At 65.6% G+C, this 219559-nt stretch carries 219 protein-coding genes and 1 riboswitch (2 of these 220 only partly in view); of the genes, 115 read left to right on the forward strand and 104 right to left on the reverse strand.

Annotated elements, in window-relative coordinates; all coding sequences use genetic code 11:
- On the forward strand, positions 1-1669 hold the 3' portion of the coding sequence (locus tag AC3WOB_RS00575) for an iron-containing redox enzyme family protein (RefSeq protein WP_492273869.1). 257 nt of this gene lie to the left of the window's left edge; the window shows 1669 of its 1926 coding nt (coding positions 258-1926); the start codon falls outside the window, past its left edge; the stop codon is at positions 1667-1669.
- Positions 1666-2562, forward strand: a complete 897-nt coding sequence (locus AC3WOB_RS00580) for a DUF6999 family protein (protein WP_492273870.1) — start codon at positions 1666-1668, stop codon at positions 2560-2562. The genes AC3WOB_RS00575 and AC3WOB_RS00580 overlap by 4 nt, the downstream gene beginning before the upstream one ends.
- A 4-nt stretch (positions 2563-2566) precedes the next feature.
- Here the strand turns inward: AC3WOB_RS00580 and AC3WOB_RS00585 are convergent, their stop codons facing one another.
- Positions 2567-3439 (reverse strand): MurR/RpiR family transcriptional regulator, encoded by an 873-nt coding sequence (locus AC3WOB_RS00585; RefSeq protein ID WP_492273871.1) that lies wholly within the window; start codon positions 3437-3439, stop codon positions 2567-2569.
- A gap of 26 nt (positions 3440-3465) precedes the next feature.
- The gene (locus tag AC3WOB_RS00590; protein WP_492273872.1) at positions 3466-4797 is read right to left on the reverse strand and encodes an aspartate aminotransferase family protein; all 1332 of its coding nucleotides are present in this window, start codon (positions 4795-4797) and stop codon (positions 3466-3468) included.
- 129 nt (positions 4798-4926) lie between these two features.
- Between AC3WOB_RS00590 and AC3WOB_RS00595 the strand changes: the two genes are divergently transcribed.
- From AC3WOB_RS00595 to rffA, 15 genes are all read left to right on the forward strand, one after another.
- Positions 4927-5907 carry a Bug family tripartite tricarboxylate transporter substrate binding protein gene (locus tag AC3WOB_RS00595; protein ID WP_492273873.1) on the forward strand — a complete coding sequence of 327 codons (981 nt, stop codon included), beginning with the start codon at positions 4927-4929 and terminating at the stop codon, positions 5905-5907.
- 24 nt (positions 5908-5931) lie between these two features.
- Positions 5932-7428 carry a M81 family metallopeptidase gene (locus AC3WOB_RS00600; RefSeq protein ID WP_492273874.1) on the forward strand — a complete coding sequence of 499 codons (1497 nt, stop codon included), beginning with the start codon at positions 5932-5934 and terminating at the stop codon, positions 7426-7428.
- 149 nt (positions 7429-7577) lie between these two features.
- Positions 7578-8861, forward strand: coding sequence for a putative Na+/H+ antiporter (locus AC3WOB_RS00605; RefSeq protein ID WP_013396900.1), 1284 nt, complete (start codon positions 7578-7580; stop codon positions 8859-8861).
- Between the two features lie 228 nt (positions 8862-9089).
- On the forward strand, positions 9090-9392 hold the full coding sequence (locus tag AC3WOB_RS00610) for an FmdB family zinc ribbon protein (RefSeq protein WP_492273875.1): 303 nt from the start codon (positions 9090-9092) through the stop codon (positions 9390-9392).
- Between the two features lie 16 nt (positions 9393-9408).
- Positions 9409-10074, forward strand: a complete 666-nt coding sequence (locus tag AC3WOB_RS00615) for a DUF502 domain-containing protein (protein ID WP_013396898.1) — start codon at positions 9409-9411, stop codon at positions 10072-10074.
- A gap of 41 nt (positions 10075-10115) precedes the next feature.
- Complete coding sequence (gene aspS, locus AC3WOB_RS00620; RefSeq protein WP_013396897.1) at positions 10116-11903, forward strand: aspartate--tRNA ligase; 1788 nt, start codon at positions 10116-10118, stop codon at positions 11901-11903.
- A 292-nt stretch (positions 11904-12195) separates the two neighbouring features.
- Positions 12196-13062: an endonuclease/exonuclease/phosphatase family protein gene (locus AC3WOB_RS00625; RefSeq protein ID WP_013396896.1), complete on the forward strand. Its 867-nt coding sequence runs from the start codon at positions 12196-12198 to the stop codon at positions 13060-13062.
- Positions 13059-14270 carry a cardiolipin synthase ClsB gene (gene clsB / locus AC3WOB_RS00630; protein ID WP_013396895.1) on the forward strand — a complete coding sequence of 404 codons (1212 nt, stop codon included), beginning with the start codon at positions 13059-13061 and terminating at the stop codon, positions 14268-14270. The genes AC3WOB_RS00625 and clsB overlap by 4 nt, the downstream gene beginning before the upstream one ends.
- A 36-nt stretch (positions 14271-14306) precedes the next feature.
- Entirely contained in the window at positions 14307-15056 is a 750-nt protein-coding gene (locus AC3WOB_RS00635) for a WbqC family protein (RefSeq protein WP_492273876.1), read from the forward strand.
- Positions 15053-15982, forward strand: coding sequence for a glycosyltransferase family 2 protein (locus tag AC3WOB_RS00640; protein ID WP_492273877.1), 930 nt, complete (start codon positions 15053-15055; stop codon positions 15980-15982). Before AC3WOB_RS00635 ends, AC3WOB_RS00640 begins: the two co-directional genes overlap by 4 nt.
- Positions 15979-16680 (forward strand): phosphoribosylglycinamide formyltransferase, encoded by a 702-nt coding sequence (purN, locus tag AC3WOB_RS00645; protein WP_492273878.1) that lies wholly within the window; start codon positions 15979-15981, stop codon positions 16678-16680. The genes AC3WOB_RS00640 and purN overlap by 4 nt, the downstream gene beginning before the upstream one ends.
- Positions 16674-17099, forward strand: coding sequence for a GtrA family protein (locus tag AC3WOB_RS00650; protein ID WP_492273879.1), 426 nt, complete (start codon positions 16674-16676; stop codon positions 17097-17099). Before purN ends, AC3WOB_RS00650 begins: the two co-directional genes overlap by 7 nt.
- The gene (locus AC3WOB_RS00655; protein ID WP_492273880.1) at positions 17096-17974 is read left to right on the forward strand and encodes a class I SAM-dependent methyltransferase; all 879 of its coding nucleotides are present in this window, start codon (positions 17096-17098) and stop codon (positions 17972-17974) included. The genes AC3WOB_RS00650 and AC3WOB_RS00655 overlap by 4 nt, the downstream gene beginning before the upstream one ends.
- The gene (rfbA, locus tag AC3WOB_RS00660) at positions 17971-18855 is read left to right on the forward strand and encodes a glucose-1-phosphate thymidylyltransferase RfbA (RefSeq protein WP_492273881.1); all 885 of its coding nucleotides are present in this window, start codon (positions 17971-17973) and stop codon (positions 18853-18855) included. Before AC3WOB_RS00655 ends, rfbA begins: the two co-directional genes overlap by 4 nt.
- Complete coding sequence (gene rffA, locus AC3WOB_RS00665; RefSeq protein WP_492273882.1) at positions 18852-20000, forward strand: dTDP-4-amino-4,6-dideoxygalactose transaminase; 1149 nt, start codon at positions 18852-18854, stop codon at positions 19998-20000. Before rfbA ends, rffA begins: the two co-directional genes overlap by 4 nt.
- Here the strand turns inward: rffA and AC3WOB_RS00670 are convergent.
- The 3 genes from AC3WOB_RS00670 to AC3WOB_RS00680 form a co-directional block, all read right to left on the reverse strand.
- A complete protein-coding gene (locus AC3WOB_RS00670; RefSeq protein ID WP_492273883.1) occupies positions 19997-20875 on the reverse strand; it encodes a DMT family transporter in 879 nt (292 codons plus the stop codon). The two genes, rffA and AC3WOB_RS00670, sit on opposite strands and share 4 nt — an antisense overlap.
- A gap of 19 nt (positions 20876-20894) precedes the next feature.
- A complete protein-coding gene (locus AC3WOB_RS00675; RefSeq protein WP_492274599.1) occupies positions 20895-22247 on the reverse strand; it encodes an MFS transporter in 1353 nt (450 codons plus the stop codon).
- A 96-nt stretch (positions 22248-22343) separates the two neighbouring features.
- Complete coding sequence (locus AC3WOB_RS00680) at positions 22344-22913, reverse strand: SRPBCC family protein (protein ID WP_492273884.1); 570 nt, start codon at positions 22911-22913, stop codon at positions 22344-22346.
- Positions 22914-23083: 170 nt separating this feature from the next.
- Between AC3WOB_RS00680 and rfbB the strand changes: the two genes are divergently transcribed.
- Both rfbB and AC3WOB_RS00690 read left to right on the forward strand, forming a co-directional pair.
- Positions 23084-24148: a dTDP-glucose 4,6-dehydratase gene (gene rfbB / locus AC3WOB_RS00685; protein ID WP_492273885.1), complete on the forward strand. Its 1065-nt coding sequence runs from the start codon at positions 23084-23086 to the stop codon at positions 24146-24148.
- Positions 24138-26009 carry a hypothetical protein gene (locus AC3WOB_RS00690; protein ID WP_492273886.1) on the forward strand — a complete coding sequence of 624 codons (1872 nt, stop codon included), beginning with the start codon at positions 24138-24140 and terminating at the stop codon, positions 26007-26009. The genes rfbB and AC3WOB_RS00690 overlap by 11 nt, the downstream gene beginning before the upstream one ends.
- A 69-nt stretch (positions 26010-26078) precedes the next feature.
- On the opposite strand, the gene AC3WOB_RS00695 is transcribed toward AC3WOB_RS00690, so the two are convergent.
- Positions 26079-27083, reverse strand: coding sequence for an LPS O-antigen chain length determinant protein WzzB (locus tag AC3WOB_RS00695; protein WP_492273887.1), 1005 nt, complete (start codon positions 27081-27083; stop codon positions 26079-26081).
- Positions 27084-27763: 680 nt separating this feature from the next.
- Here AC3WOB_RS00695 and AC3WOB_RS00700 point away from each other — a divergent pair.
- The 19 genes from AC3WOB_RS00700 to AC3WOB_RS00790 all read left to right on the forward strand — a co-directional run bounded on the left by AC3WOB_RS00700 (position 27764) and on the right by AC3WOB_RS00790 (position 48553).
- Positions 27764-28708, forward strand: coding sequence for a Gfo/Idh/MocA family oxidoreductase (locus tag AC3WOB_RS00700; protein ID WP_492273888.1), 945 nt, complete (start codon positions 27764-27766; stop codon positions 28706-28708).
- Positions 28705-29295, forward strand: coding sequence for a UDP-2-acetamido-3-amino-2,3-dideoxy-D-glucuronate N-acetyltransferase (wbpD, locus tag AC3WOB_RS00705; RefSeq protein ID WP_492273889.1), 591 nt, complete (start codon positions 28705-28707; stop codon positions 29293-29295). Before AC3WOB_RS00700 ends, wbpD begins: the two co-directional genes overlap by 4 nt.
- Complete coding sequence (locus AC3WOB_RS00710; RefSeq protein ID WP_492273890.1) at positions 29292-30404, forward strand: DegT/DnrJ/EryC1/StrS family aminotransferase; 1113 nt, start codon at positions 29292-29294, stop codon at positions 30402-30404. The genes wbpD and AC3WOB_RS00710 overlap by 4 nt, the downstream gene beginning before the upstream one ends.
- 83 nt (positions 30405-30487) lie before the next feature.
- Positions 30488-31768: an oligosaccharide flippase family protein gene (locus AC3WOB_RS00715; protein WP_492273891.1), complete on the forward strand. Its 1281-nt coding sequence runs from the start codon at positions 30488-30490 to the stop codon at positions 31766-31768.
- A gap of 10 nt (positions 31769-31778) precedes the next feature.
- Positions 31779-33107 (forward strand): hypothetical protein, encoded by a 1329-nt coding sequence (locus AC3WOB_RS00720; RefSeq protein WP_492273892.1) that lies wholly within the window; start codon positions 31779-31781, stop codon positions 33105-33107.
- A 377-nt stretch (positions 33108-33484) separates the two neighbouring features.
- Entirely contained in the window at positions 33485-34414 is a 930-nt protein-coding gene (locus AC3WOB_RS00725; protein ID WP_492273893.1) for a glycosyltransferase family 2 protein, read from the forward strand.
- A gap of 35 nt (positions 34415-34449) precedes the next feature.
- Complete coding sequence (locus tag AC3WOB_RS00730; protein WP_042795992.1) at positions 34450-35589, forward strand: N-acetyl sugar amidotransferase; 1140 nt, start codon at positions 34450-34452, stop codon at positions 35587-35589.
- Positions 35586-36200, forward strand: coding sequence for an imidazole glycerol phosphate synthase subunit HisH (gene hisH / locus AC3WOB_RS00735; protein ID WP_492273894.1), 615 nt, complete (start codon positions 35586-35588; stop codon positions 36198-36200). Before AC3WOB_RS00730 ends, hisH begins: the two co-directional genes overlap by 4 nt.
- 1 nt (position 36201) lies before the next feature.
- Positions 36202-36984: an AglZ/HisF2 family acetamidino modification protein gene (locus tag AC3WOB_RS00740; RefSeq protein ID WP_104653942.1), complete on the forward strand. Its 783-nt coding sequence runs from the start codon at positions 36202-36204 to the stop codon at positions 36982-36984.
- Between the two features lie 39 nt (positions 36985-37023).
- Complete coding sequence (locus AC3WOB_RS00745) at positions 37024-38061, forward strand: polysaccharide biosynthesis protein (RefSeq protein ID WP_492273895.1); 1038 nt, start codon at positions 37024-37026, stop codon at positions 38059-38061.
- A gap of 3 nt (positions 38062-38064) precedes the next feature.
- On the forward strand, positions 38065-39171 hold the full coding sequence (gene wbjC, locus AC3WOB_RS00750; RefSeq protein WP_492273896.1) for a UDP-2-acetamido-2,6-beta-L-arabino-hexul-4-ose reductase: 1107 nt from the start codon (positions 38065-38067) through the stop codon (positions 39169-39171).
- Position 39172: 1 nt separating this feature from the next.
- Positions 39173-40306 (forward strand): non-hydrolyzing UDP-N-acetylglucosamine 2-epimerase, encoded by a 1134-nt coding sequence (wecB, locus tag AC3WOB_RS00755; protein ID WP_492273897.1) that lies wholly within the window; start codon positions 39173-39175, stop codon positions 40304-40306.
- The gene (locus AC3WOB_RS00760) at positions 40303-41538 is read left to right on the forward strand and encodes a glycosyltransferase family 4 protein (RefSeq protein ID WP_492273898.1); all 1236 of its coding nucleotides are present in this window, start codon (positions 40303-40305) and stop codon (positions 41536-41538) included. The genes wecB and AC3WOB_RS00760 overlap by 4 nt, the downstream gene beginning before the upstream one ends.
- Complete coding sequence (locus AC3WOB_RS00765; protein ID WP_492273899.1) at positions 41538-42422, forward strand: NAD-dependent epimerase/dehydratase family protein; 885 nt, start codon at positions 41538-41540, stop codon at positions 42420-42422. Before AC3WOB_RS00760 ends, AC3WOB_RS00765 begins: the two co-directional genes overlap by 1 nt.
- 55 nt (positions 42423-42477) lie before the next feature.
- The gene (locus tag AC3WOB_RS00770; RefSeq protein WP_492273900.1) at positions 42478-43512 is read left to right on the forward strand and encodes an MraY family glycosyltransferase; all 1035 of its coding nucleotides are present in this window, start codon (positions 42478-42480) and stop codon (positions 43510-43512) included.
- 79 nt (positions 43513-43591) lie between these two features.
- A complete protein-coding gene (locus AC3WOB_RS00775; protein WP_492273901.1) occupies positions 43592-44176 on the forward strand; it encodes an acetyltransferase in 585 nt (194 codons plus the stop codon).
- Between the two features lie 19 nt (positions 44177-44195).
- A complete protein-coding gene (locus AC3WOB_RS00780; protein WP_492273902.1) occupies positions 44196-46031 on the forward strand; it encodes a polysaccharide biosynthesis protein in 1836 nt (611 codons plus the stop codon).
- A 184-nt stretch (positions 46032-46215) separates the two neighbouring features.
- Positions 46216-47256, forward strand: a complete 1041-nt coding sequence (waaC, locus tag AC3WOB_RS00785; RefSeq protein ID WP_492273903.1) for a lipopolysaccharide heptosyltransferase I — start codon at positions 46216-46218, stop codon at positions 47254-47256.
- Position 47257: 1 nt separating this feature from the next.
- Positions 47258-48553: a 3-deoxy-D-manno-octulosonic acid transferase gene (locus AC3WOB_RS00790; RefSeq protein ID WP_492273904.1), complete on the forward strand. Its 1296-nt coding sequence runs from the start codon at positions 47258-47260 to the stop codon at positions 48551-48553.
- A 36-nt stretch (positions 48554-48589) separates the two neighbouring features.
- Here the strand turns inward: AC3WOB_RS00790 and AC3WOB_RS00795 are convergent, their stop codons facing one another.
- The 3 genes from AC3WOB_RS00795 to AC3WOB_RS00805 are packed head-to-tail and all read right to left on the reverse strand — an operon-like array spanning position 48590 to position 50433.
- On the reverse strand, positions 48590-48766 hold the full coding sequence (locus AC3WOB_RS00795) for a hypothetical protein (protein ID WP_013396859.1): 177 nt from the start codon (positions 48764-48766) through the stop codon (positions 48590-48592).
- Between the two features lie 15 nt (positions 48767-48781).
- Positions 48782-49588: a type III pantothenate kinase gene (locus AC3WOB_RS00800; RefSeq protein WP_013396858.1), complete on the reverse strand. Its 807-nt coding sequence runs from the start codon at positions 49586-49588 to the stop codon at positions 48782-48784.
- The gene (locus AC3WOB_RS00805) at positions 49585-50433 is read right to left on the reverse strand and encodes a biotin--[acetyl-CoA-carboxylase] ligase (protein ID WP_492273905.1); all 849 of its coding nucleotides are present in this window, start codon (positions 50431-50433) and stop codon (positions 49585-49587) included. The genes AC3WOB_RS00800 and AC3WOB_RS00805 overlap by 4 nt, the downstream gene beginning before the upstream one ends.
- A gap of 96 nt (positions 50434-50529) precedes the next feature.
- On the opposite strand from AC3WOB_RS00805, the gene AC3WOB_RS00810 reads away from it, so the two are divergent.
- Genes AC3WOB_RS00810 through AC3WOB_RS00830 form a run of 5 tightly spaced genes read left to right on the forward strand, consistent with a single transcriptional unit; the run spans position 50530 to position 54728 of the window.
- Positions 50530-51660 (forward strand): MlaE family ABC transporter permease, encoded by a 1131-nt coding sequence (locus tag AC3WOB_RS00810; RefSeq protein WP_492273906.1) that lies wholly within the window; start codon positions 50530-50532, stop codon positions 51658-51660.
- Positions 51660-52499, forward strand: a complete 840-nt coding sequence (locus AC3WOB_RS00815) for an ABC transporter ATP-binding protein (protein ID WP_424238224.1) — start codon at positions 51660-51662, stop codon at positions 52497-52499. The genes AC3WOB_RS00810 and AC3WOB_RS00815 overlap by 1 nt, the downstream gene beginning before the upstream one ends.
- On the forward strand, positions 52486-53442 hold the full coding sequence (locus AC3WOB_RS00820; protein ID WP_013396854.1) for an MlaD family protein: 957 nt from the start codon (positions 52486-52488) through the stop codon (positions 53440-53442). The genes AC3WOB_RS00815 and AC3WOB_RS00820 overlap by 14 nt, the downstream gene beginning before the upstream one ends.
- Positions 53442-54041 (forward strand): ABC-type transport auxiliary lipoprotein family protein, encoded by a 600-nt coding sequence (locus tag AC3WOB_RS00825; RefSeq protein WP_492274600.1) that lies wholly within the window; start codon positions 53442-53444, stop codon positions 54039-54041. The genes AC3WOB_RS00820 and AC3WOB_RS00825 overlap by 1 nt, the downstream gene beginning before the upstream one ends.
- 33 nt (positions 54042-54074) lie before the next feature.
- Positions 54075-54728: an alpha/beta hydrolase gene (locus tag AC3WOB_RS00830; protein WP_492273907.1), complete on the forward strand. Its 654-nt coding sequence runs from the start codon at positions 54075-54077 to the stop codon at positions 54726-54728.
- Positions 54729-54760: 32 nt separating this feature from the next.
- Here AC3WOB_RS00830 and AC3WOB_RS00835 read toward each other — a convergent pair whose 3' ends face one another.
- Complete coding sequence (locus AC3WOB_RS00835; RefSeq protein WP_013396851.1) at positions 54761-55402, reverse strand: HD domain-containing protein; 642 nt, start codon at positions 55400-55402, stop codon at positions 54761-54763.
- A 137-nt stretch (positions 55403-55539) separates the two neighbouring features.
- On the opposite strand from AC3WOB_RS00835, the gene AC3WOB_RS00840 reads away from it, so the two are divergent.
- The 6 genes from AC3WOB_RS00840 to AC3WOB_RS00865 all read left to right on the forward strand — a co-directional run bounded on the left by AC3WOB_RS00840 (position 55540) and on the right by AC3WOB_RS00865 (position 60736).
- A complete protein-coding gene (locus AC3WOB_RS00840) occupies positions 55540-56505 on the forward strand; it encodes a GlxA family transcriptional regulator (protein WP_492273908.1) in 966 nt (321 codons plus the stop codon).
- Between the two features lie 155 nt (positions 56506-56660).
- Positions 56661-57926: a D-alanyl-D-alanine carboxypeptidase family protein gene (locus AC3WOB_RS00845; RefSeq protein WP_454696918.1), complete on the forward strand. Its 1266-nt coding sequence runs from the start codon at positions 56661-56663 to the stop codon at positions 57924-57926.
- Between the two features lie 126 nt (positions 57927-58052).
- Positions 58053-58919: a D-amino acid aminotransferase gene (locus tag AC3WOB_RS00850; RefSeq protein WP_207472681.1), complete on the forward strand. Its 867-nt coding sequence runs from the start codon at positions 58053-58055 to the stop codon at positions 58917-58919.
- A gap of 159 nt (positions 58920-59078) precedes the next feature.
- Positions 59079-59354 carry a YbeD family protein gene (locus AC3WOB_RS00855; RefSeq protein ID WP_013396847.1) on the forward strand — a complete coding sequence of 92 codons (276 nt, stop codon included), beginning with the start codon at positions 59079-59081 and terminating at the stop codon, positions 59352-59354.
- An 18-nt stretch (positions 59355-59372) separates the two neighbouring features.
- On the forward strand, positions 59373-60011 hold the full coding sequence (gene lipB, locus AC3WOB_RS00860; RefSeq protein ID WP_013396846.1) for a lipoyl(octanoyl) transferase LipB: 639 nt from the start codon (positions 59373-59375) through the stop codon (positions 60009-60011).
- Positions 60008-60736, forward strand: coding sequence for a tetratricopeptide repeat protein (locus AC3WOB_RS00865; protein WP_492273909.1), 729 nt, complete (start codon positions 60008-60010; stop codon positions 60734-60736). The genes lipB and AC3WOB_RS00865 overlap by 4 nt, the downstream gene beginning before the upstream one ends.
- 53 nt (positions 60737-60789) lie before the next feature.
- Here AC3WOB_RS00865 and AC3WOB_RS00870 read toward each other — a convergent pair whose 3' ends face one another.
- Positions 60790-61602, reverse strand: a complete 813-nt coding sequence (locus AC3WOB_RS00870) for a substrate-binding domain-containing protein (protein WP_492273910.1) — start codon at positions 61600-61602, stop codon at positions 60790-60792.
- Positions 61603-61770: 168 nt separating this feature from the next.
- Between AC3WOB_RS00870 and lipA the strand changes: the two genes are divergently transcribed.
- Positions 61771-62775: a lipoyl synthase gene (gene lipA / locus AC3WOB_RS00875; protein ID WP_013396843.1), complete on the forward strand. Its 1005-nt coding sequence runs from the start codon at positions 61771-61773 to the stop codon at positions 62773-62775.
- Between the two features lies 1 nt (position 62776).
- On the opposite strand, the gene rfbC is transcribed toward lipA, so the two are convergent.
- From rfbC to AC3WOB_RS00890, 3 genes are all read right to left on the reverse strand, one after another.
- Positions 62777-63319, reverse strand: coding sequence for a dTDP-4-dehydrorhamnose 3,5-epimerase (gene rfbC / locus AC3WOB_RS00880; protein ID WP_492273911.1), 543 nt, complete (start codon positions 63317-63319; stop codon positions 62777-62779).
- Positions 63319-64218 carry a dTDP-4-dehydrorhamnose reductase gene (rfbD, locus tag AC3WOB_RS00885; protein WP_013396841.1) on the reverse strand — a complete coding sequence of 300 codons (900 nt, stop codon included), beginning with the start codon at positions 64216-64218 and terminating at the stop codon, positions 63319-63321. Before rfbD ends, rfbC begins: the two co-directional genes overlap by 1 nt.
- A 66-nt stretch (positions 64219-64284) precedes the next feature.
- Positions 64285-64839, reverse strand: a complete 555-nt coding sequence (locus tag AC3WOB_RS00890) for a cob(I)yrinic acid a,c-diamide adenosyltransferase (RefSeq protein WP_492273912.1) — start codon at positions 64837-64839, stop codon at positions 64285-64287.
- 201 nt (positions 64840-65040) lie between these two features.
- Here AC3WOB_RS00890 and AC3WOB_RS00895 point away from each other — a divergent pair, with 201 nt between their 5' ends.
- Complete coding sequence (locus tag AC3WOB_RS00895) at positions 65041-65346, forward strand: copper-binding protein (protein ID WP_041656766.1); 306 nt, start codon at positions 65041-65043, stop codon at positions 65344-65346.
- 154 nt (positions 65347-65500) lie between these two features.
- On the opposite strand, the gene hslU is transcribed toward AC3WOB_RS00895, so the two are convergent.
- From hslU to AC3WOB_RS00920, 5 genes are all read right to left on the reverse strand, one after another.
- A complete protein-coding gene (hslU, locus tag AC3WOB_RS00900; RefSeq protein WP_013396838.1) occupies positions 65501-66835 on the reverse strand; it encodes an ATP-dependent protease ATPase subunit HslU in 1335 nt (444 codons plus the stop codon).
- A gap of 73 nt (positions 66836-66908) precedes the next feature.
- Entirely contained in the window at positions 66909-67448 is a 540-nt protein-coding gene (hslV, locus tag AC3WOB_RS00905; RefSeq protein WP_013396837.1) for an ATP-dependent protease subunit HslV, read from the reverse strand.
- Between the two features lie 149 nt (positions 67449-67597).
- Positions 67598-68062 carry an RNA polymerase-binding protein DksA gene (dksA, locus tag AC3WOB_RS00910; RefSeq protein ID WP_006389752.1) on the reverse strand — a complete coding sequence of 155 codons (465 nt, stop codon included), beginning with the start codon at positions 68060-68062 and terminating at the stop codon, positions 67598-67600.
- Between the two features lie 126 nt (positions 68063-68188).
- The gene (locus AC3WOB_RS00915) at positions 68189-69307 is read right to left on the reverse strand and encodes a CobW family GTP-binding protein (RefSeq protein WP_492273913.1); all 1119 of its coding nucleotides are present in this window, start codon (positions 69305-69307) and stop codon (positions 68189-68191) included.
- 388 nt (positions 69308-69695) lie between these two features.
- On the reverse strand, positions 69696-70202 hold the full coding sequence (locus AC3WOB_RS00920; RefSeq protein WP_013396835.1) for a Fur family transcriptional regulator: 507 nt from the start codon (positions 70200-70202) through the stop codon (positions 69696-69698).
- Positions 70203-70366: 164 nt separating this feature from the next.
- Between AC3WOB_RS00920 and AC3WOB_RS00925 the strand changes: the two genes are divergently transcribed.
- From AC3WOB_RS00925 to AC3WOB_RS00950, 6 genes are read left to right on the forward strand one after another with little or no spacing between them, the layout of a single operon-like run.
- Positions 70367-70537 carry a hypothetical protein gene (locus AC3WOB_RS00925; RefSeq protein ID WP_492273914.1) on the forward strand — a complete coding sequence of 57 codons (171 nt, stop codon included), beginning with the start codon at positions 70367-70369 and terminating at the stop codon, positions 70535-70537.
- Positions 70534-71253: a metal ABC transporter ATP-binding protein gene (locus tag AC3WOB_RS00930; RefSeq protein ID WP_041654531.1), complete on the forward strand. Its 720-nt coding sequence runs from the start codon at positions 70534-70536 to the stop codon at positions 71251-71253. The genes AC3WOB_RS00925 and AC3WOB_RS00930 overlap by 4 nt, the downstream gene beginning before the upstream one ends.
- Entirely contained in the window at positions 71250-72116 is an 867-nt protein-coding gene (locus AC3WOB_RS00935; protein WP_013396833.1) for a metal ABC transporter permease, read from the forward strand. The genes AC3WOB_RS00930 and AC3WOB_RS00935 overlap by 4 nt, the downstream gene beginning before the upstream one ends.
- A 22-nt stretch (positions 72117-72138) precedes the next feature.
- A complete protein-coding gene (locus AC3WOB_RS00940) occupies positions 72139-73110 on the forward strand; it encodes a metal ABC transporter substrate-binding protein (protein ID WP_492273915.1) in 972 nt (323 codons plus the stop codon).
- Positions 73071-73754: a DUF1007 family protein gene (locus AC3WOB_RS00945; protein WP_492273916.1), complete on the forward strand. Its 684-nt coding sequence runs from the start codon at positions 73071-73073 to the stop codon at positions 73752-73754. The genes AC3WOB_RS00940 and AC3WOB_RS00945 overlap by 40 nt, the downstream gene beginning before the upstream one ends.
- The gene (locus AC3WOB_RS00950; RefSeq protein ID WP_013396830.1) at positions 73745-74818 is read left to right on the forward strand and encodes a nickel/cobalt transporter; all 1074 of its coding nucleotides are present in this window, start codon (positions 73745-73747) and stop codon (positions 74816-74818) included. Before AC3WOB_RS00945 ends, AC3WOB_RS00950 begins: the two co-directional genes overlap by 10 nt.
- 57 nt (positions 74819-74875) lie before the next feature.
- Here AC3WOB_RS00950 and xerC read toward each other — a convergent pair whose 3' ends face one another.
- The 5 genes from xerC to AC3WOB_RS00975 are packed head-to-tail and all read right to left on the reverse strand — an operon-like array spanning position 74876 to position 79308.
- Positions 74876-75871 carry a tyrosine recombinase XerC gene (xerC, locus tag AC3WOB_RS00955; protein WP_492273917.1) on the reverse strand — a complete coding sequence of 332 codons (996 nt, stop codon included), beginning with the start codon at positions 75869-75871 and terminating at the stop codon, positions 74876-74878.
- Positions 75872-75891: 20 nt separating this feature from the next.
- The gene (locus AC3WOB_RS00960; protein WP_492273918.1) at positions 75892-76569 is read right to left on the reverse strand and encodes a DUF484 family protein; all 678 of its coding nucleotides are present in this window, start codon (positions 76567-76569) and stop codon (positions 75892-75894) included.
- Positions 76570-76572: 3 nt separating this feature from the next.
- The gene (gene dapF / locus AC3WOB_RS00965) at positions 76573-77484 is read right to left on the reverse strand and encodes a diaminopimelate epimerase (protein WP_492273919.1); all 912 of its coding nucleotides are present in this window, start codon (positions 77482-77484) and stop codon (positions 76573-76575) included.
- Between the two features lie 30 nt (positions 77485-77514).
- Positions 77515-78405 carry a lysophospholipid acyltransferase family protein gene (locus tag AC3WOB_RS00970; RefSeq protein ID WP_492273920.1) on the reverse strand — a complete coding sequence of 297 codons (891 nt, stop codon included), beginning with the start codon at positions 78403-78405 and terminating at the stop codon, positions 77515-77517.
- A gap of 36 nt (positions 78406-78441) precedes the next feature.
- Entirely contained in the window at positions 78442-79308 is an 867-nt protein-coding gene (locus tag AC3WOB_RS00975) for a lysophospholipid acyltransferase family protein (protein ID WP_492273921.1), read from the reverse strand.
- A gap of 277 nt (positions 79309-79585) precedes the next feature.
- Here AC3WOB_RS00975 and metK point away from each other — a divergent pair, with 277 nt between their 5' ends.
- Complete coding sequence (gene metK / locus AC3WOB_RS00980) at positions 79586-80749, forward strand: methionine adenosyltransferase (RefSeq protein WP_013396824.1); 1164 nt, start codon at positions 79586-79588, stop codon at positions 80747-80749.
- A 61-nt stretch (positions 80750-80810) separates the two neighbouring features.
- Here the strand turns inward: metK and AC3WOB_RS00985 are convergent, their stop codons facing one another.
- Both AC3WOB_RS00985 and AC3WOB_RS00990 read right to left on the reverse strand, forming a co-directional pair.
- Positions 80811-82238, reverse strand: coding sequence for an amidase (locus tag AC3WOB_RS00985; protein ID WP_492273922.1), 1428 nt, complete (start codon positions 82236-82238; stop codon positions 80811-80813).
- 81 nt (positions 82239-82319) lie between these two features.
- Positions 82320-83636, reverse strand: a complete 1317-nt coding sequence (locus AC3WOB_RS00990) for an MFS transporter (protein ID WP_013396822.1) — start codon at positions 83634-83636, stop codon at positions 82320-82322.
- A gap of 81 nt (positions 83637-83717) precedes the next feature.
- Between AC3WOB_RS00990 and AC3WOB_RS00995 the strand changes: the two genes are divergently transcribed.
- Positions 83718-84722 carry an Lrp/AsnC family transcriptional regulator gene (locus AC3WOB_RS00995; protein WP_492273923.1) on the forward strand — a complete coding sequence of 335 codons (1005 nt, stop codon included), beginning with the start codon at positions 83718-83720 and terminating at the stop codon, positions 84720-84722.
- Between the two features lie 49 nt (positions 84723-84771).
- Here the strand turns inward: AC3WOB_RS00995 and AC3WOB_RS01000 are convergent, their stop codons facing one another.
- On the reverse strand, positions 84772-85695 hold the full coding sequence (locus AC3WOB_RS01000; protein ID WP_492273924.1) for a LysR family transcriptional regulator: 924 nt from the start codon (positions 85693-85695) through the stop codon (positions 84772-84774).
- Between the two features lie 126 nt (positions 85696-85821).
- Between AC3WOB_RS01000 and AC3WOB_RS01005 the strand changes: the two genes are divergently transcribed.
- The 9 genes from AC3WOB_RS01005 (at position 85822) to metF (ending at position 94318) form a co-directional block, all read left to right on the forward strand.
- A complete protein-coding gene (locus AC3WOB_RS01005) occupies positions 85822-86799 on the forward strand; it encodes a tripartite tricarboxylate transporter substrate binding protein (RefSeq protein ID WP_492273925.1) in 978 nt (325 codons plus the stop codon).
- Positions 86800-86835: 36 nt separating this feature from the next.
- Positions 86836-88257 (forward strand): 3-isopropylmalate dehydratase large subunit, encoded by a 1422-nt coding sequence (gene leuC / locus AC3WOB_RS01010; protein WP_492273926.1) that lies wholly within the window; start codon positions 86836-86838, stop codon positions 88255-88257.
- A complete protein-coding gene (gene leuD, locus AC3WOB_RS01015) occupies positions 88254-88901 on the forward strand; it encodes a 3-isopropylmalate dehydratase small subunit (RefSeq protein WP_492273927.1) in 648 nt (215 codons plus the stop codon). Before leuC ends, leuD begins: the two co-directional genes overlap by 4 nt.
- Positions 88898-89785 carry an alpha/beta fold hydrolase gene (locus AC3WOB_RS01020; RefSeq protein WP_492273928.1) on the forward strand — a complete coding sequence of 296 codons (888 nt, stop codon included), beginning with the start codon at positions 88898-88900 and terminating at the stop codon, positions 89783-89785. Before leuD ends, AC3WOB_RS01020 begins: the two co-directional genes overlap by 4 nt.
- Before the next feature lie 118 nt (positions 89786-89903).
- Positions 89904-90140, forward strand: coding sequence for a DUF1289 domain-containing protein (locus AC3WOB_RS01025; RefSeq protein WP_013396815.1), 237 nt, complete (start codon positions 89904-89906; stop codon positions 90138-90140).
- Positions 90141-90218: 78 nt separating this feature from the next.
- Positions 90219-91325: a glycosyltransferase family 4 protein gene (locus AC3WOB_RS01030; protein ID WP_013396814.1), complete on the forward strand. Its 1107-nt coding sequence runs from the start codon at positions 90219-90221 to the stop codon at positions 91323-91325.
- 35 nt (positions 91326-91360) lie between these two features.
- Positions 91361-91495: riboswitch (S-adenosyl-L-homocysteine riboswitch) on the forward strand.
- Positions 91496-91595: 100 nt separating this feature from the next.
- Positions 91596-93014, forward strand: a complete 1419-nt coding sequence (gene ahcY / locus AC3WOB_RS01035; protein WP_013396813.1) for an adenosylhomocysteinase — start codon at positions 91596-91598, stop codon at positions 93012-93014.
- Positions 93015-93134: 120 nt separating this feature from the next.
- Positions 93135-93470 (forward strand): phage holin family protein, encoded by a 336-nt coding sequence (locus AC3WOB_RS01040; RefSeq protein WP_006389784.1) that lies wholly within the window; start codon positions 93135-93137, stop codon positions 93468-93470.
- Positions 93470-94318, forward strand: a complete 849-nt coding sequence (gene metF / locus AC3WOB_RS01045) for a methylenetetrahydrofolate reductase [NAD(P)H] (protein ID WP_492273929.1) — start codon at positions 93470-93472, stop codon at positions 94316-94318. Before AC3WOB_RS01040 ends, metF begins: the two co-directional genes overlap by 1 nt.
- A gap of 79 nt (positions 94319-94397) precedes the next feature.
- On the opposite strand, the gene AC3WOB_RS01050 is transcribed toward metF, so the two are convergent.
- From AC3WOB_RS01050 to AC3WOB_RS01100, 11 genes are all read right to left on the reverse strand, one after another.
- Positions 94398-95372 carry a Bug family tripartite tricarboxylate transporter substrate binding protein gene (locus AC3WOB_RS01050; protein WP_013396811.1) on the reverse strand — a complete coding sequence of 325 codons (975 nt, stop codon included), beginning with the start codon at positions 95370-95372 and terminating at the stop codon, positions 94398-94400.
- Positions 95373-95401: 29 nt separating this feature from the next.
- The gene (locus AC3WOB_RS01055; RefSeq protein WP_013396810.1) at positions 95402-96559 is read right to left on the reverse strand and encodes a CaiB/BaiF CoA transferase family protein; all 1158 of its coding nucleotides are present in this window, start codon (positions 96557-96559) and stop codon (positions 95402-95404) included.
- A 2-nt stretch (positions 96560-96561) separates the two neighbouring features.
- Complete coding sequence (locus tag AC3WOB_RS01060; RefSeq protein ID WP_492273930.1) at positions 96562-97419, reverse strand: HpcH/HpaI aldolase/citrate lyase family protein; 858 nt, start codon at positions 97417-97419, stop codon at positions 96562-96564.
- Positions 97420-97442: 23 nt separating this feature from the next.
- Positions 97443-97895 (reverse strand): MaoC family dehydratase, encoded by a 453-nt coding sequence (locus AC3WOB_RS01065; protein ID WP_492273931.1) that lies wholly within the window; start codon positions 97893-97895, stop codon positions 97443-97445.
- Between the two features lie 294 nt (positions 97896-98189).
- Positions 98190-98957, reverse strand: coding sequence for an IclR family transcriptional regulator (locus tag AC3WOB_RS01070; RefSeq protein ID WP_492273932.1), 768 nt, complete (start codon positions 98955-98957; stop codon positions 98190-98192).
- Between the two features lie 57 nt (positions 98958-99014).
- The gene (locus AC3WOB_RS01075) at positions 99015-100013 is read right to left on the reverse strand and encodes a tripartite tricarboxylate transporter substrate-binding protein (protein ID WP_013396806.1); all 999 of its coding nucleotides are present in this window, start codon (positions 100011-100013) and stop codon (positions 99015-99017) included.
- Between the two features lie 222 nt (positions 100014-100235).
- Positions 100236-101099 carry a proteasome-type protease gene (locus AC3WOB_RS01080; RefSeq protein WP_492273933.1) on the reverse strand — a complete coding sequence of 288 codons (864 nt, stop codon included), beginning with the start codon at positions 101097-101099 and terminating at the stop codon, positions 100236-100238.
- 55 nt (positions 101100-101154) lie between these two features.
- Positions 101155-101958, reverse strand: coding sequence for a transglutaminase family protein (locus tag AC3WOB_RS01085; RefSeq protein ID WP_492273934.1), 804 nt, complete (start codon positions 101956-101958; stop codon positions 101155-101157).
- Positions 101959-101968: 10 nt separating this feature from the next.
- Positions 101969-102940, reverse strand: coding sequence for an alpha-E domain-containing protein (locus AC3WOB_RS01090; RefSeq protein ID WP_013396803.1), 972 nt, complete (start codon positions 102938-102940; stop codon positions 101969-101971).
- A gap of 2 nt (positions 102941-102942) precedes the next feature.
- Positions 102943-104376 (reverse strand): circularly permuted type 2 ATP-grasp protein, encoded by a 1434-nt coding sequence (locus AC3WOB_RS01095; protein WP_492273935.1) that lies wholly within the window; start codon positions 104374-104376, stop codon positions 102943-102945.
- 424 nt (positions 104377-104800) lie between these two features.
- A complete protein-coding gene (locus tag AC3WOB_RS01100; RefSeq protein ID WP_492273936.1) occupies positions 104801-105475 on the reverse strand; it encodes a 5-formyltetrahydrofolate cyclo-ligase in 675 nt (224 codons plus the stop codon).
- Between the two features lie 117 nt (positions 105476-105592).
- On the opposite strand from AC3WOB_RS01100, the gene AC3WOB_RS01105 reads away from it, so the two are divergent.
- Together AC3WOB_RS01105 and AC3WOB_RS01110 are read left to right on the forward strand one after the other, a co-directional pair.
- Positions 105593-107737, forward strand: a complete 2145-nt coding sequence (locus AC3WOB_RS01105; RefSeq protein ID WP_013396800.1) for a lytic transglycosylase domain-containing protein — start codon at positions 105593-105595, stop codon at positions 107735-107737.
- On the forward strand, positions 107734-108834 hold the full coding sequence (locus AC3WOB_RS01110; RefSeq protein ID WP_013396799.1) for a tRNA nucleotidyltransferase/poly(A) polymerase-related protein: 1101 nt from the start codon (positions 107734-107736) through the stop codon (positions 108832-108834). The genes AC3WOB_RS01105 and AC3WOB_RS01110 overlap by 4 nt, the downstream gene beginning before the upstream one ends.
- Positions 108835-108872: 38 nt before the next feature.
- On the opposite strand, the gene AC3WOB_RS01115 is transcribed toward AC3WOB_RS01110, so the two are convergent.
- The 3 genes from AC3WOB_RS01115 to AC3WOB_RS01125 all read right to left on the reverse strand — a co-directional run bounded on the left by AC3WOB_RS01115 (position 108873) and on the right by AC3WOB_RS01125 (position 112959).
- Entirely contained in the window at positions 108873-110060 is a 1188-nt protein-coding gene (locus tag AC3WOB_RS01115; RefSeq protein ID WP_013396798.1) for a class I SAM-dependent methyltransferase, read from the reverse strand.
- Positions 110061-110149: 89 nt separating this feature from the next.
- Positions 110150-111922: a DEAD/DEAH box helicase gene (locus AC3WOB_RS01120; protein WP_013396797.1), complete on the reverse strand. Its 1773-nt coding sequence runs from the start codon at positions 111920-111922 to the stop codon at positions 110150-110152.
- A gap of 275 nt (positions 111923-112197) precedes the next feature.
- Positions 112198-112959: a uracil-DNA glycosylase gene (locus AC3WOB_RS01125; protein WP_013396796.1), complete on the reverse strand. Its 762-nt coding sequence runs from the start codon at positions 112957-112959 to the stop codon at positions 112198-112200.
- Between the two features lie 115 nt (positions 112960-113074).
- On the opposite strand from AC3WOB_RS01125, the gene AC3WOB_RS01130 reads away from it, so the two are divergent.
- The 3 genes from AC3WOB_RS01130 (at position 113075) to AC3WOB_RS01140 (ending at position 117253) form a co-directional block, all read left to right on the forward strand.
- Positions 113075-113581, forward strand: coding sequence for an RNA polymerase sigma factor (locus AC3WOB_RS01130; RefSeq protein ID WP_013396795.1), 507 nt, complete (start codon positions 113075-113077; stop codon positions 113579-113581).
- A gap of 11 nt (positions 113582-113592) precedes the next feature.
- Positions 113593-114588, forward strand: coding sequence for a FecR family protein (locus tag AC3WOB_RS01135; RefSeq protein WP_013396794.1), 996 nt, complete (start codon positions 113593-113595; stop codon positions 114586-114588).
- A 196-nt stretch (positions 114589-114784) separates the two neighbouring features.
- The gene (locus AC3WOB_RS01140; RefSeq protein WP_013396793.1) at positions 114785-117253 is read left to right on the forward strand and encodes a TonB-dependent siderophore receptor; all 2469 of its coding nucleotides are present in this window, start codon (positions 114785-114787) and stop codon (positions 117251-117253) included.
- A 51-nt stretch (positions 117254-117304) separates the two neighbouring features.
- Here the strand turns inward: AC3WOB_RS01140 and tenA are convergent, their stop codons facing one another.
- The 4 genes from tenA to nhaA all read right to left on the reverse strand — a co-directional run bounded on the left by tenA (position 117305) and on the right by nhaA (position 120662).
- On the reverse strand, positions 117305-117967 hold the full coding sequence (gene tenA / locus AC3WOB_RS01145) for a thiaminase II (protein WP_013396792.1): 663 nt from the start codon (positions 117965-117967) through the stop codon (positions 117305-117307).
- A 100-nt stretch (positions 117968-118067) separates the two neighbouring features.
- Positions 118068-118853: a 3-hydroxybutyrate dehydrogenase gene (locus AC3WOB_RS01150; RefSeq protein WP_013396791.1), complete on the reverse strand. Its 786-nt coding sequence runs from the start codon at positions 118851-118853 to the stop codon at positions 118068-118070.
- 127 nt (positions 118854-118980) lie between these two features.
- On the reverse strand, positions 118981-119373 hold the full coding sequence (locus AC3WOB_RS01155) for a DUF488 domain-containing protein (protein ID WP_013396790.1): 393 nt from the start codon (positions 119371-119373) through the stop codon (positions 118981-118983).
- A 68-nt stretch (positions 119374-119441) separates the two neighbouring features.
- On the reverse strand, positions 119442-120662 hold the full coding sequence (nhaA, locus tag AC3WOB_RS01160) for a Na+/H+ antiporter NhaA (protein WP_041654507.1): 1221 nt from the start codon (positions 120660-120662) through the stop codon (positions 119442-119444).
- A gap of 228 nt (positions 120663-120890) precedes the next feature.
- Between nhaA and AC3WOB_RS01165 the strand changes: the two genes are divergently transcribed.
- Both AC3WOB_RS01165 and AC3WOB_RS01170 read left to right on the forward strand, forming a co-directional pair.
- The gene (locus AC3WOB_RS01165; RefSeq protein WP_013396788.1) at positions 120891-121268 is read left to right on the forward strand and encodes a hypothetical protein; all 378 of its coding nucleotides are present in this window, start codon (positions 120891-120893) and stop codon (positions 121266-121268) included.
- A gap of 2 nt (positions 121269-121270) precedes the next feature.
- Positions 121271-122428, forward strand: coding sequence for a glycosyltransferase (locus AC3WOB_RS01170; protein WP_013396787.1), 1158 nt, complete (start codon positions 121271-121273; stop codon positions 122426-122428).
- 13 nt (positions 122429-122441) lie between these two features.
- On the opposite strand, the gene AC3WOB_RS01175 is transcribed toward AC3WOB_RS01170, so the two are convergent.
- The 4 genes from AC3WOB_RS01175 to AC3WOB_RS01190 all read right to left on the reverse strand — a co-directional run bounded on the left by AC3WOB_RS01175 (position 122442) and on the right by AC3WOB_RS01190 (position 125800).
- The gene (locus tag AC3WOB_RS01175; RefSeq protein WP_492273937.1) at positions 122442-122906 is read right to left on the reverse strand and encodes an HIT family protein; all 465 of its coding nucleotides are present in this window, start codon (positions 122904-122906) and stop codon (positions 122442-122444) included.
- Positions 122903-123352 carry a GNAT family N-acetyltransferase gene (locus AC3WOB_RS01180; protein WP_492273938.1) on the reverse strand — a complete coding sequence of 150 codons (450 nt, stop codon included), beginning with the start codon at positions 123350-123352 and terminating at the stop codon, positions 122903-122905. The genes AC3WOB_RS01175 and AC3WOB_RS01180 overlap by 4 nt, the downstream gene beginning before the upstream one ends.
- Positions 123353-123375: 23 nt before the next feature.
- On the reverse strand, positions 123376-124842 hold the full coding sequence (pap, locus tag AC3WOB_RS01185; protein ID WP_013396784.1) for a polyphosphate:AMP phosphotransferase: 1467 nt from the start codon (positions 124840-124842) through the stop codon (positions 123376-123378).
- 94 nt (positions 124843-124936) lie between these two features.
- Entirely contained in the window at positions 124937-125800 is an 864-nt protein-coding gene (locus AC3WOB_RS01190) for an MBL fold metallo-hydrolase (protein ID WP_492273939.1), read from the reverse strand.
- 123 nt (positions 125801-125923) lie between these two features.
- On the opposite strand from AC3WOB_RS01190, the gene AC3WOB_RS01195 reads away from it, so the two are divergent.
- The 5 genes from AC3WOB_RS01195 to AC3WOB_RS01215 are packed head-to-tail and all read left to right on the forward strand — an operon-like array spanning position 125924 to position 129201.
- On the forward strand, positions 125924-126259 hold the full coding sequence (locus tag AC3WOB_RS01195) for an ArsR/SmtB family transcription factor (protein WP_013396782.1): 336 nt from the start codon (positions 125924-125926) through the stop codon (positions 126257-126259).
- Positions 126256-126687, forward strand: coding sequence for a YeeE/YedE family protein (locus tag AC3WOB_RS01200; RefSeq protein ID WP_492273940.1), 432 nt, complete (start codon positions 126256-126258; stop codon positions 126685-126687). The genes AC3WOB_RS01195 and AC3WOB_RS01200 overlap by 4 nt, the downstream gene beginning before the upstream one ends.
- Before the next feature lies 1 nt (position 126688).
- Positions 126689-127108, forward strand: coding sequence for a DUF6691 family protein (locus AC3WOB_RS01205; RefSeq protein ID WP_492273941.1), 420 nt, complete (start codon positions 126689-126691; stop codon positions 127106-127108).
- An 18-nt stretch (positions 127109-127126) separates the two neighbouring features.
- A complete protein-coding gene (locus AC3WOB_RS01210; protein WP_492273942.1) occupies positions 127127-128362 on the forward strand; it encodes an NAD(P)/FAD-dependent oxidoreductase in 1236 nt (411 codons plus the stop codon).
- A gap of 8 nt (positions 128363-128370) precedes the next feature.
- Positions 128371-129201, forward strand: a complete 831-nt coding sequence (locus tag AC3WOB_RS01215) for a sulfite exporter TauE/SafE family protein (protein WP_492273943.1) — start codon at positions 128371-128373, stop codon at positions 129199-129201.
- A gap of 18 nt (positions 129202-129219) precedes the next feature.
- On the opposite strand, the gene AC3WOB_RS01220 is transcribed toward AC3WOB_RS01215, so the two are convergent.
- From AC3WOB_RS01220 to AC3WOB_RS01250, 7 genes are all read right to left on the reverse strand, one after another.
- Positions 129220-130488, reverse strand: a complete 1269-nt coding sequence (locus AC3WOB_RS01220; RefSeq protein ID WP_207469785.1) for a phenylacetate--CoA ligase family protein — start codon at positions 130486-130488, stop codon at positions 129220-129222.
- Between the two features lie 28 nt (positions 130489-130516).
- Entirely contained in the window at positions 130517-131359 is an 843-nt protein-coding gene (locus tag AC3WOB_RS01225; RefSeq protein ID WP_207469786.1) for an ABC transporter ATP-binding protein, read from the reverse strand.
- Between the two features lie 60 nt (positions 131360-131419).
- A complete protein-coding gene (locus AC3WOB_RS01230) occupies positions 131420-132760 on the reverse strand; it encodes an ABC transporter substrate-binding protein (protein WP_492273944.1) in 1341 nt (446 codons plus the stop codon).
- A gap of 126 nt (positions 132761-132886) precedes the next feature.
- Positions 132887-133951 carry a branched-chain amino acid ABC transporter permease gene (locus AC3WOB_RS01235; protein WP_013396774.1) on the reverse strand — a complete coding sequence of 355 codons (1065 nt, stop codon included), beginning with the start codon at positions 133949-133951 and terminating at the stop codon, positions 132887-132889.
- Positions 133952-133977: 26 nt separating this feature from the next.
- A complete protein-coding gene (locus AC3WOB_RS01240; RefSeq protein WP_013396773.1) occupies positions 133978-134907 on the reverse strand; it encodes a branched-chain amino acid ABC transporter permease in 930 nt (309 codons plus the stop codon).
- Between the two features lie 11 nt (positions 134908-134918).
- The gene (locus AC3WOB_RS01245; protein ID WP_013396772.1) at positions 134919-135716 is read right to left on the reverse strand and encodes an ABC transporter ATP-binding protein; all 798 of its coding nucleotides are present in this window, start codon (positions 135714-135716) and stop codon (positions 134919-134921) included.
- A gap of 5 nt (positions 135717-135721) precedes the next feature.
- A complete protein-coding gene (locus tag AC3WOB_RS01250; RefSeq protein ID WP_492273945.1) occupies positions 135722-137698 on the reverse strand; it encodes an AMP-dependent synthetase/ligase in 1977 nt (658 codons plus the stop codon).
- A 169-nt stretch (positions 137699-137867) separates the two neighbouring features.
- Here AC3WOB_RS01250 and AC3WOB_RS01255 point away from each other — a divergent pair, with 169 nt between their 5' ends.
- The 3 genes from AC3WOB_RS01255 to AC3WOB_RS01265 all read left to right on the forward strand — a co-directional run bounded on the left by AC3WOB_RS01255 (position 137868) and on the right by AC3WOB_RS01265 (position 139664).
- The gene (locus tag AC3WOB_RS01255) at positions 137868-138572 is read left to right on the forward strand and encodes a Crp/Fnr family transcriptional regulator (protein ID WP_492273946.1); all 705 of its coding nucleotides are present in this window, start codon (positions 137868-137870) and stop codon (positions 138570-138572) included.
- 61 nt (positions 138573-138633) lie between these two features.
- On the forward strand, positions 138634-139095 hold the full coding sequence (locus AC3WOB_RS01260; protein ID WP_013396769.1) for a MarR family winged helix-turn-helix transcriptional regulator: 462 nt from the start codon (positions 138634-138636) through the stop codon (positions 139093-139095).
- A gap of 143 nt (positions 139096-139238) precedes the next feature.
- Complete coding sequence (locus tag AC3WOB_RS01265) at positions 139239-139664, forward strand: organic hydroperoxide resistance protein (protein WP_013396768.1); 426 nt, start codon at positions 139239-139241, stop codon at positions 139662-139664.
- 882 nt (positions 139665-140546) lie between these two features.
- Here the strand turns inward: AC3WOB_RS01265 and AC3WOB_RS01270 are convergent.
- The 7 genes from AC3WOB_RS01270 to AC3WOB_RS01300 form a co-directional block, all read right to left on the reverse strand.
- Positions 140547-141269, reverse strand: a complete 723-nt coding sequence (locus tag AC3WOB_RS01270) for an ABC transporter ATP-binding protein (RefSeq protein ID WP_013396767.1) — start codon at positions 141267-141269, stop codon at positions 140547-140549.
- Between the two features lie 18 nt (positions 141270-141287).
- Complete coding sequence (locus tag AC3WOB_RS01275; protein ID WP_492273947.1) at positions 141288-143210, reverse strand: branched-chain amino acid ABC transporter ATP-binding protein/permease; 1923 nt, start codon at positions 143208-143210, stop codon at positions 141288-141290.
- A 3-nt stretch (positions 143211-143213) separates the two neighbouring features.
- A complete protein-coding gene (locus AC3WOB_RS01280; protein ID WP_013396765.1) occupies positions 143214-144086 on the reverse strand; it encodes a branched-chain amino acid ABC transporter permease in 873 nt (290 codons plus the stop codon).
- Positions 144087-144228: 142 nt separating this feature from the next.
- A complete protein-coding gene (locus AC3WOB_RS01285; protein ID WP_424240310.1) occupies positions 144229-145392 on the reverse strand; it encodes an ABC transporter substrate-binding protein in 1164 nt (387 codons plus the stop codon).
- Between the two features lie 330 nt (positions 145393-145722).
- Positions 145723-146664 carry a LysR substrate-binding domain-containing protein gene (locus AC3WOB_RS01290; RefSeq protein ID WP_013396763.1) on the reverse strand — a complete coding sequence of 314 codons (942 nt, stop codon included), beginning with the start codon at positions 146662-146664 and terminating at the stop codon, positions 145723-145725.
- 52 nt (positions 146665-146716) lie between these two features.
- Positions 146717-147028 carry an antibiotic biosynthesis monooxygenase family protein gene (locus tag AC3WOB_RS01295; RefSeq protein ID WP_492273948.1) on the reverse strand — a complete coding sequence of 104 codons (312 nt, stop codon included), beginning with the start codon at positions 147026-147028 and terminating at the stop codon, positions 146717-146719.
- Positions 147029-147137: 109 nt separating this feature from the next.
- A complete protein-coding gene (locus AC3WOB_RS01300; protein ID WP_013396761.1) occupies positions 147138-147770 on the reverse strand; it encodes a LysE/ArgO family amino acid transporter in 633 nt (210 codons plus the stop codon).
- A gap of 147 nt (positions 147771-147917) precedes the next feature.
- Between AC3WOB_RS01300 and AC3WOB_RS01305 the strand changes: the two genes are divergently transcribed.
- Positions 147918-148817, forward strand: coding sequence for a LysR family transcriptional regulator ArgP (locus AC3WOB_RS01305; protein ID WP_013396760.1), 900 nt, complete (start codon positions 147918-147920; stop codon positions 148815-148817).
- A 19-nt stretch (positions 148818-148836) separates the two neighbouring features.
- On the forward strand, positions 148837-149352 hold the full coding sequence (locus tag AC3WOB_RS01310) for a copper chaperone PCu(A)C (protein ID WP_492273949.1): 516 nt from the start codon (positions 148837-148839) through the stop codon (positions 149350-149352).
- A gap of 186 nt (positions 149353-149538) precedes the next feature.
- On the opposite strand, the gene gdhA is transcribed toward AC3WOB_RS01310, so the two are convergent.
- Both gdhA and AC3WOB_RS01320 read right to left on the reverse strand, forming a co-directional pair.
- Positions 149539-150885, reverse strand: coding sequence for an NADP-specific glutamate dehydrogenase (gdhA, locus tag AC3WOB_RS01315; protein ID WP_013396758.1), 1347 nt, complete (start codon positions 150883-150885; stop codon positions 149539-149541).
- A 428-nt stretch (positions 150886-151313) separates the two neighbouring features.
- Complete coding sequence (locus tag AC3WOB_RS01320; protein ID WP_492273950.1) at positions 151314-151925, reverse strand: LysE family translocator; 612 nt, start codon at positions 151923-151925, stop codon at positions 151314-151316.
- Between the two features lie 105 nt (positions 151926-152030).
- Between AC3WOB_RS01320 and AC3WOB_RS01325 the strand changes: the two genes are divergently transcribed.
- Positions 152031-152954, forward strand: a complete 924-nt coding sequence (locus AC3WOB_RS01325) for a LysR substrate-binding domain-containing protein (RefSeq protein WP_492273951.1) — start codon at positions 152031-152033, stop codon at positions 152952-152954.
- Here AC3WOB_RS01325 and AC3WOB_RS01330 read toward each other — a convergent pair.
- Positions 152936-153724, reverse strand: a complete 789-nt coding sequence (locus tag AC3WOB_RS01330) for an exodeoxyribonuclease III (RefSeq protein WP_013396755.1) — start codon at positions 153722-153724, stop codon at positions 152936-152938. The two genes, AC3WOB_RS01325 and AC3WOB_RS01330, sit on opposite strands and share 19 nt — an antisense overlap.
- A 132-nt stretch (positions 153725-153856) precedes the next feature.
- Between AC3WOB_RS01330 and pyrE the strand changes: the two genes are divergently transcribed.
- Positions 153857-154540, forward strand: coding sequence for an orotate phosphoribosyltransferase (gene pyrE / locus AC3WOB_RS01335; RefSeq protein WP_013396754.1), 684 nt, complete (start codon positions 153857-153859; stop codon positions 154538-154540).
- A gap of 49 nt (positions 154541-154589) precedes the next feature.
- On the opposite strand, the gene AC3WOB_RS01340 is transcribed toward pyrE, so the two are convergent.
- The 5 genes from AC3WOB_RS01340 to gatC form a co-directional block, all read right to left on the reverse strand.
- A complete protein-coding gene (locus AC3WOB_RS01340; protein ID WP_492273952.1) occupies positions 154590-155057 on the reverse strand; it encodes a type II toxin-antitoxin system VapC family toxin in 468 nt (155 codons plus the stop codon).
- Positions 155054-155299, reverse strand: a complete 246-nt coding sequence (locus AC3WOB_RS01345) for a hypothetical protein (protein ID WP_013396752.1) — start codon at positions 155297-155299, stop codon at positions 155054-155056. The genes AC3WOB_RS01340 and AC3WOB_RS01345 overlap by 4 nt, the downstream gene beginning before the upstream one ends.
- A gap of 129 nt (positions 155300-155428) precedes the next feature.
- Positions 155429-156886 (reverse strand): Asp-tRNA(Asn)/Glu-tRNA(Gln) amidotransferase subunit GatB, encoded by a 1458-nt coding sequence (gene gatB, locus AC3WOB_RS01350; RefSeq protein ID WP_013396751.1) that lies wholly within the window; start codon positions 156884-156886, stop codon positions 155429-155431.
- A 4-nt stretch (positions 156887-156890) separates the two neighbouring features.
- Positions 156891-158426 carry an Asp-tRNA(Asn)/Glu-tRNA(Gln) amidotransferase subunit GatA gene (gene gatA, locus AC3WOB_RS01355; RefSeq protein WP_492273953.1) on the reverse strand — a complete coding sequence of 512 codons (1536 nt, stop codon included), beginning with the start codon at positions 158424-158426 and terminating at the stop codon, positions 156891-156893.
- Between the two features lie 3 nt (positions 158427-158429).
- Entirely contained in the window at positions 158430-158738 is a 309-nt protein-coding gene (gene gatC, locus AC3WOB_RS01360) for an Asp-tRNA(Asn)/Glu-tRNA(Gln) amidotransferase subunit GatC (RefSeq protein ID WP_013396749.1), read from the reverse strand.
- Positions 158739-158965: 227 nt separating this feature from the next.
- On the opposite strand from gatC, the gene AC3WOB_RS01365 reads away from it, so the two are divergent.
- The 5 genes from AC3WOB_RS01365 (at position 158966) to rodA (ending at position 164608) form a co-directional block, all read left to right on the forward strand.
- A complete protein-coding gene (locus tag AC3WOB_RS01365; protein WP_006216320.1) occupies positions 158966-160009 on the forward strand; it encodes a rod shape-determining protein in 1044 nt (347 codons plus the stop codon).
- Between the two features lie 84 nt (positions 160010-160093).
- Positions 160094-160978, forward strand: coding sequence for a rod shape-determining protein MreC (mreC, locus tag AC3WOB_RS01370; protein WP_013396748.1), 885 nt, complete (start codon positions 160094-160096; stop codon positions 160976-160978).
- Positions 160965-161531, forward strand: coding sequence for a rod shape-determining protein MreD (gene mreD, locus AC3WOB_RS01375; protein ID WP_013396747.1), 567 nt, complete (start codon positions 160965-160967; stop codon positions 161529-161531). Before mreC ends, mreD begins: the two co-directional genes overlap by 14 nt.
- A 15-nt stretch (positions 161532-161546) precedes the next feature.
- Positions 161547-163472 (forward strand): penicillin-binding protein 2, encoded by a 1926-nt coding sequence (gene mrdA / locus AC3WOB_RS01380; RefSeq protein ID WP_013396746.1) that lies wholly within the window; start codon positions 161547-161549, stop codon positions 163470-163472.
- Positions 163472-164608 carry a rod shape-determining protein RodA gene (gene rodA / locus AC3WOB_RS01385; RefSeq protein ID WP_492273954.1) on the forward strand — a complete coding sequence of 379 codons (1137 nt, stop codon included), beginning with the start codon at positions 163472-163474 and terminating at the stop codon, positions 164606-164608. The genes mrdA and rodA overlap by 1 nt, the downstream gene beginning before the upstream one ends.
- A gap of 763 nt (positions 164609-165371) precedes the next feature.
- Here rodA and AC3WOB_RS01390 read toward each other — a convergent pair.
- The 5 genes from AC3WOB_RS01390 to argB form a co-directional block, all read right to left on the reverse strand.
- The gene (locus AC3WOB_RS01390) at positions 165372-166424 is read right to left on the reverse strand and encodes an Ldh family oxidoreductase (RefSeq protein ID WP_492273955.1); all 1053 of its coding nucleotides are present in this window, start codon (positions 166422-166424) and stop codon (positions 165372-165374) included.
- A gap of 12 nt (positions 166425-166436) precedes the next feature.
- Entirely contained in the window at positions 166437-167930 is a 1494-nt protein-coding gene (locus tag AC3WOB_RS01395; RefSeq protein WP_013396743.1) for a DASS family sodium-coupled anion symporter, read from the reverse strand.
- A 314-nt stretch (positions 167931-168244) separates the two neighbouring features.
- Positions 168245-168820, reverse strand: coding sequence for a nucleoid occlusion factor SlmA (gene slmA / locus AC3WOB_RS01400; protein ID WP_013396742.1), 576 nt, complete (start codon positions 168818-168820; stop codon positions 168245-168247).
- Between the two features lie 56 nt (positions 168821-168876).
- Entirely contained in the window at positions 168877-169623 is a 747-nt protein-coding gene (locus AC3WOB_RS01405) for a pyrimidine 5'-nucleotidase (protein ID WP_492273956.1), read from the reverse strand.
- The gene (argB, locus tag AC3WOB_RS01410; protein ID WP_013396740.1) at positions 169623-170525 is read right to left on the reverse strand and encodes an acetylglutamate kinase; all 903 of its coding nucleotides are present in this window, start codon (positions 170523-170525) and stop codon (positions 169623-169625) included. The genes AC3WOB_RS01405 and argB overlap by 1 nt, the downstream gene beginning before the upstream one ends.
- A gap of 266 nt (positions 170526-170791) precedes the next feature.
- Between argB and AC3WOB_RS01415 the strand changes: the two genes are divergently transcribed.
- The gene (locus AC3WOB_RS01415; RefSeq protein WP_013396739.1) at positions 170792-171580 is read left to right on the forward strand and encodes a MetQ/NlpA family ABC transporter substrate-binding protein; all 789 of its coding nucleotides are present in this window, start codon (positions 170792-170794) and stop codon (positions 171578-171580) included.
- Between the two features lie 143 nt (positions 171581-171723).
- Here AC3WOB_RS01415 and AC3WOB_RS01420 read toward each other — a convergent pair whose 3' ends face one another.
- The 4 genes from AC3WOB_RS01420 to AC3WOB_RS01435 all read right to left on the reverse strand — a co-directional run bounded on the left by AC3WOB_RS01420 (position 171724) and on the right by AC3WOB_RS01435 (position 174112).
- The gene (locus AC3WOB_RS01420) at positions 171724-172218 is read right to left on the reverse strand and encodes a peroxiredoxin family protein (RefSeq protein WP_013396738.1); all 495 of its coding nucleotides are present in this window, start codon (positions 172216-172218) and stop codon (positions 171724-171726) included.
- The gene (locus AC3WOB_RS01425; protein WP_013396737.1) at positions 172215-172955 is read right to left on the reverse strand and encodes a BON domain-containing protein; all 741 of its coding nucleotides are present in this window, start codon (positions 172953-172955) and stop codon (positions 172215-172217) included. Before AC3WOB_RS01425 ends, AC3WOB_RS01420 begins: the two co-directional genes overlap by 4 nt.
- Positions 172952-173545 carry a phosphoheptose isomerase gene (locus AC3WOB_RS01430; RefSeq protein WP_013396736.1) on the reverse strand — a complete coding sequence of 198 codons (594 nt, stop codon included), beginning with the start codon at positions 173543-173545 and terminating at the stop codon, positions 172952-172954. Before AC3WOB_RS01430 ends, AC3WOB_RS01425 begins: the two co-directional genes overlap by 4 nt.
- A gap of 84 nt (positions 173546-173629) precedes the next feature.
- The gene (locus tag AC3WOB_RS01435) at positions 173630-174112 is read right to left on the reverse strand and encodes a YraN family protein (protein ID WP_492273957.1); all 483 of its coding nucleotides are present in this window, start codon (positions 174110-174112) and stop codon (positions 173630-173632) included.
- A gap of 67 nt (positions 174113-174179) precedes the next feature.
- Here AC3WOB_RS01435 and rsmI point away from each other — a divergent pair, with 67 nt between their 5' ends.
- Together rsmI and AC3WOB_RS01445 are read left to right on the forward strand one after the other, a co-directional pair.
- On the forward strand, positions 174180-175115 hold the full coding sequence (rsmI, locus tag AC3WOB_RS01440; protein ID WP_492273958.1) for a 16S rRNA (cytidine(1402)-2'-O)-methyltransferase: 936 nt from the start codon (positions 174180-174182) through the stop codon (positions 175113-175115).
- Positions 175116-175118: 3 nt separating this feature from the next.
- Positions 175119-175703: a methylated-DNA--[protein]-cysteine S-methyltransferase gene (locus AC3WOB_RS01445; RefSeq protein WP_013396733.1), complete on the forward strand. Its 585-nt coding sequence runs from the start codon at positions 175119-175121 to the stop codon at positions 175701-175703.
- A gap of 67 nt (positions 175704-175770) precedes the next feature.
- On the opposite strand, the gene AC3WOB_RS01450 is transcribed toward AC3WOB_RS01445, so the two are convergent.
- Positions 175771-176733 (reverse strand): septal ring lytic transglycosylase RlpA family protein, encoded by a 963-nt coding sequence (locus AC3WOB_RS01450; RefSeq protein WP_492273959.1) that lies wholly within the window; start codon positions 176731-176733, stop codon positions 175771-175773.
- On the reverse strand, positions 176730-177602 hold the full coding sequence (rapZ, locus tag AC3WOB_RS01455) for an RNase adapter RapZ (protein WP_041656741.1): 873 nt from the start codon (positions 177600-177602) through the stop codon (positions 176730-176732). Before rapZ ends, AC3WOB_RS01450 begins: the two co-directional genes overlap by 4 nt.
- Positions 177603-177786: 184 nt before the next feature.
- On the opposite strand from rapZ, the gene AC3WOB_RS01460 reads away from it, so the two are divergent.
- Both AC3WOB_RS01460 and AC3WOB_RS01465 read left to right on the forward strand, forming a co-directional pair.
- Positions 177787-178539, forward strand: a complete 753-nt coding sequence (locus AC3WOB_RS01460) for a c-type cytochrome (protein WP_492273960.1) — start codon at positions 177787-177789, stop codon at positions 178537-178539.
- Between the two features lie 12 nt (positions 178540-178551).
- Complete coding sequence (locus AC3WOB_RS01465; protein ID WP_492273961.1) at positions 178552-179835, forward strand: c-type cytochrome; 1284 nt, start codon at positions 178552-178554, stop codon at positions 179833-179835.
- Positions 179836-179867: 32 nt separating this feature from the next.
- Here AC3WOB_RS01465 and AC3WOB_RS01470 read toward each other — a convergent pair whose 3' ends face one another.
- The 9 genes from AC3WOB_RS01470 to AC3WOB_RS01510 all read right to left on the reverse strand — a co-directional run bounded on the left by AC3WOB_RS01470 (position 179868) and on the right by AC3WOB_RS01510 (position 187351).
- Complete coding sequence (locus tag AC3WOB_RS01470; protein WP_492273962.1) at positions 179868-181301, reverse strand: aminotransferase-like domain-containing protein; 1434 nt, start codon at positions 181299-181301, stop codon at positions 179868-179870.
- A gap of 22 nt (positions 181302-181323) precedes the next feature.
- Positions 181324-182250 (reverse strand): HPr(Ser) kinase/phosphatase, encoded by a 927-nt coding sequence (hprK, locus tag AC3WOB_RS01475; RefSeq protein ID WP_013396727.1) that lies wholly within the window; start codon positions 182248-182250, stop codon positions 181324-181326.
- Positions 182251-182271: 21 nt separating this feature from the next.
- Positions 182272-182727, reverse strand: coding sequence for a PTS sugar transporter subunit IIA (locus tag AC3WOB_RS01480; protein WP_006389881.1), 456 nt, complete (start codon positions 182725-182727; stop codon positions 182272-182274).
- A 348-nt stretch (positions 182728-183075) separates the two neighbouring features.
- Positions 183076-183414: a ribosome hibernation-promoting factor, HPF/YfiA family gene (hpf, locus tag AC3WOB_RS01485; RefSeq protein ID WP_013396726.1), complete on the reverse strand. Its 339-nt coding sequence runs from the start codon at positions 183412-183414 to the stop codon at positions 183076-183078.
- A 222-nt stretch (positions 183415-183636) separates the two neighbouring features.
- Positions 183637-184431 (reverse strand): LPS export ABC transporter ATP-binding protein, encoded by a 795-nt coding sequence (gene lptB, locus AC3WOB_RS01490; RefSeq protein WP_013396725.1) that lies wholly within the window; start codon positions 184429-184431, stop codon positions 183637-183639.
- A gap of 32 nt (positions 184432-184463) precedes the next feature.
- Positions 184464-185090 carry a lipopolysaccharide transport periplasmic protein LptA gene (lptA, locus tag AC3WOB_RS01495; protein ID WP_013396724.1) on the reverse strand — a complete coding sequence of 209 codons (627 nt, stop codon included), beginning with the start codon at positions 185088-185090 and terminating at the stop codon, positions 184464-184466.
- Positions 185087-185719, reverse strand: a complete 633-nt coding sequence (gene lptC, locus AC3WOB_RS01500; protein ID WP_013396723.1) for an LPS export ABC transporter periplasmic protein LptC — start codon at positions 185717-185719, stop codon at positions 185087-185089. The genes lptA and lptC overlap by 4 nt, the downstream gene beginning before the upstream one ends.
- A 37-nt stretch (positions 185720-185756) precedes the next feature.
- Positions 185757-186365: a KdsC family phosphatase gene (locus AC3WOB_RS01505; RefSeq protein WP_013396722.1), complete on the reverse strand. Its 609-nt coding sequence runs from the start codon at positions 186363-186365 to the stop codon at positions 185757-185759.
- Entirely contained in the window at positions 186362-187351 is a 990-nt protein-coding gene (locus tag AC3WOB_RS01510) for a KpsF/GutQ family sugar-phosphate isomerase (protein ID WP_013396721.1), read from the reverse strand. The genes AC3WOB_RS01505 and AC3WOB_RS01510 overlap by 4 nt, the downstream gene beginning before the upstream one ends.
- 103 nt (positions 187352-187454) lie before the next feature.
- Here AC3WOB_RS01510 and purT point away from each other — a divergent pair, with 103 nt between their 5' ends.
- The 8 genes from purT to AC3WOB_RS01550 all read left to right on the forward strand — a co-directional run bounded on the left by purT (position 187455) and on the right by AC3WOB_RS01550 (position 196570).
- A complete protein-coding gene (gene purT / locus AC3WOB_RS01515; protein ID WP_492273963.1) occupies positions 187455-188672 on the forward strand; it encodes a formate-dependent phosphoribosylglycinamide formyltransferase in 1218 nt (405 codons plus the stop codon).
- 247 nt (positions 188673-188919) lie between these two features.
- Entirely contained in the window at positions 188920-189465 is a 546-nt protein-coding gene (locus tag AC3WOB_RS01520; RefSeq protein ID WP_013396719.1) for a GbsR/MarR family transcriptional regulator, read from the forward strand.
- A 127-nt stretch (positions 189466-189592) separates the two neighbouring features.
- Positions 189593-191167: a cytochrome ubiquinol oxidase subunit I gene (locus tag AC3WOB_RS01525; protein WP_013396718.1), complete on the forward strand. Its 1575-nt coding sequence runs from the start codon at positions 189593-189595 to the stop codon at positions 191165-191167.
- Between the two features lie 13 nt (positions 191168-191180).
- Positions 191181-192335: a cytochrome d ubiquinol oxidase subunit II gene (gene cydB / locus AC3WOB_RS01530; protein ID WP_013396717.1), complete on the forward strand. Its 1155-nt coding sequence runs from the start codon at positions 191181-191183 to the stop codon at positions 192333-192335.
- 16 nt (positions 192336-192351) lie between these two features.
- Entirely contained in the window at positions 192352-192477 is a 126-nt protein-coding gene (cydX, locus tag AC3WOB_RS01535; RefSeq protein ID WP_013396716.1) for a cytochrome bd-I oxidase subunit CydX, read from the forward strand.
- 77 nt (positions 192478-192554) lie between these two features.
- The gene (gene cydD / locus AC3WOB_RS01540; RefSeq protein WP_492273964.1) at positions 192555-194261 is read left to right on the forward strand and encodes a thiol reductant ABC exporter subunit CydD; all 1707 of its coding nucleotides are present in this window, start codon (positions 192555-192557) and stop codon (positions 194259-194261) included.
- Positions 194258-195961, forward strand: a complete 1704-nt coding sequence (gene cydC, locus AC3WOB_RS01545) for a thiol reductant ABC exporter subunit CydC (protein ID WP_492273965.1) — start codon at positions 194258-194260, stop codon at positions 195959-195961. Before cydD ends, cydC begins: the two co-directional genes overlap by 4 nt.
- Before the next feature lie 54 nt (positions 195962-196015).
- Positions 196016-196570, forward strand: coding sequence for an adenine phosphoribosyltransferase (locus AC3WOB_RS01550; RefSeq protein WP_088143241.1), 555 nt, complete (start codon positions 196016-196018; stop codon positions 196568-196570).
- Between the two features lie 3 nt (positions 196571-196573).
- Here AC3WOB_RS01550 and AC3WOB_RS01555 read toward each other — a convergent pair whose 3' ends face one another.
- A complete protein-coding gene (locus AC3WOB_RS01555) occupies positions 196574-197464 on the reverse strand; it encodes a LysR family transcriptional regulator (RefSeq protein ID WP_013396712.1) in 891 nt (296 codons plus the stop codon).
- A 383-nt stretch (positions 197465-197847) separates the two neighbouring features.
- On the opposite strand from AC3WOB_RS01555, the gene AC3WOB_RS01560 reads away from it, so the two are divergent.
- Together AC3WOB_RS01560 and AC3WOB_RS01565 are read left to right on the forward strand one after the other, a co-directional pair.
- On the forward strand, positions 197848-198231 hold the full coding sequence (locus tag AC3WOB_RS01560) for a DUF4148 domain-containing protein (RefSeq protein WP_013396711.1): 384 nt from the start codon (positions 197848-197850) through the stop codon (positions 198229-198231).
- Between the two features lie 443 nt (positions 198232-198674).
- Complete coding sequence (locus AC3WOB_RS01565; protein ID WP_492273966.1) at positions 198675-199787, forward strand: porin; 1113 nt, start codon at positions 198675-198677, stop codon at positions 199785-199787.
- A gap of 174 nt (positions 199788-199961) precedes the next feature.
- On the opposite strand, the gene ilvA is transcribed toward AC3WOB_RS01565, so the two are convergent.
- A complete protein-coding gene (gene ilvA / locus AC3WOB_RS01570; RefSeq protein ID WP_013396709.1) occupies positions 199962-201470 on the reverse strand; it encodes a threonine ammonia-lyase, biosynthetic in 1509 nt (502 codons plus the stop codon).
- Positions 201471-201545: 75 nt separating this feature from the next.
- Here ilvA and AC3WOB_RS01575 point away from each other — a divergent pair, with 75 nt between their 5' ends.
- Positions 201546-202082, forward strand: coding sequence for a YqaA family protein (locus AC3WOB_RS01575; protein ID WP_013396708.1), 537 nt, complete (start codon positions 201546-201548; stop codon positions 202080-202082).
- 132 nt (positions 202083-202214) lie between these two features.
- Positions 202215-206174, forward strand: coding sequence for a DUF3683 domain-containing protein (locus tag AC3WOB_RS01580; RefSeq protein ID WP_492273967.1), 3960 nt, complete (start codon positions 202215-202217; stop codon positions 206172-206174).
- Between the two features lie 78 nt (positions 206175-206252).
- On the opposite strand, the gene AC3WOB_RS01585 is transcribed toward AC3WOB_RS01580, so the two are convergent.
- Positions 206253-207221, reverse strand: a complete 969-nt coding sequence (locus tag AC3WOB_RS01585; protein WP_013396706.1) for a Bug family tripartite tricarboxylate transporter substrate binding protein — start codon at positions 207219-207221, stop codon at positions 206253-206255.
- A 128-nt stretch (positions 207222-207349) separates the two neighbouring features.
- Positions 207350-208069 carry a YggS family pyridoxal phosphate-dependent enzyme gene (locus AC3WOB_RS01590; protein WP_013396705.1) on the reverse strand — a complete coding sequence of 240 codons (720 nt, stop codon included), beginning with the start codon at positions 208067-208069 and terminating at the stop codon, positions 207350-207352.
- A 199-nt stretch (positions 208070-208268) separates the two neighbouring features.
- Here AC3WOB_RS01590 and AC3WOB_RS01595 point away from each other — a divergent pair, with 199 nt between their 5' ends.
- Together AC3WOB_RS01595 and AC3WOB_RS01600 are read left to right on the forward strand one after the other, a co-directional pair.
- Positions 208269-209510, forward strand: coding sequence for an aminotransferase-like domain-containing protein (locus tag AC3WOB_RS01595; RefSeq protein WP_013396704.1), 1242 nt, complete (start codon positions 208269-208271; stop codon positions 209508-209510).
- A 192-nt stretch (positions 209511-209702) separates the two neighbouring features.
- Positions 209703-210719, forward strand: a complete 1017-nt coding sequence (locus AC3WOB_RS01600) for an amino acid ABC transporter substrate-binding protein (RefSeq protein ID WP_492273968.1) — start codon at positions 209703-209705, stop codon at positions 210717-210719.
- 57 nt (positions 210720-210776) lie between these two features.
- Here the strand turns inward: AC3WOB_RS01600 and AC3WOB_RS01605 are convergent, their stop codons facing one another.
- From AC3WOB_RS01605 to dprA, 3 genes are all read right to left on the reverse strand, one after another.
- Positions 210777-211250, reverse strand: a complete 474-nt coding sequence (locus AC3WOB_RS01605; protein ID WP_041656737.1) for a membrane protein — start codon at positions 211248-211250, stop codon at positions 210777-210779.
- 8 nt (positions 211251-211258) lie between these two features.
- Entirely contained in the window at positions 211259-212167 is a 909-nt protein-coding gene (locus tag AC3WOB_RS01610) for a hydroxymethylglutaryl-CoA lyase (RefSeq protein ID WP_492273969.1), read from the reverse strand.
- A gap of 129 nt (positions 212168-212296) precedes the next feature.
- Positions 212297-213409, reverse strand: a complete 1113-nt coding sequence (dprA, locus tag AC3WOB_RS01615) for a DNA-processing protein DprA (protein WP_492273970.1) — start codon at positions 213407-213409, stop codon at positions 212297-212299.
- A 217-nt stretch (positions 213410-213626) separates the two neighbouring features.
- Here dprA and def point away from each other — a divergent pair, with 217 nt between their 5' ends.
- Both def and fmt read left to right on the forward strand, forming a co-directional pair.
- Positions 213627-214139 (forward strand): peptide deformylase, encoded by a 513-nt coding sequence (gene def / locus AC3WOB_RS01620; protein ID WP_013396699.1) that lies wholly within the window; start codon positions 213627-213629, stop codon positions 214137-214139.
- 164 nt (positions 214140-214303) lie between these two features.
- On the forward strand, positions 214304-215245 hold the full coding sequence (gene fmt / locus AC3WOB_RS01625) for a methionyl-tRNA formyltransferase (protein WP_492273971.1): 942 nt from the start codon (positions 214304-214306) through the stop codon (positions 215243-215245).
- Between the two features lie 34 nt (positions 215246-215279).
- Here fmt and AC3WOB_RS01630 read toward each other — a convergent pair whose 3' ends face one another.
- The 4 genes from AC3WOB_RS01630 to AC3WOB_RS01645 are packed head-to-tail and all read right to left on the reverse strand — an operon-like array spanning position 215280 to position 217792.
- The gene (locus AC3WOB_RS01630) at positions 215280-215906 is read right to left on the reverse strand and encodes a pyridoxamine 5'-phosphate oxidase family protein (RefSeq protein ID WP_492273972.1); all 627 of its coding nucleotides are present in this window, start codon (positions 215904-215906) and stop codon (positions 215280-215282) included.
- A 17-nt stretch (positions 215907-215923) separates the two neighbouring features.
- On the reverse strand, positions 215924-216550 hold the full coding sequence (locus tag AC3WOB_RS01635; protein WP_013396696.1) for an HAD hydrolase-like protein: 627 nt from the start codon (positions 216548-216550) through the stop codon (positions 215924-215926).
- 50 nt (positions 216551-216600) lie between these two features.
- Positions 216601-217167 (reverse strand): hypothetical protein, encoded by a 567-nt coding sequence (locus AC3WOB_RS01640; protein ID WP_492273973.1) that lies wholly within the window; start codon positions 217165-217167, stop codon positions 216601-216603.
- 37 nt (positions 217168-217204) lie between these two features.
- The gene (locus AC3WOB_RS01645; protein WP_013396694.1) at positions 217205-217792 is read right to left on the reverse strand and encodes an LOG family protein; all 588 of its coding nucleotides are present in this window, start codon (positions 217790-217792) and stop codon (positions 217205-217207) included.
- Between the two features lie 221 nt (positions 217793-218013).
- Between AC3WOB_RS01645 and AC3WOB_RS01650 the strand changes: the two genes are divergently transcribed.
- On the forward strand, positions 218014-218574 hold the full coding sequence (locus AC3WOB_RS01650) for a ferritin-like domain-containing protein (protein WP_013396693.1): 561 nt from the start codon (positions 218014-218016) through the stop codon (positions 218572-218574).
- Here AC3WOB_RS01650 and AC3WOB_RS01655 read toward each other — a convergent pair.
- Positions 218571-218972, reverse strand: coding sequence for a winged helix-turn-helix transcriptional regulator (locus AC3WOB_RS01655; RefSeq protein ID WP_492273974.1), 402 nt, complete (start codon positions 218970-218972; stop codon positions 218571-218573). The two genes, AC3WOB_RS01650 and AC3WOB_RS01655, sit on opposite strands and share 4 nt — an antisense overlap.
- Before the next feature lie 81 nt (positions 218973-219053).
- Between AC3WOB_RS01655 and AC3WOB_RS01660 the strand changes: the two genes are divergently transcribed.
- Complete coding sequence (locus AC3WOB_RS01660; protein WP_013396691.1) at positions 219054-219371, forward strand: DMT family transporter; 318 nt, start codon at positions 219054-219056, stop codon at positions 219369-219371.
- A 37-nt stretch (positions 219372-219408) separates the two neighbouring features.
- Here the strand turns inward: AC3WOB_RS01660 and rimO are convergent, their stop codons facing one another.
- Positions 219409-219559, reverse strand: partial view of a 30S ribosomal protein S12 methylthiotransferase RimO gene (gene rimO, locus AC3WOB_RS01665; protein ID WP_492274601.1) — the 3' end only. It continues 1187 nt past the right edge of the window; the window shows 151 of its 1338 coding nt (coding positions 1188-1338); its start codon lies beyond the right edge, outside the window; the stop codon is at positions 219409-219411.

Consider the following 219559-nt stretch of genomic DNA (forward strand, 5'->3'; position numbering starts at 1 on the left):
CCTGTCCGCCGTGTCGCTGCTGGCCAGCGGCTCGTCGGGCGGGGACGCGTTGATGCCGGGTTTCTCCAACATGATCCAGGGCGAGCTGGCCGCGCATCCGATGGAAACCCTGTCGGTGCACGGCATTTGCGCGGCGGGCGTGTCGGCGATCCAGACGGCCGCGCAGGGCGTGGAGCTGGGCGGACACGCCAGCGCCCTGGCGGTGGCCAGCGAGCTGCCGTCGCGGCTGTTCAAGCGCTCGCGCTTCGCGGCGCGCGGCTACGACGCCGACTTCGACGCGCATTTCCTGCGCTGGATGCTGTCGGACGGCGCGGGGGCGGTGTTGTTGGGCAACAGCGGACGGCCCTTGCCGGGCGCCTCGCAAGGCGTGCGCCTGCGTCTGAAGTGGGTGCATCAGCGTTCGTTCTCGGGCGACTATCCGGTGTGCATGCAGCTGGGCCTGTCGGCCGACCGGGCCAAGGGTCATCTGGACTATCCGTCGTGGAACGAGGCCGAGGCCGATGGCGCGCTGTCCTTGCGTCAGGACATCCGCCTGCTGCCGCATCTGTTCGACATCGGCATCCATGAATACGCCAAGCTGGTGCGCGACGGCTGGGTGGATCCGGACCAGGTGGACCACTTCCTGTGCCATTACTCGTCGGAGAAGTTCATCCCCGTGGTGGAAGACCTGATGGAGAAGGCCGGCCTGGTGATCCCGCGTGAACGCTGGTTCAGCAACCTGGCGTGGCGCGGCAATACCGGCGCGGCGTCCATCCTGATCATGCTGGCCGAGTTCCTGGAAACGCGCGAAGTGAAGCCAGGCGAGCAGATCTTCTGCTACATCCCGGAATCGGGCCGTTTCATGGCCGCGTACATGCTGCTGGAAGCCGAGGCCGTGCACGCGCCGCAGATCGCCGTGGGCGCGCCCGCAGCGACTGCCGCGCGCGAGGACGCGAACAGCGACGACGCCGCCGCGATCGCGCCGCCGCACGATCCGGACATGGCGCCGCAAGGCCTGGGCCAGCTGCTGACCGAACTGGCCGCGATCTGGCACGACTACCGTTCGCGCGTGTGGCGCACGCCGGTGGTGCGGCGCCTGCGCAATCGCCAGTTCCAGACGGCCGACTATCTGAACTGGATGGAGAACTGGATTCCGCAGGTGCGCGAAGGCAGCAAGTGGATGCGCGAAGGCGCGGCCTCGCTGTCGGAGCAGTACGCGCCGCTGGCCGCATTGATCGATACGCACGCCGGCGAAGAACAGAACGATTTCCAGATCCTGTTCCAGGACTACCGCAACGCGGGCGGTCCGGTGGACAGCATCGACGCCCTGCGCCGCAATCCCGGCGGCGAGGCGCTCAACGCCTATCTGCACGGCCTGGCCGCCACGCGCGATCCCATCGGTTTGCTGGGCGCCATCTACATCATCGAGGGCACCGGGCAGCGCATCGTGCCGGCGCTGCTGCCGCTGCTCAAGGCCAGCCTGACGCTGCCGCCCGACGCCTTCCGCTTCCTGGAGTACCACGGCCACAACGACGAGCACCATCTGGCGCGCTGGCTGTCGGCGGTGGAACTGGCGCTGGACTGCGACGAGGACGGCCGCGCCGAACAGCGCATCGTCGACACGGCGCGCCGCACGGCCGCGCTGTACCTGATGCAGTTCCACCACGTGATGGAAGGCGACGCGTCATGAGCAAAGAGCCCGAGTTCCTGGCCAAGCCGCACGATCCCGCCGACCCCAGCCCCTGGCTGGCGCTCTACCTGGACCGCAGCACGCCTCTGCCGGACAAGGTCAAGAAGGCCTGGCTGACGGATTCCAGCTGCGCTTCGCGCCAGTACCTGCTGCCCTTTCTGCGGCCGCTGGCGCGCGCCTTCATCATCCTGATCCAGGTCATCAAGACCTTCCTGCCGCGCCGCTGGTCGCATTCCAAGCTGCTGCACCGCATCCTGGCCTGGGGCCTGAAGCGCTTCGTGTCGCCCGAGGCCAACTGGCTGATCCTGCGCCATTTCCATCTGGGCGCGCAGATCCTGTCGTTCATCGCGGCCAACTCGCCGGTGCGCGTCACCACGACGCCGCTCGAGCCGCGCGATATCGACGATCTAAAGGACGAACTCTTCGTCAAGCACGACCTGAACCTGTTCAATTTCGTCATTCGTTTGAATCAGGCGTTGCGCGACGCAGGCGTGGAGATGCATGCGCCGGAACGGGTCGATTTCTCGATGATCCGCGATCCGGACCTGCTGCTCGAAGACATGCCGCGGGGCAAGCTGAACTTCCTGGACCTGCAAAGCGCGATCGAACTCTTCACGCCGTTGTATCAGCTGATGCTGACCGACAACGACTTCTGGCGCGCGGCCAATTCGTTGCAGCTGGACGAGACCATCGGCATCTACGCGGCCAAGCTGCTGGGCGCGCCGCAGCACCTGATCCTGGTCAACAACAACCATCCGCTGGTGCCGATGTCGACCCTGCGCGCAGGCTACCGGCTGGTGCTGCACGGGCTGTCCACCGAGATGCTGCACAGCCTGCTGATGGAAATGAAAGAGGCGCAGCAAGGCGGCGAGCCGCCCGCGCCGATCGCCTGAGGTCTCAGCGTTTTTCCGCGTACACGCCAAAGCGCTGCAGCTGCGCTTCGCTGTTGGAGATTTCGCGCAGGCTTTCCTCGCCGCTGTGCGCGACCAGCAGGGCGGCCAGCGTCTGCGCGATGGACAGCGCAGGCACCACCGAGGGAAACAGCGAGGGCGTGTCGTTGGCCACCAGCAATAGCGCCTTTGCGCCCGGGGCAATCGGCGACACCGCGCTGTCGGTGACCGCCACCACGCCGGCGCCGCGTTCATGCGCGAATTCCACGGCCGTGACTGCCGCCTGCGCATAAGGTGCCTGGCTGAAGGCGATCAGCGCGTCGTCCGGCCCGATGCGGCGCAGTTCATCGGCCAAGGTGCCGCCTACGCCGCTGAGCAAGGTGACCTTGTCCAGGAACATGCCGCAGGCATAGCTGAAGTGATAGGCCGCCGGATACAGGCTGCGCAGGCCGATGACGTAGATGCGGCGCGCGCCCGCCAGCAGGCCGTGCGCGGCCTTCAGCGCGGGCAGGGCGGCGGGACCGAGGCTGCTGCCCAGGTTGCGCACTTCGGCATCGAGGATGTCGGCGACCAGTCCCGCGTCGGCGTCGTGCTGAGGGCGCTTGCGCAGGGCGGTGGCGCGGCCGGAAAAGCTCGACCCGCCCGCGGCCAGCCAGTCGCGGTACGGCTGGCGGAACGCCTCGTAGGTATCGAATCCCAGTTGCCGAGCCAGGCGCAGCATGACGCCGGCCTGCACACCGGCATGGCCGGCCGCGGCGCGCATCGATTCCAGGGCGATGTCCTTGGGGTGATCGATCGCATAGCGGGCCGCCTGCCGCAGCTTGGGCGGCAGGGCGGAAAACTGGGCTTCGATCAGTTTGTCGATGGCGGCTTTATCCATCTGCGCTCCGGGTAAGGTGCCGCGTATTATGGCGTATCGTCCGCCAACGCCAGATCGATGGCGCGGGCCAGCGCATCGGCCGCGAACGCCAGCTCATCAGCCGTGCTGAGGTAGGGCGGCGCCAGCAGCACGTGGTCGCCGAGCTTGCCGTCCACCGTGCCGCCGCCCGGATAGCACAGCAGGCCCAGGTCGCGCGCCTGGGCCTTGATGCGTGCATGCAGCCGGCGCTGCGGCGCGAACGCGCGCAGGCTGCCGGGGTCCTCGGCCAGCTCCACGCTCCAGAACATGCCGCGGCCGCGGATGTCGGCCACGTGTGGATGCTTTTCCAGGCGCGCCGCCAACATGGCGCCGAACTGCGCGCCCATGTCCGCCACGCGTTCCACCAGCTTGTCGCGCAGCACGATGCGCTGCACCGCGAGCGCCGCGGCGCAGGCCACCGGGTGGCCGACATACGTGTAGCCATGCTGGAACGCGCCCGAGCCCGCGTTGATGGCCCCGATGACGCGGTCATGCGCCAGCACGGCGCCGATCGGCAGATAGCCCCCGCCCAAGCCCTTGGCCAGCGTCAGCAGGTCCGGCACCACGCCTTCCTGTTCGAAGGCGTGATAGCTGCCGGTGCGGCCCAGTCCGCACATGACCTCGTCCAGGATCAAGAGCACGCCGTGGCGGTCGCACACCTGGCGGATCTTGCGGAAGTAGCCGGGTACGGGCGCGACGGTGCCGGCGGTGGCGCCGACCACGGTTTCGGCGATGAAGGCGGACACGGTGTCCGGGCCTAGGCGCAGGATCTCGGCGTCCAGTTCCCCGGCCAGGCGGTCGCTGTACTGCTCGTCCGTTTCGCCGGCCTCGCGGTAATGCAGGGCAAAGCAGGGCGAGACGTGGTGGCTTTCGATCAGCACGGGCTGGTACAGGGCGCGCCGGCCCGCGTTGCCGCCCACCGACAAGGCTGCCAGCGTGTTGCCGTGATAGCTCTGGCGCCGCGCGATGTAGCGGTAGCGTCCCGGCTCGCCGCGTTCAACATGGTATTGGCGCGCCATCTTCAAGGCGGTCTCTACCGCTTCCGAACCGCCCGAAACGAAATAGGCGTTGCCCAGGCCGGCCGGGCTGTTGGCCGCCAGCAACTCGGCCAGTTCTTCAGCCGCCGGCGTGGTGAAGAAGCTGGTGTGCGCGTACTCCAGCGCGTCCAGCTGCGCGACGGCGGCAGCGCGCACTTCGGGGTGCGCATGTCCCAGGCACGAGACCGCCGCGCCGCCCGAGGCGTCGAAGTAGCGCCGGCCCTCCTGGTCGATGATGAAGCAGCCTTCGCCTTTGACGGCGACGGGCAGGGGGCTGGCATTGCGATGAATGATGCGGCTCATGATGGGGGGCGGCGACTCGTGGTCTGGTTTGTCAAATAAAACACATGGTATATTTATTGTAAAAATAAACCAAACGGTTTTATTGCCGCATTGGCCGTTGCATCGTCATCATTCGCTCAAGGGGGCGTCATGAAGTTTTCCCATCTGTTGCGTGGCTGGACTCTAGGGATTGCGGCGGCTGCCGCGTTGGGCGCGGCCGGGCAGGCCGGCGCCGCCTGGCCGGAACAGCCGGTGCGGCTGGTGGTGCCGTTCGCCGCCGGCGGCACGACCGACCTGCTGGGCCGCCTGATGGCCGAGGGTCTGGGCGCCGAACTCGGCCAATCCGTGGTGGTGGTCAACAAGGCCGGCGCGGGCGGCAGCCTGGGCGCGTCCGAGGTGGCGCACGCGCAGCCGGACGGCTACACCCTGCTGCTGGGCACGCCCGGCACGCAGATCATCAATGCCTACGTCTACAAGAAGATCGGCTACGACCCGGTCAAGGACTTCGCGCCGGTCGCCTATGTGGCGCAGGTGCCCAACGTGGTGCTGACGCATCCCGGGTCCGGCCTGAAGAACATGGACGACCTGCTGCGCACCGCGCGCGCGGAGCCCGGGCGGCTGAACTGGGGCTCGCCGGGCGTGGGCAGTTCGGGCCATCTGGCGCTGGAGATGATCAAGCGCATGGGCAAGGTGGACATCCGCCACGTGCCGTACAAGGGCGCCAGCCAGGCCAACAATGACCTGCTGGGCGGGCAGATCGATCTGTCTGCCGACAACCTGCCCACCGCCTTGCCCTTGATCAAGGCGGGCAAGCTGGTGGCTCTGGGCGTGACTTCGGCCCAGCCGGTGCCCACCGCGCCGGGCGTGGCAGCCATCGCGCAGTCCGTGCCGGGCTTCGAACTGACCTCCTGGTTCGTGGTGATGGCGCCCGCCGGCACGCCGCAAGCGGTCATCGACAAGCTCAACGCCGCCGCCCAGCGCGTGCTGGATGCGCCCGCCACGCGTGAACGGCTGGCAACCTTGGCCGCGCAGCCCATCGGCGGCACGCCGCAAGCCTTGGCGCAGCATCTGCAGACGGAACGCGAGAAGTACCGCGTCCTGATCGAAGGCACCGACATCCGTCCGGAATAAGCGGGGAAACGCATGGGCAAGGGCATGAAGAAAAGGCTGGCGGTGGCGCGCTTCTGGTACGAAGGCAACGCCTTCTGCCCGGTGCCCTGCACCATGGCGGATTTCGAACGGCGCGAGTGGCGCAAGGGCGGCGACGCCCTGGCCGCCGCCGCTGGCACGGCCACCGAACTGGGTGAAGTGGCCGAGTTCGCCCGCGCGCATCCGGATTGGGAGGTCGTGGCCCTGCGCTGCGCATCCGCCCTGCCTGGCGGGTCGATAGCAGACGCCGTGCACCGCGCCTTTACCGAAGAGGTACTGGCCGAGCTGGCCGCGGATGAGGCTGGCTGGGACGCCGTCTACCTGTCGTTGCACGGCGCCGCCATCACCGACCTGCGCCAGACGCCCGACCTGGACTTCGTGCGCGCCGTGCGGGCCCTGTTGCCCGGCGTTCCCCTGGGCGCGAGCTTCGACCTGCACGCCAACCTGGCCCCTGAACTGGGCAGCCTGCTGGATTGCGCCAGCGGCTACAAGACTTATCCCCACATCGACATGCGCGAGGCGGCGGGGCGGGTGCTCGACATGTTGCTGCGCGCGCAGGCCGGCACGCTGTCGCCGCGGGTGCTGGTGACCAAGCCGGATTTGCTGTTGTCCAGCTTCAACATGCGCACCGATGCCGGTCCGATGCGCGAGCTGCAGGATCTTGCCGCAGCGCAGGTACGAGAAGGCGTGGCCGAAGTCTCGGTGTTCGGCGGCTTTCCGTACGCGGATACCGTCGATACCGGCGCATCGGTGCTGGTGGTGGCCGACACGGTCCGCGATGCCGCGGGCGCGCAGGCGCAGGCCGCGGCCGAGACCATGATGGCCGCCATGCGGCGGTTGGCGCCTGCGTTTGCGGTCACCTTGCCGACGCCGCAAGAGGGCCTGGCGCAAGCCGTGGAGGCGGCGCGCGCCGGCGGCCTGGTGGCCGTCACCGATCCGGGCGACAACCCGCTGTCGGGAGGCGTCTGCGACACACCGGAACTGTTCCGCGCCTTGCTGGATGCGCAGATCGATCTGTCTTGCGTGTTCGCCAGCTTCGCGGATCCGGATGCGGTTAGGCGCGCGTACGAAGCGGGTCTGGGCGGCGATTGCGAACTGGACCTGGGCGGCCGCGTAAGCCGCGATTTCGGTCCGCCAGTGCGCGCGGCATTCCGGGTCGAACGCTACACCGACGGCGAATTCAGCAACACCGGGCCGATGGAAACGGGCGTTCGCACGCGTTGCGGTCGCACCGCGCTGCTGTCGCTGCGCGACCGGCCCAACGTGCAGGTCATCATTACCGAACTGGTGGCGCCGGCTAACGATCCGGGCTTCTTCACCCTGCATGGCATCGACCTCAATCAGGTGCGGCTGCTGTGCGTGAAGGCCAAGAACCACTTCCGCGCGGCCTTCCTGCCGCTGTGCGCCGCGATCATCGACGTCGACGCGCCCGGACCCGCGGCGCTGGACCTGCGGCTGCTGCCGTTCCGGCATGCGCGCCAGGGCGCAGCCAACGACGCGTAAGACTGGCGGAAATAGCGGGGCGGATCCGCGCGCCTTGGTGTTGACCCTGCGTTACACGGCAAGGGCCTTGCGCTATATTGCGACCCTTGCCCCGCAGGCCCGCCGGGCGGCGTCCGCGCTGTCGTATCCCTCTTCCGGAAGTCGTTTACATGCCCCAGACACTTGAAGTCATCGCCACTCTCCTGTTCGCCGTGGCGGTTCTTCATACCTTCTCGGTTCCCTTCTTCGCGCGGCTCGCGCATCGTGGCGGACCGCATGCGGGCATCTGGCATCTGTTCTCCGAAGTCGAGGCCGTGTTCGGCGTCTGGGCCTTCGTGCTGATCGTGGCGATGGCGGCGCTGTCGGGTCCGTCGCATGCCATCGAGTACATGGACACGCGCAACTTCACCGAGCCGCTGTTTGTCTTTGTGATCATGGTGGTGGCGGCCAGCCGGCCGATCCTTGAACTGGTGGGGACGCTGGTGCGGCTGGTGGCGCGGGTGCTGCCGCTGCCGCGCGAACTCGCCACCTTCTTCGTCGTGATGTCGTTGGTACCGCTGGGCGGCTCCTTCATCACCGAACCGGCCGCCATGACGCTGGCTGCCATCCTGTTGCGCGACGCTTACTTCCGCAGCAGCGGGCGCGCGGGCTTCAAGTACCTGACTCTTGGCGTGCTGTTCGTCAACGTCTCCATCGGCGGCGTGCTGACCTCCTATGCCGCGCCGCCCGTGCTGATGGTGGCCTCCACCTTCGGCTGGGACTCGGCCTTCATGGCCCAGCACTTCGGCTGGCGCGCCGCGATCGCGGTCTGCCTGAACGCGGCCCTCCTGACCTTCATCTGCCGCAAGGCGCTGCTGGAGCGCTCGGTGGGCACGGGCGGCGGCGTGGACGCGCCGGAAGGCGGCGATGCGCGCGGACCGGTGCCGCTGCTGGTCATGCTGGTGCATCTGGTCTTCCTGGTCGCCGTGGTGCTCAGCGCGCACCATCCGGCCATCTTCCTGGGCTTGTTGATGATGTTCATCGGCTTTGCCGAAGCCTATAAGCGCTACCAGAGCCGCCTGATGATCAAGGAAGGTCTGATGGTGGGGTTCTTCCTGGCCGGCCTGGTGGTGCTGGGCGGCCTGCAGAAATGGTGGCTGCAGGACCTGCTGGGCGGGCTCGAGCCCTTCGTGCTGTTCTGGGGCGCCACCGCGCTCACCGCCATTACCGACAACGCCGCGCTGACCTACCTGGGTTCGCTGGTCGAAGGCACCAACGAGGCCTGGCGCTACATGCTGGTGGCCGGTGCGGTCACGGGCGGGGGCCTGACGGTGATCGCCAACGCGCCCAACCCGGCCGGCTTCGCCATCCTGAAGAACCACTTCCCGGACGGCAGCATTTCGTCGGGGCGGCTGTTCCTGTCGGCCCTGGCGCCGACCCTGGTGGCGGCCGTCATGTTCCTGCTTCCCGTATAGGGCGACGGGGCCGGAAAACCGGCTGGCGGCGTCCTTGAGGCGCCGCCCCAGGTGGGCTGCCGGGGGCGGACACCGGCCGTTCACGAAAAACCGCTAAAATTCAAGACTTTCCCGTATTTTTTCCGGCCTTGCCCGCCCGCCGCTTCCGTTCGGATTCAATCCGGCCCCGGACATCGCGTCCGGCGACAGCGGCTTTTGATACGCCGGGCCCGCGCCTGGGAGTCCTAGATGCCCATTTACGCTTACAAGTGCAGCGCCTGCGGCCATGCCAAAGACGTCTTGCAGAAGATCTCCGATGCGCCGCTTTCGGTTTGCCCCGAATGCGGCCAAAGCACGTTCTCCAAGCAGGTGACCGCGGCTGGATTCCAGCTCAAGGGCTCCGGCTGGTATGTCACGGACTTCCGCGGCAACGGCAACGGCGCCAGCCAGGGTGCGGCTGCGGCCAGCACGCCGGCGGCGCCCGCTGAAAGCGCCGCGCCCGCAGCTCCGGCCGCCCCGGCGACGCCTGCTGCCGGTAGCGCCGCCTCCTAGAGCACACGCGATGCGTATGCGCGTCATCAAGAAGTACTTCATCACCGGCCTGCTGATCTGGGTTCCCCTGGTCATCACGGTGTGGGTGCTGGGCTTGCTGGTTGCGACCCTTGAAGGGTTCGTGCCCGGCTTCCTGTCGTCCGAATCGCTGTTCGGCATCGACATTCCCGGCTTCCGCTTCGTTCTGGTGATCGTGGTGGTGCTTCTGACGGGCGTGTTCGCCGCCAACCTGATCGGCCGCACCATGGTGGATCAGTGGGAAAATATGCTGGGCCGCATACCCCTGGTGCGCTCGATCTACAACTCGGTCAAGCAGGTCAGCGATACCGTGCTTGCGCCCAACGGCCAGGCGTTCCGCCGCGCGGTGCTGGTGCAGTATCCGCGCGCGGGCAGCTGGACCATTGCTTTCGTTACCGGCACGCCTAGCGGCGAAGTGGCCGACCGGTTGCCCGGCGACCACATCAGCGTGTACGTGCCGACCACGCCGAATCCCACGTCCGGCTTTTTCCTGATGGTCCCGCGCGCCGACGCGATCGATCTTCAGATGAGCGTGGACGCGGCATTGAAGTACATCGTTTCCATGGGCGTAGTCGCCCCGGTTCAGGCGGCGACGCCTGCGGACCGGCCGGCCGCTCCCGTCCCGGCTCCTGGCGTGCAGGACACGCCTCGCGCCGATTCGTAACCCTTACGCTATAACCAAGCACATAAACGGAGTCATCCCGCATGCGTACCTGCTACACCGGCCAGGTTTGCCGTGACCATCTCGGCCAGACCGTCACCCTGTACGGCTGGGTGAACCGCCGCCGCGACCACGGCGGGGTCATCTTCATCGACCTGCGCGACCGCGCGGGCCTGGCGCAGATCGTGTTCGATCCGGACAACGCCGCCTTCGCCACCGCGGAGCGCCTGCGCAACGAATTCTGCGTCCGCGTCACCGGCCTGGTGCGCGAGCGTCCGGCGGGCACCGCCAACGCCGAACTGGCTTCGGGTGAAATCGAAGTGCTCTGCAAGGAAGTCGAGATCCTGAACGCGTCGGTCACGCCGCCGTTCCAGCTGGATGACGACAACCTCTCGGAAACGACGCGCCTCACGCATCGCGTGCTGGACCTGCGCCGTCCGCAGATGCAGCGCAATCTGATGCTGCGCTATCGCGTGTCGATCGAAACGCGCAAGTTCCTGGACCAGCTGGGTTTCATCGACATCGAAACCCCGATGCTGGCCAAGAGCACGCCCGAAGGCGCGCGCGACTACCTGGTGCCCTCGCGTGTGAACGCTGGCCATTTCTTCGCGTTGCCGCAATCGCCGCAGCTGTTCAAGCAGATGCTGATGGTGTCGGGCTTTGACCGCTACTACCAGATCACCAAGTGCTTCCGCGACGAAGACCTGCGCGCCGATCGCCAGCCTGAATTCACCCAGATCGACTGCGAAACCTCGTTCCTGAACGAGTTCGAGATCCGTGAAATCTTCGAGAACCTGATCCGCCACGTGTTCAAGGTGGTGCAGGGCGTCGACCTGGCTTCGCCGTTCCCGATCATGCCGTGGACCGAAGCCATGCGTCGCTACGGTTCGGACAAGCCGGACCTGCGCGTGAAGCTCGAATTCACTGACATGACCGACGTCATGCGCGATGTGGACTTCAAGGTGTTCGCCGCCGCCGCCACGGCGCCCGGCAGCCGCGTGGTCGCCTTGCGCGTGCCCGGCGGCGCCGAAATGTCGCGCAGCGAGATCGACGGCTACACCCAGTTCGTCGGCATCTATGGCGCCAAGGGCCTGGCCTACATCAAGGTCAACGAAGTGGCCAAGGGCCGTGAAGGCCTGCAATCGCCCATCGTCAAGAACCTGCATGACGCTGCCCTGGCCGAACTGGTCAAGCGCACCGGCGCGCAAGATGGCGACATCATTTTCTTCGGCGCGGATCGCGAGAAGGTCGTCAACGACGCCATCGGCGCGCTGCGCGTGAAGATCGGTCACAGCGAATTCGGCAAAAAGACCGGTTTGTTCGAAGCCGGTTGGCAGCCGCTGTGGGTGGTCGACTTCCCGATGTTCGAGTACGACGAGGAAGACGGCCGCTACACCGCCGCCCACCACCCCTTCACCAGCCCGAAGGATGGCCACGAAGACTTCCTGGAAACCGATCCCAGCAAGGCGTTCGCCAAGGCTTACGACATGGTGCTGAACGGTTGGGAAATCGGCGGCGGCTCGGTCCGTATCCACCGCGAGGAAGTGCAGAGCAAGGTGTTCCGCGCGCTCAAGATCGGCGCCGAGGAAGCCCGCGAGAAGTTCGGCTACCTGCTGGACGCGCTGCAGTACGGCGCGCCTCCGCATGGTGGCATCGCCTTCGGCCTGGACCGCATCGTCACGATGATGACCGGCGCCGAATCGATCCGCGACGTGATCGCCTTCCCGAAGACCCAGCGTGCCCAGGATCTGCTGACCCAGGCGCCTTCGGAAGTCGACGAGAAGCAGCTGCGCGAACTGCACATCCGCTTGCGCAACGTAGAGCCGAAGTGACCCCCCCCGAAGCGCCGTAGGCGCTTCCCCCCCCAGGGGGGCGCCGCTACGGACCGGCGGAGCCCGGATCCGTGCGGCCCGGCTTGGGGGGCGTTGTTTGCTTGCGGCGTGGGGTGCTCGACTGGGCGCTGGGACCTGTTGCTGCTTGAGGGCGGGGTGTGCGCCGCGGCGGTGGGAACGGTCTTCTGAATTGGAGTAATCTGGCAAACGCCGCCTGATTTTGGCGGTGCTGGCCGGGCTTCTTTTTTTGCGGTGGCCGGCGGTTCCCCAGTTTTGAAAGGCGCCATTTTCCATGTCGCTCATCCGCGTCGTCAGCTACAACATACACAAGGGCCGCTCGGCATTGGGCCGGCGCGACTCCCTGAACGAATTGCGTCTGGGCCTTTATGGCCTGCGTCCGGATCTGGTCTTCCTGCAGGAAGTCCAGGGCCGCAACGAGCAGAAATCGCTGCTCGATGCCCAGCACGAATCCCTTGCCGCCGCCTTGCGGCTGGATGTGGCTTATGGCCGCAATGCCATCCGCCACGAGACGGACCATGGCAACGCGCTGTTGTCGCGCTTTCCCATTCTTGACCACGAAAATCTGGATATTTCCGACCACCGGCTGGAGCAGCGCGGGTTGTTGCACGCGCGCATCGAGCTGGGCGGGCGTGCCGTGCATTGCTTCGTCGTACACCTGGGCCTGTTCGCCGGCAGCCGCAGCCGCCAGATCCTGGCCTTGACCGAGCGCATCCGGCGCATGGTGCCGGATGGCGAGCCCATCCTGATCGCGGGCGATTTCAATGATTGGGGCGATCGCCTGGCGCCGCTGTTCGTGCAGCAGCTGGGCCTGTACGAAGTGTTCTCGCATGCGCCACGCAGCCATGGCGGCGAATTGCCGCGCCTGCGCGATTCGGTCAAGCGCCTGAGCAATGCCCTGCGCGGGCTGCCCAATGGCGGCGTCTCCGTCATGGAGCGCACCAACCAGCTCGGCATGGGCGACAGTTCGCGCCTGCTGCTGCCGCCGCCGCGCACCTTCCCCGCGGTATTCCCGTGGTTCCGCCTGGACCGCATCTACCAGCGCGGCTTCGCCGTGCGCAGCGCCCGCGTGCTGCGCGGCCGCGAATGGGCCAGGCTTTCTGATCATTCCCCCTTGCTGGCCGAGCTGGAACTGCCGTGAGGGCAGAGCAGTCCAAGCTGGACTGGACGCAGGGCAACGACATTCGGTTGCTCCAGAACGGCGCCGACTTCTTTCCCGCGCTGTGCGCGGCCATCGACGCCGCCCAGGTCAGCGTGCACCTGGAAACCTACATCTTCACGCCGGACCGCACCGGCTCGCAGGTGCTGGACTGCCTGGAGGCCGCCGTGCGGCGCGGGGTCAAAGTGCGGGTGGTGCTGGACGGCTTCGGCAGCGCCGAGTTCGTCGATCCCTTGCGCACGCGCCTGACCAACGCTGGTGCGCAGTGCCGCATTTTCCGCCCCGAGCCGCGCTGGTTCGCGCGCTACATTCCATCGCGCAGCCGCCTGCGGCGCTTGCACCGCAAGGTTACGGTGGTGGATGGACGCATCGCCTTCATCGGCGGCATCAACATCATCGACGACTACGATGACCAGGACCCGACGGACGGCATCACGGGGCCGCGCTTCGATTTCGCGGTGCAGGTGCAGGGACCGCTGGTCACCGAAGCCTCCTATGCCCAGGAACTGCTGTGGGTACGGCTGAACTGGGCGCGCCTGCGGCGCCATCCGCGCGACTGGAACCGCATGCGCCTGCTGAAGCCGCGCCACGCTTCCGTTGCGCCCTGTGGCGACCTGCGCGCGGCGCTGGTGCTGCGCGACAACCTGCGCTTCCGCCAGACCTTCGAACGCGCCTACCTGTACGGCATCGCGCATGCGCGCCGCGACATCCTCATTGCCAACGCCTATTTCTTCCCCGGCCGCCAGTTCCGCCGCGCGCTCGCCAAGGCCGCCGCGCGTGGCGTGCGCGTGCGCCTGCTGCTGCAGGGCAAGATCGAATACCGCATGCAGTACCACGCCACGCGCTCGCTGTACGACCAGCTATTGCGCGACGGCATCGAGATCTACGAATACATGCCGAGCTACCTGCACGCCAAGGTGGCAGTCATCGACAACGTGGCGACGGTGGGGTCGTCCAACCTGGACCCCTTCAGCCTGCTGCTGGCGCGCGAAGCCAATGTGGTGGTGGACGACCAGCCCTTCTCCTGGGACCTGCAGGAACGGCTGGAGGCGGCCATCCGGGAGGGCGGGCGCTTCATTCGGCCGATCGAATACCAGCGCCGCGGATGGTTGCGGCGTTGGGTCGACGCGGTTTCCTATACGCTGCTGCGCATCGGGGTGGCGTTGACGGGGACCTCGGACAAATACTGAGCGAGGGCCGCTGGAGTAGAATTCGCCTCAAATTGCATGAGTCTGGAACAGCTACGTCCGCGGTTGATTTCCGGCGATGGTAATAGGGGAAAAGCGGTCGTGAAAACAGTGGCAATCCTGCAGTCGAACTATGTGCCGTGGAAGGGGTATTTTGACCTGATCGCCGCGGTGGACGAATTCGTCATTTATGATGAAGTCCAGTTCACCAAGAACGACTGGCGCAACAGAAACCAGATCAAGACCCCCCAAGGCGTACAGTGGCTCTCCATTCCCGTCGGCGCGGATATCCAGAGGCGCATTTGCGAAGTGGAATTGCCCGTAGGCGCGTGGGCTGAGAAGCACTGGAAAACTCTCGCTGCGAACTACGGACGCGCCCCTTTTTTTGACGATGTTGCGGGTTGGTTGAAACCCTTGTATCTGGAAAGGCGTTATCAGCGGCTGTCTGAATTGAACGTCGTGTTTATCAAGGCCGTATGCGGGTATTTGGGAATCGGTACGAAGATCAGCAACTCATCGGATTTCGAGCATGCCCCTGGCAAGACCGGAAGACTGGTCGGCCTTTGCCGACAGGCTGGTGCAGGACGCTATATATCAGGTCCGGCCGCCAAGGCCTATCTTGATGAAAGCGAGTTTTCAGCGGCCGGCATCAGCGTTGAATGGTTCGATTACGCGGGGTATCCGGAATATCCCCAGCTATGGGGGAAATTCGAACACGCGGTTTCCATATTGGATCTGTTGTTCAACTGCGGCGCGACCTCCTCCCAGTACATGAGATACGTGAAATGAAGCTCTCCGTTGTCGCCACTCTGTATCGGTCTGCGCCCTATATCGACGAGTTCTGCCGCCGAGTCCGGCAAGCGGCGAGACAGCACGCTGGCGATGACTACGAGATCATTCTGGTCAACGATGGATCGCCCGATGAAAGCCTGGATATCGCCAGGCAGATCGCCTCCCTGGATTCCAGGGTCGTCGTGGTGGACCTGTCGCGCAATTTCGGCCATCACAAGGCCATGATGACCGGCCTGGCGCATGCAGGCGGGGACGAGGTGTTCCTGATCGATACCGATCTCGAAGAGGCCCCCGAATGGCTGGCTGAGTTTTCTGCCCTGCGTGCAGAAAGCGACAGCGACGTGGTGTACGGGGTACAGCGACAGCGCAAGGGCGCATGGTTCGAGCGGGTCACGGGCCGGCTGTTCTGGTTTTCGCTGAAGAAGCTGACTGGCATGCCCTTGCCAGGCAACGTCACCACCGCACGCCTGATGTCACGGCGCTACGTGCAGGCCTTGTTACAGCATCAGGAGCGCGAAGTCTTCATCGCGGGGCTTTGGTTCATCACGGGTTTCAGGCAGTCGGCTTGCGAGGTCGAAAAGTTGAGCAATTCGACGTCGACCTATACGCTGCGCAAGAAAATGTCCTTGCTCGTGAATTCGGTCACTGCGTTCAGCAATGCGCCCTTGATCAGTATTTTCTACCTGGGGCTGCTGATATCGCTGGTGGCCGGCTGCTATATCGTCTTCCTGGTCCTGCGGTGGTGGCTGCAGGACACCTCCATGGCGGGCTGGACATCGGTCATGGCTTCTATCTGGCTGCTGGGCGGGCTTCTGATGTCGTCGCTTGGCGTTCTCGGCATATACGTAGCCAAGATCTACACGGAAGCGAAGGGGCGCCCGTACACGATAGTCCGCGATGTCTATCGGAACGGCGCGCCATGAAGAGCGTCGTATTTCTATGCTCGGGCGGCGGCGGCAATCTCAGGTTCGTGCAGGCGGCCATGCAGCGCGGGTGGCTTCCGGACGCACGGCTTGTGGGCGTATTGACCGACCGGGAATGCGGCGCTAGCGTGTTTGCCCGCAGCAAGGGTGTGCCCACGCGCTGCATGGATTTTTCGCGGTCGGGTCAGGCGGACGTGCAGCTTGAACTGCGACGCCTCGCCGCCGATGCCGTGGTGACGAACGTCCACAAGATCTTGACGCCGGAATTTGTGGCGGAGTACGAGAATGCGCTGCTCAATCTGCACTATTCCCTGTTGCCGGCGTTTGGCGGGGTAATCGGCGTCGAGCCCGTCAAGCGCGCGCTGGAGTACGGGGCCACGTTACTGGGCGTGACCGCGCATCGCGTCTCGGCCGAAGTCGATGCGGGTCGGCCGCTGGTGCAGGCGGCGATTCCGGTGGAGCCCGGCGATGGTGTCGATCTCGTTATGGACGTGGTGTTCCGCGCCGGTTGCCTGGCATTGCTGGAGGCCTTGAGAGGCCAACTAAGTATTGTGGGCCGGGCCCGCGCGCGCGTGCTGCGGCTATGTGGCAGGGACATCATGTTCAATCCATTCGGAACCGTCGGTATCGAATGGGAGGACGAGGCGTTTTGGCAGGAAGTGAAGGCGCAACCCGCATCGGAATCATCCTCGTGCTGAACCCGGACCGGCGCTCCGGACAGTCCGGCTACCGCTTTCAACTGTTGCGCTATGCCTTGGTCGGCCTGGTGAGCAATGCCCTGGGATATGCGGTCTATCTGCTGGTCACGCACCTGGGCGTTGCGCCCAAGATAACGGTTACGCTGCTCTATGCCGTCACGGCGGCATTGGCATTTTTCGGGAATCGGCGCCTGACCTTCCAAAGCCGCGGCCGCATGCTCGGGTCGGCATTGCGGTATGCGCTTGCCCACGGCGTGGGGTACTTGATCAATATTGGCCTGTTGGCGCTGTTCGCCGATCGCCTCGGCATACCCCATCAATGGGTTCAGCTGGCCGCGGTCTTCATCGTCGCCGGATTCATGTTCTGCGCGCTTCGCTGGTTTGTGTTCGCCGATACGGCGAAAGGGTCGATGAGATGAAGCAATGTCTGGCGTGCGGCGCCGTATTTCCCCGGGAGCGGCCTGGGTGTCCGTCGTGCCATGCGAAACCCGTTCTTGTCGATGGCTTCGAAGCCTACGCGCCGGAGCTTGCTCGCGAGGGCGGGGGCTTCAAGGAAAGCCATTTTTCCGAACTGGCGAGCCTCGAGGAGGGGCACTTCTGGTTCGAGGCGCGAAACGAACTGATAGCCTGGGCCGTTGAAAAATACTGCGCCGATCGCGAGAGTTTCCTCGAAATCGGATGCGGCACGGGATTCGTGCTGTCCGGCATGGCCAAGCGGTTTTCATTCGCCAGGCTGCTGGGCAGCGAGATCTTCTCCCAGGGCCTGCATTTCGCGGCGCAGCGTGTGCCACAGGCCAGCTTCATCCAGATGGACGCCCGCAAGATTCCGTTTTCCGAGGAGTTCGGCGTCATCGGTGCGTTCGATGTGTTGGAACATATCCAGGAAGACGAGGCCGTGCTACGGCAGGTTCATCAAGCGCTCAAACCTGAGGGCCTGCTCCTGATGACGGTGCCTCAGCATGATTGGCTATGGAGTCCCAGCGACGATTACGCTTGCCATGTCCGCCGCTATTCGGCCCGGGATTGCCATGCCAAGCTGCGTGCGGCAGGATTCCATATCGTGCGCAGCACTTCCTTTGTATCGCTATTGCTGCCTTTGATGATGGCGTCGCGCCTGAAGAAGCGCAAGCAGGGCGGTGAATTCGATGTAACCGATGAGTTCAAGCTTTCGCCCAAGTTGAACTCCATCTTATACCGCGTGATGAAGGGAGAGGCCTCGCTGATCAAGGCGGGCGTCGATTTTGCGGCGGGAGGATCCCGCTTTGTGATTGCTCAACGGATTGAAAAGCAATGAAGGCAATTATTCTTGCCGGCGGCACCGGCTCCAGGCTGTATCCGCTGACCCAGGTAACCAGCAAGCAATTGCAGGCGGTCTTCGACAAGCCGATGATCTACTACCCCCTGACCGTTCTGATCGCAGCGGGGGTGCGCGAGTTCTGCCTCATCTCCACGCCACATGATTTGCCCAAGTTCGAGAATCTCCTGGGAGATGGCCGCCACTGGGGAATCAGCATCGAATACCGGGAGCAGGCCAAGCCGGAAGGCATTGCGCAGGCCTTTCTTATCGCCGAGGATTTCATCGCCGGCGAAGATGTTGTGCTGATGCTGGGGGACAACATCTTTTCGGGCGGTGGCGATTTTCCGCGGGCGATGGCGGAATTTCGTGACGGAGCGGCGATTTTCGCCTATCACGTGAGGGATCCTGAACGCTATGGCGTGGTCGAATTCGACGCCAAGGGCAACGCGCTCTCGCTTGAAGAGAAGCCGGCAAAGCCCCGCAGCAGCTACGCAGTGCCTGGCGTGTATATCTATGACAAGGATGTCGTGGACATCGCGCGAGGCCTGAAGCCATCGACTCGCGGCGAACTCGAGATCACCGACGTCAACATCGAATACCTGCGCCGGGGCAAGCTCAAGGTGAACAGGCTCAGCCGCGGTTTCGCGTGGCTGGATGCCGGCACCAGTTCCGCTCTGCAGGAAGCGTCCGCCTACATCGAGGCCGTCGAACGCCGCCAGGGCGTCAAGATCGGCTGTCCGGAAGAGGCTGCGCTCGTGCGCGGCTTTCTGAGCCTGGACGCATTCGAAAAGTTGGTTGGCGAATTGCCCAATTGCCAGTATCGGGACTATCTCCGCAGCGTTGCGGACGAAACCAAACGGTTTGGAGGCGCACAATGAGCGCGCAGCGGCTCGATTTCAACAAGCCCTATCTGACGGGCAAGGAAACGCAATACATTGCGCAGGCGCTGGCCAACCAGAAGCTAGCGGGGGATGGCGCGTTCACCAAGTTGTGCCACGACTGGTTTGAGCAGCAAGTAGGATGCGTGCGCGGATTGCTGACGCATTCCTGCACCGCCAGCCTGGAAATGTCGGCCATGCTCTGCGACGTGGGACCTGGCGACGAGGTGATCATGCCCTCATACACCTTTGCGTCCACCGCGAACGCATTTGCCTTGCGCGGCGCGGTGCCAGTGTTCGTCGACGTGCGCAAGGACACGATGAATCTCGATGAAACGCTGCTGGAACAGGCCATCACCCCGCGAACGAAGGTGATCGTGCCGGTTCACTACGCAGGCGTCGCCTGCGAGATGGACACGATCTTGGCTATCGCGCGGCAGCATGGGATCCGAGTGGTCGAAGATGCGGCGCAGGGCATCATGGCGAACTACAAAGGCCGCCCGCTGGGTAGCCTTGGCGATCTGGGTTCCTTCAGCTTCCACGAAACCAAGAACGTGATCTCAGGTGAAGGGGGGGCGCTGCTGGTTAATCACCCCGAATTGGCAATGCGGGCCGAGATCATTCGTGAAAAAGGGACGGACAGAAGCCGCTTTTTCCGCGGCGAGGTGGATAAGTACACCTGGCAGGAAGTGGGGTCGTCCTATCTGCCGAGCGAGATGATTGCGGCGTTTCTCTGGGCTCAGCTGGAATCGGCGCGCGACATCACTGTACAGCGCTTGGCCATCTGGGATCGCTATCACGACGCTCTGGCGCCGCTGGAAGCCCGGGAATTGCTGCGGCGGCCCATCGTGCCCGACGGTTGCGAGCATAACGCGCACATGTATTACGTCTTGTTGCCGGCATCGGTCGAGCGCCGGCAGGTGATCGAGGAGTTCCGGTCACGCCAGATCTACCCTGTATCGCATTACGTGCCATTGCACTCCGCTCCGGCAGGCCTGCGCTATGGGCGTGTGGCAGGGAACATGGCAGTCACCGACCAGTATTCCGAGCGGCTGCTGCGCTTGCCGTTCTGGGTGGGCCTGAACGCCGCGCAGCAGGACATGGTGGCCGAGGTGCTTGAGGCCGCTTTGCGCAAGCAGGCTTAGCCGGCAGGGCGGCGAAATCGCAGCAACCCCAGCGCCAGTGCGGTGCCGACCAGGATGACGGCAGCGCCCGCAGCGATGGACGGGGTGACGCTTTCGTCCAGGAACCACGAGCCCCACAGCACGCCGAAGATGGGCACCAGGAAAGTGACGCTCACGGCGCCGGTGGGGCCGACATTGGCGATCAGGCGGAAGAAGATGATGTACGCGGCGCCTGTGCATACCACCGCGAGCAGAATGGTGGCGATCCAGGCCTGCATGGACGCCGGTGCTTCGGGCCAGTGCGTGACCGCCAGGGGCAGCAGCACCAGCGTCGCGCCTATCATGCTGCCGGTGGCGTTGGCCAGGGCATCCACGCCGGTCAGGAAGCGCTTGGTCCAATTGGCCGCGATGCCGTAGAACACCGGCGCCGACACGGCCGCCAGCACCGCCGGCCCGGTGCCGCCATCGTTGAAGTTCAGCTTGTCCCACACCAGCACCACGATGCCGACCACGCCTATCATCAGCCCCAGGGAACGCATCCAGGGCAGCTTGTCCTTGAGCCACAGCCAGCCGATGACCGCGCCCCACACCGGCGTCACCGCGTTGGCCACCGACAGGAAGCCGGCGCCCAGCGATTGCGCGGCGTAGGCGAACAACAGGAACGGCACGGCCGCGTTCAGCACGCCTACCATCAGCAAGGCCTTCCAGTGTCGCGCGATGACGGGCAGCTTGCCGCGCCACAGGGCGGCAGGCAGCAAGACCAGCGCGGCCAGGCCCACGCGGAGTTCGATCAGCGCAATCGGCCCGAATTCCGGAACCGCCAGGCGCATGAAAAGAAAGGAGCCGCCCCAGACGGCAGCCAGGAGCAGCAGATCCAGCAAGTTGCGTTGACGCATGTTCAGTCCCGCGTGGGGCTCATTTGCGGTTCGTGGCCAGGTTCTTCATCTTGACCCGGCAGGCCAGCAAGGCACAGGTCAGCGACAGGACGATACACAGCACCAAGCCTGCGCGCACTCCGTTTAGTACCGTGCTGTGCGAAATGATGATGCCAACCAAGGCCGTCCCCAGCGCGCTACCGATGGCGCGCGTGGTTTGGACCAGCGCCGACGCCACGCCCACGTCGCGCCGCTCGCTCAGCATCTGCATGAACAAGGTCAGGTTCGGCAGCAGAAAGCCCAGCGCACAGCCGTTGACGAAGAAGGCGGCCAGGATCCACCAGGCCGAGGTGCCCGGCGAGATCAGCAGCACCATCAGCGAACCCGCCGCCAGCAGGCAGCCGCCGAACACCATCAGGCGCTGCGGTTCGCTTTGCTTGGGAAACAGGCGGCCATTGATGATGCTGCCTACCGAAATCGCGGCGACCAGCGGCGTGAGCAGCAGCCCGGCTTCGCTGGGGGTGTAATTCAGCACCTGCTGCAGCAGCAGCGGGCTGTAGAAGATCTGCACGAACATGACCGCGCCCACCATCATCGCCGCCAGATTCAGCAGCCGCGATTCCGCGCCGCCCAGCACGCGCAGCGGAAAGATGGGCGAACTCACGCGCCGTTCCGTGGGAATCAGGATGGCGATGGCCGCCACGCCCGCCACGGCCAGGGCCAATCCCAGCATGGGGCGAGCATGGTCGCCGCTGGCAAACGCCAGTTCCAGAGCGGCTAGCGGCGCGCCCACCGCCAGGACCAGCAGAATGGCGCCCAGCCAGTCGATCTTGCGGCTGCCGTCATGGATGGGGCGTATGCGGGGGAAATAGCGAGCCAGCAGGAAAAATGCGCCCGCGGCCGCGATCGGCGCGATGAAGAAGGCCGCCCGCCAGCCCAGCGCCTGCGTCGCCGCCCCGCCCAGCACCGGGCCGATGCCGCTGGCCATGGCGAACGCCGCGGATACCAGCGCCATCCAGCGTACCCGTTGCTTGGCGTCGGGAAAGAGGTCTGCGGGCGCGGCAAACGCAGTGGCGATCATCATCCCGCCGCCTATGCCCTGCAGCGACCGGAAGATGATCAGCTGGGTCATGGTCTGCGACAGGCCACAGGCGATGGAGCCCAGCGCCACGATCAGCACCGACAGCAGCATCAGGGGCTTGCGGCCGAACATGTCGCCCAGTCGTCCGAAAATCAGGATGGACGCGGCGGTGGCCAGCAGGTAGCCCGTTCCAACCCAGGCATACAGCGCCATGCCATTGAGCGCCTCGGCCACGCGCGGCAGCGTGGTGCTGATGATGGTGGAATCCAGCGCGGCCAGGACCACCGTTGCCGAAACCCCCGCCATGCCCATCAACAGGTCGCGTCGGGTATGGGCGGGGGCGGATGGGGACTGTGATTCGGATGGCGGCGTCATGCCGCACAGAATATCACCAGCGCCTCAGGGATTTCACTTATAGAAGGCGTGATAACCCCAGAAAACCGCGATGACCAGCACCACCATGATCCAGGACCAGCGCGAATTGGACAGCCCGCGCGGCTCCGGTTCGGGGGGCGGGGGCGGCGGCGCGAGGCGGGGCTGGGCTGCCATGTAGTCGATGAAGCTGGCGAAGAACTTCTGGATGATCTTGTCGCCCGCCTTCAGCAGCATTCCCTCGCCGTATTCCGCCAGCTTGCCGCCGGTCATGCAGGCGACGGTATAGGCGACACGCGTGCCTTGGTCCTTGGCGCTGAGGTTGATCTGGGCCGTCCCGATGGCCAGGCAGGCGGCGCGGCCCTTGCCTTCGAAGACCAGCGTGCAGCTATTATGCGGGTCGACGTCGGACATCAGGATTTCGCCGTCGTAATCGGTGTCGATACCGGCTACCTTGGCGTGCAGCTTGACGGCGTATTCGGTCGGACTGAGGCGCGAGACCTCCACGCAGCCAGGTATACATCGCTGCAACACTGCGGGATCGGTCAGCGCATCCCAAGTCTGGTGCTGGGTCGAAGGAATCCACTGGGCATCTGCAATGCGCATGGCTGTCTCCTTGCTTGGTACAGTCCCGTGTTCATTGTGGACCCAATCCGCGCAAAACGCCAATATCGGCCTGTCGGGGCCTGAATCTCCGTCGAACAGACCAAGATGCGCGGAGTAAACTCAGCGCCTGTCCACCGTCCCAACCGGCGCTCTTCTTGCGTGTATTGCCTATGACTATCCTCGTTACCGGAGGTGCTGGCTTCATCGGAGCCAATTTCGTGCTCGATTGGCTGGCCCAGAGCGACGAACCAGTAATCAACCTGGATAAGCTTACCTATGCGGGCAATCCGCGGAGTCTCCTGGCACTGGAGGGAGATAAGCGACATAAGCTGGTCGTTGGCGACATATGTGATGCCTTGCTGGTCGGGGATCTGCTGAAGCGCCATCGGCCGCGAGCGATCATCAACCTGGCGGCGGAGTCACACGTGGATCGCTCCATACACGGGCCGGAAGCGTTCATTCAGACCAATATCGTCGGCACGTTTCGATTGCTGGAGTCGGTAAGGGTCTACTGGAACGAAATGGATTCTGCGGTGCGTGCCAGTTTCCGCTTCCTGCATGTGTCGACGGACGAGGTCTACGGCTCGTTGCCGACGGATGGCGGTGCGTTTACCGAAACGCATCGGTATGAACCCAATAGCCCATATTCGGCGAGCAAGGCGGCAAGCGACCATCTTGTGCGCGCGTATCACCACACATATGGTTTGCCGCTGGTGACCACCAACTGCTCCAACAACTATGGCCCGCTTCAATTTCCGGAGAAGCTGATTCCTCTGGTGATCGCCAACGCATTGGCCGGCAAGCCGCTGCCTGTTTATGGCGACGGTCAGCAAGTGCGCGATTGGCTGTATGTGAAGGACCATTGCAGCGGCTTGCGTCGGGTGCTCGAGGCGGGGCGCGTGGGGGAAACCTACAACATCGGAGGGTGGAACGAGCGTCCGAACCTGGATGTCGTCACGCAGGTGTGCGCGCTGCTGGACAATTTGCGGCCGCGGGCGGATGGCGTTCCTTACAAGCAGCAGATCGCCTTTGTGCAGGATCGGCCCGGCCATGACCGCCGCTACGCCATTGATGCGTCGAAGATCAGGCAGGAACTGGACTGGCGGCCCGTGGAGACATTTGAGACTGGGCTGCGCAAGACAGTGCAATGGTATCTAGACCATGGACAATGGGTGCAGGACATCATCGATGGGGCCCATCACCGCGGCTGGATCGACAAGCACTATGCGTCCTAGCGAAGGCCAGCAAGGCGGAGATATCGCCGCCGGCCGCGACGCAAGCGCATCAATGGCTCCGGTGGTGCGTATTGCCCATATCGCGCAACTGGCTGCAGGCGCCGCGGCGGCGGCATTGTTGGGGTGGGTCCTATGGGCTTGCGGCCGGGGCTTCGATTTCACGGACGAAGGCCTCTACCTGATCTGGCTGCACAATCCGCATGCATACGCCGCGTCCGTCACGCAGTTCGGCTTTGTGTATCGTCCCTTGGACTGGCTCCTGGGTGGAGACATCGCCCTGCTCAGGCGAGCCAATGTGCTGCTGACTTTCGGCTTGGCATGGACCGCCGCGTACCAGCTTCTGTCGCGGATGGTGGACGAACCGGCGGCTAAAGGTACGCGGCTTGCCATCAGCCTAGCTTTCGCTGGCTCCAGCTTGGCATTTTTCCAGCTATGGATGCCGTCTCCCGGCTACAACAGCCTGGCGTTCCAGGCGCTTCTTGTTACCTTGATCGGACTGCTGTTGGCCGCTGGCGCACGTACGCGCGCCAGCGACGCGGGGTGGTTTCTGATCGTTGCGGGCGGTTGGCTGGCTTTCATGGCGAAGCCCACCACCGCGCTCGCCTTGGCCGCGATTAGCGCCATCTATCTGGTGTTGGCACGTAAACTGAGTGTGCGCGGGGTGCTCATCAGCCTGGCCGGGGGCGCCGTATTGCTGGTCATGAGCGCCTGGCTGATTGATGGATCGATTCAAGGCTTCGTCCAGAGGATTCAATCCGGTCTGGCGTTGGCGCAGGCATTGGGCGCAGGCCATGAAATGGACAAGATGCTGCGTCTGGAGCCCCTCATCCTGCCGGAACCCCTGACTGAGTCCATATTGAAAGCGGGCGCCGCTGCCGCGGTCGTCGCGCTGCTCATGGGATCAACGGGCTGGTTGCTTCAGGCAGCAGGGGGGCTGGCGCTGTTGGCAGCTTTGGCCTGCGCGATCGGGCTGGCGGTGGGCTGGGTTCCTGCGCGCGAGTTCGGCATGTTCCAGGGCATGCTGGCGCTGGCGGCGCCCTTCGCCGGTGTAGGCGTGTTTGCCGCGCGTGGATTGGTGGGCAGGTGGCGCATCTTTCGACTGAAAAAATGGGCGATGGTCGCAGTCTGCACCGCGTTGCCGTTTGCCTATGCGTTTGGAAGCAACAACAACTATTGGCTCGTGGGCGCGGCCGCCGGATATTTCTGGTTGTTGGCGGGAGCCGGGTTGTGGGGGGTGGTCAAGCCGAGGGCGGGGGCCTGGGTCAGCCTGTTGCCGATGGCGGCGATTGCGTTGGTCGTGGCAGCCCTGCTGCTGCAGCTTGCCATGAACAATCCTTATCGGCAGCTCGAGGCACTGCGGGCCAATACGCATCCAACCGTGCTGGGGCCGGGCAGCGGATCTTCCCTGCTTTTGTCCGAAGCCGACAGCCAGTACATAGAACAATTCAAGCAGGCGAGCGCTCGGGCGGGGTTTGTTGCCGGCACGCCGATGATAGACCTGACCGGCCGTGCCCCCGGCGTGCTGTACGCTGGGGGGGCGTTCAATGTGGGGCAACCGTGGTTGATCGGCGGATATCCGGGAAGCCTCGGCTTTGTGTCGCTGGCGTTGGATTCCGTCGCGTGCGAAACACTGGCTTCATCCTGGTTGCTGATCGAGCCGGAGTCGCCGCGCGCCATTCCTCAGGCAGTTCTGGCCCGCTATGGGGCCAACGCGCAGGCCGACTATGTTCCGGTTGGTGAGGTCGTCAGGCAGGCGGACGCGGCGCACGCCGATGAGGCCCGGCGCCAGCAGTTGTTCAAGCCTTTACGCGACACGGCGGCGGCGACGCAAGCCTGCGTCGCCGCGAAGGCCGCACGCTAGCTTGCCCACGGCGGACCCGCTGGAGGTCCGCCGCCCGGGGGGGGAGGGCGGCCCGCTACGTTGAGGACTTCACTCGGGCTGGCGCTGTTTGGGCGCCGGCACCAGCAAGGCGGCAATTAGGCCGACCATCAAGCCCAGTATGAGGCCTAGCGTTATCAGCATTGCCTTCTGCGGCTTGATGGGAATGTCGGGGGTTTCGGCATGCTGATCGACCACCATGACGTTGAAGGATTTCGGCGCCAGGGTCTGGGTCTTGAACATATATTCGATATGCCGCAGTTGCGACAGGCCCGGAATATAGGCGTCGTCGTCCTTGCGGCTTTCCACATCCGCCAGCTCGGACTTCAGCGCGCGCGCTCCCCGCAGATAAAGGGGTTCATCGGTATAGTCCTTGTCGCGCAGGACGAGCGTGACATGTGGTTCCTGCAGATTGATCGATTCAGCAATCTTCAACGCGTCCTTTAAACGCTGAATCAACGCGTGGCGGCTTTCCAGGGCGCCTTCCCGGAGGGCGGCGATCCGCGTCGTGGTGTTTTGCTTATACGCTTCGAGCGCCACATTCAGGTTCTGCAGCAATTCCGCCTGAGCTTCCTTGGAGGCTCTGTCGATATATTCCGTTGCCCACTTTGTGATCAGTTCCGGATCTTCGCCCGTAATCGTGACGTGCGCGCGCCCGATCCCGACTTCCCGGGAATATTTGTTCCAGAGGCGGGTGCGTCCGATCTCGTCGAGCAGCGCGCGATTCGCAGGCACGTAAACCTTTTCAAAAAAATCCAGGCGCTGAGAATAAGAGGATAGCTTTCTCAGAAAAATTTGATAAGCGTCATCGGGGCGCAAGGACGGAATGGCTGCGCTATTGAGCGTTTGATACGCGAAATTGTAGGGAGCCAGATCGCCGGCGCTTGGCGGGAGAACTTCAGCGGTGGTTTTATACGTGGGTGGAGTCATAACCGCGTAAACGGCGAAAACAGCCGTGAACGCTACGGTAATGATCGCTATAAGCCATCGGGCGCTCCATATTTTTTCGAGAAGCATGCCAAAATCGAAATCATCGTTGGCGGAGCGGGTGTGCATATTATCCAAAGAGGAAGACTCCAGCAGGTAGGCGGTAGGCGGCAGCGCGACCTTCGGTGAGTGGGACTGCCGTGCCGGGCGCGAATGTTCACATGATCCTACAGAATTGGCAACGGCGAGCAAGTTTTTGCGCAGCGGGCGTGACCGCGGGTAACGGGAATTGCTCTCGTTTGAGGGGGTGCTCCAGGGTGTCTATGGGACGTTCCGTGACGGGAACGAAGAAGACCCTCGGCTTGTGCTGGCGCGGTGGCTCCTACATATAGTATATTTCCACGCGCAAGCGCGCCTGCTGGCGCCTGGCTGCAGCTATTCGACAGCTTTGCTTATATTTTATTTTTTTGCATTCTTTTTCGCTCTATTTCTCTCATTTCGGAGGAAAAGGCGTAAAAATGCGGGGACAGGTTAATTAGGTGGTCATGAAGAATTTATGCCCTGGGTGGCCGGACTTCTTGCTTTTCATCCGCGTGAAAGGCTTGGTCCACGTGTAGAGTCATGCTGGCGAGCCAGAGTGCACGGCCGCCGAGCCGCTGCCGATCAAGCGCCGCAACTTCGGGGTTTCAGAATTTTTCGCCTTATAAGCATGCCGCTGGTTCGTTCTGTCAGATCCCACGAAAAATAATACCGCATTCATTCATCGTAACCCACCGTCCGTCAATCTCATCGCTGGCCATTCCATATCTATGAAGAACTTTGCCCTTATCGGTGCCGCCGGTTACATCGCGCCCCGCCACATGATTGCCATCAAGGAGACAGGGAACGATTTGATCGCGGCGTTGGATCCCAATGATTCGGTAGGTATTATTGACAGCCATTTTCCGAATGCCGAGTTTTTTACGGAATATGAGCGTTTCGATCGTCATGTGGATAAACTGCGCAGGGCCGGCGGAGATAAGCGCGTAGATTATGTTTCGATCTGCTCGCCGAATTATTTGCACGATTCGCACATGCGTTTCGCTTTGCGCTCGAATGCTGATGCTATTTGCGAAAAGCCGCTGGTACTGAACCCGTGGAATATCGACGGCCTGCAGGAAGTCGAACGCGACACGGGCCGGAAGGTAAACACCATTTTGCAGCTGCGCGTGCATCCCGCCATCGTGGCGCTGCGCGAGAAAGTGCAAAAGGCCAAGAGCAAAACCAAGCACGAGGTCGATCTGACCTATATCACCTCGCGCGGCCATTGGTACCTGCAATCGTGGAAGGGCGATCTGAAAAAGTCCGGCGGCATTGCCACCAATATTGGCGTGCACTTCTTCGACATGCTGCATTTCATTTTCGGTGAATTGCAAGGCAACGTGGTCCACTTGGCGGATGACACCAAGGCGGCGGGCTATCTGGAATATGAGCATGCCCGGGTGCGCTGGTTCCTTTCCGTGGATTTTGAGGACGTGCCGCAAGCGCAGCGGGAAGCTGGCCAGCGCACTTTCCGTTCCATTACGGTTGATGGCGAAGAGATCGAGTTTTCGGGCGGCTTTACGGACCTGCATACGCGCAGCTACCAGGAAATTCTGGCTGGCCGGGGTTTTGGCCTGGAGGAGAACCGCGTGGCGATCAGCACCGTGGCGACCATCCGGCATGCTGCCATTGCTCCCCTGGGCGGCGATTACCACCCGTTCCTGAAGAAATGAGCCACTACCAGCATCCAAGCGCGATCGTCGACGACGGCGCACAAATCGGCGAAGGGTCGCGGGTCTGGCATTTCGTGCACGTTTGCGGGGGCGCCCGCATCGGTCAGCATGTGTCGCTCGGCCAGAACGTGTTCGTGGGCAACAAGGTCGTCATCGGGGACGATTGCAAGGTGCAGAACAACGTTTCCGTCTACGACAACGTCACCCTGGAAGAAGGGGTGTTCTGCGGCCCCAGCATGGTTTTCACCAACGTGTACAACCCGCGGTCCCTGATTGAACGCAAGGACCAGTACCGGGACACCCTGGTCAAGCGCGGGGCGACGCTAGGCGCGAACAGCACGGTGGTGTGCGGCGTGACGATAGGCGAGTTCGCCTTCGTGGGCGCGGGAGCCGTGATCAACAAGGACGTCCCCGCTTACGCGCTGATGGTGGGCGTGCCTGCGCGCCAGATTGGTTGGATGAGTGAGTTTGGCGAGCAATTGCCGCTGCCGCTCACTGGCGAGGGCCTGGTGGCGGAATGTCCGCATACGAAGGCTCTCTATGTCCTGAGCGGCAATACCCTTACCAAAACGGAAAAGCAGCAATGATCGATTTCGTCGACCTTAAGACGCAGCAGGCCCGTATCAAGCAGAAGATCGACGCTGGTATTGCTGGTGTACTCGCGCACGGTCAGTACATACTCGGACCGGAAGTAGCGGAGCTCGAGGAGAAGCTGGCGGCCTATGCCGGCGCGCAGTTCTGCATCACTTGCGCCAATGGCACCGACGCATTGCAGATTGTCCAGATGGCGCTGGGCATCGGCCCGGGCGATGAAGTGATCACGCCTGGATTCAATTACATCGCCACGGCGGAAACGGTTGCCCTGTTGGGCGCCAAACCGGTATACGTGGACGTCGATCCCCGCAGCTACAACCTGGACCCAGCCTTGCTGGAGGCCGCGATCACGCCGCGCACCAAGGCCATCATTCCGGTTTCGCTGTATGGCCAGTGCGCGGACTTCGACAAGATCAATGCCATTGCGCAGCGCCACGGCATTCCCGTCATCGAGGACGCGGCGCAGAGCTACGGCGCGACTTACAAGGGGCGTAAATCGTGCAATCTGAGCACGATTTCGTGTACCAGTTTCTTCCCCAGCAAGCCCCTGGGCTGCTATGGGGATGGCGGAGCCATCTTCACGAACGACCCCGAGCTTGCCAAGACCATGCGCCAGATTGCGCGTCACGGTCAGGACAGGCGCTATCACCACGTGCGGGTCGGGGTGAACAGCCGGCTCGATACGCTGCAGGCCGCGATCCTGCTGCCCAAGCTCGAGTTGCTGGAAGAGGAAACTGCGCTGCGTAATCAGGTCGCCGGCTATTATGCGAAGTCATTGGCCGACGCAGGCATCGACACGGCGCCTGTCGTGGAAGAAGGCAATGTGAGCGTGTGGGCGCAGTACACCGTGCGGGTGCCCAACCGGGCTCAGGTGCAGCAATACCTGAAGGACCAAGGCATTCCGACTGCGGTGCACTATCCGATTCCCTTGAACAAGCAGCCCGCGGTGTTTGATGCAGAAGCCCAGCTACCTGTCGGCGATCGCCTGGCGGAGCAGGTCATGAGCCTGCCCATGCATCCTTATCTCCAGTCTGATGTGGTGCAGACGATCGTTGGCTCGCTAGCTCGTGGCATTGAGCTCGCATTGGAGCCGCGCGCCTAGACCAGATGGGCACTGCCGCTCGCAAGAAGTTTTTTCTATCCGTTGGCGTTTTGGCCGGAGGTACGGGGTTATCGCAAGCAATCATGCTCGCGATGTCCCCGGTTCTTACGCGCATCTATACGCCGACGGATTTTTCCATGCTGGCTGCGTACACCGCGTTGACCAGCATCCTGTCGGTCGCGGCCTGTCTTAGGTTCGATATCGCCATACCGTTGCCGGAAAAGGATGACGAAGCGGCGAATTTGCTGAGTTTGTCCCTGCTGTTTGCGTTCATCGTGGCGATGGCGACGATGCTGATCGTCGCCGTGTCGCCGAAGGGCATCGCAGCGATATTGCGCAATCCCGGCATGGAATCCTTGTTGTGGCTGGTACCGTTGGGCGTGTTCGCCAATGCAGCCTACAGCGCGATGCAATTGTGGGCGACACGCAAGAAGCAGTTTTCCAGCATAGCCAGAATCAAGCTGGTCCAAGCGCTGGGCGCCAGTGGCACTCAGATCGGTGGAGGCGTCCTGGCTGCTTCACCCGTGTGGCTGTTGCTGGGCGCGGTAGTGAACTACGGGTTGGGCGCAATCCTGCTGGTCAAGGGCCTGGTCGCCGGTGGCCGCGCGATGCGGCGGGCGATCTCGTTTACTGCAATGGCGGCAGCGTTCCGTGCTTACTCCGCATTTCCCAAGTTCTCCGCGCTCGAGGCGATAGCCAATAGCAGCTCCATTCTTCTGCCGGTGCTGATGATTTCGGCGTTGGCCGCAGCTCCCGAGGCGGGCTTCCTGCTGCTGGCCATGCAGGCCATGCAGGCGCCCATGGGCTTGATCGGAACGTCCATCAGCCAGGTGTATTTCTCTGGAGCCGCAGAAGAGTGGAAGAAGGGTACGCTTGGTGAATCCACGGCTGCCATGTTGGGGTTGCTGACCCGGTTTGGCGTCGGGCCGATCATCTTCGTATGTCTGCTGGCGCCGGAAATATTTTCGCTGGTTTTCGGGCAAGGCTGGCACCGATCCGGCGAGCTGGTGATGTGGATGGGGCCCTGGCTGGTGCTGCAATTCTTGGCGTCACCGGTTTCGATGGCGCTGCACGTGACTGGCAACCAGAAGGCCGCGCTCGTGCTCCAGGTCGGCGGGCTGATCTTGCGCGTAGGCGCGGTCTGGGCCGCTTATCGCATCGCGCCCGCGTGGATTGCGGAAGCCTACGCGCTGTCCGGGGCCGTATTTTATTTCTTTTACCTTGCCGTCATCGTCAAGGTCACCCGTATCGGGGCCGCGCAGATTATCGTGGAATTGCGCCGCAGCGCCTTGTTGTTGACCCTGTTTGTGGGTCTAGCGATTTTGGTCAGGGCAGTTTTTGTTTTCGCGGGATGGCCGAATTGAAAGTGAATCTATGAAGAGAGCTATCGGTCTGGCGATTTTTTCGCTCCCCATCCTAATATTGATATTCATAGTCCTGCAGGCGAGCATCGCCTCCGCGTTCTTTGAGGACCGGTTGGCGCTGGAAGTGTTGTGCATCGGCCTGCTCAGCATGGGAAGCTACTTCTGTGCCGCGCTGGCCGCTACGCGTGTCGGAGGGACGCGCGAATTGTGGCTAAAGGGTGGCCGTGGCGCGCTCTTCTATGGGCTGTGGCTGCTGTATTTCATTTCGTATGCGGGTCTTTCTCTGAATCTGGGCTCCGTGCCGATCCTGGAGGTATTGCTCAAAGGCGGCGATGCCTCCGCTCTGCGCGCCGAATTCTATAAGGCTCAAGGTTTTCCTTGGGTGATTTTTGTCTATTCCAGCTCAATTCTCATCAAGGGATTTCTCCCGTTCGCCATCGTCGCGTTATTCATGGTGCGTAGCAAGGCTGCAGCCTATGGCATGCTCGCGGTGGTTTCGATTACTTTGATATCCGGATTTGAGAAGGCCGCGCTCGCGTGGGCCTACGTACCGCTGGTAGTGTTCTTTTTCACAGCCCGCCGCTACCGCGATGTGCTCATCGTGATGGCAATGTTTGTTTGTTTCTTTTCGATCGTGTCGGCGGTATCGCTGCACAGCGATTTGAAGATTGCCGAGAAACCGCCTGCGACTTTCGCCAGCCGTTGGGACGATCAGGCATTGCGTTCGTTTGCTGAATTGCCCGCCAAGCTATACGACGCCTCTGTCGGTAAAGCGGCGCCGGCCATGGTTTACGCTGGCGACGCGCCTGCCAAGGCGACGCCCGTGGCGCTCTACGACGAAGAAAACTATCAGTTGATGCTTTATGACCCAGCGGCGCCCACTACCCTGGGCTATCTGGTCAACCGGCTGGCCTGGATACCCTTCATAACGACCTACGATACCATTCTCTATTGGGAGAAAAACGAGGATAGATTCCTGCAATTTGCGACCAATCGGCATCTTGCAGCATTATTCGGCCTGGATTTTGCGGACCTGGAGCGGCGCGTTTTCATGTTCCAATTCAAGTCGGGCGAGGATACTACCGGCAACTCGAATGCATTCTACGGTGCCGAAGCCTACGTGGCGTTCGGTTATCCGGGCGTCGCGCTGTTTTCGATAATCATCGGGCTTATGTTTGGGCTCATGGCGCGAACAAGGTGTGCGGCTTTCGTCTGTTCCATTCCGATGATTGCGCTGGGATTGGTAAGCGTTTCCCTGATTTCGACGCTATTCAGCGGTGGGTTGCTGCTGTTTTTTCTTCTGGCCTTTCTTTTGACGAAACCGAGCCGCGCCGTATAGCCTGCGCCGCCGGTCCGTTGCTAGGGTGCAACGAACCGAGATGTTTGGTACCGGGATGTGGGGGCCGCTATGCCGGCAAGACGCGCGCAACCGCAGGCGGCAGAAAGGAGACGGAAGGGGGGGCTCGATTAGTTGGTGCAGAAAGACACGTTCTTTCACGGTCCGCAATATCTGAAGTCCTGTCCCAAAGCGGCTTGCCATGGTCAAATGAGCGCTGTTGCGCTGCGCCAAGGAGGAGTGCTGGGTTTTTGCGGCCCCCTCCGTCGGCAGATGGTGCGCTCTATCAGCTATCAGAACATGGTAGCCCAAAAAGAAATCCGTGACGCGGACTCTCCCGGTGTCCTCGCCGGGAGAATGATCAACTATGCGATTTAAGTATGGAAAACAGTCAAATTACTGATGCCGCGGGTGATGTTTCGAATCCCGCCGTCAGCGTGGTGATTGCAGTAAAGAATGAAGAAAAGCACGTCGCCGAGGCTGTCGGCAGCGTACTGGCCCAGCAGGGCGTGAATTTTGAATGCATCGTCGTGAACGATGGATCCACCGACAGGACTGGTGAGATTCTCGCCGAGTTGGCGGCGCGGCATCCCGCGTTGACGGTGGTGGCTAATCTCAAGAAGGGCAAATGCTCGGCATTCAATTATGGCGTGGAGTTGGCTCGCGGCAAGTATGTGTGTATTTTTGCCGGAGATGACATCATGGCGCAGGGCAGTCTGGCCGCGCGCTACCAGGCAGTGGAATCGGCGCAGCCGAATCCCTACATGGTTGGTCTGTGCAAATTGAAAACCATGTCCGAAAATCCGAAATTCGACGGCCATGTGGTGCCAAAAGGCAAGGACCGCGGCGGATTCACGGGGGTTTCCTATTTGATGACGCGTCCGGTCATTGGGAAAATATTCCCTGTGCCGGAAACATTGCCCAACGAGGATACCTGGATGGAGTTGGCTGTGGTCAATTTCCCCGGCTGGTCTCTGGTACATTCCGGCGTCATTGGCTGCCTGTGGCGGGTGCACGACGGCAATAGCATCAATATGCAGATGCCGTTTGCGGAGTACAACAAGAAATATACCCAACGCATGACGGCGATTTCGCTTTTTTACGAACGACACAAGGCCGACCTGTTGCCTGACGTTCAGGAAGTTCTCAGGCATCGGATCCGCTGCGAAGTCGCGCGCGCGTCGGGCAGCGTCTGGGGCGTGCTGATGAACGGCGCGCCTCTGGTCGAGCGGTTGCGGGCATTGGCTTCCACGAACGCCTTTTTCTACAATCTGCGTCGCAAGCTGTTCGGACTGTTGTCCGGATTCTGAAGCAAGCCATCCGCCATCCGTACCATTAGAAGATCATGAGCAATAGCTACCGCATCTGCACGCGCACCATCATGGATACAAGCGATCCAACCATTAGATTCGATGAGCGCGGAGAATCCGATTACTGCGCGAACTTCGATACGCAGATCAAGCCGAACTGGCACACCGATGAGCGGGGCGAGGCCGAACTCATGCGTGTGGCGGAGAAGATCAAGGCGCAAGGCAAAGGCAAGGAGTTCGACTGCATCATCGGGCTGAGCGGAGGCCTAGACAGTTCGTACACTGCGTACATCGCCAAGGAAAAGATGGGACTGCGTCCCTTGCTGTTCCATGTCGACGCGGGGTGGGACACCGACCAGGCCGTGGGCAACATCGAGAAGCTGGTCGACGGTCTGGGCCTCGAGCTCTACACGGAAGTCATCAACTGGGAAGAAATGCGCGATCTGCAGGTGGCTTTCCTCAAGTCGCAGATCCCGGACCAGGATCTCCCGCAGGACGTGGCGTTCTTCTCGGGGCTCTATCAGTTCGCCCGCAAGTACAAGCTCAAGTACGTGCTGACGGGCGGCAATTTTTCGACCGAGTGCTGCCGCGAGCCCGAAGAGTGGGGCGGCTATCCTGGCATCGACAAGCGGCTGATCGAAGGGATACACAAGAAATTCGGGAAGCGTCCGCTGAAGACGTTCCCGATTGTCGACATTCTTGTCTACAAGCTGTACTACCGCTACGTGCTGGGCATGCAGGTCTTCAAGCCCCTCAATCTGGTGCCTTATATCAAGGCCGACGCCGAGCGGGAGCTGGAGTCGCGCTTTGGCTGGAAGCCGTTCCAGCACAAGCACCATGAGTCACGCTTCACGCGCTTCTATGAAGACTACTGGATGCCGCGCAAGTTCGGCTATGAGAAGCGCCGCGCGCACTTTTCGAGCCTGATCTTGACCGGCCAGATGACCCGCGACGAAGCGTTGGACCGAATTTCAAGGCCGGAGCTGGATGAGCATTTCTCGCGCCAGGAATTCCGCTATGTGGCGCACAAGCTGGATTTGACCGAAGATGAACTCCAGGAGATCTTCGAGGGTCCGAACCGCACGTATCACGATTACCCCAACAAGAAGTTCTTGATCGGCCTGGGCGCGAACGTGATGCAGAAGCTGGGGCTGGAAAAGAGGCTGTTCCGATGATTAGCATTATTGATTATGGTCTAGGCAACGTCCTGGCGTTTGCCAACATGTACCGGCGGATGGCGATCCCGGTCGCGATCGCGCGCTCCGAGGCAGAGGTGGCGCAGGCAAGCAAGCTGATCTTGCCAGGCGTGGGCGCCTTTGATTACGCGATGGAGTCCTTCAGGGACTCGGGCATGTACGAGGCCGCCACGCGGCGGGTCGTCGAAGACCGCGTGCCGGTGCTCGGCATTTGCGTGGGCATGCAGATGATGGCCTCGCGCAGCGAAGAGGGAACTGCGGCCGGCTTGGGCTGGGTGAAAGGCGTCGTACGCAAGTTTGACACCACCCAGTTCGCTCAGCGCACCCATCTGCCGCACATGGGTTGGAACGATGTGCATCCGACGAAGTCTTCGCATCTGTTCGAAGGCCTCGAAAAGGAGGCGCGCTTTTACTTTCTGCACTCCTATTACTTCGAATGCGAGAACGCGGGCGACACGCTCGCCACCGCGGAATACGGCTCGGAATTTGCTTGCGCGGTGAATCACGAGAACGTTTACGGCGTCCAGTTTCACCCCGAGAAGAGCCACGAATTCGGCGCTCGTCTCCTTCGGAATTTTGCGGAAATCTAACGTGCTGCGACCCAGAATCATTCCTTGCTTGCTGGTCCGCGATAAGGGCCTGGTCAAGACCGTCAAGTTTTCGTCCGACAAGTATGTGGGCGATCCCATGAACGCCGTCCGCATTTTCAACGAAAAGGAAGTCGACGAGCTGGTGGTGGTGGACATTGATGCCACCGTCAAGAACGAAGGGCCGGATCTCAAGATGATAGAGCGGCTTGCCGCGGAGTGCCGGATGCCGTTCTGTTATGGCGGAGGCGTCAAGACGGTCGAACAGGCGCGCACGATCATCGGACTTGGGGTCGAGAAGGTTGCGATCAGTTCGGCCCTGGTCGAGGATCCCACGCTGGCGTCGCGCATTGCTGAGAAGATCGGCCGGCAAAGCGTGGTCGGGGTGATGGACGTGAAGAAAAAGCGCTTCAGTTCGCGCTACGAGATCTGGACCCATAACGCCGGCAAGAATACGCATTTGAATCCGCTGGAGTTCGCGCAGGTGCTCGAACAGCATGGCGTTGGCGAGATCATCGTCAATTCGATAGATCACGATGGCGTCATGAAAGGGTATGACCTAGACCTGGTGCAGCAGATTCGGGAACGCACGACGGTACCGCTTTCGGTGCTGGGCGGGGCCGGCTCCCTGGCGGACATCCGCGCCTTGATCTCCAAGTTCGGCATCATCGGTGCGGGTGCCGGTAGTCTGTTCGTCTTCAAGGGTGCCTACAAGGCCGTGTTGATCAACTACCCGACTCCCCAGGACCGAGAAGTCCTGCTGCGTGAGGCGAACAAGGCTGCCTGAGCAGGCAGCCCCGCCACGGAACTTTATAGATACCAGACCATGTTGAAACCAGACGCAAAATTACTGATCACCGGTGGCACGGGTTCTTTCGGGAACGCCGTGCTGAAACGCTTCCTGCAGACGGACATCGGTGAGATCCGAATATTCAGCCGCGATGAAAAGAAGCAGGACGACATGCGCAAGCGTTACGCGCATCCCAAGCTGAAGTTCTACATAGGTGATGTGCGCAACAGCCAGAGTCTGCTGAACGCGACCCGGGGCGTTGACTATATCTTCCACGCTGCGGCGCTCAAGCAGGTGCCGTCCTGCGAGTTTCACCCCATGGAGGCGGTCTACACCAACATCCTGGGAACGGAGAACGTGCTGGAGGCAGCGATCCAGAACAGGGTCAAGAAGGTGGTGTGCCTGAGTACGGACAAGGCTGTGTATCCGATCAATGCCATGGGCATTTCCAAGGCGATGATGGAGAAGGTCATGGTCGCCAAGTCTCGGGATCTCGATCCGGCACAGACCGTCATCTGCGGGACCCGTTACGGCAACGTCATGGCCTCGCGCGGCTCGGTGATTCCGCTGTTCATTGAGCAGATGCGCGCTGGTCTGCCGATGACCGTCACCGACCCGGACATGACTCGCTTCATGATGACGCTGGCTGACGCGGTGGATCTGGTGCTCTACGCGTTTGAACATGGCAACAACGGTGATCTGTTCGTGCAGAAGGCGCCGGCGGCGACCGTGCATACGCTGGCGTTGACGCTGGCACGCATGCTCGGCCGGCCCGAGCACGCCATCGACGTGATCGGTACGCGCCACGGCGAAAAGTTGTACGAGGTCCTGCTCAGCCGCGAGGAGATGGCCAGCGCGGAGGACATGGGCGATTACTACCGCATTCCGCCGGATCTTCGCGATTTGAACTATGCCAAGTTCGTCGAACAGGGCGAGGAGAAGATTTCACGCAGCGAGGATTACAACTCGCACAATACCCAGCGCCTCGATACGCAGGGGATGGAAGCACTGCTGTTGAAGCTGGATTTCATGCGCGCGATTCAGCGTGGCGAACTCGCGACGCCGGAGGAATGAGGCATGAAGGTCCTTATCACCGGCAGCAATGGCTTTGTTGCGCAGAATCTGGCGGCGACGCTCGCGGAACGGCAGGACGTGGAAATCTTGCGTTTCACGCGCGCTGACACTGCGGAAACCCTGGACGAACTGACGGCGCAGGCGGATTTCATTTTCCACCTGGCTGGCGTAAACAGGCCCAAGGATCCGGCCGAGTTCCGCAGTGGCAACGCGGGGTTGACGCAACAGTTGTGCGATAGCGTGCGGCGCAGCGGCCGGCGCACGCCTGTGATCTATACCTCATCGTCCCAGGCCGCCCAGGACAATGCCTATGGCAGCAGCAAGCGCGAGGCGGAAGACGCCCTGCTCGAACTGCAGCAGGGCCATGGCAATCCCGTGCACATATTCCGCTTGCCGAATGTTTTCGGGAAATGGGCACGTCCGAATTACAACTCCGCGGTCGCGACGTTTTGCCACAATACGACGCACGGCCTGCCCATACAAATCAACGATCCCGCAGCGGAGATCACGCTGGTGTATGTGGACGATGTGGTGGCCGCGTTCATTGCCATCATGCAGGCCGCTCCGGACGATAAGCCTACGTCCGAGGTCCAGCCCCAGCATCGGATTACGGTGGGCGAACTCGCCCGGCAGATCGAGGCGTTCCGTGATAGTCGCGACACCCTCGTCACTGAACGGGTCGGCACGGGATTCGGCAGGGCGCTGTATGCGACCTACGTGAGCTATCTGCCGCCGGAGAAGTTTTCTTACGGGGTTCCCAAGTATGGCGATCCGCGCGGCGTGTTCGTCGAAATGCTCAAGACCCCGGATAGCGGGCAGTTTTCGTTTTTCACTGCGCATCCCGGTGTGACTCGCGGCGGCCATTACCATCACACCAAGACCGAAAAGTTCCTGGTCATCAAGGGCCGCGCGCGGTTCCGTTTCCGCCATATCCTGACCGGCCAGTTCCACGAATGCGATACCAGCGGCGACACTCCCGAGATCGTGGAGACGGTGCCCGGCTGGACGCACGACATCACCAACATCGGTGACGAAGAGATGGTGGTCATGCTATGGGCCAATGAAATCTTCGACCGCGCCCGTCCCGATACCTACGCTCGTCCCCTCTGATATGAAAAAGCTCAAAGTCGCCACTATTGTCGGCACGCGGCCGGAGATCATCCGGCTCTCGCGCGTCATGGCCAGCCTGGATCTCCATTGCGATCATGTGCTCGTGCACACCGGGCAGAACTACGATTACGAACTCAACGAAATCTTCTTCCAGGACCTGGGCATCCGCAAACCGGATTACTTCCTGAATGCGGCAGGCGCCACGGGGGCAGAGACGATCGGCAAGGTCATTATTGCGACCGATGCCGCGCTGGCCGAAATCCAGCCGGACGCAATGCTGGTCCTGGGGGATACGAACAGCTGCATGGCGGTGCTGCCGGCCAAGCGCCGCAAGATCCCCACCTTCCACATGGAAGCGGGTAACCGGTGCTTCGACCAGCGCGTGCCCGAGGAAATCAATCGGCGCATCGTCGACCATACGGCGGACATCAACCTGACCTACAGCGATATCGCTCGTGAATACCTGTTGCGCGAAGGCTTGCCGCCTGATCGCGTAATCAAGACCGGCAGCCCGATGTTCGAGGTGCTCTCGCACTATCGCGACGGAATCGATGGCTCCACGGTGCTTGATCGCCTCGGCCTGGTCGAGCAACAGTTTTTCGTCGTCAGCGCGCATCGCGAAGAGAACATCGATTCCGACCAGAATTTCGGCAAATTGGTGACGCTCCTGAATACCGTGGCCGAAACCTATGGCTTGCCGGTGATCGTGTCTACGCATCCGCGTACCCAGAAGCGGGTGGATGCGCTCGGTGTGAAGTTTCATGAGAAAGTCCGGTTGCTCAAGCCGCTGGGGTTCAAGGACTACAACAAGCTCCAGGTCTGCGCCAAGGCGGTGTTGTCCGACAGCGGCACGATCACCGAGGAATCGTCGGTCCTGAATTTCCCTGCGCTCAACATACGCGAGGCGCATGAGAGGCCCGAGGGCATGGAAGAAGCCGCCGTCATGATGGTGGGCCTCGAAACCGAGCGCGCACTGCAATGCCTGAAGTTGTTGGAGCGGCAGCGCCGCGGTGACGAGCGGGATTTCCGCATGGTCGCGGACTACAGCATGCCGAACGTGTCGGAAAAGGTGGTGCGCCTCATTCATAGCTATACGGACTACGTGAACCGTGTTGTGTGGAAAAAGGCGAATTGAAGATCGCATTAGTAAGCCAGTATTTCTGGCCCGAGTCTTTTTCCATCAACGATCTGGTCGAGGCATTGGTAGCCCAGGGCCACATCGTCGAAGTCTTTACCGGTAAGCCGAATTATCCGGAGGGAAAGATTTTTCCCGGCTATCAGGCCGAGGGCGCCATGGAGGAAACGTTTGCGGGAGCCGTTCCGGTGCACCGCGCGCCGCTGCGCGCGCGCGGCGCGGGTGGCGGCAAGAATCTTGCCCGGAACTATGTTTCTTTCGTCTGGAACGGGCTGCGTCATTTTCCGCGGCAGGCGAAGGGCAAGTCCTTCGACATCGTCCTGGTTTTTTCGCTGTCGCCCATTACGGCGGCAATCCCGGCGATTTACCTGAAATGGCGCATGGGTAAGCCGATGACGATGTGGGTGCTGGATTTGTGGCCGGAAAGCCTGAGCGCGACCGGATTCATCCGCAACCGGGCAGTGTTGGCGGGTGTCGGAGCGTTGGTGCGCGGCATCTACGCATGCGCCGATCAGATATTGGTTCAGTCGCGCGCTTTTGTGGGGGCGGTGTCGCGTTACGCGAACCCTTCGAAGATTGCTTACTACCCCAATTGCTCCCGGGACATGCCCTTGGCCTTGCCGCAGGAAACCACGGTGCCGGCGACCCTGCTGAGTACGTTGGAGTCCGAATTCTGCGTGGTGTTCGCGGGCAACCTGGGCACCGCCCAAGCCGTGGAAACGCTGCTGGAGGCGGCGGAACGGCTGAAGCATTTGCCGCGTTTCAAGATGGTGCTGGTGGGCAGCGGCAGCATGTCGGAATGGCTGGGACAAGAGCAAGCGCTCCGACGATTGGACAACGTCGTGTTGGCTGGGCGGTATCCCTCCGAGGAGATGCCGCAATTCCTGACACGCGCCCAGGGGCTGATTGTTTCCTTGAAGCGTAGCGAAATCTACGCGCAGACCGTGCCTGCCAAAGTCCAGTCGTACTTGAGCGCGGGCAAGCCTATTCTTGCGTCGATCGACGGAGAGGGCGCGCGCGTGGTACAGGAGGCGGGAGCCGGATTGGTCAGCCCGGCGGAGGATGCCCAGGGCCTGGCGGCGAACATCGAGCAGCTGTATGCCATGGATGCCGAAGAGCGGGCCCGTCTGGGCGCGGCAGGCCGCCAATATTTTCTTGAGCACTTTGAGCTGAAGGCGCAAGCGGCGCGCTTGGTCGAGCTCTTACAGCAGCAGATCGAACGGAGCAGGTGATGAAAGAGCGCGTTTGCGTAGGCGTCCTGGGTGCGACGTCGCCAGCTGGCCGTCAGGTCCTCGCGATGTTGGCAAAGGCCGGACACCAGGTGATCGCATTTTCGCGGCATGAGCAGCACTCCTCGGAAGATCCGGCGATACGCTGGGTTTCTCTGAATGGCTTGGATGCGCGCGCGCTTGCGGCCGAGGTCGGGCCGGTTACGGCCTGGATCGCGCTTTGTCATATCTGGAACGTTCCGGAGCATTTCGCGCTCATGCGCGAGTTGGGCGCAAACCGGGTGGTCTGCCTCTCTTCGACCAGCCGATTCACCAAGACGGCGTCCTCGAATTCCTACGAGAGTGCCTTGGTGGAGCGCCTGGCCAAGGGGGAGCGTGAAATCGCCGAGTGGGCGGAGGCCTCGAGCGTCGGGTGGACGGTGTTGCGGCCTACGCTGATATATGGCCGAGGCACGGATCGCAATCTCTCCGAGATCGTGAAGCTTATCCGCAAGATCGGCTTCTTCCCTGTGTTTGGAAGGGCGGACGGAAAGCGTCAACCCGTCTATGTGGATGATGTTGCGCAGGCCGCGGTACTGGCAGCATTTGCTTCGGAAGCGGCCAACAGGGACTACAACATCTCCGGCGCGGAGGTTCTGACCTATCGGGAGATGGTGTCCAGGATATTCTTGGCGATGGATCGCAAGCCGCGACTGGTCACTATTCCCATCTGGCTGTTCAATACCGCCTTGTTCTTCTTGCGCCTGATTCCACGCTATCGCAACTGGAATTCCGACATGGTGCAACGCATGAACCGCGATATGGTTTTCGATCACGACGATGCGCGGCGGGATTTCGGTTACGCTCCCCGGCTTTTCGTGCTTGGCGATGTCGATGTCGCTTCCTGACGTCTGCGTTGGCGCGGGCGTCGGGCTTTTCTTCTACTAAGATTCCGCAATTCAGATGGACGTAATGACTCTGCCGTGGTGGTTTTTCGGTCTAGCCGTGCTCGTAGCCTGGGTGCTTACGGGCGCGCTGCGCCGCTATGCGCTCGCGCGCAACGTCATTGACATCCCGAACGCGCGGAGCTCGCACAAGGTCCCGACTCCCCGCGGAGGCGGGATCGCATTCGTCGTTACCTATATCGCCGGCTTGTGCGCGCTCTTGGGCACCGGAGCACTGTCCCCCGACACCGTGGCCGTGCTGGCTGGCGGGGGGGCGTGGATCGCGCTGATCGGTTTTCTGGATGACCATGGGCATATTCAGGCGCGTTGGCGCCTCCTGGCGCATTTCCTGGCTGCTGCATGGGTTCTGTATTGGATGGGGGGCGCTCCGCCGCTCACGCTGTTCGGAGTCGCGCTGCCCGCCGGCTGGGTGCTCAATGCGCTCGCGGCGCTATATCTGGTCTGGCTGCTCAACCTGTACAACTTCATGGACGGCATAGACGGCCTTGCCAGCATCGAGGCGATGTGCGTGGCGGGGGGCGGTGTGTTGCTGTATGCGCTGGTCGGCGCGCCGGCTGCGGCGATTCCGAGCTTGCTGCTCGTGGCCGCCGTGGCGGGGTTCCTGATCTGGAACTTCCCGCCCGCGAAGATCTTCATGGGGGACGGAGGCAGCGGCTTTCTCGGCTTGGTGCTAGGCGCGTTGTCGCTGCAGGCCGGATGGCAGTCTCCTGCCTTGTTCTGGGGCTGGTTGATACTGCTGGGGGTGTTCATTGTCGATGCGACATTCACCCTGCTACGCCGCCTGTTGAGGGGTGAAAAGGTCTATGAGGCCCATCGCAGCCATGCCTATCAATTCGCATCGCGCAAGTGGGCGAGCCATCGGCGCGTCACGCTCGCCGTACTGGCGATCAATCTGCTCTGGCTATTGCCGTTGGCCGTCGCGGCCGCATCTGGATGGCTGGATGGGGTGGTGGCGGTTGTGATTGCTTACGTTCCCCTGTTCGGCCTGGCCATATGGCTGAAGGCCGGTGCGGTGGAACCGCCCAGCGCTTGAAAAATGGTGTCTCAGCGAAGGATCGCTTCTTAGTAGAATCCCAGGGTTCATTCTAAGTTATTGATTTTCTTAAAAACCTATGAAAAGTAATGGTGTTTTGCTCATCGTGGGCGCGGGCGGCCATGGGCGGGCCGTGGCCGAAGCGGCGATGCTGGCTGGCGACTGGTCCGACATTGTCTTTGCGGACGACAGTTTTCCGGGACAGCAGTGCACCGGTCCCTGGCGGATCATTGGGCGCACGGACGAGCTACCCGACATGGTTGGGAAATGTGATCAGGCCATTGTCGCCATCGGCAACCAGGCGGCTCGGGTCCGTTTGACTGGAATGCTCGAGGCGGCGGGCGCGGCGCTGGCGACGGTCGTCCATCCCCGGGCGTGGGTCAGCGCGCACGCCACCGTGGGCGCCGGCAGCGCCATCATGGCGGGCGCCGTGGTGGGCGCGTATGCACAGGTCGGTCGCGGCGTCATCGTCAATGCGAATGCGACTGCCGACCACGATGTGTTGCTCGGCGATTTCGCGCATCTCGGGGTGGGCGTGCAACTGGCGGGCGGCGTCGTCGTTGCCGAACGCGCTTGGCTGCAGGCTGGCACCTGTGCCGGTTACCGGATAAAGGTGCCGGCCGATGCCGTCATTCTCCCGGGTTCCCGGCTGATCGCAGATTAATTTCATAAATAGACGATCAATGATCATTCCAACAAGATTCCGAACAGCCTTTGTGTTTCTGTTCGACCTGGGCGCCATAGTCATTGCTTGGCTGGGGGCGTTTCTCATTCGCTTCAATTTCGACTGGCCGGTAGGCTGGGAGCGCGAAATCTGGACGGCCTTGCTGGTGTTGCTGCCGGTGCAGCTATTGGCATGCCGGTGGGCCGGCTTGTATCGCGGCATGTGGATCTTCGCCAGTCTGCCCGACTTGAAGCGCGTGTTGACCGTGGTGATTATTTCGGCCATTGCGCTGCTCGTGTTCGCGTTCCTGGCACGCGACCAGGCGGCGCTGCCTCGTTCCATTCTGTTGCTATACCCCCTGTTGCTTCTGCTTGTCATGGGGGGCGGGCGTGCCGCGTGGCGCATGTGGAAAGAATATCGGCTGTATGGACGCGTGAGCCGCCATGGCACCCCGGTAGTGGTGGTCGGCGCCGGGACCGCCGGCGCCATGCTGGTGCGCGAACTCAGCCGAAGCAATGAATGGCATGTGGTCGCGCTGGTGGACGACAATCCCGCCAAATGGGGGCTGGAATTGTCAGGCTGTCGCGTCGTTGGCGGCACCGACAAGTTGGTGGAAATTCTTGAGAACTACAACGCCACCCATGTGATTCTTGCGATTCCTTCGGCAAAGGCGTCCTCCTTGCGGCGCGTGATGGAGATCGCGACCGGAGCAGGGGCGTCGTTGTTCACGGTTCCAGGCCTGAGCGAGCTGATGAGCGGCCGAGTGGCAATCAACATGATGCGGCCGGTCAAGATCGAGGACCTGCTCGGACGGGAGGCCGTCCTTATCGACAATCTGAACATTCAGGCGATGGTCGCGGACCGCAACGTGCTCGTGACCGGCGCAGGTGGTTCGATCGGCAGCGAGCTGTGCCGCCAACTGGCGCGATTCGCGCCTAGTCACCTCATTCTGTTTGAAGCCAGCGAATTTGCGCTGTACACCATCGAGCAATGGTTTGCCGAGCATCAGCCCAATACGCGGATTGTTCCGCTGGCGGGCGACGTCAAGGATGCCCTGCGAGTGGAAGAAGTATTCCAGACTTGGCGGCCCGATATCGTGTTCCATGCCGCCGCCTATAAGCATGTGCCGCTCATGGAGATCGGCAATGCCTGGCAAGCGGTGCGCAACAATGTCCTCGGGACCTTGAATGTGGCCGAATGCGCGCGCCGCTTCGAGGCCCAGCGCTTCGTCTTGATCTCCACCGACAAGGCGGTCAACCCCACCAACGTCATGGGCGCGACCAAGCGCATGGCGGAAATGGTCTGCGAGGTGCTTCATTGCCAAGGCGGTGGGACGCGTTTCCAGATGGTGCGATTCGGCAACGTGCTGGGCAGTACCGGTAGCGTCATTCCCAAGTTTCAGTCGCAGATTTCCAAAGGCGGGCCGATAACGGTGACTCACCCGGACATCACCCGCTACTTCATGTCCATACCGGAGGCGGCACAGCTCGTGCTGCAGGCCGCGGCAATGGGCCAGGGAGGCGAGGTGTTCGTGCTGGACATGGGCGAGCCTGTCCGTATCGCCGATCTGGCGCGTAACATGATCAGGCTGTCGGGTTTCACGGAGGATGAAATCCACATTGAATTTTCGGGACTGCGCCCAGGCGAGAAACTCTACGAAGAGTTGCTTGCGGATAGTGAACAAACCCTGCAAACGCCCCATGAAAAGTTGCGAATTGCGCGTTCCCGGCCAGTCCCCGAAGAGTTTTACGAAGACAGCCTGAAATGGCTGACGCAGCGTGGTCCGGTTTCGGACGACGAGGTCCGGGCCCAACTCAAGCGCTGGATGCCTGAATACATACCGTCCAAGGTTTAGGCGCTGCCTGTCGGGCGCCCGCTGATGGGGGGCGCTCGGGCAGGTGCTGAAATGTTGCCTCGCAGCAGTCGTCCGCTTGCCAGGGTGCCCTCCGTGGTCAGCGCCGGGGCGTCAAATCGGTGAAAGCGGGTCTGAAAGCTTGTGTTGTACATTTCCTTCTTCGACCGGATTTCGTCCTTTCTTGATGCCGACCCGCATTCTCATCGTTCGTACATCGTCGCTTGGCGATCTGGTGCACATGTTGCCCGCTATTACCGATATCGCGCGCCATGTCCCTGACGCCGAAATCGACTGGATCGCGGAAGAAGCCTTTGCCGACATTCCCGCCTGGCATCCGGCCGTCAATCAGGTCATCAAGGTCGCCCATCGCCGCTGGCGCAAGGCCTGGTGGTCGGCGCAGGTTCGGGCGGAGCGCAAGGCCCTGAAGGAACGCCTGCGCTCGGTGCAGTACGACATCGTCCTGGACATGCAGGCGCTCCTGAAATCCGCCTGGCTGGTGCGCCAGACCCGCGGCGTGCGGCATGGACTGGACTGGCGTTCGGCGCGCGAGCCGCTGGCGTCGCTGTTCTACAACGTGCGGCATCGGGTGGAGTTCTGGCAGCCGGCGGTGATCCGCCAACGCAAGCTTGCCGCCCTGACGTTCGGTTACCAGTACGCCGGCGCGCCCGATTTCGGCCTGCAGGCTTTCGCGCGCCAGGCGACACAGGCTGCGGCGGACCCCGTGCTGGAAGTCGGCAGCGAGGGCATGAACATCGGCGAACTGCCGCGTTTGCACCATCTGGATACGGACCGCGGCTACGCCGTGATCATGCCGTCGGCCAGCCGCGACGACAAGCTCTGGCCGGAAGAAGACTGGCGCGTCGTTTTCCGCCGCCTGCGCGAGGCGGGCTGCACTTTGAAATTGCTGGCGGGGAATGAGCAGGAGGCCGAGCGCGCCCGCCTGCTGATTGCCGGCATGGACGGCGCCGAGGTGATGCCGCGCATGGATCTGAGCGCGGTGGCGCGCCTGCTGGCCGGGTCCCGCATGATGGTGGGGCTGGACAGCGGCCTGACCCATCTGTCGGCCGCGCTGGGCCGTCCCACCATCGGCATTTACCGCGCCTCGACCCCGGTGCGCACGCCGCTGGTCGGCTCCAGCTACACCGCCAGCCTGGGCGACCGCGGGGCTTCGCCTTCGCGCGAGGCCGTGATGGCGGCGGTGGAGCAGGCCTTGGCCGCCCAGTGACATGAACCGCGGCGTTTACTCGCTGGCGCTCAGGGCTTTGTCACCGCTGGTCTGGCTCTGGATGGGCCACCGCGCCCGGCGCGCGGGCGGCCAATGGGAAATCTTCTCTGGCGAACGCTTCGGTCATGCCCCGGCCCCCGCTATTTCTTGTACAGCGTGGACGGCTCCCGTCTGGGTGCATGCGGTCAGCCTGGGCGAGACCCGCGCTGCGCAGCCCTTGCTGCAGGCTTTGCTCGACCGGGGGCTGCCGGTGCTGCTGACGCACATGACGGCCACCGGCCGGGCCGAGGGCGCGCGCCAGTACGCCTACGCGATCGCCCGCGGGCAGTTGCGCCAGGCATGGCTGCCCTACGATTTTCCCGGCGCGACCCGCCGTTTCATGGCGGCCTGGCGGCCGCGTTGCGGCCTGCTTATCGAACGCGAGATCTGGCCCAACCTGCTGGCCGCCGCTCGCGGCGCCGGCGTGCCGATGGCGCTGGTCAGCGCGCGGTTCTCGGCGTCGTCGCTGCGGCAGGCAGGCAGGATGGGCGGCGTGATGCGCGAAGCGCTGGGCGGACTGGACTCGGTGCTGGCGCAGACCGCCGAGGATGCGGACCGGCTGGTGCAGGCCGGGGCGCCGCAGCCGGTCGTGACGGGCAATCTGAAATTCGATCTGGTCCTGCCGGCGGCGCGAGTTGCCGCGGGACAGGCTTGGCGCGAACGGCTGGGCCGGCGGGTGGTGGCGGTGGCCAGCACGCGTGAGGGCGAGGACAGCGGTTTCATCGAGGCCATCAAGCGCCATGCCGCCCGGCCCGGCGCGCCCTTGTTCGTGTTGATTCCGCGCCATCCACAGCGTTTTGACGAGGCCGCGCGTCTGCTGTCAGCGGCCGGGCTGCCGTACGTCCGGCGGTCCGTGGGCGAGGCGCCGGGCCCGGACACGGCGGTGCTGCTGGGCGACACGCTGGGCGAGATGGCGTTCTACTACGCCGCTTCGGACGCTGCGATCGTGGCGGGCAGCTTCGCGCCGTTGGGCGGGCAGAACCTGATCGAGGCCTGCGCAGCGGGCGTGCCGGTCATCGTCGGCCCGCATACCTTCAATTTCAAGCAGGCGGCGGAAGACGCCATCGCGGCGGGCGCTGCGTTGCGCGCGGCCGATGCCGCCGAGGCGGTGGATGTGGCGATGGCCTTGCTGGCGGACGAGCCGCGCCGTCAGCGTGCGGCAGAGGCGGCACTGGCATGGTTCCGCATGCATTCGGGGGCCACGGAGCGTACGTTGGACGCGCTGGCGCCGTGGCTGGAGGCGGGAAGGGCGGGCTAGCGCCCATCTCGGCCGGCGCGTGCGCCGGCTGGGGCTTCAGGGGGCGCGGGGCGGCGCCGTCTTGGGGACCAGGGTCACGGCGTCCGGATTCAGTTGCTGGTTGAAGCGGCGCGGGTCGCGGCCTTCGTCCTCGGGGCGCACGCCCAGCCAGCCCTGGCCCAGCGCATAGACCCCCAGATTTGCAAGCAGGATGAGGATGAAGAGCACGCGCATGGCCGGGGGCTCCGTTCAGGCGTCGACGTCCAGGGTGGCGCGGGCAACCGCCGCCAGGCCGTCCAGGACGGGGTGATCCAGATAAATCGGCACCGGAGCGGCGCCGAAGGCGCCGCCGGCGTCCGCCAGCAAACGTTCGATTTCCTGGTGCACTTCGGGCCAACCGCCGCCCGCCGCGTAGATTTGCGGCGTCTGGCCGTAGCGCTGGCGTCCGGCCAGCCATTGGCGCACCACGGCGCCGGCCTGCGCGGCGGCGATGCCGGAGGCGATGGCCTCGTGCGTGTCCGTGGGATAGGCCACGACCTGGCCGTTGGCGATGGGGAGATTGGCGGTGCCATGGGCCAGGGCGCTGCGCATCATGGCCGGGCCGGGCAGGATCAGGCCGCCGGCGAAGACGTTGTCGGGGCCGACGGTGTCAATGGTGGTGGCGGTGCCAAAGCTGGCCAGCACGAAGGGCGGGTGCGCGCCAGGCAGGCGCGACAGCACGCCCAGCAGTGAGGCCCAGCGGTCGGCGCCCAGTTGCGTGGGCGTCTTGTAGCTGTTGACCAGCCCCAGCGTGGTCGCCTGCGATGGCGACCAGGTCACCGCGCAGCCGTGTTTTTGCAGGATGGCGGCGATGGCTGCGCCGCGGGCCTCGCCGGCCACATTGACGCCAAGCGCGCGCAAGGGGCGGCGCGGCAAGGTGGACAGCCAGCGGTCCAGGGCGTCCAGGTCCAGACCGTCGAAGGCCACCGCCGCCGGCTCGCGCGGCGTGTCGGGGTTGCCGGCGTCCAGCCAACCCACCTTGAGACGGCTGTTGCCGGAGTCGATGAGAATAATCATGCTTGGCGTCGAATCGAGATTTCACCGACCAGGATCGGCTGGGTGCCGTCCGGCGTTTGCACCAGCAGGCGGCCTTGCTCGTCCACGCCGCTGGCGGTGCCGCTTAGAAGAATAGCGCCCTTGTCCAGCACGTTGACCTTGCGGCCGGCCAAAGCGTCCACCTGGTCGAAACGCTGCCTGAAGGCGCCAAAGCCCTCGCGCTCCAAGGTCTGGACCGTTTCGAGCCAGGCCATGGCGCTGGCGCAGACCAGGTCGGCGGCGCTTGCCTGGCGGGCCGCGCCCGCCTGTACCTGGCACCAGTCGGCGACTTCGCGCTCCAGCGCGAGCGACAGCCGGGCGGCGTCGACCAGGTTCACACCCATGCCGATGACGACCGTATGGCCGGCCTCGCTGCCGCCAGGATTGCGGGTGGTTTCCACCAACACGCCCGCCAGCTTGGCGTCGTGCCATTGCACGTCGTTGGGCCACTTCATGCACAGCCCGGTGGCGTGCGGGCCGGCGACGGCGCGCAGGGCCTCGCAGGCGGCGATGCCGGCCAGCGGCGACAACGCGGGCAGTTGCGCGGGCGGCAGATGCACGTCGAAGGCACAGGAGAACATCAAGGTGGAGCCCGTGCGGTTCTGCCACGGGCGGCCGGCGCGGCCGCGCCCGGTTTCCTGCAGGTGAGTGCCGAGCAGCCAGGGCTTGCCGCCAGCGCCCGCGCGTGCGCGTGCCAGAAGGTCGGCGTTGGTTGATCCGGTGCTGCCGGTCCAGGCGATGTCCTGGAAGGCGGGCAGGCGCGTGCTGAGCGTGCGGGCCAGGGTTTCCGGCGCGGGCAGGTCGATGGGGCTGGCTTGAGCGGGCATATGGCGGCGATTGTAGGGCACGCGGCCCGCGCTCGCGGTCTGCCTGCGCCAGCGTTTATGATTGGCGATACATTTTTGCACCGGTATTCTGTCTTCATGCCGCATTCCGCTACGTCCGCACCTGCCGCCGCGCCTTTCCGCTTTGAAGGAGGCGTGTGCCATGTGGCCGGCGACTGGAGCGTGCTGGCGCTGGCCGAACCCGGCGAAGTGCAGCGCCGCCGCGAGGCGCTGGCCTGCGCCACCGATGGCGGCGCGCGCTGGGACCTGCACGGCATCGGCCGGCTCGACACCATCGGCGCGCTGCTGATCTGGGAAGCCTGGGGCCACAAGCTGCCCGAGCGCGTGCGCTGGTCGGCGGGCCAGCAGGATGTTTTCAACGCCCTGGCCATGAACAAGGGCGAGACGCCGGCCGCAGCGTCCAAGCGGGATCCGTGGAGCTGGCTGCGCGCCGTGGGCGAGGCGATCTTCCAGGCCATCGACAATGGCCGCGCCTTGCTCGTCATGCTGGGTCAATTGGTGCTGGACTTCGGCGGCATGCTGCGGCGCCCGCGGCTGGGGCCCTGGCGCGAGATTTCGGCGCAGGTGTACCGCACTGGCGCGCAGGCGCTGGGCATTACGGCGCTGGTCGGTTTCCTGATCGGGGTGGTGCTGTCCTACCTGTCGGCGCAGCAGCTGCAGATGATAGGCGCGGACCGCTTCATCGTGCGTCTGCTGGGCGTGTCCATCGTGCGCGAACTGGGCCCGGTGCTGGCCGCCATCCTGGTCGCCGGTCGTTCGGGTTCCGCGATCACCGCGCAGATCGGCGTGATGCGGGTGACGCAGGAATTGGATGCGATGCTGGTCATGGGCATTTCGCACGGGCAGCGCCTGATCCTGCCGCGGGTGGTGGCGCTGGCCGTGACCATGCCGCTGCTGGTGCTGTGGACGGACGCCATGGCGATCCTGGGCGGCATGCTGGCCGCGCAGATGCAGTTGGGGGTGTCGGCGCAATGGTTCCTGCAGTCGCTGCCGGATGCGATTTCACTGACTAACTACTGGATCGGCATTCTGAAGGGTGTGACCTTTGGCATGTTGATCGCGCTGATCGCCTGCCATTTCGGTCTGCGCATCCAGCCCAACACGGAAAGCCTGGGACGCGGCACCACTACCTCGGTGGTGACCTCCATTACCGGCGTGATCCTGCTGGACGCGTTTTACGCCGTCATCTTCAGTTCGGTGGGCATTTGATGAACAGCGCCGCTCAGCACAAGCTGTTCGCCGAGGACGGGGTCACGGTAGAACCCGTCATCACGGTGCGCGGGCTACGCACGGCGTTCGGCGACCATGTGGTGCACGACAATCTGGACCTGACGGTCTTCCCTGGCGAGATCCTGGTGCTGGTGGGCGGCTCGGGTACCGGCAAGACGGTGCTGCTGCGGCAGATCATCGGGCTGGACCGGCCGGCCGCGGGCACGGTGCGGGTGCTGGGACATGCGCTGTTCGAGCTGACGGCGGGCGAACGCCGGCGGCTGTCCTACCGCTGGGGCATGCTGTTCCAGGCGGGGGCGTTGTTTTCCGCGCTGTCGGTGTTCGACAATGTGGCCTTGCCGCTGCGCGAGCTGCGCACGGTGCCGGAAGACCTGGTGCGCGACGTCGTCATGTGCCGGCTGGCGATGGTGGGCCTGTCGGCGCGCGACGCCGACAAGCGGCCTTCGGACCTGTCCGGCGGCATGGTGAAGCGCGTGGCGCTGGCGCGCGCGCTGTCGCTGGATCCGGAACTGCTGTTCCTGGACGAGCCCACCGCCGGCCTGGACCCGCTGCGTTCGGACGAATTCGTGGACCTGGTGCGCAGCCTGCACCGACAATTGGGATTTACCGTCGTCATGGTGACGCACGACTTGGACACGCTGCTGGCGTTGGCCACGCGCGTCGCTGTGCTGGCGGACAAACGGGTGATCGTGTGCGACACGGTGCCGGAAGTATTGAAGGTCGATCACCCGTTCATTCACACGTTCTTCCTGGGCGAGCGCGGTTTGCGTGCGCTGGGGGATCTGGCGCCGAAGGGATTGCATCATGGAAAACCGTAGTCATGCGCTCATGGCCGGCATCTTCACGCTGGTCCTGCTGGCCGCAGCCGCCCTGGTGGCCATCTGGATCGGCCGAGACCGGACGCAGCTGCAGCCATACGAAATCATCTCCGCCACCGCCGTCAGCGGCCTGAACCCGCAGTCCACGGTGCGCTACCAGGGCGTGCCGGTGGGCAAGGTGCAGTCGCTGGCCCTGAACCCGGACAAGCCCGGGCAGGTGCGCATCCGCATCGGGGTGGCACCGAACACGCCGATCACCGAATCCACCTGGGCCGAGTTGGGCGTGCAGGGCGTGACCGGCATGTCCAACGTGGAACTGCGCGACGACGGTACGTCGATGAAGCGGCTGGCGTCGTCGGCCGCGCATCCGGCCGCCATTCCGCTGCGCCCCGGTTTTCTCGATCGCATCGAGCAGCGCGGCGGCAAGCTGATCTCGAACGTGGAAGAGGTCACCGAACAACTGCGGCGCGTGCTGAGCGAGCAGAATGTGCAGGCGCTCACTGCCAGCCTGCAGAACGCTACCGATATCACCCAATCGCTCAGGGCTGCCAGCCAGGATCTGGGGCCCACGATGGCCAAGCTCGGTCCCCTGATGGATTCCTTGGACAAGACCTCGCGCCAGGCCGACCGAGCCGCGCGCGAAGTTGGCGACTTGGCCGCGCAGGCCCGCCAGTCGCTGGCGCGCCTGAATGCGCCTGGCGGACCCCTGTCCGCCGCCACCAGCAGCCTCAACGACATCGCCCTGGCCGCCGCGCGGCTGGATGGCGAGACCCTGCCGGCGATCACCGGCATGGCCGCCAATGTCAGCGCGGCCGCGCGCGGCGCCACCGTTACCCTGCGCCGTGTGGACAACACGCCGCAATCGTTCCTGTTCGGCCCGGCGCCCCGCGAGCCCGGGCCCGGCGAGGCCGGCTTTGCAGGCTTCGGGAGATCGTCCAAATGATGAAGATGCGTAGCGCCGTTCTTATCCTGACGTTGGCCCTGGCCGGTTGCGGCATCGGCCGGGTGGCCGCACCGCCCTCGGTGTTCGACCTGGGCCTGGATTCCCGCCCGGCGCCGGCCTTGCCCGCGCGCGAGACGATTGCGCTGGTCTTCCAGGCCGTGCCCAGCCTGTCCGATACCGGCGTGATCTGGCGCGTGGGCGACAGCGCCGCGCCCAAGGCCTATGCCAGCTATCGCTGGGCCTCGCCGCCGGCGGATCTGGTGCGGCAGCGCCTTACCGAGCGCCTGTCGCGCCAGGGGCCGGTGCTGGATGAGCGTGTCACCCTGCAGACGCCGCAGCTGCAGGTGTCGTTGTCCCAGTTCGAACAGGTATTCGCGGCCGACGGCCAGTCCAGCGAAGGCCGCGTGCTGGTGCAGGCGGTGTTGCTCAGCGGCCGCAGCGTGCTGGGCCAGACGCGCATCGAGGCACGCGCGCCGGCGCCCACGCAGGACGCGCAAGGCGGGGTCACGGCGTTGCGCCAGGCGACGGACGACGCCGCCGACCAATTGGCACAGTGGCTGGCCACGACGCTGAAGCCCGCGCCCAGGGCGGGCGGTTAACATCGCTTTTTTTTCCGCATCCTGAGTTACGCCATGTCCGCACGCACTGAAACCCACGCATTCACCGGAGCCGCCGGCCGCATCGACTGCGCCGTGGATTGGCCTGCGGGCACGCCGCGAGGCTGGGCGCTGGTCCTGCATCCGCATCCGCTACAGGGCGGCGCGCGCGAGAACAAAGTGGTCACGACCCTGTCGCGCGCTTGCGTGCAGCACGGTTTGGTGGCGGTGCGGCCCAATTTCCGCGGTGTCGGCCAGTCCGAAGGCACGTTCGACAAATCCGTGGGTGAAACCCAGGACATGCTGGCGGTCGTGGCGCAGATGCGCGAACTGCATCCCGAACTGGCCCAGGCACCGTGGGTGCTGGCGGGCTTCTCGTTCGGCACTGCCGTGGCCGCGCAGACCTATGCCGCGCTGGCGGAGCAGGGTGATGCTGTGCTGCCGTCGGCCCTGATGCTGATGGGGCCGGCCGTGAACCGCTTCCAGTCGCACGAAGTGCAGGTGCCGGACGACACGCTGCTGGTGCACGGCGAGGAAGACGAGGTCGTGCCGCTGTCCGAGGCCATGGACTGGGCGCGTCCGCGTTCCATCCCCGTCGTGGTGGTGCCCGGCGCATCGCACTTCTTCCATGGCAAGCTGCTGGTGCTGCGCCAGCTGGTGCAGGCGCGGTTGAAGGTCGCGCTGGACTAAGACGGGGCGCCGCTGTTGCGGCGCCAACGCCTTCAGCCCGGCCAGCGAGAGCCGCGGATTATGCTGCAGAAGTTACCAGGCTTGAAGGCCGGCTCCTTGTCGGCGATCACATCGGCCTTGACGTTGCCGAACGTCGTCTGCGGCTTGTGCTTGATGCCCTCGTAAAAGGCCTGGATGATCTCTTCCTTGAAGCGCGGACTGCGCGGATGCGCCGCCACCACGGCTTCGCGCTGGGCGTCGCCGTATTCGCCATAAGTCAGGCCGAGCACGTCCATTTCCACGCCCGCTGTCACCAGCGCGACGACCGGGTGCATGAATTCGGGAATGCCGGGCGTGGTGTGCAGCGCAATGGCGGTCCACACCAGATCGATGTCCTGCTGCGAAATGCCGCGGCTATTCAGGAAGTCGCGCGCCGCGTTGGCACCATCGACCTCGAAGCGGCAGCAGTCGCTGCTGTGCTGATGCGTCAGGCCCATGTCGTGGAACATGCAGCCGCAATAAAGCAATTCCGGGTCGAACTTCAATCCGCGCCGCTTGCCAGCGAGCGCGCCGAAGTAGTAGACCCGGCTGGAATGGTGGAAGAGCAGCGGCGTGGCGGTGTCGCGTACCAGCTCCGTGATTTCACGGGCGAGCTTGCTGTCGGGGATCTGAATGCCGTCGATGACAGGGTTCATGGCGGGAGTCCTTACAGGTGGTGGGGAAGGGGTTCGATAAATTCTCCCGCCGCACTAGAATGGCTTCAATCGTCGTAATACGCCAGATTCCGCCAAAACATGCGATTTCCCGACACCAGTCGGCAAGGCGCGATTCCATGACCAAGACCATAGCCATTCTTGCGCTGCCAGGTGTCCAGATGCTCGATGTCTCCGGGCCCCTGGACGTGTTCGCCCAGGCCAATGCCGAACTCGGGCGCGAGCAGTACGCGCTGCGCGTGGTGGGCTACGAGGCGGGTCCGATCCGCAGTTCATCGGGCGCGCGCCTGCTGCCCGACCTGACGCTTGACGGCCCTGTGCCGCGCCTGGATACCCTGCTTGTTGCCGGCACGCCGCAGGCCGCCAGCGCCATGCTCAGCAGCTCCGCCTTGCGATGGCTGGGCGCGACGGCCAGGGGCGCCCGGCGCTATGGCTCCGTCTGCACTGGCGCCTTCATGCTCGCCGCGGCAGGCCTGTTGGATGGACGACGGGTGACGACCCATTGGAATGCGGCGGCGCAGCTGCGCCTGGCCTATCCCAAGGTGACCGTCGAAGAGGACGCCCTGCATGTGCGCGACGGCAAGGTGCGCACGTCCGCCGGCGTGACGGCTGGCCTGGATCTGGCGCTGTCGCTGGTCGAGGAGGACCTGGGCCGGGACGTGGCCGCCAGTGTGGCGGCCCAGTTGGTGATGTTCTTCAAGCGGCCAGGCGGACAACTGCAATTCAGCCGCAAGGGACAGGCCGGCCCGGTAGGGCGCTCGGCGCTGCAGGAGGTCCAGCGCTGGGTCGCCGGCAACCCTGGGCTGCCGCTGTCGGTGGAAGCGCTGGCCGAACATGCGGGCCTGAGCCCCCGGCACTTCACGCGGCTGTTCCACGCCGAGGTCGGCGTCACGCCGGCCGCGTGGGTGGAGATGACGCGCATTGCCGCGGCCCGTACGCTGCTGGAGGCGGGCGCTGCCACGCCCAAGCAGGTGGCCGCGCAATGCGGCTTTGCCAACGTCGACACCTTGCGCCGCGCCTTCGTCAAGCACGTGGGCGTTTCTCCGGCCGTGTACCGCCGCCATCACGGCGGCAGTCCCGATTGATCCGTTGCCGCGTCCCGAGGCCGCCAGGTTGCATCAAGTTGCATGTTTTAAATGCGCGGGAACCCCGGGCGGGCCGGACGGGTCTGATCGACTGCCTATAATTGTCAGCCACTTGCCCCGCGCCGGCGGGCGTCATTACTGGACCCACGTTGCCGATGAAGAATTTGCCTTACTCCGCTCACTCCCCCGTTGTCTTCACCCGTCGCCTGCTGTCAGGCGCGGTGCTGTCAGCCATGCTGGCAGCTTCGATGCCGGTCTGGGCGCAGCAGGCTCCGGCCGCGGCGCCCGCCGCAGCCGCTGGCGCCGCGGCCCCGGCGCCGAATGCTTCGGCGGTGGTGCCGGTGGGCGACGTCTCGGCCGTGCCGGCCCCCACCATCGCGGCCAAGGCCTGGATCGTGATGGACGTGAACAGCGGCCAGACCCTGGCCGCCTCCAACCCGGACATGAAGGTCGAGCCGGCCTCGCTCACCAAGATCATGACGGCCTACGTCGTGTTCAACGCGCTGGATGAAAAGCGCCTGACGCTGGAGCAGACCGTGCCGGTGTCCGAGCGCGCCTGGCGCACGGGCGGTTCGCGCATGTTCATCGAGCCGCGCAAGCCGGTCACTGTCGATGAACTGAACCAAGGCATGATCGTGCAGTCCGGCAACGACGCCTCCGTGGCCCTGGCCGAGGCCGTGGGCGGCAGCGAGGCCTCGTTCGCTTCGCTGATGAACCAGGAAGCCGAACGCCTGGGCATGCGCAACACCCACTTCATGAACGCGACGGGCCTGCCCGATCCGCAGCACATGACCTCCACGCGCGACCTGGCCATCTTGTCCTCGCACCTGATCACCGATCACCCGGACCACTTCCACTACTACAAGCAGAAGAGCTACACCTACAACAAGATCACCCAGCCCAACCGCAACCGCCTGCTGTGGGCTGACCCCTCGGTGGACGGCATGAAGACCGGCCATACGGATTCGGCCGGCTACTGCCTGGTGTCGACCGCCGTGCGCGGCGACCGCCGCATCCTGGTGGTCGTGGTAGGCACGGACAGCGAAGCCACCCGCGCCGAGGAAAGTCTGAAGCTGCTGAACTGGAGCTTCCAGAACTTCGACACCGTCAAGCTGTTCGATAAGAGCCAGCCTGGCATTGATGCGCGCGTCTGGGAAGGCACGGCTGAAAGCGTCAAGCTCGGCCCGCCCAACCCCGTGTCGATCGCGGTGCCGCGCGGCAAGGCCGGCGACTTGAAGCCGGTGGCGCAGCGCACGGATCCGCTGATCGCTCCGCTGGCCAAGGGCCAGCAGGTCGGCACCCTGCAATTCACGCTGGACGGCAAGGTGCTGCGCACCGAACCGCTGGTGGTGCAGGACGCGGTCGAACGCGCCGGCTTCTTCGGCCGCATGGTCGATACCGTCAAGCGCTGGTTCGAATAATCCTGCCGCGCCGTGGGCGCGGGGGGTGTAAGCTAGCAACGGGCGTTTCGCATGAAACGCCCGTGCTTTATTCACGGGACGGACCAGACGGTTCGTCCCTCTCCATTTCATACTCAGGAGTGCCTCATGATTCCGGGCGTGCCGGGCGAAAGCCAGGTGTATCTCAACGGTGAGTTTCTGCGCGTGGACGAGGCCAAGGTCTCTGTCCTCGACCGCGGCTTCATTTTCGGCGACGGCATCTACGAAGTCGTCCCCGTGTACCAAGGCAATGCGTTCCGCATGGCCGAACACCTCAACCGCCTGGACCGCAGCCTGGCTGCCTTGCGGATTGCCCAGCCTTTCGACCGCGCAGGCTGGATCGACCTGATCCAGCAGCTGCTGGCGCGCACCAACCTGGAAACCTGCATCGTTTACCTGCAGGTGACGCGCGGCGTGGCCAAGCGCGACCACCAGTTCCCCTCGACACCCGTCACGCCGACGGTCTTCGGCATGATCTCGGCCTGGTCGCCGCCGCCTGCCGCCCAGCGCGAGCGCGGCCTCAGCGCCATCAGCATTCCGGACGAGCGCTGGCTGCATTGCGAAATCAAATCGGTGTCCCTGCTGGGCAACGTATTGGCCAAGCAGCAGGCGGTCGATGCCGAGGTCGACGAAGTGGTGCAGTTCCGCGACGGCTACCTGACCGAAGGCTCGTCCACCAATATCTGGGTAGTTTCCGGCGGCAAGCTGTTGGCGCCGCCCAAGAACAACCTGATCCTGGAAGGCATCCGCTACGGCCTGATGGGCGAGCTGGCCGCCGAGGCCGGCATTCCCTTCGAGTCGCGCCCCATCACGCGGCAAGAGGTGGAACAGGCCGACGAGCTGATGCTGTCCTCGGCCACCAAGGAAGTGCTGGCCATCGTGTCGCTGGATGGCAAGCCGGTGGGTTCGGGCAAGCCCGGCCCCGTTTTTGCGCAATTGCGCGCGGGTTATGATGCCCGCATCGCCGCGCTCTAGGCCCGGCATCACCGGGCGGCTCCTGCGGGGCCGCCCCGGCGGCCTTGCCGGCTGGCGGCTTGCCCCCATATACATAGTCTGGCCGCCCCGTGGCACAGCCCTCGGGTGCAGGATCGAGCAGTGGCCGAGCCCTGGGGGGCAACACCTTATAGGCACATCATGCAAAATATTCCGCCCGAAGACTCCCTCATCGAATACCCCAGCGACTTTCCCATCAAGGTCATGGGCAAGCAGCACCCGGAATTCGCGCAGACGCTGACCGAAGTGGTGCTGCAGTTCGACCCTGAGTTCGACGCAGCGACGGTGGAAATGCGGCCCAGCAAGGGCGGCAACTACATGGGCCTGACCTTCACGGTGCGCGCGACCTCGCGCGAGCAGCTGGACGCGCTCTACCGCGCCCTGCACGGCCATCCGATGGTGTCCATCGTTCTCTGACGCAAGAGCAGGACTGCCGTGATCAAGTGGCTCGCGCGGCCGGCCGACTACCTGTCGGTCTGGCACGACATGCAGGCGTACACCAATCTGCGCGGCGCCGATACGCCTGACGAGATCTGGCTCTGTGAACATGCGCCGGTCTACACCTTGGGCCAGGCCGGCCAGCCCCAGCATGTGCTCAACCCCGGAAACATTCCCATCGTCCACTGCGACCGCGGCGGGCAGGTGACCTACCACGGTCCCGGCCAGGTCATGGCCTACGCGCTGTTCGACCTGCGCCGCGCCGACATCTACGTCAAGGAATACGTCAATCTGCTGGAGGGCGCGGTCATCGACACGCTGGCCCAGATGGGCGTGGCCGACGCCTGCCGCAAACCGGGCGCGCCGGGGGTCTACGTGCCCGATCCGGACGGGGGCGAGCTGGCCAAGATCGCCGCGCTGGGCATCAAGATCCGCAATGGCCGGGCTTATCACGGCGTATCGCTGAACGTGCGGATGGACCTGGCGCCGTTTCTGGGGATCAACCCCTGCGGCTATGCGGGCCTGCGTACCGTGGACATGGCGGCCTGCGGCGTGCACCGCGAGCCGACCGAGACAGGCGAGACGCTGGCGCGCAATCTGGCGCAGGCCTGGGACCGCGCAAGGAACAAGACATGAAGAGCTATACCGCGGCCGACGTCGCCGCGACCACGCCTGAAGAGTTGGCGCGCCTGCGCGAGCAGGGGCCGGCCGAGGACTACGCGGCATGGATCCGCGCAGCAGCCGAGCTGGGGCTGATCGAAGCCCAGACCATCTACGGCCAGATGCTGCTGGACGGCGCCGGCGTCGAACGCGATCAGGAACAGGGACTGGCATGGTTCAAGCGCGCTGCCCATGCCGACCATCCCATGGCCATCAACATGGTGGGCCGCTGCTACGAGAACGGCTGGGGCGTGCCGCGCGACGACACGGTCGCGGCCTACTGGTTTCGCCTGGCCGCCGACAAGGGCCTGGACTGGGGCATGTACAACTACGCCCACATGCTGCGCAGCGGCCGGGGCGGCGTGGCGCAGAATTCCGCGGCGGCCCTGGCTCTCTACCAGAAAGCGGCGGACGCAGGGCACGTGAAGTCCATCGGCGTGGTGGGCCGCTACTACGAGGCCGGCGACGTGGTCGAACAGGACCTGGGCCGCGCCTTCGATTGCTACCAGCGCTGTGCCGAAGGCGGCGATTTCCGTGGCATGTTCCATCTGGGCCGCCTGCTCTTGCTGCGTGGCCGCAAGGAAGACGCCGTGCAGTGGCTGATCCAGGTTCCGGAGACGGCCACGCCCGCTTTCCTGCGGGAAGCCAACGGCATGCTCCAGGCCAGCGGCTTTCCGCCGCTGTATGAAGGCATTTCCTAGCCAGGGGGCGGCCGGGGCTGCCAGGGCTGGGCCGCCGGCCACGCCGATACGCCCTAGGTACTGAGCCGTTCCTCGAACACCACGTCGACAATTTCCCGTTCGCCCGTGCCGCGTTCGCCTTCCAGGCGGTCCAGCAGCAACTGGCCGGCGCGCCGGCCCAGGGTCGCGGCGTCGGCGCCCAAAGTGGTCAAGCCCTGCGCCCATTGCGCGGCGCTGCCGTCGTCCGAGTAGCCCAGCACCGCGAGGTCCTGCGGTACCTGCAGGTCGCGGTTGTGGGCTTCGGATACCGCAGCGGCGGCCAGCAGGTCCGTGGTGCAGAACACCGCGTCGAAGATCGTGTTGGTGGCCAGCAGGCGCAGGAAGGCCATGCGGCCGTCGTTCATGTGCTGTACCTCCGGTTGAACGATATCCGCCACCCGTTCCAGTCCGAGCGCGGCCGCGCTGCTGATAAAGCCTTCGCGGCGGGCGCGTTCCCACGGGTTGTCGGTGCTGATGCAGGCGACCCGCGCATGGCGCTTGGCGGCCAGGTGCCGCGCGGCCATGCGGCCGGCTTCCGCGTTGTCGACCACGACAGCGCCGTCCAGCGGCTGGGCGGATGCGCTCCAGGTTTCCACGATGGGGATTTCCAGCGTGGCCAGGACGGCGCGCAGGCCGGGATCGTCCAGCGGGCCTATGCACAGGACGGCGGCGGGACGCAAGTCGCCGAGTCGGGTCAGGCCGGGGGCGTCATGCCAGGGGCCGGCGGCCAGGTAGTAGCCGGCGGGCAACAGCAATTCGGCGCAGGCCTGCGCGGCGCGGGCTGCGGGCGCCCAGTCCAGTCGGGGCGCGATCAGGGCGATGGGGCGGGGCGGGGGCAGGGAAGACATGGGTAAAACCGGCGGATTCGTCAGGCGTGACGATAACCCAGGCCGGTCCGGCCCGAGCGCCCACCGCCTGGGGGACGGAGCCTGCCCGGCGGATTGGGGCGGCGAAGGGTAAAATGCCGTTTTTGTCTCAGACCCGGCACGTCCGCGCGCCGGTCATGAAGGTGCCCCATGTCCACGCTTGTCGAGTCTCCTGTTCCCTCGAACGAATCCGCCGCCGCGCCCGCCGAGGCGGTCTACGATCCGACGCAAAAGCAGAAATCGCAGGCCAAGACCGCGCGCATTCCCATCAAGATCGTCCCGGCTGAGCGCCTGAAAAAGCCCGAGTGGATCCGCGTGAAGGCCGCCGCGCCCGGCTCGCGCTTCTACGACATCAAGCGCATCCTGCGCGAGCACAACCTGCACACGGTGTGCGAGGAAGCGTCCTGCCCGAACATCGGCGAATGCTTCGGCAAGGGCACGGCCACCTTCATGATCATGGGCGACAAGTGCACCCGCCGCTGCCCCTTCTGTGATGTGGGCCACGGCCGCCCGGATCCGCTGGACACCAACGAACCCCTGAATCTGGCGCGCACCATCGCCGCGATGAAGCTGTCCTATGTCGTGATCACCTCGGTGGACCGCGACGACCTGCGCGACGGCGGCGCCGGCCACTTCGTGGATTGCATCACGCACATCCGCGAACTGTCGCCCACCACCCGCATCGAGGTGCTGGTGCCCGACTTCCGCGGCCGCCTGGACCGCGCGCTGACCATCCTGAACGCCGGCCCCCCGGACGTCATGAACCACAACCTGGAAACCGTGCCGCGCCTGTACAAGCAGGCACGCCCGGGCTCGGACTACATGCACTCGCTGAAGCTGCTGGCCGAGTTCAAGCAGCTGCACCCCGAAGTCCCCACCAAGTCCGGCCTGATGCTGGGCCTGGGCGAGACCGACGAGGAAATCCTGCAGGTGATGCGCGACATGCGCGAGCACAACGTGGACATGCTGACCATCGGCCAGTACCTGCAGCCTTCGGAACACCACCTGCCGGTGCTGCGCTACGTGCATCCGGACACCTTCGCCATGTTCGAGCGCGAGGCCTATGCCATGGGCTTCTCGCACGCGGCGGTGGGGGCGATGGTGCGTTCCTCGTACCACGCCGACGAACAGGCCCACGCGGCCGGCGTGAACTGAGTCAGCAGGCCGGCGCGTCGGCGAACGGCGCGCCGTTGCGATCCTTCTCGGACAGCAGGGGCGGCTGCTGGCAGGGCCAGGCGATCGCCAGTTGCGGATCGTCCCAGCGTATGCAGCGCTCGTGCTGCGGTGCGTAATAGTCCGTGGTCTTGTACAGGACCTCGGCAAATTCGGAAAGCGTCAGGAAGCCGTGGGCGAAGCCTTCCGGGATCCACACCTGGCGCTTGTTTTCGGCGCTGAGCAAGGTGCCGACCCATTGCCCGAATGACGGCGAATCGCGCCGCAGATCCACCGCGACGTCGAAGATCTCGCCCGCGCATACGCGCATGAGCTTGCCCTGGGGTTGTTCGACCTGGTAATGCAGGCCGCGCAAAACGCCGCGGGCGGAGCGTGAATGGTTGTCCTGCACGAAGTTGCGCTGCAGCCCCGTTGCCGCCTCGAACACGGCCTGGTTGAAACTCTCGAAGAAAAAGCCGCGCTCGTCGCCCAGTACCCTGGGTTCCAGGAGCAAGACGTCGGGAATGGCGAGCGGGGTGGCTTTCATCAAAATGCGGGCTTGCCGGATTGGCTGAGTTGATCCAGGGTGCGATCCACCTGTTCGGTCCATGATGGCATACGCAGTTGCAGCGCGTGCGACAGTTTGGCTGTATCCAGCGTGGAATTGCTCGGCCGCTGCGCGGCTCCGGGATAGTCCCGCGCCGCGATCGCATGGATCTGTTCCGGGGCCAACATCAGGCTGGCGCCGCGCGCGGCGGCTCCGGCAACGATGTATCTTGCATAGGCATGCCAGTTGGTCGAACCGGCGGCGGCCAAGTGATAGGTCCCAGCGGGCAACCGCCCCGCGCAATGTTGCCGGATCGCCAGGGCCGTAACGTCGGCGACGAATGTAGCCGATGTGGGCGCTCCATGCTGGTCGGACACCACGTTCAGGCTTTGGCGCTCCAGCGCCAGGCGCAGCATGGTGTTCAGGAAGTTCTTGCCATGCCGCGAATAGACCCAGCCGATCCTGAACACCAGCGCATCGCAACCCGTGGCCTGGATGGCCCGCTCGCCCGCAAGTTTGGTGCTGCCGTACACGTTCAGGGGGTTGGGCCCATCGGTTTCCGAGTAGGGCCGCTGTTGGGCGCCGTCGAACACATAGTCGGTCGAAAAATGGACCAGCAGGGCGCGGGCGGCCTGGGCGTGGCGAGCCAGCGTGGCCACCGCCAGCGCATTGACCCGAGTGGCGGTCTCCCGATCGTTTTCGGCCGCATCCACTGCTGTGTAGGCGGCTGCGTTGACGATCACATCGGGCCGGCAGGACGACAAGACCGCGAGCAGTGCATCCTGATCGCGCAGATCCGCGCCGTCGCGGCCCAGCGCCACGATCTCTCCAAAGGGGAGCAGGGCGTGGCACAGTTCGCGGCCGACCTGGCCGTCCTTGCCCAGCAATAAGATCTTCACGCGGCCCTTGCTAAGTTCCGTACCGTTCTTTGGCCTGGCCGCGCAGGACGCGTCCCGGGCGCGAGACTATTTGCGCGCCTGGGCGCCCGCCCAGAACGTGTCTTTCTGTCCCGCATGCTGGTTTATACAACGCGCCAGCACGAACATCAGGTCCGACAGCCGGTTCAGGTATTGCCGCACGGGCGGGTTCACCTGGTCGATCCGGGCCAGCGCCACTACGGCCCGTTCGGCCCGGCGGCACACTGTGCGCGCTACGTGCGCTTGCGCCGAACCGCGCGAGCCGCCCGGCAGGATGAATTCGCGCAGAGGCGGCAGGGCCGCGTTGTAGTGGGCCAGGCGCGCGTCCAGGCGGGCGATGTGCTCGTCCGTCAGGGCGGTGTGGCCGGGGATGCAGAGTTCCGCGCCCATGTCGAACAGGTCGTGCTGGATGCCCAGCAGGTCCGTGGCTATTTCGGCGGGCAGGTCCTCGGTCAGCAGCACTCCGATGACGCTGTTCAGTTCGTCGACGTCGCCCATCGCTGCGATGCGCGGGGCGTCCTTGGGCGTGCGTGATCCGTCCCCAAGACCCGTGGTGCCGTCGTCTCCCGTGCGGGTGGCGATGACGGATAAGCGGTTGGCCATGGGAACTCCTGAAATGAGTGACGAAAGGTAGGGGTTTTGCGTCCAGCCATGAATATTGGCGGCGCGCTCCGCGCGTTCCGCAATCAACTGTCAGAATTGTTGCGTCAGGGCGGGGGAACTGTTGCACAAGGGCGGTATCCTAGCACTATGGAAAGCGGGGACGCCGGTCCCGCGCTGCCCCTGCAATCGGAGGATATCTGCATGATTTTTGACCGCAAGTATGCAATGCCCATGGCTGCCGCCGCGGCGGTGGCCGTCGTCACGCTGGCCGCGCCGTTGGCGTTCGCGCAGCAGGCCGACGCCAGCGGGGAAGTGCGGCGGGTGGATCCGGCCGCCGGCAAGGTCACGATCAAGCACGACGCAATCAAGCCGCTGGACCTGCCCGCCATGACGCTGGTCTATGAGGCGGATCCGGCGCTGCTGGCCAAGATCAAGGCGGGCGACAAGGTGCGCTTCACGGCGGTCCGCAAGGACGGCAAGTACATCGTGACCGCGATTACCAACTAGCCGCCATCAGGCCGGGTACGCAAGTCCACACATTGCGCGGGCTTGCAGCACCCAGGACGCGCGCTTGTCCCGGGCGCTCCAGCAGTAAAAAAACGCCGTCCGCTGCCCTGAGGCTGCGGACGGCGTTTTGCCGGGGGCGCTGCGCGCCCGCGGTTTACAGCACGTAGCGCGCCAGGTCCTGGCTGCTGGCGGCTTCCGCCAGTTGCGCGTTGACGTAGGCAGCGTCGATCTTCACGTTCTTGTCGCTGCTGGCGGTGGCGTCGAACGACAGCTCGTCGAGCAGCTTCTCCATCACCGTGTACAGGCGGCGGGCGCCGATGTTCTCGGTGGTTTCGTTGACCTCGAAGGCCAGCTCGGCCAGGCGGCGCACGCCTTCTTCCGTGAACTCCAGCTGCAGGTCCTCGGTGGCCATCAGCGCGGTGTACTGCTTGGTCAGCGACGCGTCCGTGTCGGACAGGATGCGCACGAAGTCCTCGGCGGTCAGCGATTCCAGTTCGACGCGGATCGGGAAGCGGCCCTGCAGTTCAGGGATCAGGTCCGAGGGGCGCGACAGGTGGAAGGCGCCGGACGCGATGAACAGGATGTGGTCGGTGCGGACCATGCCGTAGCGCGTGTTGACGGTGGTGCCTTCGACCAGCGGCAGCAGGTCGCGCTGCACGCCTTGGCGCGAGACGTCCGCGCCGCCGGATTCCTGGCGGGCCGCGATCTTGTCGATTTCGTCCAGGAAGACGATGCCGTTCTGCTCGACGTTGTTGATCGCCACGGTGCGCAGGTCTTCTTCGTTGACGCGCTTGGCGGCTTCTTCGTCGACGATCAGCTTGAAGGCTTCGCGCACCTTCATCTTCTTGGGCTTTTTCTTGTCGCGGGCCATGCCGGCGAACATGCCGCGCAGCTGCTCGGCCATTTCTTCCATGCCGGGGGGCGTCATGACGTCCATCTGCGGCGCGGCCTGGGCGACTTCGATCTCGATTTCGAGGTCGTCGATCTTGCCTTCGCGCAGGCGCTTGCGGAAGGTCTGGCGGGCGCTGTTGTCCTCTCCGCGTTCCGGTTCGCCGGAGGCGCCGCGCGGGGGCGGCACCAGGGCGTCCAGGATGCGGTCTTCGGCGGCATCTTCAGCCTGGGTGCGCACGCGGCGCATTTCCAGCTCGCGCGTCTGCTTGATCGAATATTCGGTCAGGTCGCGGATGATGGTGTCGACGTCGCGGCCCACGTAGCCCACTTCGGTGAACTTGGTGGCTTCGATCTTGATGAAGGGCGCGTTGGCCAGCTTGGCCAGGCGGCGCGCGATCTCGGTCTTGCCCACGCCGGTGGGGCCGATCATGAGGATGTTCTTGGGGTGGATTTCGTGGCGCAGGGGTTCGGCGACCTGCTGGCGGCGCCAGCGGTTGCGCAACGCCACGGCCACGGCGCGCTTGGCGCGGTTCTGGCCGACGATGTACTTGTCGAGTTCGGAGACGATCTCTCCGGGCGTCATGTTGGATGCGGACATGAGGGCGGATCCTTGAAGCTAGGGCGGGCTGGGGTGGCGGCCGCGGCGCGCCGGGCGCGCCGCGTGGCGGGCGTCAGTCGCCCAGCGTTTCGATGACGTGGTTCTGGTTGGTGTAGATGCAGAGGTCGCCGGCGATTTCCAGCGATTGCTTGACGACGGCCTCGGGCGAAAGTTCGGTGTTGCGCAGCAGCGCCAGCGCGGCCGATTGGGCGTAGGCGCCGCCGGAGCCGATGGCCGCCAGGCCGTGTTCCGGTTCGAGCACGTCGCCGTTGCCGGTCAGCACCAGCGTGTGCTCGGCATCGGCCACGATCAGCATGGCTTCCAGGCGGCGCAGGACGCGGTCGGTGCGCCAGTCGCGAGTCAGTTCGACCGCGGCGCGCATCAGGTTCCCCTGGTGCTTTTCCAGCTTGGCCTCGAAGCGTTCCTGCAGGGTGAACGCGTCGGCGGTGGCGCCGGCAAAGCCGGCCAGAATCTTGTCGTGGTACAGGCGGCGAATCTTGCGGGCGGTGCCCTTGATGACGATGTTGCCCAGGGTGACCTGGCCATCGCCGCCCAGTGCGACGCGGTTGCCGCGGCGCACGCACACGATGGTGGTGGCGTGAAATTGTTCCATGCGTTCCTTCCTATGAAGGGATTAGCTGGGGGCGGTTACGGGGAAATCAAGGCAGCACGCCTGTGTCCCTTTGAGGGCCGGCCAAAAGAAAAAAGGCCATGCTGGAAACCAGCATAGCCTTTCAGCGTAGGGGCTGAATACGGGACGGATCAGTCGCCGTAGAGCTTCTGGCGCATCTCGCGGCGTTCCTGCGCTTCGAGCGACAGGGTGGCCGTGGGGCGGGCCAGCAGGCGCGGGATGCCGATGGGTTCACCGGTTTCCTCACACCAGCCGTATTCGCCGCTGTCGATGCGGGCGATGGACTGTTGCACCTTCTTCAGCAGCTTGCGCTCGCGGTCACGGGTGCGCAGCTCCAGGGCGTGTTCTTCCTCGATCGTGGCGCGGTCGGCGGGATCGGGCACGAACTGCGTTTCACGCAGGTGCTCGGTGGTTTCGCCGGCGTTGGCCAGGATGTCCTGCTCGAGTTGTTTGAGCCGTTCCTTGAAGAACGCCAGTTGGCGTTCGTTCATATAGTCGGACTCGGGCATGGCCAGCAATTCCTTCTCGCTGGGCAGATCAATCGCCGTATCGCTCGTCGACTTGCTTGATTTCTTGGTTGCTGCCTTGGTAGCCATGAAAACACTCCACTATGAATCGATCCTGGCGCGGGCGTCCATTCCCGGTCCGTATTACTTGCTGCCTACGCTATTCGTACCTCACAGTACTGCCTTCGTCGCATCACGTCACGTCAGGAAGGGGGATTACCCCGCCAGGCACTGCTCCAAGCCCCGGGTGAAAATCTCCTGGGGCAGCTTACGGCCGATGAAAACCATCTTGGTGGACGGTTTTTCGGCTGCGGTCCACGGCTTGCCGGGTTCGGCGCCCATCATCATGTGCACACCCTGGAACAACATGCGGCGGTTGATGCCCTTCATGTACAGGATGCCCTTGTAGCGCATCAGGTCGGGACCATAGACCTGCACCACGCCACCCAGGAATTCCTCAAGGCGCGCGGGATCGAACGGCTTGTTGGAACGGAACACGAACGCGCCGATTTCGTCGTCGTGCTGGTGATGGTGATGATGGTGGGCATGATTGCAATGCGCCCCGCAGTCGCCTTCGTGATCATGGTCGTGATCGTGGCCGTGGTCATGTCCATGATCGTGGTCATGGCCATGGTCGTGGGCGGCGTCGGGGTGCTCATCGGCCAGGAACTGCGGGTCGATGTCCAGAATGGAATTCAGGTTGAAGCCGCTGATGTCGATGATGGACTTCAGGTCGACTTCGCCGAAGTTGACCGGCGTGATCGGCGCGCGCGGGTTCATGTGAACCAGGCGGTGGCGCAGCGCTTCGTAGTCGACTTCGTTGACCAGGTCGCGCTTCGAGATCAGGATGCGGTCGGCGAAACCGACCTGCTTCTGGGCTTCAGGCTGGGCGTCGAGGGTGGCCATGCCATGCTTGGCGTCGACAACCGTGACCACCGCGTCCAGGCGGTAGTACTCGGCGATGTCGTCATCCATGAAGAACGTCTGGCACACGGGGCCGGGGTTGGCCATGCCGGTCGTTTCGAGGATGACGCGTTCGAAATTCAGTTCGCCGGCTTCGCGCTTGGCGCGCAGCTCGGACAGGGTGCGCATCAGGTCGCCGCGCACCGTGCAGCAGACGCAGCCGTTGGACAGTTCGATGATTTCTTCGTTGCTGTCCTGCACCAGCAGGTCGTTGTCGATGCTTTCCGGCCCGAACTCGTTTTCGATGACCGCGACGCGGCGGCCATGGTATTCGGTCAGGATGCGTTTGAGCAGGGTGGTCTTGCCCGCACCGAGAAAGCCGGTGAGGATGGTGACGGGAACCATTTTGTCCAAACTGCGCGGGGTGTTCATGGCGAAGCTGCTAGCGTGAAGTCAAGGCGTTAAACAGGAACTCTCGGCGGGGATCGCAACCCTGTCTTGGAACGCCGTCTTGCGACGCTTGAACGGGGTTTCCCAGTCTTTGCCGGAGGATGTTTGCCGCAGGCTGCATGGGCCGCCTGCAGCGGCCGGACGCAGGATTACAGCACAGTCGGGGGCAGGGGGCAAACCCAGGGTCAACCCTGGGGCCGTAGCCATCCAGATGGCGTCCGTACGCCCTCAAGTATCGGGCGATACCACTATTTGGGGGCGGTTTGCCGGATTTCAAGAGCGCGATGCGCGCATCTGGATGAAGGGCCGCGCCGCAGGCTTGCGCCCGATGGCGGAGAGCCGGGGGCGGGCTGCCCGCCGGCACTAGTTCTTAATGATGGTGATGGCCGTGGCCGGCATCTGCGGCGGGTTGCTTCTGCTGGCACTGGGGGCACAGCGCGCGGATTTCGGTTTCGTGCGTGGCCAGGGCATAGCCGGTCTGGGCGACGCGTTCGGCCAGTTGGCGGCTCATGGCGGGGTCGGATACTTCCGCGACCGCGCCGCAGCCCGTACAGACCACCAGCAGGTCATGGGGCGCGCCGCCCGCGTCGTGGCAGGCGCTCCAGGCGTTGACCGCGTCTAGGCGGTGGATCAGGCCCTCGTCCATCAGGAAGTCCAGTGCGCGGTACACGGTCGGGGGCGCGGCGCCCGGATGCACGGCGCGCATCGCGTCCAGCAACTCATAGGCCTTCAGACTGCGGCCGTGGCGCAGCAGCAGTTCCAGCACCTTGCGGCGGATAGGAGTAAGGCGGCGCCCGCGCTGCTCGCACAGCGCTTCGGCGACGCTGAGCTGGGCGCCGACGGTATCGCTGCGAGGGGTGCGGGGCGGTGCGGACATGGCTGACTTTATCTCTATGGAAAACGCGCGCGATGCGCGCGAGATGCCTGGAAGGTAGCAGAAAACATCCAGATGCGGGCGAACGCGGGGGAATCAAGCTTTTTAGTTATGATATAACATAATAAAACTTGGCCGCAGCCGCTATCTGTCTCCGCATTCTTTCCATGTCCCATTTCACGCTTTTGCCCCGGACGCCCGCAACCGCGCGCCGGCAAAACCTCACGCCGCGTTCCGCCTTCCTCGTTTCCGCCTGGCGCCGCATGGCCGCCGCCCTGGCCGCGGCCGCCGTCCTGTGGGCCCTGACCGGCTGGGCGCTGGACTGGTGGCCGCGATGAACGCGCCGGTCACGATCGAACTGGCCGACGCTTCCTTCGGCTGGCATGGACATGCCGCGCTCAAATCGGTGTCGGGGCGTTTCGCCGCCGGCGGCATGACCGCCGTGGTGGGGCCGAATGGCGCCGGCAAGTCCACCCTGATCAAAGGCATCATGGGCGTGCTGCGTCCCATGGCTGGCAGCGTGCGGATCAGCGGCGCGGGCCGGTCGGAATTGGCCTGGCTGCCCCAGGCCGCCGAGCTGGACCGATCGTTTCCGGTGTCGGTGCTGGACCTGGTGGCCATGGGCGCCTGGAGGCGCGTGGGCGGATGGCGCCGGTATGCGAACGAGGAGCTGGACCGTTGCATGGACGCGCTGGAAACCGTGGGCATGGCCGACGCGGCCGGACGCGGCGTGGACGCGCTGTCGGGCGGACAGATGCAGCGCGCGCTGTTTGCGCGGATGCTGGTGCAGGATGCGCCCGTGCTGCTGCTGGACGAACCCTTCTCCGCGGTGGACAGCCACACGGCGGACGACCTGATGGCCTTGCTTTGCGGCCTGCACGGCCAGGGCCGCACCGTGATCGCGGTGCTGCACGACCTGGATCTGGTGCGCGACCATTTTCCCGAATGCCTGCTGCTGTCTGGATCGGTCGTGGCCTGGGGCGACACCGAGAACGCTTTGGACGACGCGCACCTGAAGCGGGCGCGGCAATGGCACGCGGAGAGCCGCGCATGAGCCTGGCGCAATGGGTGCTGTCGCCCTTCCTGGACTACGGCTTCATGCGGCGCGCGCTGGCCGGCGCCTGCGCCCTGTCGCTGGGCGCCGCGCCGCTGGGCGTGTTCCTGGTGCTGCGGCGCATGAGCCTGATGGGCGACGCCATGTCGCACGCCATCCTGCCCGGGGTGGCGGCGGGCTTTCTGCTGGCCGGCCTGTCGCTGGGGGCGATGATGCTGGGCGGCATCGCCACGGGACTGGCCGTGGCCCTGCTGGCGGGGTTGGTGGCGCGCCTCACGCCATTGCGCGAAGACGCCAGCTTCGCGGCGTTTTACCTGATATCGCTTGGGCTGGGCGTGCTGCTGGTGTCGCTGCGCGGCTCCAACATGGATCTGCTGCATGTGCTGTTCGGCACGGTGCTGGGGCTGGACGATGCGGCGCTGCTGCTGGTCACCGCCACGGCCAGCGCGACCTTGCTAGCGCTGGCCGCGATTTACCGGCTGCTGGTGGCCGAATGCCTGGATCCTGGCTTCCTGCGCGCCAGCGGTGGCGCGGGAGGTTGGGTGCACATGGGCTTCCTGGTGCTGGTGGTGGTGAACCTGGTGGCGGGCTTTCAGGTGCTGGGCACGCTCATGGTGGTCGGCATCATGATGCTGCCTGCCGCCGCCGCGCGCTTCTGGGTCCGCTCGGCCGCCCGCCAGATTCCGCTGGCCGCGGGCCTGGGCGTGGCGGCTTCGACGGCTGGCCTGCTCATTTCGTATCACTTCAACGTGCCGGCCTCGCCCGCCATCATTCTGGCGGCGGGCGCCTGCTATCTGTTTTCCATCGTGGGCGGCCCGCAAGGCGGGCTGCTGCCGGCGCGGCGCCGCATGCGCCGGGTCTGATTCATCCAACAGGAGATACGCCATGCGTTTCAATTCCCTGGTGCGCCGCCGCGCGCTGCTGGCCATGGCAGGCCTGTGCCTGTCGGCGTGGTTCGGAACCGCGCAGGCCGCCGAGCCGTTGAAGGTCGTCGCCAGCTTTTCCATCCTGGGCGACATCGTGCGGGAAGTGGGCGGAGACGACGTCAGCGTCGCTACGCTGGTGGGGCCGGACGGTGACGCGCACGAGTACGAGCCGACGCCGGGCGACGCCAAGAAGCTGGCCGCGGCACGCGTGCTGTTCGTCAACGGCCTGGACTTCGAGACTTGGATGCCGCGCCTGGCGAAGGCGTCGGGTTTTGCCGGCGCCACCGTGGTCGCCTCGCAGGGCGTGAAGCCGCGCAAGTTCGCGGGCGGCGGGCACGATGATGACGACCACGACCACGACCACGACCACGACCATGACCATGGCCATGGCCACCAGCATGGCGGCGCAGATCCGCATGCATGGCAGAACCTGGCCAACGGCGCCATCTATGCGCGCAACGTCGCGGAGGGGCTGGCAGCTGCGGATCCGGCGCGGGCGGACGCCTATCGTCAGCGCGCGCGGACCTATGCCGCGCGCTTGCAGGCGCTGGACGCGCAGATCCGCAAGACTTTTGCCGCGATCCCGGCCGAGCGCCGCAAGATCGTGACCTCGCACGATGCCTTCGGCTATTTCGGCGATGCCTACGGCGTGGCGTTCATCCCCGCCATGGGCGTGTCCACGGATGCGGAACCCGCGGCCGGCGAGGTGGCGCGCATCATCGAACAGGTCAAGCGCGAGCGCGTGCCGGCGGTGTTCGTGGAGAACATCAGCAGCCCCCGGCTGGTCCAGCAGATTTCCCGCGAAACCGGCGCCAAGGTGGGTGGTACGCTTTATTCCGATGCCCTGTCCAAGCCCGGACAGCCCGGCGCCACCTACCTGGAAATGTTTGAATGGAACGCACGTCAGCTTGCCGCGGCCATGCAGCCCTGACCGCGGCAGCAATGTTGCTGGCGGCCGGCGCGGCCAGCGCGCACCCGCATATGTGGATCGATGCCCGCGCGGCAATCGATATCGATGGACAGCAGCGCATCACGGCGGTGCGGCAAGTCTGGCGGTTTGACGAGATGTTCGGCGCCTACGCCACGCAGGGATTGAAGAAGGGCAAGGACGGTTCGCTGTCGCCCGAGATCCTGCAGGGTATGGCGCGGGATTGGATGCAGGCGCTGGGCGAGCCTATCTCGCATTACTTCACGCGCGTCACCGTGGATGGCAAGACGGCGGCCTTCGCAGCCCCGCAGGACGCGCGCGTCGACTGGAATCCGAAGACGACGCGGCTGACGCTGTCCTTCACCTTGCCGCTGGCCACGCCGGTGGCGCCGGGCGTCGGCGGCGCGCAGGTGGACATCTACGATCCCACCTATTTCGTGGCCTACGCCTTCGATGAAAACGGCGCGGTTTCGCTCGGCGGGCAGGATGCCAAAGCCTGCACCTCAGCCTACCGCAAGCCCAAGGAACTGGATTGGAAAACCATGCAGCAACTGGCCGCGATCCCGGCCGACCCGGACGCCTTGCCGGACGAGCTTTTCGCCATCACCAAGGGGCTGACGCATCGTATCGAAGTGCGGTGCGAGTAGCGCTCGCGTTGTTGGCCGTGCTGTTGTTGGGCGCAGCCGGTGCGGTCGCGGCGCAGGGCGCGCACCCCTTCGGCGTGCCTGAGAGCGGCGCGGGCATGGGCGGGCCGGGCTGGCTGGCCGGTTTCTTCGGCCAGGTGTCCGTCTGGCAAAGCCATTTCTACCGGCAGCTGACGGGCGCGGTGCGCGCCTGGCAGGCGGACGGCGGCGCGGCCTGGGCCTTGATCGGGCTGTCGTTCGCCTACGGCGTGTTCCATGCGCTGGGGCCGGGGCATGGCAAGGCGGTGATCTCTTCCTATGTGCTGGCCAACCGCCAGACCGCGCGCAACGGCGCGCTGCTGGCGCTGGCGTCCGCGCTGATCCAGGCGCTGGTGGCGATTGTGCTGGTGGCAGTGCTGGCGCTGATCTTCAACGCTACCGCCGCAACGATGAACAACGCGACGCGCTGGCTGGAGCTAGGCTCCTATGCGCTGGTGGCATTGCTGGGTGCGTGGCTGGTGTGGGTCAAGGCGATCATTCCGTTGCTGCGGTCCCGCGCGCGGCGCGCATCCGGGGATTCCATGCATGAGCACGAGCACTACAACAGCCAGGCCCGCAGTCGCGGGCAGGGCCGGCAGCATTTGTTGCAGCATGCTCACACTCACGCCCCTGTCCATCACCACCACGATCACCATCACGACCACGATTGCGGCTGCGGTCACGCGCATGTGCCCGCACCCGAACAGGTGTCAGGTCCGCTGAACTGGCGCCGCGCGGGAACGGCGATCCTGGCCGTGGGCCTGCGCCCCTGCAGCGGCGCGCTGATCGTGCTGGTGTTCGCCCTGGCGCAGGGCTTCTTCCTGGCCGGCGTGGCCTCGGCCCTGGCGATGGGCCTGGGCACTGGGTTGACGGTGGCGGCGCTGGCCTGCCTGGCGGTCGCGGCCGGCGGCGCGGCCACGCGTATCGGCAGCCGGCTGTCCGGCGCGGGGGCGGCGCGCCTGCGTTACGGCGTGGAAGCGTTGGCTGCTTTGGCGGTGCTGTTGCTGGGTGTGATGCTGCTGGGCGGTGTGATCGCCGGAGGCGGTTAAGGCCAGCGCTATGAGCGTGCGGCGCCGCTCACGTCTGACGAAGCGGACCCGAGACGTTCAGGATTTACGCCCGGCGCGAGGATGCGCCTGGTCGTAGGCGCGGGCCAGATGCTGGAAATCCAGCCGCGTGTAGATCTGGGTGGTGGAGATGTTGGCGTGGCCCAGCATTTCCTGCACGGCGCGCAGGTCCTGCGCGGACTGCAGCACATGGCTGGCGAAGCTGTGGCGCAGCACGTGCGGATGCACATGCGTGGGCACGCCGGCCTGTTGCGCGATGCGCGCCAGCTGCAGCTGCACCACGCGCGGCGAGATGCGGCGTCCGCGTGCGCCCAGGAACAGCGCGGCCGCGTCCTCGGGCTGCGTGGTGAAGGGCGTGAGCTGCGGGCGCACCGCGATCCATTTGCGCAGGGCCTCCAGGGCGGCCTGGCCCACGGGCACCGAGCGGCGCTTGCCGCCCTTGCCCAGCACGATGACCTCGGCCTCTTCCAGGCTCAGCCAGCCGCGCGATTCATAGTTGCCGGAACGTTCGTAGCGCAGGTCCAGCCCGACCAGCTCCGACAGCCGCAGACCGCTGGAATAGAGCAGTTCGAGCATGGCCTGATCGCGTAGCGCGGCAGGTTCGGTCGCGACTTGCGCGGGCGCGCGGTCCAGCAGGGCCTGGGTCTGTTCAACGGACAAGGCTTTGGGCAGGCCGCGCGGCGCCTTGGGGGCGCGCACGCCCGCCACGGGATTGCCTGCGAGTTCGATGGCCGGGGCCCACCATTGATAGAAGCCGCGCCAGGCCGCCAAGGTGCGCGCCAGGCTACGTGGCCCGCGCCCCTGGGCATGCAGGCGCGCCACGAACTGGCGGATGTGGCCGTTGCCGATCTTGTCCAGCGGCAGCTTGGCGTGGTCGGCAAGCTCGCGCAGGAAATGCAGTTCGCGGCGGTAGCCGTCCAGCGTATGGGGCGAATAGCGCCGGTTGGTTTCCAGATGGCGCAGCCAGGCGCTCATCGCGTCCGGCAGGGGAGTTTCGGGCGGGGCCGTGTCCTGCGCTTGCGTGGTTTTCGGCATGGCGTCCGCCCGTGTCGCCGCTAGGCCTTGGGTGAGGCCGGATTCAGGCGATGCAGCGCCGCCGAAGCCAGCTGGCTGATGGATTCCAGGAAGGTCGTGCCCATTTCGGGGGTGAAGCGTTCGGCGTCGTCCGAGCCCAGCACCAGCAGGCCGACGGCAGGGCCGTCCGCTTCCAGGCGCAGCGGCACCAGCGCCAGCGACTTGGGCTTGGCGTCCAGCCAGCCGGCCGCTTCGAATTCGGTGTCGGTGCCGCAGTAGGGCGTCTTCAGACTGTCGGTAAAGGCGCGCACGTCCTGGGTGACGGGCTCGCCGTAGCCGGTGGCGGGCAATTCGGACAGGTCCCACAGGCGCAGCGCCACGTGGTTCAGTTCGAATTGTTCGGCCAGCCCCAGGGCGATTTCGCCCGGCACATGCTGCGGATCGCATTCGGACAGCAGGCGGCAGCACCATTTGGCCACGTGCGTGCCGATGCTTTCATTGGCGCTGGCGTTGCGCACCAACTCGTTCAGGCGCCATTCGAGTTCGCGGTTGCGCTCGCGCAGGGTCAGGATCTGGCGTTCGCCCAGCGAAATGGCGCGCGAGCCGTGCGGATGCGGCACCTGCAGCGTGGCGAAGACATCTGCGTGATCGTCGAAGAACCCAGGATTGTCTTGCAGGAAAGCAGCGATGTCCTGGGCGGTAATAGCGGTATCAGTCATGGCTTATCGGTTCAGTCCCATGGAGAAGACGAGCTTGTCGATGTCGACCTGCCCCGTGAAGACGGACTCGGCAGGGCCCGTCATGCGCAGTTGCTCGCCGTTCCAGGCGACGGTCAGCACGCCGCCGCGCGCTTGCACGCGCACCGGCGAGTCCAGCAGGCCGCGGCGGATGCCGGCCGCGACGGCGGCGCAGGCGCCGGTGCCGCAGGCCAGCGTTTCGCCGGCGCCGCGTTCGAACACGCGCAGGCGGATGTTGTTGCGGTCCACGATCTGCATGAAGCCGGCGTTGACGCGGCGCGGGAAGCGCGGATGGGTTTCGATCAACGGCCCGAGGATGGCTACGGGCGCGGTGTCGACGTCGTCCACGACCTGCACGGCGTGCGGGTTGGAAATGGCCACGGCGGACAGCGCGACCGTGCGCGGCAGGCCGGCGGGCGCGTCCAGCTCCAGTTCCCACAGCGTGTCCTGTCCTTCGACGCGCGAGGCCAGGCCGGCGGTGTCGAAAGGCAGGGCGGCGGGTTCGAAGCGCGTGCTGCCCATGTCGACGGTGACTTGCTCGTCGTCGCCCTGGTCCAGCACCAGAATGCCGGTGGCGATCTCGGCGCGCAGCGGGTTGCGGTCGGACAGGCCTTGCTCATGCACGAAGCGCACGAAGCAGCGCGCGCCGTTGCCGCAGTGCTCAACTTCGCTGCCGTCGGAATTGAAAATGCGATAGCGGAAATCGGCGTCGGGCCGCGTCGTGCGCTCGACCAGGAGGATCTGGTCGGCGCCGATGCCGAAATGCCGGTCGCCCAAGGCGCGGGCGCGCTCGGGCGTCATGTCGATGGTCTGGCGGACCCCGTCGAGCACGACGAAATCATTGCCCGCGCCATGCATTTTGGTGAAGTTCCAGTTCATCACCGGATTATCGCCCATATTGGGGCGCGAGCGGCGCGGGCCGCGGACTCAGTAGAGTTTGGGCTCGCCCGGCGGACGCGTCTTGAAGCGCCGGTGGACCCAGTAGTACTGGCTGGGGCAGCGGCGGACCCAGGATTCCAGCTCGCGGTTCAGGCGGGCGGTGGCATCTTCCAGCGAATCAGTTCCCGGAAAGTCGGCCAGCTGGGGCAGAACTTCGATGTGATAGCGGCCGGTATCCGGATTCCAGAAGCCCAGGACCGGCAGTACCGCCGCATCCCATTTCTTGGCCAGTTGGGCGGTTGCCAGCAGAGTGGCCGCCTGGATGCCGAAGAAGGGCACGAATACCGAGCCCTGGCGGCCGAAATCCATATCGGGCAGGTAATAGATAGGGCGGGGCGCGCGCAGATGGCGGATCAGTTCACGCACGCCGTCCTTGCGGCTGACCAGGTAAGCCTCATTGAAACGAGCCCGTCCGGCGGCCATGACGGCGTCGATGTTGGGGTCGCTTTGCGGGGTATACATGGTGGCGGCGCTGGGGATATCCATCGTCAGCCGGGTGCCGCCCGCGTCCATGGCGATGAAATGGGGCGCCAGCAGGATCACCGACCGGCCTTGGGCGATCAGCTCGTTGACTTCGTCCACGCCGCTGAGCGTCACCATCTCCCTGACAGCCTCGGGCGTGCCGTACCAGAGCACGCCGCGGTCGACGATGGATTGCGCCAGCGCGCGGAAGTGGTCTGCGACCCACTGTTCGCGGACCTGTTCGGGCTGCTCGGGAAAGCACAGCTCAAGATTGCGGCGCACGATGCGCGCGCGCGATTTGACCAGCCGTGGCGCCAGCCAGCCCAGGCCCGCGCCGATGCGCAGCCGCGTCGATGGCTTGATGCGGGCGAACCATTTCAACAGGGATACCAGCGCGCGCGTTTTGAAATTAGTCATAGGGTAAGGAAAGTGGAGCGGACGGGGCGCGGTGCTTCAGTTGACTGGGGATGCAGTGTCGGCGGCAGGTGCCGGCGGTGCGCCGCGCGGCGTCTTGTAGCGGTTGTAGCTCCAGAGGTATTGCTCCGGGCAGCGGCGGATCAGCGTTTCCATGGCGGCGTTGAGCAGCGCGGCTTGCGCTTCGGCGTCGGCAGGCAGCGGCTCCGGCACGCGCACGTAATGGATGCGCCAGCCCCGGCCCCCCGGCAGCCGTTCGCCCGCGGTCAGGATGATGGGTACGTTCGTCTGCGTGGCCAGCTTGCCCGGCAGCGTCATGGTGTAGGCCATGCGCCCGAAGAACGGGGCCCAGACGCCGTCGCCCACGCTGGGCGCCTGGTCGGGCAGCATGCCCACGGACTCGCCGCGGCGCAGGGCGCGCACGAACTCGCGCACCCCTTGCATATTGGCCGGCACGGCATTGACGGCCGAAGTGTTGCGAGCGGTTTCCAGCAGCGGCGCCAGGATGTCCTTGCGCGGCGGGCGGAACATGACCGTCATGGGCATCTGGCGGGCCAGGTAACGGGCCGTGATCTCGAAGCAGCCCAGGTGCGGCGTCAGGAACAGAATGCCGCGGTTTTCCGCGCGGGCCGCGCTGACCACCTCGTTGTCGTCGGAGATCACCTGGGCCAGGCTTTGTTCATTGCGGAACCAGACGCGCGGGCTTTCCAGGATCATGGCGCCGATTTCGCCCGCGGCGCGGCGCGCGAAGGCCGGGTCGGGGTAGCCGGCCTGGACCGCGTTGGCTTGCAGGCGCTGCCGGTATTTGCCTGGCCAGGCGTAGATCGCGCGCCCGGCGAGGCGCCCCGCGGCGTGCGCGACGGACAGGGGCAGGGCGGCGAATAATCTGAACAGGAAGAGCAGCATGCGGCAGGAAAGTGGGACGGGCGGGAAGTGCGCCTGGGGCAGGGGGAATATGCTTAGACCCCTGGCTTTGGCGGCAGAACCGCATTTTCGCTTAAAATAGCGCAGTCGCCGAGTTAACCGACAACTTGCGGGGCGACGGCAAGGGTGTAGCGCTTTGCGTGCCTTTTGCCAAATCCGCTAAAGCGTCGCGCCCAGATTTGCGTATGTCATGCGGTCGGGGGTGCAACGCGCCTCGTGAACCTATGCGCCGGCTAAGCCGGCCACCAAGGACGCATCTGTGGCCAATAACGACTTTCTCTTTACTTCCGAATCCGTCTCCGAAGGGCATCCCGACAAGGTTGCCGACCAGATATCCGACTCGATTCTGGACGCGATCTTCACGCAGGACCCGAATGCGCGCGTCGCAGCCGAGACGCTCTGCAACACCGGCCTGGTAGTGCTGGCCGGCGAGATCACCACCACCGCCAACGTCGACTATATCCAGGTCGCGCGCGATACGATCCGCCGCATCGGCTACGACAATACCGAATACGGTATCGACTACAAGGGCTGCGCGGTGCTGGTCGCCTACGACAAGCAGTCGCCGGACATCGCCCAGGGCGTGGACCGCAGCTCCGAGGACTACCTGAACCAGGGCGCGGGCGACCAAGGCCTGATGTTTGGCTATGCCTGCGACGAAACGCCTGACCTGATGCCCGCCCCGATCTGGTACGCGCACCGCCTGGTGCAGCGCCAGAGCGAGCTGCGCAAGGACGGCCGCCTGCCGTGGCTGCGTCCCGACGCCAAGTCGCAAGTGACGTTCCGCTACATCGACGGCCGCCCGGCGGAAGTCGACACGGTGGTGCTGTCGACCCAGCACGCGCCGGAAGTCTCGCAAGAGACCATCCGCGAAGCGGTGATCGAAGACATCATCAAGCCCAGCTTCCCCGAAGGCCTGATCACGCCGCAGACGAAGTTCCTGGTCAACCCGACTGGCCGCTTCGTCATCGGCGGTCCGCAAGGCGATTGCGGCCTGACCGGCCGCAAGATCATCGTCGACACCTACGGCGGCGCTTGCCCGCACGGCGGCGGCGCGTTCTCGGGCAAGGATCCGTCCAAGGTCGACCGTTCGGCTGCCTACGCCGCCCGCTACGTGGCCAAGAACATCGTGGCCGCTGGCTTGGCGCGCCAGTGCCAGGTGCAGGTCAGCTACGCTATCGGCGTGGCCGAGCCCATCAACATCACCGTGTACACGGAAGGCACCGGCGTCATTCCTGACGACCAGATCGCCAAGCTGGTGCGCGAGCACTTCGACCTGCGTCCGAAGGGCATCGTCAACATGCTGGATCTGCTGCGCCCGATCTATGCCAAGACCGCCGCCTATGGTCACTTCGGCCGCTCCGAGCCGGAATTCTCGTGGGAAGCCACGGACAAGGTGCAGGATCTGAAGAAGGCCGTGTAAGCCTTTCTGATTCTGTAAGCACAGCCCCCGCACTGCGGGGGCTTTTTCTTGCGTGCGGGGTTTACAGGCCCCAGGTCGACAGGTCGGGCCGGCGCGGCGCCGGGTCCAGCACCGGCTCCAGCGCGACAGCGCAGTCCAGCAGTGCGGCGTCGCCGCCGGCGGGCGCCAGCAGTTGCACCGCCATGGGCATGCCCTCGGTATCAAAGCCCGCCGGCAGCGAGATGGCGGCCGCGCCCAGGAAGTTGGCGGGACGCAGCAGCTTGCCCAGGCCGGCGTGGCGTGTGTCGTCGGCGTCCAGCGCTTGCGCGGCCTGGTCGCAGGCGGGCATCAGCAGGGCGTCCAGGCCCTGCATGGCCTGCGCGAACGCGGCCATGTCGGCGGCGCGGCGTTGCAGTGCGGCTTCGTAGTCGGCCTGCGTGATGCGGCCGCCGGACGCGATGCGCTTGCGCACCACTTCCCACAGCGGCGTGGCCGGGTCTTCTGCCAGCGCGCCGTAATAGCGGTAGGCCTCGTATGCGAGCACCACGGAGTTGTCGTCGGCCATGCGGGCGAACGACAGGGCCGCGGGCGGATGCCAGGGAGTAGGCGCGTAGCCGGCCTGCGCCAGGTTTTCCTCGGCCTCGCGCCAGGCCCGCAGGCCGGCGTCTGCCAAGGGGGCGGGCCAGGCTTCGGGGGCCAGCACCGCTACCGGGCCCGGGCCGCGCGCGGCAGGCTGGCGCAAGGCCGCGATGGCGCTTGCGGGAAAGTCCAGCGTGGCCGGGTCGCCGATGTCGGGGCCAGCCAGCAGTTTCGTCAGCAGGCGGGCGTCGGCCACATTGCGCGTGATCGGACCCAGCACGTCCAGGGTGTCAGACAGCGGCAGACAGCCGTCGCGGCTGATCACGCCGGTGGACGGCTTGAAGCCGACCAGGCCGTTCAGCGCCGCCGGCGCGCGCACCGAGCCGCCGGTGTCGCCGCCCAGCGCCAGTGGCGCCAGGCCTGCGGCCACGGCCACGCCCGCGCCGCTGGACGAGCCGCCCGGCGCGCGCGCCGTCTGCGCGTCCCAAGGGTTGCGCGCCGTGCCTTGCGTGGGGTTCTGGCCCGACAGTCCAAAGGCGAACTCGGTCATGCGTGTTTTGCCCAGCACCACCATGCCCTGCGCGGCCAGCTTTTGCAGCGGGGCTGCCGTGGCGTCGCTGATGCGCCCCTGCAGGGCGAGTGACCCCAGGCAGACGCTCACACCCTCCCATTGCACGCTGTCCTTCACCGCCACCGGCACGCCATGCAAGGGACCCAGCAGCATGCCCGCCGCGAGCAGGCGGTCGGCGGCCTCGGCCTGGGCCAGCGCGCGCTCGGCCGTGACTTCGCTGTAGGCGGCGAGCGCGGGAGCGCGCTCGATGCGGTCCAGGAAGTGGGTGGTGACCTGACGCGAACTCAGTTCGCGCCGGCGGATGGCGCCGGCCAGGGCCTGGGCGTCTTGGAAGTGCAGGGCGGTGTCTTGTGCTGGCATGGGTCTCATCGGAAAAGAAAAAGCTTTCCGGTCCTGGGGGAACCGGAAAGCGCTAGTGCGTGACGCTTGTTCTTTATTGGCTTACTTCAGGCTCTGGCCCTTGGTTTCCGGCATGCGGATGAAAGTAATCAGCGTGATCACGGCGCCCGCCAGCACGTAGTAGAAGAACCAGCGTTCCATGCCCTTGCTTTGCAGCCAGGTCAGCAGATAGGGCGTGGTGCCTCCCAGCAGCGCCACGACCAGGTTGTACGGCGTGCCGATACCGACGGCGCGCACGCTGGTGGGGAACTGCTCGGACATGATGGCCGGCGCGATCGAGGTGTACATGGCGTACAGCACCAGGCCGAACAGTTCCACCGCCAGGATCGAACCGAACGAGGGGCCCAGCGTGGTCATCAGCGGATAGAAGAACACCAGGTAGCCGGCGGCGAAGAAGATCAGCTGCGGCTTGCGGCCGATGCGGTCGGACAGGATGCCGAACAGCGGCTGCACCAGCATGAACACGATCAGCGCGACGGTGTTGGCGGCGAACGCGGTCTTCGGGTCGGCGTGCACCTGGCGGATGGCGTAGGTGGGCACATAGGCCACGAAGATATAGAACGCGAACGTGGTCAGGATGGAAAAGCCCACGATGCGCAGCACTTCGCGCGGATGGTCGCGCAGCAAGGTGCGCAGCGGCTGCTTTTCGACGCCGGCCTTCTTGGCGTGCGAGAACGCCTCGGTTTCCGGGATCGAACGGCGGATCCACATGCCAGCCAGGCCGCCCAGTGCGCCCAGGAAGAACGGAATGCGCCAGCCCCAGGCGGCCATCTCGGCCTTGGTCAAGGTCGAGGTCAGCACCCAACCGATGGCGGACGCGGCCAGGATGCCGACGGCGGCGCTGAAGAACACGAAGCTGGAATAGAAGCCGCGCTTGTTGGGCGGCGCCATTTCCGCCAGGAAGGTCGTGGCCGAGGCATACTCTCCGCCCAGCGACAGGCCTTGCAACAGGCGCGCGGCGGTCAGCAGCAGCGGGGCGGCCAGGCCGATGGCGGCATAGGTGGGGGTGACGGCGATGATCAGCGAGCCGCCGGCCATCATCAGGATGGTCAGGCCCAGCGCGGCCTTGCGGCCATAGCGGTCGGAGAAAATGCCCAGCAGCCAGCCGCCCACCGGACGCATGAAGAAGCCCACGGCGAAAATGCCGAATGTGGCCAGCAGGGCCGTGGTTTCGTTGCCTTCGGGGAAGAACTGGCTGGAAAAGAAAATGGCGAAGGACGCGTAGATGGTCCAGTCGAACCATTCGACTGCATTGCCTACACTACCGGCCAGAATGGTGCGCGCGCGGGAGACGGGCGCGGGGCCGGCCGAGGCGGCTGCCCCCTGCGGCTTGCGCAGGGGCGCTGATGTGCTGCTCATGAAAACCTCAAATAAGAATTTATTTTTGGTCAAAAAGACCGTTTAATTTTATGTTTTTATCAATGCGCGAACGTTAATTTAATGAATATGGACACGTCAAGTAAGGGTAAGCCCCTAGCTCCGGGGCTGGACGACACCGATCTCGCCTGCCTGATCGCGCTGCAGGCGGACCCGCGCGCGTCCTGGCGCGAGCTGGGCGCGGCGACCGGCATCGCCGAGCGCACCGTCGCGCGCCGCCTCAAGCGGTTGATGGATGCCGACGCCTTGCGTGTCATCGCCGAACCCGATCCGCTGGCCACCGGCCGCGGCGTGGTGCTGCACGCCTGGGTGCGCTGCCGTTCGGGTCGCGTGCCGGAGGTGGCGGACCAGCTGGCGCGGCTGGATATCAGCCAGCTGGTGGTCACGCTGGCCGGCTCGGCCGACCTGATGGCCGAGCTGACCCTGGCGGACGCGGCCGACATGCCGGACGTGGTGACGCGCGTGCTGCCGTCGATCGAAGGCGTGGAACACGTGGAAGCGCGGCTGGTGCTGCGGCCGTTCCGGCGCGCCGGCCAGTGGCGCATCCAGGCCCAGGCGGATGGCGCCGCAGCCGAGCCCGCGCTGTCGCAGCCGCCCGCGGCCCTGACCGACGCTGAACAGCGCATGGTGGCCTACCTGATGCGCGATGGCCGCGCCAGCCTGGCGGAACTGGCCGAGCATGCCGGCGTCAGCGAACCCACCGCGCAGCGCCTGCTGCACAACATGGTGGAACGCCGCGCGCTGAGCTTCCGCGTGGAAGTGGAGCCGGCGCTGGTTGGCTTCCCGGTGGAGGCGGTGATTTCCGTGCAGGTGCGCCCGCAAGCCGTGGACGCGCTGGCCGCGCACCTGGCGCTGGATCCCAACACCCGTTGCCTGTTCGGCACCAGCGGCGCGTCGCAGCTGTTCTGGCACGTGTTGTGCCGCGACAGCCTGCATCTGTGGGATGTGGTGACGCGCCGCCTGGGCGAGCTGGACGGCGTGCTGAACAGCGAAGTCGGCGTGGTGATGCGGGCACACAAGCGCTGCGGCATTGTCCGCGCTGGCGCGCGGCTGGGGGCGGACGTTTAGCGGCGCCATCCCGGTCCCGGCCGATGCGGGACAGGACGCGAGCGCCTGTTCACCAGACCGCGGCGTCCGAACCCGGTGCCCGCAGATGCCGGGCGAAGCGCTGCGACAGGAACTCCACGAACGCGATGGTCTTGGCGGGCAGGTTCAGGCGTTCGGGGTAGAGCGCGTGGATGTCGGCGGGCGGCGTGCGCCAGTCGGCCAGCACCACGCGCAAGCGGCCGGCGCGCAGATGGTCCGCGGTTTCCCATTCCGAGCGCATCACGATGCCGTGGCCGTCCAGCGCCCATTCCAGGGCGCTTTGCCCGTCGTTGGAACTGAGCGGTCCGCGCACCTTCACGGTCTCCGCGCGCTGGCCCGATTCCAGGCGCCAGGTGCCATAGGCCACGTCGTTCTCGCGCACCACGATGCAGCGATGGCGTTGCAGGTCGCCCGGCGCGCGCGGTTCGCCATGCGTTTCCAGGTAGCGGGGCGAGGCGCATAGCAGCCGGCGGTTGGAGGCGATCTTGCGCGCGGTCAGGCGCGCGTCGGGCAGGTCGCCAAAGCGCACCGCCACGTCGAAGCCTTCCTCGATCAGGTTCAGCGGCCTGTCGGTCAGGCGCATCTGCACCTCCACTTCCGGGTATTGGCGCGCAAAGTCCGACACGGCGGGCACGATGTGGGCGCGGCCGAAGCCGAAGGTCGCGTTCAGCCGCAGCAGCCCCTGCGGGCGGGCGCGGGCGCTCGACACGGAACGTTCCAGCGCTTCCAGGTCCGTCAGGATGCGGCCGCCTTCGGCCAGATAAAGCTCGCCTTCCTGCGTGACGCTGACCCGGCGGGTGGTGCGGTTCAGCAGCCGCACGCCCAGGCGCTGTTCCAGCTTGGCCAGGCGCGTGCTGACCGCGGGCGGAGTCAGGCCCAGTTCGCGGGCGGCGGCGGACAGATTGCCGTGCTTGACCACCAGCGAAAAGAAGGCAAGGTCGGAGAGGGCGTCCATGAGCTTATTTATAAACTGAATTTAATAAAGCTTTATTCGGATCATTAATTATAAGAACCGGACCGGCTTATACACTGGGCTTACCACTACAGAGCCGCCTGGCGCGGCCAAACGAGGAGACCAGGAATGAAGATCAACATAGCGGCCGGCGCCTTGTGCGCGGCCATCGCCGCATCCTGTTGGACCCCGCCGGCCGCCGCCGACGCCTTTCCCCAGCGCGCCGTGACGCTCATCGTGCCATTCGCGCCCGGTGGCAGCGTGGACATCGCCGCGCGCCTGATCTCCGACGCCTGGGGCCGTGCGTTGGGGCAGAGCGTGGTGGTGGAGAACCGGGCCGGCGCCTCCGGCAATATCGGCATGGCCGCGGTGGCGCGCGCCGAGCCCAACGGCTACACGCTGGCCGTCAACACCATGTCGCTGGCCATCAACCCGGCGCTGTTCCAGAGCATGCCCTTCGACACGCGGAAGGACCTGCGTTCGGTCGGCACCATAGGGACTTCGCAGCACGTGCTGACGGTGACCAACACGCTGCCGGTGGCCAACGTGGGCGAGTTGCTGGCCTATGTGCGCGAGCGGCCCGCCAACGACCTGAGCTTCGGTTCGGCGGGCACCGGCAGCACCTTCCACATGGCCGCGGAACTGTTCAAGTCGGTCTCGAAGACGCAGATCCTGCATGTGCCGTACAAGGGCGGCGGCCCCGCCATGGTGGACACCATCAGCGGCCAGGTCCAGATGAGCTTTCCCGTGCTGTCCGCAGCCAAGCCGCAGGTCGACGGCAAGAAGCTCAAGGCGCTGGGCGTGACCGGTACCACGCGTTCGCCGCTCTTGCCCGACGTGCCCACCATCGCTGAATCCGGCCTGCCCGGCTACGAGTTCAACACCTGGTTCGTCATCAGCGCGCCCGCGGGTACGCCGCAAGCCGTGATCGATACCTTGAACGCCAAGCTGGAACAGGCTTTGCGTTCGCCGGAGCTGGCGCAACGCATGGGCCGCGAAGGCTTCGATCCGCTGATTTCCTCGCCCGCCAAGACCGACGCCATGGTGGCCGCCGAGATGACGCGCTGGGCCGGCATCGTCAAGGACGCCGGCATCCAGGCCAACTGATCGGGCCGCAAGACCCAACTACGAAGGACGCAAGACATGCCCGGCATGACGCTGTACGACAAACTGGTGGCCAGCCATGAGGTGGCCCGGATCGACGCGGAGCACATCCTGCTCTACGTCGACCTGCACATCATGAACGAGTACACCAGCCCGCAGGCCTTTAGCGGCCTGGCCGCGCGCGGCCGCCGTGTGCTGCGTCCCGGGCAGCAGATGGCGGTGGTGGACCACATCATTCCCACGCATCCGGTGCCGTCGGCGCTGCGCGTGATCGCCGACGATGCCTCGTCGCGCCAGGCGCTCAACCTCAAGCGCAATTGCGACGAACAGGGCATTGCGTTGTTCGACACCACCGACCCGCTGCAAGGTATCGAACATGTGATCGCGCCCGAGCACGGCATGATCCTGCCGGGCATGGTGGTGCTGTGCGGCGACAGCCACACCACCACCTACGGCGCGTTGGGCGCGCTGGGTTTCGGCATCGGCACATCCGAAGTCGAACACGTGCTGGCCACGCAGATGCTGGCGTACCGCGTGGCGCGCAACATGCGCATCCGCGTCGACGGCGCGCTGCCGGCCGGCGTCACCGCCAAGGACCTGGTGATCTGCATCGTGCATCGCATCGGCGCGCAGGGCGCGCGCGGCCACGCGGTGGAGTTCTGTGGCGAGGCGATAGCCGCGCTGTCCGCCGAGGCTCGCATGACCTTGTGCAACATGACGGTGGAGGCGGGCGCTCGCGCCGCGCTGATCGCGCCGGACGCCACCACTGAGGCCTACGTCGCCGCGCACGCGCCCGAACTGCAAGGCGAGACGCTGGCCCAGGCCCGCGCCTATTGGGCCACGCTACGCTCGGACGAGGACGCAGTGTTCGACGTGGAGCACGCGCTGGACGCCGGCGCGATCGCGCCCTTCGTCACCTGGGGCACCAGCCCGGACCAGGCCATGCCGGTGGACGGCGTGGTGCCGGACCCGCAGGCCGAGCCCGACGCGCTGGCGCGCCTGGCGCTGGAAAAAGCCATGGACTACATCGGCCTGACCCCGGGCACGCCGATAGCCGGCCTGCCAATAGACCGCGTGTTCATCGGCTCCTGCACCAACGGACGCATCGAGGATCTGCGCGCGGCAGCAGCCGTGGTGCGCGGCCGCAAGGTGGCCGCGGGGGTGCGGGCCATGGTGGTGCCCGGATCGGGCGCGGTGCGCGCGCAGGCCGAAGCCGAGGGCATCGCCGCGCAATTGATCGAGGCCGGCTTCGAATGGCGCCAGCCCGGCTGTTCCATGTGCCTGGCCATGAACGACGACGTGCTCAGCCCTGGCGAGCGCTGCGCCTCCACCACCAACCGTAATTTCGAAGGCCGGCAGGGGCGCGCGGGCCGCACGCACCTGATGAGTCCGGCCATGGCCGCCGCCGCCGCGCTGGCCGGCCGCATCGTCGACATTCGCGCCTGGGAGCAACACGCATGACCGCAACCATAGCCGGCGTCGCCGCGCCGCTGCCTTTTTCCAATCTGGACACCGACCAGATCATGCCCAAGCAGTTCCTGCGCATCATCGACAAGGCGGGGCTGGACCGGGGCTTGCTGCATGACCTGCGCTTTGACGCCAGCGGCGCGCCCAGGTCCGATTGCGTGCTGAACCAGCCCGCCTATGCCGGCGCGTCCATCGTGGTGGCGGGGCCGAACTTCGGCTGCGGTTCGAGCCGCGAGCATGCGGTGTGGGGCTTGCAGCAGTTCGGCATCCGCGCCGTGATCGCGCCCAGCTTCGGCGAGATCTTCTACTTCAATGCGGTCAACAATGGCCTGTTGCTGATCAGCCTGGCGCCGGCCGAGATCGACGCCTTGCTCGCGCGGGTGTCCAATGCGGATACCAACCGTCTCGGCATCGACGTGGCGGCCGGGCGCGTCGTCGCGGCGGACGGCTGGACGGCGACGTTCACGCTGCCCGAGCGGCAGCGCCGCATGTACGTCCAGGGGCAGGACATGGTGGGCGCATCATTGCAGCAGCTGGATGAAGTGGAACGTTTCGAGGCCCGCCATTGGGCGCGGCATCCCTGGATGAAAGACTTGGCGCGCCGCGTGCGCGACCGCCTGGACCGAGAGGCCGTATGACCGCATTTTTTGACCTGCCCGTACGCCGCATCGCCGCCAATGGCATAGAGATCGCCGCGCGTGTCGACGGTTCGGGCCCGCCGCTGCTGTTGCTGCATGGACATCCCCAGACCCACGCCATCTGGCACCGCGTCTGGCCGGAGCTGACCCGCCACCGCACTTGCGTGGCGGCAGACCTGCGCGGCTACGGAGACAGCGACAAACCTGCTGCGTCCGCGGACCATTCGGCGCATTCCAAGCGCGCGATGGCGGCCGACATGATCGGGTTGATGCGCGCCTTGGGTCACGAGCGCTTCGAGGTGCTGGCGCACGATCGCGGCGCGCGGGTGGCGCACCGGCTGGCGCTGGATCATCCCGCCGCCGTCAGCCGCATGATGCTGCTGGACATCGCGCCCACGCTGGACATGTACGAAGGCACCACGCGCGCCTTCGCCCAGGCCTATTTCCACTGGTTCTGGCTGATCCAGCCTGCGCCCATGCCCGAAACCATGATCGAGCGCGACCCGGTGTTCTACCTGCGTTCCGTGATGGGTGGACGGCCCGGCGGGCTGGCGCACTTTTCCGCCGAGGCCATGGCCGAATACGAGCGCGCCGCGCGCCTGCCCGGCTGGGCCACCGGCCTCTGCGAGGACTACCGCGCTTCCGCCACGCTGGACCTGGAGCACGACCGCGCCGGCCGCGCCGCTGGCGAGCGCCTGCGCATGCCCTTGCGGGCGCTGTGGGGCGAGCGCGGCGCGGTAGGCCGGAATTTCGACGTGCTGGCGCTGTGGCGGGCGGTGGCGGAGGACGTGTCCGGCGGTCCGCTGCCGGGCGCGCACTATCTGGCCGAAGAGTGCCCGGACGCCCTGCTGGCGCAGGCGGCGGAGTTTTTCGGCTGGCGCTGACGCGCTCTGCGAGCCTGGTGCCCGCGCTTAGCACCGCGGGCGCGGACAGATGTTGAAGTCCGGGCAGGACATAGGGCCTTCTAAAAGGGGACGCACTCCGGGTGTTAACCTAGGCCCAATGAATCAGCACCACGTCGACCTCTCCAAAATTCCCGAGCCCGAAGACGCGCAACGCGCCTTCAAAGCCACGGATTCCCCCTGCGTGGCGGTCTGCTCCACCCTGTTTGACGACATCTGCCGCGGCTGCGGCCGCACGGCCATGGAAGTCGCCAACTGGGTCTTCATGACGGAAGAGGAAAAGCGCGAAGTCTGGGTGCGCATCACGGCGCAAGGGTATCCCCGCCGCAACAACTAGCACCCGGCCGCGCAGGCCGTCTTGGGCATGTCACATGGCGCGGGCTAAATCGCGCTATTGCCCACTTCCGGCTCCATCATGCGCATCGTCCTGGTCACGGATGCCTGGCATCCGCAAGTCAATGGCGTCGTCCGCACCTGGACGACCATGCAGCAGATCCTCGGCGAATGGGGCCACGAGCTGATCGTGGTGAACCCGCAGGGCAGCCGCACCGTGCCGGCGCCCTCCGAGCCGGACCTGCGGCTGTGTCTGCAGCCCGGCCGCCAATTGCGCCGCATCCTGGGCGATATCGTGCCCGACGCCCTGCACATCGCCACCGAAGGTCCGCTGGGCCTGGCCGCGCGCCGCATGGCGCTGGCGCGGGGCTGGCGCTTTACGACCTCGTTCCACACCATGTTCCCGGACTACCTGCAGGCGCGCATGGGCATCCCGGCGGCCTTGCCGTGGCGCTATCTGCGCTGGTTCCACCGGCCCTCGCAGCGCGTGCTGGTGCCCACCCCCACGGTGCGCGACGTGCTGGCGCGGCGCGGCCTGGCGAACTTGCAGATCTGGTCGCGTGGCGTGGACCCGCGCAAGTTCCAACCGGGCGCCGACCAGGCCTTCCCCGATCTGCCCCGTCCCGTATTCCTGAGCGTGGGCCGCGTGGCGCGGGAAAAGAACCTGGACGCCTTCTTGTCGCTGGATCTGCCCGGCAGCAAGGTGGTGGTGGGCGCGGGGCCGGATGAGGCGCGGTTGAAGAAGCGCTTTCCCGGCGCTGTCTTCCTGGGCATGCGGCATGACGAAGCGCTGCCAGCGCTTTATGGATCCGCCGACGTCTTCGTGTTTCCCAGCCTGACGGACACCTTCGGCCTGGTCATGCTGGAGGCCATGGCCTGCGGCACGCCGGTGGCCGCCTTCCGCAGCGAGGCGCCGTTGGCGGTGGTGGCCCAGGGCGTCACCGGATTCCTGGACGAGGACCTGGCCCACGCCTGCCGCGCGGCCCTGTCGCTGGACCGCCACGCGGTGCGCGAACATGCGCTGACGCGCAGCTGGGACTCGGTTGCCTCGACCCTGCTGGCTGCACTGGTGCCCTTGGACGGGAGCGCCCGTGGCGTGGAACACGCGGAGGTATCGTGCGTGCCCGAAGGGGCCGCGCTGGCGAGGCGGCCTGGCGGCGAAATGCCCGCCAGGGAGCCAGGGGTTTGATCCCTGGCGCACGGTTCCCGGGTACAATGCCCGGCAATCCTGAGGAGCGTTGCGACGACCCTGCGGTTCCCGCCAGCTTGTACGGCTGCGGAACCAGGCTCGCCAGGCTCAGGAATCCTTGTTCAAGCGGCGCGCCTTGCGCGGCGCTACAGCAACGGCGCTCACCTTTGTCGCATATGGCGGGAAAGGCGAGCACTCGACCATCGTGGTGTCTTCGCGTTGTCCGGCCATATCGTGCGCCGTTCGTATTTCACGTGGAGCCTACACACCATGAATGCTGTGACCGATAAATCCTTCTCCGACTACCTCGTCGCCGACATGTCGCTGGCCGGCTGGGGCCGCCGCGAACTCGCCATCGCCGAAACCGAAATGCCCGGCCTGATGGCCATCCGCGAGGAATTCGCCGCCAAGCAGCCGCTCAAGGGCGCGCGCATCGCCGGTAGCCTGCACATGACCATCCAGACCGGCGTGCTGATCGAAACGCTGGTGGCGCTGGGCGCCGAAGTGCGCTGGGCCTCATGCAACATCTTCTCCACGCAGGACCACGCCGCCGCCGCCATCGCCGCGTCGGGCACGCCGGTTTTCGCCGTCAAGGGCGAAACGCTGGAAGAGTACTGGCAGTACACCCACAAGATCTTCGAATGGCCCAATGGCGAAAACGCCAACATGATCCTCGACGACGGCGGCGACGCCACCTTGATGCTGCACCTGGGCACCAAGGCTGAAAAGGACCTCTCGGTGCTGGCCAACCCGGGCAGCGACGAAGAGCGCATCCTGTTCGCCGCCATCAAGGAAACCCTCAAGCGCGATCCCAAGTGGTACTCGACCCGCCTGGCCCTGATCAAGGGCGTGACGGAAGAAACCACCACCGGCGTGCACCGCCTGTACCAGATGTCGCAGAAGGGCGAGCTGGCCTTTGCCGCCATCAACGTCAACGACTCGGTCACCAAGTCCAAGTTCGACAACCTGTACGGCTGCCGCGAATCGCTGGTCGACGGCATCAAGCGCGCCACTGACGTGATGGTCGCCGGCAAGGTTGCCGTCGTGGCCGGCTACGGCGACGTGGGCAAGGGCTGCGCCCAGGCGCTGGTCGCGCTGCGCGCCCAGGTCTGGGTCACCGAAGTCGATCCGATCTGCGCCCTGCAGGCCGCCATGGAAGGCTTCAAGGTCGTGACCATGGAAGAGGCCGCCGCCCACGGTGACATCTTCGTCACGGCCACCGGCAACTACCACGTCATCACGCGTGAGCACATGAACGCCATGAAGGACCAGGCCATCGTGTGCAACATCGGCCACTTCGACAACGAGATCGACGTCGCCAGCCTGGCCGACTGCAAGTGGGAAGAAATCAAGCCGCAAGTCGACCACGTCATCTTCCCGGACGGCAAGCGCATCATCCTGCTGGCCCAGGGCCGCCTGGTGAACCTGGGTTGCGCCACCGGCCACCCCTCGTTCGTGATGTCGTCCTCGTTCGCCAACCAGACGATCGCCCAGATCGAGCTGTTCACGCGCAACGAAGCCTACACCTCGGGCCAGGTCTACGTGCTGCCCAAGCACCTGGACGAGAAGGTCGCCCGCCTGCACCTGAAGAAGCTGGGCGTGAAGCTCACGACCCTGCGCCAGGACCAGGCCGACTACATCAACGTGCCGGTGGCAGGCCCCTACAAGCCCGAGCACTACCGCTATTGATGGTTGTAGCAAAATAGGGAAGTGCCGCGCCACGTCGGCGCGGGCTTTCCGGCCTGCAGGATCCCTGCCGCGAACGTATCGCCGCGGTAGGGCCGGCAGGCTCACAACAGGAGATCGAACATGGCCTTGATACTCGTCTGGATCCTGAACGCGGTGGCCTTGCTGGCCGTTGCCTACCTGCTGCCCGGCATCACCGTGGCCAGCTTCGGATCGGCGCTCATCGCCGCGCTGGTGCTGGGCCTGGTCAACATGCTGGTCAAGCCGGTGCTGGTGCTGCTGACGCTGCCCATCACGATCGTCACTCTCGGTCTCTTCCTCATCGTCATCAACGCCTTGTTGTTCTGGTTCGTCGGCTCCGTGCTGAAGGGCTTCCAGGTCAACGGGTTCTGGTGGGCCGTGGGCGGTGCAATCCTGTACAGCATCATCTCTGGCCTGCTTACCAAACTGATCCCCTGATGTCTGACTCGACTACTCCCGCCTTCAGCCTGGAATTCTTTCCCCCGCGCGATCTGGCCGGCCAAGAGCGGCTGGTGCGCGCGGCCAAGCAGATGCTGGCCATCCAGCCCAAGTACGTCAGCGTGACCTTCGGCGCGGGTGGTTCCACGCGCGCCGGCACGGCGGACGCCGTGCGCACGCTGCGCAACCTGGGCTGCGAGGCGGCGCCGCACCTTTCGTGCGTCGGCGCCACGCGCCAGGACCTGCGGGACATTCTCCAGGCCTACAAGAACGACGGCGTGCGGCGCGTGGTGGCCCTGCGCGGCGACCTGCCCTCGGGCATGGGCGGCGATGCGGGCGAACTGCGCTACGCCAATGAGCTGGTGTCGTTCATCCGCGAGGAAACGGGCGACTGGTTCCACATCGAAGTGGCGGCCTATCCCGAAATGCACCCCCAGGCGGCCAGCCCCTCGGCCGACCTGGACCATTTCGTGAGCAAGGTGAAAGCCGGCGCCGATGCGGCCATCACGCAGTACTTCTTCAACGCCGACGCCTATTTCGACTTTGTCGACCGGGCCCAGGCCAAGGGCGTGAACGTGCCCATCGTGCCGGGCATCATGCCCATCACGAACCACACGCAGCTGCTGCGCTTCTCGGAAATGTGCGGCGCGGAAGTGCCGCGCTGGATCCGCCTGCGCCTGGCCGAGTTCGGCGACGACAAGGCTTCCATCCGCGCCTTCGGCGTGGACGTGGTGACCGAGCTGTGCCAGACGCTGCTGGACAACGGCGCGCCGGGCGTGCATTTCTACACTTTGAACCACGCGGAAGCGCCCATGGCCGTGTGGAAGGAACTGTCGCTGCAGGCATAGCGGCGGCGCGTTTGGCAACCGCCATAAAGGCCAAGCCCACCCGCAAGGGTGGGCTTTTCTTTGGGCGCGCGCTGGCCGCTTACTCCGGCTGGATGCCCGCCTGCCGGATCTGTTGGCCCCAAGCGTCGTATTGGGACCGCACGAACTGCTGCAGCGGTTCGCCCGTGGCCAGATCGGGCTCCATGCCCATGGCGCGCAGCTTTTCCTGGATCGCGGGCTCGCGCATCGTGGCCGTCAGTTGCTCGGACCACCACTGTGCGGCCTCGGGCGCCAGTCCGCCGGGGCCGGCCACGCCGATCCAGCCGGTCAGGTCCAGGCTGCCCATGCCCAGTTCCTGGGCGGTGGGCACGGCCGGCAGGATGGTCGAACGCTTGTTGGAAACGAGGGCCACGGCGTTCAGGTTCTTGGCGCGGATCTGGGGCAGCACGGCCCCCAGGTCGGCCGCCACGAAATCGATACGCCCTCCCAGCAGGTCGGTGATGGCTGCCGGTTGGCCCTTATAGGGCACGGCCAGCACGTCGGCGCCCGCAGCGCGGCTGAACGCCGCCGCGACGACCTGACCCGTGCCCGAGCCATAGCCGCTGGTCACCGAGTTTGGCTTCTCCTTGGCCGCCGCCACCAGCTGGCGCGCATCGCCATGCTGGCCGGCGGCGCGGGTGACGATGACCACGTCGAAGCGCACCACGCGTCCCACCTGGGTGAAGTCCTTCATGGCGTCATAGCGCTGGAAGGCCTTGGACAAGTAGGGGCCGGACGAACTGGTGGCGCTGGAACTCGGCATCATGGTGTAGCCGTCGGGCGCGGCGCGCGCCACGGTGTCCACGCCCAGCACGCCCAGCGCGCCGGGCTTGTTCTCGACGATGATCTGCGCGCCGCTGCGGGCGCGGATATCGTCGACCACCACGCGCGAGACGTTGTCGATGGTGCTGCCGGCGGGAAAGCCGACCACGAAGTGTATGGGCTTGTCCGCCTGCGGGTAGCCGGGGGCCGCGCCTGCCAGGGACGGCAGGCACAGCGCGGCGGCGATCAGGGCGGATTGGATGTTGTTTTTCATGTCTGTCTCCTCGTGCTTGGAACCTGGGCTCAGGCGGCCCGGCCGGCCTGGACTTCCGCCAGGATTTCGGCTGTGTGTTCGCCCAGTCCGGGCGGGTGCCGCCGGATATCCGCCGGCGTGCGGCTGAAGCTGACTGGCAGGCCTGCCTGGATCAGGCGCCCTTCGGTGGGGTGCTCGGATTCATGCCAGAAGCCGGTGGCCCGCAGGTGCGGATCGGCCAGCAATTCCTCGAAGCCATTGACCGGCGCGTAGGGGATGTCGGCGCTCGCCAGCAGTTCGATCCATTGCGCGGTGGTGCGCGTGCCCAACACGCTTTCGACATAGCTGTACAGCTCGGGGAAATGCTTGCTGCGGCTGTTGAGCGTCAGGTAGCGCGGGTCCTGCGCCATCTCGGGGTTGCCGGCCAGCGCGAAGAAGCGCTGCCATTGCGGCGTGGTGTAAGGCACCACGCTCATGTAGCCGTCCTGGGTGCGGAAGGGGCGGCGGTACTCGTTGAGCAGGCGCGTGTAGCCCGCCGGCCCTTCGGGAGGCACGAAGGTCAGCCCGGCCAGATGTTCGGGCGCCAGGAAGGCCACCATGCATTCGAACATCGGCACTTCCACGGCCTGGCCGCCCGCGCCGCGTTCACGCGCCAACAGCGCGCTGGTCACGGCGTTGGCCACGTACAGCGCCACGACCTTGTCGGCGACCACGGAGTTGACATAGCGCGGCGCCTCGGCGCCCGCGCCGCCCTGCAGCCAGGCCATGCCGGACGCGGCCTGGATGGTGTCGTCGATGGCGGCGCGTCCGGCGTAAGGGCCTTGCTCCGAATAGCCGTAGCAGGCGCAATAGACCAGCTCGGGAAAGCGGGGCTGCAGCGTCGCGTAGTCCAGGCCCAGGCGGCGCATGGCTGGGGCGCGCATATTGGAGATGAAGACGTCGGCGCCGCCGATCAGCGCGTCCAGCTGCGCGCGGCCTTCGGCGGTCTTGGCATCGATCACCGCGCTGCGCTTGTTGCGGTTCAGGTTCAGATGGGTATGGCTCATGGCGGCGTGGCGCTGGGGCGTGACGTGGCGGAACACGTCGCCCTCGGCGGATTCCACCTTGATCACGTCGGCGCCCATGTCGCCCAGCATCTGGGTGGCCATGGGTCCCATGCCGACGCTGGTCATGTCGATGACGCGTATGCCGTGCAGTGGTCCGGGCATGGTCAGTCCTCCCCCAGCAGGCGGCGCGCCAGGCGCAGGTGCGGGCGGTCGATCATCTTGCCGTCCAGCCGCAAGGTCCCCGCGCCCGGGTTTGCGGCGAAGGCCGCGATCACCGCACGGGCCCACTGCAACTGGCCGTCGTTTGGACTCAGCGCGGCGTTGATGGCATCGACGTGGCGCGGATGGATCGCCATCTTGCCGACGAAACCGTCGCGGAACGCCTCGCCGGCCTCGGCCGCGAGCACATCGGGCGCGTCCAGATCGACGCAGACCGTGTCGATCGCGCGCACGCCGGCGGCCGCGGCGGACATCAGGCACAGCGAGCGCGCCAGGCGGAAGGGCTCCGTGTAGCGGCCCGCGTCGCGGTTACGCAGCGCACCGACGTCGGCGGCCAGGTCTTCCGCGCCCCAGGACAGTCCCCACAGCCGGGGCGTGGCATCGCGGTAGTCGTGCAGCCCGAACAGGGATTGCGCGGTTTCGGTGACGATGGCGAGGATGCGGGTGGCGCCGGACGCCGTATTGGCGGCGGCCTCGAAAGCGTCCAGATAGTGCGACAGGTGCAGCAGGTCGGCACGGCCGGCGCACTTGGGCAGCACGATGCCGTAAGGAGCGGTAGGCATCACCGCGGCCAGGTCGGCCAGGGCGTCGCCGCTGTCGAGCGCGTTGATGCGTACCCACAGCTGCTTGGCCGGCGCGCCACGCTCCAGCATGGCGCGGACTTCCGCGCGCGCCGCTGGCTTCCGGTCCGGGGCGACGGAGTCTTCCAGGTCCAGGATCAGGGCATCGGCGGCGCTGGCGGATGCGTGATCGAATTTGCGCCCGGAATCGCCGGGTACGAACAACAGGGAGCGGGTCATCATGGTCCTCCTGGGCGGCGGCAGGCTCAGGCCGGGCGCTTGCGCATCAGGGCCGAACGCTTGCACGTGGCCACCACCTCGTCGCGATGGTTCAGCGCGGTGTGCTCGAACTCGACGATGCCCGCGTTGGGGCGCGATTTGCTTTCGCGCACCGACAGCACGCGGGTGCGCACGTGCAGGGTGTCGCCCGCGAAAACGGGCTTGGGGAAGTTCACGTCGGTCATGCCCAGGTTGGCCACCGTGGTGCCCAGGGTGGTGTCGTTGACCGTCATGCCGATCAGCAAGCCCAGCGTGAACAGGCTGTTGACCAGGGGCTTGCCGAACTCCGTCTGCGCCGCGAAGTGCGCGTCCAGGTGCAGCGGCTGCACGTTCATCGTCAGGGAACTGAACAGCACGTTGTCCATTTCGGTCAGGGTGCGGGTCCAGGCATGTTCGAACGTCTGTTCGGGCGAAAACTGTTCGTAGTAGAGGCCAGCCATATTCTTTCCTTCGTGTGTGGAGCGCCGGGAGCGGCCCGGATTTCGAGAGCGCGCTGCCGGTAAATCCGACTCGCGTTCTTATTCTTGAACAAAAGTTTATAGATATGAACTGAGGCAAGCAATGGTTTTTGCTTGGCGTAAACCCGCAGCAGTCATTTCGGCGGTGGCGGGCGCGGACGCGCGCCACCAACGCGGAGAGCGCGTGGCGTGGGGGCAGGAAAGGGGGGGCGGCCGTCCCATGTCAGGGACAGGGAGGAGGCCGGGGCTTGGAGTGTCCCTTTTTAGGGACTGGCCTTAGTAGGCAGGCGCGGCGGGCGCCGGGCTGTCCAGGCGTTGCGTGAGTTCGCGGCTGGCGGCAAGCAAGGTCTGGCCGATGCGGTCTGCCTTGGCGGCAGAGCGGTCCAGCGGCGCGCCGACGACCAGCGCCAGCACGGCGCCGTACAGCACCAGCGGCGCGGCAACCGACAGGGTGTCGGCCTGATGTTCCGCCAGATTGATGTGCCAGCCGCGCCTGGCTTCGGTTTCGATCAGCTGCAGCAGCTGCTTGTGTGTCTTGACCGTCTTGCCGGTGTAGCGGTCCAGGGGCAGGCGCGTGGCCAGCGCTTCGCGCTCGGCGGGCGGCATGGCGCCCAGCAGCGCGCGTCCGGAGGCGGAGGCATGCAGAGGTTTCTGTTGGCCGACCCTGGCGGTGAAACGCACGATGCGCTCGGGCTCGGCCACGTCCAGGTAGACCACCTGGTCGCCGGACCGTTGGGCCAGGATCAGGGTCTCGTCCAGCTCGTCGCGCAGCGCTTCCAGCGTGGGCCGGATGCGCGTGGTCAATTGGTCATGCTCGGCGACCGTGCGGGCCTCGTTCAGCCAGCGGCGCGTGAGGTAATAACGGCCCGCGGTCTGATGCGCGTAGCCGTCGCCTTCCAAGGTGTCCAGCAAGGCCAGGCAACTGGATTTGGGGATGCCCAGCCCGGCCGAGATCTGCGACAGCGTGGCCGGCGCCCGCGTCGTGGCGAAGAACTGCAGGATGTCCAGGACGCGCCTGGCGCTTTTTACGTCGTTCGTACTCATGCACGGGAATATATATTCATGAACGGGCAGCGGCAACCGCCGCCGCCCTCCGTGCCGTCAGTCGGCGTACACCCCCGCCTTGCGGATGATGCCGCCCCATTTGTCGACCTCGGACTGCAGCCAGGTCTGCAGGCCCTGCGGCGTCTGCTTGGATTCCGGCACGATCTCGGCGCCCAGTTCCGCCATCTTCTGCGTGAAGGCCGGATCCTTAAGCGCGGCACGCAGTGCCTCGTTGAACTTGGCGATGGCCTCGGGCGGCGTGCCCTTGGGCGCGTAGACGCCATGCCAGACCTTGACCTCGAAGTCCTTCAGGCCGTTTTCCTGCAGGGTCGGCGCATCGGGCAGGGTCTTGATGCGGTCCAGCGTGGTGACGCCGTATAGCTTGACGCGTTCGGCCTTGATCTGCGGAATGGTCTGGGTGGTCTGGTCGCACAGCACGTCCACCTGGCCGCCCAGCAGCGCGGTCATGGCCGGCGCTGTGCCGGCGTAGGGCACGGTGGTGAACTGCACGCCCAGCGATTCCTGCAGCAGCATGCCGCAGAGCTGCGACACCGCGCCCAGGCCGGCGTTGGCCAGGTTGATCTTGTTGCCGTTTTCCTTGGCGTACTTGATGAAGTCCTTCATGCCATCCGCGGGCAGGTCCTTGCGGCCCAGCAGCGTCATCGGCACGTCGGCCACCTGGCCGACATAGGCGAAGTCCGTCAGCGGATTGAACGACAGCTTGCGGTACAGCGCCGGCGCGGTGGCCATGCCGTTGTGGTGGATCAGGAAGGTATAGCCATCGGGCGCGGCGCGCGCCACGTGCTGCGATGCCAGCGTGCCGCCCGCGCCGGTGCGGTTCTCGATGATGATGCTCTGGCCCAGCGTCTTGGACATGGACGCGCCCAGGCTGCGCGCCACGACGTCGGTCGGCCCGCCCGCCGCGAACGGCACGACCAGCGAAATGGGATGGTTGGGGTAGGCGCCTTGTGCGCCGGCGTTGCCAGAGACCAGGCAGGACAGGGCCAGCACGGGCCAGGCCGCGCGCTTGAGCGCGCGCGCGTAGATGGGGGGCATGTCTCGCTCCTTGTGGTGTTGTCGAGGCCCCCAAGGCAAAGCATGACGGCCGGACACCAGTGTGGCGCGCCCACGCCCGGATGAGAATTCGCGGTTCCGCAAGCCGGGCTTCGGTTGCTGGAAAGGAGGGTTTACGCGGAAGGGCGATCATCCATGTGCAAAAGCCCACCGCAACAAAGCTGTTGCCTGTGGGCTTTCGATAACGGAAGGTGAACAGTGCCCCTAGTTCGCCTGATCCTTGCCCGGATCTTCTGCCAGCACCTGTGGCGCGGCATAGCTTGCCGCGGGCACGTCCACCGGCTCCGCGCGCAGCGGCTGGTGCACGCGGCTGGGCGGCACCAGCGAATCCGGCGAGTGGGGCTGGGTCCACAGCGGGTCCGGGATCTCGGCGAAGACCTGGCGCAGGCGTTCGCCCCAGGTGCCGCGGATCATGCGGAAGTACTCGTTGTGCTCGTCGATGCTGGCGAAGTGCGTGACGCGCAGCGAATGCGTGTCGTAGACCAGCAGGTCCAGCGGCAGGCCCACCGAGATGTTCGAGCGCAGGGTGGAGTCCATGGAGATCAGGGCGCACTTGGCGGCTTCGTCCAGCGACGTGTCGGGACGCAGCACGCGGTCCAGGATGGGCTTGCCGTACTTGGCTTCGCCGATCTGGAAGTACGGGCACTCCTGGCCGGCTTCGATGAAGTTGCCGGCCGAATACACCTGGAACAGGCGGCAGCGCTCGGTGCCGATCTGGCCGCCGAAGATCAGGTTGACGTTGAAGTCCACGCCCTGCTCGCGCAGGGCGGGGGCTTCGCGGTGATAGACGTCGCGCACCGCGGCGCCGACGCGGCGGGTGGCCTCGAACATGTCGGGCGCGTTCCAGACGGTTTCGCCGCCTTCGTCATGCTGGCGCGCCAGCGCGTTCAGCACGGCCTGGCTGACCGCCAGGTTGCCGGAGCTCATCAGCACCATCACGCGGTCGCCAGGGCGCTCGAACACGGTCATTTTGCGGAAGACGCTGATCTGGTCGACTCCGGCATTGGTGCGGGAGTCGGCCAGGAAAACCAGGCCGGAATCAAGGCGGGCGGCGACGCAGTAGGTCATGATCTGAAATTGGGAAAACCACGCTGCATTGTATTGCGGCGCGGCCGGCGGGATGTTACTGCTGGGCGCTGGTCTGGACCTGCACGCTGACCTCCATGGATTCCTGGCCGCCGCCGCTGCGCACGCCGCGCACCGGCGAGGCCGAGTCGTAGTCCCGCGCCACCGCCAGCCGGCAGTGGCAGTCGGAGGCGAACTGGCGGTTGGTGATGTCCACGCTGGTCCAGCCTACGTCGGGCAGCCAGACGTCGGCCCAGGCGTGGCTGGCCGCGTGCTCGGCGGTGGTGTACAGGTAGCCGCTGACATACCGGGCCGGCACGCCCAGGCCGCGCACGCAGGCCAGGAAGAGGTGGGCATGGTCCTGGCAGACGCCGTGGCCCATGGCCAGCACCTGGTTGGCGGCGGTGGTGACATCGGTGGTGCCGGGTTCGTACGCGACGCGGTCGCTGACCGCGGTAGCCAGGGCCAGGATGTCGTCGGGCGTGTTCAGGCCGGCGGGCAGCGCCTCGCGCACGAAGGCCATGACGGTGTCGTCGGCTTGGGTCAGCGGCGTCTGCACGCAATAAGCGTGCACCGGCAGGCGGCTGTCCTCGCTGCCCAGCAGGCCGCGTTCCAGCGGCGCCACCAGCACCTGTCCGACCACGCGCAGTTCGATGTCGCTGTGCGGCTGGTTGAGCGTCAGCGTGTGCGTGATGTTGCCGTAGGCGTCCACCTGCTTGTCCAGCGCGCCGGGCGCTTCGATGTGCCAGCGCAGCACGCGCTGGTGCTCGTCGTCGCGCGGGGTCAGGCGCAGGGTCTGGATGCTGTAGGTGACCGGCGCGGTGTAGCGGTAGTGCGTGAGGTGGGTGATGATCTGTTTCATTCCGGTCTCCCTAGGCGGACAGCGGCACCAGGAAGTCCTGGCTGATTCGGTTGCCGAGATCGTTGATGCGGTCCAGGAAGCGCTCCAGGTACTGGTGCAGGCCGCTGTCCAGGATGTCTTCGACGCGCCCGTATTGCAGTTCCGCGCACAGCATGCCGGCGCGCCGCTCAGTTTCGGTCGAGCGCTGGTTGGAAACGCGCGCCAGGTCGTCGGCCACCGCGCGCATCGAGGCCAGTAGCGAGCGCGGCATGTCGCCGTGCAGGATCAGCAGCTCCGCCACGCGGTCAGGGGTGATGACGTCGCGATACACCTTGCGGTAGATCTCCAGCCCCGATACCGAACTGAGCAGCGCCGACCAGCGGTAGAACTCGCTTTGCAGCGCCGCCGCGCCGGCGGGCTCAGTTCGGCCGTCCTGGCCATTGGCGCTGCGTTCGTGGAACTTCACGTCCAGCATGCGCGCGGTGCTGTCGGCGCGTTCCAGGTGCATGCCGATGCGCAGGAAGTACAGGGCCTCGTCCTCCAGCATGGTGCCGATGGTGACGCCGCGCGCCAGGTGCGAACGGAACTTCACCCATTCGAAGAACTCGCCCGGGTTGCGCTCCAGCAGACCGGTATGCAGATGCTTCAGCAGTTCCAGCCAGGTGGTGTTGTAGGTTTCCCAGACCTCGGTGGTGAGGCTGCCGCGCACGGCGCGCGCGTTCTCGCGGGCGGCGCGCATGCAGGCATAGATGGATGAGGGGTTCTCGGGATCGCGCACCATGTACTGCAGCACGTCGTGCGGCGAGATGGAGGCGTACTTGCTCTGGTAAAGGCCTTGCAGCTCGGAGATGCGCAGCACCGCCAGCCACGAGCCTTCGCGCGTCTGCGCGTCCTGCGGCAGCAGCGACATCTGCAGGTTCACGTCCAGCATGCGGGCGGTGTTCTCGGCGCGCTCGGTATAGCGGCACATCCAGAACAGATTGTCTGCGGTTCGGCTCAGCATGTTCAGTCCTCCTCCAGCACCCAGGTGTCCTTGGTGCCGCCGCCCTGGCTGCTGTTGACCACCAGCGAACCCTCGATCAGGGCCACGCGGCACAGGCCGCCCGGCACGGTGCGGATGTCCTTGCCGCACAGCACGTAGGGGCGCAGGTCCACGTGACGCGGCGCCACGCCCGATTCCACGTAGGTCGGCACGGTGGACAGCGCCAGCGTGGGCTGGGCGATGTAGTTGGCGGGATTGGCGCGCACCCGCTCCTTGAACGCGTCGACCTCGGCGCGCGAGGCCGACGGCCCCACCAGCATGCCGTAGCCGCCCGAACCGTGGACTTCCTTCACCACCAGTTCGTGCATGTGGGCCAGCACGTGCGACAGTTCATCCGGCCGGTTGCAGCGCCAGGTCGGGACGTTGGACAGTATCGGTTCCTCGGCCAGGTAGAAGCGGATCATGTCCGGCACGTACAGGTAAGTGGACTTGTCGTCGGCGATGCCGGTGCCGATGGCATTGGCCAGCGTGACGCGGCCGGCGCGGTACACCGACAGCAGGCCGGGCACGCCCAGTGCGGAATCGGCGCGGAACGACAGCGGGTCGAGGAAGTCGTCATCCAGGCGGCGATAGATCACGTCCACCTTGCGGGGCCCCTGCGTGGTGCGCATGTAGACGGTGTTCTGCTCGACGAACAGGTCCTGGCCTTCAACCAGTTCCACGCCCATCTGCTGCGCCAGGAAGGCGTGCTCGAAGTAGGCCGAGTTGTACATGCCTGGCGTCAGCACCACCACGGTGGGATCGTCGCCGCCGTGCGGCGCCACTTCGCGCAGGTTGTCCAGCAGCAGGTCGGGGTAATGCGCCACCGGTTCCACCTTGATGCGGCTGAAGGCGTCCGGCATCAGCCGCATCGACATCTTGCGGTTCTCCAGCATGTAGGACACGCCGGACGGCACGCGCAGATTGTCTTCCAGCACATAGAACTCGCCCGCGCCGGCGCGCACGATGTCCACGCCGGCGATATGGCAGTAGATGTCCTCGGCCACGTCCACGTCCTGCATTTCGGGGCGGTATTGGGCGTTGAGGAAAACCTGTTCGGCAGGCACGACGCCGGCCCGCACAATGTCGTGCCCGTGATAGATGTCGTGAATGAACATGTTGAGCGCGCGCACCCGCTGCTTCAGGCCGGCTTCCAGCAGGCGCCATTCGTCGGCCGGGATGATGCGCGGGATCAGGTCGAAAGGGATGAGCCGTTCGGTGCCGGCCGCGTCGCCCGCCACCGAGAACGTGATGCCCACCCGGCGAAAGCTCAGGTCCGCTTCCAGGCGGCGCGCGGCCATGGCCTGGGCGGACTGCTCATCGTGCCAGCGCTCGAAAGCTTGGCAATGGGAGCGTATGCCGCCGGCGCTGTCGCGCATTTCGTCATAGGCGGCGGGACGGGGTGATCTGTCCTTCATGGCTCCTCCGGTACAGGTGCTGGCCGCCGCGCTCGCGCGCGACAACCGCCCGGCCGATGTCCGGCCGGTTGCAAAGGATTAAGCAACACGCGTGCCAGCCTGGCTGGCACGCGCGGGGCGCGCCCCTGGGGACCAATATCCTCCGAAGGGCGTTGCGGCGCCATCGCCGCGGCGGCTGAGGCCAGGGATGGCGCAAGCGCCAGGCGCGGACTGGCCGGGGCTGGCGGGTGGAACGGGGTCAGTCGGGCTGGCGCGGAAAAGCTGGGCCAGGGGGAACGGATGGGGCAGCGCGGTGGCGCCGCCGAGACGGGCCGCGCAAGGTGCGCGACGTGCTGCGTAATAGGGCCGGGGACGTGGCCGGCCTCGCAGGCTATGTTAGGTCATGCACCGTTTTGGTGCAAGCTGGCGGGCCTAAGCTGGTGCGTCAGTTCATGCGGAAGCTGTGCAGGGTGGTGCCGCCCGTGCCGCCTTGTTCCAGCGGCGCCTGGGGCACCCAGCCGTCCTGGGTCAGCACCGCGTCCAGCGGGAAGTCGTGCGCGGCGGGTTCATGGCCGGCGTCCAGTTCGCCGCAGCTCCAGGCGATGCCGATGGCGATGAACGGGTGGCCGCGGTCGCGTAGCGCGGCCAGGGTGCGGTCGTAATAGCCGCCGCCGTAGCCCAGGCGGTCGCCCTGTTCGGTGTAGCCCAGGGTCGGCACCAGCACCACGTCCGGCAGCAATTCGGGGCCCGCGACGGGTTCCTGGATGCCATAGGGGCCGGCGCGCAATTCGGCGTCCGGCGTCCAGGGCAGGAAGGCCAGCGGGGCGTTGCGTTCGCGCACCACGGGCAGCGCCACCGCCACGCCGTTTTCGACCCATTGTTCGAGCAGGGGGCGCAGGTCGGGCTCGTCGGCCATGGGCCAGAAGGCGGCTACGGTCGCGGGCGCGGGGCGGCCGGCGCGCACGGCTTCGTCGCGCGCCACGTTCAGCCAGGTGAACAGGCGGGCGCGCATGAGCAGGCCGCCGCGGCTACGCTGGTCTTCCGGCAGTTCGGCGCGCAGTTTTCGCAATCGCGCGCGTAGCTGTACTGCGGTATCCTCTGGAGTATTTTGCGTAGTCATGCGGTGGCTGTAAGAGGGATGGACAAATGATGGCGAACGTGCGGGCGAAAGTGCGGACGAAAATGCGGATTGCCGGCATGCTGGCGTACGGCAAGGCCAGTGTATGAGGGACAGGGCATGACACAGACTCTGCAATCCGGACGGTATCAGAAAACCGCGCGGAAATCCGGGCCCGCCGCCACATCCGAAGCTGCTCCCGGCCTGCGCCGTTGGCTGCCGCTGCTGGCGCTGTTCACCGCGGCCTGTGCGCCGGTGGATGCGCAACAGCGCAGCGCGTCCGTCAAGACCCAGCCCGAGCCCGCCGTGCAGGCGGCGCAACCCGCCATTTCCGTGCCGCCGGCCGTGCTGGCGGGCCTGCCGCCCACTTCCCAGACGCCCGCGTTGGCCGCCGTGGTTGCAGCGCGCGAAGCCATGAACCGCAAGCAGTGGTCCGTGCTGGGCGCGCTGGTGCCGCAGGCCAAGCCGGACCCGCTGGGCATGTACCCCGAATACTGGCTGCTGCGCTATCAGCTGTGGACCCCGCCCGCCACGGGCCGGCCCACCGCCGACCTGCAGAAATTCATCAGCGGCAATTCCGACGCCTACCTGGCCGACCGCTTGCGCGGCGACTGGCTGCTGGCCGCCGCCCGCAGCGGCGACTTCGAAACCGTGCGCAAGCTCGCGCCCGTCAAGAACAGCAATGCGCAGATCGAGTGCGCCATCCTCGATGCCAAGCACATGACCGGGCAGCGCGTTAACGCGGCGCAGGCCGCGGCCGTGTTCGCGCCGGGCGGCGCCTGCTGGGCGCTGTACGACCAGTTGGTCGCTGACAGCATCATGGGCTGGGAACAACTGGAACCCCAGCTGCGCGACGCCATCGAGGCCAACAAGACGGCCGACGCGCGCAAATTCGCTCAGTACATGTTCGAGCCGGGCGACCTGAAAACCTATGACCTGCTCATGAAGGATCCCATGAAGTGGCTGACGCGCCAGAGCCGCCAGCCCGTGGGCCGCAACGAGAAGGAGCTGGTGACCATCGCCTTGGCGCGCCTGGCGCGCTCCGATGTCAGCGTGGCCGATTCCTACCTGCGCCGCGAATGGGGCAAGTCCGGGGACTGGTCCAAGTCCATGGCCAAGTCGAACCTGGCCTGGGTCCGCGGCCAGTACGCGCTGGTTGCCGCGCTGAATCTCGACAGCCGCGCCGACGACTGGTACCACGAGGCCGGCCACATCCGCATGACGGAGTACAACGCCGCCTGGAAGGTGCGCGCCGCCTTGCGCCAGCCCAAGATCGACTGGAAGTGGGTGATGGAATCCATTGACCAGATGCCGGCCTCGCAGCAGGCCGACTCGTCCTGGATCTACTGGAAAGCCCGCGGCCAGGCCGCGCGCGGCAACAAGGAACAGGCCGCCACCGCCTACGCCAGCATCGCCGACCGCTTCGACTTCTACGGCCAACTTGCCGCCGAGGAACTGGGCCGCCGCATCACCGTGCCGCCGCGTCCCGCGCCCATCAGCGACCAGGAAATCACCGAGGCCCGCGCCAATCCCGGCCTGCGCCGCGCGATCCAGCTCTTCCGCCTGGGCTGGCGCGCCGAAGCCGTGCCGGAATGGAACTTCACGCTGCGCGGCATGAGCGACCGCCAACTGATGGCCGCCGCCGAACTGGCGCGCGCCGAGAACATCTACGACCGCGTGGTCAACACTTCTGATCGCACGGAAAAAGAGTTCGATTTCAGCCAGCGCTTCATCGCGCCCTTCGAAGGCCGCGTCACCGCCAAGGCCAACGCCATCGCGCTGGACCCGGCCTGGGTCTACGGCCTGATCCGCCAGGAATCGCGCTTCATCATGGACGCGCGTTCGCACGTGGGCGCATCCGGCCTGATGCAACTGATGCCGGCCACCGCCAAGTGGGTCGCGGGCAAGATCGGCATGAGCAACTTCACGCCCGACAGCGTCAACGACTTCGACACCAATACCGAACTTGGCACCAATTATCTGAACATGGTGCTGCGCGACCTGAACGGTTCGCAGATGCTGGCCAGCGCGGGCTACAACGCCGGCCCGCGCCGTCCGCACAACTGGCGCTCGACCTTCACGCATCCGGTGGAAGGCGCCATCTTCGCCGAGACCATCCCGTTCAACGAAACGCGCACCTACGTGAAGAACGTGATGTCCAACTCGGTCTATTACGCGGCCATGTTCACCGGCCAGTCCCAGTCCCTGAAGGAACGCCTGGGCAACATCGTGCCGCTGGGCGCGGAAAGCACCTCGATTCCATGACGCGGGATCCGGCCACCGACGGCCTGCAGGTCTATATCGTGGGCGGAGCGGTGCGCGATGCGCTACTCGGCCTGCCGCCCGGCGACCACGACTGGGTCGTGGTCGGCGCCACGCCCGAGGACATGGCGCGCCGCGGCTTCGTGCCGGTGGGCGGCGATTTCCCCGTTTTCCTGCATCCGCGCAGCAAAGAGGAATACGCGCTGGCGCGCACCGAACGCAAATCGGGGCGGGGCTACAAGGGCTTCACCTTCTACACCGGCGCCGATGTCACGCTGGAAGAGGACTTGCGCCGTCGCGACTTGACCGTCAACGCCATCGCGCAGACGCAGGACGGCGAACTGGTCGATCCCCTGGGCGGCGCGGCGGACGTGCGCGACCGCATCTTCCGCCACGTCGGCGAGGCCTTCGAAGAGGATCCGGTGCGCATCCTGCGGCTGGCCCGCTTCGCGGCGCGCTTTGGCGATTTTTCCGTGGCGCCCGAAACCATCGAACTGTGCCGCCGCATGGTCGAGGCCGGCGAGGCCGATGCGCTGGTGGCCGAGCGGGTCTGGAAGGAATTGTCGCGCGGCCTGATGGCGGCGGCGCCGTCGCGCATGCTGGGCATCCTCCAGCAATGCGGGGCGCTGGCGCGCGTGATGCCCGAGCTGCAAGGTGTGGACCAGACCGCGGCGGATGTGGACCGCGCGGCCGCACAAGACCTATCGCTGCCGGGCCGCTACGCCTTGCTGTGCCGGCTGACGCCAGAACGCGACGCCATGGGCCGCCGCCTGCGCGTGCCTACCGAATGCAATGATTACGCGCGGCTGCTGCCGGAAGTGCTGGCGGGGCTGGATGCCGCGGAGCAGGGCGCGGACCCTGCCGATGCGCAGTTGGGGCTGATGGAGCGTGCCGACGCGCTGCGCAAGCCGGAACGCTTTGTCGATCTGCTGGATACGGCCGCGGTGCTGCGTGCCGTGGACCGCCCGGCTTGGCTGTCGCGCGTGGCGGCCGTGCGCGGCGTGGATGCCGGGGTCATCGCCCGCGCCTGCGCCGGAGATCCCGCGCGTATCAAGGAACAGGTCCGAGCAGCGCGTCTGGAGCGCCTGCGGGCGCAGTGATTCCGCGACCGATTTGAAAGAAGGGGCGCTGCGCGCCCTTACAGCTTGCTCAGCCGGTCGCCGCGCGAGAACCCCGCCAAGGGTTCGGTGATGCCGCGCCCCACCGCCAGCACCTTGAACAGTTCGCCCATTTCCGATTCGGACAAGAGCTTCTGCACGGGCGCTACCGCCTGCGCGTATTGCTGCACGTCGCTCGGATCCAGTTGCGCCAGCAGATCCATCAGCCCCGCGTTCATCAGGAAGCGGGCCTGGGAGGTGTAGCCCAGGACCTGCAGGCCGGCTTCGAGCGCGGCGTCTGCCATGGCGGTGAAATCGACGTGGGCGGTAATGTCCTGCAGGCCCGGCGCGGTGAAAGGATCGCCATGGGCGTGATGCCGCAGATGGCACATGAGCGTGCCGCCCGCGCGCTGCGGATGGTAGTACTCGCTGCGCGGAAAGCCGTAGTCCACCAGCAGCGCCGCGCCGCGCTCCAGCCAGCCGCCCATGGCGGCGATCCAGGCTTCGCCTTGCAGGTTGATCTCGGATACGTAACCGGGCAGGGCCGGCATGCGGGCGGCGACGGCGGCCGCCAGTGCCGGGGGCGCGGGGCGGTCCTGCCATACGAAGTCTTGCGAGGCATCCACCGCCACGCCGCGTTCCAGCACTTCGCCGGCCTCGCTCCAGTGGAAGATCGACACCGGCATCGCGTCCAAAACCTCGTTGGCCAGCACGCAGCCGGCGAAGCTCTGGGGCAGCGCGTCCAGCCATTGCACGCGGTCGCCGAACGCCGCCAGCCTTTCGGCCTGGCGCGCGCGCAGGTCAGCCGAGACTTCCAGGATCAGGTAGCGGGTCTGGGCGAGGCCCATCGCATCCAGTTCGCGCAGCACGCCTTCGGCCAGCGCGCCGGTGCCGGCGCCGAATTCCAGCACGGTCTCGGTCTGCGTCTGGCGCAGCACCTGGGCGGCTTGGCGCGCCAGCGTGCGGGCGAACAGCGGGCTCAGCTGGGGCGCCGTGACGAAGTCGCCGGCTGGGGCGCGGACGTCGCCGTCGGCGTCAGCCAGTTTGACGTTGCCGGCCGCGTAGTAGCCCAGCCCGGGCGCGTACAGCGCTTGCGCCATCCAGTGGTCGAACGACAGCCAGCCGCCATGGGCGGCGATCGTGGCGCGCAGGTGCGCGGCGGCGGCGGCGCTGTGTTCCTGGGCGGCGGGGGCAAGGGCGGGCAGGTTGGCGGGAGCGGATCGTTGCATGGTCGGGTGGTGCGTGGACAAGCAGTCATTTTCCCAAAAAACAAACCCCGCGACAGGCGCGGGGTTTGTGGTGGGCTCAAGCGGGGCGATTAGCCGCGGCGATCAGCCGGCTTGGCGAAGCGCTTGGCGGGGCCGCCGGGGCGCTTGTCGAACGTGGGTTTGCCACGGAAACCGCCTTCGGGGCGGTCGCCGCCGCGGAAGCCGCCTTCACGCTGGGGACGGTCGCCGAAGCTGGGACGGTCGCCAAAGCTCGGACGATCGCTGAAGCTGGGGCGCGAGTCACGGTCGCCGCCACGGAAACCGCCTTCACGCGGGCCGCGCTCGCTGAACGGGCGGGCATCGCGCTGGGGGCGGTCGCCATAGCTGGGACGATCGCCGAAGCTGGGGCGCGAATCGCGGTCGCCGCCGCGGAAGCCGCCTTCGCGCTGGGGACGGTCACCGAAGGGACGGTTGCCCTGGTAGCCGCCTTCGCGCTGCGGACGGTCGCCGAAGCTGGGGCGATCGCTGAAGGAACGGGCCGGGCGGTCGCCGAACGGACGATTGCCTTGGTAGCCGCCTTCACGCGGGGCGCTGTCGCGATTGCCCTGGTAACCGCCTTCACGCGGCTTGAATTCGCCACGCGGACCGCCGAAGGAACGACCCTCGCGGTTGCCCTGGTAGCCGCCGCCGGGACGCTTGCCGTACGGCTTGCCGCCACCGCCGCCGGTCGAAGGACGCGGGGTGCGCTTGGGTTCCAGGCCGGCGATCACTTCAGGCGTGATCGATTGGCCAATGTAGTGCTCGATGCGACGGACCTTGTGGCGCTCGGAGTGCGTGGCCAGCGTGAAGGCCAAACCGCTGCGGCCGGCGCGGCCGGTACGGCCGATACGGTGCACGTAGTCTTCGGCCTGCATCGGCAGGTCGAAGTTGACGGCGTGGCTGATGCCTTGCACGTCGATGCCGCGGGCGGCCACGTCGGTGGCGACCAGGATGCGCAGCTGGCCGCGTTGCAGTTGCGACAGCGTGCGGGTGCGCTGGCGCTGGTTCATGTCGCCGTGCAGGGCGGCGGCGGCAAAGCCTTGGTCGGCCAGGCGGTCGGCCAGATCGTCAGCGCCGCGCTTGGTCGACGTGAAGACGATGGCCTGGTCCAGCGCGGCGTCGCGCAGCACGTGGTCCAGCAATTGCATCTTGTGGCTGGCATCGTCCGCGTACAGCAGGCTTTGCGTGATGTTGGTGTGCTTTTCCTTGGCGCCGGCCATTTCGATGCGCTGCGGATCACGCATCATGCGCGCCGCCAGCTTGGCGATGGTGCCGTCCAGCGTGGCCGAGAACAGCAGCGTCTGACGGTCTTCCGGCAGGCGGCCGACGATGGTCTCGATGTCTTCGATGAAGCCCATGTCCAGCATGCGGTCGGCTTCGTCCAGCACCAGCGTGTGCACGGTGTTCAGCTTGACGCGGCCCGAGTTCAGGTGATCGATCAGGCGGCCGGGGGTGGCGACCAGCACGTCCACGCGGCGCGACAGCGCCTTCAACTGCGCGCCGTAGGGCATGCCGCCCACGACGGTGGCGGTGCGCAGGTCGGCCAGCTTGCGGCCGTAGGTGGCGGTGGCGTCGGTGACTTGCAGGGCCAGTTCGCGGGTCGGGGTCAGCACCAGCACTTGCACGCCGACGCCCTTGTTGGCGGGCATCTGGGCGATACGATGCAGGGCCGGCAGCATGAAGGCCGCGGTCTTGCCGCTACCCGTCTGCGAGGACACCATCAAGTCGTGGCCGGCCAGCGCTTGGGGAATGGCGGAGGCTTGGACCGGGGTGGGGGTGGAGAAGCCAGCTTCTTGGACGGCCGACAACAGAGCGGGCGCAAGACCCAGGTTTTCGAAAGACATTACTTTCCCTTGCCGCAATCAATGCGACGCAGTGCTTGGTCGGGCCAGGGGATTAGGCGGCCGGATCCAGGCGACGGTTGATGGAGCATCGTGCCGACCGGATCAACCATGCGCGTGGCGCGTTCTCTAGTACTGAGTGGAACGCAGGGCGAAAGGAAAGGGGTCAGGAATCGATGATAGTTCGGCATGGGGCCGGGGCTGTTACCCGGCAGACTGCGAAAACTTCCGCTAAATCAAGGCGGTAAATGCCGAACTCGTTTTGTGCAGTGCGGCGATCATAACCCGAATTCGCCTTGCATGGGAATTATTTTTTTGTCCAGCCCCCAATCAATAGGGTTTTTCCCTTGGTTGGTCAGCCACTGATTGGTCGCCAGGAAATGGCCGCAGCCCAGGAAGGGCACGGGGGGCCTTCTGGCGGAAAGCGGGGAGGGATGGTTGGACATCAGGACCAGGTGGCCGCTGTTGTCCGGGAGCAACGCCCGCTTGGCTTGGGCATGGGCTCCCCAGAGCATGAAAACCTTCGGGGAGGGATCTCTGGCGACCAGGGCGATCAACGCATCCGTCACCGTTTCCCAGCCGCGCTTGGCATGGGACGCAGGCTGTCCGTCTTCCACGGTCAGCGCGGTATTCAGCAGCAGCACGCCCTGATCGGCCCAGTCGCTCAGGTCGTTGCCGGCAGGAACGCCGCTGCCTGGATACTCCTGGGCGATCTCATTGAAGATGTTGCGCAGGCTGGGCGGCCGCTTGCAGTCGTCCGGCACCGAGAAGGCCAGCCCCTGGGCCTGACCGGGGCCGTGGTACGGGTCCTGTCCCAGGATCACCACGCGCACGTCCGACGGCGCCAGGCCGTGCAGGGCGCGGAAGGGCGTCGCGGGATAGATGGTCGCGCCTTCGCTCAGGCGCTTTTCCACGTGAGCGGTCACGGCGGCCAGCGCGTCGGCGACGGCGCCAGGTGTAAAGGCGGCGGCCCAGGCGTCGGGTAGTTGCGCGGTCTGGGTACCAAGGGCGTCAGGGACGAGGCGATTATCGGTAGGCATGGGCGCGATTTTGGCATAGAGGGTGAGGTGGCCCGTCTCGTGGACATGCTGTTGTATTCGAATTGAGAATCATTGTTAATATTGCGGCCTTCCTGCATTCGCCGCGATTGCCGCCATGTCCAGTCCTCCCAGCAGCCTGAAAGGTTGGCTCGCCCACTACGGCGAGTTGGTGGGTGCGTGGGCCAAGCGCAATTCAAGGCCCAGCGAGGCTGAGGACGCCGCGCAGGATGTGATGGCCGGCTTGCTGAGCGGCGGCAGCCGCAGCGTATCCAACGGCAAATCCTATTTGCGCCGGGCGGCGCAGAATCGGCTGATCAGCGAGATGCGGCGGCAGGCGCGGCATGATGAGGTATCGCTGGAAGCCTGGGCCGCCGATGACCCTGCCCAGTGGCATGACCCGGAGTCCAGCGCTCGCGCTCGCCAGTTGGCTGACGCGCTGGAATGCGCCCTGGCCAGCTTGCCGCTAAAGAAGCGGCAAGCCTATGTGTGGTGCCGGCTCGAAGGCTATTCGCAGCCCGAAGTCGCGGCGCGGATGGGCCTGGCGCTCAATACCGTCGAGCGCTATATCATGGACGCCACCCGAGAAGTCCGCGAACAGCTGAAACACTTCTGCCCGGATTGATCCGCCGCGCAATGACCGACCCCATCGACCCCGACACCCTGACCGATCCCCGCGATGCGGCCGCCTATTGGTTCGCCCGTGCGCATTCGGAACAGATGAGCCAGGCCGAGCGCCTGCAGTTCGAAGCGTGGCGGCGGGCGCATCCCTCGCACGACCTGGAGTTCCGCCGCGCGCGCGGCATCTGGAATGCCAGCGCGCAGTTGGGGGAAGAGCGGTTGCGCGCGCTGACGCAGGAGCCGCTAGCCGCATCCCGCCGCCGCGCGCCGCCGCGGCGTCGCCTGGCGGCGGGGCTGGTCCTTGCAGGCGCCGCCGCCGTGGTCGCGGCCGTGGCGTTGCCGCGATGGGGCGAGGGCGATCCCAGCTACGCCGCGCAATACGCAACGCAGTTGGGGCAACGCCAGCAGGTGTCGCTGCCCGATGCGTCCATCGTCGACCTGAACACCGCCACGCAATTGTCGGTAGCGCTACTCGCGGACCGCCGCGTGGTGGAGTTGAAAGCGGGAGAGGCGACATTTTCGGTGACGCCGGACGCCAGCCGGCCGTTCTATGTTGAGGCCGGCGGCGTGACCATCCGCGTGACGGGCACGCGCTTCAATGTCCGGCGCGACGCCGATGTTGTGCGCGTGGCCGTGGAATCGGGCACGGTGGCGGTCCAGTCTGGCCATTGGTGGAACCGCAGCCAGGTACTGCTGACGGCGGGGCAAGGCACGCGCACGGCGCAGGATGGGCGCTTGTCGCCGTCCGAAAAACTGGACGTGGCGACTGTGCTGGCCTGGCAGCGCGGCCGCGCGGTATTCCGCGACGTGCCGCTGTCCGAAGCCGTTTCCGAAATGAACCGCTACGGCCACGCGCCGATCCGCGTGTCGGGTGATGACGTCGCGGCGATGCGGATTTCGGGCGTGTTCAGCGTCGACAATCCCAGGGCCTTCCTGGATTTGCTGCCCGCGATCGCGCCGGTGCGCGTGCAAAGCGGCGCGGATGGCTCGGCCTTGATCGTGCGCCGCTAGCTTTTTGCGGCCATCCCGTCGGCCCGTTCAATTACGAATAGTTACTATTCAATCGCGTTTTTCCATCAGGGATTTGTCCGCGACAGGCGTCTTGTCTCCCAAGGGCATCGATCCGATGCCGCGGCTGCGCCAGCATCCTCCGTCATGGGTTGACTGGCGCGCCTTGTCTCAAGACCCCTCCAGGAACGCTAGTCTCGTGAACCGTAAACCCTCTGGACCCACATCGCGCCAGGCCGAGCCGACGCGCGGGCTGACCGTGCTGGCCCTGTCCTTGATGCTGGCGCTGGCCATGCCGCAACGTGAGGTCCACGCGCAGGAAGCGCCGCTGGCCGTGAATATCCCCGCGCAGTCGCTGGAAGGCGCCTTGACGCAACTGGCGACGCAGGCATCGCTGGAATTGGCGTACGCGCCCGATACGGTGCGGGGGCTGCAGGCGCCCGCCGTGGCGGGCAATCTGACGCCGGACCAGGCCTTGCGGGCGCTGCTGGCAGGGTCCGGGCTGGCGTTTGAACGATCGGGCAGCAATGTGTCGGTGTCGCGCGTAGGGGACGCCAACAGCGTGGTGATGAACACCATCACCGTCGTAGGCAAGGGCAACTCGATCACCGAGGACACCGGTTCCTACACCACTGGCGCCATGAGCACGGCGACCAAGCTGCCGCTGACCATCCAGGAAACGCCGCAATCCGTCAGCGTGGTCACCCGGCAGAAGCTGGACGACTTCGCCATGCAGACGATCGACGACGTGGCCAACAGCACCACCGGCGTCACGGTCAACCATTGGAGCAATGACCGCTCGCGCTATTTCTCACGCGGCTTCACCATCAATACCTTCCTGATGGACGGCCTGCCCGTGTCGTACGAGACGGACACCTCCACCTACAGCACTACGGCCATGTACGACCACGTGGAAGTCGTGCGCGGCCCCACTGGCCTGATGACCGGCATGGGCGACCCTTCCGGCACCATCAACTTTGTGCGCAAGCAGCCGACCGACGCTGCGCAATTCATTGCCACCGCGCGCGCGGGGTCATGGAACAACTTTTCGGGCGAATTCGATGCCAGCGGGCCATTGAACGACAGCGGTTCGGTGCGCGCACGCTTCGTCACGTCGCAGCAGTCGCGGGACTATTTCACCGACGGCTACAGCAGCCGCAGGCAGCTGTACTACGGCGTGGTGGACATCGACCTGACCGCTAACACCGTCCTGACGCTGGGCGGGCATTCCAATCGCGAAGACAACCCTGGCTCCGAATGGATGGGCGTGCCCACCGCCGTGGATGGCACTCCGCTGGATATCCGGCGGTCGCGCCGCTTTTCGCCGTCATGGAGCTATTGGGACAAGAGTGAATACAGCCTGTTCGCCGAGCTGAAGCACACCTTCGCCAACGGCTGGATGGCGCGCGCGGCGGCTCGGGGCGTCAATGGCAAATCGTCGCTGGATGGCGCGTACTTCGTCGCCAGCGACAGTGGGCTGAGCGGCAACGTGTATGACGTAATGGGAGGCCGCTACGACTATGACAAGAAGCAGCGCAGCTTCGACCTGTCCGCCCAAGGCCCGATTACGCTGTTTGGTCGCGAGCATGACATCGCGGTGGGCGCGAGCTACCGCAACGACCATTGGCTCGACAACGGCTACAGCTACCTGAACGAGCCGGGCGGTTATCTGATGGTCTCGGGCGTCGACCCCTCTACCTGGGACCCGGATTCCATGCGCCGCCAGGACTTCGTCAAAGACACGATGTGGCGCCGCGACCAGCGCTCCGAGTTGAGCTCGCTCTATGCCACGGGCCGCTTCCGCCTGGCCGATCCGTTGAGCATGATCCTGGGCGCCCGCATGGATTGGTTCGATTTCGACAATAAACAGACCCAGGGCAGTTGGAGCAGTCAGCGCGAGTTTGGCGAAGATGCCCACTTCACGCCCTATGCCGCGCTGATCTATGACCTGAACGACAACCATTCGGTCTACGCCAGCTATTCCAGCATTTTCAAGCCGCAGTACTACCTGGACACGTCCGGCACCGTGCTCAAGCCGGTGGAAGGCACCAATTACGAAATCGGCTTGAAGGGCAGCTACCTGGACGAACGCGTCAACGCCGCCATTGCGCTGTTCTCGACCACGCAGACCAACCTGCCGCAAGCCGTCACGGACATCCCATCGTGCTTCGTGGCCACCAATTGCTACCGCGCCGTCGGCGAGGTGAAGAGCGAGGGCGTGGAGATCGACATCAATGGCGAATTGCTGCCGCGCCTGAATGTGGGCATCGGCTATTCCTACACCCGGGCCAAGGTCTCAAGCGGGGGCGTGGATGGCGCATCCGGTCAACCTTATGCCAGCTATGTTCCGCAGCACCAGTTCAAGGTGTCGGCGATGTATCACCTGCCCGGGGCCCTGGAAAAGTGGCGGGTGGGCGGAGCGGTGCGCGCGCAAAGCAAGATCACGACGCAGTCTCTGACCAGCAGCGCCGGGTATGTGATCAAGCAATCACCCTACGCGGTGGTCGATCTGGTGGCGGGCTATCGGGTGAACCGCCAGCTGGACTTCCAGCTGAACGTGAATAACCTGTTCGACAAGCGCTATTTCGATACGCTGGCAGGCAACAACGGCGGCAACTATTACGGCACGCCTCGCAGTTTCCTGCTGAGCACGCGCTATCAGTTCTAACGGCGGCCGGGTGCGCGTACGAACACGCGCGCCCGGCGGCTGCGCCGGCGTTCAGACCGGCCAGCCGTCCTGCCGATATGCCGAATCCCAGAACATCCATTCCAGCTGCGCGGCGCGGGTGTAGGCCGCGTGCATCTGCGCCAGCGTTTCGGCGGACGCCTGTTCGGCGACGCGGTCGACCGTCGCGATGACCCTGCGCACCAGGGCGTGGAAGTCCTCGCAGGCATAGGCCTCGATCCAGGCCGCATAGGGATTGGGTTGGGCCGCCCGCGCGTGGATCTCGCGGCCGATTTCGGCATAGATCCAGAAGCAGGGCAGCAGGGCCGCCAGCGCCACCGGGTACGGCGCGCTCCAGGCGGTGGCGATCAGGTAGCTGGTGTAGTGGTGGCAGGCCGGGGTGAGCGGCGTGGCTTCGAAGGTGGCGTCGTCGATGCCGAACTGCTTCAGAAAGCCCGCGTGCAGCGTGCGTTCGGCGACGACCGCGCCTTTGGCCGCATCCGCGAACTGCACCACGCCGTCGGCGTCATCGGCCTTGGCAGAGGCGATGGCGAGTGCGCGTCCGAAGGCCACCAGGTAGTGCGCATCCTGGATCATGTAGTGCTTGAATGCGTTCTCGTCGAGCTGGCCGCTGGCCAGTTCCTGGTTGAACGGCATGTCGCGCGTGGTTTCGTACAGCGCGGCGTTGCGCGCCCAGGCATCGGAGCTGAAAGACATGGGGTTCCTCAAGGCAGGCGACCGGCGCGCAATTGCGCGCCGGTCCACAAAGAGGGCTAGGGTATCAAAGACCGCGCGGCAATAGGCGGCGCGGGCCGAATCACTGCATGTACCAGCCGTGGCTGACCACGAAGGACTGGCCCGTGAAGGCGGCGCTGGGGAAGGCGGCCAGGAACAGGGCGGTCTGCGCCACGTCCTCGACCGTCGTGAAGACGCCGTCGACCGTGTCGCCCAGCATCACCTTCTTGACCACGTCCTCTTCGCTGATGCCCAGTTCCTTGGCCTGTTCGGGGATCTGCTTTTCCACCAGCGGCGTGCGCACGAAACCCGGGCAGATGACGTGCGAGCGCACATTGTGCGCCGCGCCTTCCTTGGCCAGCACGCGCGCCAGGCCTAGCAGGGCGTGCTTGGCGGCCACGTAGGCGGACTTCAGCGGCGAGGCTTCGTGCGAATGGACCGAGCCCATATAGATGACCACGCCGCCGCGGTCGCCCTTGTACATGTGCTTGAGCGCCGCCTTGGTTGTGAGGAATGCGCCGTCCACGTGGATGGCCTGCATCTTCTTCCAGTCCGAGAATGCGAAGTTCTCGATGGGATTGACGATCTGGATGCCCGCGTTCGAGATCAAGATGTCGATGCTGCCGTAGGCGGCGGCAACGCGGTCGATTCCCTGGTTCACGGCGTCTTCGCTGGTGACGTCCATGGCGACGCCCATGGCCTTGCCGCCCGCCTGTTCGATTTCGCGGGCGACGGCGTCGGCGCCTGCCTGGTTCAGATCCGCGATGGCGACTGCCGCACCGGCGCGCGCGAGGGTGAGGGCGATTTCCTTGCCGATGCCGCTGGCGGCGCCGGTGACGACGGCGACTTTTCCATTCAGGTTATGCATGCTGGAACCTCCGGGTTGGGATTGCCGGTGGGCCGGGCCACGCCCTGTCGCCCACGGATGCGGGGAGCATGGCTTGATGGTAGCGCTCCAGGATTAGAGCAGGCTGAACGCGCAAGCGGGTGCTGGTTCAGGCCTTCTTGCGCTTGCGGTGATGGCGCACATAGTCCTGCAGGACGTCGTGCAACACGACGGCCTGATTATGTTCGGTGTTGCGGGCGCCGTAGAGCAGGGTCAGCGGGCGGTCGCCGGCCGCGTCCAGCAAGGCGGCCATGCGGGCCTGCTGCTCGGGTTCCGCCAGTTCGGCTTGGTAGCGCTGGCGGAATTCTTCCCAGCGTTCCTCGATGTGGCTGAACCATTTGCACAGTTCCTGGGTGGGCGCGATGTCGCGGGCCCATTCGTCCAGGTGCAGATCCGCCTTGCGCAGCCCGCGCGGCCACATGCGGTCCACCAGCGCCCGGTAGCTGCCTTCCGGGCCCAAGCCCTCGTAGACGCGTTGCACGGTGATGGCGGACGGCTTCATGGCGGCGGCTCCCGGAATGGTTTCGGATCCCGCTACTTTAGCGCCCGCCGTCCGTACTCAGGCCCTGCTCAAGGATTTTCGGCGGTGCCGGCGCGCGTCCCGCAGGCGCGCAGCAGCAGGAAGCCGACCACGGCGGACGCCAGCGAACCCGTTAGCACGCCGATCTTGGTGGCGTCGATGGCGGCCGGATCGGTGAATGCCAGGGCGCCGATGAACAGGCTCATGGTGAAGCCGATGCCGCACAGCAGGGACACGCCATATAGCTGCGTGAAGCTGGCGTGGCGCGGCAGGGTGGCAATGCCGCTCTTGATGGCCAGCCAGGCAAAACCGAATACGCCCAGCTGCTTGCCCAGGAACAGGCCCAGCGCCACGCCCAGGGGTACGGGCTGCGCCAGGCTGCCCAGGCCCATGCCGGCGAACGACACGCCGGCGTTGGCGAAGCCGAAAATCGGCACGATCAGCAGCGCCACCGGCTTGTGCAGCGCGTGCTCCAGCACATGCAGGGGCGAATGCGCGCCGGGATGGCCCTGGTTTTGCGGGCGCAGCGGAATGGTCAGCGCCAGCGCCACGCCGGCCAGCGTGGCATGCACGCCGGACTTCAGGACGAAGTACCACAGCACCGCGCCGATCAGCAGGTAGGGCGTCAGCCGCAGCACGCCGGCGCGGTTCAGGCAGAACAGGCAGGCCAGCAGGGCGCCCGCCATGCTCAGCGCGAACACATTCAGTTCGGCGGTATAGAACAGGGCGATGATGACGATGGCGCCCAGGTCGTCCAGGATGGCCAGCGCCGTCAGGAAGATCTTCAGCGAGGTCGGCACGCGGCTGCCCAGCAGCGCCAGGATGCCCAGCGCGAAGGCGATGTCGGTCGCGGCGGGGATGGCCCAGCCGCGCAGGGTGTCGGGACTGCCGAAGTTGATCAGCACATAGATCAGCGCCGGCAACGCCATGCCGCCCAGGGCGGCGATGCCGGGCAGCACGATGCGGGCGGCGCCGCGTAGCTGGCCGTCCAGGACCTCGCGCTTGATTTCCAGTCCGACCAGCAGGAAGAACACGGCCATCAGGCCGTCGTTGATCCAGTGCAGCACGGTTTCCTTGAGCAGGACCGGACCGACGTGGAAGCCGAGCTTGGTTTCCAGCACGCTGAAATAGGCGGGCGCGGCCGGGCTGTTGGCAACCACCAGCGCGACCAGCGCGGCCAGCATCAGGACATAGCCGCCCAGCGCTTCGGAACGGAGGAACGCTTGCAGGAACGAGACCGGTTTGTGGGGCGGTACGGGCTGTGAATTCATGCAGTACCGGCTTTGCTTACGTTTTGATAAGATGCGCGTTTCATTCCTGAATTTTACCTGAATTGGTATTTCGGGACTCTTCTATTTCGTCGAACGTCTTTCATTTATTTGAAAAAACAGCCAATCAGCGTCGAATTCTTGGCGTTGCTTGCTCGGCGACCGAACCCTTTCGTTGAATCCCGACCAGTATGTGGCTTGCAAGGCCGCCTGGCGACTCTTGCTAGCTAAATGCCACTACGCCCTCTTACGGTATTGACCTATACGCCCGGCAAGCCCGGCGCCGCGAGCCGCCTGGTGGATGTCGGTGACACACTGACCGTGCCCGCGGCTCCCAGTTCGCACGGCATCTACCAAACCCGGCAACTGATTCCCAGCGCACGCCTGCTGGGCTGGGCGCGCGCGGGCGCGCGCTTTGAACTGTCCCGCACTGGCGCGGCCCGCGTCTGGTCCGAAAACCGGCTGCAGGCTTCCGAGTGCCCGCGCGATCACGCCAGCGCGGGTGCGGTGGCGCTGGACCAGGAAGACATTTCTTACCTGGAGGCCTACCTGCTGTCGCAGGGCCGCCGCTGGAGCGACGCGGACACCTCTCAAGGCGGCCATCCCTGATCATGCCGGATCCCAACGAATCGCTCCAGGCCCGGCCCGGCCCCGACGCGCGCCTGCGCATCCTGCATACGGAAGCCGCCACATCGTTCGGCGGCCAGGAGTTCTGCATCTACAAGGAGATGATCGCCATGCGCGAGCGCGGCCATCATCTGGAAGCGGTCTGCCAACCCGACGCGGAACTGGGCAGGCGTTTGCGCGAGGTCGGCTTTACGGTGCATCTCGTTGCCATGGACGGCCCGCTCAATTTCGTGCGTTGCGTCGCCGTCATGCGCCGCCTGTTGCGTGGCGGGCGCTTTGACGTGGTCAATACGCACAGCCGCCGCGATACGGTGTTGGGCGCGATCGCGGCCCGCCTGGCCGGCACGCGGCTCATCGTGCGCACGCGCCATCTGGCCAAGCCCATCAATTCCCTTTACGCCTATACCTGGCTGGCGCATCGCGTCATCGCCGTCAGCCGCTACGTGCGCGGGCAGTTGCTGGACGGGGGCGCGCGGCCGGAGGCCATCGCCACCATCCATTCGCCGGTGGTGCTGCCCCAGGTGCAAAGCGGCGTCTGCGTCAGGCGCGAACTCGGCCTGCCCGAGGACGCGCTGGTGGTCGGTTGCGTGGCCGTGATGCGGGCGGACAAGGGCCATTGCGATCTGATCGACGCCTTCCATCGCATTTCCGCCACGTTCCCGAATGCCCATCTGGTGCTGGTGGGCGAAGGCCAGCCCATGGGCGGGCAGTTGCGGACACAGGCGGAGGCGTTGGGCCTGGCCCAGCGCGTGCATTTCACGGGCCGGCGCGACGACATCGGCAACGTCCTGACTGCCTTCGACGTGTTCGCGCTGCCGACGCTGCGCGAGGCCCTGGGCACGGTATTCATCGAGGCCGCGGCCATGGGGCTGCCGGTGGTGGGCACCAATGTGGGCGGCGTGCCGGAAACCATGCAGGCTGGCGTGACGGGTCTGCTGGTGCCGCCTGCCGATCCGGCGGCATTGGCGGGCGCGCTGGAAAGCCTGTTGGCCGATCCTGCGCTGCGCCGCCGCATGGGCGACGCGGGCCGGGAGCTGATCCGGGGCCAGGGCCAGTTTTCCGCCGAACGCACGGCGGCCCTGGTGGAACAGGCCTATGCCGGCTGGCTGGCGGAACTGCGGGGATCGGCGCGCATCGCCTGAGGCGGGCGGCGGCTCAGTGCCAGAGCAGGGCGTTCATGGCCTCGACCAGCCGGTCGCGGTAGCGCGGCAGCAGCGCCTGCACGCGCGCCTGACGCTCCTGCCATTCCGCGGATTCCGCGCCGGCGGCGACGCGCGGCGGCGCCCAGATCGGATCGGGGAAATGGCGGTCGCCGCGCCAGCGCGGGATCACATGCCAATGCAGGTGCGGCACCATGTTGCCCAGCGAAGCCAGGTTGATCTTGTCGGGTCCCAGGACCGATTGTTGCGCTTCCTCCACCACGTACACGGCCCGCATCAGCAGGTCGCGGCCGTGGGTGGACAGGCTGGTCATTTCGGCCAGGTGGCCGTTCCAGATCACCCGCGTGAAGCCCGGATAGTCGGGGTCGTCCACCTCGATGATGCGTAAGTGCGGGCCACGCCACAGCAGCGTGCCGCCGTCTTCCTGGCATAGCGGACAGTTGGGATCGCGTGCGCTCACGGCATCACCTTGCGGTACTGGATGAAGCCGGAGCGGTCGGCGATGCGGTCGTAGAGCTGGATGGCGGTGGCGTTGGTCTCGTGCGTCAGCCAGTACACGCGCGAGCAGTTGGCGGCGGCGGCCTGCGCGTACACGTGTTCGATCAGCTTGCGGCCGGCGCCGGTGCCGCGCACGTCCGGGTCTACGTACAGGTCTTGCAGATAGCAGTAGTCGCCCGCCGTCCAGGTGGAGCGGTGGAAGATCCAGTGCACCATGCCGACGGCCCGGCCGCTTTCATAGGCCAGCGCCGCGTGCATGGGTTCGGCAGGGTCCAGGAAGCGCGCCCAGGTGTTGCGCGTGACCGCGTCGTCGATGTTGACGCGATAGAAGTCCTGGTAGCCCTTCCAAAGTGGCAGCCAGGCCTCGAAGTCGGCGGCGACGATGGGACGGATTTCTGCGGTACTCATGGCTTGCGGCCTCCAGGCGGGATTCAGAGTTGGTCTTCCATGGCTTCGACGATGTGTCGCAGCACTTGCAATCGAGCGTAGCGCTTGTCGTTGGCCGACACCAGATGCCAGGGCGCGTGCGCGAGGTCGGTACGCGCCAGCATCTCGTTGGCCGCGGCCGCGTAGTCCTTCCATTTGTCGCGGTTGCGCCAGTCGTCGGCCGTGATCTTGAAATTCTTGAAGGGGGAATTCTCGCGTTCCTTGAAGCGCTCCAGCTGCACGTCCGGCGTCACGGCCAGCCAGAACTTCAGCACCAGCGCGCCGCTGGCCGCCAGTTGCCCCTCGAAGTCGTTGATCTCGGCGTAGGCGCGGCGCCAGTTGGCAGGCGCGGTCAGTTTTTCGACGCGCTCGACCAGCACGCGGCCATACCAGGACCGGTCGAAGATGGCGATGCGCCCATGGCGCGGCACGTGACGCCAGAAGCGCCACAGATAGGGCCTGGCCTGTTCCTCGCTGTTGGGCGCGGATACGGGCGTGATGTCGAACTGCCGCGCGTCCAGCGCATGCGTCACACGGCGGATCGCGCCGCCCTTGCCAGCCGCGTCCTGGCCCTCGAATACCAGCACCAGCGAGCGTTCCTGGAATTTCTTTGAGCGCGCCGCCCGCGCCAGCCGGCCTTGCAGCAGGCCCAGTTCGGATTCGTAATCGTCCTTGTCGGTCTTGGCCTCGTAGTCCAGTTCGCCCAGGCGGTCGACGACGCGGGTGGTCCGGGCATGCGCCACGAAGGCGGGCGGGATGCGCGGCACGCCGCGCTGGCGCATGGCGGCCAGCACCGCTTCGGCGGTGCGCGCGGCGCGGATGTCCTCGTCCGCGCTGGGGATCACGACCCAGGGCGCGTGGCCGCTGTCCGTGCGGTTCAGCACCACCTGGCCGGCGTTGCGGATGCGGTCGTACTTCTTGTAGACCTTCAGGTCGATCGGGCTGACCTGCCAGGAGGTTTCGGGGCTGGCCAGCAGGCGTTCGGCGCGGGCCTTCTGCGCCTTGGCCGACAAATGGAACCAGAGCTTGACGATCTGCACGCCTTCGGCGGCGAGCATGGCCTCGAAGTGGCGGATGGCCGCGGCTTGCGCCTCGATGCTGTTCTGGTCAGGCTTCTTGCGCGTGGCCTCGAACAGCAGCGGCGCGTACCAGGATCCGAAGACGATGCCGGTGCTGCCTTTGGGCGGCAGGTCGTTCCAATAGCGCCAGAATGGCGGACGCTGCAGCGCGGCGCCTTCACGCGGCCCGTAGGCCAGCGTCTTGATGTGGCGCGGATCCATCCACTCGTTCAGCAGGTTGACGGTGGCGCCCTTGCCGGCGCCGTCTATGCCTGCGATCACGATCAGCAGCGTCTTGTCGGCCTTCTGCAGGCGCTGGTACTGCGCGTTCAGCAAGGCGACGCGCAGCTTCGCCTCCAGCGGCTTGAATTCTTCCTTGGACAGGCTGGGGTCGGCTTCGGCTTCTGCAAACATGGGGGATCCGTCTGATCGGCAATTCTGCGATCGGACGATCTTGCGGGATAAGCCCGGGGCGCGCAAGCCCGGATCGCGGTGCCCGCCGCCGCTGTCAGAGCGCGTCGACGGGTATTTTCAGATAGCGCACGCCGTTGTCTTCGGGCGGCGGGAAGTGGCCGGCGCGGATGTTCACCTGGATGGCGGGCAGGATGAGGGTGGGCATGGAAAGCGTGGCATCACGCCGCGTGCGCATGGCCACGAAGTCGTCTTCGCTGACGCCATCGCGCACGTGGATGTTGGCGCGGCGCTGTTCGGCCACCGTGGTCTGCCAGGAGGCGTCGCGTCCGGCGGGCGGGTAGTCGTGGCACATGTGCAGCCGCGTCCCGGCGGGCAGGCTCAGCAGCCGCTGGATGGAACGGTACAACTGATGGGCGTCGCCGCCGGGGAAGTCGCAGCGCGCCGTGCCCACGTCCGGCATGAACAGCGTGTCGCCGACGAAAGCGGCGTCGCCGATCAGGTAGGCCATGTCGGCCGGGGTGTGGCCGGGCACGTGGATGGCCTGCGCCGTCAGCGCGCCGATGCGGAAGGTTTCGCCGTCGGCGAACAGATGGCCGAACTGCGAGCCGTCCAGCTGGAACTCCGGTTCCAGGTTGAAGATCTTCTTGAACACGCCCTGCACGGTCTGGATGCTCTGGCCGATGGCGATGACGCCGCCGAGCTGCCGCTGCAGATAGGGCGCCGCCGACAGGTGGTCGGCATGCGCGTGGGTTTCCAGCAGCCATTCGGTCTTCAGGCCGTGCTGGCGCACGTAGTCGGCCACCCGGTCGGCGCTGGCGGTGCTGCAGCGTCCGGACTTGGGGTCGTAGTCCAGCACCGAGTCGATGATGGCGCAGGCGCCGCCCGGCGCGGGCTCATGCACGACGTAGGTGACGGTGGCGGTGACGGGATCGAAAAAGGCCTGGATCTGGGGAGACATGGACGCTCGCATCGCAGCGAGTCGCTGCACGATGAAACACTATATGTATTTCAATAATATTGTTGAATATTATATTGGTAAATATAATGATCAAACTCCCTCACGCCGATTGATACGCATCAAATGAATGAAGCCCTGACCGAGTGCGAAGTCGCCGTATTGCGCGAATCCGCCTCCCAGGCCTGCGCGCTGCTCAAGGCGCTGGCCAACGAAGACCGCTTGCTGCTGCTGTGCCAGCTGGTCCAGAACGAACGCAACGTGAGCGAACTCGAATCGCTGACCGGCATCCATCAGCCCACGCTGTCCCAGCAACTGGGCGTGCTGCGCGATGAGGGGCTGGTGGCGACGCGGCGCGAGGGCAAGTACGTCTACTACCAGATGGCCAGTTTCGAGGTCAGCCAGGTCATGAAGACACTATCGAGTTTGTACTGCGGCCGCGCCATGGAGTCACTCAAGTGAGCCTGGACTGGTCCGCCTTCACTCCCTGGTCCGCGGGCGCGGGCGGCCTGCTCATCGGCGCGGCTGCCGTGCTGTTGATGGCGGGCGCGGGCCGCATCGCGGGCATCAGCGGGGTTGTGGGCGGCCTGCTTCAGGGCGAACGCGACGGCATGTGGCGGCTGGCCTTTCTAATCGGCCTGCTGGTTTCGCCCTGGCTGTACCGCCTGGGCAGCGCCTTGCCGCCTGTGGTGGTGGAGGCCAGCACCACGCGCCTGATCGTGGCGGGCTTGCTGGTCGGCATCGGCACGCGCTATGCCTCGGGCTGCACCAGCGGCCACGGCGTCTGCGGCGTGTCGCGCGGATCGCGCCGCTCGCTGACCGCTACCGCCTTATTCATGGGCGCGGGCTTTGCCGTGGTCTACGTCACCCGTCATCTGGGAGCGCTCTGACATGGTTGCGCTGATCGCCTTCGCATCGGGCCTGGTGTTCGGCCTGGGCCTCATCATTTCCGGCATGGCCAATCCGGCCAAGGTGCTGGGCTTCCTTGACCTCGCCGGCGCCTGGGATCCGTCGCTGGCTTTCGTGATGGGCGGCGCCGTGCTGGTGACGGCAGCGGGCTTCGCACTCTTGCGCCGCCGCCGCGTCAGCCTGTCGGGCGAACCCATGCGTTGGCCGACGGCCACCCGCGTGGACTTGCGCCTGGCCGTCGGCAGCATGGCGTTTGGTGCGGGCTGGGGGCTGGCCGGTTTCTGCCCGGGACCGGCACTGGTGGCCGCGGCGGCCGGCGTGACCGAGGCGTTGATTTTCGTGGCCGCCATGGTGGCAGGCATGGCGATATTTTCAGTCCTGGAAAAATTCAAAAGCCGGTAAACCGGCGAGGAGACAAGCATGCCGACAGCAGAGGCGCAGCGCGATTTCGATGTGGTGGTGGTGGGCGGCGGATCGGCGGGAATAGGCGTCACCGCCAGCCTGCTGCGCCGCCGTCCGGACCTGCGCATTGGCGTCATCGAGCCGAGCGACAAGCACTACTATCAGCCGGCCTGGACGCTGGTGGGCGGCGGCGCCTTCGACGTCGCCAAGACCGTGCGCCCAACCGACGCCGTCATGCCCAAACGCGCCACCTGGCTGCGGGCCGCCGCCGCAGGCTTCGAGCCCGAAGCCAACCGCGTGCGGCTGGCGGACGGCAGCGCCGTGAGCTATCAGCAATTGATCGTCTGCCCCGGTCTGCGCCTGGCGTGGGACAAAGTCGAGGGCCTGGCCGATACGCTGGGCAAGAACGGCGTCAGCTCCAACTACCGCTACGACCTGGCGCCCTATACCTGGGAACTGGTGCGCGGACTGAAGGGCGGGCAGGCGCTGTTCACGCAGCCGGCCATGCCCATCAAATGCGCCGGCGCGCCGCAGAAAGCCATGTACCTGGCTTGCGACCACTGGAAGCGCACCGGCGTGCTGGACCGCATCGACGTAGAGTTCGACCTGGCGGGCGCGGCGCTGTTCGGCGTGCCGACCTTTGTGCCGCCGCTGATGCGCTACGTGGAAAGCTACGGCATCGCGCTGGCCTTCAATTCAGCGCTGGTGGCGGTGGACGGCGCGGCGCGCAAGGCCTGGTTCGACCTCAAGAACGGCGACGGCGCGGTGACGCGCGTGGAGAAGTCCTTCGACATGCTGCACGCGGTGCCGCCCCAGGTTCCGCACGACTTCCTGAAAAACAGCCCGCTGGCGGATGCCGCCGGCTGGTGCGAAGTGGATCCCGCCACGCTTTTGCACGTGCGCCATGGCAACGTGTTCGGGCTGGGTGACGGCATCTGCACCAGCAATGCCAAGACCGCCGCGGCCGCGCGCAAGCAGATCGTGACGGTGGCCGAGAACCTGCTGGCGCTGCGCGAAGGCCACGCCATGCCGGTCAAGTACGACGGCTACGGCTCCTGCCCGCTGACAGTGGAGCGCGGCCGCATCGTGCTGGCCGAGTTCGGCTATGGCGGCAAACTGTTGCCCACCTTCCCGCTGGATCCGACCGTGCCGCGCAAGAGCGCCTGGTTCCTCAAGGCGACCTTGCTGCCCTGGATCTACTGGAACGGCATGCTCAAGGGCCGTGAATGGCTGGCCCGCCCGCTGGGCAACTGAGCGCCGCCATGATCGATACAGTGTTGGCCGTCAGCGCGGCGCTGGGGGCGTGCGTGGGCCTGATACTCGGGCTGACCGGCGCCGGCGGCGCCATCATGGCGGTGCCGCTGCTGGTCTTCGGCCTGCACTTGCAGGTGTCGCAGGCCGCGCCCATCGCCTTGCTGGCAGTGGGCCTGTCCGCCGCGCTGGGCGCGGTGCTGGGCCTGCGCAAGGGGCAGGTCCGCTATCGCGCGGCGGGCTTCATGGCCGCCACCGGCATACTGGTTTCGCCGCTGGGCCTGTGGGCGGCGCGGCGCCTGCCCAATGCGCCGCTGGCCATCATCTTTGCCGGCGTGCTGGGCATGGTGGCGTGGCGCATGTGGAATCAGGGCGCCAAGCCCGCGACGGCGGTCCAGGCCGCGCCGCGCACCCCGCCCTGCCAGCTCAACGCCAGTACCGGCAGGCTGCGCTGGACCGCGCCCTGCGCGCGCGCCTTGACGGGCGCGGGCCTGGTCGCGGGCTTTCTGTCCGGTTTGCTGGGTGTGGGCGGCGGCTTCGTCATCGTGCCCGCGTTGCGCCGCGCCACGGACCTGACCATGCAGGCCATTGTCGGCACCTCACTGGCGGTGATCGCGCTGGTGTCCGCCAGCGGTGTCGTGGCCGCCGCGGCGGGCGGACATCTGGATTGGCGCATCGCGGCGCCGTTCACGGCGGCTGCGGTGCTGGGCATGCTGGCCGGCCGCAAGGTGGCCGACCGCTTTCCGCCGCGGCGCCTGCAGCAGAGCTTTGCGCTGTTCGCGGGCGTGGTGGCCGTGGCGATGCTGGCCAAGGGCATGCTGGCGCTGCTGGCGGCCGCGTGAGGCCGCCAGCAGCGCCGTTTACTCGTAGGTCCGGATGTCGTCGATGACCTTGCCGTCGTTCGGCAGGCCATCCGCATCCACCCATTCCACGTCGCTGCGCAGCTTGGTCACATCGCGCACCGACTCCGCGATGCGCTTGCCCAGCTCTTCGCTGCGCACCCGGGATTCCACCTTGAGCACCATGCGGTCGGACCCCGTGCTGCCGCTGATCACCAGCCGCGCGCGCAGGATCTCCGGGTGGCGGCGCGCCACATCGGCGACCTGCGACGGATGCACGAACATGCCGCGCACCTTGGTGGTCTGGTCCGCGCGTCCCATCCAGCCCTTGATGCGGGTGTTGGTGCGGCCGCAAGGCGAGATGCCGGGCATGACGGCGGACAGGTCGCCGGTGCCGAAGCGTACCAGCGGATAGTCCGGGTTCAAGGTCGTGACCACGACCTCGCCGACTTCGCCATCAGGCACGGGTTCGCCGGTGCCGGGGCGCACGATCTCGACGATGATGTCCTCGCCCAGCACCAGGCCTTCGCGCGCCGGCGTTTCAAACGCGACCATGCCGAGGTCGGCGCTGCCATAGGCCTGGTAGCCGTCGATGCCGCGCGCGGCCAGCCAGTCGCGCAGGGATGGCGGAAAGGCTTCGCCCGACACCAGCGCGCGGCGCAGCGAGTCTAGCTTGACGCCCAGCTCGTCGGCCTTCTCCAGGATGATCTTGAGGAAGCTGGGCGTGCCGGTATAGCCGGTGGGCGCCAGGTCCTGAATTGCGCGCACCTGCTGTTCGGTCTGTCCGGTGCCGCCCGGAAATACGGTGCAGCCCACGGCGTGCGCCGCGGTTTCCATCATGGAACCGGCGGGTGTGAAATGGTAGGAAAAGCAGTTGTAGGCCAGCTCGCCGGCGCGGAACCCCGCTGCGTGCAGGGCGCGGGCAAAGCGCCAGTAGTCGCCGCGCGCGCTCTCCGGTTCATAGATCGGGCCGGGGGACGCAAACACCCGCATCGCCTCGCCCCAGCCGATGGCGGAGAAACCGCCGAAGGCTTTCTGCGGCCCGGCAGGCGCCGCCGCGTCATCGCGGCTGTGCTGCTGGCGCTCCAGCAGTTCGTGCTTGCGCAGCACCGGCAGGCTTGCCAAGGCCGCGCGCGACGTGATGGTGGCGGGGTCGATGCCGCGCAACTGCTCGGCGATGGCAGGCGCACGCGCAATGGCCCGGGCGATCGCGGCGGGCAGGGCGGCCATCAGCTCGCGCTCGCGTTGCTCGGGCGCTCTGGTTTCCAGAACATCGAAAAACTCGGACATGGGATCGCACCCTCTCGTATGCCAGGAATCACGCCAGCCAGCGCTTGCGCCGGCGGTAGAACTTGTTGTCGCGGAAACTCTTGCGTTCGCCGCTGGATATGCCCAGGTAGAACTCCTTCACGTCCTCGTTCTGGGCCAGGTCGGCGGCGGCGCCGTCCATCATTACGCGGCCGTTTTCAAGGATGTAGCCGTAGTCGGCATAGCGCAGCGCGATGTTGGTGTTCTGCTCGGCCAGCAGGAAGCTGACGCGCTCGCGCTGGTTCAGGTCGCGCACGATCTCGAAGATCTCTTCGACGATCTGCGGCGCCAGGCCCATGGAGGGCTCGTCCAGCAAAATCATGTTGGGGTTGGCCATCAGCGCGCGGCCGATGGCGGTCATCTGCTGCTCGCCGCCCGAGGTGTAGCCGGACTGGCTGGTGCGGCGCTGCTTCAGGCGCGGAAAATACTGGTAGACGCGCTCCAGCGCCGCCGCGGTGTCGCCGCGGCTCATGCTGCGCGTATAGGCGCCGGTCAGCAGGTTTTCTTCGATGGTCAGGTGGGCAAAGCAATGCCGGCCTTCCATCACCTGCACCACGCCGCGCTTGACCAGCTCCGCCGGCGACAGCTTTTCGATGCGCTGGTCGCGGTACTGGATATGGCCCTTGGTGACGTCGCCGCGCTCGCCCTTGAGCAGGTTCGAGATGGCGCGCAAGGTGGTGGTCTTGCCCGCGCCGTTGGCGCCGAGCAAGGCCACGATCTTGCCTTCCGGCACTTGCAGGGAAACACCCTTGAGCACCAGGATCACGTGGTTGTAGATCACCTCGATGCCGTTCACGTCGAGCAGCACCTTTGGGGTGTCTGCGGGTACTGCGGAAGTCGTTGCAGCGGTCATGGCTGTTCCTGCGGCTTGGTGGCCGCCGGCCCCGCTTTCGGGACCGGCGGCCGGTTCACATCAGTTCTCGCAAGTGCGGGGCGTGATGTTCTTTTCCTTCGCGTACTTGGCGGCGCCTTCCTTCACCATGGGATCCAGGATGGCCTTGTCCGACTGATACCAATCGGAGACCACCTTGAACTTCGCGCCGTCCCACTGCACGATGCGAGCCCAGTCGTCGCCCTTGTGGTTGCTGCACGAGGTCTTGACCGGACGCATGATCTGGCCGAAGCCCAGCTTGTCGAGCTTTTCCTGCGTCAGGTTCAGGTTCTCGAAGCCCCAGCGCACCTGCTCGGGCGTCAGCGCCTTGCCCTTGCCGTACTTCTCTTGCGCGGTGCGGATCGCTTCCACCTGCAGCATCGAGATCATCATGCCGCGGGTATGCGCGATGGTGCCCAGCGTGGTCTTGCCGGTCTTGTCCGCGCCCTGGCCCTTGTCGTAGACGAACTTCTTCAGATCGTCGTAGACCTTGTCGTGCTCGGCGCCGCTGTTGTGGATGGTGATGGCGTTGTAGCCCTTGGCGACATCGCCCAGGTCCTTCACGTCGCCTTCGGAGCCGGCCCACCAGATCGCGTACATCTTGTCCCGCGGATAGCCGCTGGCCTGGGCTTCGCGGATGGCGGTCGGCGTCATGATGCCGGCGCTCCACAGCAGCACGTAGTTGGGACGCGCCTGGCGGATCTGCAGCCAGGTGGACTTCTGTTCCACGCCGGGGGCGGTCACGGGATAGAGCACCAGCTCGAAGCCTTCCTTGGCCGCGCGCTTCTGCAGCAGGGGGATCGGCTCCTTGCCGTACGGCGAGTCGTGATAGACCAGGGCGATCTTCTTGCCCTTGAGCTTGTCCATGCCGCCTTCTTTCTTGGCGATGTCCTGGATCATCACGTCGGCCGCGGTCCAGTACGTGCCGAGCAGCGGGAAGTTCCATTCGAACACGCTGCCGTCGACCGACTGCGACAGGCCGTAGCCCATCGTTTCAACCGGCACCTTGTCGACCATGGCCTTGTCGCTGACGGCGAAGGTGATGCCGGTGGACTGGGTGTCGAAACCCGATGCGCCGGTGCCCTTGCCCTTCAGACGCTCGTAGCATTCCACGCCGCGGTCGGTGGCGTAGGCGGTTTCGCACTCTTCGTACGTGATCTTGACGCCGTTGACGCCGCCATCGCGTTCGTTGACCAGCTTCAGGTAGTCCAGCTTGCCGTCGGCCCAGGGAATGCCCAGGGGTGCGAAGGACCCGGTGCGATACACCAGCAACGGAACGAACTGCTCTTCCGCCGCCATTGCCGGCGTGGCCACGGCGCCCGCGGCGCCGGCTGCGGCCATCAAAGCTGCCGCCAACTTCAGGTTAAGACGCTTCATCTCCATTTACCTCCTGCGTGGTGCTTGGGTCAGTAAACCCTGGGACACCGGGATTGGCCCGGTCTTGAGCCGGGTATTCAGGGCGGGTCCGGGGCGCTTGTGCCGCCGCGGACCGCGGAAATCAATGCGAAATCAGTGGGGGAAGGGCCAGATGCGCAGCTTCTCTTTGCCGATGCTCCATAGCCTTGCCAGCCCGTGCGGTTCGGCGATCAGGAAGAACACGATCAGCGCGCCGAACACCATGTGTTCGATGTGCGCCGCCGTGTCCACCGACAGCGGAATGCCCAGCGCGTGCGGAATGTTGGACAGCGCCACCGGCACCAGCACGATGAAGGCCGCGCCGAAGAAGCTGCCGATGATCGAACCCAGCCCGCCGATGATGACCATGAACAGCAGTTGGAACGAACGCGTCAGGTCGAACGCCAGCGGCTCCCAGGAACCCAGGTGGATGTAGCCCCACAAGGCCCCGGCCACGCCGACGATGAACGAGCTGACCGCGAAGGCGGTGAGCTTGGCGTACATGGGGCGGATGCCGATGACGGAGGCCGCCACGTCCATGTCGCGGATCGCCATCCACTGGCGGCCGATGGCGCCGCGCACCAGGTTCTTGGCCAGCAGGCTGAAGACGACGACCAGGATCAACACGAACAGGTACTTCTCCAGCGCGCTCTGCACCGGCAAACCGAAGGCGGTCAGCGGCGGCACCGAGACGTTGCCGGACGACGAGTAGTTGGTGAAGAAGGGGATGCGCAGGAACGCCCAGTCCACGAAGAACTGCGCGGCCAGCGTCGCCACCGCCAGGTACAGGCCGCGGATGCGCAGGCTGGGTATCCCGAAGATCACGCCCACGATGGTGGCGAAGAAGCCGCCCAGCAGGATCTGGATGATCAGCGGCATGCCGGGAAAGCGCACGCCGAAGTTCCAGGCCGCGTAGGCGCCCACCGCCATGAAGGCGCCGGTGCCCAGCGAGATCTGGCCGCAATAGCCAACCAGGATGTTCAGGCCCACGGCGGCCAGCGCCAGGATCAGGAACGGAATCAGGATGGCGCGCAGCAGGTAGTCGCTGGCCATGGCCGGGATGGCGACGAACGCCACCGCCAGCAGCAGCCAGATGAAGATGCGGTCCTGGCGGATCGGGAAGATCTGCTGGTCAGCGCGATAGCTGGTCTTGAATTGGCCGTTTTCGCGATAGAACATGTTTTTATCCTAGAGGGCCTGTGGGCTCAGACACGGTCGATGATCTTCTCGCCGAACAGCCCTTGCGGACGGAACAGCAGGAACACCAGCGCCAGCACATAGGCGAACCAGATTTCGATACCGCCGCCTACCAGCGACCCCAGATAGACCTCGGACAGCTTTTCGCCCACGCCGATGATCAGGCCGCCCAGGATGGCGCCCGGCACCGAAGTCAGCCCGCCCAGGATCACCACCGGCAGCGCCCGCAACGCCGCGGTGGACAGCGTGAACTGCACGCCGAACTTCGAACCCCAGATGATCCCGGCCACCAGCGCCACCAGCCCCGCCACGCTCCAGACGATCACCCAGATGCGGTTCAGCGGAATGCCGATGGACTGCGCGGCCTGGTGGTCGTCGGCCACCGCGCGCAGGGCGCGGCCGGTCGAGGTGTACTGGAAGAACAGCGCCAGCGCGGCCACCAGCAGGGCAGCGATCACCGCCGCCGTCAGGTCTTCCAGATTGATCAGCAAGCCGCCTTCGAAGACCGAATCCAGGATCATCAGCGGATCCTTGGGCATGCCCACGTTGATGGAATACACCGAACTGCCGAAGGTGATCTGGCCCAGGCCGTCCAGGAAGTAGCTGATGCCCAGCGTCGCCATCAGCAGGGTGGTGGCTTCCTGGTTGACCAGGTGGCGCAGCACGAAGCGTTCGATGGCGACCGCCAGCAGGAACATCACGATGGCGCTGACGATGAAGGCCAGCACGTTGGCCAGGATCATGTTGTCAAAGCCGAACCAGCGCGGCAGCCACTCCGAGAAGCGCGCCATGGACAGCGCGGCGACCAGCACCATCGCGCCCTGCGCGAAGTTGAAGACGCCGGATGCCTTGAAGATCAGCACGAAGCCCAGGCCGATCAGCGCATACAGCATGCCGCTCATCAGGCCGCCGAATAAGGTCTCTAGAAAAAATCCCATGTCTGTCCGCCTTAGTGCGACACGCCGAGGTAGGCGCGGATGACGTCTTCGTTTGCGCGGACCTCGTCCGGCTTGCCGTCGCCGATCTTCTTGCCGTAGTCCAGCACCACCACGCGATCCGAGATGTCCATGACCACGCCCATGTCGTGCTCGATCAGCACGATGGTGGTGCCGAACTCGTCGTTCACGTCCAGGATGAAGCGGCTCATGTCCTGCTTCTCTTCGATGTTCATGCCGGCCATCGGCTCGTCCAGCAACAGCAGGCGCGGCTCCATCGCCAGCGCGCGGCCCAGGTCCACGCGCTTTTGCAGGCCGTAGGGCAGGCGGCCGACAGGCGTCTTGCGGTAGGCCTGGATTTCCAGGAAGTCGACGATGTTCTCGACGAACTCGCGATGCTGGATCTCTTCGCGCTCGGCCGGGCCCAGGCGGAAGGCCTGCGCCAGCAACCCGCACTTCATGCGCAGGTTGCGGCCGGTCATGATGTTGTCCAGCACGCTCATTCCCTTGAACAGCGCCAGGTTCTGGAAGGTGCGGGCGATGCCCATTTCGGCGGCGCGGCGCGGATTCATGCGCGAGAAGCGCTCGCCGCGGAACTCGATGCCGCCTTGCTGCGGCGTGTAGACGCCGTTGATGACGTTGAGCATCGAGCTCTTGCCGGCGCCGTTGGGGCCGATGATGGCGCGGATCTCGTGTTCGCGCACATTGAAGGAAATGTCCGTCAGCGCCTTCACGCCGCCGAAGGACAGCGAAATGTTCTGCATGTCCAGCATGACGTCGCCGATGCGCTGGTCGCGGTCGTTGTTGCTCATGATCTCTACGCGGCCTTGGCGGTGATGGCGGGGAAGGTCTTGACCGGGCGGATCTTCAAGTCCGCCGAGATCTTGCCGGTGCGTCCGTCTTCGAATTTCACTTCGGTCTCGATGAACTGCGACTGCTTGCCGCCAAAGAGCGCGTCGATAAGCACGCCGTACTTCTGCGCGATGAAGGCGCGGCGCACCTTGCGCGTGCGGGTCAGCTCGTCGTCGTCCGGATCCAGTTCCTTGTGCAGGATGAGGAAGCGGCTGATCTGCGAGGCCGACAGCTTGGGATCGGTCGCCAGGTCGGCGTTGACCTGTTCCACGCATTCGGCGATCAACTGGTAGACCTCGTCCTTGGAGGCCAGGTCGGTGTAGCCGGCATAGGGCATGCCGCGGCGTTCGGCCCAGTTGCCCACGGCTTCCAGGTCGATATTGATGAAGGCGCACACGTCTTCGCGGTTGGCGCCGAAGGCCACCGCTTCCTTGATGTGCTGGAAGAACTTGAGCTTGTTCTCGATGTATTTGGGCGCGAACAGGCTGCCGTTGGCGAGCTTGCCCACGTCCTTGGCACGGTCGATGATCTTCAACTGGCCGTCGGTGTCCAGATAGCCTGCGTCGCCCGTGTGAAACCAGCCATCGGCGCTGCGCGCTTCGGCGGTCGCTTCGGGGTTGCGGTAGTACTCCTTGAACAGGCCTGGGCTCTTGACCAGGATCTCGCCGTTGTCGGCCACGCGGATCTCCACGCCGTCGACGGGCGGACCCACGGTGTCGTCGCGCACCTGGCCGTCGGGCTGCACGCAGACGAAGACCGAGGTTTCCGTGGAGCCATAGAGCTGCTTGAGGTTGATGCCGATGGAGCGGTAGAACACGAACAGGTCGGGGCCGATGGCCTCGCCCGCGGTGTAGGCCACGCGTACCCGGCTCATGCCCAGCGCATTGCGCAGCGGACCGTAGATCATCATGTTGCCCAGCGCGTAGCGCAGGCGGTCCCAGGCGCTGACTTGTTCGCCGTCCAGGATCCTGGTGCCCACGCGGCGCGCGAGCTTCATGCAGGCCGCGAACAGCTTGCGCTTGATCAGCCCCGCGTCTTCCATGCGGATCATCACATGCGTCAGCAGGCCTTCCAGCACGCGCGGCGGCGCGAAGTAATAGGTGGGGCCGATGTCGCGCATGTCGATCGACACGGTGTCAGGCGATTCGGGATGGTTCACCGTAAAGCCCGTGACCAGCAGCTGCGTGTACGAGAACATGTTCTGGCCGATCCAGGCAGGCGGCAGATAGGCCAGCACGTCTTCCTGGTCGGTCAGCTTTTCCATTTCGGACACGGCGCGCGCGCGGTCGATCAGCGCATGGTGCGTGAGCACCACGCCCTTGGGCTTGCCGGTGGTGCCCGACGTATAGAACATGGCGGCCGGATCATGCGGCTGCACGGCGGCGACGGCCTGGTCGAAGAAGCCGGGATGCTGCGTAGCGTATTCGCGGCCCAGTTCCTCCAGCTGTTCATACGAACGCAGCATCGGGTCGGTGTAATGGCGCAGGCCGCGCGGATCGTCGTACACCACGTGCTGCAAGGCAGGGCATTGCTCGCGGACTTCGAGCATCTTGTCGACCTGTTCCTGGTCTTCGACGATGGCCACGGTGATCTCGGCGTCCTGCAACACGTAGACCATTTCCTGGGCGACGGCGTCCTGGTAGAGCGGCACCGGTATGGCGCCCAGCGACTGCGCGGCCATCATGGCCATGTACAGGCGCGGGCGGTTTTCGCCGATGACGGCCACGTGCATGCCGGGCTTGATGCCCAGCGCGGCCAAGCCATGCGCGACGTGCCGGACATGCTCCGCCACTTCGGACCACGTAAGGGTTTGCCAGATCCCCAGATCTTTTTCGCGTATGGCGGGCCGCGACCCGCGAACGCTGGCATGCGTGAACAGCAGCGCCGGAAAGGTATCCAGCGCAGCCGGCATCCGTGCAGATGCGGGCGGTGTATGTGCCACGATGTCTCCTCCGGTTTGGGCGCATCGGGCCAGGAGTCCGCGTAAGCGGCGGTGGCGATGAAGCGCTTGACCAGTTGGTTTTAGATTTACGGCAGGAGTTAAGGTATAAGGTTGGGTTGCTACCAACTGTCACCATCGCGACATTCAAGGAACTTTTAGGGTATTCCCGATGCAGCTAGCCGACTCCCTGCAACTCGCCGCCGCCTGGTTTCGCGTGCTCAGCCGCGATCAGCAAGAACGCGTCGAGCGGGACCTGACCGTGCAGCAGGTGGTTGCCGGGTCGATCATAGAGCGCAAAGGTGAACTCGCACAGGCTTGGATAGGCGTGCTGGCGGGGCTGGTCAAGGTTTCGGTGGGTAACGCCGAAGGCAAGGTGGCTTCGCTGACCGGCGTGCCTGCCGGCGGCTGGATAGGCGAAGGCTCGCTGCTCAAGCGCGAGATCCGCAAGTACGACATCGTTGCGCTGCGGGATTCAGTGGTGGCGCGCCTGCCGGCCGCCACCTTCGACTGGCTGCTGGACAGCAGCATTCCGTTCAACCGCTATCTGCTCCACCAATTGAACGAACGCGTGGCGCAGTTCATCGGCAAGGCGGAGTACGACCGTCTGCTGGATCCGGATGCGCGCGTGGCCCGCTGCCTGGCCGAGCTCTTCAACCCTTTGCTGTATCCCGGCATGGGCATGCGCCTGACGATTACGCAGGAAGAGGTAGGCTATCTGGCCCGGGTATCGCGGCAGCGCGCCAACCAGGCGCTGCGCAAGCTGGAAGAAGCCGGCCTGCTCAATGTGGAGTATGGCGCGGTCCGGGTGCTGGACCTGGATGGCCTGAAGCAATACGGGTCGGATCGTGCGGCGGTCGAAGGAGAACCGGCCTAGTGCACAGGCCGTTCGAAAAAAAAAACTTGACGATAAATAGCGCGCTATTTAATATTGCGCAATGAAATCACGATCCAAACCCAAGGCGGCATTCAATCCGCTGCTGCTGGACAGCCAGTTGTGTTTCGCCCTGTATTCGACCTCGCTGGCGATGAACAAGGTGTACCGCAAGCTGTTGCGCGGGCTGGACCTGACCTATCCGCAGTACCTGGTGATGCTGGTGCTGTGGGAGGGCGACGAGATCACGGTGACGGATATCGGCGAGCGCCTGTTCCTGGATTCCGCGACCTTGACGCCGCTGCTCAAGCGGCTGGAAGCGGCAGGCCTGGTGACGCGCCAGCGCGCGGTCGAAGACGAGCGCCAGGTGATCGTCGGCCTGACCCGCCAGGGCCGCGAGCTGCGCGCGCAGGCCGAGGCGGTGCCGCATTCCATTGCGGATGCCGCGCAGTGTTCGCTGGAAGAGGCGCAAGGTATGATGAAAACGCTGCACGCGCTACGGCAGAAGCTGACCGCAAGTCTTTGAAGTGGCGGGCAAGGCCCGCCATCGTCAGATTCAATAAATAGTGCGCTATTTAATATTGCACTATTTAATTAGTAAGGGCGAAGACGGGATGTTCCCGCCGGGCCTGGCAGTCCAACCTCCACTTCCATAAAAGGAAACGCATCATGTCTATCGAAAAAGTGCTCTACCGCGCTCATGCGCACGTTACCGGCGGCCGTGAAGGCACGGGCGCCACGGACGACGGCAACCTGAACGTCAAACTGACGACCCCGAAGGAACTGGGCGGCGCGGGCGCGGCCGGCACCAATCCGGAACAGCTGTTCGCGGTGGGTTATTCGGCATGCTTCATGGGCGCCATGAAATTCGTCGCCGGCCGCGACAAGATCGCCATGCCGTCGAATGCGACGATTGACGGCGCTGTTGGCATCGGTCCTATTCCTACGGGGTTCGGGATCGAAGTCGAATTGAAGATTTCGTTGCCGGGGATGGAGCGGGCTGAGGCTGAGAAGTTGGTGGCTGCGGCGCATATCGTTTGCCCTTATTCGAATGCTACGCGTGGGAATATTGACGTGACGTTGACGATTGTTTGATCGTTGCTTGATGTTCTAGTGGCGGGCGGCCTTGTTCGTAGGCCGCCCGTCGTCGCGTGCGGCGTGGCGGCTCGCGCCCACGATTGCGGTCCGGAGCGTTCGCTCCGGACTTCCCCGTCCTCATCCTCGTTGCCGCCTGCGGCGGCTGCCTTCGGATTCCGTCGGGCGCATCGAGGTTGCGAGCCGCCACGCCGCACGCGACGCCGGGCTACGTGCGTCTTGGCTCGCTGCGCCGCTAGAGCTGTGGTCAGTGGCGAGTCTTGTGCTGCCCGTTATTTCCGGCCGCGCGGGCGGCCGGAAATAACATACGTGGTTTTTGAAATCTCGATCGTGCTCGCTGTCGCGCATGTGGACAGTTGTTTTCTGATGGCATCGCCGTCCAGGGGGTGGGGCGGTGATGGGCGGCGCGCGTTGGGCAATGGCTTGCGCACGCAGAGCGTCTCGCGCGCGCCGCCCATCCGGCGCCGGAGTTGAATTGCAGATGTTAGGCAGAGCTGAGCTGAATCGACGTTATGCCGCAGCCACTGCGCGCAGCGCCATCACGTGACGCAAGACACCGCGTAAGCCCCAAGAGGCCGCCCGGGCGGGCGGCCTGGGGCGGGCCCCGCAAGACACGCCACCACACCCCGATGCGGAAAAAAACGCCAAGCACACAGACCGCCCCAGCGTCCGTAAAGATTCAAGCAGCACAGCCTGCCGCGTCGGGGACTCGCGTAGGGCGGGGCGTCGATAAGCCCGAGGGAATCCGAAGGCAGTCGCCGGAGGCGACAACGAGGATGACGAAGGGGAAGTCCGGAGCGAACGCTCCGGACCGCAATCGTTGCCCCGCCCTACGCGAGTCCCCGACGTGGCAGGCGTCTCAAGAACTCAACACTGAAGCCCTCAATGCGATCCACCCAAATAAGCCGCAACAACAGCCGGATCATGCTTCAACTTATCCGCGCTCCCATGCACAGAAATCCGCCCGTTCTCCAACACATACCCATAATCGGCCACATTCAACGCCGCAGCTGCAAACTGCTCCACCAACAGCATCGTCACGCCTTCATCCTTGAGCCGCGCGATGATCCGGAACACTTCTTCCACCAGGATCGGCGCCAGCCCCATTGAAGGCTCGTCCAGCAGCACCAGTTCCGGATTCAGCATTACCGCGCGCGCCATGGCCAGCATCTGCTGTTCGCCGCCAGACAAAGTGCCGGCCAGTTGATCGCGCCGTTCCTTCAAGCGCGGAAACAGGTCCATGGCGCGGCCCAGGTCGGACTGCACGTCGCCCTTGGGACGGCTGCCCGTCAGGCGCGGGAACGCGCCCAGCAGCAGGTTGTCGGTGACCGACAGCGTCGGGAACACGCGCCGGCCTTCGGGCGAGTGCGCCAGGCCCAGCCGCGCGATGCGGTGGGACTCCAGGCCGTCGATGCGCTTGCCGCTCAGCGTGACCTCGCCCGCGGTGGGGCGGATCATGCCGGACAGCGCCCGCATCGTGGTGGTCTTGCCGGCGCCGTTGGAGCCGATCAGCGTCACCACCTTGGCCTTCGGCACCTCCATGCTGATGCCGTGCAGCACCTTCACCTTGCCGTAGCCCGCTTCCAGATTCTTGATCGATAGCATCTTGTTGTCCCCTTGGCGTCAGGCGGGCGCGCCGCCCAGATACGCCTCGATGACCTTGGCGTTGCTTTGCACTTCGTTGGGCAGGCCCTCGGCGATCTTTTGGCCGAAGTCCAGCACCGACACGGTGTCGCAGACCCCCATCACCACGTCCATGTGGTGTTCGATGAGGATCAGCGTGATGCCGTGGTCGCGCACCTTGCGGATGATGGCCAGCAGCTCGACGATGTCGGGCGCGGTCAGGCCGGCCGCGGGTTCGTCCAGCAGCAGCAGTTGCGGGTCCAGCGCCAGGGCGCGGGCGATTTCCAGCAGGCGCTGCTTGCCGTAGGGCAGGTTGCGGGCTTCCTCGCTGGCCAGGGATTCCAGGCCCACGAATTCCAGCAGCGCCATGGCGCGGGCGCGGGCGCCCTGTTCCTCGCCCTTCCATTTGGACGTGCGCAGCGCGATGCCGGCCAGGCCCGTGGTGAAGGTGTGGTGCAGGCCGACCAGCACGTTCTCCAGCGCCGTCATTTCGCCGAACAGCTGCACGTTCTGGAAGGTGCGCGCGATGCCGGTTTCCGCGATGTCGGCCGGGGTCATGCCGACCAGCGACTTGCCCGAGAACTCCACCGCGCCGGCGGTCGGCACGTAGATGCCCGTGAGCACGTTCATCATGGTGCTCTTGCCGGAGCCGTTGGGGCCGATCAGGCCATGGATGGTGCCGCGTTTGACGGTCAGGTCGACCTGGTTCAGCGCCTTCAGGCCACCGAACTGCATCAGCACGCCCTTGGCCGCCAGCAGCGTGTCGCCCTTGCCCTTGGCCGCATCGGGCACCGCTTCCTGCGCCTTCACCAGATCCGACTTGACCGACAGTGCGGCGCGGCGGTTGGAGAAGAACAGGTTGCGCACGAAGCCCACGATGCCGTCGGGCAGGTAGTACACGACGAACAGGATCATGGCGCCGAAGATCGTCAGGCGCCAGTCGGTCACCACTTCCAGCCAGTACGAGAACACCGCCAGCAGGATGGTGCCTACGACCGGCACGACGACGCGGCGCGGTTCGGTGCGACCCTTGGAGATAGCGATCACGCTGCCGACAGTGACCAGGATGGCCACGCCCAGCGCGATCAGGCGGAAGGTCGAGATGTCGTCCAGCATCTTGGGCAGCAGCACGATGATGGAAGCGCCCAGCAGCGCGCCCGTGCGGCTCTTGCGGCCGCCCATGATGATGGCCAGCAGGAACAGGATGGTCAGTTCGAAGTTATAGGTATTGGGCGAGATGTACTGTTCCGAATACGAGTACAGCGCGCCGGCCAGGCCGGCGAAGCCGGCGCTGATGACGAAGGCGAACACCTTGTGGCGGTAGACCGACACGCCCATGCAGTCGGACGCGATCGGACTGTCGCGCAGGGCCTCGAACGAGCGGCCCAGGTGCGACTTGAGGATGCGGTGCACCACGATCAGCGACAGCACCAGCAGCGCCGCGACCAGCCAGAAGTATTCGCTCTTGGTCAGCACGTGGCCCGCGATGGCGGGCTTGGAGATCTTGATGCCCAAGGGCCCTTCGGTCATGAAGGTCATCTCGTTGATCAGGATCTGGATGATGGTGCCGAAGGCCAGCGTCACCATGGCCAGGTACGGCCCCGTGACCCGCAGCGCCGGCAGCGCCAGCACCGCGCCGAAGGCCGCCGCGATCAGGATGGCGGCGGGCAGGATGATCCAGATCGGCATCTGCAGGTGGAAGAACAGCACGCCGGCCACATACGAGCCGATGCCGAACAGGCCGGCGTGGCCCAGCGAGACCTGGCCGGTATAGCCCACCACGATATCGAGCCCGAACAGCAGGATCGAGTAGATCATGATGGTTTCGATCAGGTGCAGGTAGTAGGTGTTGGTCACGCCCAGCGGCACGGCGGCCAGGCAGGCCACCGCCACGATGGATAGCAGGAGGTGCAAGGGTTTCATCGCTTACACCTTCTTGATCGCGGTCTTGCCGAACAGGCCGGCGGGCTTGAAGGTCAGTACGAGCAGCAGCAACACCAATCCCGGCACGTCTTTGTACCCCGTCGAAAGATAGAAACCGGTGGTCGTTTCGGCGATCCCCAGGATCAGCCCGCCCACCACCACGCCCATGCCGCTGGACAGGCCGCCGATGATGGCGACGGCGAAGGCTTTGAGGCCCAGCACCGCGCCCATGGTGGCGCCGGTCAGGGTCAGGGGCGCGACCAGCACGCCGGCGAACGCTGCTGTCAGCGAAGACAGCGCGTAGGAAAACGTGATCACCATGCCCGTGTTGATGCCCATCAGGCCGGCGGCGTCGCGGTCGTTGGAGGTAGCGACGAAGGCCTTGCCGTAGATGGACTTGCGGTTGAAGATTTCCACCAGCAGCATCATGGCCAGGGCGCCGAACACCACCAGCAATTCCATGGGCAGCACATTGGCGCCCAGTACCTGGATCGGCGCTTCCGGCAGCGGCGAGGGGAAGCGCAGGTCGTCGCGGCCCCAGATGTTCTCGGCCACGTTCTTGAAGATGATGCCCAGCGCGATGGTGGCCATGATCCAGCCGAACTCCGAGCGGGTCTTGATGGCGGGCCTGACGCCCACGCGCTCGACCAGCGCGCCTTGCGCGAATCCGAAGATGCAGACGATGGGTATCATCACCCAGTAGTTCACGCCCAGGCCGACCAGCGTCAGGCCGACCAGTGCGCCCAGCATCAGGGCTTCGCCCTGGCCGAAGTTCAGGGTGCCCGACGTAGCGAACGTGAGCTGGTATCCGAACGCGATGACGGCATAGATCATGCCCAGCGCGATACCGCTATAGATGAGCTGTAGAAGAATCATGGTGTGTGTCGTGTAGCGCTGTGGTTCCGTCCCAACCCCCTTGGGCAGAACGCGGTTTTCAGGCGGCGGCAGACCCGCGCCCTGGCAGGCAGGGCGCGGATGGCGGCGGCCGGGCAGCCGCCGCCGGATGTGCTGCGGGACCTTAGTTGGCCTTGATCACGCGGCCGCCCTTGACTTCGCCGATGACCACTTCCTTGACGGTGATGGCGTCGTGGTTGTCTGCGCTGAAGGGCTTGTTGTAGGTCATCACCACGCCCTCGACGGGCGTCTGCAGGTTTTCGAGGGCCTCGCGGACCTTCGGGCCGTCGGTGGAGTTGGCCTGCTTGAAGGCCGCGGCCAGCAGATAGATGGAGTCATAGCCCTGGGCGGCCGACACCGGCGAGTCGATGCGGTTGTTCTTGGGCTTGAACTTGGCCAGGTAGGCGTCGATGAAGGCCTTGCGCTTGGGCGTGTCCGGGTCCTGGATGAAGGTCTGCGGCATGCGCGCGCCTTCGCCGTTGGTACCGGAGTTGTCGATATAGTTGGCCATGGACAGGGTCCAGCTGCCGATGATCGGCACCTTCCAGCCCAGCTTGGTCATGCCGTTGGCGACCTGCGCCAGTTCGGGGCCGATGCCGTAGGTCAGCACGGCTTCGGCGCCGGCGGCCTTGGCCTTCAGCAGCTGGGCCGTCATGTCGACGTCCTTGATGTTGAATTTTTCGACGGCCACGGGCTTGATGCCCTTGGCGTCCAGGGCCTTCTCCAGATCCTCGCGGCCGAGCTGGCCATAGTTGGTGGAGTCCGCCAGGATCGCGACTTTCTTGAAGCCGCGGCGGGTGACCGCTTCTTCCACGATCATCGGGGCCTGGATGCTGTCGTGCGCCGCGTTGCGGAACACGTAATTGTTCGGGTATTCCGGCGCCTTGAACTGGTGCGTGATGACGCTGCCCGTGGCCACGTTGTTGAACACGGGGATCTTGGCGTCCTGGTAGAAGCGCTGGGAGGCCAGCGCCACGCCGGTATTGATGTAGCCGACGGTGGCCGCCACCTGCTCCTTGTTTATCAGCTCTTGCGCGATCTGCACGCCGCGCTCGTTCTTGGCCTCGTCGTCGCGTTCCACGGCGATCAGCTGGCGTCCCATGACGCCGCCGTTCTTGTTGATTTCTTCAATGGCCAGGCGCACGCCGTCGCGCATGCTGACGCCCATGGAGGACGAACCACCGGTGTAGGGGCCGGCTACGCCGATCTTGATGGGGTCGGCGGCGTGGGCCGCGGCCGTTGCGGCAAATGCAAGGGTTCCTGCGAGCAGCTTCAAACGAAAATCCATTGATGTCTCCGTTGTAATTGGTAGAACTGCGTGGAAAACCGTGTGCCGGCGCCAGGCGGCGGAAATCAATTGCTGCGGCGCTCTCCTGTGTGGCGTGTCGTGACTGTCTGCCTAATCACTTACGCGAAACTGACCCGACGGGGTTTTTCCGCGTAAATACCTAGTACGGACGCACGAGGATTCCTGTCATGCGCTGCGGCGTTGCCTGGGTGTGAAAGGGGGAAGTAGGCTGCGTGCCGTGGCGGGCATGGGCGGGACATTGCATTGGCCGCATCCTAGCCAGCGCGGCGGCGGGCTGCGCGGAATTTCATTCCGCCCCTGCCTGGAAATTTATTCCTGACGGGCTGGCAGGCCGCGTGGCCATTGGGAGACCTGTTTGCACACGCCTTCCAGCCATAGGGAAAACGCTTGGACCGCCTTGCCTGGCGGCCGCGCGGTTTCGGTGCACAGGTAATACTGGGCCTCGCCGGGGATTTCGATGTCCAGGACGCGCACCAGCTTGCCTTCGTCCAGCCATTCCGCGGCCAGCGCGCGCCGCGTGAGCGCGAGGCCCTGGCCGGCGCGCGCCGCTGCCAGCATGATGCCCAGGTCCACCAGCCACACGCCGCGCGCGGGTTCGGGCCAGTCCAGTCCGGCGGCAGCGAGCCATGGCCGCCAAGGCTCCATGGGACAGCGCAGCAGTTGCGCCCGCGCCAGGTCCGCGGGTCGCTCGAAGGGACCATGCTGGTCGCGGTAGCCGGGCGCGCAGACCGCGAAAACCGGATCCGCCGTCAGCTGGCGCGCGTTCAGGCCGGGGTACTTGCCGCTGCCGAAGCGCACCCAGACGTCGGCATTGGGCGGCATGATGTCCAGGTAGGGGATGGACAGCATGATTTCCAGTTCCACCTCGGGATGGGCCGCGGTGAAGCCGGGCAGGGCGGGGATCAGCACCTGGCGGGCGAAGGTGGGAGTGGAGACGACCCGCAAGGGTTCGAGCTTCGGTTCGCCGCGCTTATGCAGCGACGCGTCCGACAGCAGATCCAGCGCGGTGCGCACCTGGTCCAGGTACTCGCGCCCGGCAGAGCTCAGCGTCGCGCCGCGGCTGCTGCGGATGAAGAGGGTGACATCCAGCATGGCCTCCAGCGCGGCAATGCGCTTGCCGATGGCGCTGGCGGTGACGAAGAGTTCCTCGCTGGCGCGCTCGAAGGAGCCCAGGCGGGCGGCCGCTTCGAAGGCCTGAATGGCTGCCAGGGGCGGCAGGCGCACATCTTTGGAGGGGGAGGGACCGCGCATGATCGTCTGGCGGGCCGGTGTTGCGCCCGACGAAAGAATGGCAACCGGCAGATTATAAGGACGGCGGCGTCAGTCCCTCGCCGTAGCGCCTGAGCACCTGGGAGATTTCCACGCGGTAGCCGTCGAGCCAACGCGATTGCGCGGCCTTGGCCTGCTGGTGCGCCGGGTGCCGGATCAATTGCTCCAGCGCCTCCAGCGATTCCCAGTAGTAGACGTTGGAGATCAGGCCGCGCGCGGCATCTTCCCAGCTCTCTTCGCCCAGGTAGCCCGGAATGGCTCGGGCGGCGGCGGCGATGGCCTGGTCCAGGCGATGGAAATCATCGTCGAATTGCTTCTTGGCGAAGATGAAGGTGGAGCTGTACATGGTGGGACTCCGGGCGTGGCTGGGGTCGCAAGCAAACCGGCCGCCGGGAAGTCCGGGCGGCCGTTCGGGGAAACTGTGGGAGGCGTGGCTTAAACGCCTTCGGAAGTCCTTATACGCCCTTGAGCGCCAGACTGACCGCCAACGCGGCCATGACCACCGCGATAAGGCCGTCCAGCACGCGCCAGGCTGAGGCGCTGGCGAAGAACGGGGCGAACAGGCGCGAGCCGATGCCGAGCACGGCGAGCCACAGCAGGCTGGCGGTGAAGGCGCCGGCGGCGAAGGCCATGCGCGCATCCTCGAAGCCGTGCGCCAGCGAGCCGACCACCACCATGTCCAGCCAGAAGTGCGGATTCAGCAGCGAAAAGCCCAACGCGCCCAGGATGGCGGCGCGGCGCGACGGCACCACGTCGCGGGCGGCAGCCAGTCCGCCCGTGGCGGTCCAGGCGCGGCGCGCCGACTGCAGCGCGTACCAGGAAAGGAAGGCCACGCCGAACCAGAGCACGGCGGTCGTCAGCCAGGGGAACCAGGAGGTCAGGGCTTGCAGGCCGGAGACGCTGGCGAAGATGAAGATGGCGTCGATCAGCGCGCAGATGGCGACCACGCTCAAGAGGTGCGCGCGCATCAGGCCCTGGCGCAGGATGAACGCGCTTTGCGCGCCCACGACCGCGAACAGGCCCAGCCCGGTGGCCGTGCCGCTGGCCCAGGCAGTGAAGAAGAGGGGGGATGACAACGTGGCGAACATGACCTGCACCTGTGCTGCTACGCCTGTGGCGGCGTTTGGATGACAACGCCGGGCGCTCGCGGCGCTCCGGTAACAAGGCCATTTTCGCTTGCAGTAGATATGAAATAAAGCTAATTTTCCTTCACTATATTAAGCAAAACTAATCTTATGAAAATCGATCACGGCAACCTGCGCGCCCTGGCAGCGGTAGTGCGGGAAGGCAGCTTCGAGCGGGCGGCGCTGTCGCTGAGCGTCACGCCGTCGGCAGTGTCGCAACGGATCAAGGCGCTGGAGGACCGCATGGGCCGGCTGCTGGTCCAGCGCACTGTGCCGGCGGTGGCCACGGCGGACGGCCAGGTGCTGGTGCGGCTGGCCGAGCAGACGGCGCTGCTGGAGCACGACGCGCTCGACCGCCTGGGCGTGGCGGACGACGATGTGCCCTATGCCAGCATTCCGGTCGCGGTCAATCACGACAGCCTGGAGACCTGGTTCGTCGACGCGGCCGTGCAGTTCGCGGCGCGCACCCGGGCCACGCTGGACATGCAGTCCGAAGACCAGGACCACACCGCAACGCTGCTGCGCAATGGTTCGGTGCTGGGCGCCGTGACCGCCCTGGCCGAGCCGGTCCAGGGCTGCCGCATCCATGCGCTGGGCAGCATGCGCTATGTCGCGACCTGCACGCCCGAATTCCACAAGCGCTACTTCTCGCAGGGCGTCAACGCCCAGACGCTGGCGCAGGCGCCGGTGCTGGTGTTCAACCGCAAGGACGCGCTGCAGGCTCGCTTCGCGCACAAGATCGCGGATCCCGCGCCTTGGCAGCCCCCGGTCTGGTGGGTGCCTTCCACGCGCGCGTTCGTGCAGGCCACGCTGGGCGGCCTGGGCTGGACCATGAATCCGCTGCCGCTGGTGCAGGAACACCTTGATGCAGGTCAGCTGATGCTGCTTCGGGGCCGCGCCTGGGAGGACGTGCCGCTGTATTGGCAGCATTGGCGGGTAAACTCCGAAGCGATGGAAGCCCTGACGGATTCGGTCCTGTCAGCTGCCCGCAGCCTGGTCAGGCGGCGTTAACCCCCTAGGAGAACAACCCATGAACATCCGCAAGTTCGCTGTCATCGCCGCCCTGGGCCTGTGCACGGCCGGCTCGGCTTGGGCTAAGGACTACAAGGTTGGCCAGATCGAGGTCGACGACCTCTGGGTGCGCGCCTCCGCGCCCGGCCAGTCCAATGGCGCGGGGTATATGGACATCGACAACGATGCCAAGGCTGCTGACCGCCTGCTGTCGGTGTCGTCCGACGCGGCGGAGCGCGTCGAGTTGCACACGGTCCAGACCGAGAACGGCGTCTCGAAGATGCGCCAGGTGGAAGGCGGCATCGCGCTGCCGGCCGACACAGAGGTCAAGCTCAGCCCGGGCGGCTACCACGTCATGTTCATCAAGCTGAAGGCCCCGTTCGCCGAAGGCGGCACGGTCCCGGCCACGCTGAAGTTCGAAAAAGCCGGCGAAGTCGCCGTCCAATTCAAGGTCAAGCCGGCCTCGCACAACCCCGGCATGGACCACGGCAGCATGAACCACGGCAGCATGAACCACGGCACGATGAAGCACTAAGCGCCAGGCGCTGCCCGCGCCTGAAAAACTAAGCCGGCCCATGGGCCGGCTCAGGTGGATTCCTGTCAACGAGGCAGGTCCGCCCCGACACAACAGGTCTCCCCCAATCGGGGCCGCGCGGAGCCGGGCTCTGCCGGTCCGCTGCGGCGCCCCCTGGGGGGAAGCGCGCAGCGCTTCGGGGGGGGCTTAATACAGCCCTTGCTGACGCATCGCGTCAGCCACCTTCACGAAGCCGGCAATGTTGGCGCCGTCCAGGTAGTTCACGTACTCGCGCTCGCTGTGGCCGTGGCGTACGCAGTTCTCATGGATGTCGCGCATGATGGCGTGCAGGCGCGCGTCGACTTCCTCGCGGGTCCAGGCCAGGCGGGCCGAGTTCTGGGCCATTTCCAGGCCGGATACGGCCACGCCGCCGGCGTTGCTGGCCTTGCCGGGCGCGTACAGCACGCGGGCGGCGATGAAGGCCTTGGCGGCTTCCAGCGTGGCCGGCATGTTGGCGCCTTCGGCGACGCACAGCACGCCGTTCTTGATCAGCGTTTGCGCATCGGCCAGTTCCAGTTCGTTCTGGGTGGCGCAGGGCAGGGCCACGTCCACCGGCACGTGCCACGGGCGCTTGCCGGCTTCATAGACCAGGCCGAACTGGCGGGCATACGTGTCCAGGCGGCCGCGCAGGTCGTTCTTGATGTGCATCAGCGCCACCAGCTTCTCGTGCGTGAAGCCGGCTTCGTCGACCACGGTGCCGTTCGAATCCGAAATCGTCACGACCTTGGCGCCCAGCGCCATGGCCTTTTCGATCGCGTACTGGGCGACGTTGCCCGAGCCCGATACGGACACGCGCAGGCCGTCGAAGGACTTGCCCACGCGCTTGAGCATTTCTTCAGCGAAGTACACGGTGCCGTAGCCGGTGGCCTCGGGGCGGATCAGGCTGCCGCCGAAGGTCAGGCCCTTGCCGGTGAACACGCTGGCGGTCGAGTTGGACAGCTTTTTCATCATGCCGGCCATGAAGCCGACTTCGCGCGCGCCCACGCCGATGTCGCCAGCCGGCACGTCGGTGTCCGGACCCAGGTGGCGGTACAGCTCGATCATCAGGGCTTGGCAGAAGCGCATGACTTCAGCGTCGGACTTGCCCTTGGGGTCGAAGTCGGAGCCGCCCTTGCCGCCGCCCATGGGCAGCGTGGTGAGCGAGTTCTTGAGGGTCTGCTCGAAAGCCAGGAACTTCAGGATGGACAGGTTCACCGACGGGTGGAAACGCATGCCGCCCTTGAAGGGGCCGATGGCCGAGCTGTGTTGGATGCGGAAAGCGCGGTTGACCTGGGCCTGGCCGCGGTCATCGGTCCAGCACACGCGGAACTGAATCACGCGTTCCGGCTCCACCAGGCGTTCGAGCACGGCGTGCTCGGCGTAGTGGGGGTGCTTTTCGATGAAAGGCCACAGGCTCAGCATCACCTCCTGGACGGCTTGCATGAACTCAGGCTGCTGCGGGTCGCGCGCGGCGACGCCACGCAGGAAGTCGTCCAGACTCTGCACTTTCAACATGATCTCCTTGGGGGTGCTTCGAATAGGTGTGGACTGCGCCGGATTGGGGCGCGAAAATTCTTTTTGGTGCATGGACGCACCTGTATGGTGCGGAATTGTAGGGGTAAATTGCTGCCCTGCGCAAAGCCCAAAAATGGTGCCATCACCTTGATATCAAAGCACTTTTTCTTTTAATTTATTGGGGACGTATAAAAGTGGGGAATCAGGGGTGAGTCGCCTTGAATTGCGGATTCTCAACGAAGACTATTGAATTACCTAGGAAATTAAATACGTCCCCATTTATTTTCATAGAGAGATCATAGGGCCTTCCGAATGGTTGGGAAGGAAAGGCAGACCCGTTCGGGCAGTTTTTGGCTGGCTGGAGGAACGATACCGATTTAATGCGTCCCCATTATTTGTTTGAGCAAAATCACGTCCCCTCTGTGGGATTACAGCTGTACGACGGCCAGCGCCGCGCCCAGCGCCATCAGGACGGCTCCCACCACACGGTCGGCCGCAAGCTGATGATCCAGCAGCATCCGCCGCAGGAAGGGCGAGGACACCGACCACGCCACCGCGCCGAACCAGATCCAGTGCGCCAACGACATGAACAGGCCATAGCCGAACTGCCAGGCCAGCGGCGTGCCGGGCGACACCACCTGGGTATAGGTGCTGACCACGAACAACGTAGTCTTGGGATTCAGCGCATTGGTCAGAAAGCCGCTGTATAACGCTTGCCAGCCCGATATAGGGGGGCGCTCCGAAAGGTCGCGGCTGACCTGGGTGCGGTTGAAGAAGGTCTTCCAGCCCATGTAGACCAGATAGCAGGCGCCCGCCAGTTTGATGCCCTGCAGCACGGGCTGTGCGTAGTGCGCCAGCAGGCTGACCCCGAACATGGTGTAGAACACGTGCACCTGCACGCCCAGCGCGATGCCCAGCGCGCAGATCAGGCCGGTGCGCCGGCCGAACAGATAGCTGTTGCGCGTGACCATGGCGAAGTCCGGCCCGGGGCTGATGACGGCAAGTATGGTGATGAGGGCGACGGCGATCAGTTCGGTCATGGCGGCGGCAGGTTGCTAAACGGAGCCGGCATTCTGGGACGCTGGCGCCCGCTGGAAAAACGATTTCTAATGTCGGATATCCGTGAGAAAAAATCACCTTTTGCCATGAAGCTGCCGCCGCTCAATACTTTGCGCGTGTTCGATGCCGCTGCCCGCCACCTGGCGTTTGGCAAGGCGGCCGAAGAGCTGCACGTGACCCATGGCGCCGTCAGCCGGCAGATCCGGCTGCTCGAGGACGCGCTGGGCCTGGCGTTGTTCGAACGCCGCAATCGGGCTGTTTTTCTGACTGATGCGGGCAGGCAGCTATTCGAGGTGACGCGCGCCCTGTTCGAGCAGTTGGCGGCGGGCCTGGCCAAGCTGCGCCAGCCGGCGGCGGATGCGCCGCTGGTGCTGTCCTGCGAGCCCACCATCGCCATGATGTGGCTCATCCCGCGGCTGCCGGACTTCCAGCGCGCCCATCCCGGCGTGCAGGTGCACCTGTATGCGGCAGGCGGTCCCGTGGATTTCGTCACCCAGGGCGTGGACGTGGCGTTGCGCCGCAATGATTTTGATTGGGATGCTGCCCTGCATGCCGAGCGGGTGTGCGAGGAATGGACGGGGCCGTTATGCCGGCCGGGCTTGGTCGGCGCGGATCCGGCTGCGGATGATTGGGGCGGCGCGCCTGCGCTCAGCAGTGCGACCCGTCCGCAAGCCTGGCGGCATTGGGCGCGGGCGGCAGGCATGAAGCCCCCGCGCCGGTCCGGGCCGGCCTACGAGCATTTCTATCTGAGTTTGCAGGCTGCCGCCGCAGGCCTGGGTGTGGCGATAGGTTCCGCCTTGATGGCGTGCGACGCCTTGGGCGATCGCCGGTTGGAGGCGCCTCGCGGTTTTGCCCGCGACGGCTCGGCCTATGTGTTGCTGTCGCCCCGGCCCTGTTCAGAAGATCCGCGGGCGGAAGCCTTTCTGGAATGGTTGCGCCGGGAAGCCGCCGCATCGCTACACGAGGCGGTGGGCGGTCCGGCGGATGCCGCTCAGAGCGTGGCGTCGTAGTCGATCGTCAGGGGGGCGTGGTCCGAGAAGCGCTCGTCCTTGTAGATGGCCACGTTGCGGGCGCGGGCGGCGATGCCCGGCGTGGCGATCTGGTAGTCGATGCGCCACCCCACGTTCTTGGCCCAGGCCTGGCCGCGGTTGCTCCACCAGGTGTACTGGTCCGGGCGGTCGTCGATGGTGCGGAACACGTCGACGAAGCCGCGCTTGTCGAACACGTCGGTCAGCCAGGCGCGCTCTTCGGGCAGGAAGCCCGAATTCTTCAGATTGCCCTTCCAGTTCTTCAGGTCGATTTCCTTGTGCGCGATGTTCCAGTCGCCGCAGATGATGAACTCGCGGCCGGTGGTCTTGTGCTCGTGCATCAGGGCGTCGATCCAGGGGCCGAAGCGGTCCAGGAAGCGGTACTTGGCCTGCTGGCGCTCGTCGCCGCTGGAGCCCGAGGGCAGGTAGGCGCTGATGACCGACAGGTTTTTCCAGTCGGCGCGGATGATGCGGCCTTCGGGGTCGAATTCTTCGCAATCCAGGCCGGTGTTGACGCGTTCGGCCGCGTCGCGCAGATAGATGCCCACGCCGCTATAGCCCTTCTTCACGGCATGGTGGAAGTGGCCGGTATAACCGGGCGGGTGGCGCAGGTCGTCGGTCAGGTCCTCGTGGGATACCTTGATCTCCTGCAGGCAGAGCACGTCGGCTGCATGCTTTTCCATCCAAGGTTGCAGGCCCTTGCGGAAGGCGGACCGGATGCCGTTGAGATTGATCGACGTAATGCGCAGCAAAGCGAAACTCCTGTTGGGCGGCCGCGAGGGCCGGGACAATGCCAGCAATTTAACCGACTCGGCGCGGCTGTCCGGGAATAGCCCCGACAGCGGATAAAATGCCTGCGTTTGCCATCTACCGGACCTTTACGCATGCCCGCCGCCCATTCTTCCGCCACCGCCCTGGATTTCGTCCGCTTCGCCTTGAACGAGGGCGTGCTGCGCTTCGGCAGCTTCAAGGTCAAATCGGGCCGTATCAGTCCCTATTTTTTCAATGCCGGACTGTTCAACAGCGGACGCTCGGTCGGCAAGCTGGCGCAGTTCTACGCCCAGGCGCTGCTGGATTCGGGGGTGGAATTCGACATGCTGTTCGGTCCGGCCTATAAGGGCATCCCGCTGGGCACGGCGACCGCCATTGCGCTGGCGGGCCACCCCGGCATGAAGGGCGGCGACGTGCCGTTCGCGTACAACCGCAAGGAAGCCAAGGACCACGGCGAAGGCGGCACCCTGGTGGGCGCGCCGCTCAAGGGCAAGGTCGTCATCATTGACGACGTGATCACCGCGGGTACCTCGGTGCGCGAATCGGTGGAGATCATCCGCGCCGCCGGCGCCGAGCCGGCCGCCGTGCTCATTGCCATGGATCGCATGGAGCGCGCGGGTCCCGACGACGCCCTGTCGGCGCATTCCGCCGTGCAGGACGTGGCCAAGACTTATGGCATTCCGGTGGTGGCGATTGCTTCGCTGGCGGATATCCTGGCGCTGCTGCAGGACGACGCTTCGTTCGCCGAGCACCGCGAGGCGGTGTTGGCGTATCGGACGAAGTACGGGGTGAAGTAAAGCCTGTCCTCAGCGAGTGCAGGTAGTGGGGCGGCCAGGTGCCGCCCTTTTATCCATAGCTTGCCGCTGGCTCAGCGACCCCATGGGGTTGGCCGAAGACGGCCACGCCGCTCGCTCGGGCGGCATCCGCCAGCTTGCGGTCGAAGGTGGCCAGATAACCGTTGGTTCTTTGGGCCAGTTCGAGATAACTGGCATCGTAGACGGTCAAGCCGTGCGTTCGAGCCAGCAGATAGCTGCGGGCTACGCAGGAAGATGAGGCAGCCGGGTCTGGAAGTATGGGCAGGCGTTCGAGAAGCTGTCTGAACGAGAACAACTGACCCGCCGATGCTCGTTGGCCGCGCTCGGCGCGCAACATGCCGTTCGCGACTTCCGTGTGCCAGATGGGGGGCACCGTGTTTTCAGACTCGTGAGCAGTTTCCAGCAGATGCCGGGCCATCAGTGCTTCGTGGGCGTCCGCGCGGTCGATCAGCCATGCGAGGGCAAGCGAGGCGTCCGGTATCAAGCGGATCGGATTCATTCCCGGCCCTCTTCGATCCAGGAGCGGATGACTTCGTGCGGGACGGCCGGCGCGGGCGTGAAGCATTTCATTGCCTCAAGCGCATCATGCGCGTCCAGCGACGTTGTGGGCAGGGCGGGGGTCAGCCTGGCGCACAACACGCCATCCAGTGAAATGATGAAATGCTGTCCCTCTCGGACCGCTTGCAGGTGGTCGGCAAACCGATGCAGCAGGTCGCTGCTGCTGATTTCCAGGTAATTCATGTCCAAGTCTCCAGTCGAAATCGACCAGATCATTCTTGGATAAACGAAGGGCCGCGGCAATACGCCGCGGCCCTTCGTTTCGTCTGATACTTCCTGAGCGCACCGTTGCGAGGCGCGCCCGGTCCGGGATCAGCTATCCAGCTTCTGCTTCAACAGATCATTCACCTGCTGCGGGTTGGCCTTGCCGCGGGCGGCCTTCATGATCTGGCCCACCAGCGAGTTGAACGCCTTCTGCTTGCCGGCCCGGTACTCTTCCACGATGGCCGGATTGGCGGCCAGCACCTCGTCGATCATGGCGCCGATGGCGCCGGTGTCGCTGATCTGCTTGAGGCCGCGGGCGTCGATGATGGCATCGGCCTGGCCGCCGTTTTCGCCGGCCCACATGGCGCCGAAGACTTCGCGGGCGATCTTGTTGGAGATGGTGCCGTCGATGATGCGGCCGATCAGGGCGGCCAGCGCCGGCGCCTGCACCGGCGAGTCGGCGATGCTCTTTTCGTCCTTGTTCAGGGCGGCGGAGACTTCACCCATGACCCAGTTGGCGGCCAGCTTGGCCTGGCCGGCCGGCAGCGCGTGCGCCACGGCCTCGAAGTAGGCGGCGAGGTCGCGGCTGACGGTCAGCTGGGCGGCGTCGTAGGCGGGCAGGCCGTACTCGGATTCGAAGCGGGCGCGCTGGGCGGCCGGCAGCTCGGGCATGGCGGCGCGGACCTCGTCGACCCAGGCGCTGGAAATCACCAGCGTGGGCAGGTCGGGGTCGGGGAAGTAGCGGTAGTCGTGCGCGTCTTCCTTGCTGCGCATGCTGCGCGTCTCGTCGCGGTCGGCGTCGTACAGGCGGGTTTCCTGGACTACCGTGCCGCCGTCTTCGATCAGCTCGATCTGGCGCCGCGCTTCATAGACGATGGCGCGTTCCAGGAAGCGGAACGAGTTGACGTTCTTGATCTCGGTGCGGGTGCCGAATTCCTTTTGGCCCACCGGTCGCACGGACACGTTGGCGTCGCAGCGGAACGAGCCTTCCTGCATGTTGCCGTCGCAGATGCCCAGCCACACGACCAGGCTGTGCAGGGCGCGGGCGTAGGACACGGCCTCGGCGGCCGAGCGCATTTCCGGCTCCGTCACGATTTCCAGCAGCGGCGTACCGGCGCGGTTCAGGTCGATGCCGCTGGCGGGCGCGCCGTTGGCCAGATTGAAGTCGTCGTGCAGGGACTTGCCGGCGTCTTCTTCCAGGTGGGCACGCGTCAGGTTGACGGTTTTCTCTTCCTCGCCCACGAAGAACGACAGCGAACCGCCCACCACCACCGGCAGCTCGTACTGGCTGATCTGGTAGCCCTTGGGCAGGTCGGGGTAGAAGTAGTTCTTGCGCGCGAACACCGAGCGCGGCGCGATGGTGGCGCCCACGGCCAGGCCGAAGCGGATGGCGCGTTCGGCGGCGCCGCGGTTCATGACCGGCAGGCTGCCCGGCAGGGCCAGATCGACCACGTTGGCGTGGGTATTGGGCGCGGCGCCGAATTCGGTACTGCTACCCGAAAAAATCTTGGAGTCCGTGGAAAGCTGCGTATGCGTTTCCAGGCCGATGACGATTTCCCAGTTCATGTTGTCAGCCTTGCTGGACCGGGGCACGCGTGTGCCAGTCCGTCACTTGTTGGTAGCGGTCGGCGATGGCCAGCAGGCGGCCTTCGTCGAAGTAGTTGCCGATGATCTGCAGGCCTACCGGGCGCTGGTTGCCAGCGCCACCGAAACCGCAGGGGATCGACATGGCGGGCAGCCCGGCCAGGCTCACGCCCAGGGTGTAGACGTCCGCCAGCCAGTCGGCGGTGGGATCGTCGCGGTTGTCGCCGATGTTCTTGGCCACGGTGGGCGTCACCGGACCCATGATCACGTCGCACTGGTCCGCATAGGCGCGCTGGAAGTCCTGCGCGATCAGGCGGCGCAGACGCTGTGCCTGCAGGTAGTAGGCGTCGTAGTAGCCATGGGACAGCACGTAGGTGCCGATCAGGATGCGGCGCTTGACCTCGTCGCCGAAGCCTTCGGCGCGCGAGCGGCTGATCATTTCGTTCAGGTCGCCGTACTGGGCGGCGCGGTGGCCGTAGCGCACGCCGTCGTAGCGTGCCAGGTTGCTGGAGGCTTCGGCGGGGGCGATGACGTAATAGGCGGGAATGGCCAGCTCGGTGCGCGGCAGCGACACCGGCACGCGCACGGCGCCCAGCACCTCGAATTGGGCCAGCGCGGCTTCGACCGCGGCGGCCACGTCAGGCGCCAGGCCGGCGCCGAAGTATTCGGCGGGCACGCCGATGCGCAAGCCCTTCAACGGTTGGCTGCCGGCGGCGTCGAAGCGGCCCTGGGCCGCCTCGAAGTCGCGCCGGACGCGGCCGGGCTCGTTGGTGGCGGCGTCGCATTTTTCCAGGCTGGTGGCGTCGCGCGGGTCGAAGCCGCTGATGACGTCCAGCAGTTCGAGCAGGTCGCGGGCGCTTTCGGCCAGCGGGCCGGCCTGGTCCAGGCTGGAGCCGAAGGCCACCATGCCGTAGCGGGACACGGTGCCGTAGGTGGGCTTGATGCCGCTGACGCCGCACAAGGCGGCGGGCTGGCGCACCGAGCCGCCGGTGTCGGTGCCGGTGGCGGCGGCCACCAGGCGGGCGGCCACGGCGGCGGCCGAACCGCCCGAGGAGCCGCCAGGCACGGCGGCGTGGTCCCAGGGGTTCTTCACGGCGCCGTAGGCGGAGTTCTCGTTGCCGGAACCCATGGCGAATTCGTCGCAGTTCAGCTTGCCGAGCGACACGGCGCCGGCCTCGCCCAGGCGCTCTACGACGGTGGCGTCGAACGGGCTGACGTAGCCCTCGAGCATCTTGCTGCCGGCGGTGGTGCGCCAGCCGCGGGTGACGAAGGCGTCCTTGTGGGCGATCGGGATGCCGGCCAGCGGGCCGGCCGAGCCGGCAGCCAGGGCTGAGTCGGCGGCGCGGGCCTGGGCCAGCGTCAATTCGGCGTCAATATGTAAAAAGCAATTCAGGCCGCTGGCCGTTTCGGCGGCCGCCAAGGCGCTTTGGGCGAGCTCGACGGCGCTGACCTGGCGTTGCGCAAGGGCCGCGCGCAGGGCGGCGATCCCCTTGAATTGGGTGTGCAGAGCGGGTTTCGTCATGACTTAATCCAGGACCTTGGGAACCAGGAACAGGCCTTCCTGGGCGTCGGGGGCGTTGGCCAGCAGCTCTTCGCGGCGGGCCTCCGAGCTGGGTTCGGTCACGGCATCTTCACGCAGTCGCAGCACGATGTCTTCGTGGGCGGACAGCGGGTGGGCCAGGGGTTCGACCCCCTGGGTGTCGACGGACTGGAGCCGTTCGATCAGGTGGAGGATGCCGTTGAGTTCGGCCTGCGCGAGGGTGCGCTGGTCGGGGGTCAGTTCGATTCTGGCCAGCCGGGCAATGCGGGCCACATCTGTGTCATTGAGCGCCATGGGGGATTGCAAATCGATAAGCGAAGGCCGAGGGGCGGGAGAGGGCAGTATGCATATGCCGAACCCGTTACAAAGCTTGAATAGCCTGCATTTATGCGCTATTTCCGGGGAAATTATAAGTTATGATTCACGGTTTAATCGCCGTGATGACAGGCGGACCCGTTGTTTTACGGGCCCTACGCCCCGCGGCATGTACCTCATTCCCCCCAGAATTTAGCTGAGCTCCCATGTTCGGATTCCTGCGCAGTTATTTTTCCAGCGATATGGCGATCGACCTCGGTACCGCCAATACGCTGATTTACGTCCGCGGCAAGGGCATCGTGCTCGATGAACCGTCCGTGGTCGCAATCCGTCATGAAGGCGGTCCCCACGGCAAGAAGATCATCCAGGCCGTCGGGCACGAAGCCAAGCAGATGCTTGGCCGCGTTCCCGGCAATATAGAGGCCATCCGGCCCATGAAGGACGGCGTCATCGCCGACTTCACGGTCACCGAGCAGATGCTCAAGCAGTTCATCCGCATGGTGCACCCCCGCAACATGCTGGCGCCCAGCCCGCGCATCATCGTTTGCGTGCCCTGCGGCTCCACCCAGGTTGAACGCCGCGCCATCCGTGAATCGGCCCTGGGCGCGGGCGCGTCCCACGTCTTCCTGATCGAAGAACCCATGGCCGCGGCCATCGGCGCCGGTCTGGCCGTGTCCGACGCCAGCGGCTCCATGGTCGTCGACATCGGCGGCGGCACCACCGAAGTGGCGGTCATCTCGCTGGGCGGCATGGTCTACAAGGGCTCGGTGCGCGTCGGCGGCGACAAGTTTGACGAAGCCATCGTCAACTATATCCGCCGCAACTACGGCATGCTGATCGGCGAACCCACCGCCGAACTGATCAAGAAGGAAATCGGCTCGGCGTTCCCGGGTTCCGAAGTCCGCGAGATCGAGGTCAAGGGCCGCAACCTGGCCGAAGGCGTGCCGCGCAGCTTCACGGTCTCGTCCAACGAGATCCTGGAATCGCTGACGGATCCGCTGAACCAGATCGTTTCCGCCGTGAAGATCGCGCTGGAACAGACTCCGCCCGAACTGGGCGCCGACATCACCGACAAGGGCATCGCCCTGACCGGTGGCGGCGCGCTGCTGCGCGACCTGGACCGCCTGCTGCAGGAAGAGACCGGCCTGCCCGTCGTGGTCGCGGACGATCCGCTGACCTGCGTCGTGCGCGGTTGCGGCGAGGCGCTGGAACACCTTGAGAAACTGGGCGCCATCTTCATCAACGACTAATTTTGCCCGCCAGCCCGGAGCCCCGCTTTTTCACGGCTCCGGCCGCTGCCGGAGCGACGGACGCGGGCGTCCGGGCTGAGATTCATGCAACGACAAGGGACTCCTCCCCTATTCAGGCGCGGCCCACCCGCGGAGGTGCGGCTGGTCGTTCTGGTCGTCCTTGCTCTGGCCCTGATCGTCATGGATTCGCAATGGCGCATGCTGGAACCGGCGCGCCGGACGATATCCGTGGCGCTGTACCCCTTCCAGCGCGCCGTCATGGCGCCGCGCGACCTCGTCCAGCAAGTGAACGAATGGGTCAACGCGGCCAATCTCATCCGTAGCGAAAACGAAGCCCTGCAACGCCAGCGCATCGAGCTGGCCCAGGTGACCACGCATGGCGCCCAACTGGCCGCAGAAAATTCGCAGTTGCGCCGGCTGCTGGGCGTGACCGACACCGTGGCGCAATCCGCGGTGGTGGTCGAGGTCATGTACGAACCCACCAACGCGTTCACGCAGCGCCTGGTGTTCAACAAGGGCAGCAAGGCTGGCCTGGCCCCGGGCATGCCGGTGATCGACGAAGGTGGCGTGGTCGGACAGATCGTGCGCGTCACGCCGATGACCGCCGAGGCGGCGCTGGTCACCGACGAGCAGGTCTCCATTCCCGTGCAGCTACTGCGCAATGGCCTGCGCCTGATCGCGTTCGGCGGCAACTCGCCCGGCAAGATGGAAGTCCGTTACCTTGCCGCCAATGCCGACATCAAGGAAGGCGATACTATCGTTACCAGCGGCGTCGGCGGCCTGTTCCCGGCCGGCCTGCCGGTGGCCAAGGTGACCTCGGTCGAACGCGATACCGCTTCCGGCTTTGCGCGCGCCGTGTGCGAACCGCTGGCCCATCCCGAACGCTACCGCCACTTCCTGGTTCTGCAGGTCGATGTGGAACGCGCCGAGTCCAACCGTCAGGAGGTCGATTCCGGTGGATCGGACTAAGCAATCCTCGGGGCAGGCCACGCGCCGCCTCGGCACCCCCAGCAATGTGCAGCCCGACCGGCTCTCCGGCCCCGCGCATGGCGTGTTCGTCTGGGCCACGGTGCTGGTGGCGTGGCTGGTGTCGCTGCTGCCGTGGCGCCTGTGGCAGGGCGCGCCCGACATTCTGCTGCTGATCATCGCCTTCTGGTGCGTGCACGAGCCGCGCCGCATCGGCCTGTTCACCGCCTTCTTCTTCGGCCTGCTGATGGACGTGCACGATGCCGGCCTGCTGGGCGAACACGCGCTGTCGTACACGCTGGTCGCCTACGGCGCCGTGGTGCTGCACCGCCGGCTGCAGCGGTTCGACCTCTGGAGCCAGGCCATGCACATGCTGCCTGTGTTCTTCATTGCCCGCTTCGTGACCCAGATCATCCATGCGTGGCTGGCCGGCAAATGGCCGGGCTGGGATTGGGGCATCAGCGTGCTCCTGACCGCCGCCCTGTGGCCGCTGGCGGGCTGGGTTCTGCACTTGCCGCAGCGCGGTGTCGACGACGCCGAATCTTCCTCCGCCTGACGGCGGCGCCGCGTCATGTTCGAGTTCAAGAAAACCGGCCAGCAGCAGAAGCAGCGTTTCCGCCTGCGCGCCTGGGTGGGCGGGCTGTTCGCGCTGGCCTGCTTCGGCGTGCTGATCGGCCGGTTCTGGTACCTGCAGGTCGACCGCTACGAAGGCCTGTCCGAGCGCGCCGACCGCAACCGCATCGCGGTCGTGCCCATCCCGCCGCGGCGCGGCGAGATCCTGGACCGCAATGGCGAGGTGCTGGCGCGCAACTACCGTACTTACACGCTCGAGGTCGTGCCGGCGCAGGCGGGCAATCTCAACGAACTGTTCCAGCGGCTGACCGAAGTCGTGTACATCAGCCCGACCGACCAGCGCCGTTTCAAGCGCCGCGCCGCCGAGTCCAGCCGCTACGCCAGCCTGCAGTTGCGCAACAATCTCAACGAAACCGAGGCCGCCTGGTTTGCGGCGCATTCCTTCCAGTTTCCCGGCGTGGAACTGCGCGCTCGCTGGGTGCGCGAGTATCCACAGGGCGCATCGGCGGGTCACGTGGTCGGCTATATCGGCCGCATCGCGGAGGGCGACAACGAAGAGCTGGAGCGCGCCGGCCAGTTGGGCAACTACCGCGGCACCGATGTCATCGGCAAGAAGGGCATCGAGAAAACCTGGGAAGAGCAGCTGCACGGCCGCACCGGCCTGGAAGAGGTCGAAGTGACCGCGGGCGGTCGGCCCATGCGCACGCTGCGCCGGATCGATCCCGTGCCTGGCTCCGACATCATGCTGTCCATCGACCTGGGCCTGCAGAAGGTGGCCGAAGCGGCTTTCGAGGGGCAGCGCGGGGCGCTGGTCGCCATCGATCCCGATACCGGCGAGGTGCTGGCCTTCGTCTCGCAGCCTTCGTTCGACCCCAACCTGTTCGTGGACGGCATCGACGTGGACAACTGGCGCATGCTGAACGAATCGCCGGACCATCCGCTGATCAACCGGCCGCTCTACGGCACCTATCCCATCGGTTCGACCTACAAGCCTTTCGTGGCCCTGGCCGCGCTGGAACTGGGCAAGCGCCGCGCCACCGACCGCATCTCCGATCCCGGCTACTACGAATTCGGCGGCCAGAAATTCCGCAACGCCGGCGGCGCGGCCTACGGCATGACGGACATGCACAAGGCCATCGTGGTGTCGTCCGACACCTACTTCTATTCCTTGGGCCCCGAGATCGGCGTGAACGCGCTGCACGATTTCACCAAGCAATTCGGCTTCGGCCAGATCACGGGCATCGACCTGGAAGGTGAAAAGCGCGGCGTGCTGCCCTCGACCGACTGGAAGCGCTCGGCCTACAAGGACAAGGAGCGCCAGCGCTGGTATGCGGGCGAGACGATTTCCGTGGCGGTGGGGCAGGGCTACAACGCCTTCACGCTGCTGCAGCTGGCGCAAGGCACGTCCACGTTGGCCAACAACGGCCTGTACCGCCGCCCGCACCTGGTGCACGCAGTGCGCGATCCGCGCAGCGGCGTGGCCAAGCCCACCGAGTCCGCGCCCGATTACCGCATTCCTCTCAAGCAGGCCAACGTGGATGTGATCAAGAACGCCATGGCGGACGTGGTGCGGGCCGGCACGGCGCGGCGCGCGTTCGCCAACACGCCTTACCAGGCGGCCGGCAAGACCGGCACAGCGCAAGTGTTCAGCCTGCGCGGCGGCCATTACCGCGCCAGCGCCATCGACGAACGCCTTCGCGACCACGCGCTGTTCATGGGTTTTGCGCCGCTTGAGCACCCCCGCATCGCGGTGGCGCTGATCGTCGAGAACGCCGGTTGGGGCGCCAGCGTCGCCGCGCCGGTCGCCCGCAAGGTGTTCGACTACTGGCTGGCCAAGGACCGCCAGGACAAGATCGTGCGGCCCGACCGCGCCGACCCCTTGGCCTCGGTCGAGGAAATCGCTTCCGACGTGGTGCGCCGATAATGAAACGCCTGGGCCTTATCCTGCTACGCGTGTTCACGGCCTTCGATTGGCCGCTGTTGGCGATCCTGCTGATGTTCGCCGCGCTCGGCATGACGGTGATGCATTCGGCGGTGGGCGGCACCGACTGGCGCTTCGCCGAACAGTCACGCAATTTCGTCATCGCCTTTTTTGCGATGTGGGTCATGGCGCTGATTCCGCCGAAGTGGCTGATGAAGCTGGCCTTGCCCTTCTATGTGGTGGGCGTGGTGCTGCTGCTGGGCGTGGAGTTCTTCGGCGAAACCAGCAAGGGCGCGACCCGCTGGCTGAACCTGGGCGTGACCCGCATCCAGCCTTCCGAAATGATGAAGATCGGCGTGCCGATGATGCTGGCCTGGTACTTCCAGCGCCACGAGGGCGCGGTCCGCATCCGCGACTTCCTGGCCGCCGCCGCCATGCTGGCCGCGCCTTTCGGCCTGATCGTGCTGCAGCCCGACCTGGGCACCGCACTGCTGGTGTTCGGCGCCGGTTTCTTCGTGATCTACTTCGCGGGCCTGTCGTTCAAGCTGCTGGTGCCAGTGATGCTGGCCGGCATCATCGCCATCGGCACGCTGGTCTACTACGAGGACCAGCTCTGCGAGCCCGAGGTCGACTGGGTGGTGCTGCACGACTACCAGAAACATCGCGTGTGCACGCTGCTCAATCCCAGCTCCGATCCGCTGGGCAAGGGCTTCCACACGATCCAGTCGATGATCGCGGTGGGCTCGGGCGGGGTCTACGGCAAGGGCTACATGAAGGGCACGCAGACGCACCTGGATTTCATCCCGGAGCGCACTACCGACTTCATCTTCGCCGTGTACGCCGAGGAATTCGGACTGTACGGCGGCATCGCCATCCTGGTGCTGTACGGCCTGATGATGGCGCGCGGCCTGACGATCGCCTCACGGGCATCGTCGCAGTTCGGCAGGCTGCTTGTCGGAGCGCTGACGATGATGCTGTTCATCTATGTATTCGTGAACGTGGGGATGGTGACGGGGATTCTGCCGGTGGTGGGGGTGCCGTTGCCGTTCATGAGCTATGGGGGGACGGCTTTGTTCACCATGGGGATTGCGTTTGGGATCATGATGAGTATTAGTCGGCATCGGTCGGTTAAGACTTGATCGGATCTTGGGTTTTTATCGGGCGGGCGATGTCTTCGTAGGTCGCCCGTCGTCGCGGGCGGCGTGGCGGCTCGCGCCCACGATTGCGGTCCGGAGCGTTCGCTCCGGACTTCCCCGTCGTCATCCTCGTCCTCGCCTTCGGCGACTCCTTCGGATTCCCTCGGGCGCATCGAGGTTGCGAGCCGCCACGCCGCCCGCGACGACGGGCTACGTGCGTCTTGGTTCGCTGCGCCGCTAGAGTTGTGGTTGGTGGCGGGTCTTGCGTGGCCCGTTGAATTCGGCCGTGCGGACGGCCGAATTCAACATACGCGGTTGGGGGGCGTCGTAGCGGCGGTCGCTTTCGCGCCATTCAATGATGACCCGTGTTTGATGCGCGCGCAGCGTCATTCTTGACCGCAAGACACCGCGGAAGCCTCGGAAGGCCGCTCGCGCGGCCGGCCCGAGGCGAGCCCCGCAAGATCCTCCGCCATACCTCCACCCGTTGCCAAAACGCCAAGCACACCGCTCGCCCCAGCTGACGTCAGATTGCAGCTGAACGAGCCCGTCGCGTCGGTGGCCCGCCATGCGCGGGGCGTCGATAAGCCCGAGGGAATCTGAAGGGAAGGCCGTAGGCCTGGACGAAGATGACGAAGGGGGGGCCGCCGAGGCAAGTCCGGAGCGAACGCTCCGGACCGCAATCGTTGCCCCGCGCATGGCGGGCCGCCGACGTGACGGGCGTCTTAAGAACCTCTGATGCCCACAAGCAAGCAAACAACTTAAGCCATCAAGAAGGCAACGCCTCAGGCACCCCAAGGTCGACGGCCAGCTTGGTCAAGCCATCCCAGATCCGGCTGTCGAACGTCAACGCCTCTTCGTTCAGCGCCCGGTTGCGCGCTTCGTATTCGCCCGGGTACTGCACGGCCTCGACGCCAGGTTGCGGCTTGCAGGCGTGCAGGTAGTCGATGAACGCGCCTACTTCCATCGACCGCCAGTCCGTATTGAAGTCCACCTGCGGGTCCAACAGCAGCGCGAACATATTGTTCGTCGCCACCCCGTTGCGCGGATGCTCGGGCTGGATCGTGCCGCCGCCCGACAGCACGCCGGCCAGCAGCTCGGCCACCAGGCCCAGCGCGTAGCCCTTGTGGCCGCCGAATGGCAGCAGGGCGCCCGGCGGGTCGGTGAACAGCGCATTGGGATCCGTGGTCGGGTTGCCCTGGGCATCGATCAGCGAACCCGCAGGCGCTTCCTCGCCCTTGGCCGCCAGCACCCGCGCCTTGTTGACGGCGATGGAACTGGTGGCCATGTCCACGATGAAGGGCGGCCGGCCGCCAGGCAGCGGGCCGGCGAAGCACAGCGGGTTGGTGGTCAGGCAAGCCTGCGCGCCACCGAAAGGCGCTACGGTCGGCGAGCGGTTGATCACGTTGGTGAACGCCAGCAGGATCAGACCCTTGGCCGCCACCATTTCGCCATAGTGGCCCATGCGGCCCAGGTGATGGCTGTGCCGCAGGGTCAGGATGCACTGGCCGTGTTCCTGCGTGCGCTCGATGGCCTTCTCGATGACGACCTTGCCGACATATTGGCCCAGCCCGTGGTGGCCATCGTAGGCCAGCATCGCGCCGCGGTCGTTGACCAGTTCGGGCCGGCCGTCGGCCTGGGCCAGGCCTTCGGACAGCACGCGCCGGTAGTTGGTCAGGATGGACAGGCCGTGGCTGGTGTAGCCGACCCGGTCGGACTCGACCAGGTGTTCGGCCACGTCGCGCGCGATGTCCTCGGGCACGCCTTGGGCCATCAGCACGCGGCGGCCGTATTCATTGGCTTGGGCGATCGAAATCTTCATGATGCGACCTCCTTACAGCCAGCCCAGCCAGCGCCAGTAGGTCATGCCCATCAGCAGCATCAGCAGGTAGCCGACGATGGTGACGATGATGCCAACCTTGGCGAACTGCTTGGCGTTGAAGGTTTCCGTACCCAGGCACACCATGTTCTGCGGCGCGTTGATGGGCAGGATGAAGCCGTAGCTGACCACGAAGCCCAGCAGCATCGTCATACCCAGGCGGCTGAAGTCGCCCGGCAGCGTGGCCAGCACCGAGATCAGGATCGGCAGCATGGCCGAGGTCAGCGCGGTGGCGCTGGCGAAACCCAGGTGGATGACGATGAGGAAGGCAGCCAGGATCGCGAAGATGGCCAGCGGTCCCAGGTGGTCCAGGCCGGTGTGCGCCACCACCTGGTTGCCCAGCCATTGGCCGGCCTGGGTCGTCAGCAGGGCGGTGCCCAGGCTGATGCCGACGCCGAACACGATCACGGTGCCCCATGGGATGCGCGATTGCACGTCTTTCCAGGTCATCACGCCAAAGCGCGGCAGCAGCAGCAGGACCAGGCCGAAGTAGGTAGTGGAGGTGGTATCGAACTTGTGCAGCTTGCCTTCAGTCGACCAGAACAGCAGCAGCATGAGCGACACGGCCATCAGGCGCTTCTGCGCGCCGGTCATGGGACCCAGTTCAAGCAGCGACTTCTCGACGGCTTCCTTGCCTCCCGCGATGCTGTCGCTTTCCGGCGGCAGCAGCTTGAGCACGACGAAGATCAGCACGGCCGACATGATCAGCGACCAGGGGGCGCCGGCGATCAGCCAGTCCGACCACGCCACGCGTTCGCCCAGCATCTTTTCCATGAAGCCGACGGTCAGCAGGTTCTGCGCGGCGGCGGTCTGGATGCCGACGTTCCAGATGCTGGTGGCTTGGGCCACGATGATCATGATGCCAGCGGCGATGTTGGAGCGCTTGTCCACGCCGAAGGCCGCGATGACGCCCATCATGATGGGCACCACGGCCGCGCTGCGCGCGGTGGCGCTGGGCACGACCAGGCTCAGCACGATGGTCACGGCGATACATCCGATCAGGATGCGGCGCGTGCTGGTGCCCACCCTGGCCAGGGTCACCAGCGCGATGCGCCGGTCCAGCCCGGTGAAGGTCATGGCCGCGGCAATGAACAAGGCGCCGGTGACCAGCGCCAGCGCCGAGTTCGAGAAGCCTGCCAGCGCCATGCTGATCGCGGCCGAGGTGCCATAGATGACTTGCGGGTCTTTGATTGTCGGAGCCGTGCCCAGCAGGAAGGCCATCAGCGTCGTGATCATGATCGCGCTGGCTTCGTAGGACACGGCTTCGGTAATCCAGACCACCACTGCGAATGCCAGGATGGCGAGCATCCGGTGGCCCGCGACGGGCAAGTCGGCGGGTAGCGGCATCATCAGCACGCCGATCATCACGAGGACGCCGGCGATGAGTCCGATTGGAATTTTGGTTTTCTTTGGGGCTTGCGAGGCAGGGACGGCGGCTTGCGCGGTCATATCCATCTCCGGTTGAGGTCAAACTGCCGACACACCGCCCCGCGAGCAACGGGATAGGTCAAATCGGTGTGTCGACGCTACAGCATGATCGTGACGGCATTGCGGAAAACCCGTATTGATACAGATCAAGCCTATGGAGATTTGGGCTTGTGGAAAACCTCTGACGGGCATTATGCTCGTCGCCCCGCGCCGCGGGCAAGCGAAGATTGTTGCGTAGAACAACGCTAATCGGCGATCAAGCAGGCAAACAGGGGGTCAATTAGATCGTGCCACGATGCTAATCGGCACTGCGGCCGGATGACCCGGCCGGCGGCTCAACCCAGTGCCAGCCGCAACTGTTCGTCCAGATGCAGGGTGGGCGCGACGCGCCATCCGCTCTGCGCGTAACGCAGCCAGCGGCCCAGCACCAGGTGCGTCAGCAGGCTGGCATGCGCCGCTACATTGGCTTGCGGCGGCAGGCCGCCATCGGTGACGGCGATGCGCAGCGACTGCTTCAACGACGCCTCGATGCGGTCGTTGATGTGGTTGATGCGTTCCTGCAGGCGGTTGTCTTCCGTGACCAGCGCGTCGCCGGTCAACACGCGCGTCATGCCCTTGTTGCGTTCCGAGAAGGTCAGCAGCATGGAGACGGTCTGGTGCGCCTGGGTCAGGCCATGGGGTTCGGCGATGGCGATCTGGTTCACCAGCGTGAAGATGCTGGTTTCGATGAACTCGATCAGCCCTTCGAACATCTGCGCCTTGCTGGCGAAGTGCCGGTACAGCGCGGCTTCGGAGACTTCCAGGCGCGCGGCAAGCGCAGCCGTGGTGATGCGGGAGGCGTGCGGCTGCTCCAGCATCTCGGCCAGGGTTTGCAGAATCTGGGTCTTGCGCTCGCCGGGTTTGCTCGCCATGGAAGGGTCTGCTCTCGCGCAGGCTTGACGGTGAAGGGGGAGGGAGGAGCGCGCCGCTATCCCCGCAGGGGGCGTCGGCGTAACAGCAAATCACTGACGGAGTTTACCCGCAAGTCGACATAGGCCGGCCGCTGCGAGCGGCCGCGCGCGAACGGCGTGCCGGGGTGATACACGTGGACAGTACGCAGGCCGGCCTGGCGTGCGCCGCGCAGATTGGCCAGCGTGTCTTCCACCAGGACCGCGTTGCGCGCCTGCACGCCTTCGCGGGCCAGCACATGGCGCAGCAGCGCGGGCGACGGCTTGGGCCGGAATTCGCCATGCAGACGCATGTGCTCGATGGCCCACAGGCTGTCGAACTGCCGCAGGATGCCCAGCCGCGCGAGCACGGCGCGCGCGTAGTGCAGCGGCGCGTTGGTCAGCAGCACCTTGCGCCCCGGCAGCCGGCTCAGCTTGTAGGCGAGCGCTTTTTCCGAGCGCACCAGCGGGCCGACGTCGAAGTCGTGGCTGCGATGCAGGAATTCGTGGGGGTCCACGCCATGATGCCGGACCATGCCTATCATGGTGGCGCCGTAGCGCTTCCAGTACAGCGAGCGCATGCGGTTGGCGGTATCGATGTCGACGTTCAGCGCCTCCGCCACGGCCATGGTCATGCCGTGGTCGATCTTGGGGAAGATGGCGTGCGAGGTGTCGTGGAGCGTGTTGTCCAGGTCGAACAGCCACAGGCGTTCGGAAACGCCCGTGGCGGTGCGGCGGGACCGGCGCATGCGCAGCGCCGGCCGCAGCAGGTAACGCTGTGCCCGCATCAGTGCGAGCTGATCATCGTGCCCACGCCCTGGTCGGTCAGGATTTCCAGCAGCAGGCAGTGCGGCACGCGGCCGTCGACGATGTGCACCGAGTTCACGCCGTTCTTGGCGGCGTCCAGCGCGGACGAGATCTTGGGCAGCATGCCGCCGGAGATCGTGCCGTCGGCGAACAGTTCGTCGATGGTCTGCGCCGACAGGCTGCGCAAGAGCTTGCCGCCCTTGTCCAGCACGCCCGGGGTGTTGGTCAGCATCAGCAGCTTTTCGGCGCCCAGCACTTCCGCCATCTTGCCGGCGACGACGTCGGCATTGATGTTGTAGGCCGTGCCGTCTTCGCCATAGCCGATGGGCGAGATGACGGGGATGAACTGGTCGTCCTGCAGCGCCTTGACCACGGCCGGCTCGACCATGGTGATGTCGCCCACGAAACCGATGTCGATGGGCTCGGACGGATTGTCCTTGTTGGCCATCAGCTTCTTCTGGGCCTGGATCAGTCCGCCGTCCTTGCCGGTCAGGCCCACGGCCTTGCCGCCGACCTCATTGATCATCATGACGATGTCCTGCTGGACCTGGCCGCCCAGCACCCATTCGACCACTTCCATGGTCTCGGCGTCGGTGACGCGCATGCCCTGGATGAAGGTGCCCTGTTTGCCGATGCGGCGCAGCGCGTCGTCGATCTGCGGACCGCCGCCGTGCACCACCACCGGGTTCAGACCCACCAGCTTCAGCAGCACGACATCGTGCGCGAAGCTGCGCTGCAGACGCTCTTCCGTCATGGCGTTGCCGCCGTACTTGACCACGATGGTCTTGCCGTGAAATCGTCGGATATACGGCAGTGCTTCAGACAGCACAGCGGCTTTGACAGCAGGAGACGAAACGGCAGCAGGGTCGGGGGTGTCGGTCATGGCAGCTAAGTCGGCAAATATACGTATGAGTGGTTAGAAAAAATGCCTGCACAAAAACGCGTTCGGGACGCGGTAGCGCAAGCATACGACGGATTGTAGTACCCACAGGTTTCTTATGCTTTAAACCCATGTTCATATGCCCGACAAATAACCGGCATTCAGGTAAATTGGGGGCGATTTCGCAACGGCGCGCCCCGCAAAAGGGGGCAGGGCCACACCGGCAGGGGTATCAGCCCCCGATTTTTTACCCATAAAAGAGGCAACACATGCGTTTGAACTTTGTCCGGTCCGCCTTGGCGGCGTCGGTCTTCCTGGTGGCGGCGAACGCCGCCCATGCCGAAAAAATCGTGGTGGGCGCGACCCAGGTCCCCCATGCCGAGATCCTGGAAGTGGTGAAGCCGCAGCTGGCCAAGGAAGGCGTGGAGCTCGACATCAAGGTGTTCAGCGACTACGTGCAGCCCAACCTGCAGCTGGCGGACAAGCAGTTGGACGCCAACTTCTTCCAGCACAAGCCCTACCTGGATTCCTTCAACAAGGACCGCAAGGCCACGCTGGTGCCGGTGGCGCTGGTGCACGTCGAGCCGTTCGGCGGCTATTCCAAGAAGATCAAGAGCCTGTCCGAACTCAAGGACGGCGCCACGGTCGCAATCCCGAACGATCCCTCCAACGGCGGCCGCGCCCTGGTGCTGCTGCAGAAGCAGGGCGTGATCAAGCTGAAGGACCCGTCCAACATCCTGGCGACGGCCGCCGACGTGGTCGAAAATCCCAAGAAGCTGAAGTTCCGCGAACTGGAAGCCGCCATGCTGCCGCGCTCGCTCGATGACGTGGACCTGGCGCTGATCAACACCAACTACGCGCTGGAAGCGGGCCTGGTCCCGACCAAGGACGCCCTGTTCATCGAAGGCTCGGATTCGCCCTATGCCAACATCCTGGTGACCCGTTCGGACAACAAGGACGCGCCGGGCATCAAGAAGCTGGTCCAGGCCCTGCACACGCCCGAGGTGAAGAAGTTCATCCAGGACAAGTACAAGGGCGCCGTGGTGCCGGCATTCTGAGCCCGATCGGCCTGGCCTGATCTGGAAGCCGCCCGTAGCCCGGGCGGCTTTTTTTTGGGCGCGGGGGACTGCCTGCCCGGCCCGCAAGGCGAAAAAAAACCGCCCGGTCAGGGCGGTCTGGCGCGGATGCCGCGTGGCGGGGCTCAGCCTGCCGCCAGGGCCTTTTCCACGGTGGCGTGGAATTCCGCCACGTCGTATTCGCCCAGGTAGCGCTTGATGATGCGGCCCTGCTTGTCGATCAGGAAGGCCGTGGGCGTCAGGCGGATGTCGCCGAAGGCGCGGGCGATGTCGCCCTTGGTGTCCAGGGCCACCGGGAACGGCAGCTTGCGCGTGTCGGCGAAGTTCAGCACGAAGTTGGGCGGGTCGTAGTTCATGGCGACCGCGATCGCCTCGTAGCCCTTGGACGCGTACTCGTTGTAGGCCGAGATGGTTTCCGGCATCTGCTTCACACAGGTTACGCAGCTGGTGGCCCAGAATTTGACCAGCACCACCTTGCCGCGCAGGTCCTGCATCGAGAAGGTCTTGCCTTCCAGCGTGGTGAAGGTGACGTCGGGCGCGGTCTGGGCGGGGCGCATGACGAACCAGGCGCCGATGCCGACCGCCACCAGGACGGCCAGCGCGATGATGGCTTTCTTCATTTGATGGGCATGGCCTCTACGCCGCTGCTGGTGCCGGCCGCGTTATCGCTGGGTGCGCCGGCGCCGCTTTCGATGGGCGCTTTGGTTTCCGTGGAAGTGTTGGACTTGGAACCGGTGTTCGACAGCCGGATGGCTTCCTCGCGGCTGATCGTCTCGAACAGTTTAACCACCTTGGCCACGCCGCCGACGTCGGCGGTGGCGTTGGCGGCATATTCGCCTTCGGTCTGCGTCAGCTTGCCCATCAGGTAGACGACACTGTGGTCGGTCGTGACCGCGATGGTGCCCGAGGGCACGTACTTGGTGTTGAGCAGGGCGGTCTTGACCTTGGAAGTCAGCCAGGTGTCGTTGGAGCGCGTACCGAACGAGGCGATGGGACCCACGTTCAGCTGGTTGATGACCTGTTTGACGTTTTCCACGCCCTGGGCGATGGCGGTGGCCTGGTTCTTGGCTTCCTCGGTGGGCACGTCGCCGGTCAGCAGCAGGTGGCCGCCGTAGGCCATGGCATTGACGCGCGCGGTGTCGCCCAGCTTCTGCGAGATCTGGCTTTGCGCCTTGAACGCCATGTTCTGGTCTTCGAGCTGGACGCCGGAGGTGCGGCGGTCCGTCACGACGACCGCGGTGGTGGCGGCCGCGCCGCCCACGATCAGGGGCGCGCAGGCCGTCAGCGAGAGCGCGGCGGTGGATAGCGCCGCGGCGAGCATCAAGGGGCGGGCTGCGGTACGGACGTCAGAAATCATTCGGTGTCTCCAAGCAGAAGAGCGTCAATGCCGTCGCACAGCGCGTGCAGCAGCAGAATATGGACTTCCTGGATGCGCATCGTGCGATCGCTGGGAACACATAGATGGACGTCCATCGGCGTAATGAGTTCCCCCATGACGCCGCCGCCCTTGCCGGTCAGGGCAAGCACGTGCATTTCGCGGGCGCTGGCGGCTTCCATGGCGCGCACCACGTTGGGGGAATTGCCGCTGGTGGATATGGCCACCAGCACGTCGCCGGCCTGGCCGAAGGCGTTGACCTGGCGTTCATAGATCTCGTCGAAACCGTAGTCGTTGCCGACTGCGGTGAGGATCGAGGTGTCGGTATTGAGCGCGATGCCGGCCAGCGGCAGGCGTTCGCGTTCAAAGCGGCCCACCAGTTCGGCGATGAAATGCTGCGCATCGGCGGCAGAGCCGCCATTGCCGCAAGCCAGAATCTTGCCGTTGTTTGCCAGGGCGCCGAACAGCACGTCCACCGCCACTGCCAGCGGCTCGGCCAGGACGTTCATACTTTGTTCGCACGCAGCCATGGCGTCGCGAAAGTGCGACGTCATACGAGAGGTCATATCCATGGGCGCGATTATCTCACGGGGCCGGGGCGCGGTTCTGTCCAGGCGTAACGACTATCAGGCAGGCCGTTACCGGGGCGGCGGGCCTCAGGTTTGCCAGAATGCGCCGCGCAGCCATTGGGGATCGCCGGCTTCGAACACGACTGCGTCGAAGCGCGCGGCGGGCGGCCTGCCGTGCCAGTGGCGCCGGGCCAGCTCGGGCAGCCAGAAGGCCGCGGCGCGGGCCAGCCGGGCCTGCTTGTCCGGGCCGATGCTGGCCGCGGCGCCGCCAAAGCGGCTCGGGCCGCGGGAGCGGACCTCGACGAACACCAGGATGTCGCCGTCGCGCATGGCCAGGTCGATTTCGCCAGCGCGGGTCTGCAGATTGCGCGCCAGCAGGACCAGGCCGCGCGCTTGCAGCAGGCGCAGGGCGGCGTCCTCGTGGTGGTCGCCTTTGCGTTGGGCGGGCGAGCGGCGCGGGGGCGGACGATCAGCGGGCGCTGCGCGTGCGGATCGGCGCCGGCGCCTGGCGGCGCGGCGGCGGGCCGCCAGGGCCAGTTCGCAGGCCAGTCGCAAGGTGTCATCCGTCATGAACGCTCCAGAGGTGGCGGGGCATAGGCGGCTACACTGACATGGTTTCCCGTGTCAGTAGGCTGCAATGAATCAAAATGTCTCACCTCCCCCTGCCGGAGATGCCTGGTCCCGCGTCGCTGAACGCGTGGCGGGGCAGCATTGGCCCGCTGCGACGCTGTATGTCGTGGCCACGCCGATCGGCAACCTGGGCGACCTGGGGCTGCGCGCCTGGCACGCCTTGCAGCGGGCCGACGTGATCGCGGCGGAAGACACGCGCGCCAGCCGCGCCCTGCTGGATGCCTGGGGCGTGGGCACGCCGCTCATGGCAGCCCACCGCCACAACGAAGCCGCCGCGGCGCAGACGATCTGTGAACGCCTGGCGCAGGGCCAGCGCGTGGCGCTGGTGTCCGATGCGGGCGCGCCCGCCGTCAGCGATCCTGGCGCGCGCATCGTGCGTGCGGTGCGCGAGGCCGGCTTCGGCGTGGTGCCGGTGCCGGGGCCCAGCGCGGTCATCGCCGCGCTGATGGGCAGCGGCGTCACCACTGACGAAAATCCTGGCTATGCCTTCGCGGGCTTTCCGCCGCCCAAGGCGGTGGCGCGCCAGCGCTGGCTGCGTACCTGGTGCGCCTTGCCCGCGCCTGTCGTCATGTTTGAATCGCCGCACCGGCTTGCGGCCACGCTGGCCGACTTGCTGGAAGTGTGCGGTCCGGACCGCCTGCTGACCGTGGCGCGCGAACTGACCAAGCGCTTTGAAGAGATCGCTACATTTCCGATGGGCGAGGGCGCGGCCTGGCTGGCCGCGGACGCTCACCGCGAGCAAGGCGAATTCGTGCTGATCGCGCACGCCCCTGCCGAGCAGGAGGTGGACGAAGATGCCGACCCGCGCGCCGATGCGCTGCTGGACGCCTTGCTGGAGTCGTTGTCGCTGCGCGACGCGGCGCGCGTGGCGGCCAAGGTTTCCGGACTGCCGCGGGATGTGCTGTACAACCGGGCCCTGGCCCGCAAGAAATCGGCGGAGTAAGACATGGTGTATTCCACAATCGTGTCCAACAAGCCCGCGGATCCCGACGAACGCCTGGTCTACCGCGATATCCCCACGCCGCTGGGCGACATGCGCCTGGTCGCCAGCCCCAAGGGGCTGCGCGGCGCCTGGTTCACCGACCAGGAACTGCTGCCTGCGGCAGATGGCTGGATCCTTACGGACTCCGATCCCATCCTGGAACAGGCGCGCCGCGAACTGGACGAATGGTTCGCTGGCCAGCGCCGCGTCTTCGATGTGGCGCTGGATCCCGTGGGCACGACTTTCCAGCATCAGGTGTGGCATGCCTTGTGCGACCTGGAGTTCGGCGTGCTGACGAGCTACGGCGATCTGGCCCGCACCGTGGGACGGCCCAAGGGCGCCCAGGCGGTCGGCGGGGCGGTCGGACGCAATCCGATCAGCATCATCATTCCGTGCCACCGGATCATCGGCGCGGACACCTCGCTGACCGGTTTCGGTGGCGGGCTGCCGCGCAAGCAGGCCTTGCTGGCGCACGAAGGCAATTTCTACCGCAGCCGCAGCGCAAGCGCGCGCCGGGTTTGCGACGGGCAGGCCGAACTGCCCTGGTAGGCGGGCAGGCCCGGCCTGAGAACCGGGCTTATTGCGCTTATTGCCGCTTATTGCGTCAGGGCCGGGCTTACTGCGAGGCGATGCTGGGCAGGATGCCGATGCGGTCCGAGACCAGCGGCACGGCGTTCAAGGCGCTCTGGCGGTCGGGGTAGGGGCCGATCTTGACCCGATAGAGATTATTCGACTGTTCGACCGACGCGGGCGGCGCGCCTTCGGCGCCCAGCTGCGTGTTGATGCGGCTGACCAGCGACTGCGCGTTGGCCGACTGGCTGAACGCGCCCACCTGCAGATAGACGCTGCCGATGCCGCCCGCCGCCGGCTGGCGCACCGGCGCCGAGCCGGGCGCGGGCCCAGGCAGGGGTTCGGCCGCAAGTGCTACCGGCACGGCGGCGACCGGCGCCAACACGGGCGAGGAGCCCGTCGCCGACGAAGGTTCAGGCGCGGCCGCGGCGGGCGCGCCTTGTGACGCCAGCCGCCGGATCTCGTCCTGCGGTATGGCTTCCACGATTACCTGGCCGCTGCCGGGGCCGATGATGCCGAGCTTGTGCGCGGCGACATAGGACAGGTCCATGATGCGGTCGCTGTGGAACGGGCCGCGGTCGTTCACCCGCACGATGATGGTCTTGCCGTTGACCATGCTGGTGACGCGGGCGTAGCTGGGCAGCGGTAGCGTGGTGTGGGCGGCCGTCATGGCGTACATGTCGTAGGACTCGCCGATGGACGTGGAATTGCCGTGGAACTTCTTGCCGTACCACGAGGCGGTGCCGCGCTTCTTGTACGGCTGCCCGCTGGTGTCCGGCACATAGCGCTGGCCGAACACCACATACGGCCGGTTCGCGCCGCTGGCGTAGGGTTCGATCCTGGGCACCGCGTCGGGTATCTGGTCCAGGTTCGAGGGCGGATTCGCGTCCGGCCCGTCGTCCTTGTAGTAACCGCCGCCCTTCTTGCGTCCGCCGGTGGAGGAGCAGCCCGCCACGGCAATGGCCAGCAGCAGCATCATGAACAGGCGGGTCGGGCGGGACAGGGTCATGCGGATTCGTCAGGCAGTTGGGTGCGATGGCGCACCAGCAGCGGGTCGTGGTCGGCAAAGCGCAGCGCCAGTTGTTCGACCACATACACCGAACGGTGCTGGCCGCCGGTGCAGCCGATGGCAACCGTGAGGTAATTGCGGGTGTCTTGCGTGTACTGCGGCAGCCAGCGGTTCAGGAAGCCGGCGATGTCGTCGATCATCTGCCCGACCAGGTCGAAGCCTGCCAGCCACGCAGCCACGGGCTCGTCGCGGCCGGTCAGCGGCCGCAGGTCGCGGTCGTAGTAAGGATTGGGCAGGCAGCGCACGTCGAACACCAGGTCCGCGTCTCGCGGCACGCCGCGCTTGTAGGCGAAGGACTCGAAGGTCAGCACCAGCGGCGCGCGGTCGGCCTTGATCAGGTCGCGGATCCACACGCGCAACTGGCCCGGCGTCAGGTCCGAGGTGTCGATGACGTGTTCCTGTTCGCGCAGCGGCGCGAGCAGTTCGCGTTCCAGCGCGATGCACTCGGTCAGCGACGGAGTCGTGCCTCCGCGCTGCAGACGGTCGGTCAGCGGATGGCGGCGGCGGGATTCGGAATAGCGCTGCACCAGCGTCGCGGTGCTGGCGTCGAGGAAGACCACGCGCAGGCTGGTGCCCATGGCGCGCAGCGCGGTCACCACATCGGGCAGTTCGGCCAGTTCGCCCGGCGAGCGCACGTCGATAGCGACTGCGACGCGCTCCATGCCGTCGTCCCGGGCGTTGGCGATGAACTCGGTCAGGAACCGCACGGGCAGGTTGTCGACGCAGGTGTAGCTGGCGTCCTCGAGCATGCGCAGGGCGACGGACTTGCCTGAGCCTGAGATGCCGGTGACGAGGACGACTTTCAACATGGACATGATTGTGGCACGCTTTTCGAGGACGATGCCGGCGGGATGACATCTGATATGGCCGTAAACTGCCAATCTGCGCCTGTACCGGTTTGGCTCCCGTAGCGTAAGCTTGGGGCCGGATACTCGACAGATTCACATACGCGCCCCGCCGTCATGCGTTTCGGGGGAATGGAATTCGACCTAGATGTTAGCCTTCATTTCCTTTCGTAGTGTTTCACTGCCGCGTTTTTGGGCAATTTCCCTGCTAGGGGCCGCAGCCGTCTTCATGATGGCGCCCGCTCAGGCACAACCCGCACCGCAGGAGAGCCTGCGTCCGGACACCATGGACGCCCGCGTCGCCGCCTGTACGGCCTGCCATGGCGCGCAGGGCCGGGCCGGCGCCGATGGCTACTATCCGCGCCTGGCCGGCAAGCCCCAGGAATACCTGTACCACCAGCTGCTCAACTTCCGTGATGACCGGCGCCAGTACCGGCCCATGACGCACCTGCTGACCGGACTGCCTGACGATTACCTGCGCGAGATGGCCGCGTATTTCTCCACCCAGCACGTGCCGTATCCGGCGCCGACGCGCGCCGAGGTCTCCGCCGCCACGCTGGAAGCCGGGCGCAAGCTCGCCTTGAACGGTGACGCCGCGCGCGGCCTGCCCGCCTGTGCCGCCTGTCATGGCGCCGCCTTGGGCGGCGTGCTGCCCGCCATCCCTGGGCTGCTGGGCTTGCCACGCGACTACATCGGCTCGCAGATCGGCAGCTGGAAGAACGGCCTGCGCCGCGCGGCCGCGCCTGACTGCATGGCCGACATCTCCAACAAACTCACTCCCGAGGACATAGGCGCGCTGGCCGCGTGGCTGTCCTCGCAGCCCGTGGTGGAACCCTACGCGCCTGAAGCCGCGGGTTCGATACGCCTGCCCGCGGAATGCGGCAGCCAGGCGCAACGGTAAGGGAGAGGCGGGATGTCGCTCATGAAGAAAGTCCTGTCGGTTCTGGTGCTGCTCGCGGTTGTCGCGGTGGGCGGCCTCTATTGGATGGGCACGCGCGACGACGCCAGCACCGGCCCCGCCGCGGCTGCGGACGACGCCGCGACGCTGGTCGAACGTGGCCGCTATCTGGCCTTGGCGGGCAATTGCATGGCCTGCCACACCAGCCGGGGCGGCAAGGCGCTGGCGGGCGGCACGCCCATCCCCACGCCGTTCGGCACGGTGTACGGCCCGAATATCACGCCCGACGAGAAGACCGGCATAGGCGCGTGGAGCGCCGACGATTTCTGGCAGGCCTTGCACAACGGCAAGTCGCGCGACGGCACGCTGCTGTATCCCGCCTTTCCCTACACGGAATACACGCGCGTGACGCGCGCCGATTCCGACGCGTTGTACGCCTATCTGCGCACCGTGGCGCCCGTGAACCAGCCCAGCCGGCCGGCCGAGATGGAATTCCCCTACGACCAGCGGGCGCTGCTGGCCGGTTGGCGCGCGCTGTACTTCAAGCCGGGCGTGCAGGAGGCCGATGCGGGCCAGTCGGTGCAATGGAACCGCGGCCGTTACCTGGTTGAAGGGCTGGGGCATTGCGCCGCCTGCCATACGCCGCGCAACAGCCTGGGCGGGCTGCGTTCGGCCGACCCATTGGCCGGCGGCGTGATTCCGGTACTGGACTGGTACGCGCCGCCGTTGACCAACGATATGGAGACGGGCATGGGACGCTGGTCGGCCGAGGACATCGCCGCCCTGTTGAAGACCGGTGTTTCAAAGCACTCCAGCGCCAGCGGACCCATGGCCGAAGTGGTGTTGGGCAGCACCCAGCACCTCACCGACGCCGACGCGCTGGCCATCGGCGTCTACATCAAGTCCCTGCCGGCCACGCCGGCCTCGACGGAGCGCGCGCGTCCAGCGGTCGGGCCGGCGGCCATGGAACTGGGTGGCAAGATATACCGCCAGCAATGCGCGCAATGCCACCAGCCGGGAGGCGAGGGCAGCGGCACGGCCTGGCCCGCGCTGGCCGGCAATCCGACCGTCACCGCGCCGTCGCCCGTCAACGCCATACGCATGGTGCTGGACGGCGGCTACGCGCCGGCCACGGCGGCGAACCCGCGGCCGCATGGCATGCCGCCATTCGGGCAACTGCTCAACGACAGCGATATCGCAATGCTGGTGACGTACATCCGCAATAGCTGGGGCAACGAGGCGGGCGGCGTGACGCCGCTGGAGGTCAAGCGGGCGCGCGCCGCGTCGACGCTGAACTAGGGCTGGTGCGCTACCAGGAGCCTTGCACAGGCTTAGCGCGCCTTCAAGGCAAGCGAGCAGGCTTCGCGCGCCAACTCGCCCAGTACGCGGATGGCGGTCTGCGCGGCCGCATCCCAGGGATGCCCATAGTTCAGGCGCAGGGCGCTGCCGAACTGCCCGCTGGCCGAAAATATGGGACCCGGCGCCACGCTGATGCCGCGTGCCAGCGCCTGCCGGTGCAGCGCCAGCGCATCGACGGCAGCCGGTAGCTCCAGCCACAGGAAGAATCCGCCTTGCGGCCGTGTCACGCGCGTGCCGGCGGGAAATTCCTGGGCGATCGCCTCGGCCATGCGCTGTTGCTGCGTCTGCAGCGTTTCGCGCAGGCGGCGCAGGTGGCGGTCGTAGCCTCCCTGTTCCAGGTACTCGGCGATCGCGCCCTGGGCGGGGCCGGACGCCGACAGCGTGGACGACAGCTTCAAGCGCTGCACGCGCTGGGTGTAGCGGCCGGCGCTGGCCCAGCCGATGCGGTAGCCCGGCGCCAGACATTTCGAAAACGATGAGCAATGCAACACCAGCCCCTGGGTGTCATAGGCTTTGGCGGGCACGGGCCGCGCCGGACCGAAGTACAGCTCGCCATACACATCGTCTTCGATCAACGGGATGCCGTGGCGCGCGAGCAGTTGGACCAATCGCCGCTTTCTTTCATCCGGCATCAGGCTGCCGAGAGGATTCTGGAACTGCGTCATCAGCCAGCATGCCTTGGGCGCGTGGCGCTCGATGGCGGTCTCCATCGCGTCCAGGTCAATGCCAGTGCGCGGATGGGTCGGTATTTCCAGCGCCTTCAGTCCCTGGCGTTCGAGCGCCTGCAGCGCGCCGTAGAACGTCGGCGCTTCGACCATGACCGTGTCGCCAGGCTGCGTGACTGCCTGCAGGCACAGGTTCAGCGCTTCCAGCGCACCATTGGTGACGACGATGTCGCTGGCCGGCACGTTGATGCCGCCGATCAGGTAGCGCAGCGCGATCTGGCGGCGCAGGCCGGGGTTGCCGGGGGCCAGGTCTTCCACCGTGTCCAGTGGATCCTGGCGCTTGAGGTGCGCGGCCATCGCCTGCGCCAGGCGCGGCAGCGGAAACAGCAGCGGGGAAGGGAAGGCGGAGCCCAGCGGGGTTACGTCGCGGTTGCGCACCGACCCCAAGATGTCGAAGATGCGCTCGCTGATCGCGAGTTCCGTGGATTCGCCGTCGGGGTTGGAGGCGCCGGGTTCCGGGGGCAGGGAGGCGGCAGGCGCGTTGACGTAATAGCCGGAACGCGGCTGAGCCCGGATCAGGCCGCGCGCTTCCAGCAGGTAGTACGCCTGGAACACCGTCGACGGGCTCAGCCCGCGCGCCGCGCAGGCGTCCCGCACGGAGGGCAGCTTGTCGCCCGCGCGCAGCACGCCGTCGCGGATCGACTTGGCGATCTCGGCGGCCAGGTTTTCATACAGGCTCAAGGTGCCGCCGGACGCCGCGTGCTTACTTGCTGCTTTGCAGGATCGCCATGGCCTGGCGTTCCATGAATTCGCCCAGCGTGTCGATGCCGCGCAGCTTCAGTATCGTGTTGCGCACGGCAGCTTCCACCAGCACCGCCAGATTGCGGCCGGCTGCCACTTGCAGCATGACCTTGCGCACCGGCAGGCCCAGCATGTCCTGCGTGATGTCCTGCAGCGGCAGGCGCTCGAACTTGTCCTGCGCGGTGGCGCGCACCAGATGCACGATGAGCTTGAGGCGCATCTTGCGGCGCACGGAAGTCTCGCCAAAGATGGTGCGGATGTCGAGCAGGCCCAGGCCGCGCACTTCCAGCAGGTTCTGCAGCAGCTGCGGACAGTGGCCTTCGATCATGTTGGGGGCGGTGCGCGAGAACTCCACCGCGTCATCGGCGACCAGGCCGTGTCCGCGCGAGATCAGTTCCAGCGCCAGTTCGCTCTTGCCCAGGCCGGATTCGCCGGTGATCAGCACGCCCAGTCCCAGCACGTCGAGGAACACGCCGTGCACGGTGGTGGTGGGCGCCAGCTTCTTGCCCAGGTAGATGCGCAGCAGGTCGATCAGCTGCGCGGCCGCCACCGGCGTGGACAGGAGCGGCACCTGATGCTGGTCGCACTGGTCGATGAGGTCTTGCGGCGGGGTCAGGCCGTCGGCCAGCAGAATCGCCGGGACGCCGCCGATCAGCAGCTCATCCATGTGGTGCATGCGGCGGCGCAGGTCGAAGCGGGTGTAGTACGCCAGCTCTTCCTGTCCGAACACCTGGATGCGGGACGGGTGGATCAGGTTCAAGTGGCCGACGAGGTCCGCGGCCGACATGCCGTCGTCGGGAATCGCGCGGTCCGCGGCGCCCTGGCCGGAAATCCAGTTAAAGGGGATTTTGTCGGCGTTGTCGTCGACGAGTTCCTGCACCGTGAGCATGGCAGCGTTTCCGCGAGGAGGTCAGAGTTGGCCGGTCGTCAGCATCTTGTGGACGACAGCCGGATCGGGCTCTGTGGCCAGGGCTTCGCGCAAGGCCTTGTTCGACATGAGCTGCGCCAGTTCGGCCAGGATGTCCAGGTGCTGCTGCGTGGCCGTTTCCGGCACCAGCAAACAGAGCAGCATTGACACCGGCTGCCCGTCAGGCGCATCGAAGGTGATGGGCTGGGCCAGGCGGATGAAGGCCGCGAGGGCCTGCTCCAGGCCCTTGACCCGGCCATGCGGCACCGCCACGCCCTGTCCGAGCGCGGTGGAGCCCAGGCGTTCCCGGGCGAACAGGCTGTCGAACACGAGCGCGCGCGCCAGGCCATGGTTGTTTTCAAAGAGTAGACCGGCCTGTTCGAACGCACGTTTCTTGCTCGTTGCGAGCATATCGAGCACGACGTTGCCGGCGGGTAGGATGCGCGACAAATGATTCATCGGGTCATTATATGGTTATATGATGCACTGCAATAATCGGCCTCTGGGATGCGCGCTCGGCACGCTCGCATCATGGGGCGGCAAGAGCGACAGCATAGACCGATAGCGGCGGATTGTGGGCATTCTTGCGCCTGGCGGCGGGGCGGCGCCATGGGAAACGTCGGAAATCGGGGGAAAACGGAATCGCCGGCGGAACCGGGAATGGGGGACAAAGAAGGGGGAGGCTACGGGAGGGCAGTTTGCCGATGCCCCGGCTGGACGTTGCGTCTAGCGGGACACCGGGACTTAGGCAGGATTTCTAGAATCGCTGTTTAGCTAATCTCGCGGTGCGAGTGGTCATGAAGCGCGTTACTGCTGGGGTGGCGTGAGATTCGCCGCTTGCCGCTTCACGGACTCCGCCGTGTGACTTCGTACCTTGTCCTTGTGCTTGATGACCTGACGGTCGACTTTGTCAGCAAGAAGGTCTATGGCTGCATAGAGGTTTTCATCGGTTGCTTCACAATGAATGTCCTTACCGCTTAGACGCATGGTGATTTCGGCTCTATGCCGCAGGGGCTCTACCGAGAGCATGACCTGGGTATCGATGACGTGATCGAAATGCCGCAGCACTCGCGCCAGTTTGTTCATGACATATTCCCGGATGGCCGGGGTGACGTCGAGGTGACGACCGCAGATGCTCAGGTTCATAGTGTGCTCTCCTTCTAAAAGAGGAAAAAAGGGTGCGCGAAAAGCGCGGCTGATTCGTTAGGCGTTCTCCTTGATTGAGCGGGTTCGTTTAGTACTAGTGTATAGACTCGGGCCGATAAAACAAGCTGACCTAGCGCAAGTTCATGGCATTTTTATGGCTGAGCCCCCAGGGTGCATGCGCCTTTGCGCAGGCGGCGCCTAGGGGTCTTCCCCAGGGCCGCATTACATGCGGAAATGCTCTCCCAGATAGACCCGGCGCACGGCCGGATCACCCACGATTTCATCGGGGTGGCCGTCGGTCAGAACCTTGCCTTCGCTGATGATGTAGGCGCGGTCGCAGATGCCCAGGGTTTCGCGCACGTTGTGGTCGGTGATCAGCACGCCGATGCCGCGCCCCTTCAGGAATCGCACGATGCGCTGGATCTCGATGACGGCGATGGGGTCCACGCCGGCGAAGGGCTCGTCCAGCAGGATGAAGCGCGGGCTGGTGGCCAGCGCGCGCGCGATTTCCACGCGGCGGCGTTCACCGCCCGACAGGGAGATGGCGGCGTTGCTGCGGATGTGGCCGATCTGCAGCTCTTCCAGCAGCGCTTCCATCTGCTCGTTGATCTTGGGCGTGGACAACGGACGTCCATCCGGCCCTGTTTGCAGCTCCAGCACGGCGCGGATGTTCTGTTCCACCGTCAGGCGGCGGAACACGGACGCATCCTGGGGCAAGTACGACAGGCCCATGTGCGCGCGCTTGTGGATCGGCATCGAAGTGATGACGGAGCCGTCGATCTCGATGCGGCCCGCATCCGCCGGCACCAGGCCCACGATCATGTAGAAGCTGGTGGTCTTGCCCGCGCCGTTGGGGCCAAGCAGGCCGACCACTTCGCCGCTGACCACGGACAGGGACACGTCCTGCACCACGGTCCGGCCGTTATAGGTTTTGCGCAAACCGGTTGCGCGCAGGCTGCCCTGCTTGACGCCCGAGGGGGCGGAGGTTACCGGAGTCGGCACTGAAGGTTGGTTCATCGTGGCTGCGAGTGGTGTTGCATGGGAGGCGTTCAACGCCCCTTCTTGGCTGCCTGCTGCTTGCGGCATTCGGCGATGGCGGCATCCGACTTGGCGCGCGGCTCAGCGACCGAGCGGACACGGCCGCCGGCCGCGGCAGAGTTGGGGCCGCCATGGGCTTCGTAGGTGCCGGTCTTCTCGTTGTAGCGTACCCGTTCGCCGCGAATGGTGTCGAACGGTTTTCCACAGACAAAGCGGGTCACGACTGCCTGGCCGATCAGGTCGAAGGTGCTTTTCGTGCCGTCGTATTCGGCGCGCAAGCCGGTGCCTTCGATCAGTTCGAAGGTTTCCGGACGTTCCTGTCGGATGGTGACGATCTTGCCCTTGTTGGCGGTGGCCGTGCCGTACTGGTTGCCTTGCGCGTCCTCGTTCATTTCCAGCACGTCGGAGGTCAGGGTCATGAGGCCGCGCGTCATGTTGACGTTGCCCGTGAACACGCTCTTCTTCTTCACGTCGTCGTAGTGGAGGGTATCCGACAGGATCAGCGTGCTGGGTTCTTCAGCCGGCGTCGCTGCCTTGGGCGCATCCGCGGCATGGGCCGGAGCCAACGCTGATGCGGTCAGCAGGATGGCGCCGAGCAAGCGGGTCGTCGGGGCAAGGAGAATCCGGAGGTCGGTCATGGTTTTTTCTGGTCAGTGTTGTTGGCGGGAATTTCGGTCCGGCGTTGCTGCTTGCCTTCGGAACCGGCAATTTCCACATCGGTCGATGCCGAAACCTGCAGTTGGCGCGTCTTGTTGTTGTAGTGCATGCCCGTGCCGTTCATGCGCGAACGGCCCTTGATGACTTCCGCGGGCAGGTCGGTGTAGACCACGTCGTCGTCGGGCAGAATGATCAACTGCTGGCTGCGCACGTCCAGCAGGTCGTTATTGGCGTCCGGCTGGCGGCGCACGTGGGCGTCGCCGTTCATGACGATGCGCTTGCCGCCTTGCTCCATCACTGCGGTCTTCGAGATGGCCACGGTGATGGGGTTGTCCTCGCGCTGGCCCACCGCGCGCGGCGAGGTCACGTGGTAGGAGTCGTCATCGGGGAAATGTTCTGCGTATACGCCTTCGAGCCGGTTGATGGGCTTGCCGTTCGGGTCGGTGCGCAGCATGACGAAGTCGCGCGACCAGGCGTCCATCTCGTGGGTGACGCGGCGCGGCGGATCCGTCTGGATGGCCCGCTGCGCGTAATCCGCCGCCCACCACGAACTGGCGACCAGCACCAGCAGCAGGAACAGCGCGATCAAGGAGGGAAAACGTTCTTTCATTGGATCTGCCGCAAGGGCCTATGGGTTGTCCTGGCAATCATTGGATGGCGCCCGGGCCGAGCAGGCCCGGCGCCGCCAGGAATGCGCCCAGGCGTCCCTGGGCCGCCAGCAGCAGGTCGCAGCATTCGCGCACGGCGCCGTTGCCGCCGGTGTGCGTGGACACCCAGTGGGCGGCCTGGCTGACATAGCCCGGCGCGTTCGGCACGCTGGCGGCGAAGCCGGCGCGCTGCAGGGCGGGCAGGTCGATGACGTCATCGCCCATGTAGCCGGCCTGATTCAGTTGGACACCGGAACGCTGCGCAAGTTCGGCCAGGGCGCCGCCCTTGTCGCGGACGCCCTGGATCACCTCGGCGATGCCCAGTTCGGCGGCGCGGCGCGCCACGATGGGGCCGGAGCGCCCGGTCATCAGAGCGACCTTCAGGCCGCCTTCCATCAGCAGGCGCAGCCCGTGGCCGTCCAGCGCGTTGAAGCGCTTTTGGAGTTCGCCGTTCTCGCCGTAATAGAGACTGCCGTCGGTCAGCACGCCGTCCACGTCGAACACCATGAGACGCACCGCGGCGGCGCGTTCGCGCACGCCGGCGGGGATGCGGGCCAGGACCAGCGCTTCGGCCGGATGGGTCATGGGAACAGAAAGAGTCATAGTCATACCACTTTGGCGGCCATCAGATCGTGCATGTGCAAGGCGCCGAGCAGAACGCCGTCGCTGTCCAGCACGAGCATGTGGTTGAGCCGTTGTTTGTCCATTTGCTGGGCCGCCTCGACGGCCAGCGCGTCGGGGGTGATGCTGCGCGGCGAGCGCGTCATGCCGGATTCGACGGTCAGGCTGCGGATGTCGCCCTGACGCGCGATCAGGCGGCGCAGGTCGCCGTCGGTGAAGATGCCCACGGGGCGATGCTGGGCGTCGGTCACGACGGTCATGCCCATGCCCTTGGCGGACATGACCTCCAGCGCCTGCGAGACCGGTGTGCCGGCCTGGACGATGGGCAAGGCGTCGCCTTGACGCATGACGTCGCGCACGTGGGTCAGCAGGCGGCGGCCGAGGGCGCCGCCTGGGTGCGAGCGGGCGAAATCCTGCGGGCCGAAACCGCGGGCTTCCAGGCAGGCGACGGCCAGGGCGTCGCCCAAGGCCAGGGCTGCGGTGGTGCTGGCCGTGGGCGCCAGATTCAGGGGGCAGGCCTCCTGGGCCACGCTGGCGTCCAGGTGGACGTCGGCCAGCCGCGCAAGTTCGGACTGCGGATTGCCGGTAATCGCGATCAGCTTGGCGCCCATGCGGCGGGCGACGGGAAGTATCGTCAGCAATTCCTGGCCGGAACCCGAATAGGAAATCGCGATCAGGACGTCGTCCTGGGTGATCATGCCCAGATCGCCGTGGACGGCCTCGGCGGCGTGCACGAAAAAGGCCGGCGTGCCGGTCGAGGCCAGGGTCGCCGCGATCTTGCGGGCGACATGGCCGGTCTTGCCGATGCCGCTGACGACCACCCGGCCGCGACAGGCCAGCAGCATCGCGACGGTCTGCGTGAAGCTGTCGTCCAGCCGGGCCGACAGGTCCATCAGGCCCTGGCATTCAATCTGCAGCGTTCTGCGCGCAGATGCCAGCGCGGTCTCGGACGATGTTGTGGGATGGTCAGTCATACATGGATTTTAATATCAGTATGAGGGTTTGCCCCCGGAAAGGCCGTATGGCATGCTGGCGGGTCATTTCAACGGCTTTCCAACTTTTTTCCAGGCTCGCTCCATGTCCAGCATTTCCAGCCCCGTCCTTGGCACGCCCCTGTCCCCCTTGGCCACCCGCGTCATGCTGCTCGGATCTGGCGAATTGGGCAAAGAGGTCATCATTGCCCTGCAGCGGCTGGGCGTGGAAGTGATTGCCGTGGATCGGTATGCCGATGCTCCGGGCCACCAGGTGGCGCACCGGGCGCATGTGGTCTCGATGACGGACCCGCAGGCCCTGCGCAAGGTCATCGAACAGGAACGGCCCCACGTTATTGTCCCCGAAATCGAAGCCATTGCCACCAATTTGCTGGTGGAACTGGAAGAGGCGGGCGTGGCCCGGGTGACGCCGACCGCGCGGGCGGCCCAGTTGACCATGAACCGCGAGGGCATCCGCCGCCTGGCGGCCGAGACCCTGGGGCTGCCGACCTCGCCCTACCGCTTCGTCGACACCGAGGAAGAACTGCGCGACGCCATCGATGGCGGCATAGGCTATCCCTGCGTCATCAAGCCGGTCATGTCGTCCTCCGGCAAGGGCCAGTCCGTGATCAAGAGCGCCGACGACGTCGAATCCGCCTGGCGCTACGCCCAGGAGGGCGGTCGGGTGGGCGGCGGGCGCGCCATCGTCGAAGGCTTCATCCGTTTCGACTACGAAATCACCCTGCTGACCGTGCGCGCCCGCGGCGCCGACGGCCAGGTCGAAACCCGCTACTGCGAACCCATCGGCCACAAGCAGGTTGACGGCGACTACGTGGAAAGTTGGCAGCCGCACCCGATGTCTCCGGCCGCGCTGCAGCGCTCCCGGGAAATCGCGCTGGCGGTCACGTCCAACCTGGGCGGCCTGGGCATTTTCGGCGTGGAATTGTTCGTGGCGGGCGACCAGGTTTGGTTCTCGGAAGTCAGTCCGCGTCCGCACGACACCGGCATGGTCACCATGATCACGCAGGTCCAGAACGAATTCGAGCTGCACGCCCGGGCGTTCCTGGGGCTGCCGGTGGACACCAGCCTGCGCCAGCCCGGCGCCAGCAGCGTCATCTATGGCGGCATCGAGGCCGCCGCGGTGTCGTTCCACAACGTGGCCGAAGCGCTGGCTGAACCCGGCACCGACATCCGCCTCTTCGGCAAGCCCGAATCCTTCGTCAAGCGCCGCATGGGCGTGGGCCTGGCCGTGGCCGACGACGTGGCGGCGGCCCGGGCCAAGGCCAAGCGGGTGTCGGCGGCGGTGTCCGTCAAGGCCGGCTGACCGCTCTTTTTCCCCTGTTCAGGCGGCCACCAGCCCACGGGCTGGTGGCCGCTTTCGTTTGGGCGCGGCAATCCGGAAGACAGGCCGTCGCCGCTGCGATGCGATGTCTTGCGCCCATGCCCCTGGGGCCAGTGTGGTTTGCGCTTTCGCATAGTTTGTTCGATAATTTCAGAAATTTCTGAAAGCGGTGTAACTGTTTTTGTCTTCCCGGGGCCGCGGCCCTGATTTTGCCGGTGTAGCCCGATCCATGGCCCTGTCCCCTCAAAACGAACGCTTCGTCCTGCATTTCGGCGAAATGGGCAGCCGATGGGGCGTGAACCGCACGGTCGGCCAGATCTACGCTCTGCTGTTCCTGGCGCCCAAGCCGCTGAACGCCGACGACATCGCCGAGACCCTCGGCTTTTCGCGCTCCAACGTCAGCCTCGGGCTGAAGGAGCTGCAATCCTGGCGCCTGGTCAAGCTCATCCATCAAGTCGGCGACCGCCGCGACTACTTCGAAACTCCCAAGGACGTCTGGGAGATCTTCCGCATCCTGATGGAAGAAAAGCGCAAGCGCGAAATCGATCCCACGCTGACCCTGCTGCGGGACACCCTGCTGGAACGCCCGTCAGGGCCCGATGAGGCCTACGCGCAACAACGCATGAACGAAATGCTGGAGCTGATCGAACTGTCCACGGGATGGTTCGATGAGGTTCAACGTCTGCCGCCAGAAACCCTGCAGAACCTGATGAAGCTCGGTTCGAAAGTGCAGAAGGTGCTGGGTTTCGCCGGCAAATTGCGGGGCAAGGGCTGACCTTGATCCGCCCCGATTTTTCAGGAAACCTCTATGAAGTTGTATGCAACGCTCGTAACATGGCGCGAGAGACGGCCTGGGAACCATGCCGGTTGCCGCGGCACCTCAACTGCTTGGGAGCGACCCAATGATTGATCTCGACGTCGTAAATCTGTCGCGATTCCAGTTTGCCGCGACCGCGCTCTACCACTTCCTCTTCGTCCCCCTCACGCTCGGCCTGTCGTTCATCCTGGCCATCATGGAAAGCGTGTACGTCATGACCGGCCGCCCCATCTGGAAGCGGATGACCATGTTCTGGGGCACGCTGTTCGGCATCAACTTCGCCTTGGGCGTCGCCACCGGCGTCGTGATGGAGTTCCAGTTCGGCATGAACTGGTCCTACTACAGCCACTACGTGGGCGACATCTTCGGCGCGCCGCTGGCGCTCGAAGGGCTGATGGCCTTCTTCCTGGAAGCCACCTTCGTCGGCCTGTTCTTCTTCGGCTGGAACCGCATGTCCAAGGTCAGCCACCTGGTGGTGACCTGGCTGGTGGCGTTCGGCACCAACTTCTCGGCGCTGTGGATCCTGATCGCCAATGGCTGGATGCAGAATCCGGTCGGTTCGATCTTCAATCCCGACACCATGCGCATGGAGATGACCGACTTCGCCGCGGTGATCTTCAACCCTGTGGCTCAGGCCAAGTTCGTGCACACGGTCAGCGCGGGCTATGTCGCGGGCGCCATGTTCGTCATGTCGATCAGCGCCTGGTACCTGCTCAAGGGCCGCCATATCGATCTGGCCAAGCGCTCGATGGCGGTCGCCGCCAGTTTCGGCCTGGCCTCGGCGCTGTCGGTCGTGGTGCTGGGGGACGAAAGCGGCTACCTCACCACCGAACACCAGAAGATGAAGATCGCGGCCATCGAGTCCATGTGGCATACCGAGCCGGCCCCCGCGTCCTTCAACCTGATCGCCATTCCCAACCAGGCCGAGCGCAAGAACGATTTCGCGATCGAGATTCCCTACGTCATGGGCATCATCGGTACGCGTTCGCTCACCACGCCGCTGCTGGGCATCGACGATCTGATCCGGCGCGCCGAAAATCGCATCCGCGACGGCATGGTGGCCTATGAAGCGCTGCAGAAGATCCGCGCCAATCCCAAGGACGTGGACGCGCGCATGGTTTTCGACAAGACCTGGCCCGACCTGGGCTATGCGCTGCTGGTCAAGCGCTACCAGCCCGACATGAGCAAGGTCACCGAAGACGACATCAAGAAGGCCGCCGTCGATACCGTGCCCAACGTGGCGCCGCTGTTCTGGGCGTTCCGCATCATGGTGGCGGTGGGCATGTACCTGATCCTGTTCTTCGGCGTGGCTTTCTGGCTGGCCTCGCGCGGGCGGCTGGACAGCCGGCGCGGCCTGCTCAAGGTGGCGCTGTGGAGTTTGCCGCTGCCCTGGGTCGCGATCGAAAGCGGTTGGTTCGTGGCCGAATACGGCCGCCAGCCCTGGGTGATCGAAGGCGTGCTGCCGACCTACTACGCGGCTTCCGGCCTGACCATCGTCGACCTGGCCATCAGCCTGACCATATTCCTGGTGCTGTACACGGTGCTGCTGATCATCGGCGTGAAGGTGATGCTGCACGCCGTGAAGGCGGGACCGAAATCCGATGGGCCGGCGCCCGGCTCTGCCGCCGCCGATCCGGTGCGCGCCGCGGTGCGAGCCTGAGGGAGAGACAGCGATGGATACTCTTATTCCTTTCGACTACGGCACGCTGCGCGTGGTCTGGTGGGTGCTCTTGGGCGCCTTGCTCATCGGCTTCGCCGTCATGGACGGCTTCGATCTGGGCGTGGCCGCGCTGTTGCCCGTGGTCGCCAAGACCGACATCGAACGCCGCGTGGTGATCAACGTGGTGGGGCCGGTCTGGGAAGGCAACCAGGTCTGGCTCATCACGGCGGGCGGCGCCATTTTCGCCGCCTGGCCACTGCTGTATGCGGCGTCGTTCTCCGGCTTCTACCTGGCGATGATGCTGGTGCTGATTGCGCTGATCCTGCGGCCTGTCGGTTTCAAGTACCGCAGCAAGATGGAAGGCACCAGCTGGCGCAACCGCTGGGACGGCGTGCTCTGTTTCTCGGGCGTGGTGGCTTCGCTGGTGTTCGGCGTGGCCATGGGCAACATCATCCTGGGCGTGCCGTTTACCTTCGATCCGGTGACCTTGCGTCCGATCTATGAAGGACACTTCTACCAGCTGTTCATGCCGTTCGCGCTCTTGGCCGGCGTGCTCAGCGTGGTGATGCTGGCCATGCACGGAGCCGTGCTGCTGGCCTGGCGCACGGAAGACCCGATCTCGTCGCGGGCCCGCAACTGGGGCAGGCTGTGCGCCTTGCTGACCGCGGCGCTGTTCGCGGCGGGCGGCTTCTGGGTGGCGGGCGGCCTGCCTGGCCATGTCATCACCAGCGCGGTGGACATGGCCGGTCCGTCGGATCCCATGCTCAAGACCGTGGCGGTGCAGAACGGCGCCTGGATGGCCAACTACGCGAAATGGCCACTGATGTGGATCGCGCCCGCGCTAGGCGTGGGCGGCGCCTTGCTGGTGGTGCTGCTGCTGACCGTGCGCGCCAATGTGCTGTCGTTCCTGGCATCCGCGATTTCGATCAGCGGCGTGATTTTGACGGTGGGCTTTTCGCTCTTCCCCTTCATCATGCCTTCGTCGACGAAGCCGCAGGCCGGCCTGACCATCTGGGACGGTTCGTCCAGCCACTTGACGCTGTGGATCATGGTGATCGCGGTCGCCATCTTCCTGCCGCTCATCACGGTTTACACCTCATGGGTGTACCGCGTCATGCGCGGCAAGGTCACCCACGAATCGGTGGGCGACACGCCCAACTCATACTGAAAAAGGAGCCTCCACCATGTGGTATTTCTCGTGGATACTCGGTCTGGGCCTGGCGTGTGCCTTCGCCATTCTCAATGCAATGTGGTTCGAGCTGCGCGAGGGGCATACGCATGACCCGCGCGCCAGCCGCAATGACGCGTGAGCGGCGGCACTAGCAGCCTCGAGCACGATCCCTCGGCAACTCTGGACAAACCGCCGCGCGCACAGTCGCGGTGGTTGATGGCGCTTGCCAAGGCGGCCAGGTTGCCGTTGATGCTGGCGGGCGCCGCGCCCCTCTTGAGCGGCGTCTTGCTGGTGGTGCAGGCCTGGCTGCTGGCCAGCGTGCTCGATGCGGCCATCGTCAGGCAAGTACCCCGGCAAGAACTGCTCGGCGACATCCTGGTCATAGCCGGGCTGATGCTGTTGCGCGCCTGCATCACCTGGGCGGGCGAGCGCGCCGGCGCGGACGCGGCCGAGCGCATCAAGCGCCATGTGCGGCTATCGCTCTTCAGGCGCCTGGTGCAAAAAGGTCCTTATTGGAGCCGGGGGCAGGCGTCCGGGGAGCTGGCCAGCGCAGTGGTGGATCAGGTCGAAGCGCTGGATGGGTTCTTTGCCAAGTACCTGCCCGCCATGGCCGCGGCGGCCATGCTGCCGGTCGCGTTTTCCGTGGTGTTGTTGCCAATGGACGTGATCGCCGGACTGGTCCTGCTGATCACCGCGCCGCTGATACCCCTGTTCATGGCCTTGGTCGGCTGGGGCGCCCAGGGCGCCAGCCGCAGGCACCTGCGCGCCTTCGCCCGCTTGTCGGGCTTTTTCGCCGACCGGCTGCGCGGCCTGTCCGCCCTGAAGCTATACGGCCGCGCCGAGGCTGAGGCAGCGTCGGTCGTGGCGGCCAGCGACGCGCTGCGCCAGCGCACGATGTCGGTGCTGCGCATTGCCTTTCTTTCATCGGCGGTGCTGGAGTTTTTCGCGGCGCTGGGCGTGGCCGGGGTGGCGGTCTACATTGGATTGACCTATCTGGGATTCCTGGACCTGCGCTGGTCGCCGCTGACCTTGCAGGCCGGGTTGTTCTGTCTGCTGATGGCGCCGGAGGTCTATGCGCCGTTGCGCCAGTTCGCGGCGCATTATCACGACCGCGCGGCCGCGTTGGCGGCGGTGTCGCAGATAGCGCTGCTGTTCGATGGCCTGCCGCAAGAAGGCGATGGCCAGGCCGGTGGCGGATCTGGCCCGCGCAATCTTGCCGAGGCCGCCGCAGGCCCAGGACGCATTTCCGGGCGCCCTGGCTCAGGCGCTGCCCTTGCCATCGTAGGCTTGAATCTGGACGTGCCGGGCCGCGGCTTGGCGGTGCTTTCGGACGCCTGTCTGACGCTGGCGCCGGGCGAGCACGCCGCGCTGATGGGACCCAGCGGCATTGGCAAATCCTCGCTGATCGAGGCGATCGCACGCCTGCGTCCGTTCCGGGGGGACATCCGCATCGACGGCGTGTCTCTGCCCGAATGGGACGAGGCGGCGTTGCGCCAGCGCGTGGCGCTGATCGGTCAGAAGCCGCAGCTGCTGGCCGGTTCCATCGCGGACAACATCCGTCTGGGCCGCCCCGACGCTACCGATGCCGAAGTGCAGGCCGCCGCGCGCCGCGCCTGTGTGCTGGAGTTCGCCGAGGCCTTGCCGCAAGGGCTGGCGACGCCATTGGGCGGCCGCGGGCACGGCCTGTCCGGCGGCCAGGCGCAGCGCGTCGCGCTGGCGCGCCTGTTCCTGCGCGATCCGGGGCTGATCCTGCTGGATGAGCCCACGGCGCATCTGGACGAGGCCACGCAAGCGCGCGTGCTGGACGAGATCCTGGAATTCGCCGCCGGCCGCAGCTTGCTGTTGGTAACGCATGCGCCGGCAGTGGCGGCCCGGTTGGGCCGGACCCTGCGTGTGGCCGGCGGAAAAGTGGAAGACGCATGAAGAATCTGTTGTTGCTCCTGCCGCTGTATGCGCGCCGTAAAAGCGGGCTTTTACTCGCATTGTTCTGTGCGCTGGCGACGGTGGCCGCAGGCGTGGGCCTGTTGGGCGTTTCGGGCTGGTTCCTGACCGGTGCGGCGCTGGCGGGGGCGGGCGGCGCGTTCAATCTGTTTGCGCCGTCGGCGCTGGTGCGCGGCTTGTCGTTCCTGCGCATCGTGGCACGCTACGCTGATCGGGTGGTCGGCCATTCCGCCACGCTGCGCCTGTTGGCGGACTTGCGCGCGAAGGTGTTTTCGGCACTGATCCGGCTCACGCCGCGGCAACTGGCGCGCTATCGCGATGGCGACCTGGTGGCGCGCATGACGGGCGACGTCGACGCGCTCGATACGGTTTTCCTATTTGTGCTGGCGCCTCTGATCACCGCGGTGCTGGCGGGCGCGGTGCTGACCGCGGTGCTGGGTCTGTGGGTGCCCGCCGCCGCGCTGGCGTTGGCCCTGGCTTTGCTGGTGGCCTGTGTGCTGGTGCCTTTGTGGCTGCTGCGCGCCGCGCGCAAGCCGGGCGTGGCGGCCCAGGAGAGCGCGGCGGGGCTGCGCGCCGCCACGCTGGACGCGGTGGACGGGCACGCGGACATGGTGGCCCTGCATGCGCAGGCGCAGACGGCCGCGCATTTCGAACGCCTGTGCCAGGCCAGCGCGTTGGCCCGCCGCAGCCAGGCGCGGGTGGCGGTACGCGGGCAGTTCTTCCTCCAGGCCGCCGCCAGCGCCTCGGTGCTGGCCTTGCTCTGGTTCGGCCTGGACACGCTGGAAGCGGGGCGGATAGAAGGCCCCGCGCTTGCCGGGCTGTTGCTGGCGGTCATCGGAATCTTCGAAGTGGCCGGTCCCATCATGCGCGGGGCATCGCGCATGGGCTCGGCCATATCGGCGGCGGCGCGCATCCGCGAAGTCACGCAATGCGAGCCAGACATGCAGGATCCGCCCGCGCCTCGCGCTTTGCCCGACAGCGGCGCGGTGGAGCTGGATGGCGTGCGCTTTGCTTATCCCGCCCGAGGGGCTGGTGCCAGTCCGCTGGTGCTGGACGACGTCACCCTGCGTGTGGCGCCCGGTGAGCGGATCGCCATCGTAGGGCCAAGCGGTGCGGGCAAGTCGACCTTGCTGCACCTGCTCTTGCGTCTGGAGGATCCACAGGCGGGACAGGTGCGTTTCGGCGGCTGCGACGCGCGCGCCTGTGCACAGGCCGATTGGCACCGGCGCATTGCGCTGCTGTCGCAGGACGCGCCGGTGTTCCTGGGGACTTTGCGCACCAACCTGCTCATCGGCGATCCCGACGCGGATGACGCCGCCTTGTGGCGCGCGCTGGACGCCGCGAGGCTGGGCGATTTCGTGCGCGGCCTGCCCGATGGCCTGGATACCTGGGCGGGTGAGACGGGTTCGCAGTTGTCGGCCGGGCAGGCGCGCCGCCTATGCCTGGCGCGCGCGCTGTTGTCGCCCGCGGCGGTCATCGTGCTGGACGAGCCGACCGCAGGGCTGGATCGCGAGGCCGAAACGGCATTCTTCGCTGACCTGGCAGGCGCCGTGGGAGGACGCGCCGTGGTGCTTGCGACCCACGCAGCCTTGCCTCCCGGGGCGGTCGATCGCCGCTATGTCTTGCAGGGCGGCCGGCTACAGGAATGTGAATGGTCATCGGGGACGGCAATCCTGGCTTAAGCGCGGTTGCGAGGTTATAGTTCGCCTTGCTTCAATTCTTCAGGGCCGTCTTCCATGCAGACCGACAACGCCGAGTACATCCGGCGCACCATCCGCAGCGTTCCAGACTGGCCCCAACCCGGTGTCATATTTCGCGACATCACGCCCGTGCTGCAGGATCCTCGCGCGTTCCGGGTGCTTATCGATCTCTTCGTCTACCGCTACATGCGCCAGCGCCTGGACCTCGTGGCCGGCGTGGACGCGCGCGGCTTCATCGTGGGCAGCGTGCTGGCCTATGAGCTCAATCTGGGTTTCGTGCCGGTGCGCAAGAAGGGCAAGCTGCCGTTCCGCACGGTGGCCGAGGAATACTCGCTGGAGTACGGCAACGCGTCGGTTGAAATGCACACGGATTCCGTGCGCACCGGCCAGCGCGTCCTGCTGGTGGACGATCTGATCGCCACGGGCGGCACCATGTTGGCCGCCATCAAGCTGCTGCAGCGCCTGGGCGCCAACGTGGTTGAGGCGGCCGCCATCATCGACCTGCCCGACCTGGGCGGCTCCGCGAAGGTCGCCGCCACCGGCACGCCGCTCTACACCGTCTGTCAATACAGCGCCGACACCGCCGCGTAGGGGCTATGCGTCCGACAGGCGCGGCTGGATAAAGTCCAGGAACGCCTTGGTCTTGGCCGGCAGCATGCGCGAAGGCAGCAGCGCGAAGAGCGGCAGGGGCGTCAGGCTCCACTCCGGCAGCACCCGCACCAGGCCCGCCTGCTTGATGGCGCGTTCCATCGCGTCGAAGACCAGCAGCGGTGTGATGCCCAGGCCTTGACCGGCCAGCCGTCCGAGCATGCCGACGTTGTTGGCCGAAAGTCGCCCCGACACCTGCACCCGTTCCACCTTGTCGCCCGAATGCAGCATCCAGAAGGATGACTCCTCGCGCATGGTGGGGCGTAGGCATTCGTGATGGCTGAGATCCGCCGGCACGCGAGGCTCGCCGTGGCGCGCCAGGTACTCGGGCGAGGCATATAGCTGGTGGGCCATCAGCACGATCTTGCGCGAGATCAGGCTGGAGTCCGGCTGCTGGCCGAAGCGCAGGATCAGGTCGAACGGATTGCTGATGGGGTCGATCGGCCGCATGCTCAGATCGAAGTCGCATTCGATGTCCGGATGCTGCTCGCGGAATTCGCTGATGACGGCCGGCAGGAACAGCTGCGCCAGGCTGGTGGGCAGCGAGATGCGCAGGCGTCCCTTGGGCTGCACCGCCATGTCCAGCAGTTGATCGTGCGCGATGCGCGCTTCTTCCACGATATGGCGGCAGCGCTCGAAATAGATGGCGCCGGCCTCGGTCAGGTCGATCTTGCGCGTGCTGCGGTTGAGCAGCCGCATGCCGATGCTGCGCTCCAGTTCACTGACGCGGCGCGAGAGCGTGGACGTCGGAATATTCAAGGCTTCGGCGGCGTGGCTGAAGTTCTTGCGCTTGGCGACTTCGACAAACAGAGCGATGTCGTTAAGCTGGATATCCATGAGGCCCTCGAAGTTCAAAATTCCATTTCTGGCAGATTTGTATGATAAATGGAATCATTGTCCCGCCAGTAGAAATGTCTATTTCCCTGCGCTGAACGGTGCATCTACCAGATCAATCGCACATCTTCCGTTACCCAGCTTGCTTGCGGCTGAATGGAGGCATGACTTGCCGGTGCATGATCGCCTTCCATCGTGTGCAGAAAATGCGCAGATTCTGAGGGTGGCGACCAGTAATTGTCCCATTCATGCAAATATGTTCCCCAAAATAAGGGTTTTTACTAAGCTCCAATCGCCAGATACTTCGTCCCAGCAATCAAATTGTCATATCGCACCTGCCAGCCTGGCAGAAGACGATGTGCAAGGTTTAGGATGGAGTCATCGCAATGAAAGCCCTAGCTACCGCACTTATGGTTACCGCAACGCTGGTGGGTATGTCCGCCGCTCACGCCGATGGCAAGACGCGTGAACAGGTCCAACAGGAACTGCAAGCCGCCAAGGCCGCCGGCCAGGTCACGTTTGGTGAACTGGATTACCCGCCCGCCGCCGTCGAGCGCACCAGCCTGACGCGTGAACAAGTCCAGCAAGAACTGCAAAGCGCCAAGGCCGCCGGCCAGGTGACCTCGGCCGAACTGGACTACCCACCCAAAGCTGCCGTGTCGCAAACCGCCGGCAAGACCCGCGAACAAGTCCGCCAGGAATTGGCCGAAGCTAAGGCCCGCGGCGAGTACACCTTTGGCGAACTGGATTACCCGCCCCAAGGCCGCTAAGCCGTCCAGCAGGCAAGAAAAGAGCCCCCCCGATGCAGAGGGGCTTTTTTACGCTAGGTGGAAGGGCGAACGGCCCGTGAGCCAACTGCCGATAGTGTCGCGTTTTCGCATCAGAATTGTGCGGGCCAATCAACAACTCTTGTTGGTCGTCTGGCCTCGGCAGCAGAATATCCCAGGCCCGTCCAATATTTTGCGAGCCTTAATTCGCATTTGATATCAACGTGTTAACGCAGGTTTCCAAAGAGAGCAGCTGGTAAGTAGGCCGTCATTATCCCAACCATGGAAAGTAGTTCTTCGAAATCCGGGTTACTTCGAATTGGCGCAGGCTGGACACTGGCTTCAGTGCATGCGCCGCTAACTTGTTCGCAGCGGCACGCAGATTCCCGCCCCTGTGTGCGGTGGGTTTGCGGTTTGCCTTTCATCTCGCCATTTTGGGGACTTATATGAAGAAGACGCTATTGGCTGTCGCGCTGTTGGCTGGTTTTGCCAGCGTTGCGCAAGCCGCAGACTCCGTGACGCTGTACGGCTTGATCGACGCTGGTATTGGCTACGAGAAGGTCAAGTTCGACGGCAATTCGCAAAGCCGCTTCGGCGGCGTGCAGGGCGTGAGCAGCGGCTCGCGGTTCGGCCTGCGCGGCACTGAAGATCTGGGCGACGGCCTGCGCGCCGTGTTCACCCTGGAAGCCGGTTTTGGCCCCATGAATGGCAAGTCGCTGCAAAACGGCCGCCTGTGGGGCCGCCAGGCCACCGTGGGCCTGGACAGCGATACCTGGGGCCGTCTGGAATTCGGCCGCCAGACCAACCTGGCTTCCAAGTACTTCGGCTCGATCGACCCGTTCTCGATCAGCTACAACACCGCCAACATGGGTACCACGTTCGGCAGCGCCAACACCATGCGCCTGGACAATATGGTCCTGTACCAGACCCCCAGCATGGGCGGCTTCAAGGCGGGCATCGGCTACTCGTTCAGCGCCGATGACGCGGTCAGCGATACATCGCAGACCGGCTTCCAGACCGGCAATAACAACCGCGTGCTGACCGCAGGCGTGCAGTACGTCAACGGCCCGTTGAACCTGGCCGCAGCGTATGACCGCTTCAACCCGTCCAACGGCCAGACCGGCGGCAAGTCCGAAGCCCGCATCCAGGAATACATCCTGGGCGGTTCGTATGACTTCGAAGTCGTGAAGGTTGCGGCGGCATTCGGCCAGACCCGCGACGGCTGGTTCGTCGGCCAGAACATGGGCACCACGCCCGCTGGCATGCAGAACCTGGGTACGTTCAAGCTGGCTGACGGCTTCCGCGCCAATTCGTACATGATCGGCGCCACCGTGCCGCTGGGCCGCCACTCGGTCTTCGGTTCGTGGCAGCGCGCCACCGCCAGCAACGACAAGCTGACGGGCGACGACGCGACGTTCAACGTCTACAGCCTGGGCTACACCTACGACTTCACCAAGCGCACCAACCTGTACGCGTACGCCTCCTACGGTGACAACTACGCGTTCCAGCGCGATGCGACCGACACGGCAGTCGCCGTCGGTGTGCGTCACCGTTTCTAAGCGATAGGACGTCCGGCAAGACCTTGCTGAATGCGCGGCTCATCTCCGTGGGCCGCCGAGTGACAGCGAACCCCCGCGACTGGTTGCCGCCGGACGTTTCTTGAGCAGGGAAGGGAAGGGCCTCCGCAAGGAGGCCCTCTCGTTTTTTTAGGCGCCCGCGTGAAGGGCGTGGATTTAGAGGAACAACTTGTAGGCCGGGTTGTCGGTCTCGTTCCAGTGGGGATAGCCCAGTTCCGCCACGAAGCTGCGGAACTGCTTCTTGTCGGCAGGCGGCACCTGGATGCCGATCAGGATGCGGCCGTAATCCGCGCCCTGGTTGCGGTAATGGAACAGGCTGATGTTCCAGTCCGGATTCATGGCGTTGAGAAAGCGCATCAGCGCGCCCGGGCGTTCCGGAAATTCGAAGCGGTACAACAGTTCGTTGCGCGCCAGCGCGGAACGTCCGCCCACCATGTGGCGCAGGTGGGTCTTGGCCATTTCGTCGTGGGTCAAGTCCAGCGTGTCAAAGCCATGGCGGCGGAAGTTGGCCGCGATCTTGTCGGGCTCGGACGCCGAGGACACCTGGATGCCGACGAAGACGTGCGCGCGATCCGCGTCGGAGATGCGGTAATTGAACTCGGTGACGCTGCGCTCGCCCACCAGTTCACAGAAACGGCGGAAGCTGCCGCGCTGCTCCGGCATGGTGACGGCGAACACGGCTTCGCGCATTTCGCCGACTTCGGCGCGTTCGGCCACGAAGCGCAGGCGGTCGAAATTCATGTTGGCGCCGCAGGCGATCGCCACCAGCGTCTTGCCCTTCAGATGGTGTTCGGCCGCGTACTGCTTGGCGCCCGCGACCGCCATCGCGCCGGCCGGCTCCAGCACGCTGCGCGTGTCCTGAAATACGTCCTTGATGGCCGCGCAGATCGCGTCGGTGTTGACCACCACGAAGTCGTCCACATACTGGCGCGTGAGCTTGAAGGTTTCGGCGCCCACCATCTTGACCGCCGTGCCGTCCGAGAACAGGCCCACGTCGTTCAACTGCACGCGACGGCCCGCGCGCACGCTGCGCAGCATGGCGTCCGAGTCTTCCGTCTGCACGCCGATGATCTTGATTTCCGGGCGCAGCTGTTTGATGTAGGCGGCCACGCCCGCGATCAGCCCGCCGCCGCCGATGGCGACGAAGATGGCGTCGATCGGGCCGGGATGCTGGCGCAGGATTTCCATGCCCACGGTACCCTGGCCGGCGATCACGTCGGGATCGTCGAAGGGATGGACGAAGGTCAGCTTCTCTTTCTTTTCCAGGATCTGCGCATGCGCGTAGGCGTCGGAAAAGCTCTCGCCCGCCAGCACGACTTCGCCGCCCAGGCGGCGCACCGCGTCGATCTTGACCTGCGGGCTGGTGGTGGGCATGACGATGACGGCGCGGCAGCCCAGCCGGCTGGCCGCCAGCGCGACGCCCTGGGCGTGGTTGCCGGCCGAGGCCGCGATCACGCCGCGGTTGCGCGCGGCCGGGCTCAGGTTGGCCATCTTGTTGTACGCCCCGCGCAGCTTGAAGCTGAACACCGCCTGGGTATCCTCGCGCTTGAGCAGCACCGTGTTCGAAATCCGTTGCGACAGCAGCGGCGCCGCTTCCAGTGGCGATTCGACCGCGACGTCGTAAACCTTCGAGGTCAGGATGCGTTTCAGATAATCAGTGGACATGGGACAGCGGCTGGCGGCAAGAAGTAGGGAAGTGGGGCAGATTATGCACCCGCGCGCGGCTACACTCGCCCCACTATGGAAGAAAGTCTGTTATCCGCTGTGCATTGGATGCTGGGGGTGCTGGCGCTGCCCTCGGTCGGCCTGTCTGCGATCTTCACCGTCTCGCTGGTGTCCGCGACCTTGCTGCCGCTGGGGTCCGAGCCGGCCGTGTTCGGCTTCATCAAGCTGGCGCCGGACATGTTCTGGCCGGCCATCCTGGTGGCGACCCTGGGCAATACCGCTGGCGGCGCCATCAGCTACGCCATGGGCCTGGGCGCCGAACGCGCCGTGCAACGCTGGAAGGAAAAGCACCCCCATCCGCATCCCGACGCGACCGAGGGCGGACGCATGCGCGGGCGCTGGAATGAGCGCGCCCACGACTGGATCCACCGCATGGGGCCACCCGCGCTGCTGTTGTCCTGGCTGCCCGCCGTGGGCGATCCGCTGTGCGCGGTCGCGGGGTGGCTGCGGCTGTCCTTCTGGCCCTGCGTGTTCTACATGGCCATCGGCAAATTCCTGCGCTATCTGGTCATGACCGCCAGCCTGCTGTGGTTTTTTCCCGGCCAGGTCTAGCGCCGATATTGCAATTAATCGGGGACGTACCATCCCCGCCATTTCCGGATTTCGAGCGCGTCCCTAGGGGTATTAGGGGCCAGACTCGTCCAATGGCATAAAATAGTTTTTTAAGGGCCCCCTCTTGCAGCCATGAACGCCCCACTCGCTAGCCACATCTTGAACGGGGCGATGCCGCCCGCAGCACCCGCGCGCTTGCGCGAAATCCCGTACAACTACACGTCGTTTTCCGACCGCGAGATTGTCGGCCGGTTGTTGGGCGACGACGCCTGGAGCCTGCTGAGCGACCTGCGCGGCGAGCGCCGCACCGGCCGTTCCGCGCGCATGCTGTACGAGGTGCTGGGCGACATCTGGGTGGTGCGCCGCAATCCCTATCTGCAGGACGACCTGCTCGACAACCCCAAGCGCCGCAAGCAGCTGATCGAAGCCCTGCATCACCGCCTGGGCGAAATCGACCGCCGTCGCGAACCGGACGTGCCCGCCGAGGCCGGCCATGATCCGCACCGCGACGAGAAGGTCGTCGGCCTGCTGGCGCGGGCGCGTTCCGCCATTGCCGCGTTCGAGGGCGAGTTCGACCAGACCGCCATGATGCGCAAGCAGGCGCAGAAGGTGCTGGGCCGCATCACCGCGCGCGACAACATCAAGTTCGACGGCCTGTCGCGCGTCTCGCACGTGACCGATGCCACCGACTGGCGCGTCGAATACCCCTTCGTGGTGCTGACGCCGGACACGGAAGACGAGATCGCGGCGCTGGTCACCGCCTGTATCGAGCTGGGGCTGACCATCATTCCGCGAGGCGGTGGCACCGGCTATACCGGCGGCGCCATTCCGCTGACCTGGAAGTCGGCAGTCATCAACACCGAGAAATTCGACAAGCTCGGCAAGGTCGAGTCCTGTTTGCTGCCCGGGCTGACCGAGCCCGTGGCGGTCATCCATGCCGGCGCCGGCGTGGTGACCAAGCGCGTCTCCGAAGCCGCCGAGGCGGCCGGCTTCGTGTTCGCCGTCGATCCGACCTCGGCCGAGGCTTCCTGTGTCGGCGGCAACATCGCCATGAACGCGGGTGGCAAGAAGGCCGTGCTGTGGGGCACCGCGCTGGACAACCTGGCCTGGTGGCGCATGGTCGACCCGAACGGCAACTGGCTGGAAGTCAGCCGCCTGGACCACAACATGGGCAAGATCCATGACGTGGACGTGGCGCGCTTCGAGCTCAAGTGGTTCGACGGCCGCGGCAAGCCGGGCGAGCGCCTGCTTAAGACCGAAACCCTGGAAATCCAGGGCCGCGTGTTCCGCAAGGAAGGCCTGGGCAAGGACGTCACGGACAAGTTCCTGGCCGGCCTGCCCGGCATCCAGAAGGAAGGCTGCGACGGCCTGATCACGTCGGCGCGCTGGGTGCTGCACCGCATGCCGCGCTACACGCGCACGGTCTGTATGGAGTTCTTCGGCCAGGCGCGCGACGCGATTCCGTCGATCGTCGAGGTCAAGGGCTACCTGGACGGCGAAGGCCGCGCCCGCGGTGCCATCCTGGCGGGGCTCGAGCATCTGGACGAGCGCTATCTGCGCGCGGTGGGCTACGCCACCAAGAGCAAGCGCGGCGTGCTGCCCAAGATGGTCCTGATCGGTGACATCGTCGGCGACGACGAAGACGCCGTGGCCGCGGCATCCAGCGAAGTGGTGCGCCTGGCCAATACGCGCCATGGCGAAGGCTTCGTGGCTGTCAGCCCCGAGGCGCGCAAGAAGTTCTGGCTGGACCGCTCGCGCACCGCTGCCATCGCGCGCCACACCAACGCCTTCAAGATCAACGAAGACGTGGTGATCCCGCTGCCCCGCATGGGTGAATACACGGATCACATCGAACGCATCAACATCGAGCTCTCGACCCGCAACAAGCTCAAGCTGCTGGGCGAGCTGGACGCCTATCTGTGCACGCCGTTGCCCGTCGGCAAGATCGATGACACGGACGTCGAGACCACCCGCGCCGAAATGCTGGCCGAGCGCACGCGCCAGGCGCTGGAACTGCTGGCCGCCGTCAGGCAGCGCTGGCAGTGGCTGCTGGACAACCTGGACCTGCCGCTGATGCAGGCGCTGCCCGAGCTGCATGGCCTGGGCCTGGGCGAATTGCAGCCGGCGCTGTCGGACCGCCTCGCGGCGCAGCCGGGCGCATGCGTCTTCGACGTGGTGCAGGATCGCACCATCCGCCTGTCCTGGAAGACCGAAGTGCTGGCCGGCTTGCAGCGCACGTTCTCGGGCGCGGCCTACAAGAAGATCGTCGACGAACTGGTCGCCATCCACGGCCGCGTGCTCAAGAGCCGCGTCTTCGTGGCGCTGCACATGCACGCCGGAGACGGCAACGTGCACACCAACATCCCGGTCAACTCGGACGACTACGAGATGCTGCAGGAGGCCCACCAGGCCGTCGAGCGCATCATGCAGATCGCCCGCGACCTGGACGGGGTGATCTCCGGCGAGCACGGCATCGGCCTGACCAAGTACGAATTCCTGACCGAAGCCGAACTGGCGCCGTTCCAGGACTACAAGCGCCGCGTCGATCCCAACGGCCACTTCAACGCCGGCAAACTGATGCCCGGCGCGGACCTGCGCCACGCCTGGACGCCCAGCTTCAACCTGATGGGCCACGAGTCGCTGATCATGCAGCAAAGCGACATCGGCGCCATCTCGGAATCCATCAAGGACTGTTTGCGTTGCGGCAAATGCAAGCCGGTGTGTGCCACCCACGTGCCGCGCGCCAACCTGCTGTATTCGCCGCGCAACAAGATCCTGGCCACTTCGCTGCTGGTGGAAGCCTTCCTGTACGAAGAGCAGACCCGCCGCGGCGTCAGCCTCAAGCACTGGGAAGAGTTCGAGGACGTGGCCGACCATTGCACGGTCTGCCACAAGTGCTACAACCCCTGTCCGGTCGATATCGACTTCGGCGACGTGTCCATGAACATGCGCGCCGTGCTGCGCCGCATGGGCCGCAAGTCGTTCAATCCGGGCACGGCCAGCGCCATGTTCTTCCTCAACGCCAAGGACCCGGCCACCATCAACGCCACCCGCAAGGCGATGGTGGGCGTGGGCTACAAGGTCCAGCGCGCCGCGCACGACCTGTTGTCCGGCCTGGTGAAGAAGCAGACCGCCGCGCCGCCGGCAACGGTGGGCAAGCCGCCGCTGCGCGAGCAGGTGGTGCACTTCGTGAACAAGAAGATGCCCGACGGGCTGCCCAAGCAGGCGGCGCGCAAGCTGCTGGACATCGAGGACGCGAACTACGTGCCCATCATCCGCGATCCCAAGGCCACCACGGCCGACACGGAAGCGGTGTTCTACTTCCCGGGCTGCGGTTCGGAACGCCTGTTCTCGCAGGTGGGCCTGGCCACGCAAGCCATGCTGTGGCACGCGGGCGTGCAGACCGTGCTGCCGCCGGGCTACCTGTGCTGCGGCTATCCCCAGCGCGGCAACGGCATGACGGACAAGGCCGAGCAGATCATCACCGACAACCGGGTGCTGTTCCACCGCGTCGCCAACACGCTGAACTACCTGGACATCAAGACGGTGGTGGTCAGCTGCGGCACCTGCTACGACCAGTTGGCCGGCTACGAGTTCGACAAGATCTTCCCGGGCTGCCGCCTGATCGACATCCACGAATACCTGCTGGAAAAGGGCATCAAGCTGGAAGGGGCCAAGGGCGTGCGCTACATGTACCACGACCCCTGCCACACGCCCATGAAGCTGCAGGAACCCATGAAAACCGTGCGCGCCCTGGTTGGCGACGACGCCATCAAGAGCGACCGTTGCTGCGGCGAATCGGGCACCCTGGCCGTCAGCCGCCCGGACATCTCCACGCAGGTGCGCTTCCGCAAGCAGGAAGAACTGCTCAAGGGCGATGCCGAACTGCGCAGCGACGGCTTCACCGGCGACGTGAAGGTGCTGACCTCGTGCCCGTCGTGCCTGCAAGGCCTGTCGCGCTATGAGGGCGATACCGGCATGGACGCGGACTACATCGTGGTCGAGATGGCGCGCCACATCCTGGGCGAAGGCTGGATGGAAGAGTACGTGCGCCGCGCCAATGCGGGCGGCATCGAGCGGGTGCTGGTCTAAGCCGGTACGCGCAGCCAAAAAAAACCGCGGCCAGCAATGGCCGCGGTTTTTTTTACTTGTGGCAATGCGCCGGAGGGCTTACTCCAGCTTGATGCCGGCCTTCTTGATCACGTCAGCCCAGGCGGTGCGTTCCTGCTCGGCGTAGGCCTTGAACTCCTGCGAGGACAGCGGCATCGGGATCACGCCCATGTCCAGCATCTTCTGCGACACGGCGGGCGACTTCAGCGTGGCGTCCAGTTCGGCCGCCAGCTTCTTGACCACCGGCTCCGGCAGGCCGCCCGGGCCGACCAGGCCCTGCCAGGCATAGGCGGTGAAGTTGGGCACGCCTTGTTCGGCCATGGTGGGCGCGTCCGGCAGCGCGGCGACGCGTTCCGGGGTAGCCGCCGCCAGGACGCGCAGCTTGCCGGCCTTGACGTTGGGCAGGCCCGCGGCCAGGTCGATGAACATCACGTCCACCTGTCCGCCCAGCAGGTCCTGGATGGCGGGGGCGGCGCCCTTGTAGGGCACGTGCAGCAGGTTGGCGCCGGTGCGCTGCTTGAACAGTTCCAGCGCCAGGTGGTGCGGCGAGCCCGCGCCGGCGGAGGCCGCCGACAGTTTGCCCGGCTCTTTCTTGGCGGCCTGGATCACGTCGTCCACTGTCTTGAACGGCGAGTTGACGTTCACGGCCAGCAGCAGCGGGAACTTGGCGATGCCGCCGATGTAGGTGAACTTGGACGGGTCGTAGGACAGCTTGGCGTACAGCGACGGGTTGAAGGCCAGCGTGCCCGAGTCGGCGGTGCCGACCATGTAGCCGGTAGGTTCGGCTTGGGCCACGGCGGTGGCGCCAATGATGGTGGCGGCGCCGGGACGGTTTTCGACCACGATGGTCTGGCCCAGCGGCTTTTCCATGCCGCCCGCGACCGTGCGCGCCACCACGTCGGCGCCACCGCCCGCCGGGTAGGGCACGATCCAGCGGATCGGCTGGGCGGGCCAGGATTGGGCAGAGGCCGCGCCTGCGGCCAGGGACAGGGCGGCTAGCGCCAACAGGCGCTTCGCGTGCTTATGCATGGGGTGTCTCCAAGTGCGGAATTGAATATGGGCCGGCGCCGCGAGGGGTGCGGGGGCCTGTTATGCGCCGTTATTATGCCTTGCGTCCCCGGCAATAGGCGGATGTTTTGCGCCTTGTTTTCAGCGGCTTATTGCGGGTCCGGGTAGCTGCGGGCGCCGAAGATCGCCGAGCCGATGCGCACTTCGGTGGAGCCTTCCTCGATCGCCAGCTCGAAGTCTCCGCTCATGCCCATGGACAGCCGGTCCAGCGACACGCCGGGCGGGTTTTCCTGGCGCAGCCGGTCGCGCAGCTCGCGCAGGGCGCGGAAGCAGGCGCGCACTTCGGCGGCATCCGGCGAATTCACGGCCAGCGTCATCAGGCCCTGCACGCGCAGCGTCGGGAAGTCGGTGGCGATACGGCGCAGGAAGGCGGGCACGTCCGCGGGATCCATGCCGTACTTGCTCGGCTCGGACGAGGTCTTGACCTGCACCAGCACGTCCAGGGTCCGGCCTTCGTTGGCCAGGCGGCGATGCAGGGCTTCGGCCAGCTCCACCCGGTCCAGCGACTGGACCTCGGCCGCGTCGCGCGCGGCGTCGCGGGCCTTGTTGGTCTGCAGATGGCCGATCAGCACCCATTGCAGGCCCAGGCCGTCCAGCGCCGCGGCCTTCTGGCGGATTTCCTGCGTCTTGTTTTCGCCGTAGCGGGTCAGCCCCAGCGCCATGGCCTCGCGGATGGCATCCACGCCGAAGGTCTTGCTGACGGGCAGCAGCGTCACGCTGTCCGGGCTGCGGCCGGCGCGCGCGCAGGCGTCGGCGATGCGTTGCTGGATCTGGGCAAGGCGCCCGGCCATGGTGTCTACGGCGGTCATTCAGCTCTCTGGTAGGGACGGGATGTCCCATAGTGTAGGACTGCGCAGGATCGTTTCGCCACAGTGCCCGCGCGCGTCGTTGACCCTGTGTAATCGGCAGGCTTAGAATTTGAAGATATTTGTTTATATTTCAATGTTCTATGCCATCCGGCGCCGCCCCAGCGGGCGTCACGGTTTCCCACCTTTACTGTCTCCCGCCATGTCCACCGCAGCGCCTGAATACGCTTTCGCCACGCCTTTCCTGAATCCGCCCGCTTCCCCCATCCGATCGCTCATGCCGTATGCCATGCGTCCCGGCACCATTTCGCTGGCGGGCGGCTACCCCGCGCAGGAACTGTTCGACGTGGACGGCCTGTCGATCGCATCGACCCAGGTGCTGGCTCGCCTGGGCGCCTGCCTGCAGTATTCCAACATCGACGGCCAGGCCAGCCTGCGCCATGAACTGGCGCGTCTGTCGGCGGAGCGCGGCCTGATCTGCAACCCCGATACCGAGCTGGTCGTGACAGGCGGTTCGCAGCAGGCCCTGGCGCTACTGACCCGCGTCATGCTGCAGCCCGGCGACCACGCCATTATCGAATCGCCCGCGTTTCCGAATTCCGTGCAGGCGCTGCGTTACACCGGCGCAACGGTGCATACGGTGCAGTCGGGCCCCGAGGGCATCGACGTGGACGCGCTGGACGAACTGGCCGGCCGCATCAAACCCAAGATGGTCTGCGTGGTGGCATCGTTCTCGAATCCCTGCGGCGCGACCCTGACCCGCGAGCGCCGCCTGCGGCTGCTGGAACTGGCGGTCAAGCACCGCTTCCTGATCGTCGAGGACGACCCCTACAGCGAGCTGCGCTTTGCCGGCGAGGCGGTGCCGCCCATCGCCGCGCTGGCCGAAGGCGAAGCCCGCCACTGGGCCGTGTACCTGGCCAGCATGTCCAAGACCATGGCGCCCGCGCTGCGCATCGGCTGGCTGGTGGCGCCGCCCGAAGTCCGCCGCCGCTGCGTCAGCGCCAAGGCCGCCGACGACATGGCCTCGTCCGCCTGGATCCAGGAAGTCGTGGCCCAGTACCTGGCGAACGGCCGCTACGGCGAGCATGTGCCGCGCATCCGCGCGGCCTACGGCCTGCGCTGCGACGCCATGGCCGAGTCGCTGGCCCGCGAACTCAACGGCCGCGTCACTTTCAGCAAGCCCGAAGGCGGCATGTTCTTCTGGGCCCGCCTGACGGGCGACATCGACGCCACCCGCCTGTTGCCCTACGCCATCGAGCACGAGGTCGTCTACGTGCCGGGCAAGGCCTTCTATGCCGACGCGGCGCAGGCCGACCTGCACGCCATGCGCATGTCCTTCGCCACCATGAACGAAAGCCAGATCGCCCAGGGCATGGTGCGGCTGGGCCGCGCGCTGGACGCGTGCGAAGCCAACGAGCCGGTGTCGATCTCGCTGGCCGCCTGATGCCGGCTTGACGGCGCGCATCCGCCGCCGCCTTGCCTGTTGCTATGCTTTTTGCCTGTCCGCCCTGGCGCTTGCGCGCCGGGGCGCGCATACCTAAATAAGCGCTTGTTATTTGGTTCGAGCGCTTCATGTCTATAAGCTTCTTGCCTCGGCGCGTCCCCGCGCCCGCAAAGCAGAACAGGAAACGAGGTCATGAACATTGCAAAAGGGTTGATCGGCGCGACGTTGCTGGCGGCAGCGGCGCAGGGTGCGCAAGCAGCCACGCTGGACGTGGTGCGCCAGCGCGGCGCCGTGGCTTGCGGCACGACCACGGGCTTCGCGGGCTTTTCCGCGCCCGACGCGCAAGGCAAGTGGCAGGGGCTGGACGTGGACCTGTGCCGCGCCATCGCCGCCGCGGTCTTCGGCGACGCCAACAAGATCAAGGTGGTGCCGCTGAATTCGCAGCAGCGTTTCACCGCCCTGCAATCCGGCGAGGTGGACGTGCTGACACGCAACACCACCGTCACGCAGCAGCGCGATACCGCGCTGGGCATCATCCACGCCGGCATCAACTTCTACGACGGCCAGGGCTTCCTGGTGCCCAAGTCCCTGGGCGTGAAGAGCGCCAAGGAAATCAACGGCGCCACCATCTGCCTGCAGACCGGCACGTCCAACGAGAACACGCTGGCCGATTGGGCGCGCGCCAACAACGTAAGCTACAAGCCGGTCGTGATCGAAACCTTCAATGAAGTGGTCAACGCCTTTGCCGCGGGCCGTTGCGACGTCTTCAGCACCGACGCTTCGGGCCTGGCCTCGATCCGCATTTCCAAGCTGCAGAACCCCGACGACTACGTGGTGCTGCCCGAGATCATCTCCAAGGAACCGCTGGGCCCGTTCGTGCGCCAGGGCGATGATGCCTGGCTGAACATCGTGCGCTGGTCGCTGTCGGCCATGATCGAGGCCGAAGAGTACGGGGTGTCGTCCGCCAACGTGGACGAACAGGCCAAGAGCGCCAATCCCAACATCAAGCGCATCCTGGGCGTCACGCCCGGTGGCGGCGCCAACCTGGGGTTGGACGAGAAATGGGCCTACAACATCGTCAAGCAGGTGGGCAACTACGGCGAGAGCTTCGAGCGCAACGTGGGCCAGGGCAGCCCCTTGAAGATCAAGCGCGGCCTGAATGCGCAATGGACGCAAGGCGGGCTGATGTACGCGTTGCCGATCCGCTGACGAGAATGGATTTCGCGCGCCCGGCCATCGATTGCCAGCGCGCGGAACCCCCGGGCGCTAGCCGCGCCGGTACAGTTCGGCGATCTTTACGAACGCGGTGCGCAATTCCCGCGTGCCGCCTTGAAAGATCATCGGCCGGCCGCGGTGCGTGAACACCACCAGGCGCTTGGAGAACAGCATCGGCACGAAGCGCGCGTAGCGCACGTCTTCCCAGGCGACTTCGCGGCGCGTGAACCAGGTCTGGCGCAGGCCGCGTTCGTCGATGGTGGTGATGGACGTCTGCATGTGCCAGGACACGAACAGCAGTCCCAGGAAGCACAGCGCCACTACGGCGGCCAGCAAGGTGTCGAAGGGTTGCGAAGGCGCGCGGATGGCGGTGGTGACCACCTGCACGCCCAGTACCGCCAGGATGACCCAGGTCAGGATGCGGACCCAGTCGGGCCAGGCCTGGCCCGACAAGGGCAGCGGGCCGATGGCCCGCAGCAGCGCCGCGTGGTCCTCGGCGGGGGGCGTGCCGGCGGGAGTGTTCATGGAGTCCGTCATGCCGCCCGTTTGGCGGCGATGGCGTTGCCGGCGCGGCTGGAACCCTTGCGGTTCAGATGGCCCGACATCCACTGGCCGATATCGACCACGGCGTCGAAGTCCACGCCGGTATCGATGTCCAGGCCGCGCAGCATGTACAGCACGTCTTCGGTGGCGACGTTGCCGGTGGCGCCCTTGGCGTAGGGGCAGCCGCCCAGGCCGGCCACCGAGGTGTGGAAAATCGAGATGCCGGTTTCCAGCGCCGCCAGGATATTGGCCAGCGCCTGCCCGTAGGTGTCGTGGAAGTGGCCGGAAATGCGCGCGGGATCGGCCACGCGCGTCACTGCCGTCATCACTTCGCGCACGCGCTTGGGCGTGCCCACGCCGATGGTGTCGGCCACGTCGATCTCGTCGACCTGCATCGCCAGGTAGCGCTGCGCCACGTCCACCACCGCTTCCACCGGTACTTCGCCCTGGTAGGGACAGCCCAGCGCGCAGCTGATGCTGCCGCGCACGCGGATGCCGGCGGCGCGCGCGGCTGCTACCACGGGTTCGAAGCGCGCGATCGATTCGGCGATGGAACAGTTGATGTTCTTTTGCGAGAAAGCCTCGCTGGCGGCGCCGAAGATCACGATCTCGTCGGCGCCGGCGGCCAGCGCGCCCTCGAAGCCCTTCATGTTCGGCGTCAGCACGGAATAGATGGTGCCGGGGCGGCGCTCGATGCGGGCCATGACTTCGGCGCCGTCGGCCATTTGCGGCACCCACTTGGGCGATACGAACGAGGCGGCTTCCACATTGGGGAAGCCTGCGGCGGCCAGGCGGTTGACCAGTTCCACCTTGACGTCGGTGGGCACGAATTCCTTTTCGTTCTGCAGGCCATCGCGGGGCGACACCTCGACGATCTTCACGCGGGAGGGCAAAGCCATGTCTATTCCTGTCTCGGGATGCGGTGAGCGGCGCGGCAAGGCGGCGGCGCTATCTGCACAATATTAGCGCCATAGGGCAGGCGCCGTTTTGCAGGCAAGGCGAAGGGCAACTGCCTTGGGGGAACGGCCCTATTTCAGCCGTTGATAGCGGCCGTCGTCCAGTCGGACGACGCGGCCTTGCAGCTCCAGTTCGAGCAGTTGCGCCTGCAGCTCGGCGGTGTCCATGCCGTTGCGGGCCAGGATCGCGTCCAGATGCAGCGGATCGTAGCCCAGCGCGCCGAGCACGGGATGGTCAGGCAAGGTTTCCTCCGTGGCGGGCTGGGCGCGCGCGGCAGGCGTGGGACCGCCGCCCAGTTCATCGGTGATGTCCCTGGCGGTTTCCACCAGCTTGGCGCCCTGGCGGATCAGCGCATGGCAGCCGCGCGAAAGCGGCGAATGGATGGATCCGGGAATGGCGAAGACCTCGCGTCCGCCCTCGGCGGCCAGCCGGGCCGTTATCAGCGATCCGCTTTGGCGGGCGGCTTCCACCACCAGCACGCCCCGGGCCAATCCCGCCACGATGCGGTTGCGCTTGGGGAAATGCTGCGGCAGCGCGCCCGTACCCAGAGGCAGTTCCGACACCAGCGCGCCGTGCGCCGCGATGCGGTGCGCCAGGTCGCGATGCTTGGCAGGGTAGATGCGGTCTATGCCGGTGCCCATGACCGCCACCGTGCCGGCGCCCTCGGGGCCGGCGTCCAGCGCGCCTTCATGCGCCGCGCCGTCGATGCCCAGGGCCAGCCCGCTGACCACGCGCCAGCCATGTCCAGCCAGATGGCGCGCAAAGGCGCGGGCGTTCTCCTGGCCGCCGGGCGTGGCGTTGCGTGCACCTACCACTGCCAGCGACGGCCCCTGCAGGAATGCCGGATCGCCTGCCACGTAGAGCAGGATGGGCGGATCGGCGATGGTGAGCAGGCTTTGCGGGTAAGTGGGATCGGCCAGCGTCAGGATGTGCCGCCCGGGCGCGGCGACCCATTCCAGCGCGCTTTCAACCTGCGCCGCCATCTCTTGCGGCATGGGGGCGGCGAGCTGCCGGGCCAGCGCCTCGGGCAGATGGCGCGACAAGGCCGTGGCGCGCTGGGCGTAGATCTGTTCCGGCAGGCCGAGTGCGCCCAGCAGCGTGCAGGCGGTGGCGGAGCCGATGTTCGGCTCCAGGGACAGGCGCAGCCAGGCGGCCAGTTCGGAAGGGGATTGCGTGAGCGGCATGGGGCAGGCGCGTAAGGGCGTCGATGGGACGAGAGTGTCGCATGCGGGGCGAGCGGGCGCGGGACCCGGGGGGACCGATTTGCGGCGCGGCGCGGGCAGGAACCCCCAGGGTATATGGCAATCCGGCCAATCCTGGAATTAGCCGAAAACTATTAGAAATCAAGAGTCTAATGAATTAAACTCTTATGTAAACCTGACTACTGGCAATTCCCCCGCAATGGCTTTACTTCCTATTCTTCGTTACCCCGATCCGCGCCTGCACAAAAAGGCCAAGCCGGTCGCCGAGGTCGACGACCGCATCCGCCAACTGGTGCGCGACATGGCTGAAACCATGTACGACGCGCCGGGCGTGGGCTTGGCCGCGACCCAGGTCGACGTGCACGAGCGCGTCGTCGTGATCGACGTGTCCGAGGACAGCAACCAGTTGCTGGTCCTGATCAATCCCGAGATCACGTGGCACAGCGACGACTACAAGATCTACGAAGAAGGTTGCCTGTCGGTGCCCGGCGTCTATGACGACGTCGAGCGCGCGTCCCGCATCCGCTGCAAGGCGCTGGACGTGGACGGCAAGCCCTTCGAGTTCGAGGCCGACGGCCTGCTGGCCGTGTGCGTACAGCACGAACTGGACCATCTGGAGGGCAAGGTGTTCGTGGAATACCTGTCCAGCCTGAAGCAGAACCGCATCAAGACCAGGCTGAAGAAGGCCGAGCGCGAAGCGCTGCGTGCTTGAGGGCAAAGCCCACCCCCTACCCGCTGGCGCGGGCCCCCTCGAAAGGGGGCGGCGCTGGCGGACCGGCAAAGCCGGATCCGCTGCGCCCCGGATCGGCCATCGCTCCTGGCTGAGGGGAATTGCAATTCGTTGAGCGTTTCTTCCTTCCTTTTGTTTTTCATCCCATGCGCCTAGTCTTTGCCGGCACGCCGGAATTCGCCCGTATCGCCTTTGACGCCTTGCGCGCCGCCGGCCACGAGATCCCGCTGGTCATGACCCAGCCCGATCGCCCGGCAGGGCGCGGGCTGAAGCTGACGCCCAGCCCCGTCAAGCAGGCGGCGCTGGACGCTGGCATCGAAGTCGCCCAGCCGCGCAGTCTGCGCCTGGACGGCCGTTATCCCGAAGAGGCCAGCGAGGCGCAGGCCCTGCTGCAGCGCGTGGCGCCCGACGTGATGGTGGTGGCGGCCTATGGTCTGATCCTGCCGCAGTGGGTGCTGGACCTGCCGCGCCTGGGTTGCCTGAACATCCATGCCAGCCTGCTGCCGCGCTGGCGCGGCGCCGCGCCCATCCAGCGCGCCATCGAAGCCGGCGACGCCCAGACCGGCGTGACCATCATGCAGATGGACCAGGGCCTGGATACCGGCGACATGCTGCTGGAACGCGTGGTGCCGATCGGCGGCGATACCACCGCGGCCGAGCTGCACGATGCGCTGGCGCTGGCGGGCGGCGAGGCCATCGTTGAAGCGTTGGCCGCCCTGGCCCAGGGCGGCCTGACGCCGCGCAAGCAGCCCGAGGCCGGCGTGACCTATGCCGCCAAGCTCGACAAGGCCGAAGGCGCCCTCGACTGCACCCAGCCCGCCGGACTGCTGGCGCGCCGCGTGCGCGCCTTCAACCCCGTGCCGGGCGCCAGCATCCGCCTGCCCGGCCTGGCCGATCCGGTGAAGGTCTGGCGCGCGCAGGCGCTGGATGAGGCCACCACGGCCGCGCCCGGCAGCGTGCTGCGGGTCGACACCACAGGTATCGACATCGCCACTGGCAGCGGCGTGCTGCGCTTGCTGGAATTGCAGAAGGCGGGCGGCAAGCGCCAGCCCGTGGATGTGTTCGCGCGCGGCTGGCAGCCGGCCTGAACCTGCCGGGGCCAGGCGGCCCCGGGATTGCCCTTCAATACAAGGTGCTGGCTACGCGGGCCGGCAGTTCGCGGTCGTAGGTGACGCCGTCGAAGGTGCCTGCCGTCAGATCAGATAGGATGCAGCCCACGCTGGGCAGCGCGCTGCGCGGCACTTGCGTCGCCGGATCCCACAGCTTGGAGCGCAGCAAGGCCCGCGAGCACTGAAAGTACACGGTGTGCACGTCCACGATCAGCACCGAGCGCGGCAGCTTGCCATCCATCTCAAAGCGCGCCAACAGCGCAGGATCCACGCTGATGCGCGCAGCACCATTGACCCGCAGGGTCTCGCCCACGCCCGGCACCAGGAACAGCAGCGCGACCGGCGGGTCGGCCAGGATGTTGCGCAGGCTGTCGATGCGGTTGTTGCCGCGGCGATCCGGCAGCAGCAGCGTCTTGTCGTCCTCCACCACCACGAAGCCGGCGGGATCGCCGCGCGGCGAGGCGTCCAGCCCATCCGGGCCCGCGGTCGCCAGCACCGCGAACGGCGCGGCCTCGATGAAGGCGCGGTAGTGCGGATGCACATGATCCACTTCCTTCTTGAGGGAGGCTTCGCCGGACGCGCCATACAACGCCTGCAAGGCGTCTGCGTCGGTGACCAGATGGGCGGGATCGATGTGCATGGCTGGGGCTTCCAGGTTCAGGCCAGCGTGGCTGGCAGGTCGGCTACGGTCAGGAACAGCTCGTCGGGGCCGCGCTCGCGCAACGCCTCGACATGGTTATAGCCCCAGGCGACGGAGCCGATGCGCACGCCGGCCTTGCGGGCGGCGTCGATGTCGCGCATTTCGTCGCCCACCAGCAGGAAGCGCTCGGGGGCGGTGCCGTGCTGCTTGAGCAGGCGGTCGATCTTGGCGGACTTGCCGAACAGGTCGGTGCCGCATTCGTAGTCGTCGAACAGCGCGGCGGTTTCCGCGCCCAGCACGCGTTGCACGTTCTCGATGGAGTTCGAGCTGACCACCGCCAGGCGCAGCCCGCCCGCCTTCAGGCGCGCCAGCGCGTCGGGAATGCCGTCGAACAGGTGCACGCTGGGATCGATCTCCTGCATCAGCGTACGCACGTGCGCCATGATGGCGGGCAGCTTCCACAGCGGAATGCCGAGGAACTTGAGGATATCGGCGGCATCGCGGTGCCGCAGCTGCTCGCGTTCGGACGCGTCGATCTTGCGGAAGCCGTACTTGTCGGCCACCGTGTTCAGGATGGAGTTGAACCAGGGCATGGTGTCCGCCAGGGTTCCATCGAAATCAAAAGCGGCAATGTCGTATTTCAAAGCGTGAATCTCTAAAGCCTGTTGATACGGGAAACGGCCTTGCGCCGGCCCTAGCTGCCATGCGGATGCAGCAGATAGTGCACGACGGGAGCCAGGCCTTCGAGCGGCGGCGCGCCGGCCACCACGCGGGCGGCGCTGGTCCAGGGATAGTCCAGCCCCAGCAGCCAGCCGAAAACCGCTTCGGTGTCATGCGCGGGCAAGGTCACCATGGTTTCGATGGTGATGACCAGGCCGGTCGCGCGATACGGCTCGGGCTGGAACTCCCACTCATACCGGCCACAGCCCACGCGGACGTTGCCGCTGGCCTTTTCCGTCATGCCCACGATCCAGTCGCATTGGTAAGCGGGCAGACGCGCACCGGCCTCGGGCCGCGCCAGGTAGTACGTGTAGACGTTGTCGTAGGTCTGGCCGAACTTGCGCACCAGGGTGTCGGTGATCGCGGCCAGTCCGTGCGACTCGGGCGGGAAGGCAATGGCTTGCGTGCGCAATGCCATCTTCAGCACCGCGTCGGGAGCGAACGCGCGCGCCATGTAGTGCGGGCGGTTCTCGTCCTTGGCGTGAAAGTAGTCGCGCAGTACGGACTCGGTGCTGGCGGGAGTCAACGCATGGGTGGGCATTGCGGGCCTTCCGTGGTGGTCGGGTTGATGGATGGCGTCAGGCCTTGATCTGTTCGAACCACTTCGAGACATTGGGCGGTTCGTACATGGCGTAGCGGTCCAGCAGCAGGGCAGGGTCCTCTTCCACCACCAGCATGTCGCGATGCTGGGGGCGGATGAATTCTTCCTCGACCGCATGGTTCACGAACTGGACCAGCGCGTCGTAGTAGCCGGCGATGTTCAGCAGGCCGCAGGGCTTGTTGTGCATGTTCAGTTGCGCCCAGGTCCAGACCTCGAAGAACTCTTCCAGCGTGCCGGCGCCGCCCGGCAGCGCGATAAAGCCGTCGGCCTTTTCCATCATCATGGCCTTGCGCTCGTGCATGGTCTGCACCATGTGAAGCTCGGTCAGGCCGCGGTGCGCCTGCTCTTTCTTCATCAGCAGTTCGGGAATCACGCCGATCACGCGGCCGCCGGCGGCCAGCACCTCATTGGCCACCACGCCCATGATGCCCACGACCGAACCGCCGTAGACCAGTCCCAGATCGCGCTGCACCAGTTCACGGGCCAGCACGCGGGCCTGTTCGATGTAATCCGGCCGGGCGCCCGGGTTCGAGCCGCAGTACACGCAAATGTTCTTCAGAGTCATAGATCTTTGGGTGAAGCCTATCCCGTTACAGATTGCGTCACGGGTTTTCGGGAAGCCCATAGTTTACGCAAGGTTCGAAAACCATTTCGGACGCCCCGATTTCGGGGGCAGGGGCAATGTTTGGACACAGCATGTTCCGCCACGATCGGTAGACTGGGTTGTTCGGAGAGACTGGAAGCCCAGTGTCGCAGTGCTTTCACTTAACCAAGAGGAGCCACGATATGGAACAAGCAACCCGTACCCAAACACAGGCCGGCCGCCCGTTCGAGATGGACGTCAAGGCGATACGCGCGAAGGCGCGCAAGGACATCGAGTCCGGCGCGGTGACCGACACCTATCGCGCCGACCGGCAGACCGTGCTGAAGCTGCTGAACGAAGCGCTGGCCACCGAGATCGTCTGTGTGCTGCGCTATAAGCGCCATTACTTCATGGCGCGCGGGCTGAACGCCGAGCCAGTGGCCGCGGAATTCGCCGAGCACGCCACGCAGGAACAGGAGCACGCGGACCGGCTGTCGGAACGCATCGTGCAATTGGGCGGCGAGCCCAACCTGTCGCCCAAGGGCCTGCTCGAGCGCAGCCATTCCGAGTACGTCGAAGGCGCCTCGCTGGAGGACATGATCAAGGAAAACCTGATCGCCGAACGCATTGCCATCGACAGCTATCGCCAGATGATCGACTACATCGGCGAGCAGGACTCCACCACGCGCCGCATGCTGGAAGAGATACTGGCCGTGGAAGAAGAGCACGCCGACGACATGTCGGACTTCCTGGCGCGCAACTAGCGCGCTTGCGGCAAGGAGGCGGCGCGCGCGTCGTGCAGGCGCGCCGCCGCGTCCAGCGCCGCATGATGCTGCTCGGCCCAGCGGTCCAGCGCGACCAGCGCCACATTCAAGGACCGGCCCAGTTCGCTCAGGCGGTAGCTCACATGCGGCGGCACGGTGCCCAGATCCTCGCGCAGCACCAGGCCGTGGCGTTCCAGTTCCCTAAGCGTCTGCGTCATGACCTTCTGCGAAATCCCGTCCAGCCTGCGCAGCAGCTCGTTGTTGCGCAAGGGGCCGTGCTCGAGCGCCGGCAGGATCAGCGGCACCCATTTGCCGGCAATCAGCTCCAGGGCGCGGCGCGAGGGACACGCGGCGTCGAATACGTCGCCAGCAGGCGAGAGTGCGGCAAGCTTTTTCATGGTTACCAAAAGGTGCGTACTTGTCCTTAGGTAACTATAGCCCTTACGCTGGCGATTCCCTAGCCCTGGCAGGAGGCCGAGATGGCCTGGTTGATTCTGGTCGCCGCGAGCGCGGTGGAAATCGTGATGGCGCTGGCCTTGAAGTATGCCGACGGCTGGACCCGTTTCTGGCCGAGCGTGATCGGCATTGCCGCCGCGCTCGGCAGTGTGTTCTTGCTGACGCTGGCCATGAAGCAGCTGCCCGCCGGCACGGCCTATGCCATCTGGACCGGCATAGGCTCCGTGGGCATTACCGTGCTGGGCATCATGCTGTTCGGGGATTCGCCATCCGCCGCGCGCCTGCTGTGCATCGCGCTGATCGTGGGCGGGGTGGCGGGGCTCAAGCTGCTGGAAGCCTGAGCCGCGCGCACGGCGGGCGCCGCGCGCGGGACCGGGCTCAGATCGCGTCGGCCCAGAGGTCGTATTCGTCGGAATCGGTGACGCGGACGCGCACCAGATCGCCCGCCTTCAGCGGCTTGTCCGAACTGACGTAGACGCAGCCGTCGATCTCGGGCGCGTCGGCGCTGCTGCGGCCCACGGCGCCATCT

This window comes from Achromobacter sp. FW305-C-30-7, assembly GCF_058783105.1.

Bases quoted from the DNA above. Each gene is read 5' to 3' on its own strand.
- pap (WP_013396784.1), bottom strand. From the start codon at position 124,842: ATGTTTGCAGAAGCCGAAGCCGACCCCAGCCTGTCCAAGGAAGAATTC.
- AC3WOB_RS01425 (WP_013396737.1), bottom strand. From the start codon at position 172,955: ATGATTTCTGACGTCCGTACCGCAGCCCGCCCCTTGATGCTCGCCGCG.
- AC3WOB_RS01450 (WP_492273959.1), bottom strand. From the start codon at position 176,733: ATGACCCTGTCCCGCCCGACCCGCCTGTTCATGATGCTGCTGCTGGCC.
- AC3WOB_RS00995 (WP_492273923.1), top strand. From the start codon at position 83,718: ATGAATATGGACACGTCAAGTAAGGGTAAGCCCCTAGCTCCGGGGCTG.
- AC3WOB_RS00870 (WP_492273910.1), bottom strand. From the start codon at position 61,602: ATGTCTTCCCTGCCCCCGCCCCGCCCCATCGCCCTGATCGCGCCCCGA.
- fmt (WP_492273971.1), top strand. From the start codon at position 214,304: ATGCGCCTAGTCTTTGCCGGCACGCCGGAATTCGCCCGTATCGCCTTT.
- AC3WOB_RS01300 (WP_013396761.1), bottom strand. From the start codon at position 147,770: ATGTTCGCCACGTTGTCATCCCCCCTCTTCTTCACTGCCTGGGCCAGC.
- AC3WOB_RS01310 (WP_492273949.1), top strand. From the start codon at position 148,837: ATGAACATCCGCAAGTTCGCTGTCATCGCCGCCCTGGGCCTGTGCACG.
- AC3WOB_RS01235 (WP_013396774.1), bottom strand. From the start codon at position 133,951: ATGTTCTATCGCGAAAACGGCCAATTCAAGACCAGCTATCGCGCTGAC.
- AC3WOB_RS00605 (WP_013396900.1), top strand. From the start codon at position 7,578: ATGCCCCAGACACTTGAAGTCATCGCCACTCTCCTGTTCGCCGTGGCG.
- AC3WOB_RS01100 (WP_492273936.1), bottom strand. From the start codon at position 105,475: ATGACTACGCAAAATACTCCAGAGGATACCGCAGTACAGCTACGCGCG.
- AC3WOB_RS01630 (WP_492273972.1), bottom strand. From the start codon at position 215,906: ATGCACATCGATCCCGCCCATCTGGTCACCGACGCAGACGCCTTGCAG.
- AC3WOB_RS01560 (WP_013396711.1), top strand. From the start codon at position 197,848: ATGAAAGCCCTAGCTACCGCACTTATGGTTACCGCAACGCTGGTGGGT.
- AC3WOB_RS01150 (WP_013396791.1), bottom strand. From the start codon at position 118,853: ATGCATAACCTGAATGGAAAAGTCGCCGTCGTCACCGGCGCCGCCAGC.
- AC3WOB_RS00915 (WP_492273913.1), bottom strand. From the start codon at position 69,307: ATGAACACCCCGCGCAGTTTGGACAAAATGGTTCCCGTCACCATCCTC.
- hslU (WP_013396838.1), bottom strand. From the start codon at position 66,835: ATGTCCGCATCCAACATGACGCCCGGAGAGATCGTCTCCGAACTCGAC.
- AC3WOB_RS00835 (WP_013396851.1), bottom strand. From the start codon at position 55,402: ATGAACCCTGTCATCGACGGCATTCAGATCCCCGACAGCAAGCTCGCC.
- AC3WOB_RS00940 (WP_492273915.1), top strand. From the start codon at position 72,139: ATGCGTTTCAATTCCCTGGTGCGCCGCCGCGCGCTGCTGGCCATGGCA.
- AC3WOB_RS01550 (WP_088143241.1), top strand. From the start codon at position 196,016: ATGCAGACCGACAACGCCGAGTACATCCGGCGCACCATCCGCAGCGTT.
- mreC (WP_013396748.1), top strand. From the start codon at position 160,094: ATGCAACGACAAGGGACTCCTCCCCTATTCAGGCGCGGCCCACCCGCG.
- rsmI (WP_492273958.1), top strand. From the start codon at position 174,180: ATGAATCAAAATGTCTCACCTCCCCCTGCCGGAGATGCCTGGTCCCGC.
- AC3WOB_RS01165 (WP_013396788.1), top strand. From the start codon at position 120,891: ATGCCACTACGCCCTCTTACGGTATTGACCTATACGCCCGGCAAGCCC.
- AC3WOB_RS01245 (WP_013396772.1), bottom strand. From the start codon at position 135,716: ATGAGCAACAACGACCGCGACCAGCGCATCGGCGACGTCATGCTGGAC.
- AC3WOB_RS01195 (WP_013396782.1), top strand. From the start codon at position 125,924: ATGAATGAAGCCCTGACCGAGTGCGAAGTCGCCGTATTGCGCGAATCC.
- AC3WOB_RS01230 (WP_492273944.1), bottom strand. From the start codon at position 132,760: ATGGAGATGAAGCGTCTTAACCTGAAGTTGGCGGCAGCTTTGATGGCC.
- AC3WOB_RS00710 (WP_492273890.1), top strand. From the start codon at position 29,292: ATGATCGATTTCGTCGACCTTAAGACGCAGCAGGCCCGTATCAAGCAG.
- def (WP_013396699.1), top strand. From the start codon at position 213,627: ATGGCTTTACTTCCTATTCTTCGTTACCCCGATCCGCGCCTGCACAAA.
- wecB (WP_492273897.1), top strand. From the start codon at position 39,173: ATGAAAAAGCTCAAAGTCGCCACTATTGTCGGCACGCGGCCGGAGATC.
- AC3WOB_RS00745 (WP_492273895.1), top strand. From the start codon at position 37,024: ATGTTGAAACCAGACGCAAAATTACTGATCACCGGTGGCACGGGTTCT.
- AC3WOB_RS01275 (WP_492273947.1), bottom strand. From the start codon at position 143,210: ATGAAACCCTTGCACCTCCTGCTATCCATCGTGGCGGTGGCCTGCCTG.
- dksA (WP_006389752.1), bottom strand. From the start codon at position 68,062: ATGGCTACCAAGGCAGCAACCAAGAAATCAAGCAAGTCGACGAGCGAT.
- nhaA (WP_041654507.1), bottom strand. From the start codon at position 120,662: ATGAATTCACAGCCCGTACCGCCCCACAAACCGGTCTCGTTCCTGCAA.
- AC3WOB_RS01090 (WP_013396803.1), bottom strand. From the start codon at position 102,940: ATGCTGAGCCGAACCGCAGACAATCTGTTCTGGATGTGCCGCTATACC.
- AC3WOB_RS01260 (WP_013396769.1), top strand. From the start codon at position 138,634: ATGAAATCACGATCCAAACCCAAGGCGGCATTCAATCCGCTGCTGCTG.
- lptC (WP_013396723.1), bottom strand. From the start codon at position 185,719: ATGAAAGAACGTTTTCCCTCCTTGATCGCGCTGTTCCTGCTGCTGGTG.
- cydC (WP_492273965.1), top strand. From the start codon at position 194,258: ATGAAGAATCTGTTGTTGCTCCTGCCGCTGTATGCGCGCCGTAAAAGC.
- AC3WOB_RS01120 (WP_013396797.1), bottom strand. From the start codon at position 111,922: ATGTCTTTCGAAAACCTGGGTCTTGCGCCCGCTCTGTTGTCGGCCGTC.
- AC3WOB_RS00675 (WP_492274599.1), bottom strand. From the start codon at position 22,247: ATGGGCATGGCGGGGGTTTCGGCAACGGTGGTCCTGGCCGCGCTGGAT.
- AC3WOB_RS01270 (WP_013396767.1), bottom strand. From the start codon at position 141,269: ATGCTATCGATCAAGAATCTGGAAGCGGGCTACGGCAAGGTGAAGGTG.
- AC3WOB_RS00845 (WP_454696918.1), top strand. From the start codon at position 56,661: ATGAAGAATTTGCCTTACTCCGCTCACTCCCCCGTTGTCTTCACCCGT.
- AC3WOB_RS01030 (WP_013396814.1), top strand. From the start codon at position 90,219: ATGCGCATCGTCCTGGTCACGGATGCCTGGCATCCGCAAGTCAATGGC.
- AC3WOB_RS00810 (WP_492273906.1), top strand. From the start codon at position 50,530: ATGCCGCATTCCGCTACGTCCGCACCTGCCGCCGCGCCTTTCCGCTTT.
- hisH (WP_492273894.1), top strand. From the start codon at position 35,586: ATGATTAGCATTATTGATTATGGTCTAGGCAACGTCCTGGCGTTTGCC.
- AC3WOB_RS01660 (WP_013396691.1), top strand. From the start codon at position 219,054: ATGGCCTGGTTGATTCTGGTCGCCGCGAGCGCGGTGGAAATCGTGATG.
- AC3WOB_RS00800 (WP_013396858.1), bottom strand. From the start codon at position 49,588: ATGATTATTCTCATCGACTCCGGCAACAGCCGTCTCAAGGTGGGTTGG.
- AC3WOB_RS01520 (WP_013396719.1), top strand. From the start codon at position 188,920: ATGGCCCTGTCCCCTCAAAACGAACGCTTCGTCCTGCATTTCGGCGAA.
- ahcY (WP_013396813.1), top strand. From the start codon at position 91,596: ATGAATGCTGTGACCGATAAATCCTTCTCCGACTACCTCGTCGCCGAC.
- AC3WOB_RS00690 (WP_492273886.1), top strand. From the start codon at position 24,138: ATGCGTCCTAGCGAAGGCCAGCAAGGCGGAGATATCGCCGCCGGCCGC.
- rodA (WP_492273954.1), top strand. From the start codon at position 163,472: ATGAAACGCCTGGGCCTTATCCTGCTACGCGTGTTCACGGCCTTCGAT.
- AC3WOB_RS01070 (WP_492273932.1), bottom strand. From the start codon at position 98,957: ATGAGTACGAACGACGTAAAAAGCGCCAGGCGCGTCCTGGACATCCTG.
- AC3WOB_RS01240 (WP_013396773.1), bottom strand. From the start codon at position 134,907: ATGGGATTTTTTCTAGAGACCTTATTCGGCGGCCTGATGAGCGGCATG.
- AC3WOB_RS00840 (WP_492273908.1), top strand. From the start codon at position 55,540: ATGACCAAGACCATAGCCATTCTTGCGCTGCCAGGTGTCCAGATGCTC.
- hpf (WP_013396726.1), bottom strand. From the start codon at position 183,414: ATGAACCTGAGCATCTGCGGTCGTCACCTCGACGTCACCCCGGCCATC.
- AC3WOB_RS01395 (WP_013396743.1), bottom strand. From the start codon at position 167,930: ATGACCGCGCAAGCCGCCGTCCCTGCCTCGCAAGCCCCAAAGAAAACC.
- dapF (WP_492273919.1), bottom strand. From the start codon at position 77,484: ATGGGCGATAATCCGGTGATGAACTGGAACTTCACCAAAATGCATGGC.
- gatA (WP_492273953.1), bottom strand. From the start codon at position 158,426: ATGACGAAACCCGCTCTGCACACCCAATTCAAGGGGATCGCCGCCCTG.
- AC3WOB_RS01555 (WP_013396712.1), bottom strand. From the start codon at position 197,464: ATGGATATCCAGCTTAACGACATCGCTCTGTTTGTCGAAGTCGCCAAG.
- rfbB (WP_492273885.1), top strand. From the start codon at position 23,084: ATGACTATCCTCGTTACCGGAGGTGCTGGCTTCATCGGAGCCAATTTC.
- AC3WOB_RS01565 (WP_492273966.1), top strand. From the start codon at position 198,675: ATGAAGAAGACGCTATTGGCTGTCGCGCTGTTGGCTGGTTTTGCCAGC.
- cydD (WP_492273964.1), top strand. From the start codon at position 192,555: ATGGCGCTTGCCAAGGCGGCCAGGTTGCCGTTGATGCTGGCGGGCGCC.
- AC3WOB_RS00600 (WP_492273874.1), top strand. From the start codon at position 5,932: ATGAAGAAAAGGCTGGCGGTGGCGCGCTTCTGGTACGAAGGCAACGCC.
- lptA (WP_013396724.1), bottom strand. From the start codon at position 185,090: ATGACCGACCTCCGGATTCTCCTTGCCCCGACGACCCGCTTGCTCGGC.
- AC3WOB_RS01650 (WP_013396693.1), top strand. From the start codon at position 218,014: ATGGAACAAGCAACCCGTACCCAAACACAGGCCGGCCGCCCGTTCGAG.
- AC3WOB_RS01505 (WP_013396722.1), bottom strand. From the start codon at position 186,365: ATGACTATGACTCTTTCTGTTCCCATGACCCATCCGGCCGAAGCGCTG.
- dprA (WP_492273970.1), bottom strand. From the start codon at position 213,409: ATGCCGCTCACGCAATCCCCTTCCGAACTGGCCGCCTGGCTGCGCCTG.
- AC3WOB_RS00615 (WP_013396898.1), top strand. From the start codon at position 9,409: ATGCGCGTCATCAAGAAGTACTTCATCACCGGCCTGCTGATCTGGGTT.
- AC3WOB_RS01190 (WP_492273939.1), bottom strand. From the start codon at position 125,800: ATGTCTCCCCAGATCCAGGCCTTTTTCGATCCCGTCACCGCCACCGTC.
- rapZ (WP_041656741.1), bottom strand. From the start codon at position 177,602: ATGTTGAAAGTCGTCCTCGTCACCGGCATCTCAGGCTCAGGCAAGTCC.
- gatB (WP_013396751.1), bottom strand. From the start codon at position 156,886: ATGAACTGGGAAATCGTCATCGGCCTGGAAACGCATACGCAGCTTTCC.
- AC3WOB_RS00585 (WP_492273871.1), bottom strand. From the start codon at position 3,439: ATGGATAAAGCCGCCATCGACAAACTGATCGAAGCCCAGTTTTCCGCC.
- AC3WOB_RS00830 (WP_492273907.1), top strand. From the start codon at position 54,075: ATGTCCGCACGCACTGAAACCCACGCATTCACCGGAGCCGCCGGCCGC.
- AC3WOB_RS01575 (WP_013396708.1), top strand. From the start codon at position 201,546: ATGGAAGAAAGTCTGTTATCCGCTGTGCATTGGATGCTGGGGGTGCTG.
- AC3WOB_RS01065 (WP_492273931.1), bottom strand. From the start codon at position 97,895: ATGGCTGGCCTCTACTACGAACAGTTTTCGCCCGAACAGACGTTCGAA.
- AC3WOB_RS00780 (WP_492273902.1), top strand. From the start codon at position 44,196: ATGATCATTCCAACAAGATTCCGAACAGCCTTTGTGTTTCTGTTCGAC.
- AC3WOB_RS00895 (WP_041656766.1), top strand. From the start codon at position 65,041: ATGATTTTTGACCGCAAGTATGCAATGCCCATGGCTGCCGCCGCGGCG.
- AC3WOB_RS01025 (WP_013396815.1), top strand. From the start codon at position 89,904: ATGAATCAGCACCACGTCGACCTCTCCAAAATTCCCGAGCCCGAAGAC.
- AC3WOB_RS01390 (WP_492273955.1), bottom strand. From the start codon at position 166,424: ATGAAGATTTCGATCGCCCAAGCCAATGAATACGGCCGCCGCGTGCTG.
- rffA (WP_492273882.1), top strand. From the start codon at position 18,852: ATGAGCGCGCAGCGGCTCGATTTCAACAAGCCCTATCTGACGGGCAAG.
- AC3WOB_RS00590 (WP_492273872.1), bottom strand. From the start codon at position 4,797: ATGAGCCGCATCATTCATCGCAATGCCAGCCCCCTGCCCGTCGCCGTC.
- AC3WOB_RS00640 (WP_492273877.1), top strand. From the start codon at position 15,053: ATGAAGCTCTCCGTTGTCGCCACTCTGTATCGGTCTGCGCCCTATATC.
- AC3WOB_RS01135 (WP_013396794.1), top strand. From the start codon at position 113,593: ATGACCGACCCCATCGACCCCGACACCCTGACCGATCCCCGCGATGCG.
- AC3WOB_RS01295 (WP_492273948.1), bottom strand. From the start codon at position 147,028: ATGTACAGCTCCACCTTCATCTTCGCCAAGAAGCAATTCGACGATGAT.
- AC3WOB_RS01600 (WP_492273968.1), top strand. From the start codon at position 209,703: ATGAACATTGCAAAAGGGTTGATCGGCGCGACGTTGCTGGCGGCAGCG.
- AC3WOB_RS00610 (WP_492273875.1), top strand. From the start codon at position 9,090: ATGCCCATTTACGCTTACAAGTGCAGCGCCTGCGGCCATGCCAAAGAC.
- AC3WOB_RS01215 (WP_492273943.1), top strand. From the start codon at position 128,371: ATGATCGATACAGTGTTGGCCGTCAGCGCGGCGCTGGGGGCGTGCGTG.
- aspS (WP_013396897.1), top strand. From the start codon at position 10,116: ATGCGTACCTGCTACACCGGCCAGGTTTGCCGTGACCATCTCGGCCAG.
- AC3WOB_RS01075 (WP_013396806.1), bottom strand. From the start codon at position 100,013: ATGCCCCCCATCTACGCGCGCGCGCTCAAGCGCGCGGCCTGGCCCGTG.
- hslV (WP_013396837.1), bottom strand. From the start codon at position 67,448: ATGGAACAATTTCACGCCACCACCATCGTGTGCGTGCGCCGCGGCAAC.
- AC3WOB_RS00725 (WP_492273893.1), top strand. From the start codon at position 33,485: ATGGAAAACAGTCAAATTACTGATGCCGCGGGTGATGTTTCGAATCCC.
- mrdA (WP_013396746.1), top strand. From the start codon at position 161,547: ATGTTCGAGTTCAAGAAAACCGGCCAGCAGCAGAAGCAGCGTTTCCGC.
- AC3WOB_RS01305 (WP_013396760.1), top strand. From the start codon at position 147,918: ATGAAAATCGATCACGGCAACCTGCGCGCCCTGGCAGCGGTAGTGCGG.
- AC3WOB_RS00625 (WP_013396896.1), top strand. From the start codon at position 12,196: ATGTCGCTCATCCGCGTCGTCAGCTACAACATACACAAGGGCCGCTCG.
- AC3WOB_RS01255 (WP_492273946.1), top strand. From the start codon at position 137,868: ATGCAGCTAGCCGACTCCCTGCAACTCGCCGCCGCCTGGTTTCGCGTG.
- AC3WOB_RS01510 (WP_013396721.1), bottom strand. From the start codon at position 187,351: ATGACTGACCATCCCACAACATCGTCCGAGACCGCGCTGGCATCTGCG.
- AC3WOB_RS01405 (WP_492273956.1), bottom strand. From the start codon at position 169,623: ATGCGGGCACAGCGTTACCTGCTGCGGCCGGCGCTGCGCATGCGCCGG.
- AC3WOB_RS01285 (WP_424240310.1), bottom strand. From the start codon at position 145,392: ATGGATTTTCGTTTGAAGCTGCTCGCAGGAACCCTTGCATTTGCCGCA.
- AC3WOB_RS00925 (WP_492273914.1), top strand. From the start codon at position 70,367: ATGTCCCATTTCACGCTTTTGCCCCGGACGCCCGCAACCGCGCGCCGG.
- AC3WOB_RS01595 (WP_013396704.1), top strand. From the start codon at position 208,269: ATGTCCACCGCAGCGCCTGAATACGCTTTCGCCACGCCTTTCCTGAAT.
- leuD (WP_492273927.1), top strand. From the start codon at position 88,254: ATGACCGCAACCATAGCCGGCGTCGCCGCGCCGCTGCCTTTTTCCAAT.
- AC3WOB_RS00730 (WP_042795992.1), top strand. From the start codon at position 34,450: ATGAGCAATAGCTACCGCATCTGCACGCGCACCATCATGGATACAAGC.
- metF (WP_492273929.1), top strand. From the start codon at position 93,470: ATGTCTGACTCGACTACTCCCGCCTTCAGCCTGGAATTCTTTCCCCCG.
- argB (WP_013396740.1), bottom strand. From the start codon at position 170,525: ATGACCGACACCCCCGACCCTGCTGCCGTTTCGTCTCCTGCTGTCAAA.
- wbpD (WP_492273889.1), top strand. From the start codon at position 28,705: ATGAGCCACTACCAGCATCCAAGCGCGATCGTCGACGACGGCGCACAA.
- AC3WOB_RS00680 (WP_492273884.1), bottom strand. From the start codon at position 22,913: ATGCGCATTGCAGATGCCCAGTGGATTCCTTCGACCCAGCACCAGACT.
- AC3WOB_RS01060 (WP_492273930.1), bottom strand. From the start codon at position 97,419: ATGATGACCCGCTCCCTGTTGTTCGTACCCGGCGATTCCGGGCGCAAA.
- AC3WOB_RS01085 (WP_492273934.1), bottom strand. From the start codon at position 101,958: ATGAAACAGATCATCACCCACCTCACGCACTACCGCTACACCGCGCCG.
- AC3WOB_RS01445 (WP_013396733.1), top strand. From the start codon at position 175,119: ATGGTGTATTCCACAATCGTGTCCAACAAGCCCGCGGATCCCGACGAA.
- AC3WOB_RS00975 (WP_492273921.1), bottom strand. From the start codon at position 79,308: ATGCTGCTCTTCCTGTTCAGATTATTCGCCGCCCTGCCCCTGTCCGTC.
- AC3WOB_RS01105 (WP_013396800.1), top strand. From the start codon at position 105,593: ATGACACAGACTCTGCAATCCGGACGGTATCAGAAAACCGCGCGGAAA.
- gdhA (WP_013396758.1), bottom strand. From the start codon at position 150,885: ATGTTGAAAGTGCAGAGTCTGGACGACTTCCTGCGTGGCGTCGCCGCG.
- AC3WOB_RS00700 (WP_492273888.1), top strand. From the start codon at position 27,764: ATGAAGAACTTTGCCCTTATCGGTGCCGCCGGTTACATCGCGCCCCGC.
- AC3WOB_RS01345 (WP_013396752.1), bottom strand. From the start codon at position 155,299: ATGAATTACCTGGAAATCAGCAGCAGCGACCTGCTGCATCGGTTTGCC.
- AC3WOB_RS01000 (WP_492273924.1), bottom strand. From the start codon at position 85,695: ATGGACGCCCTCTCCGACCTTGCCTTCTTTTCGCTGGTGGTCAAGCAC.
- slmA (WP_013396742.1), bottom strand. From the start codon at position 168,820: ATGGCGAGCAAACCCGGCGAGCGCAAGACCCAGATTCTGCAAACCCTG.
- purT (WP_492273963.1), top strand. From the start codon at position 187,455: ATGTCCAGCATTTCCAGCCCCGTCCTTGGCACGCCCCTGTCCCCCTTG.
- AC3WOB_RS01435 (WP_492273957.1), bottom strand. From the start codon at position 174,112: ATGACGGATGACACCTTGCGACTGGCCTGCGAACTGGCCCTGGCGGCC.
- AC3WOB_RS00695 (WP_492273887.1), bottom strand. From the start codon at position 27,083: ATGCACACCCGCTCCGCCAACGATGATTTCGATTTTGGCATGCTTCTC.
- AC3WOB_RS00815 (WP_424238224.1), top strand. From the start codon at position 51,660: ATGAACAGCGCCGCTCAGCACAAGCTGTTCGCCGAGGACGGGGTCACG.
- AC3WOB_RS01655 (WP_492273974.1), bottom strand. From the start codon at position 218,972: ATGAAAAAGCTTGCCGCACTCTCGCCTGCTGGCGACGTATTCGACGCC.
- AC3WOB_RS01225 (WP_207469786.1), bottom strand. From the start codon at position 131,359: ATGACCGCTGCAACGACTTCCGCAGTACCCGCAGACACCCCAAAGGTG.
- AC3WOB_RS01155 (WP_013396790.1), bottom strand. From the start codon at position 119,373: ATGAAGCCGTCCGCCATCACCGTGCAACGCGTCTACGAGGGCTTGGGC.
- AC3WOB_RS01110 (WP_013396799.1), top strand. From the start codon at position 107,734: ATGACGCGGGATCCGGCCACCGACGGCCTGCAGGTCTATATCGTGGGC.
- AC3WOB_RS01210 (WP_492273942.1), top strand. From the start codon at position 127,127: ATGCCGACAGCAGAGGCGCAGCGCGATTTCGATGTGGTGGTGGTGGGC.
- AC3WOB_RS01050 (WP_013396811.1), bottom strand. From the start codon at position 95,372: ATGAAAAACAACATCCAATCCGCCCTGATCGCCGCCGCGCTGTGCCTG.
- AC3WOB_RS00985 (WP_492273922.1), bottom strand. From the start codon at position 82,238: ATGCCAGCACAAGACACCGCCCTGCACTTCCAAGACGCCCAGGCCCTG.
- AC3WOB_RS01280 (WP_013396765.1), bottom strand. From the start codon at position 144,086: ATGATTCTTCTACAGCTCATCTATAGCGGTATCGCGCTGGGCATGATC.
- AC3WOB_RS00715 (WP_492273891.1), top strand. From the start codon at position 30,488: ATGCTCGCGATGTCCCCGGTTCTTACGCGCATCTATACGCCGACGGAT.
- AC3WOB_RS00635 (WP_492273876.1), top strand. From the start codon at position 14,307: ATGAGTCTGGAACAGCTACGTCCGCGGTTGATTTCCGGCGATGGTAAT.
- AC3WOB_RS01460 (WP_492273960.1), top strand. From the start codon at position 177,787: ATGTTAGCCTTCATTTCCTTTCGTAGTGTTTCACTGCCGCGTTTTTGG.
- AC3WOB_RS01180 (WP_492273938.1), bottom strand. From the start codon at position 123,352: ATGAGTACCGCAGAAATCCGTCCCATCGTCGCCGCCGACTTCGAGGCC.
- xerC (WP_492273917.1), bottom strand. From the start codon at position 75,871: ATGCCGAAAACCACGCAAGCGCAGGACACGGCCCCGCCCGAAACTCCC.
- AC3WOB_RS00770 (WP_492273900.1), top strand. From the start codon at position 42,478: ATGGACGTAATGACTCTGCCGTGGTGGTTTTTCGGTCTAGCCGTGCTC.
- AC3WOB_RS00855 (WP_013396847.1), top strand. From the start codon at position 59,079: ATGCAAAATATTCCGCCCGAAGACTCCCTCATCGAATACCCCAGCGAC.
- AC3WOB_RS01095 (WP_492273935.1), bottom strand. From the start codon at position 104,376: ATGAAGGACAGATCACCCCGTCCCGCCGCCTATGACGAAATGCGCGAC.
- AC3WOB_RS00655 (WP_492273880.1), top strand. From the start codon at position 17,096: ATGAAGCAATGTCTGGCGTGCGGCGCCGTATTTCCCCGGGAGCGGCCT.
- AC3WOB_RS01365 (WP_006216320.1), top strand. From the start codon at position 158,966: ATGTTCGGATTCCTGCGCAGTTATTTTTCCAGCGATATGGCGATCGAC.
- AC3WOB_RS01265 (WP_013396768.1), top strand. From the start codon at position 139,239: ATGTCTATCGAAAAAGTGCTCTACCGCGCTCATGCGCACGTTACCGGC.
- AC3WOB_RS00670 (WP_492273883.1), bottom strand. From the start codon at position 20,875: ATGCGTCAACGCAACTTGCTGGATCTGCTGCTCCTGGCTGCCGTCTGG.
- AC3WOB_RS01020 (WP_492273928.1), top strand. From the start codon at position 88,898: ATGACCGCATTTTTTGACCTGCCCGTACGCCGCATCGCCGCCAATGGC.
- AC3WOB_RS00805 (WP_492273905.1), bottom strand. From the start codon at position 50,433: ATGCCCGCTCAAGCCAGCCCCATCGACCTGCCCGCGCCGGAAACCCTG.
- AC3WOB_RS01415 (WP_013396739.1), top strand. From the start codon at position 170,792: ATGCGTTTGAACTTTGTCCGGTCCGCCTTGGCGGCGTCGGTCTTCCTG.
- AC3WOB_RS01480 (WP_006389881.1), bottom strand. From the start codon at position 182,727: ATGAATCATTTGTCGCGCATCCTACCCGCCGGCAACGTCGTGCTCGAT.
- AC3WOB_RS00960 (WP_492273918.1), bottom strand. From the start codon at position 76,569: ATGACTGATACCGCTATTACCGCCCAGGACATCGCTGCTTTCCTGCAA.
- AC3WOB_RS01580 (WP_492273967.1), top strand. From the start codon at position 202,215: ATGAACGCCCCACTCGCTAGCCACATCTTGAACGGGGCGATGCCGCCC.
- AC3WOB_RS00580 (WP_492273870.1), top strand. From the start codon at position 1,666: ATGAGCAAAGAGCCCGAGTTCCTGGCCAAGCCGCACGATCCCGCCGAC.
- AC3WOB_RS01040 (WP_006389784.1), top strand. From the start codon at position 93,135: ATGGCCTTGATACTCGTCTGGATCCTGAACGCGGTGGCCTTGCTGGCC.
- AC3WOB_RS00825 (WP_492274600.1), top strand. From the start codon at position 53,442: ATGAAGATGCGTAGCGCCGTTCTTATCCTGACGTTGGCCCTGGCCGGT.
- AC3WOB_RS01465 (WP_492273961.1), top strand. From the start codon at position 178,552: ATGTCGCTCATGAAGAAAGTCCTGTCGGTTCTGGTGCTGCTCGCGGTT.
- AC3WOB_RS00935 (WP_013396833.1), top strand. From the start codon at position 71,250: ATGAGCCTGGCGCAATGGGTGCTGTCGCCCTTCCTGGACTACGGCTTC.
- AC3WOB_RS01645 (WP_013396694.1), bottom strand. From the start codon at position 217,792: ATGACTCTGAAGAACATTTGCGTGTACTGCGGCTCGAACCCGGGCGCC.
- AC3WOB_RS00945 (WP_492273916.1), top strand. From the start codon at position 73,071: ATGGAACGCACGTCAGCTTGCCGCGGCCATGCAGCCCTGACCGCGGCA.
- AC3WOB_RS00865 (WP_492273909.1), top strand. From the start codon at position 60,008: ATGAAGAGCTATACCGCGGCCGACGTCGCCGCGACCACGCCTGAAGAG.
- AC3WOB_RS01525 (WP_013396718.1), top strand. From the start codon at position 189,593: ATGATTGATCTCGACGTCGTAAATCTGTCGCGATTCCAGTTTGCCGCG.
- cydX (WP_013396716.1), top strand. From the start codon at position 192,352: ATGTGGTATTTCTCGTGGATACTCGGTCTGGGCCTGGCGTGTGCCTTC.
- rfbA (WP_492273881.1), top strand. From the start codon at position 17,971: ATGAAGGCAATTATTCTTGCCGGCGGCACCGGCTCCAGGCTGTATCCG.
- AC3WOB_RS00595 (WP_492273873.1), top strand. From the start codon at position 4,927: ATGAAGTTTTCCCATCTGTTGCGTGGCTGGACTCTAGGGATTGCGGCG.
- AC3WOB_RS00720 (WP_492273892.1), top strand. From the start codon at position 31,779: ATGAAGAGAGCTATCGGTCTGGCGATTTTTTCGCTCCCCATCCTAATA.
- AC3WOB_RS00765 (WP_492273899.1), top strand. From the start codon at position 41,538: ATGAAAGAGCGCGTTTGCGTAGGCGTCCTGGGTGCGACGTCGCCAGCT.
- AC3WOB_RS00850 (WP_207472681.1), top strand. From the start codon at position 58,053: ATGATTCCGGGCGTGCCGGGCGAAAGCCAGGTGTATCTCAACGGTGAG.
- AC3WOB_RS01170 (WP_013396787.1), top strand. From the start codon at position 121,271: ATGCCGGATCCCAACGAATCGCTCCAGGCCCGGCCCGGCCCCGACGCG.
- AC3WOB_RS00790 (WP_492273904.1), top strand. From the start codon at position 47,258: ATGAACCGCGGCGTTTACTCGCTGGCGCTCAGGGCTTTGTCACCGCTG.
- tenA (WP_013396792.1), bottom strand. From the start codon at position 117,967: ATGTCTTTCAGCTCCGATGCCTGGGCGCGCAACGCCGCGCTGTACGAA.
- AC3WOB_RS01130 (WP_013396795.1), top strand. From the start codon at position 113,075: ATGTCCAGTCCTCCCAGCAGCCTGAAAGGTTGGCTCGCCCACTACGGC.
- AC3WOB_RS01205 (WP_492273941.1), top strand. From the start codon at position 126,689: ATGGTTGCGCTGATCGCCTTCGCATCGGGCCTGGTGTTCGGCCTGGGC.
- lipA (WP_013396843.1), top strand. From the start codon at position 61,771: ATGTCCACGCTTGTCGAGTCTCCTGTTCCCTCGAACGAATCCGCCGCC.
- AC3WOB_RS00820 (WP_013396854.1), top strand. From the start codon at position 52,486: ATGGAAAACCGTAGTCATGCGCTCATGGCCGGCATCTTCACGCTGGTC.
- rfbC (WP_492273911.1), bottom strand. From the start codon at position 63,319: ATGAAAGCCACCCCGCTCGCCATTCCCGACGTCTTGCTCCTGGAACCC.
- AC3WOB_RS01420 (WP_013396738.1), bottom strand. From the start codon at position 172,218: ATGAAGAAAGCCATCATCGCGCTGGCCGTCCTGGTGGCGGTCGGCATC.
- AC3WOB_RS00775 (WP_492273901.1), top strand. From the start codon at position 43,592: ATGAAAAGTAATGGTGTTTTGCTCATCGTGGGCGCGGGCGGCCATGGG.
- AC3WOB_RS00930 (WP_041654531.1), top strand. From the start codon at position 70,534: ATGAACGCGCCGGTCACGATCGAACTGGCCGACGCTTCCTTCGGCTGG.
- leuC (WP_492273926.1), top strand. From the start codon at position 86,836: ATGCCCGGCATGACGCTGTACGACAAACTGGTGGCCAGCCATGAGGTG.
- AC3WOB_RS00990 (WP_013396822.1), bottom strand. From the start codon at position 83,636: ATGAGCAGCACATCAGCGCCCCTGCGCAAGCCGCAGGGGGCAGCCGCC.
- AC3WOB_RS01080 (WP_492273933.1), bottom strand. From the start codon at position 101,099: ATGACCTACTGCGTCGCCGCCCGCCTTGATTCCGGCCTGGTTTTCCTG.
- AC3WOB_RS01115 (WP_013396798.1), bottom strand. From the start codon at position 110,060: ATGCAACGATCCGCTCCCGCCAACCTGCCCGCCCTTGCCCCCGCCGCC.
- hprK (WP_013396727.1), bottom strand. From the start codon at position 182,250: ATGCTCACGGTGCAGGAACTCGTCGACGACAACGCCGACAAAATCCCC.
- AC3WOB_RS00920 (WP_013396835.1), bottom strand. From the start codon at position 70,202: ATGTCCGCACCGCCCCGCACCCCTCGCAGCGATACCGTCGGCGCCCAG.
- ilvA (WP_013396709.1), bottom strand. From the start codon at position 201,470: ATGTCCACTGATTATCTGAAACGCATCCTGACCTCGAAGGTTTACGAC.
- lptB (WP_013396725.1), bottom strand. From the start codon at position 184,431: ATGAACCAACCTTCAGTGCCGACTCCGGTAACCTCCGCCCCCTCGGGC.
- AC3WOB_RS01125 (WP_013396796.1), bottom strand. From the start codon at position 112,959: ATGCCTACCGATAATCGCCTCGTCCCTGACGCCCTTGGTACCCAGACC.
- AC3WOB_RS00970 (WP_492273920.1), bottom strand. From the start codon at position 78,405: ATGACTAATTTCAAAACGCGCGCGCTGGTATCCCTGTTGAAATGGTTC.
- AC3WOB_RS01610 (WP_492273969.1), bottom strand. From the start codon at position 212,167: ATGGCTTTGCCCTCCCGCGTGAAGATCGTCGAGGTGTCGCCCCGCGAT.
- AC3WOB_RS01430 (WP_013396736.1), bottom strand. From the start codon at position 173,545: ATGGATATGACCTCTCGTATGACGTCGCACTTTCGCGACGCCATGGCT.
- AC3WOB_RS00795 (WP_013396859.1), bottom strand. From the start codon at position 48,766: ATGCGCGTGCTCTTCATCCTCATCCTGCTTGCAAATCTGGGGGTCTAT.
- AC3WOB_RS01585 (WP_013396706.1), bottom strand. From the start codon at position 207,221: ATGCATAAGCACGCGAAGCGCCTGTTGGCGCTAGCCGCCCTGTCCCTG.
- AC3WOB_RS01605 (WP_041656737.1), bottom strand. From the start codon at position 211,250: ATGAACACTCCCGCCGGCACGCCCCCCGCCGAGGACCACGCGGCGCTG.
- pyrE (WP_013396754.1), top strand. From the start codon at position 153,857: ATGCCCGCCGCCCATTCTTCCGCCACCGCCCTGGATTTCGTCCGCTTC.
- gatC (WP_013396749.1), bottom strand. From the start codon at position 158,738: ATGGCGCTCAATGACACAGATGTGGCCCGCATTGCCCGGCTGGCCAGA.
- AC3WOB_RS01290 (WP_013396763.1), bottom strand. From the start codon at position 146,664: ATGCGCGGTCCCTCCCCCTCCAAAGATGTGCGCCTGCCGCCCCTGGCA.
- wbjC (WP_492273896.1), top strand. From the start codon at position 38,065: ATGAAGGTCCTTATCACCGGCAGCAATGGCTTTGTTGCGCAGAATCTG.
- AC3WOB_RS01055 (WP_013396810.1), bottom strand. From the start codon at position 96,559: ATGCCCGGACCACTGCACGGCATACGCGTCATCGACATGACCAGCGTC.
- AC3WOB_RS01005 (WP_492273925.1), top strand. From the start codon at position 85,822: ATGAAGATCAACATAGCGGCCGGCGCCTTGTGCGCGGCCATCGCCGCA.
- purN (WP_492273878.1), top strand. From the start codon at position 15,979: ATGAAGAGCGTCGTATTTCTATGCTCGGGCGGCGGCGGCAATCTCAGG.
- AC3WOB_RS01220 (WP_207469785.1), bottom strand. From the start codon at position 130,488: ATGTCCGAGTTTTTCGATGTTCTGGAAACCAGAGCGCCCGAGCAACGC.
- cydB (WP_013396717.1), top strand. From the start codon at position 191,181: ATGGATACTCTTATTCCTTTCGACTACGGCACGCTGCGCGTGGTCTGG.
- AC3WOB_RS01320 (WP_492273950.1), bottom strand. From the start codon at position 151,925: ATGACCGAACTGATCGCCGTCGCCCTCATCACCATACTTGCCGTCATC.
- AC3WOB_RS01325 (WP_492273951.1), top strand. From the start codon at position 152,031: ATGAAGCTGCCGCCGCTCAATACTTTGCGCGTGTTCGATGCCGCTGCC.
- AC3WOB_RS01340 (WP_492273952.1), bottom strand. From the start codon at position 155,057: ATGAATCCGATCCGCTTGATACCGGACGCCTCGCTTGCCCTCGCATGG.
- AC3WOB_RS00890 (WP_492273912.1), bottom strand. From the start codon at position 64,839: ATGGCCAACCGCTTATCCGTCATCGCCACCCGCACGGGAGACGACGGC.
- waaC (WP_492273903.1), top strand. From the start codon at position 46,216: ATGCCGACCCGCATTCTCATCGTTCGTACATCGTCGCTTGGCGATCTG.
- AC3WOB_RS01640 (WP_492273973.1), bottom strand. From the start codon at position 217,167: ATGCCCACCCATGCGTTGACTCCCGCCAGCACCGAGTCCGTACTGCGC.
- AC3WOB_RS01590 (WP_013396705.1), bottom strand. From the start codon at position 208,069: ATGACCGCCGTAGACACCATGGCCGGGCGCCTTGCCCAGATCCAGCAA.